Source organism: Methylothermaceae bacteria B42 (genome assembly GCA_001566965.1).
Lineage (GTDB): Bacteria > Pseudomonadota > Gammaproteobacteria > Methylococcales > Methylothermaceae > Methylohalobius.
Genome location: LSNW01000030.1, coordinates 57,290 through 259,244 on the forward strand (window position 1 = coordinate 57,290; position 201,955 = coordinate 259,244).

General features: G+C 51.0%; 193 protein-coding genes, 1 tRNA gene and 2 pseudogenes. 76 read left to right on the forward strand and 120 right to left on the reverse strand.

What is annotated here, in order from left to right; all coding sequences use genetic code 11:
* Positions 1-161 precede the first annotated feature (161 nt).
* The 3 genes from AXA67_09115 to AXA67_09125 are packed head-to-tail and all read left to right on the forward strand — an operon-like array spanning position 162 to position 2,732.
* Positions 162-488, forward strand: coding sequence for a hypothetical protein (locus AXA67_09115; GenBank protein ID KXJ40459.1), 327 nt, complete (start codon positions 162-164; stop codon positions 486-488).
* Between the two features lie 25 nt (positions 489-513).
* A complete protein-coding gene (locus AXA67_09120) occupies positions 514-996 on the forward strand; it encodes a YajQ family cyclic di-GMP-binding protein (protein KXJ40460.1) in 483 nt (160 codons plus the stop codon).
* The gene (locus AXA67_09125; GenBank protein KXJ40461.1) at positions 996-2,732 is read left to right on the forward strand and encodes an alpha-amylase; all 1,737 of its coding nucleotides are present in this window, start codon (positions 996-998) and stop codon (positions 2,730-2,732) included. Before AXA67_09120 ends, AXA67_09125 begins: the two co-directional genes overlap by 1 nt.
* A gap of 58 nt (positions 2,733-2,790) precedes the next feature.
* Here AXA67_09125 and AXA67_09130 read toward each other — a convergent pair whose 3' ends face one another.
* On the reverse strand, positions 2,791-3,141 hold the full coding sequence (locus tag AXA67_09130; GenBank protein KXJ40462.1) for a hypothetical protein: 351 nt from the start codon (positions 3,139-3,141) through the stop codon (positions 2,791-2,793).
* Between the two features lie 201 nt (positions 3,142-3,342).
* The gene (locus AXA67_09135) at positions 3,343-3,678 is read right to left on the reverse strand and encodes a hypothetical protein (GenBank protein ID KXJ40463.1); all 336 of its coding nucleotides are present in this window, start codon (positions 3,676-3,678) and stop codon (positions 3,343-3,345) included.
* Between the two features lie 9 nt (positions 3,679-3,687).
* Between AXA67_09135 and AXA67_09140 the strand changes: the two genes are divergently transcribed.
* On the forward strand, positions 3,688-4,839 hold the full coding sequence (locus AXA67_09140; GenBank protein ID KXJ40464.1) for a hypothetical protein: 1,152 nt from the start codon (positions 3,688-3,690) through the stop codon (positions 4,837-4,839).
* 10 nt (positions 4,840-4,849) lie between these two features.
* Here AXA67_09140 and AXA67_09145 read toward each other — a convergent pair whose 3' ends face one another.
* Positions 4,850-6,040, reverse strand: coding sequence for a succinyldiaminopimelate transaminase (locus tag AXA67_09145; GenBank protein ID KXJ40465.1), 1,191 nt, complete (start codon positions 6,038-6,040; stop codon positions 4,850-4,852).
* A gap of 273 nt (positions 6,041-6,313) precedes the next feature.
* Positions 6,314-6,991 carry a hypothetical protein gene (locus tag AXA67_09150; GenBank protein ID KXJ40466.1) on the reverse strand — a complete coding sequence of 226 codons (678 nt, stop codon included), beginning with the start codon at positions 6,989-6,991 and terminating at the stop codon, positions 6,314-6,316.
* An 887-nt stretch (positions 6,992-7,878) separates the two neighbouring features.
* Here AXA67_09150 and AXA67_09155 point away from each other — a divergent pair.
* Positions 7,879-8,994: a methyltransferase gene (locus AXA67_09155; protein ID KXJ40467.1), complete on the forward strand. Its 1,116-nt coding sequence runs from the start codon at positions 7,879-7,881 to the stop codon at positions 8,992-8,994.
* A 6-nt stretch (positions 8,995-9,000) separates the two neighbouring features.
* Here the strand turns inward: AXA67_09155 and AXA67_09160 are convergent, their stop codons facing one another.
* On the reverse strand, positions 9,001-9,579 hold the full coding sequence (locus AXA67_09160; protein ID KXJ40468.1) for a hypothetical protein: 579 nt from the start codon (positions 9,577-9,579) through the stop codon (positions 9,001-9,003).
* 48 nt (positions 9,580-9,627) lie between these two features.
* Between AXA67_09160 and AXA67_09165 the strand changes: the two genes are divergently transcribed.
* Entirely contained in the window at positions 9,628-10,365 is a 738-nt protein-coding gene (locus AXA67_09165) for a glycosyl transferase (protein ID KXJ40469.1), read from the forward strand.
* The gene (locus AXA67_09170; protein ID KXJ40470.1) at positions 10,337-10,942 is read left to right on the forward strand and encodes a hypothetical protein; all 606 of its coding nucleotides are present in this window, start codon (positions 10,337-10,339) and stop codon (positions 10,940-10,942) included. The genes AXA67_09165 and AXA67_09170 overlap by 29 nt, the downstream gene beginning before the upstream one ends.
* A 61-nt stretch (positions 10,943-11,003) precedes the next feature.
* Here AXA67_09170 and AXA67_09175 read toward each other — a convergent pair whose 3' ends face one another.
* The 11 genes from AXA67_09175 to AXA67_09225 all read right to left on the reverse strand — a co-directional run bounded on the left by AXA67_09175 (position 11,004) and on the right by AXA67_09225 (position 23,852).
* Positions 11,004-11,426 carry a hypothetical protein gene (locus tag AXA67_09175; GenBank protein ID KXJ40471.1) on the reverse strand — a complete coding sequence of 141 codons (423 nt, stop codon included), beginning with the start codon at positions 11,424-11,426 and terminating at the stop codon, positions 11,004-11,006.
* Positions 11,419-11,658 (reverse strand): hypothetical protein, encoded by a 240-nt coding sequence (locus AXA67_09180; GenBank protein ID KXJ40472.1) that lies wholly within the window; start codon positions 11,656-11,658, stop codon positions 11,419-11,421. Before AXA67_09180 ends, AXA67_09175 begins: the two co-directional genes overlap by 8 nt.
* Positions 11,648-11,893 carry a hypothetical protein gene (locus tag AXA67_09185; protein ID KXJ40473.1) on the reverse strand — a complete coding sequence of 82 codons (246 nt, stop codon included), beginning with the start codon at positions 11,891-11,893 and terminating at the stop codon, positions 11,648-11,650. The genes AXA67_09180 and AXA67_09185 overlap by 11 nt, the downstream gene beginning before the upstream one ends.
* 2 nt (positions 11,894-11,895) lie before the next feature.
* Positions 11,896-12,459, reverse strand: coding sequence for a hypothetical protein (locus AXA67_09190; protein KXJ40474.1), 564 nt, complete (start codon positions 12,457-12,459; stop codon positions 11,896-11,898).
* Positions 12,456-13,238 (reverse strand): succinate dehydrogenase iron-sulfur subunit, encoded by a 783-nt coding sequence (locus AXA67_09195; protein KXJ40475.1) that lies wholly within the window; start codon positions 13,236-13,238, stop codon positions 12,456-12,458. Before AXA67_09195 ends, AXA67_09190 begins: the two co-directional genes overlap by 4 nt.
* 2 nt (positions 13,239-13,240) lie before the next feature.
* The gene (locus tag AXA67_09200) at positions 13,241-15,025 is read right to left on the reverse strand and encodes a fumarate reductase (GenBank protein ID KXJ40476.1); all 1,785 of its coding nucleotides are present in this window, start codon (positions 15,023-15,025) and stop codon (positions 13,241-13,243) included.
* A 22-nt stretch (positions 15,026-15,047) separates the two neighbouring features.
* Positions 15,048-15,413 carry a succinate dehydrogenase gene (locus AXA67_09205; protein ID KXJ40649.1) on the reverse strand — a complete coding sequence of 122 codons (366 nt, stop codon included), beginning with the start codon at positions 15,411-15,413 and terminating at the stop codon, positions 15,048-15,050.
* A gap of 8 nt (positions 15,414-15,421) precedes the next feature.
* The gene (locus AXA67_09210) at positions 15,422-15,817 is read right to left on the reverse strand and encodes a hypothetical protein (protein ID KXJ40650.1); all 396 of its coding nucleotides are present in this window, start codon (positions 15,815-15,817) and stop codon (positions 15,422-15,424) included.
* A 251-nt stretch (positions 15,818-16,068) separates the two neighbouring features.
* Positions 16,069-17,841 (reverse strand): diguanylate cyclase, encoded by a 1,773-nt coding sequence (locus tag AXA67_09215; GenBank protein ID KXJ40651.1) that lies wholly within the window; start codon positions 17,839-17,841, stop codon positions 16,069-16,071.
* 678 nt (positions 17,842-18,519) lie between these two features.
* Complete coding sequence (locus AXA67_09220) at positions 18,520-19,356, reverse strand: phosphonate ABC transporter substrate-binding protein (GenBank protein KXJ40477.1); 837 nt, start codon at positions 19,354-19,356, stop codon at positions 18,520-18,522.
* Positions 19,357-19,580: 224 nt separating this feature from the next.
* Positions 19,581-23,852, reverse strand: coding sequence for a hypothetical protein (locus AXA67_09225; protein KXJ40478.1), 4,272 nt, complete (start codon positions 23,850-23,852; stop codon positions 19,581-19,583).
* A gap of 189 nt (positions 23,853-24,041) precedes the next feature.
* Here AXA67_09225 and AXA67_09230 point away from each other — a divergent pair, with 189 nt between their 5' ends.
* From AXA67_09230 to AXA67_09240, 3 genes are all read left to right on the forward strand, one after another.
* Positions 24,042-25,016 (forward strand): hypothetical protein, encoded by a 975-nt coding sequence (locus AXA67_09230; protein ID KXJ40479.1) that lies wholly within the window; start codon positions 24,042-24,044, stop codon positions 25,014-25,016.
* Positions 25,017-25,045: 29 nt separating this feature from the next.
* On the forward strand, positions 25,046-25,876 hold the full coding sequence (locus AXA67_09235; protein KXJ40480.1) for a histidine kinase: 831 nt from the start codon (positions 25,046-25,048) through the stop codon (positions 25,874-25,876).
* A gap of 261 nt (positions 25,877-26,137) precedes the next feature.
* On the forward strand, positions 26,138-27,148 hold the full coding sequence (locus AXA67_09240) for a cytochrome oxidase assembly protein (protein KXJ40481.1): 1,011 nt from the start codon (positions 26,138-26,140) through the stop codon (positions 27,146-27,148).
* On the opposite strand, the gene AXA67_09245 is transcribed toward AXA67_09240, so the two are convergent.
* The 7 genes from AXA67_09245 to AXA67_09275 form a co-directional block, all read right to left on the reverse strand.
* Positions 27,139-27,906: a hypothetical protein gene (locus AXA67_09245; protein ID KXJ40482.1), complete on the reverse strand. Its 768-nt coding sequence runs from the start codon at positions 27,904-27,906 to the stop codon at positions 27,139-27,141. The two genes, AXA67_09240 and AXA67_09245, sit on opposite strands and share 10 nt — an antisense overlap.
* Positions 27,903-28,634, reverse strand: a complete 732-nt coding sequence (locus AXA67_09250) for a hypothetical protein (GenBank protein ID KXJ40483.1) — start codon at positions 28,632-28,634, stop codon at positions 27,903-27,905. The genes AXA67_09245 and AXA67_09250 overlap by 4 nt, the downstream gene beginning before the upstream one ends.
* Entirely contained in the window at positions 28,634-29,584 is a 951-nt protein-coding gene (locus tag AXA67_09255; protein KXJ40484.1) for a hypothetical protein, read from the reverse strand. Before AXA67_09255 ends, AXA67_09250 begins: the two co-directional genes overlap by 1 nt.
* A gap of 91 nt (positions 29,585-29,675) precedes the next feature.
* Positions 29,676-30,266 (reverse strand): hypothetical protein, encoded by a 591-nt coding sequence (locus AXA67_09260; GenBank protein KXJ40485.1) that lies wholly within the window; start codon positions 30,264-30,266, stop codon positions 29,676-29,678.
* 6 nt (positions 30,267-30,272) lie between these two features.
* Positions 30,273-31,142 (reverse strand): flagellar motor protein MotB, encoded by an 870-nt coding sequence (locus AXA67_09265; GenBank protein ID KXJ40486.1) that lies wholly within the window; start codon positions 31,140-31,142, stop codon positions 30,273-30,275.
* Positions 31,143-31,190: 48 nt separating this feature from the next.
* Positions 31,191-31,952, reverse strand: coding sequence for a flagellar motor protein PomA (locus AXA67_09270; protein ID KXJ40487.1), 762 nt, complete (start codon positions 31,950-31,952; stop codon positions 31,191-31,193).
* A 73-nt stretch (positions 31,953-32,025) separates the two neighbouring features.
* Complete coding sequence (locus AXA67_09275) at positions 32,026-32,751, reverse strand: metallophosphoesterase (GenBank protein ID KXJ40488.1); 726 nt, start codon at positions 32,749-32,751, stop codon at positions 32,026-32,028.
* Positions 32,752-32,849: 98 nt separating this feature from the next.
* On the opposite strand from AXA67_09275, the gene ispG reads away from it, so the two are divergent.
* On the forward strand, positions 32,850-34,085 hold the full coding sequence (ispG, locus tag AXA67_09280) for a 4-hydroxy-3-methylbut-2-en-1-yl diphosphate synthase (GenBank protein KXJ40489.1): 1,236 nt from the start codon (positions 32,850-32,852) through the stop codon (positions 34,083-34,085).
* Between the two features lie 113 nt (positions 34,086-34,198).
* Here ispG and AXA67_09285 read toward each other — a convergent pair whose 3' ends face one another.
* The 8 genes and pseudogenes from AXA67_09285 to AXA67_09320 all read right to left on the reverse strand — a co-directional run bounded on the left by AXA67_09285 (position 34,199) and on the right by AXA67_09320 (position 41,031).
* Positions 34,199-34,633, reverse strand: coding sequence for a hypothetical protein (locus tag AXA67_09285; protein KXJ40490.1), 435 nt, complete (start codon positions 34,631-34,633; stop codon positions 34,199-34,201).
* A gap of 207 nt (positions 34,634-34,840) precedes the next feature.
* A complete protein-coding gene (locus tag AXA67_09290; protein ID KXJ40491.1) occupies positions 34,841-35,326 on the reverse strand; it encodes a hypothetical protein in 486 nt (161 codons plus the stop codon).
* On the reverse strand, positions 35,311-36,621 hold the full coding sequence (locus AXA67_09295; GenBank protein ID KXJ40492.1) for a bifunctional folylpolyglutamate synthase/dihydrofolate synthase: 1,311 nt from the start codon (positions 36,619-36,621) through the stop codon (positions 35,311-35,313). Before AXA67_09295 ends, AXA67_09290 begins: the two co-directional genes overlap by 16 nt.
* A 100-nt stretch (positions 36,622-36,721) precedes the next feature.
* A pseudogene (locus AXA67_09300) lies at positions 36,722-37,564 on the reverse strand (acetyl-CoA carboxylase subunit beta).
* Between the two features lie 16 nt (positions 37,565-37,580).
* Complete coding sequence (locus AXA67_09305; GenBank protein ID KXJ40493.1) at positions 37,581-38,390, reverse strand: tryptophan synthase subunit alpha; 810 nt, start codon at positions 38,388-38,390, stop codon at positions 37,581-37,583.
* Complete coding sequence (locus AXA67_09310; protein KXJ40494.1) at positions 38,387-39,607, reverse strand: tryptophan synthase subunit beta; 1,221 nt, start codon at positions 39,605-39,607, stop codon at positions 38,387-38,389. The genes AXA67_09305 and AXA67_09310 overlap by 4 nt, the downstream gene beginning before the upstream one ends.
* The gene (locus AXA67_09315) at positions 39,582-40,220 is read right to left on the reverse strand and encodes an N-(5'-phosphoribosyl)anthranilate isomerase (protein KXJ40495.1); all 639 of its coding nucleotides are present in this window, start codon (positions 40,218-40,220) and stop codon (positions 39,582-39,584) included. The genes AXA67_09310 and AXA67_09315 overlap by 26 nt, the downstream gene beginning before the upstream one ends.
* The gene (locus tag AXA67_09320) at positions 40,213-41,031 is read right to left on the reverse strand and encodes a pseudouridine synthase (GenBank protein ID KXJ40496.1); all 819 of its coding nucleotides are present in this window, start codon (positions 41,029-41,031) and stop codon (positions 40,213-40,215) included. The genes AXA67_09315 and AXA67_09320 overlap by 8 nt, the downstream gene beginning before the upstream one ends.
* Before the next feature lie 287 nt (positions 41,032-41,318).
* Here AXA67_09320 and AXA67_09325 point away from each other — a divergent pair, with 287 nt between their 5' ends.
* Positions 41,319-42,635, forward strand: a complete 1,317-nt coding sequence (locus AXA67_09325) for a hypothetical protein (GenBank protein ID KXJ40497.1) — start codon at positions 41,319-41,321, stop codon at positions 42,633-42,635.
* Between the two features lie 35 nt (positions 42,636-42,670).
* Here the strand turns inward: AXA67_09325 and AXA67_09330 are convergent, their stop codons facing one another.
* From AXA67_09330 to AXA67_09340, 3 genes are all read right to left on the reverse strand, one after another.
* Positions 42,671-43,489, reverse strand: a complete 819-nt coding sequence (locus AXA67_09330) for a hypothetical protein (GenBank protein KXJ40498.1) — start codon at positions 43,487-43,489, stop codon at positions 42,671-42,673.
* 215 nt (positions 43,490-43,704) lie between these two features.
* The gene (locus AXA67_09335; protein ID KXJ40499.1) at positions 43,705-44,319 is read right to left on the reverse strand and encodes a guanylate kinase; all 615 of its coding nucleotides are present in this window, start codon (positions 44,317-44,319) and stop codon (positions 43,705-43,707) included.
* 3 nt (positions 44,320-44,322) lie between these two features.
* A complete protein-coding gene (locus AXA67_09340; protein ID KXJ40500.1) occupies positions 44,323-45,189 on the reverse strand; it encodes a hypothetical protein in 867 nt (288 codons plus the stop codon).
* Between the two features lie 71 nt (positions 45,190-45,260).
* On the opposite strand from AXA67_09340, the gene AXA67_09345 reads away from it, so the two are divergent.
* A complete protein-coding gene (locus AXA67_09345) occupies positions 45,261-46,166 on the forward strand; it encodes a serine/threonine protein kinase (protein KXJ40501.1) in 906 nt (301 codons plus the stop codon).
* Here AXA67_09345 and AXA67_09350 read toward each other — a convergent pair.
* Together AXA67_09350 and AXA67_09355 are read right to left on the reverse strand one after the other, a co-directional pair.
* The gene (locus AXA67_09350) at positions 46,141-46,578 is read right to left on the reverse strand and encodes a hypothetical protein (GenBank protein ID KXJ40502.1); all 438 of its coding nucleotides are present in this window, start codon (positions 46,576-46,578) and stop codon (positions 46,141-46,143) included. The two genes, AXA67_09345 and AXA67_09350, sit on opposite strands and share 26 nt — an antisense overlap.
* Positions 46,575-47,252, reverse strand: coding sequence for a hypothetical protein (locus AXA67_09355; protein KXJ40503.1), 678 nt, complete (start codon positions 47,250-47,252; stop codon positions 46,575-46,577). The genes AXA67_09350 and AXA67_09355 overlap by 4 nt, the downstream gene beginning before the upstream one ends.
* A 385-nt stretch (positions 47,253-47,637) precedes the next feature.
* Between AXA67_09355 and AXA67_09360 the strand changes: the two genes are divergently transcribed.
* Positions 47,638-48,177, forward strand: coding sequence for a phosphohydrolase (locus AXA67_09360; GenBank protein ID KXJ40504.1), 540 nt, complete (start codon positions 47,638-47,640; stop codon positions 48,175-48,177).
* A gap of 72 nt (positions 48,178-48,249) precedes the next feature.
* Here the strand turns inward: AXA67_09360 and AXA67_09365 are convergent, their stop codons facing one another.
* Together AXA67_09365 and AXA67_09370 are read right to left on the reverse strand one after the other, a co-directional pair.
* Positions 48,250-48,948 carry a hypothetical protein gene (locus AXA67_09365; protein ID KXJ40505.1) on the reverse strand — a complete coding sequence of 233 codons (699 nt, stop codon included), beginning with the start codon at positions 48,946-48,948 and terminating at the stop codon, positions 48,250-48,252.
* 168 nt (positions 48,949-49,116) lie between these two features.
* Positions 49,117-49,575 (reverse strand): hypothetical protein, encoded by a 459-nt coding sequence (locus tag AXA67_09370; protein ID KXJ40506.1) that lies wholly within the window; start codon positions 49,573-49,575, stop codon positions 49,117-49,119.
* Positions 49,576-49,821: 246 nt separating this feature from the next.
* Between AXA67_09370 and AXA67_09375 the strand changes: the two genes are divergently transcribed.
* From AXA67_09375 to AXA67_09385, 3 genes are read left to right on the forward strand one after another with little or no spacing between them, the layout of a single operon-like run.
* On the forward strand, positions 49,822-50,280 hold the full coding sequence (locus AXA67_09375) for a bacterioferritin (GenBank protein KXJ40507.1): 459 nt from the start codon (positions 49,822-49,824) through the stop codon (positions 50,278-50,280).
* Positions 50,281-50,307: 27 nt separating this feature from the next.
* Positions 50,308-50,787, forward strand: coding sequence for a hypothetical protein (locus AXA67_09380; GenBank protein ID KXJ40508.1), 480 nt, complete (start codon positions 50,308-50,310; stop codon positions 50,785-50,787).
* Positions 50,788-50,827: 40 nt separating this feature from the next.
* Positions 50,828-51,034: a hypothetical protein gene (locus tag AXA67_09385; GenBank protein ID KXJ40509.1), complete on the forward strand. Its 207-nt coding sequence runs from the start codon at positions 50,828-50,830 to the stop codon at positions 51,032-51,034.
* A 41-nt stretch (positions 51,035-51,075) separates the two neighbouring features.
* Here the strand turns inward: AXA67_09385 and AXA67_09390 are convergent, their stop codons facing one another.
* Together AXA67_09390 and AXA67_09395 are read right to left on the reverse strand one after the other, a co-directional pair.
* Positions 51,076-52,032 (reverse strand): hypothetical protein, encoded by a 957-nt coding sequence (locus tag AXA67_09390; protein ID KXJ40510.1) that lies wholly within the window; start codon positions 52,030-52,032, stop codon positions 51,076-51,078.
* 1 nt (position 52,033) lies between these two features.
* Entirely contained in the window at positions 52,034-52,402 is a 369-nt protein-coding gene (locus AXA67_09395) for a globin (GenBank protein KXJ40511.1), read from the reverse strand.
* Between the two features lie 136 nt (positions 52,403-52,538).
* Between AXA67_09395 and AXA67_09400 the strand changes: the two genes are divergently transcribed.
* Positions 52,539-52,985, forward strand: coding sequence for a hypothetical protein (locus AXA67_09400; GenBank protein ID KXJ40512.1), 447 nt, complete (start codon positions 52,539-52,541; stop codon positions 52,983-52,985).
* Here AXA67_09400 and AXA67_09405 read toward each other — a convergent pair.
* The 6 genes from AXA67_09405 to AXA67_09430 form a co-directional block, all read right to left on the reverse strand.
* Complete coding sequence (locus tag AXA67_09405; GenBank protein KXJ40513.1) at positions 52,982-53,245, reverse strand: hypothetical protein; 264 nt, start codon at positions 53,243-53,245, stop codon at positions 52,982-52,984. The genes AXA67_09400 and AXA67_09405 overlap by 4 nt on opposite strands.
* A gap of 299 nt (positions 53,246-53,544) precedes the next feature.
* A complete protein-coding gene (locus AXA67_09410; protein KXJ40514.1) occupies positions 53,545-54,807 on the reverse strand; it encodes a hypothetical protein in 1,263 nt (420 codons plus the stop codon).
* 77 nt (positions 54,808-54,884) lie between these two features.
* Entirely contained in the window at positions 54,885-55,073 is a 189-nt protein-coding gene (locus AXA67_09415) for a hypothetical protein (GenBank protein ID KXJ40515.1), read from the reverse strand.
* A gap of 46 nt (positions 55,074-55,119) precedes the next feature.
* Positions 55,120-56,370, reverse strand: coding sequence for an ammonium transporter (locus tag AXA67_09420; protein KXJ40516.1), 1,251 nt, complete (start codon positions 56,368-56,370; stop codon positions 55,120-55,122).
* Positions 56,371-56,415: 45 nt separating this feature from the next.
* On the reverse strand, positions 56,416-56,754 hold the full coding sequence (locus AXA67_09425; GenBank protein ID KXJ40517.1) for a transcriptional regulator: 339 nt from the start codon (positions 56,752-56,754) through the stop codon (positions 56,416-56,418).
* Positions 56,755-57,067: 313 nt separating this feature from the next.
* The gene (locus AXA67_09430) at positions 57,068-57,355 is read right to left on the reverse strand and encodes a hypothetical protein (protein ID KXJ40518.1); all 288 of its coding nucleotides are present in this window, start codon (positions 57,353-57,355) and stop codon (positions 57,068-57,070) included.
* A gap of 20 nt (positions 57,356-57,375) precedes the next feature.
* On the opposite strand from AXA67_09430, the gene AXA67_09435 reads away from it, so the two are divergent.
* Together AXA67_09435 and glnG are read left to right on the forward strand one after the other, a co-directional pair.
* A complete protein-coding gene (locus tag AXA67_09435; GenBank protein KXJ40519.1) occupies positions 57,376-58,446 on the forward strand; it encodes a PAS domain-containing sensor histidine kinase in 1,071 nt (356 codons plus the stop codon).
* On the forward strand, positions 58,433-59,866 hold the full coding sequence (glnG, locus tag AXA67_09440) for a nitrogen regulation protein NR(I) (GenBank protein ID KXJ40520.1): 1,434 nt from the start codon (positions 58,433-58,435) through the stop codon (positions 59,864-59,866). The genes AXA67_09435 and glnG overlap by 14 nt, the downstream gene beginning before the upstream one ends.
* A 198-nt stretch (positions 59,867-60,064) precedes the next feature.
* On the opposite strand, the gene AXA67_09445 is transcribed toward glnG, so the two are convergent.
* From AXA67_09445 to AXA67_09465, 5 genes are all read right to left on the reverse strand, one after another.
* Positions 60,065-61,120, reverse strand: coding sequence for a hypothetical protein (locus AXA67_09445; GenBank protein ID KXJ40521.1), 1,056 nt, complete (start codon positions 61,118-61,120; stop codon positions 60,065-60,067).
* 3 nt (positions 61,121-61,123) lie between these two features.
* Positions 61,124-62,254 carry a hypothetical protein gene (locus AXA67_09450; protein ID KXJ40522.1) on the reverse strand — a complete coding sequence of 377 codons (1,131 nt, stop codon included), beginning with the start codon at positions 62,252-62,254 and terminating at the stop codon, positions 61,124-61,126.
* A gap of 64 nt (positions 62,255-62,318) precedes the next feature.
* Positions 62,319-63,461 carry a hypothetical protein gene (locus tag AXA67_09455; GenBank protein KXJ40523.1) on the reverse strand — a complete coding sequence of 381 codons (1,143 nt, stop codon included), beginning with the start codon at positions 63,459-63,461 and terminating at the stop codon, positions 62,319-62,321.
* Complete coding sequence (locus tag AXA67_09460) at positions 63,458-64,111, reverse strand: molybdenum ABC transporter permease (protein ID KXJ40524.1); 654 nt, start codon at positions 64,109-64,111, stop codon at positions 63,458-63,460. Before AXA67_09460 ends, AXA67_09455 begins: the two co-directional genes overlap by 4 nt.
* On the reverse strand, positions 64,112-64,849 hold the full coding sequence (locus AXA67_09465; GenBank protein ID KXJ40525.1) for a hypothetical protein: 738 nt from the start codon (positions 64,847-64,849) through the stop codon (positions 64,112-64,114).
* Between the two features lie 2 nt (positions 64,850-64,851).
* Between AXA67_09465 and AXA67_09470 the strand changes: the two genes are divergently transcribed.
* On the forward strand, positions 64,852-65,493 hold the full coding sequence (locus tag AXA67_09470; GenBank protein ID KXJ40526.1) for a hypothetical protein: 642 nt from the start codon (positions 64,852-64,854) through the stop codon (positions 65,491-65,493).
* Here the strand turns inward: AXA67_09470 and AXA67_09475 are convergent.
* The 5 genes from AXA67_09475 to AXA67_09495 all read right to left on the reverse strand — a co-directional run bounded on the left by AXA67_09475 (position 65,468) and on the right by AXA67_09495 (position 72,687).
* Positions 65,468-66,115, reverse strand: a complete 648-nt coding sequence (locus AXA67_09475) for a hypothetical protein (protein KXJ40527.1) — start codon at positions 66,113-66,115, stop codon at positions 65,468-65,470. The two genes, AXA67_09470 and AXA67_09475, sit on opposite strands and share 26 nt — an antisense overlap.
* The gene (locus tag AXA67_09480; GenBank protein KXJ40528.1) at positions 66,090-66,614 is read right to left on the reverse strand and encodes an exosortase H; all 525 of its coding nucleotides are present in this window, start codon (positions 66,612-66,614) and stop codon (positions 66,090-66,092) included. The genes AXA67_09475 and AXA67_09480 overlap by 26 nt, the downstream gene beginning before the upstream one ends.
* Positions 66,611-70,690 (reverse strand): hypothetical protein, encoded by a 4,080-nt coding sequence (locus tag AXA67_09485; protein KXJ40529.1) that lies wholly within the window; start codon positions 70,688-70,690, stop codon positions 66,611-66,613. The genes AXA67_09480 and AXA67_09485 overlap by 4 nt, the downstream gene beginning before the upstream one ends.
* Positions 70,691-70,847: 157 nt before the next feature.
* Complete coding sequence (locus AXA67_09490; GenBank protein KXJ40530.1) at positions 70,848-71,753, reverse strand: methylenetetrahydromethanopterin dehydrogenase; 906 nt, start codon at positions 71,751-71,753, stop codon at positions 70,848-70,850.
* Positions 71,754-71,778: 25 nt separating this feature from the next.
* The gene (locus tag AXA67_09495) at positions 71,779-72,687 is read right to left on the reverse strand and encodes a methylenetetrahydromethanopterin dehydrogenase (protein ID KXJ40531.1); all 909 of its coding nucleotides are present in this window, start codon (positions 72,685-72,687) and stop codon (positions 71,779-71,781) included.
* A gap of 85 nt (positions 72,688-72,772) precedes the next feature.
* Between AXA67_09495 and AXA67_09500 the strand changes: the two genes are divergently transcribed.
* A complete protein-coding gene (locus tag AXA67_09500) occupies positions 72,773-73,603 on the forward strand; it encodes a riboflavin biosynthesis protein RibD (GenBank protein KXJ40652.1) in 831 nt (276 codons plus the stop codon).
* A gap of 6 nt (positions 73,604-73,609) precedes the next feature.
* Here the strand turns inward: AXA67_09500 and AXA67_09505 are convergent, their stop codons facing one another.
* The 3 genes from AXA67_09505 to AXA67_09515 form a co-directional block, all read right to left on the reverse strand.
* On the reverse strand, positions 73,610-73,906 hold the full coding sequence (locus tag AXA67_09505) for a hypothetical protein (GenBank protein KXJ40532.1): 297 nt from the start codon (positions 73,904-73,906) through the stop codon (positions 73,610-73,612).
* 229 nt (positions 73,907-74,135) lie between these two features.
* A complete protein-coding gene (locus AXA67_09510; GenBank protein KXJ40533.1) occupies positions 74,136-74,636 on the reverse strand; it encodes a hypothetical protein in 501 nt (166 codons plus the stop codon).
* 261 nt (positions 74,637-74,897) lie between these two features.
* Positions 74,898-75,674: a nucleotidyltransferase gene (locus tag AXA67_09515; protein ID KXJ40534.1), complete on the reverse strand. Its 777-nt coding sequence runs from the start codon at positions 75,672-75,674 to the stop codon at positions 74,898-74,900.
* Between the two features lie 212 nt (positions 75,675-75,886).
* On the opposite strand from AXA67_09515, the gene AXA67_09520 reads away from it, so the two are divergent.
* On the forward strand, positions 75,887-77,083 hold the full coding sequence (locus AXA67_09520) for a hypothetical protein (protein ID KXJ40535.1): 1,197 nt from the start codon (positions 75,887-75,889) through the stop codon (positions 77,081-77,083).
* Between the two features lie 11 nt (positions 77,084-77,094).
* On the opposite strand, the gene AXA67_09525 is transcribed toward AXA67_09520, so the two are convergent.
* Positions 77,095-79,953 (reverse strand): ABC-ATPase UvrA, encoded by a 2,859-nt coding sequence (locus AXA67_09525; GenBank protein ID KXJ40536.1) that lies wholly within the window; start codon positions 79,951-79,953, stop codon positions 77,095-77,097.
* 173 nt (positions 79,954-80,126) lie between these two features.
* Between AXA67_09525 and AXA67_09530 the strand changes: the two genes are divergently transcribed.
* The 5 genes from AXA67_09530 to AXA67_09550 all read left to right on the forward strand — a co-directional run bounded on the left by AXA67_09530 (position 80,127) and on the right by AXA67_09550 (position 85,752).
* Positions 80,127-82,892 carry a hypothetical protein gene (locus AXA67_09530; protein ID KXJ40537.1) on the forward strand — a complete coding sequence of 922 codons (2,766 nt, stop codon included), beginning with the start codon at positions 80,127-80,129 and terminating at the stop codon, positions 82,890-82,892.
* A gap of 54 nt (positions 82,893-82,946) precedes the next feature.
* Complete coding sequence (locus AXA67_09535; GenBank protein KXJ40538.1) at positions 82,947-84,332, forward strand: MFS transporter; 1,386 nt, start codon at positions 82,947-82,949, stop codon at positions 84,330-84,332.
* Position 84,333: 1 nt separating this feature from the next.
* Positions 84,334-84,804 (forward strand): single-stranded DNA-binding protein, encoded by a 471-nt coding sequence (locus tag AXA67_09540; GenBank protein ID KXJ40539.1) that lies wholly within the window; start codon positions 84,334-84,336, stop codon positions 84,802-84,804.
* A gap of 12 nt (positions 84,805-84,816) precedes the next feature.
* Positions 84,817-85,443, forward strand: coding sequence for a hypothetical protein (locus tag AXA67_09545; protein ID KXJ40540.1), 627 nt, complete (start codon positions 84,817-84,819; stop codon positions 85,441-85,443).
* Positions 85,444-85,512: 69 nt separating this feature from the next.
* Positions 85,513-85,752, forward strand: coding sequence for an acetyltransferase (locus AXA67_09550; protein KXJ40541.1), 240 nt, complete (start codon positions 85,513-85,515; stop codon positions 85,750-85,752).
* Between the two features lie 92 nt (positions 85,753-85,844).
* Here the strand turns inward: AXA67_09550 and AXA67_09555 are convergent, their stop codons facing one another.
* From AXA67_09555 to AXA67_09600, 10 genes are all read right to left on the reverse strand, one after another.
* Positions 85,845-87,035 carry a hypothetical protein gene (locus AXA67_09555; GenBank protein ID KXJ40542.1) on the reverse strand — a complete coding sequence of 397 codons (1,191 nt, stop codon included), beginning with the start codon at positions 87,033-87,035 and terminating at the stop codon, positions 85,845-85,847.
* 360 nt (positions 87,036-87,395) lie between these two features.
* Positions 87,396-87,755 carry a sulfur reduction protein DsrE gene (locus AXA67_09560; GenBank protein ID KXJ40653.1) on the reverse strand — a complete coding sequence of 120 codons (360 nt, stop codon included), beginning with the start codon at positions 87,753-87,755 and terminating at the stop codon, positions 87,396-87,398.
* Positions 87,756-87,997: 242 nt separating this feature from the next.
* The gene (locus tag AXA67_09565; GenBank protein KXJ40543.1) at positions 87,998-88,891 is read right to left on the reverse strand and encodes an MBL fold metallo-hydrolase; all 894 of its coding nucleotides are present in this window, start codon (positions 88,889-88,891) and stop codon (positions 87,998-88,000) included.
* Positions 88,892-88,962: 71 nt separating this feature from the next.
* A complete protein-coding gene (locus tag AXA67_09570; GenBank protein KXJ40544.1) occupies positions 88,963-89,763 on the reverse strand; it encodes a hypothetical protein in 801 nt (266 codons plus the stop codon).
* A 371-nt stretch (positions 89,764-90,134) separates the two neighbouring features.
* A complete protein-coding gene (locus tag AXA67_09575) occupies positions 90,135-91,532 on the reverse strand; it encodes a hypothetical protein (protein KXJ40545.1) in 1,398 nt (465 codons plus the stop codon).
* 68 nt (positions 91,533-91,600) lie between these two features.
* On the reverse strand, positions 91,601-92,314 hold the full coding sequence (locus AXA67_09580) for an endonuclease V (protein ID KXJ40546.1): 714 nt from the start codon (positions 92,312-92,314) through the stop codon (positions 91,601-91,603).
* Positions 92,274-93,068 carry a nucleoside triphosphate hydrolase gene (mazG, locus tag AXA67_09585; protein ID KXJ40547.1) on the reverse strand — a complete coding sequence of 265 codons (795 nt, stop codon included), beginning with the start codon at positions 93,066-93,068 and terminating at the stop codon, positions 92,274-92,276. Before mazG ends, AXA67_09580 begins: the two co-directional genes overlap by 41 nt.
* On the reverse strand, positions 93,068-94,000 hold the full coding sequence (locus AXA67_09590) for a sugar kinase (GenBank protein KXJ40548.1): 933 nt from the start codon (positions 93,998-94,000) through the stop codon (positions 93,068-93,070). Before AXA67_09590 ends, mazG begins: the two co-directional genes overlap by 1 nt.
* 3 nt (positions 94,001-94,003) lie before the next feature.
* Positions 94,004-94,378, reverse strand: a complete 375-nt coding sequence (locus AXA67_09595; GenBank protein KXJ40549.1) for a diacylglycerol kinase — start codon at positions 94,376-94,378, stop codon at positions 94,004-94,006.
* A gap of 118 nt (positions 94,379-94,496) precedes the next feature.
* A complete protein-coding gene (locus tag AXA67_09600) occupies positions 94,497-95,708 on the reverse strand; it encodes a glycosyl transferase (protein ID KXJ40550.1) in 1,212 nt (403 codons plus the stop codon).
* A 367-nt stretch (positions 95,709-96,075) separates the two neighbouring features.
* On the opposite strand from AXA67_09600, the gene AXA67_09605 reads away from it, so the two are divergent.
* Positions 96,076-96,471 carry a hypothetical protein gene (locus AXA67_09605; GenBank protein ID KXJ40551.1) on the forward strand — a complete coding sequence of 132 codons (396 nt, stop codon included), beginning with the start codon at positions 96,076-96,078 and terminating at the stop codon, positions 96,469-96,471.
* Between the two features lie 176 nt (positions 96,472-96,647).
* On the opposite strand, the gene AXA67_09610 is transcribed toward AXA67_09605, so the two are convergent.
* The 3 genes from AXA67_09610 to AXA67_09620 form a co-directional block, all read right to left on the reverse strand.
* Positions 96,648-97,307 carry a hypothetical protein gene (locus AXA67_09610; protein KXJ40552.1) on the reverse strand — a complete coding sequence of 220 codons (660 nt, stop codon included), beginning with the start codon at positions 97,305-97,307 and terminating at the stop codon, positions 96,648-96,650.
* Positions 97,308-97,652: 345 nt separating this feature from the next.
* Positions 97,653-98,258 carry a cytochrome c family protein gene (locus tag AXA67_09615; GenBank protein KXJ40553.1) on the reverse strand — a complete coding sequence of 202 codons (606 nt, stop codon included), beginning with the start codon at positions 98,256-98,258 and terminating at the stop codon, positions 97,653-97,655.
* A gap of 78 nt (positions 98,259-98,336) precedes the next feature.
* Positions 98,337-99,311, reverse strand: coding sequence for a malate dehydrogenase (locus AXA67_09620; GenBank protein ID KXJ40554.1), 975 nt, complete (start codon positions 99,309-99,311; stop codon positions 98,337-98,339).
* A 329-nt stretch (positions 99,312-99,640) separates the two neighbouring features.
* On the opposite strand from AXA67_09620, the gene AXA67_09625 reads away from it, so the two are divergent.
* The 5 genes from AXA67_09625 to AXA67_09645 all read left to right on the forward strand — a co-directional run bounded on the left by AXA67_09625 (position 99,641) and on the right by AXA67_09645 (position 107,676).
* Entirely contained in the window at positions 99,641-101,893 is a 2,253-nt protein-coding gene (locus AXA67_09625; protein ID KXJ40555.1) for a hypothetical protein, read from the forward strand.
* 159 nt (positions 101,894-102,052) lie between these two features.
* Positions 102,053-105,385, forward strand: a complete 3,333-nt coding sequence (locus AXA67_09630; protein ID KXJ40556.1) for a hypothetical protein — start codon at positions 102,053-102,055, stop codon at positions 105,383-105,385.
* 22 nt (positions 105,386-105,407) lie between these two features.
* Positions 105,408-105,836 carry a hypothetical protein gene (locus tag AXA67_09635; protein KXJ40557.1) on the forward strand — a complete coding sequence of 143 codons (429 nt, stop codon included), beginning with the start codon at positions 105,408-105,410 and terminating at the stop codon, positions 105,834-105,836.
* 28 nt (positions 105,837-105,864) lie between these two features.
* Entirely contained in the window at positions 105,865-106,530 is a 666-nt protein-coding gene (locus AXA67_09640; protein ID KXJ40558.1) for a hypothetical protein, read from the forward strand.
* Between the two features lie 381 nt (positions 106,531-106,911).
* A complete protein-coding gene (locus AXA67_09645) occupies positions 106,912-107,676 on the forward strand; it encodes a hypothetical protein (GenBank protein ID KXJ40654.1) in 765 nt (254 codons plus the stop codon).
* A 215-nt stretch (positions 107,677-107,891) separates the two neighbouring features.
* Here AXA67_09645 and AXA67_09650 read toward each other — a convergent pair whose 3' ends face one another.
* The 7 genes from AXA67_09650 to AXA67_09680 form a co-directional block, all read right to left on the reverse strand.
* On the reverse strand, positions 107,892-108,182 hold the full coding sequence (locus AXA67_09650; protein ID KXJ40559.1) for a hypothetical protein: 291 nt from the start codon (positions 108,180-108,182) through the stop codon (positions 107,892-107,894).
* A 21-nt stretch (positions 108,183-108,203) separates the two neighbouring features.
* A complete protein-coding gene (locus tag AXA67_09655; GenBank protein KXJ40560.1) occupies positions 108,204-108,521 on the reverse strand; it encodes a hypothetical protein in 318 nt (105 codons plus the stop codon).
* A complete protein-coding gene (locus AXA67_09660) occupies positions 108,518-108,937 on the reverse strand; it encodes a flagellar protein FliS (GenBank protein KXJ40655.1) in 420 nt (139 codons plus the stop codon). Before AXA67_09660 ends, AXA67_09655 begins: the two co-directional genes overlap by 4 nt.
* A 24-nt stretch (positions 108,938-108,961) precedes the next feature.
* Positions 108,962-111,007: a hypothetical protein gene (locus AXA67_09665; GenBank protein ID KXJ40561.1), complete on the reverse strand. Its 2,046-nt coding sequence runs from the start codon at positions 111,005-111,007 to the stop codon at positions 108,962-108,964.
* Between the two features lie 22 nt (positions 111,008-111,029).
* Positions 111,030-111,410, reverse strand: coding sequence for a hypothetical protein (locus AXA67_09670; protein ID KXJ40562.1), 381 nt, complete (start codon positions 111,408-111,410; stop codon positions 111,030-111,032).
* 74 nt (positions 111,411-111,484) lie between these two features.
* The gene (locus AXA67_09675) at positions 111,485-112,972 is read right to left on the reverse strand and encodes a flagellin (protein KXJ40563.1); all 1,488 of its coding nucleotides are present in this window, start codon (positions 112,970-112,972) and stop codon (positions 111,485-111,487) included.
* Between the two features lie 162 nt (positions 112,973-113,134).
* The gene (locus tag AXA67_09680) at positions 113,135-114,622 is read right to left on the reverse strand and encodes a flagellin (protein KXJ40564.1); all 1,488 of its coding nucleotides are present in this window, start codon (positions 114,620-114,622) and stop codon (positions 113,135-113,137) included.
* 211 nt (positions 114,623-114,833) lie between these two features.
* Between AXA67_09680 and AXA67_09685 the strand changes: the two genes are divergently transcribed.
* Both AXA67_09685 and AXA67_09690 read left to right on the forward strand, forming a co-directional pair.
* On the forward strand, positions 114,834-116,357 hold the full coding sequence (locus AXA67_09685) for a hypothetical protein (GenBank protein ID KXJ40565.1): 1,524 nt from the start codon (positions 114,834-114,836) through the stop codon (positions 116,355-116,357).
* The gene (locus AXA67_09690) at positions 116,354-117,637 is read left to right on the forward strand and encodes an adenosylmethionine-8-amino-7-oxononanoate aminotransferase (protein ID KXJ40566.1); all 1,284 of its coding nucleotides are present in this window, start codon (positions 116,354-116,356) and stop codon (positions 117,635-117,637) included. Before AXA67_09685 ends, AXA67_09690 begins: the two co-directional genes overlap by 4 nt.
* A gap of 399 nt (positions 117,638-118,036) precedes the next feature.
* Here AXA67_09690 and AXA67_09695 read toward each other — a convergent pair whose 3' ends face one another.
* From AXA67_09695 to AXA67_09705, 3 genes are all read right to left on the reverse strand, one after another.
* On the reverse strand, positions 118,037-118,615 hold the full coding sequence (locus AXA67_09695; GenBank protein KXJ40567.1) for a 3-octaprenyl-4-hydroxybenzoate carboxy-lyase: 579 nt from the start codon (positions 118,613-118,615) through the stop codon (positions 118,037-118,039).
* Entirely contained in the window at positions 118,612-119,553 is a 942-nt protein-coding gene (locus AXA67_09700) for a proline iminopeptidase (protein KXJ40568.1), read from the reverse strand. The genes AXA67_09695 and AXA67_09700 overlap by 4 nt, the downstream gene beginning before the upstream one ends.
* 92 nt (positions 119,554-119,645) lie before the next feature.
* Positions 119,646-120,608: a hypothetical protein gene (locus AXA67_09705; protein ID KXJ40569.1), complete on the reverse strand. Its 963-nt coding sequence runs from the start codon at positions 120,606-120,608 to the stop codon at positions 119,646-119,648.
* 268 nt (positions 120,609-120,876) lie between these two features.
* Here AXA67_09705 and AXA67_09710 point away from each other — a divergent pair, with 268 nt between their 5' ends.
* Both AXA67_09710 and AXA67_09715 read left to right on the forward strand, forming a co-directional pair.
* Entirely contained in the window at positions 120,877-121,923 is a 1,047-nt protein-coding gene (locus AXA67_09710) for a hypothetical protein (GenBank protein KXJ40570.1), read from the forward strand.
* Complete coding sequence (locus AXA67_09715; protein ID KXJ40571.1) at positions 121,920-123,833, forward strand: multidrug MFS transporter; 1,914 nt, start codon at positions 121,920-121,922, stop codon at positions 123,831-123,833. The genes AXA67_09710 and AXA67_09715 overlap by 4 nt, the downstream gene beginning before the upstream one ends.
* A gap of 28 nt (positions 123,834-123,861) precedes the next feature.
* On the opposite strand, the gene AXA67_09720 is transcribed toward AXA67_09715, so the two are convergent.
* On the reverse strand, positions 123,862-124,533 hold the full coding sequence (locus AXA67_09720) for a YggS family pyridoxal phosphate enzyme (GenBank protein ID KXJ40572.1): 672 nt from the start codon (positions 124,531-124,533) through the stop codon (positions 123,862-123,864).
* Positions 124,534-124,595: 62 nt separating this feature from the next.
* Between AXA67_09720 and AXA67_09725 the strand changes: the two genes are divergently transcribed.
* Together AXA67_09725 and AXA67_09730 are read left to right on the forward strand one after the other, a co-directional pair.
* On the forward strand, positions 124,596-125,630 hold the full coding sequence (locus tag AXA67_09725) for a type IV pili twitching motility protein PilT (protein KXJ40573.1): 1,035 nt from the start codon (positions 124,596-124,598) through the stop codon (positions 125,628-125,630).
* Positions 125,631-125,645: 15 nt separating this feature from the next.
* The gene (locus AXA67_09730) at positions 125,646-126,767 is read left to right on the forward strand and encodes a type IV pili twitching motility protein PilT (GenBank protein KXJ40574.1); all 1,122 of its coding nucleotides are present in this window, start codon (positions 125,646-125,648) and stop codon (positions 126,765-126,767) included.
* Here AXA67_09730 and AXA67_09735 read toward each other — a convergent pair.
* Genes AXA67_09735 through AXA67_09765 form a run of 7 tightly spaced genes read right to left on the reverse strand, consistent with a single transcriptional unit; the run spans position 126,764 to position 132,338 of the window.
* Positions 126,764-128,047: a dihydroorotase gene (locus tag AXA67_09735; GenBank protein KXJ40575.1), complete on the reverse strand. Its 1,284-nt coding sequence runs from the start codon at positions 128,045-128,047 to the stop codon at positions 126,764-126,766. The genes AXA67_09730 and AXA67_09735 overlap by 4 nt on opposite strands.
* Positions 128,044-129,012, reverse strand: a complete 969-nt coding sequence (gene pyrB, locus AXA67_09740; protein ID KXJ40576.1) for an aspartate carbamoyltransferase catalytic subunit — start codon at positions 129,010-129,012, stop codon at positions 128,044-128,046. Before pyrB ends, AXA67_09735 begins: the two co-directional genes overlap by 4 nt.
* Positions 129,009-129,527: a bifunctional pyr operon transcriptional regulator/uracil phosphoribosyltransferase gene (locus AXA67_09745; protein KXJ40577.1), complete on the reverse strand. Its 519-nt coding sequence runs from the start codon at positions 129,525-129,527 to the stop codon at positions 129,009-129,011. The genes pyrB and AXA67_09745 overlap by 4 nt, the downstream gene beginning before the upstream one ends.
* Entirely contained in the window at positions 129,524-129,955 is a 432-nt protein-coding gene (locus tag AXA67_09750; protein KXJ40578.1) for a Holliday junction resolvase, read from the reverse strand. Before AXA67_09750 ends, AXA67_09745 begins: the two co-directional genes overlap by 4 nt.
* Positions 129,948-130,514, reverse strand: a complete 567-nt coding sequence (locus AXA67_09755) for a hypothetical protein (protein ID KXJ40579.1) — start codon at positions 130,512-130,514, stop codon at positions 129,948-129,950. Before AXA67_09755 ends, AXA67_09750 begins: the two co-directional genes overlap by 8 nt.
* 28 nt (positions 130,515-130,542) lie before the next feature.
* The gene (locus AXA67_09760; GenBank protein ID KXJ40580.1) at positions 130,543-131,391 is read right to left on the reverse strand and encodes a hypothetical protein; all 849 of its coding nucleotides are present in this window, start codon (positions 131,389-131,391) and stop codon (positions 130,543-130,545) included.
* The gene (locus AXA67_09765) at positions 131,388-132,338 is read right to left on the reverse strand and encodes a glutathione synthetase (protein ID KXJ40581.1); all 951 of its coding nucleotides are present in this window, start codon (positions 132,336-132,338) and stop codon (positions 131,388-131,390) included. Before AXA67_09765 ends, AXA67_09760 begins: the two co-directional genes overlap by 4 nt.
* A gap of 337 nt (positions 132,339-132,675) precedes the next feature.
* Between AXA67_09765 and rpmB the strand changes: the two genes are divergently transcribed.
* Together rpmB and rpmG are read left to right on the forward strand one after the other, a co-directional pair.
* Positions 132,676-132,912 (forward strand): 50S ribosomal protein L28, encoded by a 237-nt coding sequence (gene rpmB / locus AXA67_09770; GenBank protein KXJ40582.1) that lies wholly within the window; start codon positions 132,676-132,678, stop codon positions 132,910-132,912.
* 27 nt (positions 132,913-132,939) lie between these two features.
* Positions 132,940-133,095: a 50S ribosomal protein L33 gene (rpmG, locus tag AXA67_09775; protein ID KXJ40583.1), complete on the forward strand. Its 156-nt coding sequence runs from the start codon at positions 132,940-132,942 to the stop codon at positions 133,093-133,095.
* Between the two features lie 55 nt (positions 133,096-133,150).
* On the opposite strand, the gene AXA67_09780 is transcribed toward rpmG, so the two are convergent.
* The 10 genes from AXA67_09780 to AXA67_09825 form a co-directional block, all read right to left on the reverse strand.
* A complete protein-coding gene (locus tag AXA67_09780; protein ID KXJ40584.1) occupies positions 133,151-135,211 on the reverse strand; it encodes a hypothetical protein in 2,061 nt (686 codons plus the stop codon).
* A 591-nt stretch (positions 135,212-135,802) separates the two neighbouring features.
* Complete coding sequence (locus AXA67_09785; GenBank protein KXJ40585.1) at positions 135,803-136,867, reverse strand: fructose-1,6-bisphosphate aldolase; 1,065 nt, start codon at positions 136,865-136,867, stop codon at positions 135,803-135,805.
* Between the two features lie 159 nt (positions 136,868-137,026).
* The gene (locus AXA67_09790; protein ID KXJ40586.1) at positions 137,027-138,073 is read right to left on the reverse strand and encodes a fructose-1,6-bisphosphate aldolase; all 1,047 of its coding nucleotides are present in this window, start codon (positions 138,071-138,073) and stop codon (positions 137,027-137,029) included.
* Positions 138,074-138,101: 28 nt separating this feature from the next.
* Positions 138,102-140,114, reverse strand: coding sequence for a transketolase (locus tag AXA67_09795; GenBank protein KXJ40587.1), 2,013 nt, complete (start codon positions 140,112-140,114; stop codon positions 138,102-138,104).
* Positions 140,115-140,264: 150 nt separating this feature from the next.
* Positions 140,265-141,293, reverse strand: a complete 1,029-nt coding sequence (locus tag AXA67_09800; GenBank protein KXJ40588.1) for a fructose-bisphosphatase — start codon at positions 141,291-141,293, stop codon at positions 140,265-140,267.
* A gap of 38 nt (positions 141,294-141,331) precedes the next feature.
* Entirely contained in the window at positions 141,332-142,804 is a 1,473-nt protein-coding gene (locus AXA67_09805) for a pyruvate kinase (protein KXJ40589.1), read from the reverse strand.
* Positions 142,805-142,810: 6 nt separating this feature from the next.
* Complete coding sequence (gene gapA, locus AXA67_09810; GenBank protein ID KXJ40590.1) at positions 142,811-143,824, reverse strand: glyceraldehyde-3-phosphate dehydrogenase; 1,014 nt, start codon at positions 143,822-143,824, stop codon at positions 142,811-142,813.
* A gap of 169 nt (positions 143,825-143,993) precedes the next feature.
* Positions 143,994-144,944, reverse strand: coding sequence for a tRNA dimethylallyltransferase (locus AXA67_09815; GenBank protein KXJ40591.1), 951 nt, complete (start codon positions 144,942-144,944; stop codon positions 143,994-143,996).
* Complete coding sequence (gene mutL / locus AXA67_09820; GenBank protein ID KXJ40592.1) at positions 144,944-146,743, reverse strand: DNA mismatch repair protein MutL; 1,800 nt, start codon at positions 146,741-146,743, stop codon at positions 144,944-144,946. Before mutL ends, AXA67_09815 begins: the two co-directional genes overlap by 1 nt.
* Entirely contained in the window at positions 146,740-148,047 is a 1,308-nt protein-coding gene (locus AXA67_09825) for an N-acetylmuramoyl-L-alanine amidase (protein ID KXJ40656.1), read from the reverse strand. The genes mutL and AXA67_09825 overlap by 4 nt, the downstream gene beginning before the upstream one ends.
* A 334-nt stretch (positions 148,048-148,381) precedes the next feature.
* Here AXA67_09825 and AXA67_09830 point away from each other — a divergent pair, with 334 nt between their 5' ends.
* Genes AXA67_09830 through AXA67_09860 form a run of 7 tightly spaced genes read left to right on the forward strand, consistent with a single transcriptional unit; the run spans position 148,382 to position 156,139 of the window.
* The gene (locus tag AXA67_09830; GenBank protein KXJ40593.1) at positions 148,382-149,551 is read left to right on the forward strand and encodes an acetylornithine aminotransferase; all 1,170 of its coding nucleotides are present in this window, start codon (positions 148,382-148,384) and stop codon (positions 149,549-149,551) included.
* The gene (locus AXA67_09835; GenBank protein KXJ40594.1) at positions 149,548-150,456 is read left to right on the forward strand and encodes an ornithine carbamoyltransferase; all 909 of its coding nucleotides are present in this window, start codon (positions 149,548-149,550) and stop codon (positions 150,454-150,456) included. Before AXA67_09830 ends, AXA67_09835 begins: the two co-directional genes overlap by 4 nt.
* Positions 150,449-151,129 (forward strand): hypothetical protein, encoded by a 681-nt coding sequence (locus AXA67_09840; GenBank protein KXJ40595.1) that lies wholly within the window; start codon positions 150,449-150,451, stop codon positions 151,127-151,129. Before AXA67_09835 ends, AXA67_09840 begins: the two co-directional genes overlap by 8 nt.
* Before the next feature lie 30 nt (positions 151,130-151,159).
* A complete protein-coding gene (locus AXA67_09845) occupies positions 151,160-152,854 on the forward strand; it encodes a dihydroxy-acid dehydratase (protein KXJ40596.1) in 1,695 nt (564 codons plus the stop codon).
* A 23-nt stretch (positions 152,855-152,877) separates the two neighbouring features.
* On the forward strand, positions 152,878-154,002 hold the full coding sequence (locus tag AXA67_09850; protein KXJ40657.1) for an acetylornithine deacetylase: 1,125 nt from the start codon (positions 152,878-152,880) through the stop codon (positions 154,000-154,002).
* Complete coding sequence (locus AXA67_09855; protein ID KXJ40597.1) at positions 153,990-155,315, forward strand: N-acetylglutamate synthase; 1,326 nt, start codon at positions 153,990-153,992, stop codon at positions 155,313-155,315. Before AXA67_09850 ends, AXA67_09855 begins: the two co-directional genes overlap by 13 nt.
* On the forward strand, positions 155,303-156,139 hold the full coding sequence (locus AXA67_09860; protein ID KXJ40598.1) for a hypothetical protein: 837 nt from the start codon (positions 155,303-155,305) through the stop codon (positions 156,137-156,139). Before AXA67_09855 ends, AXA67_09860 begins: the two co-directional genes overlap by 13 nt.
* 9 nt (positions 156,140-156,148) lie before the next feature.
* Here AXA67_09860 and AXA67_09865 read toward each other — a convergent pair whose 3' ends face one another.
* Entirely contained in the window at positions 156,149-156,664 is a 516-nt protein-coding gene (locus tag AXA67_09865) for an RNA pyrophosphohydrolase (GenBank protein KXJ40599.1), read from the reverse strand.
* A 115-nt stretch (positions 156,665-156,779) separates the two neighbouring features.
* Here AXA67_09865 and AXA67_09870 point away from each other — a divergent pair, with 115 nt between their 5' ends.
* Complete coding sequence (locus tag AXA67_09870; GenBank protein ID KXJ40600.1) at positions 156,780-157,529, forward strand: phosphoserine phosphatase; 750 nt, start codon at positions 156,780-156,782, stop codon at positions 157,527-157,529.
* Between the two features lie 15 nt (positions 157,530-157,544).
* On the opposite strand, the gene AXA67_09875 is transcribed toward AXA67_09870, so the two are convergent.
* The gene (locus tag AXA67_09875; protein KXJ40601.1) at positions 157,545-157,772 is read right to left on the reverse strand and encodes a hypothetical protein; all 228 of its coding nucleotides are present in this window, start codon (positions 157,770-157,772) and stop codon (positions 157,545-157,547) included.
* Between the two features lie 57 nt (positions 157,773-157,829).
* Here AXA67_09875 and AXA67_09880 point away from each other — a divergent pair, with 57 nt between their 5' ends.
* Together AXA67_09880 and AXA67_09885 are read left to right on the forward strand one after the other, a co-directional pair.
* Positions 157,830-159,215, forward strand: coding sequence for a sirohydrochlorin ferrochelatase (locus AXA67_09880; protein ID KXJ40602.1), 1,386 nt, complete (start codon positions 157,830-157,832; stop codon positions 159,213-159,215).
* Positions 159,212-160,168 (forward strand): hypothetical protein, encoded by a 957-nt coding sequence (locus AXA67_09885; protein KXJ40603.1) that lies wholly within the window; start codon positions 159,212-159,214, stop codon positions 160,166-160,168. Before AXA67_09880 ends, AXA67_09885 begins: the two co-directional genes overlap by 4 nt.
* On the opposite strand, the gene AXA67_09890 is transcribed toward AXA67_09885, so the two are convergent.
* From AXA67_09890 to prfC, 3 genes are all read right to left on the reverse strand, one after another.
* Entirely contained in the window at positions 160,169-161,062 is an 894-nt protein-coding gene (locus AXA67_09890) for a hypothetical protein (GenBank protein KXJ40658.1), read from the reverse strand.
* Between the two features lie 87 nt (positions 161,063-161,149).
* A complete protein-coding gene (locus AXA67_09895; GenBank protein ID KXJ40604.1) occupies positions 161,150-161,587 on the reverse strand; it encodes a hypothetical protein in 438 nt (145 codons plus the stop codon).
* Between the two features lie 172 nt (positions 161,588-161,759).
* Positions 161,760-163,340 (reverse strand): peptide chain release factor 3, encoded by a 1,581-nt coding sequence (gene prfC, locus AXA67_09900; protein KXJ40605.1) that lies wholly within the window; start codon positions 163,338-163,340, stop codon positions 161,760-161,762.
* 493 nt (positions 163,341-163,833) lie between these two features.
* Here prfC and gltA point away from each other — a divergent pair, with 493 nt between their 5' ends.
* From gltA to AXA67_09920, 4 genes are all read left to right on the forward strand, one after another.
* The gene (gene gltA / locus AXA67_09905; GenBank protein ID KXJ40606.1) at positions 163,834-165,216 is read left to right on the forward strand and encodes a type II citrate synthase; all 1,383 of its coding nucleotides are present in this window, start codon (positions 163,834-163,836) and stop codon (positions 165,214-165,216) included.
* A 99-nt stretch (positions 165,217-165,315) separates the two neighbouring features.
* Positions 165,316-167,217 (forward strand): hypothetical protein, encoded by a 1,902-nt coding sequence (locus tag AXA67_09910; GenBank protein KXJ40607.1) that lies wholly within the window; start codon positions 165,316-165,318, stop codon positions 167,215-167,217.
* Positions 167,198-167,560: a hypothetical protein gene (locus tag AXA67_09915; GenBank protein ID KXJ40608.1), complete on the forward strand. Its 363-nt coding sequence runs from the start codon at positions 167,198-167,200 to the stop codon at positions 167,558-167,560. Before AXA67_09910 ends, AXA67_09915 begins: the two co-directional genes overlap by 20 nt.
* Positions 167,557-168,144, forward strand: coding sequence for a phosphoheptose isomerase (locus tag AXA67_09920; GenBank protein ID KXJ40609.1), 588 nt, complete (start codon positions 167,557-167,559; stop codon positions 168,142-168,144). The genes AXA67_09915 and AXA67_09920 overlap by 4 nt, the downstream gene beginning before the upstream one ends.
* A 48-nt stretch (positions 168,145-168,192) precedes the next feature.
* On the opposite strand, the gene AXA67_09925 is transcribed toward AXA67_09920, so the two are convergent.
* The 6 genes from AXA67_09925 to AXA67_09950 all read right to left on the reverse strand — a co-directional run bounded on the left by AXA67_09925 (position 168,193) and on the right by AXA67_09950 (position 174,647).
* Positions 168,193-168,771, reverse strand: a complete 579-nt coding sequence (locus AXA67_09925; protein ID KXJ40610.1) for a hypothetical protein — start codon at positions 168,769-168,771, stop codon at positions 168,193-168,195.
* A gap of 121 nt (positions 168,772-168,892) precedes the next feature.
* Positions 168,893-169,429 carry a hypothetical protein gene (locus AXA67_09930; GenBank protein ID KXJ40611.1) on the reverse strand — a complete coding sequence of 179 codons (537 nt, stop codon included), beginning with the start codon at positions 169,427-169,429 and terminating at the stop codon, positions 168,893-168,895.
* A gap of 134 nt (positions 169,430-169,563) precedes the next feature.
* Positions 169,564-170,391: a nicotinate-nucleotide pyrophosphorylase gene (locus AXA67_09935; protein KXJ40612.1), complete on the reverse strand. Its 828-nt coding sequence runs from the start codon at positions 170,389-170,391 to the stop codon at positions 169,564-169,566.
* Positions 170,388-172,103 carry a single-stranded-DNA-specific exonuclease RecJ gene (locus AXA67_09940; protein KXJ40659.1) on the reverse strand — a complete coding sequence of 572 codons (1,716 nt, stop codon included), beginning with the start codon at positions 172,101-172,103 and terminating at the stop codon, positions 170,388-170,390. Before AXA67_09940 ends, AXA67_09935 begins: the two co-directional genes overlap by 4 nt.
* A 17-nt stretch (positions 172,104-172,120) precedes the next feature.
* Positions 172,121-173,431, reverse strand: coding sequence for a homoserine dehydrogenase (locus tag AXA67_09945; protein KXJ40613.1), 1,311 nt, complete (start codon positions 173,429-173,431; stop codon positions 172,121-172,123).
* A 31-nt stretch (positions 173,432-173,462) separates the two neighbouring features.
* A complete protein-coding gene (locus AXA67_09950; protein KXJ40614.1) occupies positions 173,463-174,647 on the reverse strand; it encodes an alanine transaminase in 1,185 nt (394 codons plus the stop codon).
* 84 nt (positions 174,648-174,731) lie between these two features.
* Between AXA67_09950 and AXA67_09955 the strand changes: the two genes are divergently transcribed.
* The 6 genes from AXA67_09955 (at position 174,732) to AXA67_09980 (ending at position 182,213) form a co-directional block, all read left to right on the forward strand.
* A complete protein-coding gene (locus AXA67_09955; GenBank protein KXJ40615.1) occupies positions 174,732-176,048 on the forward strand; it encodes a hypothetical protein in 1,317 nt (438 codons plus the stop codon).
* A gap of 67 nt (positions 176,049-176,115) precedes the next feature.
* Positions 176,116-177,993, forward strand: coding sequence for a peptidase M41 (locus tag AXA67_09960; protein KXJ40616.1), 1,878 nt, complete (start codon positions 176,116-176,118; stop codon positions 177,991-177,993).
* Entirely contained in the window at positions 177,990-179,246 is a 1,257-nt protein-coding gene (locus AXA67_09965) for a hypothetical protein (protein ID KXJ40617.1), read from the forward strand. Before AXA67_09960 ends, AXA67_09965 begins: the two co-directional genes overlap by 4 nt.
* Before the next feature lie 9 nt (positions 179,247-179,255).
* A complete protein-coding gene (locus AXA67_09970; GenBank protein KXJ40618.1) occupies positions 179,256-180,002 on the forward strand; it encodes a hypothetical protein in 747 nt (248 codons plus the stop codon).
* Positions 179,999-181,156 carry a hypothetical protein gene (locus AXA67_09975; GenBank protein ID KXJ40619.1) on the forward strand — a complete coding sequence of 386 codons (1,158 nt, stop codon included), beginning with the start codon at positions 179,999-180,001 and terminating at the stop codon, positions 181,154-181,156. The genes AXA67_09970 and AXA67_09975 overlap by 4 nt, the downstream gene beginning before the upstream one ends.
* A gap of 16 nt (positions 181,157-181,172) precedes the next feature.
* Complete coding sequence (locus tag AXA67_09980) at positions 181,173-182,213, forward strand: aldo/keto reductase (GenBank protein ID KXJ40620.1); 1,041 nt, start codon at positions 181,173-181,175, stop codon at positions 182,211-182,213.
* A 64-nt stretch (positions 182,214-182,277) separates the two neighbouring features.
* Here AXA67_09980 and AXA67_09985 read toward each other — a convergent pair.
* Both AXA67_09985 and AXA67_09990 read right to left on the reverse strand, forming a co-directional pair.
* Positions 182,278-182,354, reverse strand: a tRNA-Pro gene (locus AXA67_09985).
* A gap of 3 nt (positions 182,355-182,357) precedes the next feature.
* Positions 182,358-183,368: an octaprenyl diphosphate synthase gene (locus AXA67_09990; protein ID KXJ40621.1), complete on the reverse strand. Its 1,011-nt coding sequence runs from the start codon at positions 183,366-183,368 to the stop codon at positions 182,358-182,360.
* 286 nt (positions 183,369-183,654) lie between these two features.
* Here AXA67_09990 and rplU point away from each other — a divergent pair, with 286 nt between their 5' ends.
* From rplU to AXA67_10010, 4 genes are all read left to right on the forward strand, one after another.
* Complete coding sequence (rplU, locus tag AXA67_09995) at positions 183,655-183,966, forward strand: 50S ribosomal protein L21 (GenBank protein ID KXJ40622.1); 312 nt, start codon at positions 183,655-183,657, stop codon at positions 183,964-183,966.
* 24 nt (positions 183,967-183,990) lie between these two features.
* Positions 183,991-184,248, forward strand: a complete 258-nt coding sequence (gene rpmA / locus AXA67_10000) for a 50S ribosomal protein L27 (protein ID KXJ40623.1) — start codon at positions 183,991-183,993, stop codon at positions 184,246-184,248.
* 70 nt (positions 184,249-184,318) lie between these two features.
* Entirely contained in the window at positions 184,319-185,359 is a 1,041-nt protein-coding gene (gene obgE / locus AXA67_10005; protein KXJ40624.1) for a GTPase ObgE, read from the forward strand.
* Positions 185,325-186,449, forward strand: a complete 1,125-nt coding sequence (locus AXA67_10010) for a glutamate 5-kinase (protein ID KXJ40625.1) — start codon at positions 185,325-185,327, stop codon at positions 186,447-186,449. The genes obgE and AXA67_10010 overlap by 35 nt, the downstream gene beginning before the upstream one ends.
* Positions 186,450-186,553: 104 nt before the next feature.
* Here the strand turns inward: AXA67_10010 and AXA67_10015 are convergent, their stop codons facing one another.
* The 3 genes from AXA67_10015 to AXA67_10025 form a co-directional block, all read right to left on the reverse strand.
* A complete protein-coding gene (locus AXA67_10015) occupies positions 186,554-186,817 on the reverse strand; it encodes a 30S ribosomal protein S20 (protein ID KXJ40626.1) in 264 nt (87 codons plus the stop codon).
* 131 nt (positions 186,818-186,948) lie between these two features.
* Positions 186,949-188,451: a hypothetical protein gene (locus tag AXA67_10020; protein KXJ40627.1), complete on the reverse strand. Its 1,503-nt coding sequence runs from the start codon at positions 188,449-188,451 to the stop codon at positions 186,949-186,951.
* Between the two features lie 1,393 nt (positions 188,452-189,844).
* The gene (locus AXA67_10025) at positions 189,845-190,120 is read right to left on the reverse strand and encodes a hypothetical protein (protein ID KXJ40628.1); all 276 of its coding nucleotides are present in this window, start codon (positions 190,118-190,120) and stop codon (positions 189,845-189,847) included.
* A 1-nt stretch (position 190,121) separates the two neighbouring features.
* On the opposite strand from AXA67_10025, the gene AXA67_10030 reads away from it, so the two are divergent.
* On the forward strand, positions 190,122-190,802 hold the full coding sequence (locus tag AXA67_10030; protein KXJ40629.1) for a hypothetical protein: 681 nt from the start codon (positions 190,122-190,124) through the stop codon (positions 190,800-190,802).
* A 1-nt stretch (position 190,803) separates the two neighbouring features.
* On the opposite strand, the gene AXA67_10035 is transcribed toward AXA67_10030, so the two are convergent.
* From AXA67_10035 to AXA67_10045, 3 genes are all read right to left on the reverse strand, one after another.
* Positions 190,804-193,209: a hypothetical protein gene (locus tag AXA67_10035; GenBank protein KXJ40660.1), complete on the reverse strand. Its 2,406-nt coding sequence runs from the start codon at positions 193,207-193,209 to the stop codon at positions 190,804-190,806.
* Positions 193,210-193,237: 28 nt separating this feature from the next.
* Positions 193,238-193,972 carry a protein-L-isoaspartate O-methyltransferase gene (locus AXA67_10040; GenBank protein KXJ40630.1) on the reverse strand — a complete coding sequence of 245 codons (735 nt, stop codon included), beginning with the start codon at positions 193,970-193,972 and terminating at the stop codon, positions 193,238-193,240.
* Between the two features lie 148 nt (positions 193,973-194,120).
* A complete protein-coding gene (locus AXA67_10045; protein ID KXJ40631.1) occupies positions 194,121-196,166 on the reverse strand; it encodes an oligopeptidase A in 2,046 nt (681 codons plus the stop codon).
* Between the two features lie 215 nt (positions 196,167-196,381).
* On the opposite strand from AXA67_10045, the gene AXA67_10050 reads away from it, so the two are divergent.
* From AXA67_10050 to AXA67_10090, 9 genes and pseudogenes are all read left to right on the forward strand, one after another.
* Positions 196,382-196,714, forward strand: a complete 333-nt coding sequence (locus AXA67_10050) for a hypothetical protein (GenBank protein ID KXJ40632.1) — start codon at positions 196,382-196,384, stop codon at positions 196,712-196,714.
* A 25-nt stretch (positions 196,715-196,739) separates the two neighbouring features.
* Entirely contained in the window at positions 196,740-197,720 is a 981-nt protein-coding gene (locus AXA67_10055; protein ID KXJ40633.1) for a calcium:proton antiporter, read from the forward strand.
* Positions 197,717-198,700: a D-arabinose 5-phosphate isomerase gene (locus AXA67_10060; protein ID KXJ40634.1), complete on the forward strand. Its 984-nt coding sequence runs from the start codon at positions 197,717-197,719 to the stop codon at positions 198,698-198,700. The genes AXA67_10055 and AXA67_10060 overlap by 4 nt, the downstream gene beginning before the upstream one ends.
* 13 nt (positions 198,701-198,713) lie before the next feature.
* Entirely contained in the window at positions 198,714-199,238 is a 525-nt protein-coding gene (locus AXA67_10065) for a 3-deoxy-D-manno-octulosonate 8-phosphate phosphatase (GenBank protein ID KXJ40661.1), read from the forward strand.
* Positions 199,235-199,750: a hypothetical protein gene (locus tag AXA67_10070; protein ID KXJ40635.1), complete on the forward strand. Its 516-nt coding sequence runs from the start codon at positions 199,235-199,237 to the stop codon at positions 199,748-199,750. Before AXA67_10065 ends, AXA67_10070 begins: the two co-directional genes overlap by 4 nt.
* Positions 199,731-200,477: an LPS export ABC transporter ATP-binding protein gene (locus AXA67_10075; GenBank protein KXJ40636.1), complete on the forward strand. Its 747-nt coding sequence runs from the start codon at positions 199,731-199,733 to the stop codon at positions 200,475-200,477. Before AXA67_10070 ends, AXA67_10075 begins: the two co-directional genes overlap by 20 nt.
* Before the next feature lie 230 nt (positions 200,478-200,707).
* The gene (locus AXA67_10080) at positions 200,708-201,475 is read left to right on the forward strand and encodes a cell division protein ZapD (protein KXJ40637.1); all 768 of its coding nucleotides are present in this window, start codon (positions 200,708-200,710) and stop codon (positions 201,473-201,475) included.
* Positions 201,475-201,681 (forward strand): hypothetical protein, encoded by a 207-nt coding sequence (locus AXA67_10085; GenBank protein KXJ40638.1) that lies wholly within the window; start codon positions 201,475-201,477, stop codon positions 201,679-201,681. The genes AXA67_10080 and AXA67_10085 overlap by 1 nt, the downstream gene beginning before the upstream one ends.
* Before the next feature lie 93 nt (positions 201,682-201,774).
* A pseudogene (locus tag AXA67_10090) lies at positions 201,775-201,955 on the forward strand (methane monooxygenase/ammonia monooxygenase subunit C).

A 201,955-nucleotide genomic window follows, 5' to 3' on the forward strand; every position in this document is an offset into this window, starting at 1 on the left:
CCAATTATGGCACTTGATGCCAGTGGAGAGAAAAGACCACCTCATCAGTTTGTTAGGGTTTTCTCCTTTTTTGGTTATGGTACGATTCTGCTAGAAACCATCCCTGAACTTTAAGGTCCCACAAGGACATTTTATCTTGACCATATCATGTGGAGGGCGCCATGACTGAAGCCGATCCCATTGTAGGTAATTGGTATCTGGATCGTGATACCAACCAAAAGTTTGAAGTCGTCGTCATTGATGAAGATGCGGGTACCATCGAAATTCAATATTTCGACGGCAACGTGGATGAAATTGACGCAGACGTATGGCCAGAAATGAATCTCGAACCCATTGAAGAACCCGAAGACTGGACCGGTCCTATCGATGATATGGAAGCCGACGACATCCAATTTTCCGAGATGGGTCTGGAAGAGGGCGAAGAGGAATGGAGTGACGATAGTTTCCCGACCGAGGGGGATGAAGACGCCTTTCACGAAGAAAGATAAGTAAAACAACCTTATAGAGAGTCCTATGCCTTCATTTGACATCGTTTCCGAAGTAGATTTGCACGAAGCCGCCAACGCGGTGGATCAAGCCAACCGCGAGGTGAGCACCCGCTTTGATTTCAAGGGTTCAGGCGCGCGCTTCGAGCTGGAAGGAGAGCAAATCACCCTGCATGCTCAAAATGACTTTCAGCTCAAACAAATGCTCGACATTCTGCAAATGAAACTGAGCAAACGGGGCGTCGATATCGCCTGCCTGGATATCGGCGAACCTCAAATCAGCGGTCAAGCCGCCCACCAAACGGTGATTTTACGCCAGGGCATCGACAAGGAACTGGCAAAAAAAATCACCAAACGAATCAAGGATACCAAGTTGAAAGTGCAAGCCAGCATCCAGGGAGAAAAAGTGCGGGTGACGGGCAAAAAGCGCGATGATCTTCAGAAGGTGATTCAAACCCTGCGCGAAGCGAAACTGGATTTGCCCCTCCAGTTCATCAATTTTCGTGATTGATGGTCTCCTCCACGCGCTTTTCAGCCGTCATCAAAGACCGTATCGAAGCCAGGCTAAGGTTTCTCTACGGCGCCCAACAAGCACCTCGGCTGACCCTGCAACTATTGGAGAAGCTGCAAGACTTCCGCCCCCAAACACCCCGCTCAAATGATAAACGCTGGAACCAACAGGACAATGTTCTCATCACTTATGGCGATAGCCTGCGTCAATCAGGTGAAAAACCTCTGCAAACCCTGCACCGCTTTTTGAAGGAATATTTGAGCGGCGTCATCGATAGCGTTCACATTCTTCCCTATTTTCCCTATAGCTCTGATGACGGCTTCGCTGTGATTGACTACACCCGGGTCAACCCGCGGTTGGGCACATGGGAAGATATCGAGACCATTGCCCGGGATTTTAAACTGATGACCGATCTGGTCATCAATCACGTCTCCAGCCAACACCGATGGTTCCAAAACTTTCTAAAAAACCGGGACCCTGGCCGGGATTATTTTATTGAAGTGGATCCGGACACCGATTTATCCATGGTGGTGCGTCCCCGCACGCATCCCCTGTTGACCCGCTTTGAAACAATAAGGGGCCCCAAATGGGTGTGGACGACTTTCAGCGCCGATCAAATCGATGTCAACTTTCAAAACCCGAAAGTTTTATTTGAGTTTCTGGATATATTGCTACTGTATCTAAACAAGGGATCGCAGAAGATCCGCTTGGACGCCATTGCCTATCTTTGGAAAAAAATCGGCACTCCTTGTATCCACTTGCCGGAAACCCACGAAGTGGTCAAGCTTCTGCACGATGTCGTGGATCAAGTCGCCCCCGCCACGGTGCTTATTACTGAAACCAACGTCCCCCACCAGGAAAACATCAGTTATTTCGGCAACGGGGACGAGGCCCATGTGGTCTATCAATTCCCCCTGCCGCCGTTGGTGCTCCACGCCTTTTACCATGCCGACGCCCGCCGATTGACCGATTGGGCGAAACAATTGGAACCACCCCCGGCAGGCTGCACCTTTTTGAATTTCCTCGCCTGTCACGACGGCATCGGTCTCAGGCCCCTGGAAGGACTGGTTCCCCAAGCGGAAATCAACGCTTTGGCGGAAGCCATGAAAAGTTATGGCGGACTGGTTTCCATGCGCACCAACCCGGATGGCAGCCAGTCGCCCTACGAACTCAACATCACCTGGTTCAGCGCCATGCAAGGCACCTGCCACGGACCCGACGAATTCGCCGTGCAGCGATTCTTGTGCAGCCACGCCATTATGCTGGCGCTGCAAGGCATTCCCGCCGTGTATATTCTTAGCTTGTTCGCCACCCCCAACGACACTGAAGGCGTCGAGAAAACCGGCGCGCCCCGGGCCATTAACCGGCACAAATGGTCCTGCGAAGAACTGCTGCCACTGTTAAAAAACCCCAAAACGCCCCAAGCCCAAGCTCTCAAAGAGTTGACCCGGTTGCTTTCCTTGCGCCGGAGGCAACCGGCCTTTCATCCAGACAGTCCACAAACCATTCTGGATTTGGGGGCGGGAATAGTTGCGGTAAAACGGCAAAGTCAAAAAGCTTCCCAAACCATTTTGGCTTTGCATAATGTTACACCCAATCGCATAAAGCTCAGATTACCCGATGGTATCTGGTACAACCTTTTAAATAATCACCGTGCAAGCCTTACACTCACTCTTCATTCTTATCAAGTTTTTTGGCTATTGGAGCAATCGAATGGTAAGCCCTTCCCAACCTAGGAACTCCTCTAGACCTAGACGATACAAACCGATAGAAAAACAGTACAATGACTGATGACTATTGATCTCTAAGTTTATTAAGCCGAGAAGTCAAGAGATTAATAAAATACGTGATAAATCTAATTAAAAATAGAACAAAGAAATATACAATAAAAATATTCGCAAAAAAAACAGTAAATGAGAAACTTTTAATCCTATTCTCCCATATACTCATAATAGGGTACTTCCTAGGAAATGAGGGAGGATCATAATGCAATTCCTGAATTAAAAAAGGAAAAGGGCGCCCTAGCTCAACATTTTTCATTTGCTGTTGACTTTCAACAGAAACCGGTATAGCGAGACTTAACACAACCAACAATATGCTTATAAAAAAAATGACACGATAAGTATTTTTTTTCATAAGCTTCAATAAACAGGTCCCCAGGCATATTTCCCTGGGACACTGCTATTCCAGGCAGGAACCAATATTTTATTCTCCGTACCAAAACTACACCATGTAGAAGTGCAACCGCTAGGGACTCTGACGCCCAACTGCGCGTTTAACTTGAATTTATCAGAATCCACGGTTCCAAACGAGGTAGCAATAAAGGTAGAATGCCATTTACCTGCTTCAATTCGATAGGCAACCGCCGCACCTATTGTAAAAGCAATTTCTTTTTCCTCGCATTTTGTCAAACTTGCGTCGAGCCACGTATCTAAATAGCTTCTGAAGATCATCACGATTTTTGCCAGTCACCCGCACTTTTTCCACCTGGATACTGGCTTGCACCTTCAACTTGCTATTCTTGATCCGTTTGGTGATTTTTTTGGCCAGTTCCTTGTCGATGCCTTGGTGTAAGGTGACAGTCTGGCGGGCAGCTTGACCAGTGATTTGGGGTTCTCCGGTATCCACGCAGACAATATCAATGCCCCGTTTACTCAGCTTCATTGGTAAAATATCGAGCATTTGTTGGAGATGAATTCACGTTTATTAATTTTCTTTAGCGCTGTCTTTTTTGCAAGCATAATCCTTATTCTCTTGGTTAAGCAAAAAAACATCCTCCCCCCCAGAACCAACAATAATGCAATCATCAACACCCTTGCTGACGATGATATCGAAGGCTATGCCAAAGTGCTCTCCCCCAGGGCCTTTGCTTTTCCCGCCGATCACGGCCCGCACGACAATTACAAAAACGAGTGGTGGTATTTCACCGGAAATCTGAAAAACGCCAGCGGGCGCCGGTTTGGTTACGAGTTGACCTTTTTCCGCATCGCCTTGTCTCCCGACAAGCCCCAATCCCGGTCGGCATGGCGCACCAATCAAATCTACATGGCCCATTTCGCCCTAACCGACGCTGGTAGGGGCCGTTTTCATGCCTTTGAGCTTTTCAGCCGGGATGCTGTGGGTTTGGCAGGGGCGGGCAAGGAAAAACTGCATATCTGGTTGGATGATTGGTCAATTACGCCAATCGAGGGCACGGATTTTCCCTTGAGGCTCCAGGCCCAAGAAAAGCAAATCCGCCTAGATTTAAAACTATCCTCCGCTAAACCCATCGTCCTGCAAGGCAATCGTGGGTTTAGCAAAAAAAGCGACGGCCCGGGCCAAGCCTCCTATTATTATTCCTTCACCCGTCTGCCCACCACAGGCATCATCCAAATCGGCAAGCACCTCTATTCTGTGACGGGCAATAGCTGGATGGACCGGGAATGGAGCACCAGTTCCCTCTCAAAACGGCAAGCGGGATGGGACTGGTTGGCGCTGCAACTTTCCGATGGTTATGACCTGATGTATTACCGCCTGCGTCTTAAAAATGGGCAAACTGATCCCCACAGTGCCGGCACCTTGGTGGACCCCAAGGGCATTCCTGTGCGGCTCGGTCACCAGGATGTGGTAATTCAGCCCCTGGCCACTTGGAAATCCCCCAAAACGGGCATTGAATATCCTATCCAATGGCGTCTGCAAATACCCAAACGAGCATTGGACGTTTTAATCGAAGCCATTATTCCCAATCAGGAGCTGAATTTGGCCTTTAAATATTGGGAAGGTGCCGTCAATATCCATGGCAGACATCGAGGCAAACCCATCGGCGGCCAAGGATATGTGGAACTAGCTGGTTATCGTCAATGAAACCGCTTCATCACAGATTTTCGATAAACGCCCGGATTCTACCAGCCGCTTCCCGGCAGATTTCCAAGGGATGCACCCAGGCGATACGTACATAATTCCGGCCGGGATTGATACCTTCCGCCTCCCGGGATAAAAAGCTTCCCGGCAACACCGTCACATTCTGCTGCCGAAACAAACCCCGGGCAAATTCGGCATCATCCATGGGGGTGCGCAGCCAGAAATAAAATCCTGCCGGCGGCACCGTCACAGGCAACACCTCTGACAAAATTAATTTGGCGGCTTCAAACCGGGCCCGGTACTGCTGCCGGTTTTTCTCCACATGACCCTCATCCCGCCACGCCGCGATACTGGCATGCTGTGAGGGCAGCGGCATGGCGCAGCCATGATAGGTGCGGTATTTGAAATAGCGGGCCAGAATTTTACTATCGCCCGCAACAAATCCGGACCGCAACCCCGGCGCGCTGGACCGCTTGGACAAGCTATGGAATGCAACACAGCGGGAATAAGCGTCATTGCCCATGGCTTTGGCGGCTTGCAGCAACCCTGTGGGGGCTTCATCGCCGTACAGTTCGCTGTAACATTCATCGGAGGCAATCACAAAATCAAAACGATGGGCCTTTTCTATCAGAGATTGAAGTATTTTCAGGCCGATAACCTGACCGGTGGGATTGGAAGGCGTGCAAAGATACAGCAATTGACAGCGGCGCCAGACCGAATCGGGCACCGTTTCGAAATCCGGCAACCATCCGGTCTCTTCCGTGGCGTTAAGATAAAAGGGTTTGGCGCCGGCCAGCAACGCCGCTCCCTCATAAATCTGATAAAACGGATTAGGCATCAACACCAGGGGTTGATCCGCCGGGTCAATTATCGCCTGGGCAAAGGAAAACAACGCCTCACGGGTCCCATTGACCGGCAATACTGCGGTGTCGGGGTCAATCCCCCCCTCCCCTAACTGGAATCGGCGAATCAACCAATTGGCAATTGCTTCACGCAATTCCGGCAACCCCCGGGTCAAGGGGTATTTGGCCAAGCCGTGCAGATGACTGATAATAGCTTCGGCAACGAAATGGGGCGGCGGGTCTTGGGGCTCGCCGATGGACAAAGCGATATGGGGCTTGTCCACCGGCGGCTCTATCCCTTCTTTGAGCCGGGCCAGTTTTTCAAAAGGATAGGGTTGCAAACAATCAAAGCGTGGATTCATAAGATGGTGTAATTTTATAAATGAGCAAGGTACTACCGATATAAGTCTGCTTCTACAAGAAAGATGACTTGTAACTTATTGAATGTACGAAGCATAAATTTCTACTGCTACCCTTGATCGTTGTTTTCGTAATATTATAGGTGATTCAGACTAAGTGATTCCACCTTCCATAACTCTCATAGTTTACCCGTATATTCATTCCCACCAAACAGCAAATAAATAAAATTATCAATAAAACAAAGATTGAAAGCTGAAGCAATGTTTGCGCAAAGCTTAGAAGCCAGGCAAGTTATATCCGTCCCTAGAAATATAAATAGTAGATATATTACTTCCATTATCTTTTTCTGAAGCATGTACAGAAATATCAGATTTCCATCCTAATTGGAGAGAAAACCGATCAATAATTGCATCTAAAGCTATATTTGATGAGCTCTCTAGTACAATCTTGCAAAAAGAAAACTGGCAATAAATATCAGAAACATCGACACCTTCAGGAAGTATTTTATCAAAGGTTTCTATAATTGTACCAGCAGCATTCTTGCTCCATTGAGTATCTACCGGTTCATTAGTTAAGGCGGACTCCAGTGTGGCAAGATCAGTTGTACCGTCATCTTCTTCTACATCATCAATTCCTTCATCAGTATCCTGAGCAACATGAGCCATTGTTCCAGTACCATTTACCAAATTAGATAAGACTTTAATATTATTTGAATTAGCATTTACCAGCCTACGCAATTGCTTTTGCTCTTTTATAATAGCATCTAATTCTTTTATAATATAATCTAATTTTGAATCCTCACTTAACTTTAAATCATTGGCACGGGACGAGTGACCGCCCACATCAGCCCCTTTATTGGAAAATAAATTTACAATTTCAACGTCTTTATAATACAAAGTATATGCAACTATAAACACAAACCCAAGCGCTATGTATAAAAACCTAATTGCCATTATACCATATCCTTATAAACTAATAGTTACTAATCCAAAGGTTACCCTTAAAAATATTTCAAGGGTAACCTCAATTAAAATAATTAACTGTATAAAATATTACAGTTTTTCATTGATTCTGTATACACGGATGCCTGATCTACGATTGCGAAATTTACCAGGCACTTTACAACGCAAAACATAATATCCATTGGGAAATGATTTCAAACCCTGAAAGGCTATATTACCATCTGCAGAATTATCAGTTTTCTGAATTACCCGTCCACCATGGAATTTCATGGATTTTAATGTACAAGTAATATTTTGAAAGGGATGTCTATCAATCCCCTTAACTACTGCTGTAGTTATTCCATTCCTTTGACCTTTCATGACATCTCTTACTATTGGGCACGTCCATATTTGAGGGGAATTGCTATTGTTGTATAAAACACCTGTAGTATTATTAACAACCTTAGCACCTTGTGCAGGTAAACACATAGTACCGGGATAAGTTTTACCATCTTGATTCAAATTAGCAACTATACCCCCTACTGTAGGGACAGCAGCCACAGCTACAGAAGACGTTAAAACAAAAGAAAATGCCCCACTTATAATGCAAAGAATTGAATATTTCATAATAATACACCATTAGAGTTAATGTGATATACGCACGCGATTTTAAAAAAATCGCGCACAAATTTTAATTTAAATAAAAAAATAATTCTGTTAAAAATTACCAAAAGAATATAATTAATTTATTATTTATTAATTTCAAGTTTTTTGAATTTTCTAGCAAATAATTTGGCGTAACACCTTTGTGCACGTAGCGAAAATCTCATCGTCATATTCCTTTCCTCCCTTCTAAAATGTACACTGAATACCTACAGCAATAATAATGAGGTGTTCCCATGTCAGTAGAAACCCATGTCCTTGACCGCTATGCCGAAGGCGCCAAAGAACGCCAAGATGCTTTGTGTTGCCCAGTGGACTATGACCGGGATTTGTTGAAACTGTTGCCCCAGGAAATCATCGAAAAAGACTATGGCTGCGGCGACCCTTCCCGCTATGTTCGTGAAGGTGACGTCGTATTGGACCTGGGATCCGGTTCCGGCAAAATTTGCTATATGGCCGCCCAGTTGACGGGACCCACGGGATACGTGATTGGCTTGGATATGAACGATGCCATGTTGGATCTTGCCCGCAAATATCAACCAGAGATGGCGGAAAAACTGGGGGGCGACCGGGTACGCTTTGTGAAAGGGCTAATTCAGGATCTGGCGCTGGATGTGGCGGCGCTTGACCGATATCTGGCGGAACACCCGATCCGCGCTCACGAGGATCTATTGGCTCTGAAAGCCTGGCAAGCCAAGCAAAAAAAGGAACGCCCCCTGATTGCCAATAATTCCGTGGACTTGGTGATTTCCAATTGTGTTTTGAATCTGGTGGACGATGCTGACAAAAGACAATTGTTCCAGGAAATTTTTCGGGTCGTCAAACCCGGTGGCCGGATAGCGATTTCAGATATTGTCAGTGACGAGCCGGTGCCGGAATCATTGAAGCAAGATCCGAAGCTTTGGAGCGGCTGCATATCCGGTGCTTTGCAGGAACATGACTTTCTACAGGGATTTGCAGACGCGGGGTTTGTGACAGTCACCCTCGACAAATGGGGAGATACGCCTTGGCAAGTGGTGGAAGGCATTGAATTCCGCGCGGTGACGGTCACCGCCGTCAAGCCGACAGGATCTGACTGTATCGATTATGGCCACGCAGTCATCTATAAAGGCCCTTTCGCAAAAGTCCATGACGATGAAGGTCACGTTTTTTACCGCGGACAAAGGATGGCGGTATGCGAGCGCACCTTCCGCTTTCTTACCGAAGGACCGCTCAAGCAGGATTTCGTTGGTATCGCGCCAGCCCAACCAGGCAAAGGAAAAGCATGGTGCGCGCCGCCGGGCACGCTGCGGGCGCCGGAAGAAACAAAAGGCGGTACAAGCCGGGGCGGAAACGGGGGCGGTTGCTGTTAAGCGCCGTCAGTGTAACGGTTCATGGCCCCTGGAATCCATAAATTTCAGGGCGCCGAGCCAAAAATCCCGAAAACGCTCAAATGGAATAAAATAATCCTTGTCTTGTTTACGGCGGCGATAGCTCAAATTTACCCGCAGGCCAAACCCAAAAGCCTCTTCGTTAGTTTCCGGGAGACGGCCGATATCGCGCGCCATCCAATCCAACTCCCTGGCAACATCGTTGATGTGGGCCTGAACGCTGCGGTCGCTGCCAGGATGAATCTGGATTTGTTCGCTAATCAACAGGGCCAAGGCGGCTATTTTTTCAGTGGCAGGTTCCGCCTTGGCGCAAACAGAAACCGCTTCATTCACCAAACGCATCCGGAAAATCTCGGAAAATTCCTTAAAATCCTTTTTTACCAGGGCGGGAAACAATATGGCATAGCGGCTGTTAAGCTCCATAGCAATCACACACTTGCGCCGCAAGATAAGCACCCGGTGCGCATACCATTGCATAGCCTGGGGGTCAACCGAAGCCTCTATCAAAAAAGGCTTAAGATCAGACGCCAGGGTTTTGGAAACATGAAGTTGAATCATAGAATGCATTGTCCATGAAGAAAGCTCGACAGACAACCTCAAAAAAGACTAAGTCAGATGACAGACTTCTCCATTATCATTCCCGCTTATCAAGAAGCGGAAACCATAGAAACCTGCCTGAAATCCCTGCAACTGTTGCGCGATAGGGCGGAAATCATTGTGGTGGATGGCGGCAGCCATGACAATACCGTTGAATTGAGCAAGCCTTGGGCAGACCGGGTCATACTAGCGTCCAGGGGCCGGGCCCGGCAAATGAATGCGGGAGTGGCACTAACCCAAGGTGAAATATTGATCTTTTTACATGCCGACACCCGTTTGCCCCCCGGCGCCTTGGAGGCCATTCATCAAGGCCTTCAGGGTCACCGCCAGTGGGGAAGATTTGACATCGAGTTGGAGGGAAAGCCGCCTTTTTTAAAGGTCATCGCCAGCATGATGAATCTCCGCTCCCGCCTCTCCGGGATTGCCACCGGGGATCAAGTGATTTTCGTAAAAAAAGAGGCTTTCGAGAAAGCCGGCGGCTATCCTGACATTCCCTTGATGGAAGACATAGCGCTCAGCAAGCGCCTTAAGCAACTGTCCAACCCCTTATGCCTCCGACACAAGGTAACCAGCTCGGGCAGACGATGGGAAGCTTTCGGTGTCGGCAGAACCATTTTGCTTATGTGGTGGTTGAGGTTGCTGTATTTTATCGGTATTTCTCCCGCCAATTTGGCGGCCCTTTACCAATCCGGCAGATTTCTCATGCCCCACTCAAAAACCGGCTGCCATGAAAAGCGCCCTGATACTTTTCACTAAAGCACCGGTTCCAGGCGAGGTAAAAACCCGTTTAACGCCGGTTTTGAGCCCGCAACAAGCCGCCGCCCTGCAAGCCCGCCTCACCTTTAACCTGATTGAATTACTAGCAGGCAGCGCTATCGCGCCTATCCACTTATATTGCCACCCAACGATTCATCACCCCTTTTTTCAGGCCTTGGCAAAACGCTTTGCCCTGTTCCTGCACCCGCAACAAGGAGCGGATTTGGGGGAGAAAATGCATCATGCATTCGAAGAAATGTTGGGACTGGGATACCGACAAGCGCTGTTGGCCGGTTGTGACAGTCCTTCCCTGACGGTGGCCGACTTTCGCCAGGGTATCCAGGCTTTAAACCAAGGCAAGGATATTGTATTGGCGCCCGCGGAAGACGGTGGCTACGTCATGATCGGCCTCAGGCGCCCCTGCCGGGATTTATTCACCGCCATGCCTTGGGGGACTGAGGCGGTCCTTTCCGAAACCCGGCGCCGGATACGTCAATTCAATCTCGATTGTTTCGAACTGCCCCTCCAATGGGATCTGGACCGGCCGGAAGATTGGCGCCGGTGGCGCACAACCTAATCATTCACAAAAAGTTCTTCGTATAATTCAAAAATATCTCGCTTGATATGACAAAGAGTTCCTAAAACTTTATCTGCCAACGCAAGATTACCCTTAACTGCCGGTATTCCTCATCGCTGACACTATCGCGCCATACGGGCACCGCCAAAAAACGACCATTTTGCAAGCGGAAGTGGAGCAGGGTTAACCAGCGGCTGGTCCAGGTGGAAGGTAATAATTTGCCTGTTTTGGTTTGCTGATAGCGGGTCACTAGCGTCCAGGTTTCACCGTCAGAATGAATCTGGTTTATTTTCGGGTATCGGGATTGCCGCCAGGCAAGCATGGCGCTGACAATCAAAATCATGCTCATGATTGAAACAATCCCAATTGACCAAGGCGAAAGCCAAACGGATGCTATCGCCAAGGCATGGGCTAATGTCAGAAAATAACGCTGCCAGTGGGATCCTTGCAGATTAAGCTGAAAGTTGATGGAGGAATCAGTCAAGCGCCCTAATTTTTTGGATCAATGATGCCAATGGCTGCTCGGGACAAGGTTGGCCGTAAATCAACCACGCTGCTAATTGGGGATCTGGCTGGTCTAATAACTTTTTGAAAGCCCGCTTTTCTTCCGCACCAGCGGCAGGGAAGCTAGTTTTGAAATACCTTTGCAGCAGGACATCCAATTCTTGCATTCCCCGGCGGCACCGCCAATAGAGTTTGCGGTCTTCAGCGTTCACTTTTAAAGTGATTCAAGATCCTTTGTTTAGCCTCTTCGGACAGGTGCACAGGAGGGAGCCAGTCTTCTGCGGAGGATTTTTGAATGACCTTTTGCATCATGCGCAACTGCATCCGGTATTTCCTGCACATGCCACATAAAGCAAGATGCAGACGCAAAGCCAGACGTTCCCGCCACGGCAACTGGGTATCCATGGATTTGGAGACGAGCTCTGTGGCCTCTTTACAGGAAAGCATGACTATTCATCCTTCCCGGAATGACCGAAGCCAGCCTGTTCGAGACATTGACGCAGTCGAAAACGCATTCTTGATAACATAACCCATACATTGTTGGTCGAGGACACGGGCATTTGTTTACATATTTCTTCGCCGCTCAAACCCTCGACTTCGCGGAGAAAAAACAGATTCCGAAGGCGGGTCGGTAAATGATCGACGCAACGCTGCAGGGCTGCTTGCAATTGTTCCTGATAAAGATCTAGCTCCGGGTTTCCCCACGCTTGCGGGGCTTGGCGCCAATGCCCCCTTTCATCAAAATAGCGGTCCAGATCCAATCCCAATTCCTCTATCGATAATGGCGATTGTTTACGGAAATGGTCGGCGATTTTGTGCTTGAGAATGCCTACCAGCCAAGTGCTCTCCGCCGATTGCCCGGTATAACGGTCCCGGCCGCGCCAAGCCGCCAGCAGCGTGTCCTGAACCAAGTCTTCCGCTACTGATGTATCCCCAACCCGGCCAACCGCATATCGAAACAGCAAATCACCGTATTCATTGAGCCAGCGCTCTGGATCGGTTGCCTGGGTCATCCCTTGCGTTCAAGCAGCAACTTTTTGATTTCGGCAATGGATTTGGCTGGATTGAGCCCTTTGGGGCAGGTATCGGTGCAGTTCATGATGGTGTGGCAACGATAGAGTTTGAATGGATCTTCCAGAGCATCCAGGCGCTCGCCGGTCATTTCGTCGCGGCTGTCGGCAATCCAGCGGTGCGCTTGGAGCAAGGTCGCAGGGCCCAGATACTTATCGCTGTTCCACCAATAGCTGGGACAGGCAGTGGAGCAACAAGCACAGAGAATGCAATCGTAAAGTCCATCCAGACGGCTGCGTTCTTCCTCGCTTTGCAAGCGCTCGCGGTCTGCCGGAGCGGGAGTGACCGTTTGCAACCACGGCTCTATGGAAGCGTATTGAGCGTAAAAATGGGTCATGTCCGTGACCAGATCCTTGATCACCTGCTGGTGAGGCAGCGGATAAATAGTCAGCGTATCGCCATAATCGTCAATCGCTTTAGTGCAGGCCAAGGTGTTGCGGCCATTGATATTCATGGCGCAAGAACCGCACACCCCTTCCCGGCAGGAACGGCGGAAAGCCAAACCGGTATCCAGCGTGTTTTTGATCTGGATCAAAGCATCCAGCACCATGGCGCCGCATTGTTTACGGTCTAGCTGGAAGGTATCCAGGCGGGGATTTTCGCCAGAATCCGGATTCCAGCGGTAAACCTTCACCGTGAGAATTTTTTCCGCTTCGGAAATGGAAGAAACTTCTTTACCGGGCTCAACCCGTGAATTGGGCGGCAGACGCAATTGCACCATAGTTAATAAACCCTCGGCTTGGGTGGAATCGGTTCGACGGTCAAAGGTTGCACGTGTACCGGCCGGTAGGCGATGCGCAGCTTCTGGTCTTCACTCAACCAAATCATGGTATGTTTGAGCCAGTTTTCATCGTCACGGTCAGGATAATCCTCCCGGGCATGGGCACCGCGGCTTTCGGTACGATTTAGCGCGGCAGCTACCGTCACCTGGGCTTGTTCCAGAAGATTTTTCAATTCCAGCGCCTCGAGCAGATCGGTATTCCAGATTAAAGAGCGGTCGGCAATGCCGATGTCGTTATAACTGGCGTGGATTTCAGCAATTTGATTCAAACCTTCCGCCAACACTTCCCCCGTTCTGAAAACCGAGGCATGGCTTTGCATGCAGCGCTGCATGTTTTCCCGCACCTGGGCGACTTTCAAGGGACCGCTGGCGTGGCGTAACCGGTCAAAACGGTCAAGCAAAGGATAGAGAATATCTTCGGGCAACGGACGGTGAGGACGGCGGGGTTTGACCAATTCCGCGCAGCGGATGGCGGCGGCGCGGCCAAACACCACGATATCCAATAAGGAATTGGAACCCAGGCGGTTAGCGCCGTGAACGGAAACGCATGCCCCCTCGCCAATGGCCATCAAACCGGGAACCGCCACCTCGGGATCATCCCCTTGGAAGGTGACCACTTCGCCATCGAGGTTGGTGGGGACGCCGCCCATGTTGTAATGGGCGGTGGGTATCACCGGAATAGGTTCCTTGGTAACATCCACCCCGGCAAAAATCTTGGCGGTTTCAGCAATGCCAGGCAGGCGGCTGTGAATAATCTCGGGATCCAAATGTTCCAGGTGTAACAACAAGTGATCTTTGTGGAGGCCAACGCCCCTGCCCTCGCGGATTTCAATGGTCATGGCCCGGCTCACTACATCCCGGGAAGCCAAATCCTTGGCGTGAGGCGCATATTTTTCCATGAACCTTTCACCCTCGGAATTGGTAAGGAATCCCCCTTCCCCGCGGACGCCTTCGGTAATAAGACAGCCCACGCCATAAATGCCGGTGGGATGAAACTGGACAAACTCCATATCCTGAAGCGGCAATCCAGCCCGGAGCACCATCGCATTACCATCCCCGGTGCAAGTGTGGGCCGAGGTGCACGACAAATAGGTCCGGCCATAACCGCCGGTGGCCAATACGGTCATGTGGGCACGGAACAAATGCAGGCTGCCATCTTCCAGGCACCAGGCCAAGACCCCGCGGCATACCCCCTTTTCATCCATTACCAGATCCAGAGCGAAATATTCAATAAAAAATTCCGCCTGGTGCTTGAGGGACTGCTGATAAAGGGTGTGGAGAATGGCGTGACCAGTTTTGTCCGCAGCGGCACAGGTACGTTGGGCTGTGCCCTCGCCAAAATGGGTAGTCATCCCGCCGAAGGCGCGCTGATAGATTTTCCCTTCCGGGGTACGGGAAAATGGGACACCATAGTGTTCCAGCTCGATGACGGCGGGAATGGCTTCCCGGCACATATATTCGATGGCATCCTGATCCCCCAACCAATCCGAACCCTTGATGGTATCGTACATATGCCAGCGCCAATCATCTTCTCCCATATTGCCGAGCGCCGCGCTGATCCCGCCCTGGGCGGCGACCGTATGGCTGCGGGTGGGGAAAACCTTGGTGATGCAAGCGGTTTTCAGACCCCGAGCGGCAATCCCCAGAGTCGCGCGCAATCCGGCGCCACCCGCACCGACGACGACTGTGTCGTAGGTGTGGGTAATGATTTCATAACTTTTTTTCATGGGTGTTTCAGGTATTCGCGACTTAACGTAATATTGCCCACAAGGCTGTTACCGCCAGCAAGGCCCATAAAAAACGGAGCGTGATAAGACTGGCGAGCTTGACGCCACTATGATGCACATAATCTTCAATGACCACTTGAAACCCCAGTAAACCATGATACAAGGCCGCCCAAAGATAGGCGATGAGTAATATGGAATTCCAGGGGCGGGAAAGCCACATCACCATTTCTGAATAATTCAACTCAGGAAGCTTGACCAAAAACACGACAAACCACAGTGATAATGGAATCAACGCCACTGCCGTCAACCGCTGTAGCCACCAATGACCTGTGCCGCTTTTGGCTGACCCCAGTCCCCGAGCTTTTCCCAGGGGTGTTCTATATTCCATTTTTTCCTTCAAAACAGCCATACCACAATGGATAAAATTAACGCCACAGCTAATTCTACAATGCTGTGTTTGTTCAACGCTTCCCTTTCAAATCCCCATCCGATATCCCACAACAGATGGCGAATGCCGTGATTAAAGTGTACAAACAAGGCCAAGGTCCAGAGCCAAAGGCAAACCCGGCCAAGCCAGGTTTGCAGAAAACCCCGTATGGCCTCATAGCCCACAGGATCGGTCACGATTTGAAATAGTACCCATACGACAAAGATCAACCCCAAACTTAAAATCACTCCGGTGATACGGTGGGTGATGGATAGCATCGCCGTCAAGGGCAGCCGATAGACTTGCAGATGGGGAGAAAGCGGACGGGCGGAAGGGTTGGATTGGAGTTTTGACATTTTAGAAATCGATGCAACGGCCATTCTTTTCCCAATCGCCATAGCGGGTAGGGTCTAATGGCTGAAGCGGTAGTTGTTCTTGGTTCTCATGGGAACAAGGTGATTCTTCAACACCTTCGGGCTTCGGCTGCTTGGCTTCTTCTGGGTTTTGAGTACGCATCTGCCTTGTTGTCATTGTCGCGGACGTCAGTAGCATCGTCCTTAATAAATACCGGCCTTGGCCTAAGTGAGCTAAACGGAAAGAAAAATCCGCTACTGAATCAAAGGGAATTGTATGCGGTATCGAGGTGATTCTCAACCAGATTTGAAATCGGCTTAGGCTTACTGATGCCATACCCTTGCGCCAAATCCACCCCAATCTCCCGCAAGTTGGCCAAAATCTCCCCGTTTTCCACAAATTCTGCAATGGTGAGTTTCCCCATGATATGGCCAATTTCATTGATGGATTTCACCAAGGCGTAATCTATGGGGTCATTGGCGATATCTCTAACGAATCCGCCATCGATTTTCAAATAATCCACAGGCATATGTTTGAGATAACCAAAAGAAGACATGCCGCTGCCGAAGTCATCCAAAGCAAAACAACAACCTAATTCTTTCAATGCTTGAATCATTTCCTTGGCTTGAGAGAGGTTGGCAATGGCCACGGTTTCTGTGATTTCGAAACAAATTTTGACAGCGGGAATGCCGGTGACTTTAAACTGGTTAGTCAAAAACGCCAAAAAGTGCGGGTCCGAAACCGAAATACCGGAGATATTTATTCCCGCCAAATGCAACTCCCGCAAATGCGCGGGATGCGCGGCAAGCCATTGGAAAAAATGCTGGATTACCCAGCGGTCGATCAGGCCCATCAAATCGTAACGTTCGGCAGCCGGCAAAAACGCGCCTGGCGGCACCAGATCGCCTGCTTCATCCCGCATGCGGAGCAGGATTTCGTAATGGGTAAGAGTTTTGCTACCTTCTCGAACAAGCTCAATGGTCTGATAAAACAGCTCAAAAGCATTGCGTTCCAAGGCCCGGTGAATCTTGGCTACCCAATTCATTTCCTGGCGTCGCCGGGCCAGCTCTTTGTCGTCAGGTTGATAGACATGGACCCGGTCACGCCCCCTGTCTTTGGCCGCGAAACAGGCCTGATCTGCAGCCGCCATGATATCTTGGTGGTTTTGCTGTCCGCCGCGGAATGGAACTAGGCCGATACTGACCCCAACAGAAAAAGTATTACCATGCCAAAGAAAACGGTATTCCTGCACCGCCTGACGGATTTTTTCCGCACAATGCAATGCCCTGTCAAGAGGACAATGGGGCAGGATAATGGCGAATTCATCCCCTCCCAATCGAGCAATGGTATCCCCGGCGCGCAACCTCGATTGCATCAAGGAGCTGAGCTGACATAACAACGCATCTCCGGCGGCATGGCCGCAAGTATCATTCACCACCTTGAATTGATCCAGATCCAAGTAAAGCAAAGCGTGTTCAGACCCATCTCGATCGTTAAAAGGATCTTCCAACAGATGCTGTATCTTGAGTTCAAAGGCATTGCGGTTCATCAGACCGGTCAGGGGATCATGGGTTGCTTGATAATTGATTTTTTCCGCCATTTGCCGCTGTTCTGTTACGTCATGAAAGACCAAGACAGCCCCTAGGATTTGTCCATCTTTTGATCTAATTGGCGCGGCAGAATCCTCGATGGCGAATTGTTCGCCCTCCCGGGTAATAAGCTTGGTGTGGCCTTCCAACAAAACCACCTTGCCCGTAGACAACGCGCGGCTAACGGGATCATTGACTATTTTGTCGCCACTTTCTCCATCGACAATAAAAAAAACTTCGCTGATTTTTTTTCCCTCGGCTTCATGCTGCGGCCATCCAGTCAGCTGTTCAGCGATTGGGTTGATGGTCTTAACGATTCCATTATGGTCGGTCGTAATGACGCCATCCCCAATGGAGTGCAAGGTCACCTCGGCCAGCTCCTTGGATTCAAATAACGCCTCGTTTGCTTGCCTCAACTTCTCTTTTTGTGACTTCAGTTCCCGCATTGTTTGGGTAGTACGGTTAACAGTTTCCGCCAGCAAACGAATTTCACGGCTGCCCGATGGCTTAATCGAACTCTCCAAATCTCCGGACGATAAAGACAGCACACGTCGATAAATTTTTTTCAAGGGTCTGACAGCCAACCAATGGACAATGAGAAGAATCAGTATCGTCAACCCCCCAAGCGGGAGTAGCGTAGCAAACCAAACCCGCTCCATCCGCTTTTCCACCACTTGAGAGATTGCTCGATCCATCCAGGCAATTTCAATACTGCCAAAATGTTCTCCTTCAAAAATCACATCCCGGCGAAAACGAATCAACCCACTGTCTTCGGGCTGCTGGCGCTGCCACCGCAATAAGACGACATTATCTTCATTCCGTATCACCACAGAGTACAGGTCAGATTCTGAATTAGCGATTTGTTGCACCACCGTACGCATCACCGCCACATCCTCAGTTAACAGCGGCTCTAACAGCGAGGCGGAAAGCACGGCAAAGGCCTTTTCGCTGCGGTTTTCAAGCGCCCTGTATAATTCCCTGCGCTCCATCTCTCCGGTCAACTCACCCGTGATATAACCCACCACAGACACAGCCAAAACCAAGGGAATGAAGAGCGAAAAGGCCAATGACAGACCCTTGTTTCTTTTGGATTGATGAACTGCGAAACCCATGACCATGAAATACTATGGCGATAAAGCCGGAGAAAAAAATTGATGATTGCTGTCCATTGCCTGGGAAATAAATGCAAAATCCCCTTCCTCAGGAGGTAAAAAGCGCTCTTTGCCTAAGCTCAATAGACTTTTTTGAAGTGCTGTAAATAGCTGTTGCGATAATCCGAATCTTGCTACCCACGGTTTGGTGACATTTTCGAATGCCGCCAATACTCTAAGCGGCGCACCTTGCTGAACCAATTTCTTGAAAGTGCCTTCCTTTAATGCCCCTGCATCAAAGGTTCCATCGGCAACCGCCCATCCTACCCGGTCATGACGCCCCAAATATTCATACTTTTTAAGATCCGAGGCGCGCAATCCCGCTTGGTATAAATACTGTTGGGATAAGTAACGGCCAATGGTGGATCTCGAATCACCAAAGGCAAACGTTTTGCCTTTGAGTTCCTTCACTGAATTGATAGTTGAGTTGCGATGAACCACAATTACTCCGCTAAAGCGTTTTCTGCCATTGTTACTTTCCAAGGCAAGCAACCGAATGTCAGGATACCGTCTTTTCACACCTACATAGGAAGCGGGCCCCAAACGGGCAAAATCCACCTTCCCTGCTATTAAGTCCTCAATACCTTTGGCATAACTTCTGGCAATCTGCATGCGGATTCGTACCGGCTCTCCCAACATTGATTGCAAGCGACTTTGAATTTGATTGAGTACGGGTCTTAATTTTTTGACTACCGCGGTAGGTTTGTCGGTGGTATATACCCCAAACTTCAAATCCATTTGCGCGCAGACCGGCCCCAGCCAGGCCAAGCCAAATAATACCGCCAAAATTTTTTTGCAAAACCTTCCCATCGTTTTCCTCTCGCTCGATCTGTTTGATTATTGGCAAGACCCTTAGCCATAAAATTTAGACTAAATTGCGGCAAGTGACAGCATGTTGGGTGGGAAATTTTGCAAAGATTCCTCCCGGGCGGAGCATAGCGCAGCCAAAACCATGGCACCCCTGTCTCCTGACCGGGAGAATAGAAAAACGCCGGCAGACATACCCCGGCGGGGTGACCGCCATCAAACCTGGGCTAGGCCGCCTGCCGTGACAATGCTTCCAAGGGCAATTCCGGCAGCGGCTGAAGAAAACGCAGTCCCAGCTCTCCTTGATCGGTTTTCCTCACGACCTCGGCCGAAACGGTTTTACCGAGAATATCCAATCCCATGTCCAGGGTTTCACCCGGATGGAGACCGGCAACCCCTTGAATCCGCGCGCCGCTGCGGCTTAAATCGCTCAATTTGGCTTGCAGCACCTTCCCGCCTTGAATCACCCGCAAGGGAAGCCCAGTGGGTACCCGCCTCTCCCGGCGCCGGTCGGAAATTTTTTTGATCCTGCCATCGCCAGAAAGATGCACTACCTCCCCGTCATTCAAGAGCCGGGTGGAACCCTCCGCTCCGACAATCGCCGTCAGATTGTATTCACGGGCGACGATTGCCGCATGGCTAAGCCATCCACCGACCTCGGTAATCAGGCCCTTGGCGCGTGCGAACAAGGGCGTCCAGGTGGGATCAGTAAACCGCGCGACCAGAATATGACCCTCGCGGAAGGTATCAATATCTCCGGGATTACGGATCACCTGGACCGGACCGACAATGTCGCCTTCGCCGGCCACGCGGATACCGCTCAGTTCACTGGTACTCTCTTTGGTTAATTGAATATCCAATCCCAGCGTCTCTATCTTTCTAACCGATAGCTTTGCCGGCAACGACATGGAATGCCATTGCTGGGCCTGAATGATTCGTTCCGCAGCCAGGCCCAAGGCATTTTCTGCGATTTGCCGGTGCTTGAGTTTCAACACCTCGGACAGGGATAGATAAAATATTTCATCCCCAAGGCCAAAACGCTGGCCGATCTCCACCAGCAGTAGGCGCAAATTGGCCAATTGACGCAAGCAATCGTGCTTGGCCTCTTCCTTGAGCACCTGGAATCGCCGCGCCCTGTCCACGGTCATTCGCAACACCTTGCCCGCTGGCAAGGGGGGCGAGGACGCCGATGAGTGTCGACCGGCCCGTCCAAGAAGCGCCTCCACCATGCTGGCATCTTCCCGGTAACGGGGCTGGGATAACTCATAGTCATTGGGCGCGCGGTGGCCGAACAACCCGAGAAAATCCTCCAGGTTCCGTTTTCCCTCCCGGATTTCCGGCAACATTTCCATCGCCTGTTGGACGACCGTGGTGGCATCCGCCACCAAATAACAGGCCGGCGCCAGACCTTCCCTGGTTAATTGCCGGCTGGCGGTTTTCCAGTAGAAATCCGCGGCCACATTAATCACTTCAGCCTGGACATAGGTTTCCGTGACAAATGCCTCGGTCCATTCCCGCAGCAAGGTCAAAAGCTCATCGCGGCTGAAAACGCCAAGATCCAAGGCTTCGTGCAGACGCATTTGGTGACGGAAACGAGGCAGAAAATGTTCACGGAAATCCCGCTCAATCCACTGCGCGCCCCGGCTCAGACGAAACGCGGTTGCCGCCCCCGGGCCTTTTCCCGAGCGCCGCCGGCTTTCCTCCTGATTGATGTACAAGGCACCGAAACAAGTGACGAGCATCGGCGGCGAGTCTTCATCCACGTCATAGGGAATGCCGAGAATCCGGCACGCCATATCCGTGCTGCCACCCGGCGCCCACAAGCGTTCCATCAAGGACAAGCTCAATGGCGTGGGCCGGGGCAGCAATTCGGACAATTCGTTCTGAATCAATACCGGATCCCCGCCCCCGGCAACGGAAATCATGTCCAGAATCCGGCGGCGCTCGGCTTCCACGGAATCACGGTCAGCTATCGAAACGGTAATATCCCGAGCCTGCAGCAGATAAAATTTCCCTTGCGCGTACGCCCATTCAATATCTTGGGGGCGGCCATAAAGCGCTTCCACCCGTCGTCCCAACGCCAATAACGGTTTCAGATCTATCGGGGGCGATTGATCTTCCCACAGTTGTCCGCTCAGCCGTCCAAACCGAAAACCCTTGGGGGTGGCGGCACCGCTGACCAAAGCCTCTCCCACCCCGGTAATCATTTCCACCAACATACAGCCTGTGGTGGTGGGATGCTCGGTAAACAATACCCCGGCATATTCGGCGGGCACCATTTTTTGCACGACAATTCCCCCCGGTTCTTCCTGATTGCCGGCATAAGCTCCCGCCCGCCCGGAAGTAAAAGAACCACGGATTTCCCCGATGGCTGATTGCAAATCATCCCATTTCACGCCCAACTTGGATTCGAAAACCCCGGCGTAACTTTGCTGGGCGCCGTCTTCATTCACGCCGGAACTGCGCACAGCGACCTGCTCACACCACAGGCGCCGGTACAAATGGCGCATCTTGGATAACATTGTTTGCGGCCAGGGCTTGCCTTTCTCCAAAGTTCCTAACAACGTATCAGTCAAGACGAACCCATCAGGAACCGGAAGTCCCGCCGACATCATCTGCCCCAGCCGGATCGCCTTGTTGCCGCTTCCCCTATAGAAATGCGCCTTGGATAAAGGCACAATACCTGGATCCTGGCCAGCGGGCTCGGGAAAAGCACTCGGAGGGGTCTTTTCCGGTTCGCGTTCGCGCCGGAAGCGCCAGCGCGCCATGAAACCATGAAGAGAAATCAGAACAATGGTGAAAAGCAAATACCCATTGACGGCCGCATTTAAATGCCAGGCCAATGCTCCGATGGCGGCGGCAAATACCCCGTATAAAATTGTCCAGCGTCCGTTGCGCTTGGACGCCGTCGCCATTAAATAACCAAATAATGCCACACCCACTGCCGCCGGCAAAATCCGGGTAGGATCAGGCTGTCCAAGATCCTGTATCCAAAGGAAAGCCTCCGGGCGCTGTTCGGCCACCCGCTGGACTACCTGAAACAACACCAGAAATATAATAATCTGGGCCAAGGAAACCGCCATATTGCGCCCGGGTGTCAAACCATGGCGGCGGTAGAGCTTGAGGATGGAGCGATTGGCTTGGGGCTCGTCATCCTTAAACCGCTGCTTGATGGCGCTAACATCTTCCTTCAAACGGCGCTGCATCAACTGGTCCCGCTCGGCTTTCAAGGTCCAGGGCATAAACGCCAGCCGAAGAATCAAGACCACCACAGCAATGCCGGCCACAAGACTGCCCAGGGATGCCCGCAGCTTTAACAGTCCCGCCTCCAATGGCCCGGCGACCCAATCCAGCAAGGACCGGCCTTGCCTGGCCTTTATCCATTGAGCCACATGAGCCTTGGCGGCCTTGGGAAGAAAAAATTCGTGGGGCAAGCTGTAGCGCCCGAGAAATTCATAACCCAGGCGGCTAAGCCGTATCCCAAGTATCTGGGCATAGAAACAACTACGTTTATCGTAGCAAGGAGCGATAATGGGGCGGTTTTTGGGCAATGCCTTGAGCTTGGCTTCCAATTCCCCGGACGGCAACATGCGGATAGGTAAATTTACCGCGCCAGGCAGATGCCCCCGCTCAAAATCCCCCGGATAGCGGACATCCACAAACAAGGCATTATTGTCAGTAATCTGGTGGATAACTTCATCGGTCTTTAATAAAACCGTTTTGTTTGGGAAATCAGGCAAGTCCCTCAACTCCTTGGGAGAACGGCCATTGGCCATTGCTAGGGGACGGTTTTCGGCAATCCATTTTTCATAACCGCCCACCACGAAATTGCATGCATAACCCTGCCGGTTGAATTCCTCGCATAACTCGGAACTGCGGTTGCCGGAAAAACACATCAGGACGGTTCGGGCGCCGGGCTTGAGAAGCTTCTCGGGATGCCGGCGCAAGTCGGGATATCGGATATGCCAGCTCCCAGCGATACGGCCCTTCTCCACTTCCTCCGGCTCACGGATGTCGATTAAATTCAGGGGCCGGCCAGTATTGAGCCAGCGGGCCAACTGCTGGGTGGAAACACCCAGGGGATGCTGTAATTGTTGACTGAACGACAATGTCTTGAGAGAGACATCACCCACCTGCTTGCCTTCTTCCACCGAACCGCGGATCAAATTAAGCCGCAGCCTTCGGTTTTCCTCATCCACTTGGCGAGTGTACTGGAAAATATTCAAGCTTACCGATACCAGTAATCCTATCCATGCGCCCCTGAATACCCATCGCCAAGATTGGCGCCGCTCGGTGCGGTAACCTGGTTTATTGCCGGCTGAATAGGCAACCCCTCCCACCATCACCGACAGCACCCCCAGCAATTGCGCGGCGCTGGCGGAAAAATTGATGAGTAAATCCGGCGATGGGATTGCCCACGCCGGAACAGAAAGCAATCCTAAAAATAAAACCGTGGCACAACGATGCCCTACCCAAAAGGCACGTGGAAATAATGGCATTCTCCCCCCTTCTGCAAACAGCAAGCACACAACCCACGACGTCTCCGCGCCATGCGTCCTGCTTGTTCTGAATATTGTTACAATTGAATGACAACCCTCAAGAAAACAAGCGTAGACCAAACCGGGCAACATTCAAGGAAAGAATTATTTGTTTTCAGGTAGGACATAACAGACAGCAGGTTAATTGGCATGAATGTTAAGTGGCATGATTTTCTTGAACAGCGTATTACAGTCGCTACCCTGGATTTGGACGAGCCTTTAAGCGTTCTATCCCCTCTACCCACTTCGGGCATCATTGAAGTGCAAGGTAAAGATGCGGCAACCTTTTTGCAGGGGCAGGCGACCTGCGATGTACAGGGCTTGGGAGTCGAGGATAGCTGCCTGGGTGCTTTTTGTAATGTGCAGGGCAGGGTTATCAGTACCTTCAGGATATGGCACTGGGAGGAAGGATTCCGGCTTCTCCTGCCACAAGATTTGTTGCCAGTCATTTTAAAAAGACTGCAAATGTATGTGCTGCGGGCGGAGGTTCGATTACAAGCCAATCCTGACTTATGTTTGTTTGGCTTTTTAACTACCGCCCTGCCGTCCTTTCTGAATTTGCCTGCTCGCGCCAACCAAATTTGTCATAGCGATGAATTGTCATTCATACAATTGCCTTTTTCCGAATACCGTTTTCTGGCAATAGGCTCTTATGAGGCCGCTAAAGCTTGTTGGTCGAATTTAGTGGATCAGGGCCAGTTTAGTCAGCAGCCGAGCAGCTTCTGGCAATTGCAGGATATTCGCTGCGGCCTGCCGACCATCACGGCTGAAACCTCGGAAGCATTTCTCCCGCAAATGTTGAATCTGGATCTGCTTGGCGGGATCAGTTTTGAAAAGGGGTGTTATACCGGCCAGGAAGTGATTGCGCGGACGCACTATCGAGGCACAGTCAAACGCAGGCTTTACCGGGCCCAAATAGACACCACGGAGACAGTCAACCCTGGAGAGATTTTGGCACAGGGGGAAGACACGGTTGGTCATATAGTGAATGCTGCGCCGGTGACGAAAAATATATGGGAATGCTTGGCTGTCGTGTTGTGTGACCGGGTTCAAAAAATTCCCACCTTCTTACACAAACCTGAAGGCCCACCTTTGCAGTGGCTGGAACTAGCCTATACTTCCTAAATGTAATGTCACAGCCAGGAAAGTTCACCATGCAATTCAACAGCGATCAGGAATTTCTTGCCTTTCTTCTTGATGAAATTGAAAACGACCGCATCACCCTGCCCTCCCTGCCCGAAGTGGCGCTTGAAGTCAAAGAAGCCCTAGATAAAGGAAATGTCACCGCCTCCAAACTGGCCGATATCATTGCCAAGGATACCGCTTTGTCGGCAAAGCTTTTACAAGTCGCGAACAGTCCCATGTACCGGGCCAGGGCGGAAATCACCAATATCCAAATGGCCGTCATGCGCATGGGCTATGACACCGTTCGCACTTTGATGTTGAGCCTGGCGATGAAACAGGTTTTCCAACCCACTTCACCTTTGTTGAGCCAATATCTTCAGGAAATCTGGCAAACGAGTGTCAATGTGTCCGCCATCAGCCGGGCTCTGTCGGCCCTGGCACCAAATCTGGATTCCGAACAAGCCATGCTGGCGGGGCTGATCCACCAGATCGGCAAGCTGCCCATCTTGACACTGGCGGAGCAAATGCCGGAACTGGCGAACGATAAAGCTACGTTAGGGCCCCTGCTAGAGTCGCTGCACCCGCAAATCGGCGGCGTTATCATGAAACACTGGCGCTTCCCAGAAGCCCTGTATAAAGTGGCTACCGAATATTGCCAGTGGCAACGTCAAACGGACAACAGCGAAGCCGATTACGTCGATTTGGTCCAAGTCGCCTATTTTGAAAATCTCACCAGCAATGGACAAGAACCGCCCGTGGATCCCGCTCAGGTAACGGCTTTTGGACGACTGGGGCTGGAACCTGAAATTGAATCCATTGAAATGGAAGGTATCGAGGAAACCAAAGCCCTGTTTAATTAACCACTCAGCATTCCCCCTCGTAGAGGGTGCCGTAAAAGCCCATCCATAGGCTTTTCCGACTCCTCCATTTTCAATGGCTTTTGTCCATCGAAAATGGCGATGCGTCCCTGCATCACAGAGGCTGTCGCCTTGTGAGACACCCTCTCGTAGCAAAGAGCAAGGCCGGCTTCACCGGTCTTGCTCTTTTATTGGAACAGGAGTTGTTCCTACGGAAGTCAGCCGGTATAGTTAAGCAACTACTGACTTTACTTACTTAAAGACATGAACCAAAAGGCGCTCAGACGCTTCCGTATCATTGGCATCAGCACCATTACCGCCGTTTATTTGCTGATTTTAATCGGCGCTATTGTGCGGGCTTCCGGGGCAGGCATGGGATGCCCTGACTGGCCCACTTGCTTCGGCCACTGGATACCCCCTACCCAAGAATCTCAACTTCCCCCCAATTATCATGAAATCTACGCCGATCTTGGTTACGCCAACACCAACTTTAACCCTGTCAAAACCTGGACGGAATATTTCAACCGTTTGGCAGGCGTAACCATTGGCATTTTGATGATTCTTACCACCGTTTTCGCTTTTCCATTTTTAAAAGGGGGGGATAAAGGAATATTTTATTTGAGTTTGACTGCGCTGTTACTGGTGATTTTTCAGGGATGGCTAGGCGCGGTAGTTGTCAGCACCAACTTGCACCCATTGATGATCACTGCCCATATGTTACTGGCCTTAACCATTGTCGCCCTGTTAATTTATGCCGTGGCCAGGTCACAACGGGATTACTTCGTCAAACTTAATTCCCATGCGCTGAATCGAACTGTCTATGTGGGATTATGGCTAATATTGGGCATGACATTAATACAAATCATCCTAGGCGCCCAGGTAAGGGAAGCCGTGGACATGATTGCTAAGGCCCACGAATATCAGAACCGTTATCTGTGGCGGCAAGAGTTGCCCTGGGTATTTTATGTCCACAGGGCCTTTGCTTTTATTGTATTAACCGCTAACTTCTGGCTGATTTGGCAGTTTCTTAGGACGCTGCCGGAAAATCACCTATTATTCCGCTTAAGTATCGTTTTAGGGATACTGGTTGTATTAGCTGTGGGAGCAGGGATCAGTTTAGAACGCCTGGGGATCCCCCCTTTTATTCAGCCAATTCATTTACTGTTGGCGAATTTGATTTTTGGTGCTCAATTTTTCCTGCTAGTTGCCTTTCGCTATTGCCGCATCACAGAACCGGAAACATCCTCAAGCGAAGAAATCTCTGCTCATTTATAAGAGCAACTTTCTGAAATTATCTTGAGTCCTGGGAACTTCTGTTTCAGCTCCTTTTCAAGGCGCATGGGAATGCTGCGGTCCACATGAATCCAATGTAATATCCGGTAGCGCTTCATTGGCATCACTTTCACTTCAATCCCTTTTTTCCGCAACCGCCTGGCAGCAATTTCCGCCCTTTTTCTTGTATCGAAAACGCCCAACGAAATAGCGCCCTTCCAGGGACCTGTTTCAAACAACCATAAATCCCGTAAACCTTTGTCCTGCAGTTCTGCCAAAGCAAGCCGGGACGATTCGATAGAATCTTTGGGGGGATACATTAGCCAATAACCTCTGGTCTCAATCACGCTCTTGGTTTTAACTTTGGCGTTGAGACCAGCACTTTTTAGTTGCTCCCCCACCCGATGCGCGGTAACCAAACCCTGGAAAGGACCAATACGATAGCAACCACCCAAAATCACTTTGGGTTTCTTTTGAGGAGACTGCTTGTTCTTGAGTTGCTTTTGAGCTTCTTTGCGAGGTTTGGTTACGGTTTTCGGGCTAGCGGAAGCTTTTTTTTTTGTTGGTTTCTTTTTTTCTTCCCTAGCCGTTGCCGGCGCCGGCGCTTCAGAAAGCTCCTCTATCAATACCAGACGTTCAACTGGCCTACCCGCATCCCCCACCACGCGGACCGATTCAGGCGAGCTAACAAAAAGCTCACGCAAAAAAACGACGCTATTAAGTATTAAAAGCACTAAAAAAACTTTATTGGTTAAATTCATTGTTCTCGACCGACTATAACCATTCCTTTCCAAACGAGATCCGGTACCCATTGGCAAGGAAAGCTCAGCTCTTGATTTATTTTGGCCGCATCGCCCCCCGTGATGATCCAATGCAGCTTGGGTAATTGTCTGTGCATTCTTTCCAAGAATCCAACAAGCGCATGAAAAGCACCGGCTTGTACAGCCGCTCCGGTATTATCCGCCAGTATTTCACCGGATTTGTATTCTTTCATTATAGTTTGAATACCGGGGGCTCGCTCCAATAATGCCTGCCCCATCAGGCTTAACCCGGGACAAATCACCCCCCCACGATGCTGGCCGTTGGATTCTAGCACGTCCAAAGTCAAGGCTGTACCACAATCCACAATACACGCCGGCAAGGCGCAGTGATGCCGAGCAGCGATCAAGGCGAGCCATCGATCCACGCCCAGGGTTTCCGGTTGCCGGTAGCCGTTCATTACACCGTAACCTTGCGCTTGGGTTTGAATGATTTCTGGTGAAATATGCCAGGTTCGCTCAGCCCACGCACATATTTGGCGGGTGACTGATTCATTGGCAACACTGGCTATCAAGATCCGGCTGGGTCTAGAAATGTTGACCCAGCATTGCGCCAATTCAGCCTGTGATAAGCCTTCCGAGACTCGTAATGCGGATTCCTCTCTAAGACGTCCATCCTGCCATTGCACCCATTTAAACCGGGTGTTACCACAGTCCACCAGCAAATCCATCACGAACCCTTTAGGCGCAGCTTAATATCCCCAGCTGCGAGTAAGCACCGCCTGCCGTCAGGCAATTTCAGCTTTAATTGACCATTGTCGGCGATATCTTCGGCAATGGCATCAAACTGATAACCGCCTTGCTGAACAATGACTTCCTTTCCAAGAACGCAGTTCCACCGCCGCCAGTCTTCCAGCCAAAACCTAAGCCCTTTCGATTCGTATTCCCCGAAAAGCCGCATCAACTGGCAAATCAATGCTGCAATAATTTGGTTTCTGGAAGGCTTTGCGTCAGGAAGAAGCGCTTTCGCGTCAATCCAGGGCTGATCAATTTTAGAAGATGCCCCGCTGGGCATGTCCAGATTCAATCCTATTCCCGCCACCACCATGCATTGGCCTTGACTCTCCACTCTCGCTTCCACAAGGATGCCGCCCAGTTTCCTGGCCTGGTATAAAATATCATTGGGCCACTTTAGATTGAGCTGGGGAAAACCCTGCTGCAGTAAAGCGCGAACAACGGCCACCCCAACTGCCAAACTAAGTCCGCCGACGCGTTCCGCGCTGGTAAATCGCCATAACATGGAAAGATAGACATTGACCCCATAGGGAGAGATCCAACGGCGCCCCAGCCGCCCCTTTCCAGCTGTTTGCATTTCCGCCAAACAAACGCAACCTGTGGGTTTGTCTTGAGCGGTTTCCATCAGATAAGCATTGGTGGAAGGCAGGCTGGAAAATATTTCAAGGGGAATTTGGGCTTGGGGACAGGCTGCCTGAAGGTGGGATTCTATCAGCGATTTATCCAGTAATTCGAGCGGCTTTACCATGCGATAGCCTCTGCCGCTCACCGCCGCCACCTCCAATCCCGAAGATTTAAGTTTTTGAATCCGCTTCCAGACAGCGGTTCGGCTGATACCTAGATTTTCTGCTAATTGCTGTCCCGAATGGAATTTGCCATCGGACAACTGCCTGATTAACTGGATTGTCGTCTCGGAAATGGTAGGCAAAATGTGTCAATCTTTTCATCTAAAGAGGAAGCATTATAGCAATTTGACCTTACTTGGTATTTTGCTTCTGCTCTCTCAAGTCAGCCATTTGCCGCTGAACCACATGCCGAATCAAAAACTCCTGGTCACTTTCTTGAATCTCGGTAAAATCCACCCCGACCCGGTAATCACCGCCTTCCTTTTGCTGGCAATATACCACCCTGCCATAAACAACAATACCCGCCAGGGCAGGCGGGACGACCAGTTTCAATTCAAGGCTGTCGCCTTCCTGCAAAAGTTCTTGAGTATCAAAAGCAATCCCCGTGGCGCTCAAATTGACATGGCAGGTCGGTTGATCCACAAATTCCGATTGGCTCATCACCAAGGCACGGGCGATAAGATCCAGCTTCTTCTCCAGGGTTTCAAGATAATCCGCCACATCCGGGCTGCTCCGTTGAATCCGGTGTAGCTGGGATTTGGATTGCTGGGCCAGATAATCCAAATTTGCCGTCAAGGAAAATGTATCGGCAAGCCGTTTCCTGGCTTCGTCCGATTCCATGGCTTCACCGCTAGCCATTGGACGGTAGGCTAACACGATTTCATCCTCGACTCTAAAATAACGGCGACGCTCATTCACGGGATTGGAAGAACTTTCAGTCATTCAATATTACTCCATAAGTAAATCAGGCTGGGTTGGTTCAAATGATTCTTGCACTAGAATAATTTCCACCCGGCGATTCCGGGCCCGGTTCTTGGCATTCACATTTGGCACCAAAGGACGGGTATCGGCGTAACCCACCACCATCATTCGTTTTGGATCCACACCGCCCCGCAATAGCTCATGGGCGACAGTCACCGCACGCGCGGAGGATAACTCCCAGTTGGACCGATACCATTCGGTAGCAATGGGAACATTATCGGTATGGCCGGCGACCAGCACTTTTCCTTGGCTGTTTTTTACCGCTTGGATGATTTTTTTCATGGCAGAACTAAAACCAGCATTGAGTACGGCGCTTCCGGAAGGGAACGAACCTTTTTCATGAATCCGGATAATAATCTTGCCCTGTTCGGTTTCAATACTGATCTTGCCGGCACGAATTTCCTCGGTTAGCGATTCGCGTATTTTCCTGGCTTCTGCCTCTAGTTTCTTTTGCTGCTCTTGGGCCAGCCGGGCCGCCATTTCCTCCCGGCTCATTTTGCCATTGCCCTTGGTGGCCTCTGGAATCTCTAGATTCGGTAACTCTTCGGTAGTGGTCTGGCGGATTTCCTCCAATGGCGTGGGCTGCGTGGTAGCGGGACTGAAGTGCTGGGCAATGACGCTGGTCCCTTTGACCACTTCGTAAGCCACAACCTCTTTTTGCACGCCAAAAGCATTTTTCAAGGAAGCCGCCATCTGCCGAAAACGCACCACATCCATGGTGGCAAACGATAACAACAATACGAAAAAGCACATCAACAGCGACATTAGATCCGCAAAGGTCATCACCCAAGCGGGGGCGCCGGCCTTGCATTTCGGGCAATCGGCTTCATCTGACATTAGCTGCCCTCGTTACTTTCGGTTTTTGGACTCCAAAATCGTGTTGCACTAATCTCCCTCACCATTGGTTCGCTTCTTCTCTGGCAGATAGGTATTGAGCAATGCTTCTAATACTTTGGGATTCATCCCTTCCTGAATGCCATTGATGGTTTCGATAATCAGCGATTTGGTGTCCCTTTCATATTCGCTAATCAACGCCAGTTTATCCGCCAAAGGTATCGCAAAGGCATTGGCAATGACCGCTCCGTATAGCGTGGTAAGCAGCGCCACTGCCATGGCGGGGCCGATACTGGCAGGATCGGACATATTGGCAAGCATTTGCACCAGACCCACCAAGGTGCCAATCATGCCCATGGCCGGTGCCATGTCACCCACGGAACTCCACATGGTTTGGCCCACTTCATGACGCTTGATGGCCATATTGATGTCCTGGCTGAGCATTTTCCGAATCAAAGCAGGGTCGTGTCCGTCCACGCACAGGCTGACCCCTTTTTGCAGGAATTCGTTTTCCACGGTTTCATTTTCCAACGCCAATAGGCCGTTTTTGCGGGCAACATCGGCCAAACGCACAGATTCTTCAATCAATTTGGCAGGATCTTCCAGCTTGTTGAAAAACGCTTTCAGGGCAACGCCAAAGGAACGAAAAAAATCAGACAACGGGATTTTCATTAAGGTCACCATGAATGTTCCCCCGAACACAATCAGAATCGAGGGAACATTGACGAACAAGCCAAAATCGCCACCCATCATAATGGCGGCAATGATAATCCCCATACCGCCCAAAAATCCGACTAAGGTTGCGATATCCAAGGTTGATCCTCCTAAATTGCGTTTCTCTAATTAAAAAGTAGCACGCGCAGGGAAAACGGAAAGGAACGGGGAGCTAAAGCTCAAAAATTTTATCGGCCTTGAAATCCTTGACCAATTTTTTACCGTGATAGCCACGCGGATTACATAACACAAGCGTATCGGCACAACGATATTCCCAGACAGAATGGGTATGGCCATGAAACCAGGCGGAAATATCATACTGATACATGAGTTCGCGCAAATCATTACAATAGGCATAACGATTAGGCGCGGAAGGAGAGCGCCCCCAACTCCAGAAAGTCGGCGCGTGGTGAGTGACCACCACCGTTTTTCCCGAAAAAGGCTTGGCGAGCATCTGCTCCAACCACTGACGCGACTGCCAATTTAGCCACCGGTATTGATCTATCCGGTATATGCCGCCTTGGTAGCGAATCTTGTGAAAATCATTCACGCAGTCCAGCAATTCTTCCGCGTCTGTCTCGCCATCCCCCAAATTGGTCCATAAAGTACACCCCAGAAACCGAATGTCTCCGAGAATAACGCTTTGATTTTCCAGGAAATGAACATGACCGCCTTCCGAAGCCATCTCAAGCTCAAGCAACACGCGGCTATGATCGTGGCCGTAAAATTCATGATTGCCTGCCACATAGATCACCGGCAAGGGCTGTTGTTGCAGCCACTTGAGTCCCTGCAAGCCAACACCAATATCGCCGGCAGCCACAATCACATCCGCTTCGGCCGGTGGCAGTTTTAGTTCGCCAAATTCCAGATGAATGTCAGAAAAGTAATGAATCCGCACAACGAAGAGATTTCAATTTATAATTGGGAAACTTTGAAACAGGTCCAAATATCCATGACATTAATACTAGCAGCTAACCAAAAATCAGCATTTTCATCATGAGCACACCTCCCATCCCCAGAAAGTCCACCCTAGGCGTTAACGTCGGCCATGTACAAATTGGCGGCGGCGCGCCGATTGTCGTGCAATCGATGACCAATACCGCCACTGAGGATATCCAAGGGTCCGTGGAACAAGTCCTGTCATTGGCCCGCGCCGGATCGGAACTCGTGCGTCTGACGGTCAACACCGAAGAAGCCGCAAAGGCCATTCCCAAAATCCACGAGAAACTGCAGCAACAAGGATGTGAGGTGCCATTGGTAGGGGATTTCCATTTCAATGGCCACAAATTGCTGGCTAAATATCCCGCTTGCGCCGAGGCGCTGGCAAAATACCGGATCAACCCAGGCAATGTCGGGCGGGGTTCCAAGCGCGATCCCCAATTTGCGCAAATGATTGAGATGGCTTGCCGCTATGACAAACCCGTGCGCATCGGCGTTAATTGGGGCAGTCTCGATCAAGCGGTATTGGCAAGACTGCTCGATGAAAATGCCCGGCTTCCCAATCCCAAGGACCTCGATGAAGTCATGCGGGAGGCAGTGATTACATCGGCCCTGGAAAGTGCCGCCAAAGCGCAAGAACTGGGATTGGCCGCCGACAGGATCATCATTTCTTGCAAGATGAGCGGGGTTCAGGAACTGATTGCGGTTTACCAAGAGCTAGCCAAGCGCTGTAACTATGCCTTGCATCTTGGGCTCACCGAAGCCGGCATTGGCACCAAAGGCATTGTTGCTTCAACGGCGGCACTCTCGGTACTGTTGCAACAAGGCATTGGCGACACTATTCGCATTTCCCTGACCCCGGAACCTGGCGCCTCCAGAACCAAAGAGGTCGTTGTCGCGCAGGAGATCCTCCAAACTATGGGTATCCGTTCTTTTACTCCAATGGTTATTTCCTGTCCAGGATGCGGCCGCACCACCAGTGATTATTTCCAGCGCCTGGCCCAGCAAATCCAGGATTTTTTACGAGAGAAAATGCCGCAGTGGCGCGAAGTTTATCCCGGCGTCGAAGAGATGCACGTGGCGGTTATGGGTTGTGTGGTCAACGGCCCCGGGGAAAGCAAAAACGCCAATATCGGCATCAGCTTGCCGGGTACGGGAGAAAGGCCCGTGGCTCCTGTTTATGAGGATGGTCAAAAAACGGTCACTCTGAAGGGCGATCGCATTGCGGAAGAATTCCAAGCGATCGTTGAAGATTACGTTGCCAGCCACTATGGACAGGCCAAATCCGCTTGAATCTTTTTCTATCAGACATAAAAATAAAAAACCGCCAGGAAAGGATTCCCGGCTTACCGCCGGGGCCTTTCTGAACGGTTGACTTGATTGCGCTAAAGTTTAGCTTTAGTCAATTAATTCCAGCGTTGCGCCTGGGCTTTCCAACTGCCATCCGCCTGACGCTTGAAGACGTTATAAATCACGCCATCATAGGAATACTCCAGGCCGTCTTCCTTATTCACCCAACGCACCGATGAAACCACGGTGTCATCCTTGGCATAAATCACATCTGTCAAATCAAGTTTGAAGTGATTCGGGTTGGAATCAAGCAGTTGCTTCCAAAAACGGCGGATTGCCTGCTTGTCCTTGGCAGTTTTTCCATTTGGCAACAACACCACGGCATTGTTGGCATACAACCGCATCAATGCATCAATGTTGCCCGAATGCAGTACAGCATTCCATTGAGCAACGGCATCTCTGGCCATTTTTTCCGAAACTTGCTTGGAATCATCAGCAAACCCATTCGCCATGCCTAACGCCAATGCAAGGAATAGTACGATTTTTTTCATCAAGTCACCTCATTTAAGTTTATAGATAGAACTGTCGATTATTATAGATTAAAAAATTCATAATAGTTCTATTACAGTTTGATTCTTTAAACGAAACAATATGCGTCCATCCTGGGTGGACTCATCCTTTTAACTAATCATAGTTAACTTAAATGAAGAAAATGTGACTCAACGCTAAAAAGACAAAGAGACTGGGTGGAAATTAAATCAGTTGCCCAACGAATGGGAAACAACAAAACTGCTCAGTCCCAGTGTTTTTTGTAATTCCGCCTGCCATTGCAAAGCTTTGTCTTTTTCTAGGGCAGGACCGACTAAAACCCGGTAAAGGCTCTTTTTCGACGATCCACTGGCTTCTTCGACAAAAGCGGGAAAACCCGCCTGACGTAACTGATCCCGCATGAGTGTCGCGTTCTCAGCCTGGGCGAAACTACCAGCCTGCACCGCCCATGCAGATGGAACAGGAACATTAGGCAATGACTTGGACCGAGCCAAAGCCTGATTGCCCGCTTCAGCCGTGGTTTCTTGCATTTGCCGGAGCCGGGCTTCAAATTCTTGCTTGGGAAAAGTTGGCGGCTGCGCATCAAAAATACGATCCTGCTCCAGGGCATCTTCAAACAACATGGGCAAAAAGATTATCGCCAACAGCACCAATACCGCCGCGCCAACCAAGCGTTGTTTCAGTCGTTGTTCCACGCTTTTCCAGGACCCGATAAAAAAGCTGAAATCAAAAAAAAGGAACCGAAAACCACCAGCAAATCATCAGGCCCCGCTTGCTTTTGAAGCTTTTCCCAAGCCTCCTCGATATTGCTACATCCAGCAACAGGCAAAGGCATGTCCAATTTGGAAAAGGCTTCGAGCAAACGGGTTTCCGGCATGGTTCTGGTATTTTCCAACGGCGCCAGCACCCAGCCATCGATAATATTTCGCATGCTGGAAACAACGCCTTCGATATCTTTATCAATCATGACTGTAAATAAAGCGAAAATCTTCCTCCCGGGAAAATTTTGCAGTAAATACTCCGCCAGCAAACCCGCTGCTTGAGGATTATGGGCGACATCCAGCAGTATTTGCGGTCGCCCGGGTAAAAGTTGATATCTTCCCTGCAAGCGCGCTTTTTGAAGCCCTTCTTCAATGGCGGACCTGTCCACTGGAAGCGCTTGAGCAAGGTGCATCAATGCCTCCAGGACAGAACTGGCATTAGCAAGTTGCTGTTTTCCTGGCAGGCCCGGCAGGGGCAAATTCTTTAGCGCCAAACGGGAGCCCTGCCAAGTCCATCTTTCGTTCCCCGAATATTCGTAGCTAAAATCCTGGCCCAATCGGTACAGGTGGGTACCTATTTCCCGGCCATAATCCAGCAAAGATTGCGGCGGCTTGGTATCCCCGATCACTGCGGGACGGCCCCGCCGAAAAATGCCGGCCTTTTCAAAACCAATGGCGTCCCTGGTCTCTCCCAGCCAACCCTTGTGATCGATGTCAATACTGGTAATCAAGGCCACATCGCCGTCAATAATATTCACGGCATCCAAGCGGCCGCCGAGCCCTACTTCGAGCAATTGCACATCCACCGCAGCTTCGGCAAATAAGTCTAAAGCGGTCAACGTGCCAAACTCAAAAAAACTCAAGGTGGTCCCTAAACGGCACTGATCTATACGCGAGAATGTATTACAAATCGCTTCATCGGCAGCGGGCTTGCCATTGATGCGAATACGCTCGTTATAGTGAAGTATATGGGGGGAGGTATAGGCGCCCACCCGATAACCCTGGGCGCGTAAAATGGATTCCAATAACGCGACACAGGAACCTTTGCCATTGGTTCCCCCTACCGTGATGGTCAGGGGTTGTTGATAATCGGGCCGCAAGGACTCGAAAACCCGTTTAACCCGGGCCAACCCTAAATCGATCTTCCGGGGGTGAAGGGATTCTTGCCAGGCAAGCCAATCGGCAAGCCTGCTAAAACGGGACGGTTTAGATTTCGCCGTCGCCCTCATGCCCTATCTCGGAAGGTTCCGGAATCACACCTGGTGTTGTTTCTAGGCCTACCTCCTCAGGCTCTGAAGGTCTCTCAGATTTTTCAGGCATCCGCCGATGGGTGAGCATGGCTAACAGGCTCGCCAAGGTATCGCGCATATCACGGCGATCCACAATCATGTCCAGCGCGCCGTGTTCAAGCAGGAATTCGCTGCGTTGAAACCCATCTGGCAGGGTTTCACGGACAGTTTGTTCTATCACCCTGGGGCCTGCAAAGCCAATCAAGGCATTGGGTTCAGCAATATTCAAATCCCCCAGCATGGCCAAGCTTGCCGATACGCCGCCCATGGTGGGATCGGTCATCACCGAAACAAAAGGCAAACCCGCGCCCGACAAGCGGGCCAAAGCCGCCGAAGTTTTGGCCATTTGGAACAATGATAATAGCGATTCCTGCATTCTCGCGCCGCCGCTGGCGGAAAACACGACAAAGGGGATTTGCTGCTCCAGCGCCCGATTAACGCCGCGGACAAAACGTTCGCCCACCACCGATCCCATAGACCCTCCCATGAACTGGAAATTAAACGCCGCCGCCACTAAGGGCTCACCTTTCAAGCGACCGTGGACGACAATCAGCGCTTCAGTCTCCTCGGTGGTTTTTTGCGCTTGGGACAAGCGGTCTTTGTATTTTTTGGTATCTTTGAATTTGAGTGGATCGGTGGAACGCAAATTTTCACCGATTTCCTCCCGATGTTCCGGGTCCAGAAAAAAATGCAGACGCCTGCGACCGCTGATGCGCAGGTGGTGGTTGCACTTGGGGCAAACTTCCAGGTTGCGTTCCAACTCGGCCTTGTAGAGAATTGCACTACAAGCGGGACATTTACTCCACAACCCTTCCGGCACGGTGCTTTTGCGATTACCTTCGGTACGGATTTTCGAAGGAACTAATTTTTGAAACCAACTCATTAATCTTCAACCTTAATTAGCCGACCTTGTCCATTGCCGCCCGCATTTCAGCCAACAATGTGGTGATAGCAGCGGCAATTTGTTCCGGCTGTTCATTATTTTTTTCTACTTGACTCACCAACACGCTACCCACGACGACAGCATCGGCAATACTGGCCATTTTCGCCGCGGTTTCAGCATTTTTGACACCAAAGCCAACGCCCACAGGCAACGTTGACAAAGCCCGAATCTCATCAACTTTCCGTTTTACGTCATCCAAGTCCAAATGAGCCGCACCAGTCACACCCTTTAAAGAGACATAATAGAGATAACCCTGCCCTACTCCGTCCACTTTTTTAATTCGCTCGGGAGTACTCGTTGGCGCCAGCAGAAAAATCGGATCGATATCGGCTTCAGCCAATAAAGGCAATAGCTCCCCTGCTTCTTCAGGGGGCATATCCACGGTGAGCACCCCATCAACGCCGGATTCGCCTGCCGCGGAAGCGAATTGGGCATATCCCATCCTTTCAATCGGGTTCAAATACCCCATCAAAACCACCGGAGTATCTCCATCCTGCTCGCGGAATTGCCTTACCATCGACAGCACATCCCGCAAACTGATGTGGTGCCGGAGCGCGCGTTCGCTGGCCCGCTGAATCACTGGCCCATCGGCCATAGGATCGGAAAACGGCACGCCCAGTTCGATAATATCCGCACCAGCTTCCACCATTTGGTGCATCATCGGTACCGTGAATCCGCGCTGCGGATCTCCTGCAGTCAAAAAAGGAATCAAAGCCTTGCGTCCCTGACTGGCCAGACGCTCGAAAGTTTGGGCAATCCTGCTCACAGATTCAGCCCCTCCCACTTGGCAACGGTATGAATATCTTTATCACCTCGTCCAGATACATTGACGATCATAATTTCATCCTTTTCCATTTGTGGCGCCAGTTTCATGGCGTATGCCAACGCGTGACTGGATTCCAAGGCGGGCATGATGCCTTCAATTCGGGTCAGGCTATGAAAAGCCTCCAGGGCCTCGGTGTCGGTGATGCTCACATAGTTGGCCCGGCCCGTATCTTTCAGCCAGGCATGTTCAGGACCCACGCCGGGATAATCCAGGCCAGCGGAAATGGAGTGGGTTTCAATGATTTGGCCATCTTCGTCTTCCATCAAATAGGTCCGGTTGCCATGCAATACTCCTGGTTGTCCCGCGCATAAGGGAGCCGAGTGCCTGCCGGTTTCGATACCTTCCCCCGCCGCTTCCACGCCGTACAATGCAACGTCTTCGTGTTCCAAAAAAGGATAAAACAAACCGATGGCATTGGAACCACCGCCAACGCAAGCCACCAGGGCGTCCGGCATGCGCCCGGCTTGCTTGAGAATCTGCTGCTTGGCCTCGCGTCCAATCACCGATTGAAAATCACGTACCATTGCCGGATAGGGATGGGGACCGGCGACGGTGCCAATGATATAAAAGGTGTCATCCACATTGGTTACCCAGTCCCGAAGCGCCTCATTCAAGGCATCCTTGAGGGTTTTAGAGCCGGAAGAGACGGGACGTACCTCCGCACCCAATAAGGACATCCGATAAACATTGAGCTTTTGCCGCTCGACATCCACTTCCCCCATGTACACCACGCATTCCAATCCCAAGCGCGCCGCCACGGTAGCTGTCGCCACCCCGTGCTGACCGGCGCCGGTCTCGGCAATTACCCGCTTTTTACCCATGCGTTTTGCCAGCAGCGCTTGCCCCACGGTGTTATTTACCTTGTGAGCCCCCGTGTGATTGAGGTCTTCACGCTTGAGATAGATTTTTGCGCCTCCCAATTCCCGGGTCCATCGCTCGGCGAAATATAAAGGAGAAGGACGGCCCACATAATCCCGAAGATCTTGATCCAATTCAGCCAAAAACTGTGGATCCCTCAAATATTTTTCGTAGGCTTCGTTTAACCCTTCCAAGGGATACATCAACGTCTCGGGGACGAAGATCCCGCCATAGCGGCCGAAATGTCCATTGACATCGGGCCACTGATAATTTTTAAGCTGCTCTGGTGCAGTCGCCATAGGTTACCTCTTGAATAAAAGCCGCCATTTTTTCGCTATCTTTAATGCCGGGCCTGGACTCCACCCCGGAACTGACATCCACAGCGAAAGGACGAACCCGTTCAATGGCGGTTCGAACATTGCTGGGGGACAACCCACCCGCCAAGATTACGGGTAGCGGCAAGTTGGGGGGAATATAGGCCCAGTCAAAAGACTGCCCCGTACCGCCTCTCGCTTTTGGATGCCAGGCATCTAAAAGCAAACTCTGCGCCGAATTAAAACGCCGGGCCTCTAAATTCAAATCCACGCCTGGCTTCACCCGAATCGCTTTGATGTACGGCCGGGAAAAATGGCTGCAAAAGGACGGCTGTTCATCGCCATGAAATTGCAGGACGTCCAATGGCACTTCGGCGAGAACCGCTTCCACTTCTTGGACAGTTGGATTGACGAACAAACCCACCGTACTCACGAAAGCCGGCAAACTGCCTACAATTTCCGCTGCCTTTTCAACCGTAATATGCCGGGGGCTAGGGGGATAAAATACCATGCCCAATGCGTCAGCGCCCAAATTGGCCGCAATTTCCGCGTCCTTAACGCGGGTCAAACCACAAATTTTAACCCGGATTCTATGCAAAATCTTCCTCTATCTCTATTCGCTTCAAATCTTGGGGGAGACGATCAAAAACCTGATGCCGCGGGATACCAAAATAATCTGGATACCACACCCCGGCCAAATACAAACCATGAGGCGGCGCGGTGACCCCGCCCGCCGTTCTGTCGCGGGCCTGCAAAACCTCTCTGGCCCAGTCAGGATCGCGCTTGCCACTGCCGATGGCCATTAGTACACCCACAATATTCCTTACCATATTGTGGAGAAAAGCATTGGCAATCAGATCCACCACGATTTCCTCCCCTTCCCGGCTTACTTCCAATAAGTACACTCGTCGGTAGGGGCTCTTGGACTGACAATAAGGGCCGCGGAACGAACTAAAATCATGCTCCCCAAGGAGGTGATTTGCCGCCACCTGCATTGCCGTCACGTCCAAAGGATAATAACACCAAGTCACTTGTTCCCGCAGCAACGCTGAGGCTGTCTTCCGGGTAAAAATCCGGTAGCGGTAATAACGGGCAATCGCTTGATAACGGGCATGGAACTCATCTTCTACACCGCGAGACCAAAGGATACGTATATCATCGGGCAGATATGTATTTGCCCCCATGGACCAGGCTTTAAGGGGGCGCTGGACAGAGACATCAAAATGGACAATTTGCTCCCAGGCATGGACGCCGGCATCGGTACGGCCCGATGCAATCACCCGAATAGGGGCGGCGGCAATTTTGCTCAAGGCAATTTCCACCCGTTCCTGAATGGAATCACTATGCTTTTGAAATTGCCAACCTGCATAGCGGCTGCCATCATATTCTAATTTAAGAGCGATGCGCATGGTGTAAAAAATTTTTTGTCTAAAGATTGGTCAAATATTGAATACAAATAGATTCTATATGACAGACAAAGGGCGGTAAAATTAGCTTTTCTGTCTCGTTTTGATGTAAATTCATCTATGCTTATGGTTTAGAGTGGGGCGAAAACGACTCTTCCAGCTGTGGAAATATATGCCCCCAAATTTAAGGTTTCTTTACCTCGAATAAGCCGCTTTATTTTACTGCTTCAAGTGAACAGATAGGCAATAGGCAGAATTTTAAGCTCCTGCTTCATATATTTTCTAAGGTCATGCTGAAACGTTTTTTAAACAAGGATAAGAGCCGCTCTGATCAACAGCGCTTGGTTCCTTCGTTGCAATTAACGCCACGTCCCCTCACCGTGGCCGAATTAAAGCAGCTAATTCCTTTGCGTAACTTCAGCAACGAGGAGCTTGAGGCTTTCGCCTTATCCCAAACAACGGAAACCTATGGGCCGGGCTCCATCCTGTTTGAACGTGGTGAAAGCGAAGATCATGTTTTCTATCTTCTTTCAGGCACCGTCATCATTAAATCAGAGGAAGGACAAGAATACGAAATTACCGCAGGAAGCGCCAAATCCAGATTCCCGCTCTCTTCCGGAAAAACTCACAATGTGACTGCGATTTCCAAAACCGATATCGAGGTCATCAGAACCTCATCTCGGGTGATGCATAGGAATGTTCAGGATATCCATTCTGGAGACGACCTAATTTTGAATCCAGAAAACTGGAATATTCCGGAGACTTTGGCCAATAGCCAGCTTTTTCAAGCGTTTAGCCAACATTTCAGCAATGAGGAATTGAAGTTGCCTACCCTGCCTGATGTAGCAGTGAGGCTCCGCAAAGCAGTACAAAAAGAGGATATTGGCGTGGCGGAAGCCGCCAAAATCGTTCAGCTTGACGCCACTATCGCTACTAAATTGCTTCATATAGCCAATAGTCCGCTGTATATGGCCGTCAACCCCGCTAAAAACTGCCTGGAAGCTGTTAGCCGGCTTGGTTTGAAGGCCACATGTAGTTTGGTTCTCACCTTGTGTATGAAGGATTTGTTTAAATCCGAACAACAACAATTAAGAGAAAAATTTAAAAACGTTTGGAAAGAAAGTCTTCACATAGCCGCGCTTTCCTATGTACTGGCGAAAGACAATCAGTGGCGTGACCCGGAAGAAGCGCTCCTGGCGGGATTAATCAATGACATTGGAAAAACCGCTTTTCTCGCCTTTGTCGATAACTTCCCGCAAAGCCATTATGAAATGGGGGAAGTGGATGCCGCCTTGCCGGTAATAAGAGGGCCTGTAGGCTATTACATTTTGAAAAAATGGGACTTTGCAGAAGAACTGGCAAAAATCCCGCTCTTCGCGGAATCATGGCTTCACGATAGCGGAGATGATCTATCCTTAAGCGACATCATCATGCTTTCCAAACTACACCGGGCAATTGAGCTAAAACAAATCTCGGAACTGCCGCCCATCAACACCATCCCTGCCTGCAGAAAACTACGCGATGGTGAATTATCCCCCGAATATTCACTGAAAGTACTGCACCAAGCGAAAGCCCAAATTAACGAAGCGTTATCGTTTCTCCGTTAGAGAAACGTTGAATAATCCAGCGATTCCTTAACCACCTACACTTCTAGGTACCATAGCTTAATAGGTGCTGATCTTGGAATGGGATGTTTTATTCTTTGATAATCGGCAAGAATCTTCGTTACGTAGAGGCGTGTTTCCTTAAAGGGTGGAACGCCGCGATAACGATGCACTGCATTTTCTCCGGCATTGTAGGCCGCCAGAGCAAGTTTTACGTTGCCCCGAAAGTGCTGTAAAAGCCAACGCAAATACAAAACCCCACCAATCATATTTTCCACTGGATTCATGCGGTTCACAGAAAACCTTTTAGCGGTATTTGGCATCAACTGCATAAGACCATAGGCAGCTTTAGGCGATAACGCTGAAGCATTGAATGCTGATTCCGTTTTGATGACCGCCAAGACCAATTTCGGGTCTACCTCTAATTCCTGGCCCAGGATTTTTGCCCAAGCGATAACCGCTTTTTTATCCATTTTTTTGGGGTCGGCTGTCACTGGGCAATCAAGATCTTTAACAGGTCGGATGTCCTTAAATTGCCTAACCATCCTCAATGCATATCGGTCTCCACGGCGCGCCGCGCGCCGGAACCAACCCATCGCAACGGGCTTGTTGCGTTTCAAGCCCCGGCCGTTAAAATACATCCAGCCCAAATGATATTGGGATGGCCGATCTCCCAGAGCAGAGGCCAGACAGTATAGACGAAAGGCCTTGGCATAATCCTGCTTACCCCCCTGGCCCCGCTCGTACTGGAGCGCACTGTTTCGCAACTGACGCCCTGAAAGCTTCCATTCTTTGGCCATCAATCCATTGGATTGAAGGAAAACCAAGATTAACAGCAGCAGTTTTAAACGAATCATTGGGCCAATCCAGTTATTCTTATCCAATATCTATATGAAGCAAAATTCAAGCCATGCGTTAGGAATCAAAGCATTATGGAACGACCAGAGCATTCTTGTAAAATTTACTGACACTTTTGGCAGCCACCCAGACCGCCAGCAGGCACGAAAGAAATACCCCAGCCCCTAAATAAATCCTAAAGCCGCCAAATCCTTATGGGCATGTTCTGTATAAATTATTCGAGTAAACTTCTTAACAGCCCTGCAAGCTTTTCTTGCTGCCTTTCCAAGCGCAATCGATAACAAATAATAACGCTTTTCAGTTCTCTGAGCGCCTGTTCAAATTTATCATTAACCACCAGATAATCATATTCCTTGTAATGGGAGATTTCATCCCTTGCATCACGCATTCTACGGGCAATGGTTTCCAGGCTATCCTGGCCTCGCGACCTTAACCGCTCTTCCAAAACTTGTCGCGACGGCGGCAAAATAAAAATAGAGCGGCTCTGCGGCATTTTCTCCTTGACTTGCCTGGCCCCCTGCCAGTCAATCTCCAAAATCACATCCAACCCCTGATTCAAACTTTCTATCACCACCTTTTGGGAAGTGCCGTAATAATGATCAAAAACCTTGGCATACTCCAAAAAAGCATCCTGGGCTAACATTTGCTCAAATTCTTCCACGGTGACGAAATAATAATCCTTTCCATGAACTTCCCCCGGACGTTGAGGACGGGTCGTGTGGGAAGTGGAAATCACGATGTCTTCCAGTTCGTTCTGAAGCCGTTTCACCAAACTGGTCTTTCCCGCGCCCGAAGGGGCTGAAACGATAAACAAATTCCCTGTTGCCATAATTTACTCGATATTTTGAGCTTGTTCGCGCATCTGCTCAATGAGAACCTTCATTTCAATCGCGCATTGGGTAAGTGCCGTGGATGCTGATTTCGAAGCCAGGGTATTCGCCTCCCGATTCATCTCCTGAAACAAAAAATCCAGCCGGCGACCAATGGCTTGATCCTGTTCCAGTAAGCGCCTAGTTTCTTTAACATGGGTTTCCAGCCGGTCTAATTCTTCCGCCACGTCAAGCTTTTGCGCCAGGTAAACCAATTCTTGCTCTAGTCGATCCCGATCCGGCTCGATACTGACTTCCTCGATTCTTGCTATCAGCTTCTCCCGGAGCGCTGCAAGCGCCTCAGGTGCGGCTTGACGCGCCAATTTAACTTGGTCACCCAGTTGCTGGCAACGTTGCAGAAGAAAATTTTTAAGCTGACTCCCTTCCTGTCTGCGAGCCGCAATAAGTTTATCTAAAGCCTCCTGCAGGCCTTCCAATGCCGCTTTTTGCAACGCCTCTTGGGCCGGCTCCGGCTCCGACAACACTCCCGGCCAGCTGATAATCTCTAAGGGAGAGACGGGTGCCGGATCGGAAAGCAAAGGCCGCACTTGCTCCAAAACCTGAATTACCGCCTGTATGATCCCTGCATTAATGGTAAAACTTAACTTGGCATCGGGCACAGGATCCAGCCTGGCGCTACATTCTATTTTCCCCCGCTGTATGGACTGGCCTATCATTTTCCGGATCTGTGGTTCCAAAAACCGCAATTTGTCCGGCAAACGCAAAACCAGATCCAAATAACGGGAATTGACCGACCGGATTTCCCAGCTAATCAAAAATTGATCCGCTTGCACCTGATGACTGGCAAACGCCGTCATGCTATAAACCATAGGCAACACCCATAAACGTGTGAACTCGACTAAGCTTAAGTATTAGCCCCATTGCCTTTCAATGAAACCCTATGTTTAAGGAATATTTAGAACCGGAAGCGCATCACGAAGCTTTTGCCTATCTGCAACCGGGCACGGTCATCGACAATTATGTGATCGAGCGCCCCCTTGCCAATGGCGGATTTAGCTCGGTTTACCTGGCACGGCAACTGCACGACCAAACCCAAGTGGTTATCAAAGAATATTTGCCCCGAAAATTGGCTTACCGCTCCTGGGACAATCAGATTACACCGCATAGCGAGGAAACCAAAAAAAAATTCTCCCAAGGCAGACGCTTGTTTATTGAAGAAGCCAAAATGCTCGCCACCCTGAAACACCCCAATATCGTCGAAGTCGTCAATTTCTTCCGCGCCAATACCACAGTTTACATGGTAATGACTTACGACTACGGCAAAAACCTGAATTGGTTTATGAAAAACAAGCCTGACAAGCTTACAGCGGAGTTTCTTTACTTTCTTTGCCATAAATTGCTAGACGCCCTGGAAGCCATCCATAATCACGGCTTTCTACATTTGGATATCAAACCGGAAAACATTTTAATCCGCCCTGGCGGCAATCCACTGGTACTGGATTTTGGCGCTGCCCGCCCTTATCCCATGCCGCCCAACTGGAAAAAACCCGGCAAAGTCAGGACGCCAGGCTATTCGCCTCTGGAACAATTTCAAGCCCATGGCTCGATTGGCCCATGGAGTGACCTGTATGCATTGGGCGCCACCTTGAGGGCCTGTATCGACCGGAAGACGCCGCCTTCAGTCACTGATCGAGTCAACAAGGATCTTCTCAAACCCGCGCTCAATCGCTTTCAAACCAATTATCCCAAAGGCTTTCTGAAAGCCGTCGACCAAGCCATGAAGCTGGCCCCGGAAGAAAGACCGCAAACCGTTGCGGATTTCAGAAAACTCCTGGAATCCGGGTAGCATCATCAGGCTGGTTTAGTAGCCTGGCCAACCAGTGTGCAACCACCGCACACTCCAACCCAAAGGGCAAATAGCCGGAATAGCCCAAAAGAGGCATTTCAAAAATTTTAAAGCGGGAGACAAAGGGTACGGTGTATACCCATTTAGGGTCACTCCAATAATTCCACATTTCCCAAAAAAAACCGCAAATTAATGCCGACAATGCAGGCAGTGCCACGATTTCCCAGCGCCCATGCGCCAAGGGCGCAAAATAGGTCTTATCCCCCAGTAATACCTGCAGCGCGACGAATAACAACAAAGGCGCGCCCCACAACAACGGAAAAAACCATTGGGGCCAACTCCCGACGCCCACCAACCCCAGACCGCCAAAACCCAAAGACAGCCAAGCCCATAAACGCGGGCGGCGAATCACAAGGGTGGAAAGCTCTTTTGCCTTCCCAAAGGGAACATCGCCAACAAGACTAAAGTACTGATTACCGCGGGTAACACCGTCGAAAAAGGCAGTGTGGCCTGAATGAAATACTGCCAAGGCGAAAGCGATTCCACCCCCAGGTAATGCCAGTTGCCAACAAAACGGTTAAGGTATTCAAAATACCACCAAAACAAAGCGCTCAAAGGAAACAAACCCAGCAAAAACCCAAGGCGATGGGTTAAAAGGCTCCAACCACCACGCCAAACACAAAAGGCATTTACCACTCCGATATACCCCAACCACAATAAAGTAAAAGTGTGATTCAACCATCCGCCAGCCCATTCTGGACGCTGCCACGCCAAAAACCAAGCAAACCCCAAATAAACCAACATTCCCCAACCCCAAAAAGGCAAACGCCGAGGGTGCTGGATATATTCCCGCCTTTCTGGCCACAAAAGATAAATCAAGGCACCGTACAACAGCACTTCAAAAACGCCGTAGGCGATAAATATTGGCCAAGAAAAAGCCAAAGGTTCGACTTTGGGTGCCAGCGGCGGAAATGCCAGGAATGCGCTTAGCGGTTTGCCCGCCAGCCACACACCCACCAATGGCAACGCCACGAGCATCAGGGTTAATAATCCAAGATGAAATAGTGCTTTGAAATAACGGTTCATCCAATCGACCTAATTAATTACAGCCGTAAATACTTGTCCATATTGTTTAAAAGCTTAAATGTATTCACGGCATCTTACGGAACGGGCCACCCACGAAAGCCTGAGCAGTAACTTACAACCAATGATTGCGACAGGTTAAAACACCACCAGGATCAGGTCATCTAAAAACGTAAAGGATTGATTGAAGGGGCGGGTGGTCTGCTTCGAAAGCCTCGCCGGCAAGGAGGCCGGCGTGGAGCCTACAGGGAAGTATTCACGGCGTTTTTCGAAGCAGACCACCCGCCCCGGTATGAATAGATGACGGAGTCCTGAAACACCCCCACCTACATTGGCTTATAATACCCTCAACTAACATAATTCCCGGTTTCTTTAGCCTTATCACTAGATGAGCCAATCTAATTCAGCACTTGCAAAAGTAGCAGCGGCACTTGCCTTTGCCGCCAACAAACACCGGGGGCAGCACCGGATCGATGCCGAATGCTCTCCCTATATTAATCATCCCATTGATCTATTAAACGTGCTCTGCTGTGAAGCAGGCATAGAAGATCCGGATATTCTTTGCGCGGCCATCTTGCACGATACCTTGGAGGATACCAATACCAGTAAGGAAGAAATTGCCCGTCACTTCGGGCCCAAAGTGGCCGCAATAGTGCATGAAGTCAGCGATGACATGCGCCTCCCTAAACGCGAACGCTGGCGGCTGCAAATTGAAAAAGCGCCTCATTTGAGCCAGGAAGCCAAAATCGTAAAACTGGCCGATAAGATTTGCAACCTGCGCGATCTTGCTAGCTCGCCTCCTCCCCATTGGAGCCGGGAAAGAACCCAGACATATTTTGATTGGGCAAAATCGGTAATCGATCAACTGCGAGGCACTCACCCCAAGCTTGAAGCCTTATTTGACCAAGCTTACTCTAAACGGCCATAAAACAAAAAACCGGGCGGACAGCACATTGTCCATAGCCCGGTTTATGCTGGAATGCTTGTCTATTTGAGAAAATCAGCTTTCTTCGGCTTGGGTTGCGCGCCGTTCCAGTTGCGCCACAAAATCTGGCGCCAGGCCCAGCGCACTAGAAAGTTCTTGTAAATAAACTCGCTCTTGATCGTTTGCTACATCAATTACCATGCGGGAAACTAAGTAAATCTCCGCCGCGGTTTCCTGGGAATCGGCTTCTGCGGCTATGGCCCTGGCATCCACAGGCGCTTTCAATTGTTCTTCAAAAAACTTTAAGGTCTCTTCATCCACGCCGCTCGTTTTTGCTTGCTCAATAATTTTTGAGCGCTCCTTATCATCGATGTGACCGTCCGCCTTGGCAGCGGCAATCATTGCTCTTAATAGCACCTGACTGCGTTGTTCCGCCTCTTCACCCTGCAAATTCCCCACGGGCACACCGGGTTCTACGGGCTTCGTGGATTTAACCCCGTGCCAACCTTGATAGGTCTGATAGGCCAACCCACCCAAAGCCGCCAATCCGCCCAATTTCGCTGCCAATCCAGCCACTTTCCGCCCACCTTTGGTGCCAAGCAACAATGCCAAAACACCGGCGGCGGCAGCGCCTTTTGCAGCGCCTTTCAAAGCCGCTTCCCGCTCAGGCCCTTCAGCAGGAATTTCGGCTTTTTCTTCCACCCACTTTTGCCCTTTTTCTACCAACTCCCGGCCCGACTGTAACAACTGATCCAATAATTTACTCGCTTCCATTTTTTCTCCTCACTCTGCTTTTATTGCTTTGACAAGAATTTCTCTACTTGGCTTATGCTTGCCAATGAAGGCTCAAGCGTAGCTATAAAGTCGTTATCTTGTCAAACTTATACTGCAGTCAAAAACTAAAACGATGCGGGAGTCGTATTAACAAAGACTCAAATCCAATCAAGAAGCGGATTTTACATAGTTCATGCATCTGGGCCATACAATTTGCTTTACCGCATCCAAAGACGCCTGCCCATCGCGTAAAATATAGGCTTCCGATGCGGCCAGAATAATCAAATTGCGAAATTCACCTGGTTCCAGATTTTCCAACGCCCAGCGTATTTCATCTTCCAAGGTCCAGCCTTTATCTTGATAAACGATCGCAAGCCAAGCATATCGAGATACTTCCCCGCATAACTGGGCGTCGCGCTCTTCTAATCCCGGTGTCGTCCAAGAGTCTTTACTTTTATCATAGACCGTGCCGTTTTCATTACACCCATCAATAATGAATCCATCGGAAACCTCATTCTGGCAATCCGGTGAGTTCGCCAAGGGATCTACTCCTTGATTTAGCCCATCATCTGCGTGGACGCCAGTCGCAAGCAGCAAAAGGAAAAAAGCAATAAGAATCTTGTTCATTATAAGTTCACCCACAAATTTCTGGTTTCTGCTTTTTTTGAAAGAACCTATTGTAATATTTAGCTTGACTATTGTATGAATTTATTTATCAAACACCTATCTTCATTACCCTGCTACCCTCACTCTGAACTCGTATTGAAAAAGTTCAGTCATTGAGAACCTTCAGCCCCAATCTCCAGTTGGGATAGGTTGAATCTAGCGTTATGATAGAAACTCCCTCCCCAACTATTCTTAAGGAGGTTGCCCATGAGCAGTCTTGACACAACGAAAGCCATTGAACTACTCAATAAAATTCTTGAGTTGGAACTGGCTGGTGTAGTGCGCTATACCCATTACTCCTTTATGGTCTTCGGTTACAGCCGGATTCCTATCGTCTCCTGGATGAAAGATCAGGCAACGGAATCGCTACAGCATGCCCAGGAAGCCGGGGAGTTAATCACCCATTTTGGAGGCCACCCGTCCCTTGGGATTGGACCCTTGTTGGAAACCCACAAACATGACATTGGGGACATTTTACGCGAGTCGCTGGAACACGAGCAGGCAAGCCTACAGGTCTATAAGGAACTTCTATCCGTGGTGGAAGGCAAATCCATCTTATTGGAAGAATATGCCCGGCGCATGATTGCTGCTGAAGAATTACATCAAGGTGAAGTCGATAAAATGCTGCGCAAACCCGGGGATATTCAAACGTTTTCGGGTACATGACCGAAACTTCAGAAAAACCCGGCGGCAATGACCGATCCAAACCAACTTTGTAAAAGCTGCGCTGATTTTCTTGCTCAACGGCACTCAGCTATACTGGCTACAACCAATACCGCAGGAATACCTTACGCCAGCTATGCACCGTCAGTTTGCTTTGACGGAGATATTTATATTTTTGTGAGTGAACTGGCTACCCACACCCGCAATTTGATGGAAACAGGTCAAGCCAGCCTGTTATTTATTGAAGATGAAGCTCAAGCCCCTCAACCCTTCGCCCGCCGGCGCTTGAACCTACAATGTAAGGCAGAAGAAGTAACGCGAAAAGACACACAGTTCAGCCAAGTCATGCCCCGTTTTCGTGAAACATTTGGCCCTGTCATTGATGTGCTTTTAAACTTGAATGATTTTCACTTGTTTTGCCTGCATCCATACCAAGGGTGTTATATCGAAGGGTTTGGACGTGCTTTTGAACTAGAACAAGAGACCCTGCGGCAAATTTGTCTCAATTGACTTTATTAGTCCATGTCAGAAACCCCAGAGGAGATCAGCCATGAATGAAGAAAAAATGAATATGGATATCCGTAAATTACTGAAACAATTTGGCGTCACCGCCCAACAGAAAATTGATCACGCCATTTTCAAAGCCATTGAGGATGGCAAATTACAAGGCAACGAAACCTTTGACGTTAAAATCCGGCTGGAAATACCCGCGCTGGAATTTTCCCACGAAGTGGCAGGGAAAATTTCCTTAGAATAACGGTTAAAAGCGGGCGAATCGCACAACACGCCCGCTTTTCATTAGGGTTGCGCCGGCAGAAAGGGGTCCGAAAAGATTTCCTGTAATCGGGCACCCGCCAGATAACACTTTTTCTGCGCGGATTTCACCATTTCGGGATTACCGCACAAATACACCCGCCAACTTTTAAGATCGGGATGCTCCGACAAAGCGATTTCATCCGCCCGGCCCGACTTTATGCCTTCCATGGCAGGCCCTCGCGATAAACAAGGAACATAATGAAAGTGAGGATGTTTACCTTGCAGCTTACTCAAGATTTCCTGCAAATAGAGTCCTTCCGGCGTTGAGCTGCCGTGATATAAATAGATTGGCCCTAAATGTCCCTGACTCAAGGCATCCCTCAAAACTCCATACAGTGGTGCCAATCCCGTGCCCGTTCCAATCAAAAGCAAAGGCTGATTAAATTGACCGGGGGTGTAAAAACAATTGCCATTGGCAGGACCGATTTCAATTCTGCTGCCTAAAGCCAAGCGTTCAAAAATCCAATGACTAAAAAGACCTTTTGGCACTCGACGGATATGAAGCTCCAAAAAAGGATCACTGGAAAGACTCGCCAAAGAGTAGCTGCGGCTTTTGCCCTCATGAAAAAGGTTCAAAAACTGGCCAGCCCGGTATTCATAATCTTGCGGTTTGGATAAGCGCAGCCGCATCACTTCCGGGGTTAAATGTTCGAGAGATTCCACCTCAACTTCAAAATTACCGGTATCAGGTAATTGAATCCAGACATCGTTCTGAGGTTGGTATTGACAGGCCAGAAAATAATTCTGAACCCGCAAAGGGTCATTGAGACCCTTTTGGGCTTCTTCCGGCACTTCTTCAACGCTTCGCAGCAAACAACTCTGACATATCCCTGCTTGACAACCGAAAGATACTTCAATGTCATGACGCAGCAGGCAATCGAGAACAGACTCGCCTTCCTCCAGCGTCAACACCAAATTGTCAACAATCAAACGAGGCATATCAACGGTTCAAAACATCATTTCGGGCGCCCTCGGCAATGGCGATTACTTCGTCTATCAAGGCCTGGTCTACATTCAATTCCTTCAGGGTATCGGCCAAATTTTCTAACACGGCATCCACGTGGGAATCATTCAATCCCTGTTCGACCAAATGGGCATGACCTTCGCGCAGATCCTTGCCAGTGTAGTTATTGGGACCCCCAAAGGCCATGGTCAAAAAGGCCTTCTGTTTAGCCGCTTGCTTTTCCATATCAACACCATCAAAAAACCGGTTGATGCGATCATCCGCCAAGACTTTACGGTAAAAAATGTCCACAGCGGCGTCGACGGCAGCTTCTCCACCTAGCTTTTCGAATAATGTTTGCGCCATATCGCTCTCTCCTTTGGTATAGTCAAAAATTGGTTGCATTTTCAGCCTTGCCCTTGAATGAAGGATATGCAAGACTTGGAATATAGTATTATATATGCACATTATAGAAATGTAATATAAAAATTAGAGAGTCATTGTGCAGTTAACCCGCTTTACCGATTATGCATTCCGGTTGTTGATGTATCTCGCCCAACAACCCGAGCGCGACGCGACTATTTCCGAAGTCGCGGGCTATTTCGGCATCTCGCGCCACCATTTGGTTAAGGTAGTCAATCACCTAGGACGCTGCGGTTTTATTGAAACCAGCCGCGGAAAAGGCGGCGGTTTGAAACTCAGTCAAAATCCTGCCGCTATCAGCTTGGGAGACGTCATCCGCAAGATGGAACCCAACCTGGCCCTGGTGGAATGCCGGCAAGCCGACTACAAAAATGGTGATTGCAGGCTGCAGTCGGCATGTGTACTGAACTCTATTTTGGATGAGGCATTGGAAGCTTTTCTCAACACTTTGGATCGATATAGCTTAGCCGACGCGGTTCGCCAAGGAGGCGAGGAAAAACTAATCCGGTTCCCCAAAAAGGGCTAATCTGCTTTCCTTTCATTCAACAATGCTCCACACTTCTTGCAGCGATCCAAGCCAAAGAAAAAAAAGCGCCCTTCCCTAAGCGGTGTCCGGCATTCAGGACAACATACCTTTGCCAACTTGCGGGACGACCAGAGCAAAGCCAACAGGGTGGTGCCAATGGTGATGATGGGTTTATGGAAGTAAAGATTCACCGGTAAAGTCAGCACAAGTACAAAAGCCGGGAACAGGACATATAAACGATAATGGTTGGTTAGAGTCATTTTTTTTCATCATAAAAAAAGCGGGATGATAACATCCCGCTTTTTGCAATGGGCAAAATCATTCATTCCGAGTAACTGCTCGTGGCCCTATGGGTGGCCTGTGGAGAAAGTGTCTTTGGCAGGGATGCCAAAGCCAAGCCTACAGGGACGTATTCACGGCGTCTTTCGGAACAGGCCACCCATAGGGCCTTCTTGCGGTATGGCTGAGCAGTTACCATTCCAAAATTCTCAGCACATCCTTGTCTCTGCAGCCATCTCAAATAAAGCAGAAATTCCTCGGAACACAGAGAGGACCGGAATTAAAACAAGTTAACCACCGCATCCACAGCAAAGATAAATTGATCATCTTGCGTGCCGTCGTCAAATGGTTTACTGCTACCTTCGTTCCAGTCATAGCGGATTTCAGGGCGCAGCTTGAACCACTGGGTCGGCTTGAAATTCACGCCTGCGGTAATTTCATAAAAGTTCGTGCTTTTGCCATTACCCAACACGCGGGTACCACCTTCATCCCGGAACCACTCAGCGCGGGTACCGATGGCAAACATATCATTAATGTCATAGGACAGATAACTGTTGATACCATACCAATGGGCATCGTCGTCGGTTCCCAATTGCTCTTCCCAACCGTGGTCATGCTGTAAGGTAAAATGCAACTGGTCGGTGATGTCATACCACAGCACGATGCTATACAAGGACCGATCCAAGTCATCTGCAGCCCCATGGTTACCGACAATGGAACCATGAGTAGCCGTTAGTGCAACCGACAATGCACCGCCGCCTTCCACGCCGTTATCCCAATTCAAGCCGCCGATGAAATTCCAGGCATCATCAATATCAGCGGTAAAACTGTCCCAGCCATTCACCGCGCCCACGGTGATGCTCAGGTTATCAATCAGGGGCATGGAAAACAAAGCACCCGTATGGGTGAAGGGTTCGCCATATTGCATGGTATAAGCATGAGAATAAAAGAAATTATCCGGCGCGGTGACCACTTCGTTTCCGATGATCGTGTAGAAGTGACCGAATTTGGCAGTGATGCCATTCAATACTGGTGCGAATACTTCAATATAGGCTTGAGGCAACGCCAACTTATTGATGTTATTACCAGAATCAGTATTGCCAATCCATTTCTGCTTGCCGGCATCGCTGATTTCTAAACCAACCGCCTGGGTAAAGGGCGTATCACTGCCATACATAAAATCCACCCGGCCACCGATGTCCCAACCGTCGCCTTCGGTATTAACAGCGCGTTCGATGAAAAAGTTGATTTGGTTAATCAGCACCCGGTCATCCCGAAAGTTGAAAGTGACAGGACCGTTGATATCATTGTGAGGACGTTCAAAGTTATAGGTATAACCAAAAGCGGCCCAAGTCCCAACCTTAAGTCCCAGCGATTTCATAAAATCGGCTTCGTTGGGATCTAAACCAGTGAATGCTTCCAGTGCACTGTCCGCATGGCTGATATTCTCAGGCAGCAGGCCATTGTCATGGGCCACGGAAACGCCAGAGATTGCTCCCATGGCAACTGTTATTAATGTTAATTTGAATGGGTTTGATTTCATGACATATCCTCTTTTCTGGTTTAACTTGTCAAATCTAAACAACACTGTGTTGTAATATAGCAAAGAATTTTATTGTTTCAAGTCTTAATTATTTCAATCATAAAAAAACCGGCTGAGCCGAGGATCATCAATCCGTTACCCTTGCTCAACCGGCATTTTTTCATTGCAGTTCTTACCCCCTGATTGGCCCTGATATCACCTAAATCCGCGTCCCTCAGAACCCAGTCATGGAAGGATTGAAGCGCGGGGGGGAGAAACCTGGTCATCCGAGACTCGCCCTCCCCAATGATTCAATGGATCATTCCCGGCTTATCAGCGCGCGCTCCCCGTAAATTCGGGATAAGCCTCCATACCGCATTCGGAGAAGTCGGCGCCATTGTATTCATCTTCCTGGCTGAGGCGAATGCCGATCAACAGCTTGATAATGAACCAAGTCACAAAACTGGCCACGAATACGAAGCCAAATATGGTTACGATACCAATCAATTGCGCGGTCAATTTGGCATCCGGATTGGACAGGCAGACTGCCAACAGCCCCCAAATTCCCACAACACCGTGCACCGACAGCGCACCCACAGGATCATCCACCCGCATTTTGTCAAACAGCACAATGGAAAACACCACGATAACACCTCCGACGGCCCCGATAATCGTGGCCAGCAGCGGCGCCGGCGTCAAAGGTTCCGCCGTGATTGCTACCAGGCCAGCCAAGGCACCGTTGAGCATCATGGTCAAATCCGCCTTGCCGAACAATGCACGGGCGGTCAACAATGCCGCAATCGCACCGCCCGAGGCGGCCATATTGGTATTGACGAACACTTTGGCCACCGCATTGGCTTCTCCCACATCGGAGACTTTCAGCTCCGAACCACCGTTAAAACCAAACCAGCCCAACCACAAAATAAAGGTGCCCAATGTTGCAAGCGGCAGGTTACAACCTGGGATGGGGTGAATCTCGCCATCCGGGCCGTATTTGCCGGCTCGAGGGCCGAGTAACAACACCCCAGCCAACGCCGCGGTAGCGCCACACAAATGGACTACTCCGGAACCTGCGAAATCCAGGAATCCTAACTGATCCAGGAAACCCCCACCCCACTTCCAATAGCCTTGCATGGGATAGATAAAGCCGGTCATGACTGCTGCAAATAGCAGAAACGACCACAACTTCATCCGCTCAGCTACAGCGCCCGAGACGATAGACATGGCCGTAGCCACGAAAACCACCTGGAAGAAGAAATCGGCCATCACCGAGTAATACACTTCGCCGTTGCTTTTCAACACTTCTTCCAAGGTATGATCTTCTCCAATCAAAAAACCAATTCCAGGCCAAACGGCATTGACTGCCGAGCCTGGATACATAATCTGATAGCCCACCAACATATACATAAGACAGGCAACTGCAAACAAGGCCACGTTCTTGGTGAGAATTTCCACAGTATTTTTGGAACGCACCACCCCCGCCTCGAGCATGGCGAACCCTGCCGCCATCCACATGACCAAGGCTCCTGTCATCAAGAAATAAAATGTATCCAGCGCATAGCTGACTTCAATAATCTTTTCCATTTTTTATTACCTCTAAATCTTTATTCTTCGATTCTTTTAGTAACCTTATAGCGCCTCGGCGCCAGATTCTCCGGTTCGGATCCGAATGACTTGCTCCAAGGAACTGACAAAGATCTTTCCATCCCCAATTTTACCGGTCCTGGCAGAGTTAAGAACCGCTTCCACCACTTGGTCTAGCTGCTCATCGGAGACAGCCACTTCTATCTTAACTTTGGGCAGAAAATCGACCACATATTCCGCGCCCCGGTAAAGTTCGGTATGACCTTTCTGGCGCCCAAAGCCCTTGACTTCGGTAACGGTAATCCCGGCAACTCCCACGTCGGACAAAGCCTCCCGGACATCGTCCAATTTAAACGGCTTGATAACTGCGGTTACAAGTTTCATGACAATTCTCCCAATATGATTTATGTGCAACCCTAGGCAAGCTCTGATTTATTTAGAGCTTGCTGCGGCATAAGGATGTGCCGCCAATATCAATTGCGACAGGCGATTGATATTGTAAGAAAAACAAAAATCGCGCTTTTTGTTTTTCGACCTCTGTCAATTCATGGACGAATTAATCAGAAGTTCCCCAGAGCTTAACTGCATATTCTGTGCCATCCCGCCCCCGCAAGTTTCCATACCTAACCAAACCATATATGCACCATTATTTAACATAAATGCACTATAATAGGGCATTTAAAAATGTTTTTCTTCTTTAACCCGGATATTTCACCAGCATCCCGGATGATGGCGCAGGACAGGTGCGTCTGGGCGCCGGGCTGGACTGAAAGGCATAGCCGTAGCTATGGCTTGAAGGAAGCCCAAGCCCAGGCGTGCCTGGACAAGCCAGGGCCGGGATAGGATTCGGGCTGAATCCCAATTGGATTTCTTGGAAATCATGAAACTTAAGCATTTTATATATAAAAATCAGTTGATTACAGGAAGGCCCGAATCCGGCTGGTGAAATATCCGGGTTAACCCTTTCTATCTTTAGTTGGCGCAAAATATGCTTGTCATCTTGTAATGAGTGAAGAAACTTTCCACCAGCGAATTCTGGATCATCTTGGCAGTGCTGTTCTGGTGTTTGACCTAGAGAAGCAACTGATTTTCATTAACCCCGCCGGGGAAATGTTATTTGAAATCAGCGCCCGCCAAGCGCACAAAATCCGTGCCCAACATCTTTTTGGCCAGCAAGGGGAAAAGATTTGTCAGGATCTGGAAAGGACGATCAAAAGCGGTGTCACCTTGGTTGAACGTTATCTGCCGCTGAATTTCACTGACCGTGAACGAATAGTTCACTGCACCATGACCCCGCTTTTCAAGGACGAACAGGTCAATTCAGTCGTGATGGAAGTTGAAGATAATCCCCACTATCAACAACTCTCCCGCGATGAACATTGGCTCACCCAACAAAATGCCGTGCAGCAACTTCTTCGGGGGCTGGCCCATGAAATCAAAAATCCATTAGGCGGCCTGCGCGGTGCCGCGCAACTGCTACGTGCTGAACTGGGCAGCAGAGAACTGAAGGAATATACGGATATCATTATTTCCGAGGCTGACCGCTTGCAAACACTGATCGACCGGCTGCTCGTTCCCCATCAAGCACCTCAAAAAGTCAAACTCAACATTCATCAAATATTGGAAAGGGTAAGGCAATTGCTTGAGGCAGAGTTCCCCAAACTCACTTTCTGCTGCGATTACGACCCCAGTCTCCCCCCCGTATTGGGCGACCGGGATCAACTTATCCAGGCTACTCTCAATATCGTCCGCAATGCCGCGCAAGCCCTCAAAGGTAAAGGGGAAATCACTCTAAGAACCCGAATCCACCGCCAGCTTACCATCCGCCAAACCTTTCACCGGCTGGCACTGCGCATCGATGTCATTGATCAAGGCCCTGGCATCGATGCGGAGTTGAAAGAGCAAATTTTCTATCCTCTGGTGACAGGACGCGCTGAAGGCACTGGCTTGGGATTATCCATTGCCCAATCATTAATTTCTCGCCACGATGGCCTAATCGAATGCCAGTGCGAGTCCGGACAAACCGTTTTTTCCATTTATTTACCCGTGGAGAGTGCTGATCATGACACAAGCTGAGGTTTGGGTAATCGACGATGATAAATCTATCCGCTGGGTGCTTGACAAAGCCCTCAAGAAAGCCGGGTTCAAAGTCCGCTGTTTCCCGGAGGCCAGCGAATTGGATACCTATTTGAAACACGACCGTCCCGATTCCATTCTGACCGATATCCGGATGCCCGGTATCGACGGCCTGGAATTGCTGCGCAGATTACAAATTGCCTATCCACAACTCCCGGTGGTGGTAATGACTGCCCATTCGGATTTGGACAGCGCGGTCGCCGCTTTTCAGGACGGCGCTTTTGAATACTTGCCCAAACCTTTCGATTTGGATGAAGCCGTGCAAGTCATGCAAAGGGCTTGTCAGCAGAAGATTTCTGAAGCTCCAAACGCTCCCAATGGCACCGAGCCGAGTCCCCAAATTATCGGGGAAGCGCCCGCCATGCAGGAAGTCTTCCGCGCTATCGGACGCTTGTCCCGTTCTCATATGACCGTACTGATAAATGGTGAGTCGGGCACCGGCAAAGAATTGGTTGCCCGGGCTCTGCATCAACATAGTCCCCGTGCGGACAAGCCTTTCATAGCCCTCAATATGGCGGCAATCCCAAGGGATTTAATGGAGTCGGAATTGTTCGGTCACGAGAAAGGCGCTTTCACCGGCGCCCAATCACGCCGCAGCGGCCGTTTCGAACAAGCCGATGGCGGCACCTTATTCCTGGATGAAATCGGCGATATGCCACCGGAAATGCAAACCCGCCTACTGCGGGTGCTGGCAGAGGGAGAGTTTTATCCCGTGGGCAGTCATACGGCCTGCACCGTGGATGTCCGAATCATCGCAGCCACCCATCAAAACCTGGAACTACTGGTCAACCAAGGATTATTTCGGGAGGATCTGTTTCATCGCCTCAATGTGATTCGTATCCATATTCCCGCATTACGGGAAAGACGCCAGGATATCCCTCTTCTACTCCAACATTTTCTCAAACAGGCAGCTCAAGAAATGGGTGAGGAGACTAAAATCCTGCGGCCTGAAGTAGAAACCTTTTTATCTCAATACCCATGGCCGGGTAATGTGCGTCAATTGGAAAATACTTGTCGCTGGCTAACGGTCATGGCCCCGGGGCAAACCATTCACATGGAAGACTTGCCGCCGGAATTGCTGAATCCTCCTCATAAATTTGCCTCTTCCACAAAAAATGGCGACAGCGATTGGCGAAAAAATCTTGGCCTATGGACTCAGCAACAACTGTCTGAAGGCAAGCGCGATATCGCCAAAATTGCCATTGCCGAAGCCGAAAAAGTCTTGATTCAAACCGCTTTGAAGCATACCCGCGGACGACGTCAGGAAGCCGCCCGGTTATTGGGTTATGGCCGCAATACACTTACCCGCAAGATCAATGAGCTAGAGTTGGATACTTACGAAAACTCCGTGGAAATTTGACTCTCTCAAAAAAGAGGAGGTTTTGCCAGGGCTCCGTCATCTATTCAAACCGGGGCGGGTGGCCTGCTTCGAAAGCCTCGCCGGTATGGAGCTTACAGGGAAGTATTCACGGTGTTTTTCGAAGCAGACCACCCGCCAATCAATCCTTTACGTGTTTAGATGAAGTGGCCCTGAAGTTTTGCTCCCGCTTTTTTTGAATCACATCTTCAATTTTTTCTCTAAGTCCTTGACTTTCCCCCAAGCCTTTTTAAACCAGCCGCCTTCCGGTTCCTCTTCTTCGCCTACTTCTCGTTCTTCAGGCTCAGCTTGTTGAGAAGTCGTTACCGAAGGCGCCGGTTCTTTTGCTTGATAAGAAACTTGTGCTTGCTCCTCTTCTTTTTCTGGAACAGTGGCGCCGAGTCCGGACCCGGCGCGAATTTGGCCTGCCAAAGCCAATGCAACCAAGCGTTCTTCTTGCTCCTGATTTTGCCGGGCAATGATTTCCAGGCACGCTTGCTTTTGTTGCTCCAAACGGATTTGAAATGCCTCACCCAACTCTTCGATTCGTTGTTGTAACTCTTTTTCTTCTGCGCCAATCAAAGCCAGCGCTGCTTTTTCCCGGGCAGAAACCGTTTTCTGGAACGCCAATTCTTTTTCTTCCTGGGCCTTGTCCTTCCAAAAGTCACCTGCGCCCTTGGCTTCAAACAAGTGCGCTTGTTCCTGCTGGATGAGGCGAGTCTGGCAGGCATTTCCCAGGGCCGCTATCCGTTGTTGGAGTAACTGGTCTTGTTCTTCTATCACAGCGGTGTAACGTTCGCTGATTTCCCGGGTTTTTTGTTCGACTTGCAGCTGACATGCTTCGCCCATGGCCGCCAAGCGCTGTTCATATTCATTCACCAAAGCAGCAACCGCATCGGCATCGGCGGCCTTTTGTTGACTCATGCGAACCCCCCAGGCGCCTCCCACTGCCTGGACTTTCTGCTCTGAATCCCGTTCCAGATCGGCCACCATCGAAGCGCCAGCGCTCGCTTGTTGCCCCAAACGCATAAGCCATACTTCAGCCAGTTCATCCATTTTTTGCTGAAAATCACTTTGCTGCTGTGACACCAAAGCGACCGCGGAACGATTTCTTTCCAGCAGCGCGCTTTGATAATGGGCCTCCAGTTCTGCTATTCGGCGCTTGCAGCCGACGCCTTTGAGCCACCAGCCAATCAAGAGTCCAAGTAAAAACGCCAGTAACAGACAAATTATTATTTGTGCTATGAGATAAGTCATGGATTACTCCTCCCCTATAATTATTATTTCCACACGGCGATTCGTCGCCCGTCCCGCAGCCGTTGCATTATCCGCCACCGGACGCTCGGAACCGTAACCCTTGGCAACCAACCTGCCAGAATCAACCCCCTGTTGGATTAAATACTGCCTGACAGCCTCCGCCCGGGATTGACTCAAGTACCTATTAAAGGCCGGATGACCACTGGCATCAGTGTGTCCGGCAATTTCCAAACGGGTATTGGGACATTGATTGGCCACTTCCGCCAGGCGGTTGAGCAAATCGTAGCTTTCCTGCTTGATGGTCGCCTTGCCGGTATCAAATTTGATTTTTGCTTCCGCCAACAACTGGCTGAACTGCTGCTGACAATTGATGGCCGCTTGGGAAAGTTCGGGTTTGACATCGAGCTGCACTTGATAAGTAAATCCAGGGGCATTACTGGCAAGCAATCGCTCAATCTGTTCTTTGGCAGTGGGATCCGAGGTTTCCCCGGTGATGGTGATTTCCTGATTGACTATTTTGGCGTCCCCTTGGTCCAGCATGCCCAAACCTTCGATTACCGCCACCACCGCCGCGTCCCATCCCTCCGGAGCGCCTTCTATCCAGGTTAATTGATCGGTTACCCGGCCGGTTCCCACTAATGATTCTGCTTGGCCCAATAAGGAGTCCTGTAATGCCTGATCCGCATGGCCTTTTAATAAAAGCTGCCCTGAAGACAACTCAAACTCTGTGATATAAGGGTCGGGCAAAGGTGGTTTGGGTTTGGGTTGAGGTGGCGGTACCACGGTTTCTTGGACTTCTGGTGGGGATTGCGTTACTTGTGGGTGCAGAAGCTGCCCAACTTCAGGCTGGGGCTTGGCAACCACCAGTTCATTATGAACCACACGCACCCCTTCCACGCCGGCAATCGCCGATTCCAGATTTTGACGGATGGATTTGTCGGGGACCGATCCCGACAAGGTAACATCCCGGCCATCCACTCCGATCTGAACCTCACCCACGCTTTGGGCGCGCAGTACCTGACCGGTGCGTTTGGCTATATCTTGCTCAATTCTCGGTCCATGAAATTGAATGCAGGCAAAAGCCAACATGCCTAGCAATATCAAACCGGTGATAAAAATCAACAAACTTTTCATGGTTTCTCCCCCCTCGAATTTTTTGTTATTTCCCTTTTATTTCTTACATATTATCAGTTTGTTTCTACTTTCTGCCATAGATAAGTTGTGATTCTCTTGGAACTACCTCAGCAATCGGGGACAATAAGTGAATGGCCTTTTTTAATAATGAAACGGAAATCGCTTCCCCCACTTGCAACTGATTGCGTTCTGCCACATGCAGGGGGAGCTCCAAGTGTAGACGCAGATCCGAAGCATGGGAAGGAGACAGAATCAGGTTGGCCCTGCCCGCATAATTCACCCTTTCAACAATGATTCCATGGACAGGATTTTCCTTGATCCCGCGGGAAGGACGAAGCCGGCTATGGAGAACAATGCCAGCCGGGGGAATACACCACTCAATGTCACCGGCGGTAAAAGCCAGCTCCTTGGGCCAACGAACCTCCAGATGTTGGCCATGCCACAACATTCCTGCCACCATAGCATCCGCATCCAACCCCACCAATCTGCCCGAAAACACATTGCGAATATCCACCAAGCGGGCGACTTCCGCACTGGCCGGCCGATGCATCACTGTATGGGGCGAGCCCTGTTGTAATATGCTGCCATGATGGATGACCGCCATTTGATCGGCCAACATTTCCGCTTCCTCCAGATCGTGGGTGACCAAAAGGATCGGTAGCTTCAAAGTCCGTTTCAATTTGGCCATTTCCAACCGCAGTCGCCTGCGGGTCACTTGATCCACGGCGGAAAAAGGCTCGTCCAGCAATAACACTTCAGGATCGCGGGCCAAAGCCCGGGCCAGCGCCACGCGCTGCTTTTGCCCGCCCGACAAGGCGCCTGGCAGTCGTTGCTCCAAACCGGTCAGATGAACCCGTTGCAGCCACTGTTGGGCAATGGCTCTGGCTTCTTGGGGAGGCCTTTTGACAGCCAGCCTCACATTGTCCAACACGGTCAAATGGGGAAAAAGCGCATAATCCTGAAAAACCAGACCGACCCGGCGTTGTTGCGGTGACACGTGGATGCTGCGGCTGCTATCGAGCCAATCTTGATCCCCACAGTGGATCCTTCCCTCAGGTGCGTGCAAACCGGCGATGCAACGCAACACCGTGGTCTTGCCGCTGCCAGAAGGCCCGACTAGCGCGGTCAGTCTGCCCGCGGGACAAACCATGTCGATATCCAAGGGTATCGGGCACTCTTGCCGGATAGTGACGATTAAATCATTCACTGGCGGCGTTCCAGGCCATAGACCAAGGTCACGACTACAAACGAAAATGCTAGCAGCATGGCTGACATAACTGCAGCTCCCGGCTCATCGAAAGCTTGAACCCGGTCATAAATGGCCACGGATATTGTCCTGGTCTGCCCGGGAATATTCCCCCCCACCATCAATACCACCCCGAATTCGCCCAGGGTGTGGGCAAAACTTAACGCCAAGGCCGAAATGACACCCGCTCTAGCCAAGGGCAACTCAATTTTCCAAAACGTCTGCCAGCGGCTCAACCCGCTGCACCAGGCCGCTTCCCGTAGCTGCATGGGGATGGATTCCAGCGCCCGCAGTACCGGCTGCACCGCAAAAGGCAAGCTATAGATCAACGAGGCCAACACCAGCCCCTGGAAGGAGAACACCAGGGATTTCCCCGTTACCTGCATTATCCAACTGCCCAATGGTGCTTGAGGATTGAAGAAAACAAGAAAATAAAACCCCAAGACACTGGGCGGCAGCACCAAGGGAAGGGCGATGGCCGCTTCCAGGAGAAAGCGCCCTTTGAAGCGCTTCCACGCCAGCCACCGGGCTATCCCGATAGCCAATGGCAACAAGATCAAAACGGTCGCGAAAGCTAATTTTATGGAAACGTAGAAGGCACACCAATCCATTTACTTGGCTTGCAACCGCTGGGCAATGGCAGGTTGATTCAGGTATTGAAAAAAATCCGTTGCTGCCGGGGTGTGTGGACACAACAAGGCGACCGCTTGCCGTTGCGGTTGATATAACTTTGCCGGCACCTGTAAAACGTCACCCTGGCTTGCCAACGGCAGGCCCCTTACCAGCAGCGCGGGCAGCAATGCCGCCTGCACGGCGCCCGTGAGGGCAAATTGGGCGGCCTGGGCCGCGCTTTCTCCAAAGACCATGCGAGATTGCGCTGACGTCCACACCCCCAGGTTTTCCAGAACCTGACGCGCCATGGCCCCATAGGGCGCGGTTTCCGGATTGGCCAGCGCCAACCGTTTTAATGTGCCGTTTTTCAAAACCTTGGCCAAGTCTTCGAGACTTGTCAACGAGAGCCTGGAGGACTTGGGAAGATACAATACCAAGCGCCCGGCACCCAAGGAGAATGGATCACCGCAAATCTTGTTCGCCTTATTAAGCGGCTCAAGAAATCGGTCCGAGGCGGTCAGAAAAATTTGATAGGGCGCGCCCCGGAGAATTTGCTGCACTAGCACGCCGGAGGCGCCGTAACTTATCTGAATAGTCTGAGGATGCTGCTTTTCATAAGTCCTGACCACGTCCTCCAACAGAGGCCGCAAGCTGGAGGCCGCCGCCACCGCCACCGCCGACAGGCCCGGCAGCGGCAGAGACAGGCCAATGACTATCAGGAATACATGCATTCTCATTGATGTTTCGCCCAATCCCAAGCCATCATTTTGCTTTCTGCAATCCAGTCATTAGAATAAATTTAAAAATTATTGTAACGAATACCCGCAACGCCATTCCTAACCCATCTCTCTCCATGCTGCTTTATTTTGCCTATGGCTCCAATCTTCACCCCTATCGATTAAAGGCAAGGGTTCCGTCTGCGGAATTGCTGGGCATGGCGACGCTTGCAGGTTACCGGTTGAACTTTCACAAACAAGGTGCTGATGGCTCGGGAAAATGCAATCTTCAATATACCGGGCAGGGACAAGTCATTGGCGCGCTATACCGTTTCCCCAAGCACCACAAAAGGATTTTGGATAATTACGAATCAGGCTATCAAACCCACCCGGTAACGGTCACTTGGGAAGGAAATACACTGACAAGTTTCACGTATATAGCCCATCCCGGCAAGATCAATGATAATCTTAAGCCTTATGAGTGGTACCGGCAAATGTTGATTTTAGGCGGATATTACCTGGAGATGCCACGGCACTATTTACATGCCGTCACTGCTGTACAAAGCCTGGATGATCCTGATAAAAAACGCCGTTTGGAAAACGAAGCGCTGCTGGCAAAAATGGACAGGATGAACAAGGTTAAGGCCGGACTGAAAGGCTGGTAGTATTGGCCGATTCCCCGTTCGAGGATAATCGAAGCAAACTAGCGGGAAAGTTTGGATAGAACATAAACCACAAAACAACCGGCACCACCCCCGGTAAAATCAAACTACCCATCTGATAGCCCAAGACAAGCAAATCCCGTTGCCAGGGCAAAAGTACAAGCTGGCCGCTGAACTCTGGGGGTAATTTAAATTGCAAGCTCAGTAAGCTCTCAAAATAACAACCAAACACTTGCACTAGCACAATCACGCCATAACCGATAATCCCCTTGAGCCACTGCATTGCTTCTTTGCCCGGAGAGGCGATAATCAAGGCAATCAACAGGGGTAATCCATAACCGTAGGCAAGAGGATTGATGTCAACCACCAATTCCGCTCTTTTGCCGGCGGCCAAAATTCCCGGTGTGTCATAGGGAATAATTAGCCGAATCACCTCCCCCAAATATTCCACGCCTTTGATGATCCCTGGAAATTGAGAAGGCAAAATCCCTTCCAGAATCCAGGCAACCGGCCAGTTCAATATCGCCCCGTAGCGGTACCAAATAAAAAAAGTAAAGGGCAACCATAAAAGCGTCAAAGTAACAAAACGCAGAATGGGTTTATGGGGCAGCCAGTGAATCTTCACTTTTATCTCCAGTCACGAAATGGAGCCACAACAAGTATGCCAGCAGCACATCCAGCATAATCAGCGCTTGCCAGCCATAGAGATGAAACCATTCAAACGCCTTCAGGTTCCATTGCCCCAAATAAAACAGAGAAATGATCCGCAACAGGTTAAGCCCTTGAATTGTAACCGCGCCAAAGCCGATCCCCAGCAGTTTCTCTTTCCATCCACTGGGAAAGGCCAACACCGCCGCCACAAATACAATGAGTGCTTCCACGCCGTTGCAACCTGCCTGAATAGCCACCGCAAAACCAGTTTCAGGATCGCTTAAAACAATGCCATGGGCACTGACGGCAGGGTCAAACCCTTTTACCAGCGCCGCGCTCAAGCTGGCGATAGCGCTGGTAAAAGGGATGATCACTTGCTGTTGCACCGGACGCAGCATTTCCACGGTAAACAATGCGAGCAGCAAGGCCAAAAACCACAGAAAAAACCAGGTTGGTTTAAATGGCCTTGTCATCCTCTCCAGCCTTTTTTAATCCTCGCATTTTGCCTGAAAGCGAGCATCACCATCATCAAAGTCAACAGCCATAATCCCCATTGATTCAATGTGGGGATAGGCGTGGCCACGGGGGCTTTCCGATATCCGGTGTCGTCCCTGGCGCTACCGCCTGCCGGCACGGTAACGGTGGTCGGGTCGCTGCCTTGACCATGGTTGTTTGAAGTCAAGACATAACCGGCAGGCAGGTCGCCTTCCACCACATCTACCGTGGTAGCCCCCGCCGGCACGGTCCGGGAAAATTCACCGCTAGCGCTGGTAGTAAGCTCGTACACAGCGCCATTGGCGGCGGTAATCTTGACCCGCACCCCGGAAAAGACGGGTTCACCACTGTCAAACAGCCCGTTCAAATTTTGATCCTCATACACCCGCCCCTCAACCAAGGCAGGATTATTGAGTAATTGATAACCCGTCTCATCTCTCGCGACACCATTAATCGGCACCGTGACCGTAGTGGGGTCTTCCCCGTTGCCTTGGCTGTTATCGGTCAAAATCACGCCATTTGGCAAGTCCGGATCACTATCATCCACATCCACCTTAGTTTCACCAGGCGGAACATCCCGGCCGAATTCACCGTTACTATCGGTTGTCACAGTGTAAACCGTTCCGTTACTGGCCGTGATAATGACATCGACATTGGGATAGGGAACATCACCCGCGTCAAAAATACCATTGCCGTTTTGATCCAAATAGACCCGCCCCTCGACTCTAGAGGGCAATACCTGCACGGAACCGCAAACAGTCAAGTTATTACTACTATTGGGGTCCACCTGATCGGTGGTGGCGGTTGCGCAATTTTGGATGTTTCCACCACTGGGAAAGGCTGTCATCCGCACTGGAATCGTAACCACCGCCTGTTTACCAACTTCCAGCGAGCCAATATCACAGGCGATTGCGCTGCCAGTGACCGTGCAATTCCCTTGGGTGGGGGTGCCATTATTGGTGCTCCAGGAAGGCGTTCCCGTGGCCTCCATGCCGGCTGGCAGCGTATCAGTAATAGTGGTGGTGTCACTGATGCCAGGGCCTTGATTCGTTACCGTCACTGTCCAATGAAAATCCTCACCGATGGAAACGGTACTTGCCGAAGCGGTCTTGGTGATTCCCAGATCCACCCGCTTGAACACGGAAGTGGGTTCCGGCTCGGTATTGTTGTTTGGAATGCTCTCATTTTCGTTGGCGCTCACCTGGGCAACATTGTTATGGGTATCGCCACCGCTGTCTGGCGCGGTAATCACCTCAAACTCAAGAAAATGATGCAAATCGCTCCCTGCCGCCAATGTAATGCCCGCCGGGAATGTACAAGTAATCGTTAAACTATTGGGCCCTGTCACCGCTGTTCCTTGGCTGTCACAGTAGCCGGCATTATTCCCAGCGCCAGAAGCATCTCCGTCGCAGGAAACCGAACCACTAGTCTTGTCGCACAGAAATTTGACGGTCTTGCCATCCTTGGGGGTGAAAGTATCCGTTACCACCAAACCGGTAGCCAGCGAAGGGCCTTGATTAGTCACCCTGATATCGTAGGTCCAGATGTTATTGGTTCTATCAGTGGGATCAAAGCCCAAAGGATCGGTCAAATCCACCTTGTTGATGAGCAGATCCAACTCAGAAGCGCTGACGCTCAAATTAGTATTTGCCTGATCATTGGTGGTATCGCTTTGTACCGTTGTGGTGGTAATGGTGGCGGTGCTGGTAATCGTCCGGGTTGGGTTGGCGGTGGTGTAATTGGGCCGGATTTTCACCGTCACCGACCGGGATTCGTTGTTGTTCAGGGTAATCCCGTTACAGGTCAAAGTGTGACTGTTGCCATCATAACTGCAACTACCTTCGGTGGGATTGGCGGAAATGAAAGTGAAATCCGTATCACCACTGAAAACGTTGGTTACCACCACACCCTGTGCCTGGGAAGGCCCTTTATTCCGGAAGCTGAGCACAAAGGTCGCTTCCACGCCTTCGGGCACCGGGTCAGGATTCACCGTAACCGATTGCATCTCAACATCGGCAATCGGTTGCACGTTAAGGCCGACCGAGCCGGTATTATTGCTCCGGTCAGGATCGCCCACATCACTGGAGAAGGCGCTGACGGAATTGGTGAGCGCACCATCCTTAATGGGCCGGGTCACCTGTATCACAAAGGTGGCAGTATTGCTGGACGCCAAACTGCCGGTCTGGGAACAACTGACATTTGCCCCACTGACCGAGCAGGAAAACCCGGTAGGTACACTGGTGACGGTCAAGCCTGTGGTTCCCGCGGGCCCTGAATAATAGCCAGGAATCGTATCAGTAAAGCTGATCCCTGTCGCTGCATCAGGACCGTTATTGGTAATATCAATCGTATAGGTAAAACTGTTTTCCGGCGTTGTGTTATCCAGATCAGTATCGCTGACTGACTTGATCACGACCAGGTCGGCTTTATTGCTCGTGGCGGTAACCAATGCTGTATCGGTTTCATTGCCTGTCACGTTATCACTTTCACCATTGACATCATCCACACTCGCGCTGTTTTCCAATGAACCCGCCGCTTGTGCCTGGGTGACAATAGTCAGATCGGTTGCGTCAGCGCCAGAATTTAGCGTTCCTGCATAAGTACAAGTCACCGTGCCGCTATTGCCAACCCCCGGATCCGTGCATGTCCAGTTGGCGCCGCTGGCGGATACGAAGGTTTCATCCACATGCAAAACATCGGTTACCGTCAGCGTGCCGGAAGTCGCTCTTGGACCATTATTGTGAACTTTAATGGTACTGGTCATGTTTGAGCCCACTGCCACGGGTTGGGGCGTTTTGGTTTTGGTCAGGGATAAATCGGCTCCATCGGGAACGATAGAGTAATTGATCGTCGCACTATCGTTGGTGGTGATGGGATCGGCTGTATCACTGGTGATTGATGCGGTATTGCTCGTGCCGCCTCCGGTAGCCGGCGCCGTGGCAATCAAGGTAATATCGTCGGCCGCGCCGATGGGCAAGGAAGCGCGGGTACATGTGACGGTGCCGCCTGCCTCGCTACATGTCCAATTAGAGCCGGTGGCGCTGACAAACGTGAATCCTGACGGCAAGGTATCACTCACCACGACATTTACCGCAGGGTTGGGCCCCAAATTCCTGGGTTTGAGGGTGAAAGTGGTATCGGTGGCGCCGATCACCGGCGTACTGACACTTTTGGTGATTTCCAGGTCCGTCCCCTCCTTGACCACCGTATCTTCAGTGACCGTATTATTATTCAAATCCGGATCCATATTGGCATTGCCGGCATCGGTGGCACTGACGGTAGCACTATTGGTTATGCTGCCGCTGGCCACGCCGGTCACCTTGCCCATAATCTGAATATCAGGCGCCGCGGCCCCATTGGCCAAATTAGTACGGGTACATGTAACGGTCTGTCCAGCGGCACTACAGCTCCAGCCACTGCCACTGGCCGATTGAAAGGTGACTCCCGGAGGCAGGGCATTACTCACGGAAACGTTTACCGCATCATTCGGCCCTTGGTTCGAGACAGCCAAGGTCCAGGTCACATTCCCGCCAGCCGTTACCGGGTCTGGATTGTCCGTCATGGTGATAACCAAATCCGCACCGTTGTTGATGGTAGTCTGTTGCGTACCCTCGTTATTGGCAGGATTGGAGTCGGTTGCCGAGGTTGCCAGCGTGGCTGCCACATTAACGGTATTGCCGGTCGCAGCCGTGGTTAGTATCACGATTTCCACATTGCGAATATCCGTGGAATTCCCCCCGATATCACCGAAGTCACAGCTAACTGTGCCAGGCGTGCCGCCATCATGGCTGCATCCGGTCCCCGGACCGTTGTAGGTCACTGACTCGAACGTGGTTGTTGCTGGCAGCGGAAAAGTGAGGGAAGCGCTGGTTGCCACATCAACGTTATTATTCTCTATACTAACGGCGTAGGTAATTCTACCGCCCCGTAACGCTGGATCCGGCGTATCGGTTAATGCTTTTACCTGAAGATCCGCATCCGCCAGTACCCCAGCGGATACCAAAATCAAGATTAGCCCTAAAACATAGCGGGAAATTCCCTCACGCAAACACATGCCAACTCCTTTACAGTCAATTGTTTGTGTAATAAAGGGGGAAACAGCCCAAGGCGCAATGCGCTCATGATCCTCATGAGCGCATGAATGACAGGTGGAAACTTTCTACTGCCTCCCTCTAGAAAACAAGATAGACAAGAAGATTATTTTTTCAACCTCAAACCAGATTCCGCGCCCGGCGGAAGGCTTCGTGGAAGTCAAAATAAACCGGTTCGCTTTCTTCCAGCAAGGCGCGAAGCATGGCGTTTTGCAGTTTGTATTTGATATCGCCCACCGCCAGAGGCCCGACGCCCACCGCGCCAGGGCTGTTGACCGCGTGCACCAAAGGCGCGCCCAAGTCCTTGAATTTGATACCGGCGATGCCCGGTGGCGGCACCGCGTTGACATCGCCGACGACCTTGAGTTTTTTTGCCTCTTCAAGGATTTCTTCATCCAATACTTGAATCCCGGCCTTGGTGCAATTGAAGATTACATCGACCTTCTTGATCAACCACGCCTTGCTGGCGCCGGAACTGGCGAAAGTGCCCTTGAGGTTGCAACCTACCCGTCGATTGTATTCACTGGCAATCTGCATGGCAGTATCCAGACTGAGATGATCAACGATCGTAGTATCCGCACCCGCCAAAGAAGCAATGACACCCGTGGAAATCCCCACCGGACCAGTGCCGCCGAAAACCACCGCACGGCAGTCTTTAAGTTCCAGATTGTGCTTTTCCTTAAGCTGTTTTTCCACCAGGGCAACCAATGCGGTGGCGGTGGTAAACGCGCCGCTGGGGTCAGCCAAAACCGAAACTTCAAAGGGCGGCTGCATGGCCTTGCGGGCGGTATCCAGCATATCCAAAGCCAGGCCGATATCCCGCCCCCCCATGAAAATGGCGGTTTGTTTCACGCCTTTGGGGCCACGGGAAAAAATCACGTCCTGGGTAAGCCCATGGACCCGGTCTAAAGTCACGTTACTATGAGGAAAGATATGCTCAAAACCGGCATCGACGGCCATGTTGATGTCAAACGGGCTGACCTGGGGCAAGGGGCCAAACATGTGAAGTACACTAGGTATGCTCATGATGTGGATATCCTGTTCTTCTTGATTACGATTTTGATTTGACAAATTCACGAGCCATCTCGAAGGCCTGATCGAAATGCAGATAGACTGGTTTTTCCGTCTCGCGCATGAGCTTCAACAACCGGTGATGGGCTTGATATTTGATATTACCGATGGCAAGTGCGCCAATGCCGACTGCGCCGGCAGGTGAACCAGCGATCAGCGCGCCGTCGGCCATGGCGTCAATGCCGGCAATGCCTTCCGGGGGCACAGCATTAACATCGGCAGCCACTTTCAATTTGGGTGCTGCGGCCACCTGGTCGGCAGTCAATAATTGAATACCCGCAGCGCCCGTGGCGAAAATAACATCGGTTTCTGGCAGAAGCTCAGGTAATATATCGTTGCCCTCACCGGTGATTTGCGTCTGCCCCTCGCCAAAAAACTCATTGACCATTTTGGCGATACGTTCGGACTTTTCTTTCTGCCGCCCCAGGATGGTTACCTTGGCCCCTGCTTTGGCGCACAAAACCGCGGCAATTTGCCCGACAGGACCAGTACCGGCCAGGATCAAAACCACTTTACCGGATAAATCGGTGTTGAATTTCCTTCCCAATTCTCTTTCGGCGGCTGCCACCATTGCCGCCGCTGTGGTGAATGCCCCGCTGGGATCGGCCAGGACTGAAATCTCAAACGGCGGCACCATGGATTCTTGGGCGATTTTCAGCATTTTGACGGCACATTCCGCATCCCGTCCGCCAATAAAAGCAGCTTCCCGCTTGACGCCGGCAGGGCCACGGGAAAAAATGGCGTCCTGGATCAGCCCGCGGACTTCATCTTCCTTGACATGCAAATAAGGCATGGTCACCTGCCAACCGGCATCTTGGGCCATATTGACATCGAAGGGGCTTAAATTCTTTTCGGTGCTGAGCATGTGGAGAATGTAGGGTTTTTCCATTGAGCGCTTCCCTTTTTTTGTTAGGCTAATCGAAACGAAGGCAACATCTTATGTCAGCCTCTATGTAAATTATCACTTGGCCGGTATGCAAAAACAAATTTTTCGACTCTACCCTCCCCCTTATGCACAAGCTTCCCTTCGTGGACTTTATTTGCACGAAGGGTTACACCGGCTAGGATCAGAAGGCAGGCCGTTCGTTTATGCTAATTTTCTTGCCAGCCTGGACGGCAGAATCGCCCTGGAGGATCTTCAAACCGGCCAGACTTATCTGCCCAAAAGCTTGACCACCCCCGCTGATTTCCGCCTGTTTCTGGAATTGGAAGCCCAGGCCGATTGCTTGATTACCCACGGCGGGTATCTGCGCGCACTCAACCGCGGGCTGCTGGGAAATATTTTGCAAATTGGCGCCCATGAACAAGGCAGTGATCTGGTAGCATGGCGGCGCAGTCAAGGCCTGCCCGCGCAACCGGCAATTGTCATTGCCAGCGCCAGCCTGGATTTTGTCATCCCCGAATCGGTTCGCCAGCACCAGCAGAAAGTCTTTATCTTTACCGGTGAAGACGCGGATCCTTGGAAAGTCGATGCCTGGCGCAAGGAAGGCTATCCAGTCCTATTTGCTGGTTCCGGCAACATGGTGGAAGGAGGTAAGCTGATCCCCATGCTGGGACAGCTCGGATACCGCAGCATTTATCTGATTGCCGGACCCACCATGCTCGATACCGTGGTCCGCAGCGGGAAATTGAACCGTCTCTATCAAACCATCACCCATCAATTGATGGGCGGCGAGGCCTTTCGCACCATGGTGCCTGGGCCGGAACTCGGCCCCACCGGGCACCTTCAGCTCAGGACTTTATATTATGATCCGTCAGGACCCGGCGGTGCTGGGCAATGGTTTGCCCAATTCGACAATGACTGACTTAAACTAATAGCTGCTGGCTTTGGCCGCTGCGCGGCGGGCACCGCTGATATCACCGTTTATTTTTCTGGCTTGAGCAATCAACCGCCAGTTTTTTTGAATCAACTGCGTATCACTCTGGGCAAGGGCAATGGATTTTTTGGCCAGTTCTTCGGCCAACCGGGGTTGCTGTTGCTGTAGACGGATCCGGGCCAGTTCATGCCATAGCATCGGATTTTGCGGTTGAATCCGCACCGCCCTTTCCAACCGGGACACTGCCAGATCCAAATTTCCCGCTTGGCGATCACTACTCGCCTGTTGCATGAGAGCAATCACTGCAGGTGATGATGGCTGAGGCCTGGCAACCACATCGGAAGGGGCATCGGTGCGGGGAGATGCCACAGGTTGAGAAACGCGAGGCTGCGCTGGATAAGTTTTCCTTGAGGAAATTGAAGGGGATGGCGCAAACACGGGATCCAGTGAGCACGCAGTAAGTAGCCCCACCCCCCAAATCACAATCAATAATCGAATCAATATAGGGTTTTGCAAAGCTTTATTCCGTGGCAGATGTTGGTTTTTCAGCGCCAGCTTGTTGAGAAGCTGGCAGAGAAGGTTGGCTGGATTCAAGCGACGAAGGTTCTGCCTGCTGCTGTTGCAATTGCCTTTCCTCCCTGCTGGCTTTTAAATAAGGGCCTAATAATGTCATAAATCCCATGAAAAGAATGGCGAATGCCGATATTACCCAAAAACGATCAGCCTTCTCACTACCAAATACCCAGGCCGGATTAATCAGCCCCACAATCAAGAAAAGTACCGAAAACAACACCAATGCCTTAATCACGGCTTCCGGTAGTTCATCCCCGACTTTGAGCCCTAATCCCGTAAAAGAAATCAAAAAAAGCAGCACTCCCACATAAAAAATGTATACTGGCCTTGGGCGTCTCATCCAACCGATAAACCAGTTGGGTTTCGCCAAACCTACCGCCAGAAACAACAAACTCACAATCACCGCAGATTGAAAGACTACCAAACTGATATCCTGCATTTCTTGCATCGCACACTCCTCCGGAATGATGTTTCGGCTTTTTTATTCTACTTTTCAGATTCATTGTGGTGTAAAAAAACAAGCCACCTGTGAGCATATTATGTCACTCACGGAGGAAGTCACCAATTAAGATGGCCGCGGATATCCGAGCTAGCCAACTCAATCCCAAAGAAGAGGAACTTTGAAGGGAAAATACTTGCGCGGGTACTTTACCATTCCTCAAGCAACCCAAATCCATGACTGATTTTCACAAAGATACGGGATTCATGCTCAAGGCCTTGCCAGACTTTGAGCTTGCTCCCAGGTGGCTTCTTCTGGCCAACACCATTTGCTAACCATGGCCTGTGCGTGTTTAAAATCCAAGGGATAGTCAATTTCAGCCCACTCCAACCCTTGAATGGAACAAGTCCAAACAGCGCCGGTATTTGCGGCAATCTCATCGATAACCGATAAATACCATCTTTTCAGGGAAGCCGGGTCATGCATCAAACATTCAATGGTTTGCCGGAATAATTGGGCGCCTTCGGCAAGAAAACGAATCATGCCAATGGATTCGCCATTGACCTTTTCCAGGGGCAGTTTTTTTCCGATGGAAAGCAGCTTATCGCCTTCAAGGATCAGCTTCATATCGTCATCATCATAATGGGGTTTTTCGTCGCGCGCCAAAGTGACAGGTTGCGCAGGCGCCTGGAGTAATTTTTCCGCCAAGGCGGGTTCGAATAAAGTGTCCCCGTTAAGCAAAAGAAAATCCCCTGCCATTTTTTCGCGCACCATCCAGCAGCTGACAAGATTGTCGGCCACTTCGAAAAAGGGATTAAAAACGACTTGGATTGTCTTTTTACCGTAACGGCTGTCAAGCATTTTTTTTACTTTTTCCGCTTTGTATCCGGCCACAACCACGATATCATTCACGCCATTCTCTCGAAGCGCGTCGATCTGCCATTCGATCACTGCGCGATCCCCGAGGCGCAATGCACACTTGGGGATATCGGCAGTTAATGGTGACAAACGGGTTCCTTGACCTGCACTAAGAATAATAGCTTGCATGAAGCGCGCTCCTTATATTTATATCTTTAATCTTGGGGAATATTTTTGTTGCCAGAAGACAACGGCCACTCATTATTAATAAGCAGTGTAATTTACTGAATCCAATCAGAGTATCTAAAACTCGCAATGAACACAAGGTGAATATATTGCGCCAGCTGTGGCGATTTGCCAACTCCATACAACAAGATTCGGCCCGATCCTGGAGAATAGAAATGGCTTTGTATTACCAAGTTATAGGAAGTGACACAACGCAAATTTGGGGATTAAGTCCCAAACGCAGAATTGCCCGGGTACTTTCCCGTCTTTGCGGCGCCCGGGAAACCATTCGCCCGCTCATAGATGCGCCAAAACCCTTGCCAGAAAATGCCAGGTTGCTTTTAATCCGGGCGGACTACCTATTGGATGAACGCGTTATTGACGGTCTTATCAAATCAACGGAAGATCTGGTTTTGGAAGTTGATGGCATTCCTGTGGCTGCCTGGGTCGATGCGAACCTTGGCGCAAGCGCCAAAGCGCTACTGGAGAATCAGATAGCAGAACCACTGATAATCCGCAGGGTAACGCCGGAAGACGTATCCAGGGCGATTTCCAGGAAATTGCGCAAGGTCTCTCCACCCTATGTAATACAAATCAGGCCGGAAAAAGTTCGTGAAATTGAACATCACTTATTCATTGAATCCTATAAAGGGGTCACAGACCTGGTTACTAAATGGCTATGGCCAAAGCCCGCCGAACAAGTGGTGCGATTCTGCGCCAATCATGGTATCCGCCCCAATCACGTGACGACTTTAAGCTGGGTGCTGGCGATTGCGGTTGGTTTTTTGTTCTATTACGGCCATTTTGCCTTAGGCTTGGTTTTGGGCTGGACCATGACATTCCTCGATACCGTCGATGGCAAGCTGGCCCGGGTGACTGTGGACTCCAGCCGTTTCGGCCATTTCTTCGATCATATTCTGGATCTTTTTCATCCCCCCTTTTGGTATTTGGCTTGGGGGCTTGGCCTTGCCAGCTATCAACCTTTATTGTTAAAGCTATCCGTCATGGGAACTTTTTGGCTATTACTGGCAGGCTATATAGGAGGAAGAGTTGCGGAAGGGGTTTTCAAAGAGCTTGTGGCGGGTTTCAGCATTTTCACCTGGGAAGTAATGGACTCAATAAACCGGCTGATTACCGCCCGTCGAAACCCCTGCTTGATTCTTCTTACCCTCAGCCTGGTCATTAGCCGCCCCGACCTGGGCTATGAGGCCGTAACTCTATGGACCCTCGTTTCTACCGCTTTTCTTTGGTGGCGGCTGCTTTTGGCTGTTTATCGAAAATTCAAGGGAGAGTCGCTGACATCGTGGCTGGATAACGTGGATCCAAAATCGGCGCAAGGCAGTCAACGTTGGTTTGTCAGTACGTCTGATTAAAGTAAGCCTTGTTATCCGTGCGCCACGTCCGGCGAATTGGATGACCGCCATTCTTGCAACTTCGGCCGTAAAAAACGGCCAGTATGGGAAGCCGGATTTTCCGCCACCTGCCATGGCGTTCCCTGGGCAACCACTTGACCACCGCCCGCCCCCCCTTCGGGACCCAAATCAATAATCCAGTCCGCGGTCTTGATGACATCCAGGTTGTGCTCAATCACAATCACAGTATTGCCGTGATCGCGCAAACGGTGGAGCACTTCGAGCAGTTGCTTGATGTCATGAAAATGCAGACCCGTGGTGGGTTCATCCAAAATGTATAGGGTTCGGCCGGTATCGCGCTTGGACAACTCCTTGGCCAATTTGACCCGCTGGGCTTCCCCACCGGACAAAGTGACTGCGTTCTGACCCAGGGTAATATAGCCCAAACCCACATCCATCAAGGTTTGAAGCTTGCGGGCGATCACCGGAATGGCGTTGAAAAATGCCAGCGCTTCTTCCACGGTCATGGCCAACACTTCGTGAATCGTCTTGCCTTTGTAGCGGATCTCCAGGGTTTCCCGGTTATATCGCTTACCCTTGCAAACATCACAATGCACATAGACATCGGGCAGAAAGTGCATTTCCACCTTGATGACACCGTCGCCTTTGCACGCCTCGCAGCGCCCACCCTTGACGTTGAAACTAAACCGCCCGGGACTGTATCCCCGGGCGCGGGCCTCGGGGGTTGCGGAAAACAATTCCCGAATGGGGGTAAAAAGCCCGGTATAGGTTGCCGGATTGGAACGGGGAGTACGGCCAATGGGGCTTTGATCGATATCGACCACCTTGTCCAAGTGTTCCAGTCCTTCGATGCCGTCACACGGCGCGGCTTGGGTGGAAGCGCCATTGAGCTCCATGGCCACCAATCGATATAGGGTATCGTTCACCAACGTGGATTTGCCTGAACCGGAAACCCCGGTAACGCACGTCAACAATCCCAAGGGGAAGGCCACATCGATAGCCTTGAGATTATTCCCCGACGCGCCATGGACAACCAGTTGCCGATCAGGGTTGGGCGGGGTTAGCATTGCTGGCACTTCAATCCGCTGGCGGCCCGACAAGTATTGTCCAGTTAAAGAGGCGGGAGCCTCCATCAACACCGAAGGCGGGCCTTCCGCGACGATTTTGCCGCCGTGAACTCCCGCGCCCGGCCCGATATCCACCACATGATCCGCCGCCAGAATAGCATCTTCATCGTGCTCCACCACAATCACGGTATTTCCCAGATCCCGCAAATGAATCAAGGTATCGAGCAAGCGTTGATTATCGCGCTGATGAAGGCCGATGGAGGGTTCGTCAAGCACATACATCACTCCCACCAAACCGGCACCGATCTGACTCGCCAAGCGAATCCTTTGGGCCTCGCCGCCCGAGAGGGTATCGGCACTGCGGTCGAGGCTAAGATAGTCCAGCCCCACATTTACCAAAAATTGCAGGCGGGCACGGATTTCCTTGACGATTTTATCCGCTACCGCGCCGCGCCGGCCTTCCAGGTGAAGGTTGTGGAAAAAATCCAGGCATTCGCTGATGGATAGAGCCGTCACTTGAGGCAGATTGCGCCCCGCGACAAAGACATGACGCGCCGCCTGGTTCAGTCGGGTTCCCTGGCACTCGGGGCAGGGTTTGGACGACAAATATTTCGCCAATTCTTCCCGCACCACGTTGGAATCGGTTTCCCGGTAGCGGCGCTCCATGATTGGCAAGACCCCTTCAAAAGTATGGCGCTTGACCACGCCCCTGCCCCGGCCGCCGAAATAACGGAAAGCGATGACTTCTTTGCCGCTGCCGTAGAGAATCACATGGCGGATGTCTTCCGGCAGCGATTCGAAAGGCGTTTCCGGATCAAAGCCGTAATGATCCGCGAGCGAACGAATCAAGGCGAAGTAATAGGCGTTACGCCGGTCCCAGCCCCGCACCGCGCCTCCCGCCAGGCTCAGCTTGGGATTTTGGACCACACGGGCGGGATCAAAAAATTGCTGGATTCCCAATCCATCACAGACGGGACATGCGCCTTTGGGATTGTTAAAGGAAAAAATCCGAGGTTCCAGCTCTTCCAGGGCGTAACCGCACTCGGGACAGGCGTACTGATCTGAAAACACTAAGGTCTCGGCAGGATCGTCCATATTGACCGCCAGCACCAGGCCGCCGCTCAATTTCAGCGCGGTTTCTATGGATTCCGCCAGCCGACCGGCGACGTCCTTGCGGATGCGGAAGCGGTCCACCACTACTTCAATAGTATGCTTGCGGCGCAAATCCAGGGCCGGGGGTTCATCCAGTTCATATACTTCCCCATCTATGCGGGCACGGATAAATCCCTGGCCGCGAAGTTCATTCAATAATTGCGCGTGTTCCCCCTTGCGTTCCCGCACCACCGGCGCCAGCAACATCCAGCGTCCGCCAAGCTCCCGGTTGAGGATGGTGTCTACCATCTGGCTGACCGTTTGCGCTTCCAGTGGTATCGCGTGTTGCGGGCATTGGGGCAGGCCCGCCCGGGCAAACAAGAGCCGCAGGTAATCATAAATTTCAGTGATGGTTCCCACAGTCGAACGGGGGTTATGGGAGGTGGATTTTTGTTCGATGGAAATCGCCGGTGACAACCCTTCGATGTGGTCAACATCGGGCTTTTCCATCATCGACAAAAATTGGCGGGCATAGGCTGACAATGATTCAACATAGCGGCGCTGGCCTTCCGCGTACAATGTATCGAATGCCAGTGAAGACTTGCCGGAACCGGAAAGGCCGGTAATGACAATCAACTTGTCCCTCGGCAGATCCAAATCGATATTCTGCAGATTGTGCGTCCGCGCGCCTCGAATACGGATACTCTCCATAACCCTCTCGAAATTCCGAAAACAAATCAATATATAATGGCAGATAGGACTCAGGCAAAAAAATTAGGTTTCCTCAGCGCATATTAATGAAAGTTGGCTATCATGGGGTGGGCTCGAGACCCTACAGTCTTTAATTTTTCTCCATAGTTCTTACTTGAATCAGGATTAGTTTCATGTTCCAACAAGTACTCCGGTATCTTTGTTTTGCACTAATTGTGTCTTTGGGATTGACCGCCTGTTCCGGCAACTTGACCGACACAGAGCACGTGGCCAAAGCGGAAGCCTATTTCAAGAAAGGCGACATCAAATCCGCCACTATCGAAGCAAAAAATGCCATTGCCAAAAATCAAAAAAATGCCCAGGCCCACCGGATACTAGGCATTCTCTATCTCGTCCAAGGAGATTTCCTTGCCGCGGAAAAGGAACTTCGCCGGGCCGTCAACCTGGGGATGGAAAAAAATGACGTCCTGGTTCCATTGGCACAATCGCTACTGGCACAAAAGAAATATCCCGAGGTGTTGATTGAAATTGGTCTGCCAGAAGAATTACCGCCGCAACACCGGGCGGAATTAACCGCTTACCGGGGAGACGCTTGGCTAGCTCAAGGTGAAACCGAAAAAGCCGAAAAAGAATACAAACTCGCCTTGTCCTTGGACCCCAAAGCGCCCGCGGCAATACTTGGGCTGGCTAAATTGGCCGTCACGCAAAAAGATTTGCCCCGCGCCCGGCAATTGATAGAAGAGGCACTCCAAATCGCGCCTAAAGATCGCCGGCTCTGGCGACTGAAGGGGCAAATCGCTCAATCCCAAAAGCGCCTTGAAGACGCCGAAAAAGCGTTCACCAAGGCCATCGAGCTCAGCCCCGCTCCTCGATTACTGGACGTCGCTAGCCGCGCTATTATCCGTCTGGACCTTAAAAAGCTTGATGCCGCTGAACAAGATATTCAACTATTAAAAAAAATCGCCCCGAAACACCCTTTTACCCATTATGCAGCAGGACGTTTGGCATTAGAGCATCAACAACATGCCCAAGCGCAAACTGAACTAGAACAAGCAATCAAATACAATACAGACTTTCATCCCGCCTATTTGCCGCTGGGAATTGCCCATTTGGCCCAGGGCCATCTAACCCAAGCCGAAAAAGCATTGCAGCACTATGTTTCTCATTATCCTGACAATCTTGCCGCCAAACGCGCCTTGGCCTTAGCCCGTTACCGTTTGCAGGACTATACCGCCGCGAAGGAAACCCTGCTATCCATTCTCGCCAATTTTCCGGCAGATGCTTACGCCCTTACCCTCCTTAGTCAAATTGAGTCTCAGCAGGGCAATATCAAACAAGCCAAGGCCTATTTAAAAAAATTGATGGAAGTCAATCCCGAGGCGGTTCGGATTGCGCTACCGGAAGGAAGCAACCTCCCTGCTGGCAATAAAGAACAATTGCTCGAAGCGGCACTGCGCCTCAATCCCGATTTTTTTCCCGCCCAAGTGCAGCTAGCCATGCTCTATTTACGAAATAATCAATTGGACAAAGCGGAAAAAATCGTCCAACAACTCAGTCAAAAAGCCCCGGATTCCGCCGCGACCCTGAGTGTGAAAGGTATCTTGCTCGCCAAGCGGGGGAAAACAAAAGAGGCAGAAAAAATATTAGAAACAGCTTTAGCTAAGGCACCAGATAATCCGAACGCTGCTTTTGCCTTGGCCGATCTGTATTTACGGCAACATAACTATAACCGTGCCAGGGAGCTGTATAACCATGTTGCAAAGTTATATCCCAGAAACCCAGAAATTCCATTCCGATTGGCGCTAGTCGATGTTAAAGAAGGCAAACAACAGGAAGCCATTAAACGTTTGGAAATTCTTCGGCAAGATCATCCCACTGCGGAAAAACCAGGGCTTTTGCTTGCTCGTTTATATCAGCACACGGGGCAACTGGAAAAAGCCCGCAGCTTGCTGGAACAACTCACCAATGCCAACTCTAAAGCAACCTCGGTACTGGCTGAATTAGTCAACATCTATCTTTCCACCAAACAACCTGAAAAAGCCTTAGACACAGCCAATCAAGTAGCAACTCTGGCGCCTAATTCGCCCGATAGCCATTATCTATTGGCGCACGTCTACGCATCCCTGAACGATCCCGCCAAAACCGAACAAGCCCTAAAAAAGGCCTTATCCCTGAACGCTAAACACTTGCCGGCACTGATTGCCCTGGCCCGGTTCTACGTAGTGAACAAACAGCCGCAACAGGCAAAGCAGATTTTCGATACCCTGCAGCAATATTATCCTGACAGCCCTGACCTTTTGGCAGAAATCAGCCAGCTCTCCATACGATTAAATGATACTCAACGCGCGATTGATGCCTATGTAAAAGCCATTGAGCTAAGCCCCCGCCCAGAATGGATTGTCGATCTGGCGAAGCTTTATTGGCGCAGCGGCAATCAAAAACAAGCTTTGGATTTGATTACAAAATGGCAATTAAAACTGCCAAATGATCCACTTCTGAGCTATTCCCTCGCCTTACTCCAACAAAAAGCAGGACAGCAAGGCCAGGCAATCGCTTTGCTGGAACATACTCTCAAACTTAAACCGGACCACACCGAGGCATTAAACAACCTGGCTTGGCTTTTGAAGGACAAAGCACCTGAGCGGGCGCTTGAATATGCCCGACAAGCCGCGGAACTGGCACCCCATTCACCTGCCGTTTTGGATACTTTGGCCATGATCTTGCTACAACAAGGAAAGGATGCAGAGGCCCTTAGAGTCATGGAACCGGTTTCGCAGCAGCTTTCTCATCCGCAAATCCAACTCCATTGGGCTAAAATATTGGCCGCCAACAACCAAAAACAGAAAGCGGCAGCGGTTTTATCCAAAATTCTTGAGAATCCTAAGGCTTCTTCAGTACACGAAGATGCAAAAGCCTTGTTACAACAATTACAGAGCTGACAGCCTGGCTAGTGAACTAATAACAAAGTGTCTGATTCATCTTTTTCCACCCCCATGACTTCTACGGAAAAGCGGGCCAGCATCGGTTTGGCAATGATTTTCGCCTGCCGGATGCTGGGGCTGTTTATGATCTTGCCGGTACTTTCTTTGTTTGCCGGCGAATTGAGGGACGCCACTCCCCAACTGGTTGGGCTTGCCATTGGCGGCTACGGCTTTACCCAGGCATTATTGCAAATCCCTTTCGGCTTGCTGTCCGACAAAATTGGGCGCAAAACCGTCATCACCTTCGGCTTATTATTGTTTGCCGCCGGCAGTGTCGTTGCGGCTCAAGCTGATACCATTTATGTAGTGATCGCAGGACGCGTTCTCCAGGGCAGTGGCGCCATTGCCGCCGCCATCATGGCCTTGGCGGCCGATCTCACTCGCGAGGAACACCGCACCAAGGCCATGGCAATGATTGGCATGAGCATCGGGATGGCCTTCGCCATTTCCATGATTGCAGGGCCTGCCATAGGCGCCCAGTTTGGTTTAAAAGGATTATTCTGGATTACCACCGCCCTGGCCTTGCTTGCGATTGTTATATTATTCGTTATCGTCCCAACGCCTGCCGTCGTTCGTTTTCACCGGGACGCGGAAGTCCAGCCAGCGCGTTTTGGCAGCGTACTTACCCACCCGGAACTGTTGCGGCTTGATTTCGGCATCCTGACCCTCCATCTGATCTTGACCGCCAGTTTCGTGGTGTTACCTGTGATTTTGCGCGATACTTTGGGAATCCCTACCCTCAAACACAGCACCATTTATTTGCCGGTGATGATCGCATCGGTGATAGCCATGGTCCCGCTAATTATCCTCGCGGAAAAAAAACGGCGAATGAAACCTGTTTTTCTCGGCGCGATTTTCCTGATCGCCCTGGCTCAAGGTGGATTAGCGTATTTTCACTCCCAATTGATAACCGTAGTGGCCTGTTTATGGGTATTTTTCACCGGGTTTAATCTGTTGGAAGCAACCTTGCCTTCCCTTATTTCGAAAATCGCCCCTGCCGATCTCAAGGGGACAGCCATGGGTGTATACTCCAGCAGCCAATTTTTTGGCGCCTTTCTGGGGGGATCTGTGGGGGGGTGGTTAACAGGTAAATACGGCCCCCAAGCGGTTTTTCTTTTTTGCGCCGGTCTCGCTGTCTTTTGGTGGCTTATTGCTGTCTGGATGAAACCACCCAAGCCAGTCAGCAGTCTATTGATTCACATAGGAGATATCGACTCCAAGCAGGCTATGTTCCTGGCCGGCAAATTAAGAAAAGCACCTGGCGTCCTGGAAGCGGTTGTCGTCGCCGACGAAGGCGTTGCCTATCTAAAAATCGATCGCCAACGGTTGGATCGAAACCGTATCCAAGCGATAATCGAATCTGTCACTCAACCTGAACCTCAACTTGCGGAGACCTAACATGGCATCAAGAGGCGTCAACAAAGTTATTCTCATTGGCAACTTGGGAGCGGACCCGGAAATCCGCTATATGCCCAGCGGCAGCGCCGTCGCAAACCTTAGGATTGCCACCAGCGAGAGCTGGAAAGACCAACAAACCGGCCAAATGCAGGAACGTACCGAATGGCACCGGGTGGCTCTATTCGGCAAACTGGCGGAAATTGCCGGCGAATATCTGCGCAAAGGTAGCCAGGTCTATATCGAAGGCTCTTTGCGTACCCGCAAATGGCAAGGCCAAGACGGACAAGACCGCTACACCACGGAAATCGTTGGCCGGGAAATGCGGATGCTGGGTGGCCGTTCCGAAGGCAGCGCGTCATTTTCCTCACCCAGCTCGCCCCAACAAAACGCGCCAGCACCACAACCATCCTCTTCAAATCAATCTTCTCCCCCAGAAACACTGGATGATTTTGATGATGATATTCCTTTTTAGGTAGGAAACATCGTGTTGTCCCAATGGCAAAGACCCTTGCAATGCTTCATTGCAATCTTGTCCACCCTGTTGGTGGGGACCTTGATCGCCAATATTTCGAATTTCTCACATACCCAGGTGACCAAGCATCTCAGCCTGTCTGAATTAATCATCTTTCTCACCCAGATTGCAGCCCTTGTTCTTTTGTACTTGCTGGCACGCGAGATTAAAGAAGCGTTGCCGAATAATGGCAAAACCAGCTCGTTCATCCGGGGTATTTTGCCCGCTACGGCAGCATTGCTGATTTTAATCCTGGGTCAGGATGTGATTATGGATATTCTGGCGCCCTATTTAAGTTCCAAGGGCGAACGTATTGTCATCTTTTTGTTTTGGCTGGCGATACTCGTTTCAGGCGTGTGGTTCATTTGGTCAAGCTATATTCATGGTCCTCAATTGGTAGCTGGTATCCTTGCCCTGGCGCATCACTTTGAGCAGTGGGGCAAACAAGTCACTCTGTGCCCTGCCTGCGGCGCCCATGTAAAAGATGACATGACATTTTGCGGTTACTGTGGCGCCCAGCTCCCAAAAGGCTCTATTTCCAATTCGACTAAGAGCTCCGGACAACCCGCAATAGAAAGGCGCTTCGACAACCCGGAATGACCCCGGTAAAATGAAAGTGTCACATGAAACAAGCATGCCCTTGAATATAACAAAATTAGGAGAAGCACCATGTTCTTAAAAAGAAAACAAGATGGTCACTTGGTAGAAGTCCTCAGCATTGCCGACCTCATCAATCCGCTGCATCAGGAAGTCGTTGGCCGCCTGCATTATGGCGAAGAACCCGGCGACCCGGAAAAATTCTCCAAAAGCGACCTGATTTTTCCATCAGACGAATCCTTGCCAAGATGCTGGACCGACATTCACTATCGGGATGAAGAATTGTTCAAACGGTTGAAAATCAACCCTTAAATAATAAAGAAACGCGCGGAGCTATTACTCCGCGCGTTAACTTTTAGCTATTGTAAAGCTACTGTTAATATACCTTCTTGCCTGATACACACTTATCTTTTCTGTCTCCGAATCCAAAGTCCTGAAAAACCCAGGCCTGACAATATTAATATGCTGGCAGCAGGCAAAGGAATTGGCGCCAGATAAGCCATCCAGGCTTCCGTATTCCCGTCGGGATTTTTACCCACACCCACAATCGTTCTACCATCAGCGGAAACCGCGTTGGCGGATCTGAGATCCCAACCGGCCAACGCCTCTTCCAGGCCAAAATCCTTCAAAACATCCTCTATATTGCGCATGCCGTCCTCTGGCGTCCATATAAAAGCTTCATCGCCAGTGCGGGAATCGCTTTCTCCCACCACCACATTGCCGTCAGCGGAAACAGCCTTGGCGGTACTGAGAAAACCACCGCCAGGCAGGAAACCAAGCCCTTCCATGCCTTTGCCCAAAGTCCAACGAAACGCTTGATTACCCTTACCGGCATAACCGCTGCTTCCCACTACCACAGAGCCATCGGCGGAAACGCCAATGGCAATACTGTAGGCACTACCACCCGGCAAGTAACCAAGACCGCGCATGCCACCGCCGCTGGTCCAACGAAAAGCTTCGAAAGCTTCCGACCCTGAATCTGAGTCACTAATCCCCACCACGACATTGCCATCCGCGGAAACCGCATACGCATCACTTATTTCACCATTTCGAGATAAATGGCCAAGGCCTTGCATGCCATTCTCATGGGTCCACCGAAAAGCTTCGGACCCTGCTCCAGCGAGGATATCACTTTCTCCCACCACGACACTACCGTCAGCGGAAACATCTTTGGCATCGCTTCCGAACTCACCACCCGGCAAGTGGCCTAGCCCTTGCATTTTATCTTGGGCGGTCCAGCGGAAAGCTTCCAAACCCAAGTCGAACTCGCCTATTCCCACGATGACCTTGCCTTTGGCGGAAACGCCTTTGGCAATACTATGAAATCCCCCGCCAGGCAGATCGCCCAAGCCTTGCATCCCATTTTCCATGGTCCAGCGGAATGCTTCCGCGCCAGAGGCAGACCGACTTGTCCCGACAACCACTTTGCCATCTGCGGACACATCCCACGCCACGCTGTGAAATTCTCCTCCCGGCAAATCGCCGAGCCCTTTAAAGATGGGGCCGGCCGCGGCAACATTGGCCGCGCCCATGGCTACCAGTAACAAACAAACCACGCGCCTGTGGTTCGCGGATAAAACTTTCCTCCTACGCATTGCAACCCCTCCTTTACTTTTTGTAGGAGGTTTAAGTATAGCACTATAAGATATTTCCTAAGACCCCAGAAAAATCCTCGAATCATGGCAATGTCATTCAAACACGTAAAGGATTGATTGAAGGGGTAGGAGGTCTGATTCGAAAGCCTCACCGGCACGAAAGCCGGCGTGGAGCTTACAGGGGCGAGCCGGACCGAAAGTCCAGTGGGCTTTCGCAGCCAGGGGAGCGCCCGAACTGGGAGGTTTGGGCAGGACTTTCTTGGCGTAGCAGGATTGCGCGGCAAGAAAGTATTCACGGCGCTTTTCTAAGCAGACCACCTACCCCAGCTCGAATAGATGACGGAGCCCTGATACTCGAATTTAGTATTCAACATTTTTATCACACGCTGCCAAAGCCTGAATAAAATCCGGCATTTCTTTTATCTCGGCATTGGCAATCATTTTTCCTTCTTCCACCCCTCGCGCCAAGGCGCAACCCTTACAGACCCAGATAGGAATGCCCATTTCCATGACTTCTGAAAGCACTTCTTTCAGAGGTTTGACATTGACGCCAACAATGTGGTCCGCCGCACCCGGCCTTGCCAAAGCGGTAGCCTCATCCCAAAGCCAGATAACCGGATCGTGCCCCTGAGCTTTAGCCGTTTTGGCGGCAATATAAGGCAGTGTTGCCAGGGTGGGATTATCGCTGCCGTGTTTTCCTGAAATTAATATCTTTGCCATCGGATTCTCTCCCTTTGTTGTGAAATTAAAATCTTGCTCTTTCCAATTTAATATGGTGACCAATATAGAAAAAAACAAGCCGGACATTGCGTCCGGCCAAAGGAGGGTGTCACAAAAAGCGACAGTCTCTACGATGCTGGGATGCATCGCCATTTTCAATGGCTTTTGGCCATCGAAAATGGAGTAATCGCAAAAGTCCAAGGATGGACTTTTATGACACCCTCAAGTGGGGGAGAAATCTTTTAGAAATCCAAATCCAGATTACCGCTGCCCAACACATTCAGCGGCATCTTTAAATAACGTTTGCCGTTTGGCTCAGGCGGCGGCATATGGCCTGCCCGGATATTAACTTGGATTGAAGGCAGAATGTATTGGGGCGCGGGAAGCACCCGGTCAATCCCGTCGCGGATACGGACAAACATTTCCTCGGAAGTTCCATCGTGAACTAACGGATTACGTTCTTTTTCTTCTTTCACGGTTGTCATATAACGAGGTCCTGGCGCATTGGGACGGTAATCGTGACACATGTAGAGCTTGGTATCTTCCGGCAGTGCGAAAATTTTCTCCCGGATAGAGCAATATAACGCGCTGGAACTACCGTTGGGAAAATCACAGCGAGCGGTGCCATAATCAGGCATAAATACAGTATCTCCCACAAAGGCGGCTTCTTCATTCACCACATAAGTCACGCACGCCGGGGTATGACCCGGGGTGTGCATAACCCGTACCGAAAGATTGCCAATGCTGAAGGTTTCACCGTCCTTGAACAAATGATCGAATTCTTCTCCTCTTCCTGAAACATCATCAATGTTGTACAGACCCTTAAAAAATTGCTGAACTTCTTGAATATGCTCGCCAATACCGATTTTCCCACCTAGCTTGGACTTGATGTAGGCGGCCGCGCTCAAATGATCTGCGTGAGCATGGGTTTCCAGCAACCATTCCACCTCAAAGCCTTGTTCTTGAACGTATTCGATAATTTGATCGGCATATTCGGTACTGACCCTGCCGGCGTTATAGGCATAATCCAAAGCAGAGTCGATAATGGCGCAGCGCTTGGTTTCCGGGCACGCCACGATATAACTAAAGGTATCGGACTGGGTATGAAAAAAATGATGAATATGGGGTGAGGTCATAACCTATCTCCTATATTAGAAAATCATAAATTTAATGCGGCTAAAAATTCTGATTTCAACCTATTAGGCAATCAAGCTTTCATATGGCTCAAAAAATCCATGAAGGCCGGTACAATATCGCTTCTTTGGCGAAACAAAATATAAAAAGCCATGGCAATCACGAACCAGGCGAAGCCTTTGCGCAGGTGGCGGGGATGCAGCCTGTGAGCAAGCCAGCTACCCAGGAATGATCCTGCCACCGCCGATCCGGTCACCACGCCCGCAAGGGTGTAATCAACGGAAACATGGCTGAGATAACCGACAAAACCCGCCGCGGATTTCAAGGCGATTACCAGTAATGAGGTTCCAATGGCCAGGTGCATGGGCAAGCCTCCCAGCAAAGTCAACGCCGGCACCACCAAAAAGCCGCCGCCAGCGCCCACTAAACCTGTCACCGCGCCAACGACCAGGCCATGAAGGATTACCTCTCCCAATGGAATACAATCGAGGCAATCCCCCGGATTTCTAGGCTTCTCAACTTTTTGTCCATTACGCAACATGGCCCAGGCAGTGGCAAACATAATTAGGGCGAAGGCCACCAACAACAAAGGCGAAGGGATAAATCGGGCGACCCAGCCGCCAATGAAAGCGCCTACCATCCCGGCGCCTCCAAACAGAAATCCAACCCGCCAACTCACCGAACCCCGGCGGGCATGCTGAATCATGGCGACCGCGCTGGTAACCCCAACCACTAACAAAGAAGTAGCAATGGCTTCTTTAGCGGGAACATCCAAGGCATAAACAAGAATCGGCACCGTCAAAATAGAACCGCCGCCGCCGAGCAACCCCAATGTCAACCCGATAAGCAAGGATAATAATATCGCCAAAATCATGCTTTAAGTCCCAAACCTGAAGTATTTTCGTCTGCTTTGTAGTAAAGACATTGTAGGCAAAGCAATAGAATATTACAAAAACATATATTCATATAATTTAATATATTTATAGCATAATAGAATATAGAGCCATGAAATCTCAATGGCTATGGGCCAACCCAGAGGATCCCCTTCAAACAAGAAGTCCAAGAAATAAATACCTGCTAAGACCCTACAGGGCTATAACCCTGGCAAGCATACAAAAAGGTGGAGGAAAAGACAGGCCAGGGCCACGTCATTTAAACACGTATAGTATTGATTGCCGAAGCAGACCACCTGCCCCGGCTTTAAATAGATGACGGAACCCCGAAAGACAGACTAAGAGAAAAAAATTATTTCGGTGGCGGCGCTAGAATCACTCGGTTACGTCCTTCAAGCTTGGCTTGGTACAAAGCCTCATCAGCCCGTTTGATGGTGCGTTCGTAATTCAGCTCCCCACCACTCAGTGCGACACCGCAGCTCACGGTTAACTGGATAACATCGTTATTGGCTACAGGAAATGGAGTTGCTTCAACTATTTTGCGGATTTTTTCAGCCACTAGCATCGCAGTAGATTCTTGCACTGCCGGTAGCAATACTAGAAATTCTTCACCGCCATAACGGAAAACAAAATCACTGGTACGAACCTTTTCTGACAACAATTCGGCGAATCGCTTCAATACTTGGTCTCCAATATCATGACCAAAACGGTCGTTGACCGTTTTGAAATGATCAAGATCTATCATCAATATGGCGTATTGCTTTTGACTGTAACGAGATTTACGGCTCTCAAAATTCAACACCGTGCTCAAGTGGCGCCGGTTGAATAGATGGGTTAAAGGATCCTTCCGCCCCTCCATCTCAGAAACTTCCCGCCCCAATTCACTGAGCAGCCAATCGGCTTTTTTCACCAACTCCTCTAACAGCTCAATGGCTTCAGTGTATTCTTCTTCATTTTGTTGCTGGTTTAACTGTCGAGTTTGCTCCAATAGAGCATCTATTTCCTCGCAAGCCTGGGCAAGTTTATCTAGGGTGTGATTTTCTGGAAACAATAAAGGTGCTTTATGTTCCAGCCACAGACCTATCTCTGATTCGCGCAGCGGCACAATGGCGTTGCCTTTCGTGCGCTTGGCGTTCCTTTGATGCATGGCGCTCAATTGATGGGTAAACCACATAAGCAGCTTGTTGCGCATTTGCTCGCAGACCAATTGGAGATTTTCCGGAGGAATACTCATCCGCATCCGTTGCAACTCGGAAATCATATCCCCGTGTTCTTCGTTGTAGCTTTCGGCGATGATTGCCACAATCAGATCAATTAACGAATCGACATAAATGATTGCCGGTAAACGCTTCGATTGTTCTAAAGATATCAATGTCTGGTTGATCTCTTGTTTGAGCATCCGCATGCCCAAAAGAAAAAGCGTCAAAGGGATGTCCATATCCGCATGTATCCTCCCCAGGCGTTCTTGGAATTGTAGAAACTCTTGACTAGTTTGGGTGTGGGGCCCATAAAAAGTGAAGGAAAGCCAAGCATTTACCCCTTTTCGCAGGCGCTGATTAATTACTTCCGTGGTCAAAAATTCCGCAGCCTGGGGATGTTTGAGTAGGCGCTGGTAGAATCTAGTAACGATGTCATCGCTGTGCTGTTTCAAGAGGGGTTGCAGCACGGAAAAGACTTCCTCACTGTTTTCCCACAGGTTGAGTAACTCTTTATGATGAATCTCAACCAAGGATTGGAAAGGCGGTTTCATCCGGTTCCTTGACGAAAAATAGAGAAGATATTAACCGCAAGAATAGCACAGCTGAATTTTTTGTCTTGTCAAATATTACCTGGTTTTTTTGATGCCAAATGATCCGCCCAGCGGGTCGTTTCAGGCAGTTTGTAACGGGTGACACAAGCCAGAACCCATGTCACGGCACTTTCCACACATAGGCGATGGCCGGGAGATACATAAATCGGCTTGACGCCCGCACGGGTCCGCACTACCGCGCCAATCATTTCTTGTTGATCCCAAAGTGGCACCCAAGCGCCTTTCTCCTCCGGAACCGGGTCATGGGTTCCAATCAAGCGGGTTTTGCCCACGCCAATGGTGGGATGATCCAACAATACACCCAAATGACTGGCAATCCCGAAACGGCGCGGATGGGCAATGCCTTGACCGTCGCATAAAATGATATCGGGCAACTGCGGCAATTTCTCCAGGGCCGCTAAAACCGCCGGGATTTCCCGAAATGACAAGAGCCCTGGAATATAGGGAAAGGTGGTTGGCACTTCTGCCAAGGACTGGCATTGGAGGTGGAGAGCTGGGAAACTAAGGATCGCTACCGCTGCCCGGGTAATTGCGCCTTTTTCCTTGAACCCGACATCAACACCAGCGACGGTGCGGATTATCTCGGGCAAATCATCTTCCTGCTTGACAAACTGCCGTAATCGCTTTTGGATTGCAATGGCTTCTGAAGGGGAAACATTCCAGGGATGGATGTGGTGGAGTCTAAGTTTGGCCACTTTGCTTGGCCTCGTCCCAAAGCGCATCTAAATCCGCCAATGGGGTTTCGGCCATGGTTTGCCCGGATTTTGCCAATCGTTGTTCCATAAAACGGAAACGGCGGCCAAATTTACGATTGCTTTCGCGCAAGGCAGTTTCAGGATGAACGCCCAGATGGCGAGCCAGGTTGACCACAACGAACAACAAGTCCCCAACTTCCTCTTGGATATGCTGGTCATCGCCTTCAGTGACCGCCTCGCGCAACTCCGCCAACTCCTCTTCAACCTTGGAAAAGACGGGGTTCACTTCAGGCCAGTCGAAACCATGGCGGGCCGCGCGGTTTTGAATTTTTTCCGCTTGCAGCAAGGCGGGCAAGGTTGCTGGAATATCCGCCAACAAGCTGGGATCTTCTTCTGTCTTGCCTTTGGCCTCGCGTTCAGCCCGTTTGCTCGCTTCCCAGGCTTGTCTGCGTTCTTTTTCCGAGGCGAATTGGACCCCTGAAAAGACATGGGGATGGCGGCGAACCAGTTTGTCGCAGAGACGATTGACGATTTGAGCAAAATCAAATAATCCTTGCTCCTGGGCGATGCGGGCGTAAAAAACCACTTGCAGCAACAGATCCCCTAACTCGTCACACAAGTCATCATAGTCACCACGCTCAATGGCATCGGCGACTTCGTAGGCTTCTTCCAGGGTATGGGGGATCAGGGACTGGAAAGTCTGCTTGCGGTCCCAGGGGCAACCAGTCTCGGGATCCCGCAACCGAGCCATAATTTCCAGCAAGTGTTCAATGGCAGACATCAAAAATGATAGCCGTAGTTATCCCAAAACCGCTGGCGGAACTGTGCCATGGAAAAATGGTGGTTTTGCGTGCCAGCATGCTCTACTTTGATCGCCCCCATCAGGGAGGCAATGGCGCCAATGGTTTCCCAATCATAATTTTCCAACAGGCCGAAAATCACCCCAGCCCGATAAGCATCGCCACAACCGGTAGGATCCAAAACCTTTTCCACCTTGACCGGGGGGATGCGAATCGGTTTGCGGTCGATGTAAACGATGGACCCCTCTGCCCCCTTGGTGACCACTACCGCGTCCACATCGTCGGAAATTAATTCCGGGGTCAAGTGGGTTTTTTCCTGCACCAACTTGGCTTCATAGTCGTTGAAGATGGCCCAATTGGCCAGTTCGATAAAACGGATTAGTTCGTCTCCTTCAAACATGGGCGTGCCCTGGCCGGGATCGAAAATGAAAGGAATCCCAGCCTCGTGGAATTGCTCGGCGTGCTGGATCATGCCGTCCCGGCCATCCGGGGCCACAATGCCTATCTCAATCCCGGCATTATTCGGAATCTGGTTTTCATGGGCAAAAGACATGGCGCCCGGGTGAAAGGCGGTAATCTGATTGTCGGCTAAATCGGTGGTGATGTAGGCCTGCGCCGTGTAGGTGTCTTCTATGACTTTAAGATATTGTTGATTGATTTTGCAGGTTTCCAGCCATTCCTGGTAAGGGGCGAAATCTTTTCCTACCGTCGCCATGGGCAGCGGCTCTTTACCCAGCAGCTTGAGGTTATAGGCAATATTGCCGGCACAACCACCGAACTCCCGGCGCAATTCCGGTACCAAAAAAGCCACATTTAGAATATGAACCTGGTCGGGGAGAATGTGATTCTTGAAATAATCGGGAAACACCATGATGGTGTCAAAGGCCATGGAGCCTGTAATCAACGCGGTCATTATTTATCCTTGGAATTTGTCGAACAAAATCAGCCCCCATACAATCAGGGCCAAAAAAATGGCCAACAATACGCTGGCGGAAGCGATATCCTTGGCGTAACCGGAAAGCTCATGACGCTCTGGACCAATCCGGTCCACCACCGCCTCCACGGCGGAATTGAGGGTTTCAAAAATAGGGATAATTCCTACGCTCCCTATCAGCAGCGCCCGTTCCACGCCGTTGTCCCCGAGCCACAATGCGACCGGAACGGCGAGCATAAAAACCCACGTCTCCTGCCGGAAGGCCTCTTCGTTGCGCCAGCATACTTTCATGCCAGCCATGGAATTTTGAAAAGCGGCTATTAGCCGAGGCAGCCCTTTAAGCCCTGGTTCCCCCATGCCTTACGTCCTTTCTGTTTTTATCGGTAAAATTCAAAGCGGTCATTGTAACGGAAACTTTGAGAATCCGTCATATTGGCAAGCGTAGATTCAAGTGAAATTAATGCAGAAGAGGGTTTTACCGATTATCTTCTTCCACCGCGCCATAGAGCTGTTCCAGAAAGTCCGGAATGGCGCTTACTACCCGATTCCAGCTGGGAATAAAGGGGGTTTCCATGGGGTTCTCCAGAAATTGCTCGCCCGCCAGCCAAACATTTTGGGCAAACAACTCCACCATTCTTTCCTCACTGTGACGGTCAAAGGCAAGACCATTGATCCTGGCCTCGCTGTAATAACGATCCACAAAATCCAGCCCCACCCGGTAATAAGTCGCCTTGAGGGTACGGAAGGTTTCCTGGTGGAACACACAACCCATGGTGGCCAATTTACGGTACAGGGATTTGGCGATATCCATGCTCATCTTGGCCAAGCCCGCTTCGGGGTTATCTTCCGAAACTGGTTGGTGCTTATGATCATAACTATCTGCGATTTCCACCTGGCAAAAGTGGCTATGGGCCTGATTTCTATGCACCTCGGACAATACACCGATTTCCAGGCCCCAATCGCTGGGAATCCGGATTTCCCGCACCACATCCACCCGCATGGAAAACTCCCCCGCCAATGGATAGCGGAAACTGTCGAGGAATTCCAGGTAATCCAAGGGACCAATCAGCGTTTTCAGCGCCCGCACCAATGGCGTAAGTAGCAAACGGGTAACCCGGCCGTGAATCTGATTATTGGCTACCCGGTAATAGTATCCTTTACAAAAACGGTAGTTGAGCGCAGGGTTGGCGACGGGATAAAACAGGCGCGCCGGCATTTCCCGGTTGTAGGTCAATATATCGCAGTCGTGCAGGGCAATTACGTCCGCCTTTCCCGAGGCGATTACATAGCCGTAACAATACCAAACATTTCGGCCCTTGCCCGGCTCCTGCGGTGCCAGTCCCAGCAGCGACAATTGATTGTCCAGTTCGCGCAGGCGTGGGCCATCGTGCCATAAAATGCGATGAGGCTGAGGCAATTTGTCAAAGAAACGGCGGGCATATTCAAACTGAGAGGCATCGGCGCGATCAAGGCCAATAATGATTTCACTCAAATAAGGGACTTTTGCCAGCTCTTCCAAAATTGCCGGCAACGCCTCACCCTCAAGTTCGGAAAACAAAGAAGGCAACACCAATGACATAGGACGCTGACGGGAAAACTCCGTTAATTCTGCTTCCAGCGCTTCTATGGGCCGGCTGGATAGACGATGCAGGCTCGTCACTACGCCGTTTTGAAAGAAATCCCCCATACAGTCCTCCCGTTATCCTGTCTCTTAGGAAACGCTGAATAATTCAGCGTTTCCCTTATCGCTATTTTTGTCCTTCACCATACGCTTCTAAAACTAATGTCTCAAGCTCCTGAAAAGCATCAATATTAGAAACACTTGGAAATGTGGCCCTTCACTCGCAAGCAACCCTGATTATCAGATATTTCTCAACCACAAACCCTTGAACATGTCCATCAAAAAATGTCAAGAAGAAAATCAAATATGAACTATATTTTTGATTAATTAGTAGCGATATTGTGCCCTTTGATGAAAATCCCCGCTACTAATGGGTCACCTCTTGACTGCCGCCTTAAGGCTTTAAGATTACATAACTTTCAGGACTGAACACATGTTTGATGCCAACTTCCCTAAATCAGGCCCTATCGCGCCTCATCTACTAAAGCAACATTTTGTTGCCATTTTCCTGCTACACAATGCTTTTTTGTTCCTTGCCTTCTTCGCTCCCCAGTTACCAACCCTGCTTTTTTGGATGTGGCTGCGAATTTTTTTGCTCCAGCCCGTTAATCACAGCCTGGCTTGGTATCCAAACGGGCAAATCTCTTCCATGTGTTTAGAGATTCAGCGGCTTTTTTCCAATTGCTGTGAAAACAGGATCATCGGAGAATTCGCTATTACCATAGTCTATCTATTGGGATATTCTCACCCTGCTTTGTACATGTTGGTATTACTCAATTTTTGGGGCCTAGTTACCACCTACCGGGTGTTAAGAAAGTACACGGTCTAAAAATTCTGCAAGTGTTTCGGCATTCGGCTGCCAAATCAAGCCTTTATGCTGCGTTGGCCGCACCCATTTTATGCTCGAAGTAGCGCTGCCACGCCTGCGCGAAAATTGGCTTGCCGCCTTGCTTGACACCCTCGGTGCTCGAATCACTGGCACAATTTAGTAAAAAAACATTTTTTCTAAGCCATCTCATCGGTGGCTATGTGGTAGTGAGGATCTTCCATAACATTGACTTCCACCAAATCACCCGCTTTTTTAAGCAATTTCCGGCATTCCGGGCTCAAATGGCGCAAATGCAAGGTTTTACCGGCTTTGATATATCTTTCCGCCAGAGTATCGATCGCTTCAATGGCGGAATGATCGGCTACCCGGGAATGCTGAAATTCGATCACCACATCGTCTGGGTCATTTTCAGGATGGAATAAATCCAGGAAGTTTTGCACCGACCCAAAAAACAACGGCCCATGTAGCTCGTAGACTCTTGAACCCTCCCTGTCATACTTTTCCACCCGGATATGCTTTGCGTGCTCCCATGCAAAAACCAGGGCGGAAACAATCACGCCTACCACCACGGCCATCGCGCCAGTGGCCCCGGAGATCATCCCAGGCCGGCCGCCAAAAATGGCCGCCAGAAGACCCACCATAAAAGCGGCATATAAACCTACCAAAGGCTCAACCCCAGCCACAAAAGCAAAGGCCACCGCTTCCGGCACCAAGGCCAAAGCGACAGTAAGACCAGATAAAACTTCGGTACGTAAAGATTTAGGAGAATGGGAACCCAATGTAAACATAGAAAAAAGAAGACCTAAATTTTGGACAAGAAAAAAGCCTTGGTTCATTTAAGAACAAAGGCTCTACATGACTGAGAATTATAGCATGAATTGCGTCAATTAATTGACGGGCCAATAATCACTGTATTATCAAAACCAAATGCTGTGAAACTTAGTCCTCCTTTGAGAACGGCTGGTCACCCTGCTTAACCAGGGCTTGTCGGACAGATTAACAAGCGTTAGGCTTCCCGCAATTAGATTCAGAGTTAAATGCAATATTAATCTTTAACTAAAAAAATGAAGCAACGCTTTAGATTTACAATGCTTTTTATAATCTGCACTTATTGCAAATTACTCAATCGATTTCATAAATATCAAAAAAGGCGCTCTATGAAGAGCGCCCTGTATCAGGAATTAGTCCTGCCCAACTACCGCCAAGCCTTTTTGGCTGGCATAAAACGCAGCGATATTCTTGACTTGCTCCTCCGTCAGGTCTTTAACCATAGACTGCATGATGGCGTTATTTCGCACGCCGGTTTGGTAGTCCTGGATTGCTTTGATTAGATAACTTTCATACTGTCCCGCCAAACGGGGAAAGTTAGGAGAAGGCGCGTTACCGTCTTCGCCATGGCAACTGGCGCATTTTTCTGTCAGAGGCTTGCCTGCCTTGGGATCCCCAGTGATTGGCCCTTCCTGGCGCTTACCCTCAAATTTAGCTACGTAGGCTGCGATATCGGCCATATCTTGCTCGGTAAGCGCTCCTGCATTGCCTTCCATGCTGCCGTGCTTTCTCTGCCCTTCTTTATATAACTTGAGGGAAGAAATAACGTAGGGTTCATACTGGCCGCCAATCTTGGGCACGTGATAATTAGGATAGGCATTGGCATAGCCAGGCATGCTGTGACATCCCTTGCAAGTGTAAAATTTGACTTTACCCGCCTCAGGATCGCCACCAGCCTGAGTAATAGGACTTCCTAAAAGCAAACCGGCCCCGATCAGAATTCCCCCAAACAATTTCATTGTCATTCTGTGTATCCCCTTCAACTTTGAAATTAACGCTACAAATAAAAGATGGATTATAAAACAACCTTATCGCCGTTACAGCAAATCCTTGATTGCATCTCTCTCTTCGATCAACTCCTGCTCGGTCAGCTTCATTCGGGCACGGCTGAAATCATTGATGTCCAGGCCTTGAACAATTTGCAGTGATTCATTTTCTGCTACCACGGGAAATGAATAAACAATATCACTGGCAATGGCGTAGCTGCCATCGCTTAGCACGGCCGCACTGATCCAGTCCTCTTCCGGCGTGCCGAATACCCAATCGCGCATGTGATCCAAAGCGGCATTGGCAGCCGATGCCGCGCTTGATTTTCCACGCAGACGAATCACCTCTGCGCCACGGTTCTGCACCGTAGGGATAAATTCATTTTCGTACCAATCCATGTCAACCCACTCCAGGGCGGGTTTACCTTTTACTTGGGCGTGAAAAAGATCAGGGAATTGGGTCAACGAATGATTTCCCCAAATACTGATTCGCCGCACATCTGTGACCGGTGTATGGCATTTTTCTGCTAACAGGCTTTTAGCCCTGTTGTGATCAAGGCGAGTCATAGCAGCAAAGTTCTGGGGATTCATGTCCGGAGCATTATGGATAGCTATCAGGGCATTGGTATTGGCAGGGTTACCTACAATCAATACCTTGGCATCCTTCTGGGCAACTTCATTTAGCGCCTTGCCTTGTGCAGAAAAAATCCCGGCGTTGGCCGACAAAAGATCTTTTCTTTTCATGCCTGGACCTCTTGGCTTGGCGCCGATGAGAAAGATCAGCTCCGCATCTGCAAAAGCCAGATAGGGATCTGCCGTGACCAGTACGTCTTGCAAAAGGGGAAAAGCACAATCCTTCAGTTCCATCACTACCCCGGCCATGGCGTCGGCCATGGCTTCTATTTCCAAAAGTTGCAAGATCACAGGTTGATCTGGCCCCAATAGTTCTCCAGAGGCCAATCGAAACAGCAATGAATAACTGATCTGACCTGCCGCTCCAGTCACAGCGATACGTGTTGCTTTCATAAAAACCCTCTTAAATTGTGCTTAAAAAGCCAAATTGCCCTGAATTTGAGAGCGTTATTAGGCTGGATCCTGATTTATCCCAAGCTAGCCTATCCAAATTTGAAGGAATCTCAGCTACTGAGGCGTTAATTGCTATTTTTCATGGTCAAAAAATAAAGGCAATGTTTTAACCAGGCATGCAAACGCCAAAAATTTAAAACCTTATCCCGTAAATAATAGGTTAACCCGCTCCGGGACCTTTTGGTACTATGAATACAAGATTAATTGACTAAGGTGGACCGCAGCCGGAAAGAAAGGATTATCCGTCGCACTCAACCCATGATAAGAACATGAACTTCTGTAGATTGGCTCTGTGTTTATTGGTAGGCCTGATCGCCGCAAGTTCCAGTTCGGGACTGACAGAATGGGGAAGCCATTTAGAAGAATCATTGGGCCTAAAAACCTTGTTTACCCTAAGGGGGCCAGCCACCCCACCGCCAGAAGTTGTCATTCTTAGCCTCGACAAAACCTCCGCTCAAGCCCTCGGGCTACCGGACAAACCTGAAAAATGGTCTCGTTCCTTATATGCCCGTTTGATTCAAAAATTGACTGAATCCGGCGCCCGGCTCATCGCTTTCAATATCGTCTTTGATGAAGGCCGCAATTTTCAGGATGATCAGCAAATGGCAAAGGTCATGCGCCAAAGTAACAATGTCATTTTGAGTGATTATCTTAAAAGAGGCATGATTTCCTTGTCTCAAGGCAACCCCGATGATACCAACCAATTTTTTTATGATCTGGTCATCCGGCCGATTCCTTTATTCTCCCAGGCCGCCCTATTTTCAACTCCGTTTACCTTGCCTAAAACCTGGAAGGAAGTGAAACAATTTTGGGTCCACCAGGATAATGGCTCTTGTGGATTCCCCGCAGCGGTATTCCAAGCTTATGTATTTTCATATCTTTATCCTGAAATCCTGGCGATAACCCATCAAATCAGTCCTGGATTTGCCAGCCACCTGCCGCCCAGCTATGAAGCCGCGGTTCGAAAACGCTCTGTAGATAACCTGATGTTGGCATTTAAAACCTTTTTCGACCAACATCCCCAGCGACTTAACAAGTTTACTCAGCTGGCCAAAATGCAAATTCCGCCAGCGAAACAACCTTTATTGATGAATTGGCTGTCGCTCTATAGTAATCCTCAGATCCGTTACTTGAATCATTACGGTCCCGCAGGCAGTATCACCACCATTCCCTTAAGGGATGTCTTATCTGGGAATGCGCATTTATTCAGGGACAAAGTTGTATTTGTCGGATATTCGGAAGACCTCCACCCTGAAAAAAACCAAGGATTTTATACTGTTTTTTCACATTCTGCGGCCGATACCCTAAGCGCCACCGAAATTGCCGCCACCGCGTTTGCCAATCTCCTGGAAGATTCCTGGCTCAGAAGCCAAGATCCGACGGTGCAGTTTCTATTTCTACTCGGCTGGGGGACTGGACTGGCTTTGCTATGCTGGCGGTTGCCTTTATTGAGGGCTTTCATGGCGGCGAGCATGGTGGGGAGTATCTATTTGGCGATTGTCTTCTATCAGTTTGTTCAGAACCACCATTGGTATCCAATAATCATCCCGCTTGCCATTCAAATCCCTGCCGTCTTGCTAGTCACGCTATGTTGTCACTATATTTCTACCCGCCAAGAAAAAGATAGCATTCATCAAGCTTTCCGCCTGTTTGTTCCCGAAGATATCACCAAGCATATTACCAGCACCAAAACCGTTGACGCCCTTTCCACTCACGGGGAACTGAAATTTGGTGTTTGCCTGGCGACTGATGCGGGCCGCTATACGACCTTGTCGGAATCCCTAGACCCGATGACATTGGGTCAATTGATGAATGAATATTACAGCACCCTGTTTTTGCCTGTGAAGGCCCATGGGGGCCAAATTTCCGATGTGGTTGGCGATGCCATGATGGCATTATGGACTGCCAGTGAAAACTCTCCTTTCCTGAGGCGGCAAGCCTGCCGTGCAGCGCTCCAAATCAAACAAGCCGTCACCCTTTTTAACGAGACCCATCGTTACCAGCTCCCCACCCGCATTGGCCTCCATGCGGGAATGATCCGCTTGGGCACCGTGGGCTCCCCCGATCACTATGAATATCGTGCCGTGGGGGATGCCATCAATACGGCCACCAGAATTGAAGCGCTTAATAAAGTGTTGGGGACAAGAATTCTAGTGTCAGGCGATGTTGCCTGCGACCTTGAAGAGTTCTACTTTAGGGACCTGGGCACCTTTTTATTGGAAGGCAAACAACAAGCGATAGATATTTTTGAAATCATCGGCCTGACAGAAGATATTTCACCGGCCCAAAAAGCCTTTTTCAGTGCTTTTGCCAATGCTTTGAAGCTATTCAAACGACATGATTGGCCCCAGGCTCATCAGGCATTCGCTACCCTGGCCAATCAATTCCCGGAAGACAACCCCACGTTGTTTTATTTATTCCAATGTCAAACCTACTTGCAAGAACCACCCATAATGAAACAACCACATATTATTACCGTCAGCAAAAACAGCAGCTATTCAAATATGAGACTTATTCAATAATATTATAAAATTCTTTACAAATATTAAGAAAGTGTTGCCAAATTCAAATTTATAAGACATTTCTAATGGTAATCTTACCCTTTTCTCGTCATACCGGCCATGTTAAGGTGAAATTCAGCAGTTTATTTAGGTCACCTGATTCCATAACCAATAAAAACCATGATCAAAATTTGTTGCTTACTCTTCATGGCGATTTTCTTGCTGTCTCCAGCATCATGGGCCCAAAGTGCCTGTTCCGACTGGATTGCCAAAATCATTTCAGCGCAAGGCCAGGTCGTAGTTCAGCGGAAAAACAAAAATATTGAAGAAGCCTACCCAACGCTGGCTATTTGCCCCGGCGACAGCGTACAAACCGGGAAATACGCCCGGGCCACTTTACAGTTACGCAACGATTCATTATTAAATCTTGACCAAAATACCTCCTTGGTCTTCTCCGAGGCTCAACCAGCCAATCAACAAGAAACCTCTTGGTGGATCAACCTCTTCACTGGCAACACCTTTTTCCGTAGCCGAAGACCACAACGGCTTCGTGTCAGGACGCCATTTGTCAATGCGGTTCACGAAGGCACGGAATTTTTGGTGGACGTCACCCAAGACCGCGCCAGGATCTTGGTTTTCGATGGCACAGTCAAAGCCGCCAATGTCCAAGGCCAACTCAAGATAGCCGCTGGACAAGCAGCGGAAGCCAGAAAAAACCAGGCCCCCAAACCAGTGAAACTAATCATCAAACCCGAAGACGCGGTGCAGTGGGCGCTGTATTATCCTCCGCTTGTCGATATTACCTATTTCCAAAACACTGTCTCTAATCCTTTATTAAGAAACGCCGCGCAAGCTTATCAGAAAGGGCGTATTGACGAGGCGTTATCGCTCCTAGATAAGCTTCCCGCCGAACAACAAAATAGCAACTACTATCTGCTACGCGCGGCATTACTACTGAGTGTCGGCCAGGTAGATGAGGCGCGACAGGCCATTGAAACGCTCCTTGGCCAAAAACCCGGCAGCAGTGCCGGTCTTGCATTACAAGCCGTCATCGCGGTCGCCAAAAATCACAAACAGAAAGCCCTGGAACTCGCTCGCCGGGCAGTAACACAACAACCAGATTCGTCGCTCCCGCACATTGCCCTGGCCTATGCCTACCAGGCGGCTTTTCAAATAGAAAAAGCTTATCAAAGCGTGCAAACCGCCGTTGATTTGGCCCCACAAAATGCCCTGGCCCACGCCTTATTGGCCGAGCTGTCACTGGCTACAGGCGATACCAATACAGCCATGAAGGCGGCGCAACGGGCAGTGCAACTCAATCCCAATCTAGCGCGCAGCCAAAATGTGCTGGGGTTCGCCCATTTGGCGCGTTTCGAGATTTCAGAAGCGGCAGAGCATTTTACAACCGCCATAACGCTGGAACCCGCCAACCCGCTGGCCCATCTCGGACTGGGCCTGACCAAAATCAGGCGGGGACACCTCAAAGACGGTACCCGGCTGATGGAAACCGCGGTTTCCCTGGACCCTAACAACGCCCTGATGCGCAGTTATTTGGGTAAAGCCTACTACGAATTGAAGCAAGGCAACTTCGCCAGCACTGAATTCAGGCTCGCCAAGCAAATGGACCCCAACGACCCCACCCCCTGGTTCTATGACGCCATCTACAAACAAACCGTCAACCGCCCGGTGGAAGCCTTGCATGATATGCAAAAAGCAATTGAACTCAATAATAACCGGGGGGTGTATCGATCAAAACTGCTATTGGATAGTGACTTGGCGGCAAGAAGTGCTAGTTTAGGGCGGATTTACAATGATTTAGGTTTTCAAAAACTCGGCCTACTTGAGGGGTGGAAATCGGTTAATACTGATCCCGGTAATTATTCTGCCCACAGATTGCTGGCAGATAATTATGCCACGCTGCCTAGACACAACATTGCCCGTGTCAGCGAATTGCTTCAATCCCAGCTACTACAGCCACTCAACCTAACCCCTATACAACCACAGCTTGGGCAAGCCAATCTCCTGCTTTTGGACGGCCTTGGACCGACAGACTTATCGTTTACCGAGTTCAACCCTTTGTTCATGCGTAACCGGGCTGCCATCCAGGCCGCAGGCATAGTTGCCGGCAACGATACCCTAGGCGATGAGATCGTCGTTTCAGGGTTGTGGAACAACTATTCATTTAGTCTAGGCCAATTCCATTACGAAACCGAAGGATACCGGCCTAATAATGATGCCAACCAAAATATTTATACCGGGTTTATCCAGACTCAACTCACCCCCCAACTCAGCGTTCAAACAGAAATCCGTTACGATGAAATAACCAGCGGCGATATCAGCCAGAATTTCAGTAAAAAGCGTTTTATCAGGGACCAAAGAAAAAGATTCAGCAGCTTTTCACCAAGAATTGGAGTCCACTATACTATTAATCCAAATCACAATATTATTTTATCGTTTATATATAAGGATTCTAATTTTAATAGAAGAAATAGAAATCCACTTTTTAGCTTTAGGAACTTCAATATAGATAAAACCACCTATCAAGCCGAAGCTGAATATTTACTTGACTACAAGTTTGCACACTTGGTCATTGGCGGTGGCTATGTCAATGAACAAGAAACCAATAAAAAATCAAATAAAAAAACCCATTCCGATACCCAACACGTCAATGGCTTTATTTACTCGCATCTCAATTTGGGATATCACTTGACCACCACATTAGGCATCAGCGTTGACTCATTTGACGATAATAATCTGGATAAAACACTTCGCGTGAACCCAAAAATCGGCCTATTATGGAAACCTACCCCCTCAACCACATTTCGGGCTGCCTGGTTCAAAACCTTAAAGAGGCCACTCACTTCGAATCAAACCATTGAGCCTACCCAAGTCGCTGGATTTAATCAGTTCTTCGATGATACTAATGGGACAAAAACCACCCGCTATGGGGTAGCAGTCGATCAAACCCTATCCGACAACCTTTTTGGGGGACTATCCATGTCTTGGCGAGATCTGGGAATACCTGTTGAAAATAAAAAATTCCAATTCGATCAGGAAGAACGTTTCCACCGAGCCTATTTATACTGGACGCCAACAACAAACCTATCAATCAGGACTGAATACAGTTTTGAACAAATCAGGCTTGACCTCAGCGAGGCGCCAACCTCACCATTGCCATCAAAGATTACCACTCACAAAGTTCCGCTGGGTATCCGCTATTTTCATCCCAGTGGTATTTTTGCTCAACTCAAAACCACTTATATCAACCAAAGAACAGTTTTTGATTTTTTTAAAACTGATTCAGGTCACGACCAATTTTGGCTTGTAGATACTGCAGTAGGTTACCGATTTCCGAAAAGATTGGGCATCCTTACAATCGGTGTTAAAAATTTATTTGACAAACAATTCAGCTTTGAAGGATATAATTTTTCCACCGCATCCGCTATAGGATTCAAAAACGCAACCCAACCAGAAAGGATAGTATTCGCAAGGTTATTATTATCGTTCAATTAAAACCAAACAAAAAGGTAGCGCTATGTCAACTTATGAACAAATAAAAAACATTTGGGAAAACCAAAATGAATGGGTAAAAATACTAATTGCATTAGCTCTTGGTTTTATACTAGCCTGGATTCTCACCGGCCGAGACAAGTCCAGATTGACACCCTTAGCCAGTCTTGGGAAAAACGGGGAAGTGATTTTGGTTAATAACAAGGGAAAACCAATTCCATTAAAAAATTGTACGGTAGAGCCGGGAGAGAACCAGTGTTCCATTTTTAACGATACCAAACACAAGCTACTGCAGATCAGACGGCCCACAATCATATTATCGGAAAGCAAAGGCAGTACTATTTGCTGTTTGATAGATTTTGAACCGGATGCCCCCAGGGAATTATGTGGCCAACTCCCTTCAAGATATCCTACCTGTTACGCATGGTATTATGCCCTTTTCCATGGCGGTTAATTTTTAGTAAAAACCTAAAGGTTTTCTTATGATCACCGACACCCTAGCCATCCTAAAACAAGTCTCCTTCCTCTCGGAAGTAGATGATGAGGCGCTCCTGGCCCTGGCCGAGAGAGCCACCATCAAATCCTTCGCCAATAATACGATTATATTGTACGAAGGGGATGAAACCGGTCCCTTGTATGTCGTCCTGTCGGGGAAGGTTAGGGTGTTTCTTTGCGATGACGAAGGGAAAGAAATCACCCTGACCCATTTGGGCCCTGGCACTTATTTTGGCGAACTGGCGCTGCTGGATGACGAACCCCGTTCTGCCTCGGTGATGACGCTGGATAAAACCACCTGCGGCATCATTTCCAAAAACACCTTCAAGGAGTGGCTGCATGCTCATCCGGAAGCGGCATTTCGCCTGATTCAGTCGCTGATCCAAAAGATTCGCCAACTCACCGACAATGTCCGCAGCCTGGCGCTTTCCAATGTCTATGAAAGAATTGTCAAGGTATTGAACGAGCTTGCTGTTGAACGCGACGGCGTGCGAATCATCCCGGAGAAACTGACCCAGCAGGAACTGGCCAACCGGGTCGGCGCCTCCAGGGAGATGGTCAGCAAAATCATGAAGGAGTTGAAAAAGGGCGACTATATCAAGACCGAGGATCACCAATGGGTGATTTTGAAAAAACTTCCCGCCTCTTGGTAGTGTGAATTCAAGGCTAAAGCGCTTATCATCCTCCCAGAGATAGTTCCACCGATTCTTGCATTTTGCTTCTGCTAACCTATCCACTTCAACCTAAATTCTGCAAGTGATTCGAGCACCGAGGGTGTCAAGCAAGGCTTTAGGCAAGGCGGTAAGCCAATTTTCGCGCAGGAGTAGCAGCGCTACTTCGAGCATAAAATTGGTGCAGCCAACGCAGCATAAAGACTTGATTTGGCAGCCGAATGCCGAAACATTTGCAGAATTTAGGTTCAATAATAAATCACAATGTGACAGACTTATCCCGATTAGGGGAGGAGAGCCTTGTCGATAATAATTGTTTTAGCCATTTTGTTTGCTGTCATCTGTTACCTCGCCGCCAGTGGAATGATACTGCTACGGCGCACCCAGAATGATGCCCCCGCCTTGATCAGTCCCAATTACCGCCCTTTTTACCTGGGGTTGGCCTGGCTCGCAGCGGGGCTGCACAGTATTGTTCTGGCTCAAATCATCCCCGCCTCTGATGGGATCGATCTCAGCATCTTCAGTACCGCCGCTTTGGTAAGTTTGATGATTGTATTGTTGTTCTTGTTGGCGGCGGTCAACAAGCCAGTGGATAAACTGGGGATTGCGGTATTGCCCCTGGCTGCCATGACGTTACTGCTGCGGCTTGCTTACTCCGACCAAGTCCATATTTTGACCCATCTTTCCTGGCCCATGGAAATGCATATCCTGGTTTCCATTTTGGCTTTTAGCCTGCTCAATATCGCCGCGCTGCAGGCGTTGTTGCTGGCGCTGCAAGACTGGCAACTGCGCCGCAAGCACACCAATTGGTTTGTACGCTCCCTGCCGCCACTACAAACCATGGAATCGTTGTTGTTTCAAATGATTGGCGTGGGATTCATTCTTCTGAGCCTGTCGCTGGCAACCGGCTTTGTCTTTCTTGAAGATTTATTCGCCCAGCATCTGGTCCACAAGACCGTCCTCTCCATTCTCTCGTGGCTGTTGTTTGCGGTGCTGTTGTGGGGCCGTTGGCGTTACGGGTGGCGGGGACGGACGGCGATCCGCTGGACACTGGGCGGATTCGCCGCCTTGGTGCTTGCTTATTTTGGCAGCAAGTTGGTGCTGGAAATTATTTTGCATCGAGTGTAAGTGAAAATCCCCCCCTGTCATTTGCATTTTGCTTTCAGGGCGCTGCTCTGGATTCCGGGTCTTCCTCCCGCTTCGCGGGAGTTCGCCCGGAATGACGCAAGCTGAAGTTCACGGGAACCGAAGCGTCATTCCCGCGAAAGCGGGAATCCACACGCAGCCATAGCCAAATGTACTGGGATTCGATTATGTTGCTCCCCCAAAGCAACCTGTTGGATTCAGGCTGTAAGCGGCTGGGCGTTGGCCGTGTTCATTGCCCCGGGATGGTAACCCCCCTCCCGTGCTTTGAGATAATGGACAATTTGCCGGTCGGTCTTTACCACAAAGCGTACCGCCTGGGAAAGTTCTTCAAACTGGTTTTGGCCAATCTTTTCCCGCACGTTTTTCAGCACAAAAAACCGCTCCCGCCCGATCCGGTCCACTTTGTCCCAGTGTTCGGCCTGGGCGGATGCCAGCATTTCACGGCTCAAGGTCATCACTTGTTGGATATCGTGGGTTACAGGGTTCATACAAACTCCAAGGTTGAAAGGTTAACCATCCACCGTCTGGTAGGCCCGGCTGGCTCGATTTTGTTTTTTCAGCTGTTGCAGCTGATGGGCAGCCTGGTCCCGTTCCTGACGAATCAGTTGCATCAAAGCGCTGTCCAGGGTCTGGATTTGTTCAACGACTTGGCGCAATGACTGTACCCCCTCTTCTCCCTCTGGAATCTTGAGAAATAATTGCTCCACTAGTTGCCGGCGTTTGATATCCATACCCCTTACCGTTTCAAAATCACCCTCACGAGCCGCAGCCAACATGGCCGAGCTCAATTCCAAAACGGTTTGGGAAATGTCGGAAAAAGAATTCATTGGGCGATTGCCATCTCAGGCACCCGCTTGCGCACTTCTGCCGGAATCGCCACCCAGGCGGTTTTGATCTCCCGGATCAGACTGCTGACTTCATCCAGGATTTTGCCATCGCTATGTAGATTGGCTTCCAGCAGACGCTGCTGCATGTAGGCATACAGATTATCCAGATTCTCCGCCAATTCCCCTCCGGCTTCCTTGTTCAAGCTGGCGCGCAAGCCATCGATAATGGCAATGGTCTGGCCGATGCGCTGGCCCTTTTGGGGAATGTCCCCCCTTTCAATCGCCCCCTTGGCGATGGCAATCCGCTCCAAGGCGCCATCAAAAAGCATGGTAATCAGTTGATGGGGATCAGCGGTATCGGCACCCACGTGAGTACCGACCTTTTTGTATGCATTCATTGCGTGATTCGCTGCCATATTCATCGATGTTATCGCTCCTGTTTACTTTTTACTTACATTGTTGAAGGGCAGGGTCGCCAGTTGCTGGCCCAAAAATGTTCCCATCCCCTGCAATTGCCCCAGCAGGCTGTCCATAGCGTTGAATTTATCCAGAAACCGTTTTTCCAGTTCGGCCATCCGGTCATTCAATTTAAAACGCTCATCATTGATATCATTCAGGCTTTTTTGAAGGCCCTCGGTACGCGCCGTCACTGAGCCATCGCTATCGAGCAATCCCCCAAGAACATTGTCAAGGCGGTTCATCAAGCCCCGGGAAAAAGTCACCGACCCCAGGAAACCGCTGGCGCCATCTTCTATAAACAATTTCATGCCGATGGCATCGCCCTGGGTTCCTTTCAAATATTGCCCGTCCGCCTCGGCGGCGAATCCGCCGATGGAACCTGCCATGTTTTGTCCGGCGGTGCCGGCCGCCACGTTCAAGCCAATGGCGGAAGAATTGCTGTCCACTTCGGTGATTTCCACCTGGGAGTCTTCCCCGTACTTTTGCGACTGGATGACAAATCGGTTATTGTCCGAATCGTAACTAACCGAAACTTTTGCTCCGGCGGAACTCAAGGTGCTGTCGCCATTGATCCGCGCCTGTATCTCGGCCGCCAGCGCTTCCTTGCTGGCATAGGTCTTTTGTGTGAGCTGAATCTGGCCGGAAGAGGTGCCATCCACCTTGATGCGGAAAGTGTCGTTACTGTCGTCCACGGTCAGGGAACTCACCGCGCCACCATTGAGAACGCCTCGGGTGGCTTCTTGGGTAATGGACACCGAATAGCTGCCGGTTTTCGTCGCTGAACTGTTCTCAATGAATTTGACCCGCGGATCGGAGGTGATCCCGGTCTCGGAAAAGACCGCCGCCACCCCTTCCGGATCTTTTTTCAAAGCCGATTCCAGTTTGGACGAGTCAAACTCCAAAGTACCGTCCGCCTGGGTCTTGATGCCCAAATCCACCAGGGTGCGCACCGCGGCGGACTCCAACCCACTCACCACATCCCCCATTACCCGCCGGATTTGGGACATGGCATTGCGGATGGTGCCGTCCCCCAGCAAAATGCTGCCCTGCTGGGTTTCCGGATTATAGGAAGTCAAATCCTTGACCACGCCAACCAGGGCGTTGTAGCCCTCGACGAATTTGGTCACCGACTCCACAATATTGCCCGTATTGGGGGCAACTTTGACATTCACCGTCTCCCCCGGCTTGGCCTGATTCAGGTTGATGGTCACCCCTTTCAGGGTCTTGTCCAGGGTATTGGACGCGCTGGTGATATCCAGGCCGTTGAAGCTGACCACCGCATCCTTGGCTTCCATGGTCTGGGTCATATTCATGGCGCTATCGTTGAAGGCGAGGCGGGACAAACCGCTGGCATCGGCATTATCACCATCGCTATCGCTCACCTCAATCTGCATGCTGTTGGCCTTGCCGGTATCTTCCGAGGACAGCACCAACCGGTAACCGCCGCCATCGTAAACAATATTGGCGCTGACACCCCCACCGGCCTTATTGATGGCATCGCGAAGGCCCGTCAAGGTGTTGTTGGTATCATCCAGATCAATGGTCAAGGTCCCTTTGGCCGGGTTTTGGGTGAAGCTATAGGTAGTGGTTTCCTCTCCCGTATCTGGGTCTGTGATAGTCCCCAGCTCTGTAGTGCCAAAACGAATCGTCAAGGTGCCGCTGCCGACAATGTCATCGGGGTCGGCAAAGGAACCACTGGCCAAACCGTGGGATTGGGCCAGTTGCTTGACTTCCAGGTTGAAACTGCCGACCTCGGCATTGGAGGAAGCAGAAGCGGTCAAAACATCCTCGTTACTGGACGTGGCAGACAACGCCTCGAAGTTCGAACTATTGCGCAGCCCCGCCAGGCTGGACCGAAACTCCGATAACGCGCTTTTGAACGTTCCGTAGGAGGAAATCTTGGCCTGCAGGTCAGCTTCCTTACGGTCGAGTTGGGTGGAGACCGGCACTCTTTCTGCCTCAACAAGCTTTTGCACGATACCGGCAATGTCCAGCCCGGAACCTAACCCTGTGGAAGTAATCGCCACGATATTACCCTCTTTTTTTATCTCAAGCCTGTTCTTTCACCAACAGCCCGCCGGATTCCTGCAGGCGCTCGGCGAATTCGATGATTTCCTTGGGCGGAATCGAGCGAATCACCTCATCGGTTTCCGCATCCTTGACCTCAATCACTATCTTGCCCAAGGCGTCATTCATGCTGAAACTCAACTTGCGGTCGACCTTTTGCATGTAATCGTTGAGATGGGCCACCGCATTACTAATGCTTTCTTTGTCAAGCGCTGCCTGCTCTTGATCACCAGCGTTCTCCCCCCCCGCCGAAACCTGCCGAGAACCACCGAAAACCTGAGCCTTGTCTAATTTCATCGGCTCTTTCAAGGCGCTGATGCGGGAAAAATCCGCCACTGCGCCCGCTAGTCTGTTTGTTTCCATGGTTCTACCTCTCTACTTTGTCACTGCCGGAGGCGGCGGAGGATCCCGCCGCCCGTTGCGCTTTACCCTCAAGGTTAGCCGATCAGTGACAACACGCTTTGTGATGACGCATTGGCCTGGGCCAACATGGAGATGCCTGCCTGTTGCAGAATCTGAGTCCGCGCCAGCTCTGCCGATTCCTTGGCGAAATCCGCATCCTGAATCCGCGAGCGGGAAGCGGATACGTTTTGAGAGACGTTTTCCAAGTTTGAAATGGTGGAAGACAGGCGGTTTTGCACCGCGCCCAGGTCACCGCGGGTATCGGCAATGAAGGCAAGCGCCCCATCAATGACCGAGATAGCGTCATTGGCGCCGGATTGGGTGCCGATGTCAATGGCGCTAACTTTTTCCAATCCGGAGCTAACGGGATTGGTGCCGTTAATTAACGTACTATTAGTATCATCTGAGGTTACAGTAAAAGACTTATGAGATTCGAAAATAACGTTACCGCCAACCGTTGCCTCTGTATCAGTCGCCACATCCAAAGTAACAGCGCTACCTACTTCTGTACTACCGTCTTCCTCCAAACCAGTGACATCCAAATCAACATTGGCAGAAGAATAACTATCAATAGTGATGTCATATCCCTCATCATTTTTTAAAATGATGCCTTTCTTATCATCTGTCAGAACAGCGCTAATACCAGTATCTCCTGCTTGATCATTGATAGCTTTAGCTAACTCTGTTAAGTCATTCAAATCACTTATCTGGGCAGAAACGGTCACCTTGTCGGTTTCATTTTTACCATACAAATCAAAGGAAAGTGATCCTGCGCTTCCGGTAACGTTATCAATCTTTGCATAGGTCACCGCCCTTGCAGTTACTCCGGTTTTTTCTGATTTAGCGTTTATACCATCAACAATAGTTTTGGCACTACTAGCTGCTCCAACCGATATAGTATCAGAGCCCAGTGAACCTGCTACTGTTAAGGTTTGGCTACCTACGTTGTTCGATGTAGCATTATTTGCTTCGGTTATTACCCCAGCAGCATCGTAATTTGATTGTTTATGAACACCCATCGCCTCAGTCCGGGCATCACCCACAGTAATGCTTATACTTTGGTTGGCGAAAGCACCCACTTGAATCTGCTGGCCACTAAAGCTTCCATCTAATAGTTTCTTGCCATTAAAAGTGGTTTGATTGGCAATTCGATCCAGCTCCTGGGTTAGCTGGTTTACTTCCTTTTGCAGGTTAGCCCGGTCTGCGGCGGTGTTGGTGTCGTTGGCAGACTGAATGGACAACTCACGAATCCGCTGCAAGATATTGGTGGATTCCTGTAGAGCACCTTCAGCGGTCTGGGCCATGGATATACCATCATTGGCATTTCTCGTGGCCTGATTCAAACCCCGGATCTGTGACGTCATCCGGTCGGAAATGGCAAGACCTGCGGCATCGTCCTTGGCGCTGTTGATGCGCAAGCCTGAGGATAATCTTTCCATAGCCGTTTGCATGGAATTTTGACTTCTGCTCAACTGACGCTGGGCATTGATGGAAGACACATTGGTATTGATGATTTGAGCCATTAGAAATTACCTCCTGGTAATGGTCGGGTTGAAATCTATTTGCATATTGCATTCAACCCCTGTATCGACCGGGCAGGCGAAAGCTTTAACCCGAAGGTTAAAATTTGGCACAAATCTTCAAAAAAGCGGGAGCGGCAGACCCGCTCCCTACCCCCCTACACGCTAACCTTGCAACAGCGAGAGTACATTTTGGTTCGACGCATTGGCCTGGGCCAGCATGGCGGTTCCAGCCTGTTGCAATATCTGGGTCCGGGCCAGTTCCGCCGATTCCTTGGCGAAATCGGCATCCTGAATCCGGGAGCGGGAAGCCGCCACGTTTTGGGAAACGTTCTCCAGATTGGCAATGGTTGAGGAAAAGCGGTTCTGGATCGCCCCCAAGTCTCCCCGAGCATCGGCGATGAAGGCCAAAGCGCCATCAATCACGGAAATGGCATCGGTCGCCCCCCGTTGGGTGCCGATGTTTATATTGCTAACGTTCTCCAGGCTAGAACCCAATGGCGTCGTTGCCGCGCTCAAAAAGGTGGTTCCTGCGGAAGACTCCAAGGTAAAGGCCTTGTGGGATTCGACGATGACATTGCCACCCACGGTTGCCGATCCGCCGGCGCTCAAGGTGACCGCATTGGGGACCGGATTTTTGGCATCGCCGTCTTCCTTCAGACCTTCCATATCCAGGGTGGTGGTACTGGAAGCATAGACATCGATGGTAATGTCAAACCCCTCCTCATTTTTGAGAACGAGACTGCTTTTGTCCTCGGCCAACACCGCGCTAACCCCGGTTTCGCCGGTATGGTCGTTGATGGCCTTGGCCAGTTCGGTCAAATCTGTGGTACTGCTGATCTGGGCCGAAACCTTGACCGGCGTGGTTTCGTTCTTACCATAAAGATCGAAAGACAACTGACCCGGCGCGCTGGCGCCACTGAGTTTGGCATAAGTGACCGCCCGGGCGGTCACTCCGGTGGACTCGGAAACGCCGTTGATGCCGTCGGCGATGCTCTTGGCGGTCTCACCGGCGACCACGGAGACTACTTCGTTGCCCAAAAAACCGTCCACGGTAATGTCCTGGGCACCGACATTATTGGTGGTGGCCCCGACCGCGCTGTTGATCGTGCCAGCGGCATCGTCATTGGTCATCTTGTTGACCCCCATGGTCTGGGTCCGGGCGTTGCCGACAGTAACGCTGATGCTTTGGTCAGCAAAGGCGCCGATCTGGAATTCCTGGCCGTTGAAGGTACCATCCAGCAGCTTTTTGCCATTGAAGGTAGTGTGAGTAGCTATGCGGTCCAATTCCTGAACCAACTGGTTGATTTCCTTTTGCAAGTTGGCGCGGTCGGCGGCAGTGTTGGTGTCGTTGGCCGACTGGATTGATAGTTCCCGCATCCGTTGCAAAATGTTGGTGGATTCCTGTAATGCGCCTTCCGCAGTTTGCGCCAGTGAGATACCATCGTTGGCGTTACGCACTGCTTGATTCAAGCCACGAATCTGGGCAGTCATACGGTCGGAGATGGCTAAACCTGCGGCATCGTCCTTGGCGCTGTTAATACGCAGTCCTGAAGACAACCGCTCCATGGCCGTTTGCATAGCATCCTGACTACGGTTCAATTGCCGCTGGGTATTAATGGAGGCAATATTCGTATTGATTACTTGTGGCATGGTTAAACTCCCTGATGGCTCAAATTTTTCATCACCGGATACCTAGCAACATCGGGGCCAACTTTTATAACCATTAAATATCAATCGCTTATAAAAACACAATTGCCTTTTCGGCAAAGTTTTGCCGGCAATTTGTCACTGCGGCGGCAATGTTTTGTTTCACTGTCTATGCTGGTGAGCATTCCAAGCGCTAAAGCATTAAAATAACCCCATGAACGATACAATCTCATCCCCTCTCGGCGCCGTGATCGACATCGGTTCCAACGCCATCCGCTTGCGCATCGGTGGCCTGAGTCATGACGGTAAACTCGATATTATTGAAGCCATTCGCGCGCCGGTACGGCTTGGCCAGGATGCTTTCAAGCAAAAGCACCTGGGCAGTGAAATTATCGAGCGCGCGGTGAAAGCTTTTACAGATTTCCGCCAGTTAATCGACCGCAAAGGCATTCCCGTCAAGCAGGTGCGGGCGGTGGCCACCAGCGCGGTACGCTCGGTGGATAACCGGCAGGAACTGATTGATCGGGTACACGAGGCCACCGAGATTGAAATTGACGTGATTTCCGGGGCGGAAGAGGCAAGGCTGGTTTATCTGGCCATCCGCCACGCATTGCCCGAGCTGTCGGAAAAAAATGCCCTGCTCATCGATATTGGCGGCGGCAGCGTGGAAATCATCGTCTCCCAGCAGGGCCAAATCACGGCGCTGGAAAGTTTTAAAATGGGCACGGTTCGCTTGCTGACGCGCTTTGGCGAACAGAAAAACAGCCGTAAATTCCTCCGTTTTCTGGATGAATTCTTCAGCGCCAACGCGGGCAAAATCCAGGAGCTGATTGACGGGGTCAAGATCGAGATCTGTGTCGGCACCGGCGGCAATATCGAGACTTTGGGAGAGTTGGGGCAGCGGCTTTTAGGCAATAATTCGGCCCGCTGCTTGAGTTTTGGGGATTTGAAACAAATCTGCCAGCAACTGGATGATTTGGATTACCAGCAGCGTGTGGAAAAATTAAAACTACGCCCGGACCGGGCTGATGTCATCATCCCCGCCAGCCATACCCTGAGGGAAATTATGAAGCTGGTGGGTAAGCCTGACCTTCTCATCCCCGGCGTGGGCCTGGCGGAAGGGGTATTGCTGGATCTGCTGCAACAACGGCGCAGTAGCGCCACCCAAGACGCCCTGGATTGGGCCAGGGCCATCGCGCGCAAGTTCCACACCGACATGCGCTATGCCGAGCACGTTCGCCAGCTGGCCTTGCAGCTCTTCGATCAATTGGCGGCGATTCACGAATTGCCCGCCCGGGACCGGTTGTTGCTGGAAATGGCGGCGCTGGTACACGAAATCGGCGTTTTCATCCGTCCCGACGGCCATCATCGTCACGCCTACTATTTACTCAACGCCATGCCCATGATTGGCATTTCCGAACAGGAGCAAAAACTGCTGGCAACCATTGTCCGCTGCCAACGCAAACGGCTGCCGGACGGTGAGCATGAATTACTCAAACCTTTCAACAAAAGCGAACAGCAACGCTGGCTCAAATTGACAGCCTTGTTAAGGCTCGCCATCGCCCTCAACAAGGAAAGGCAAAACGTGATTGAGCACATTCATTGCCGCGCCGATAAGAACACCATCGAAATCCTTTGTACCGGCAAGGGGGATATGCTTCTGGAACAGTGGGCAGTATTGCGCCAGCAACCGGTGGTCAAACAGGCATTCGACAGGCAGGTCAGGGTGGTTCATTGACGGATTGGCGTGAAGCCCTCATCTTTGATTGTCTTCACATCTGGCATCCCTATACGGCCATACCACCCCACCACCCGGTCTATCCCATCACTTCCGCCTCTGGGGTTCGCCTGAAATTGGCCGATGGCGGGGAATTGATCGACGGCATGGCCTCCTGGTGGTGCGCCATTCACGGCTATAATCATCCCCGATTAAATGCCGCCATCGAAAATCAGCTTGGCAAAATGGCACACGTCATGTTCGGCGGACTGACCCACGAGCCAGCCATTGAACTGTGCCGGCGCTTGGTGGCGCTGACCCCGGGGCCATTGACCAAAGTGTTTTTGAGCGATTCCGGCTCGGTGGCGGTGGAAGTGGCCATCAAAATGGCAATGCAATACTGGCAGGCCCGTGGCCATCCTCAAAAAAACAGGCTGTTGGCCCTGTGCCACAGCTATCATGGCGACACCCTGGGCGCCATGTCGGTTTGCGACCCGGAAACCGGCATGCACCATTTGTTTTCCGGCCTGCTGCCCCGGCAACTTTTTGCCCCCGCCCCCGATTGCCGCTTTGGGGATGAATGGAACCCGGAGGAGATTGTCCCGTTGGCGGAATTGATTGCGCGCCATCACCAGGAATTGGCCGCCTTGATTCTGGAACCCATTGTCCAGGGCGCGGGCGGCATGCGTTTTTATCACCCGGATTATTTGCGCGCTGCGCGGCAGTTGTGTGATGAATATCATATCCTGCTGATTGCTGATGAAATCGCTACCGGTTTCGGCCGCACTGGCAAGCTTTTCGCCTGCGAACACGCTGGCATCAGCCCCGATATTTTATGCGCCGGCAAAGCTTTGACTGGCGGTTATTTGACCCTTGCCGCCACTTTGACCACCGAGGAAATTGCAGGCACCATTAGCCATACGGAACCTGGGTGTTTCATGCACGGCCCGACTTTCATGGCCAATCCACTGGCCTGCTCAGTGGCCGTGGCCAGTATTGATCTATTGTTGGAATCGGACTGGCAAAATCAGATAAGGCGCATCGAGGCAGGATTAAAAGAAGGACTGGCGCCTTGCAAGCAACTGGGTTCGGTAGCGGAGGTTCGGGTTCTTGGCGCAATAGGCGTCTTGGAAATGAAACAGCCCGTGGAATTGGCCACCCTCACTCCCAAATTTGTAGAAGCGGGAATCTGGCTGCGGCCCTTTGGCAAACTGGTTTACACCATGCCAGCCTATGTGATGGAAAACGATGATTTAGACCAGCTGACTTCGGCGATTTATCCTGTGCTGGCCGATGTATAACTTAACGTCTATGATGTCTGTCAGGGTAGACACATTAATTACTAATGTTACGCACTTGCCCGGAATGCCCTCTCCCCCGGCCCCTCTCCCTGTGGGAGAGGGGAGTCAACGCTTGGTTTTCCGCCGCTCCCATCGTTATAAATGGAGGCTAGAAAACAGTCCATATTCCCTTCCTCGCCGGCACGGCAGGGTCAGGGAATCCACCCTTGACCCCTCCCCCGCTTGCGGGGTCAGGGAGGGGGAGGATAATACGGAATGAACGTGCGTAACATCAGTTAATTACATACACCATAGACCACGAAAACACATCAATTGGACGGTCACACTACACAGAAGTATGCACTGTGCCCCGAGAGCCATCCCCTTTTTGCTCTCGCCCGGATATTTCACCGTAAGGCTTTAAAGCCCGTCCCAGCTCTCCACTAAACCTTCAATCTCTATCCCGAAAAACCCCAAAATCCTGCCGACGCTTTCATCAATCATTTCCGCCAGGGTTTTCTCACGTCCGTAAAACGCCGGCAACGGCGGAAAAATAATGCCGCCCATCTCGGTCACGCTCACCATATTGCGCAAATGGGCCAAATTGAGGGGGGTTTCCCTGGGTACTAACAGCAAGGGCCGGCGTTCTTTCAATGTCACATCGGCGGCGCGGGTGATGAGGTTGTCACCAAACCCCATAGCCACCGCGGCCAACGTCTTCATGGAACAAGGGGCAATCACCATGCCATCGATTTTGTAGGCGCCACTGGCAATGGAGGCGGCGATATCGTTGACATCGTGGTACACATCGGCCAGTGCCTGAAGTTGACGGCGTTTCATCTTCATTTCATGTTGAAGATTGACTACCCCGGCGGTGGAGATAATCAAATGGGTCTCCCAGGATTCAACAGGCTTTAACAGCTCTAGAATTCTTACGCCATAGACCGCGCCAGTCGCGCCAGTGAGGGCGACAATCAGGCGTTTTTTAGAACCTGTCATGCCAATCTTTCCGCCATTCGCTCGGTAGCGTCAACCAAAGCGTTGATCATTTCTACGCCGGCGGCAACATGGCCGGAATGCTCCAGAATTTTAAGCTCCGCGCCCGGCAACCGGCGCTTCAGATTGTAGGCTGACTCCAACGGGCACACCAGATCCTGGCGGCCATGAATGATAATACACGGCAGCGTCCGTATCCGGTCACAATGACGCAATAGCTGATCTTCTTCCAGAAAATAACGGTTCGCAGCATAATATAGTTCAATTCTGGTTTTTGGCAGCAAAGTGACAGGGTCAAGCTGAACTTCAGCCGCGGCCTGCGCACCCAAGGTCACTACCGTGCTCCATTCATTCCAGGCCGAAGCAACCCGCATTTGCAGGGCTTCATTGTGGCCGGTCAAGATTTTGTACATGCTTTGAATCAAGTCATTCCATCCAGTCACTGGCAAACTGTGGATCAAATCGTGCCAGTAATCGGGATAAATGCGCTTGACGCCGTCGTTCACAAACCAGTCCAAATCCCGCTGCCGTGCCAGAAAAGTTCCCCGCAAAATCATACCCATGACCCGGATGGGATAGGTTTGGGCATAGGCCAACGCCAACGCCGCCCCCCAAGACCCTCCAAGGATTATCCAGCGGGGAATACTCAAACGCTGGCGGATAACCTCCAGATCATCCACCAGTTTCCAGGTGTTATTCTCCTTGAGTTCCCCTGCCGGCTGCGAGCGCCCGGCGCCGCGTTGATCCACCAGGATGATCCGGTACATTTCCGGATCAAACAGACGCCGGTGATCCGGCTGGCATCCCGATCCGGGCCCCCCATGAAGATAGACCACTGGTAATCCTTCAGGATTACCGCACTCCTCGAAATAAATCCGATGACCGTCGGCCTCCAGCCAATGGGTGGCATAAGGTTCGATGGCGGGATATAAGGTCTTCATTGCATAAACCTATCACGGCCAAGAAAATTATCAGGATAAAAAAGAGGGGCCCTGGGGCCCCTCTCACGCATTCAGCACATCATCCGGTTTGCTTAGAAGCCAAAACCGATATAACCACCAGCGGTCAGACCATCGGTATCAGTACCGTCAATACCACCGAGATCGTCTTCGTCAGCTGTCAAGTGATAACGGGCATCGACGCCGACAAATAGGTTCTTCCAAACGTTATAATCGGCACCGGCGCCAAACACCAAGCCGGGATTCAAAACGGTCACGCCGTCAGATGGCGGGCTGATGACGTGAATCCCTAAGCCCACAGGGATAATCCAAGGCCGAAAAGCATGGCCGCGCAGGAATTTGATTTTGGGTGAAGCAGAAATAGTAAGATGAGTGATTGAAACGGTAGAATTGCCACTTAGGTTTTGAACTGTTCCAGTTAAAGCCGCAGACTCAACAGCTTCCAGTGGCGTGATACCACCATTTTTCTTAAGATTACTGTACTTGCGGTATTCGAACAGAACTTCGCCAAGTAAATCCGTACCTTCTAGAATTGTACCTTCGGTCAGGCCAAACAAATCTTTGCTGAGACCGAAATCAAAACCGGCACCGACATACCATCCATCTTGGTCATTGTTTTGTCCCAACCCAGTTGGCAAAACTGCATTTCGTCCACCGGTGGGAAGAATTTCACTATTGCGATCATGATCGTATCGGGTATAGCCGCCGCGGAAGAACACCATATTGTTGCCCATAGCGCCGCCAAAAGCGCCGGTACCTGCTTGTTCCTTCCATTCTTCCAGTTCCATCATTTGCTGATGATGGGCTTCGCTGTGCGCCTTCAGTTCTTGTAATTCCTGACGCAGCATCTGCAGTTCGCGTTCTAATTGTTCAATTCTGGAACCGCCTGCCGATGCTCCGCCTGCACCCACTTCATGCGCAACCGCTTGAGATGCCATCGTAGCGGACAGGACCAAAGAACTACCAGCCAAAGCCACTAAAGTCTTTTTGAGTGTTTTCATAGTCACCTTCCCCCCCTGTATGGAGTTGTTAATCATAATTTCCCTCCTTTCCTTAGAATTCCTCTTCAACGAATCCCTCCGTCGAATGTTGCTTTTACGCCAATTTTGCAAAAAAACAACAGAAAGACAGCATTAATGCTAGCAAACAACTTTCCTTGCGACAAATATTTTGCAATAATCTTCTTAAAAAGCGAGTAAGTTACACTAGTCTTAAGGATGGATTCTGAATATCAGGCTAGGGGTATCAGGCTGTCGCTAGCAAACAACGAAAGTCAAAAAAAAGGAAGTGCAACCGGTTTCAACTATGACTTATTTAGCAACAATTTTTCTGCTGTTGATAGGCAGTTGCACCTATTATCTGACTTATACTCTATATCGTTACGCACTCACTTCCCGCAAACTCTTAGATATTCCGAACCATCGCAGCTCTCACGCCCACCCCACTCCCAGCGGCGGTGGCTTGACCATTGTAACCGCCTTTTTTGTCACAACAATCATTCTTTATGCCAGCGGCCAGATCCCTTTTAATCTTTGGATGGCAGTGGGCGGTGGCATCTTGGTTGCCTTCATTAGCGGTTGGGACGATATCAAACCACTTCCCATTCGCCTGCGATTGTCCATTCATTTCCTGGCCGCCATTTGGTCGTTAATTTGGATAAACACATCGCCTGAAACCCTGCCTTTTGTTCATCCATCGGAAATACCCGACAGAATCGGGATTTTTCTCCTCTCGGTTCTCTGGATAACATGGATGACCAATCTTTATAATTTCATGGACGGCATCGACGGGCTGGCTGCAAGTCAAGCCGTAACAACCGCTTTGAGCGCTGGTTTTTTTATCTGGTTAGGTGTAGGGCAGCCGGGAACTGCCTTGCTAATGTTTACTCTGGCAGCGGCTTGCCTGGGTTTTCTTCCTTGGAACTGGCCGCCAGCAAGGATTTTTATGGGGGATATTGGCAGCTGTTTCCTGGGATTTGGCTTTGGTTTATTTTCTCTCATTCCCGTAGATCAAGGGGGACTTCCATTTTGGTGCTGGCCCATTCTTTTAGCGGTATTTATCTGTGACGCCTCTATGACCTTATTTCAACGCTACTTCAGCGGCCAGGATTGGCATCTCCCCCATCGCAGTCACGCTTATCAACACGCGGCGCAAATTATAGGCCACCGAACAACAACGCTTGCAATCATCGCTGTTAACGTTTTTTGGTTATGGCCGTGGGCGGCATATGTCTTACGCCATCCTGAATACGGCATGATCATTGCTGCCATTGTGTATTTGCCACTTATATTGCTTGCCCGCTTTTTCGGCGCGGGCCAAGTCAACGGAATCAGAACAATAAACCCAACATGAAAATCCTGAATATACTTCGTTCGCCTGCCTTTATTTTCTTGCACGACCTTGCCATGATCCCAACCGCGTGGCTGGGCGCCTATTGGATACACGCAAATCTGGATCGTATCCCCATCGATCAATTGTCAACCGCGTTATTGACGCTACCTTGGGTTATTGCGGCGCAAGGCTTGGCCTTTAGGTATTTTCGGTTGTATCTGAGCGTGTGGCGTTTTGTCTCGCTTCCGGATTTGATTCAGATAGGCAAAGCTATCCTGACTGGCACACTGGCAATTTCTCTGGGTTTGTATTTTTACGATCACTACACCCAGATTCCAAAATCAATACCACTGACATACAGTATGTTACTTTTGATCTTGATTGGCGGCCCAAGGTTCTTTTTCCGCGCTTGGAAAGACAGAACGCCAACCTCCCAAGGACAAAGAGCATTGGTAGTGGGCGCCGGCAAAGCCGCGGAAATGCTGATTCGCGATTTGCTTCAGGAAAAGCACCCTGAATATCGCCCTGTGGTATTGGTAGATGACGATAGACGGAAGAAAGGGCGTGAAATCCACGGTATTCGCATCGCCGGGAATTGCGGAAAAATTCCCCATCTAGTAAAAAAACATCATATTGACTCAGTCTTGATCGCCATTCCCTCAGCGGATGAGAAACAAATGCGCCGGATTGTTGAATTATGCGAACAAAGCAACGTCCCCTTTTTAACATTGCCCTCCCTCAAAGAACTGCTCCACGACCGGGTTTCTACCCACGAGCTGCGGGATGTGTATATTGAAGATCTTCTAGAGAGGGAAGCTGCCTCACTGGATTGGGGATCGATTCGCAAACGCCTGCAAAATAAAGTTGTCATGGTAACCGGCGGCGGCGGCTCCATTGGCTCTGAATTGTGTCAACAGTTGGCCCGACTTCCCATTAAAAAATTAGTGGTCTTTGAATGCTGTGAATACAATCTTTACAAGATCGACCGGGTACTCAAACAGAAATTTCCCGATCTTGAGCTCGTTCCATTTTTGGGCAATACGACAGATTCGGCGGCCGTGCAACACGCTGTCAATCTGGCCAAGCCCCAGATCATTTTCCACGCGGCGGCATACAAACATGTTCCCATGCTGGAAAGACAGTCCCGGGAAGCCATTCACAACAATATTATCGGCACCCATACCGTTGCCAAGGCGGCGCTGGCATTTCAGGTGGAAGAATTTGTTCTGATTTCCACTGATAAAGCGGTCAATCCCTGCAATGTCATGGGCGCCAGCAAGCGGGCGGCGGAAATGATCTGCCAAAGCCTGAATGGCGTGGGAAGAACCCGCTTCATTACTGTCCGTTTTGGTAATGTACTGGATTCAGCGGGCAGCGTCGTTCCCTTGTTCAGAGAACAAATCCAGGCGGGGGGGCCAGTGACCGTCACTGACCCTGAAGTCAGCCGTTACTTCATGACCATTCCTGAAGCTTGCCTGTTGATTCTCCAGGCAGCCGCCGTGGGACGGGGGGGCGAGATTTTCATGCTGGATATGGGAGAGCCGGTCAAAATCCGTTATCTTGCTGAACAGATGATTCGTTTGAGCGGCAAACGCCCCAATGTTGACATTAAGATTGACTATATCGGCCTACGCCCGGGCGAAAAGATTACCGAAGAGCTTTTCCACGAGCAAGAAAACCTGACATCAACGCCCCACAATAAACTATTGCTGGCCCATTCTCGGACTTGCGACCGCAAGATCATCGAAAAATTGGTGCAGAAAATTCAAGAGGCCTGCCAGCAATATAATGAAACTCAGGCGCTTTCCTTACTGCAAACCTTGGTCCCCGAGTATCACCAAGACACCGATGCTGTTGCCAGACAGCGACAATCGTCCATCAACCCTCAGTCCGATTCCAAAGTGCATCAACTCCACCTTGGCCTGAAATAAATTTCTGGGTCGTTGCAGAAGGAATGACTTAAGTTTTACGCGGACCAAACAAGGCAGTGCCGACTCTGACCATGGTCGCACCTTCCAAGATTGCCGCTTCCAGGTCGGCGGACATTCCCATGGACAGCATATCCCAGTTAAAGTCCAAGGAGGCTTTCAGTTCTCGCAGCTGGGAAAAATATTTTCTTTGACTTTCCAGATCAGACGCCGGTGGTGGAATCGTCATCAACCCCCGCAGCCGCAATTTTGGAAAACTCTGAATCGCCTCCGCCAATGCCGCCACTTGATTCATGGCAACCCCTGATTTACTCGCCTCACCACCCACATTCACCTGAATACACACATTCAAAGTAGGCAGACAGTCGGGCCGGTGTTGATTGAGCCGCTCTGCGATTTTGAGCCTGTCCACGCTATGCACCCAATCAAAATGGCTGGCGATGGCGCGAGTTTTGTTGGATTGAATCGGACCGATGAAATGCCAGATAATCTCACAATGACCTAGAGCGGCTTGTTTGGCCAATGCCTCCTGAAGATAGTTTTCCCCAAAATGGCGTAGCCCTGATTGATAGGCCTTCAGCAAAGCTTGAGGGGGATGGGATTTCCCAACCGCCAAAAGCCGCGCTCCATCCTTCCTATTGGCTTGTTCCAACGCGGAATTGATACGCTGGTGCAGACTTTGTAACCGGGTTTGAATATTCATTGAATCGCTTGAACTATACTTTATTAAATCTATCCTTTACGTGACAACGCTAGGAGCTTTCCATGGACATTGCAGAATTACTAGCCTTCTCGGTCAAAAACAATGCCTCGGACTTACACCTGTCCGCCGGCCTTCCTCCCATGATCCGCGTCGATGGCGACATCCGCCGGATCAACGTTCCAGAATTGGAGCATAAGGAAGTCCACGCGCTGGTGTACGATATTATGAACGACAAGCAACGGCGCGACTACGAAGAATTCCTGGAGACCGATTTCTCCTTTGAACTTCCAGGCATCGCCCGCTTTCGTGTCAATGCCTTCAACCAGGACCGTGGCGCCGCCGCCGTCTTCCGGACCATTCCTTCCAAAGTACTCACCCTGGAAGATTTGGGTTGCCCGCAGTTTTTCCGAGATATCACCCAGAAACCCAGGGGCATCATCTTGGTGACCGGCCCCACCGGCTCGGGGAAATCGACCACCCTGGCGGCGATGATAGATCACATCAACTCCAACGATTATGCCCACATTTTAACCGTTGAAGACCCCATCGAATTCGTTCACCAAAGTAAAAAATCCTTGATTAACCAAAGGGAAGTCCACCGCGACACCCTGGGATTCAACGAAGCGCTCAGATCGGCATTGCGCGAAGACCCGGACGTGATTCTGGTGGGGGAAATGCGGGATTTGGAAACCATCCGCCTTGCCCTGACCGCCGCTGAAACCGGTCACTTGGTTTTCGGTACCCTGCATACCAGTTCCGCCGCCAAAACCATTGACCGTATCATCGATGTCTTCCCGGCGGCGGAAAAAGCCATGATCCGCTCCATGCTGTCGGAATCGCTGCAGGCGGTCATCGCCCAAACCCTGTTGAAGAAAATCGGCGGGGGACGTACCGCGGCCTGGGAAATCATGGTGGGAACCCCAGCCATCCGCAATCTGATCCGGGAAGACAAAGTCGCGCAAATGTATTCCGCCATCCAAACCGGGCGCAAGGACGGCATGCAAACCCTTGACCAGCATTTGCAGGAATTGGTGGAAAAAGGCGTTGTTTCCCGGCAAACCGCCCGCGTCAAAGCCGTCAACAAGGAAGCATTTTAATTCTGGAGTTGCAACATGAATTTTGATTCCTTACTGACCTTAATGGTCCATAAGAAAGCGTCGGATATGTTCATTACGGCAGGGAGGCCCCCCTGCATCAAGGTCAACGGTAAGCTTGAACCGCTTAGCCAGAAAAATCTGTCGGATGAACAAGTCCGGGAGTTGGTCTGGGGCATCATGGATTCCCGTCAGCGGGATGATTTTGAAAACGCCCGGGAGTGTAATTTCGCCATCAGCGTGAAGGATCTGGCGCGCTTTCGGGTCAGCGCTTATTACCAGCGCAACAATCCCGCCATGGTAATACGCCGGATTCAGGACTATATCCCCGATGTGGACGAACTCAATCTGCCCCCTGTCCTCAAAGAACTGTCCATGACCAAGCGGGGACTGATTATTTTCGTGGGCGCCACCGGTACCGGTAAATCCACGTCCCTGGCGGCGATGCTCAAATACCGTAATCAAAACAGCTCCGGACATATCATCACCATTGAAGACCCCATTGAATACACCCACAAACACGAAGGCTGTATCGTCACCCAACGGGAAGTGGGCACGGATACCGAATCCTACGAAGTCGCCTTGAAGAACACCCTGCGGCAAGCGCCAGATGTGATTCTGATTGGCGAGGTAAGGACCCGGGAAACCATGCAACACGCTATCACCTTTGCCGAAACCGGCCATTTATGCCTCACCACCCTCCACGCCAACAATGCCAACCAGGCGCTGGACCGGATTTTGCATTTCTTTCCGGAAGACATGCACAGTCAATTGTTTATGGACTTGTCACTGAATCTGCGCGCCATTGTCGCCCAGCAATTGATCCGCCGGTCCGATGGCGAAGGCCGCTATCCCGCCATTGAAATTTTGATTAATACACCGCTGGCCTCGGATCTGATCCGTAAAGGGGAAATCCCCAAGCTCAAGGAATTGATGAAACGCTCGCGGGAACAAGGCATGCTGACCTTCGATCAATGCCTGTATGATCTGTACCGGGCGGGTAAAATCAGCTACGAAGATGCCTTGAATGCCGCCGATTCACGCAACGAAGTCCGGCTCATGATCAAACTTGGGGCTGAAGGCGGCGCCGAAAAATTTTCCACCATGCATAATAAAATGCACTTGGTGGAAGATGATTAATCCCAGCGATAAACTATCCGGCCTTTGACAATCGTCCATCGCACACGCCCTTTCAGGGATTGCCCCCAGAAGGGCGTGTTCCGGCCTTGACTCCACCAGGATTGCTCCTCCACTGTCCAAATTGCATGGGGGTCAAAAACACACAAATCCGCGCTTTTACCCGGCGCCAGTTTGCCCACCTCCAGACCCAAAATACCGGCAGGCCCCTGCGTGAGCCTGGCAAGCGCCTCCGGCAAACCAAGCACCCCTTGCTCAACCAGTTCCAGCATCAGCGACAGCAATGTTTCCAGAGAGGCTATCCCTGGTTCCGTGGCGGGAAAAACATTGAGCTTGGCATCGTCTTCATGGGGTTGATGGTCAGAGCAAACGGCGGACACAATTCCTTTCGCCACAGCCTCCCTTAATCCCTGCCTATCTTCGCGGCTTCTCAATGGCGGGATGACATGGACCATGGGGTCAAAACTTTCCACCTGGGTATCCACCAGGTGGAGCTGATGCGCGGCGACATCCGCTGTCACTTGTAAGCCGCTTTCCTGGGCAACGCGGAGCAACTCAGTGGCCTGCCTAGTGCTCAAGCAAGAAAAGTGAACCCTTGCGCCGGTCTCCTCTACCAACGCTAATATTTGCGCAACCGCCACGGTTTCAGCACACGCAGGAATGGCAGGCAAGCCCAGCCGGCTGGCGACGGGGCCCTCGTGTACGCACCCGCCTGCGGTGAGCCAAGGATCTTGCGGACGCACGATGACCAGCAAATCGAAGGTAGCGGCATATTCCAAAGCCCGGCGCCAGATCAAAGTATCCCGGACCGGTTTTGCCCCGTTGCTGACAGCCTTGCACCCTGCTTGTTTCAGGGAATACATCTCGGACAGGGCATCCCCTTCCAATCCTAAGGTCAACGCCCCGATAGGAAGCACCTGCCCAAACCCGGCCAAAGCGGATTGTTCCTTGATCAATTCCACCACCGCAGGCGTATCTATTACGGGCACCGTTTCCGGACAGCAGCACAGCATCGTCACCCCTGATTTCGCCGCGGCTTTAGTTTCACTGGCGATGGTGGCTTTGTGCTCTTGCCCTGGCTCGCGCAAATAAACGCTCAAGTCGATAAAACCCGGGCTGACAATACAACCTTGGGCATTAATGGTTTCATCCGCGACAAAGTTTTCCGGGGCAGGCCCAATGGAAACAATCTCGCCGTTGTCAATATAGATATCCCCTGAATAAAGGGATGACCTTTGGCCATCAAAAATTTCCCCATTCATGATGGCCAAGCGGCGACTCATGGCGTCTCTCCCTGTTGTACCGCCCCCATTGTCAGAGCCATTACCGCCATCCGAATGGCAATGCCGTGACTAACCTGTTCTAGAATCACGGAACGGGCGCCATCGGCCACGTGAGAATCCATTTCCACGCCGCGGTTGATAGGGCCTGGATGCATGACAATGGCATCAGGCCTGGCGTGGGCCAAACGGGCCTCGGTCAATCCAAAACACTGAAAATATTCGTGCTCACTGGGCAGCAAGGCGCCTTGCATGCGTTCTTTTTGCAGCCGCAACATAATAATCACATCGGTGTCTTCAAGCCCCTCTTCCAGCTTGTGGAAAGCTGTCACGCCCCATTGGGAAATGGATGCTGGCAATAGTGTTTTAGGGGCAATGACCCGTATTTCAGGCACACCTAATATTTTAAGTGCTTGAATTTGAGAGCGGGCTACCCGGGAGTGAAGGATATCACCGACAATCGCCACCCTTAGCCGCTCAAAATCGGGCTTGTGGCGGCGAATGGTATACATATCCAGCATGGCCTGGGTGGGATGGGCGTGGCGCCCGTCTCCCGCATTGATTACGCTGATATGGGGGGCCACATGCCGGGCAATAAAATGGGCCGCGCCACTGTCCGCATGTCGGACCACAAACATATCCACAAACATGGCTTCCAGATTGCGGATGGTATCCAGCAGGGTTTCCCCTTTGGCAGTCGCCGACACCGATAAATTGATGTTGAGGACATCAGCGGATAAGCGCTTAGCCGCCAACTCGAAGGTCGTTCTGGTGCGAGTGCTGGTTTCGAAGAATAGATTGACAACTGTTTTCCCCCGCAGCAGGGGAACTTTCTTGACGCTTTGCGCGGTGACACTGCTGAAGGAATCTGCCGTCTTCATAATGCGCACCAGCCAATGCCGGCTTAATCCTTCTATGGAAAGAAAGTGGCGCAGCCGGCTTTGTTGATCCACCTGCAAAGCCGTCATGAGGGAAGGGTATGCAGTTCCAATCTTAAAGGATCGGGACCAGTGAGCTTGATGCTCTGATTGGCGGCAAGCTCGATATGGGCGCCAACACAATCGGCCTGAATGGGAAGTTCCCGGCCATTGCGGTCAATCAAAACACCCAAAATCACTTGCCGGGGGCGTCCATAATCGAACAATTCGTTGAGAGCGGCGCGAATCGTACGGCCGGTGTAGAGGACGTCATCAATGAGGATAATATCTCTGTCTTCGGTACTGGGCAATTCACTCGGCCGAACTTCAGGATGCACGCCGATCCTGGAAAAATCATCCCGGTAAAAAGCAATATTCAGCCGCCCCAATGGCTCTTTAATCTTCAATTTCTTATGCAGGTTTTCAGCTAGCCACACACCACCTGTATGAATACCGATCATTAAGGGATTGTCAAGGCGACGGGAATGGATCTGTTGCTTCAGGCATGCTTCCAGCGCAGCCAGAAGGCTTTTTACATCCAGCTCGGCGACCAGCGATGGCTTCATGCCGCGTTCTCGTGATAATTCAACCAGGTCTGCAAAATCAATTTGGCTGCCACCTGATCATTATACTGTTGTACTTTGTTGGCGCGCAGATTAGCCTCATCAAATAACCAGCGCTTGGATTCAATAGTCGTGAGATGTTCGTCCACGGCATAAACCGGCAGATGATACCGGCCTTCCAACTGCCGGCAAAACTTGCGCATCAAAGGGGTGACGGGATTATCTTCGCCATCCGGTTGACAGGCAATGCCTACGATTAAAGCATTAGGACGCCAAGTCTCTATCAACCGGTCAATGGCTTCCCAGCGCACTTGTTTTTTTTCAGAACGGATGGTCTCAAGAGGAGAAGCAGTCCGGGTGATGCGTTGGCCAACCGCGACTCCGATTTTATGGGTGCCGTAATCAAACCCCAAATAAGTTCCATTATCCATGGCCAGCCTGTGTAGAAAGCAAGTCTAAATCAATACCAATCCGAGCCGCCGCGGCTTTCCAGCGTTCCACGGGAGGCAAGTCAAAAAGTATTTCCGAATCCGCGGGTACGGTGAGCCAAGCGTTATCCATCATCTCCTGTTCCAGTTGCCCGGCGCCCCAGCCCGCATAACCCAAGGCCACCAGGATTTTTTCTGGCCCTCTACCACAAGCTATGGCCATCAGAATATCCCGAGAAGCCGTCAAACCGATATCTTTGCCAACGGTTAAGGTACCTTCCCACGCCCCAATGGGTGAATGGAGAATGAAGCCTCTTTCTGGTTGCACCGGCCCCCCAAAGAAAACCGGGATTTGTGCCGCCGACTCCTCTTCCAAAGTAATTTCCATGGAATCAAAAATTTCCTTAAGCTGCATATTCAAGGGGCGGTTGATTACAATTCCCAATGCGCCTTCTGCAGAATGCTGGCAAAGATAGGTCACGGTATGGGAAAAATTTGGGTCTTCGAGGGCAGGCATGGCAATCAGGCACTGTTCTGTCAAATAATTACTATTTTCCTGCATTTTTTTCCTTTCAGTGATTTTTTACTGCTCATCGTCCCATCGCCAAACCAGCCTCGAATTTCCATGTTCTGGTAATCACAATAATGTCCGCTTGGGAAGCCAGTTCCTTGGGTAAAGGGGCGAACGGAGCCGCCAAACGTACAATTCTAACCGCCGCATCATCAAGAATTTTATGGCCAGAGGATTTGTGAACCTTTATTTTTTTTACAGAACCGTCTTTCGCCACCCAAACACTGATGAGCAATCTACCAGAGAGATTTTGGCGGCGGGCTTGGTCGGGGTAGTTTAAATTGCCAATCCTTTCCACTTTTTTCTGCCATGCCCTCTCATATGCCGCCGCAACATATTTTTTGGACGTAATGGCGTTAAGGGGCAACACCTTTTGTTTGGTGGCTAAGTCAGTTTCCTTTGTAGAAGCAATGCCCAATTCCGCAATTTGATGGGCTAATTGCCGGGTGTCCAAGCGCGGCTGAGCGGGGATTTCTTCCAATGGTTCTTGGGTTTGTACTTTATGGTTGGCATGATCACGTGTCAAAATCGCTTTCTTTGTGTGTTTCCTCTGCCACTGCTGGGTGGATTGCAAAGGTTTTTTCTCTTGAGGCGGCGCAGATGCAGCCTGTGGCGGCAACTTGGGTTTGTTAATTTTTTGGCTGTCACCCCCCCCTTGATTATTTGCCTGAGCAAGATAATCCGCATCTTTTACTGGTTCTTCCGAGCTTTGATCCACCAATTCAATCTCAAGATTTCGCACAGGCGGCTTGGCTTTTGGCACTTCAAAATGCAGGCCAAATAAAATAATAAAATGTAGAATCACGGCGCCACCTACCGCCACCAACAACCGATCGGAAGAACTGGTATCCCAAAAATCAAACGTCATTGTTGTATCCGCGCTTCTATTTCGTTCATCAACTGACCGCTAATATTTAAATTAAATAGCTTATCTAACTCCTGAATACAAGTAGGACTAGTCACATTGATCTCTGTCAGATAATCGCCTATCACATCAATTCCGGCAAAAATTAATCCGCGTTTTCTCAATTCTGGCCCCACTTGCTCACAGATCCATCGATCCCTGGCAGTCAATTCGCGGCCTTCAGCACGCCCGCCTGCAGCCAAATTCCCCCGCAATTCTCCCGGCGCTGGGATACGGGCCAATGCATAGGGAATAGGCTCGCCATTGATCAGCAATATGCGCTTATCGCCTTCCTTAATTTCGGGCAAATATTTTTGCGCCATCACAAATCGACTGTCATGAGCCGTCATGGTTTCAAGAATAACGCTAATATTTGGATCTTTTGGTTGCAGATAAAAAATTGAAGCCCCCCCCATGCCGTCAAGGGGTTTAATGATGATCTCCCCTTGCTCTAAGAGAAACTCTCGCAATTTGCCGCTATCCCGGGCAACCAAGGTAGGCGCACAGCATTGGGGAAACCAGGCAGTGAATAATTTCTCATTCGCATCTCTTAAGGAGCGCGGTTTGTTCACCACCAATGCTCCCAGCTCCTCGGCACATTCCAACAAATAGGTGGCATAAATATATTCTTGATCGAAAGGCGGGTCTTTCCTCATTAAAATGACGTCCAATTCATCCAATGGACGCAAAACCTTCTGGCCAAATTGATACCAATCCGCCGGATCACGCTTAACCTGTAATGGGCGCATGGTGGCGAACGTCCGCCCGTCGCGCAAATATAAGTCACCTAACTCCATGTAGAACAATTTCCAGCCCCGCTGCTGAGCTTCCAGCAACATGGCAAAACTACTGTCCTTTTGTATATTTATGGCCCCAATGGGATCCATGACGATGCCAACTTCTACGGTCATTTTATTATTACTTTCCTTTTTCAAAATGTCTTGAAAACAATCGCAACTGCTCGCCCATACCAGAGGAAGGCCTTATGGGTTGTCTGTGAAGTAAGTGTCTTTGGCAAAAGATGCCAAAGCCAAGCCTACAGGACATATTCACGGCGTCTTCCAAAACAGCCCACCCATGGGGCCCGAGTAGTCACTTTGGCGTTAGCTTCATTTGTAACAGCCAACAAGGCTTGTGCGCCAAAGTGAAAAACTCCCTGCGTAATGTTACACAATTTTTGCTTTGGTCTTTGTAATGTGCTATAAATATTAGGCTAAAATTTCTTATAATTCAGTAGGGTCAACAGCTATGTCAAGAGTCTGCCAAGTCACAGGAAAGCGACCTCTTTCTGGCAATAATGTATCTCACGCCAACAACAAAACCAAACGCCGTTTTTTGCCTAATCTCCATTATCACCGTTTTTGGGTAGAAAGCGAAAACAGGTGGGTGAAGCTCCGGGTTTCCAATCATGGAATGCGCATCATCGACAAAAAGGGGATCGACACCGTATTGGCGGAAATTCGCCAGCGCGGGATCAAAATTTAACTCATTCCATTCACGGAGATACTAGCTATGCGAGAGAAAATCAAACTAGTTTCATCTGCAGGCACTGGTTACTATTACACCACCACTAAAAACAAGCGCAACACGCCGGATAAGTTGGAATTCAAAAAATATGACCCGGTGGTAAGGAAACACGTTATCTTTAAGGAAGCGAAGATAAAATAGTCCTAACCCGCAAAGGAACATTTGCTTTCTTTGCGGTTTTTACCTGCAATTTTTTCTACTCAGAATCAAATAAATCGCCCTCCCCGCCTGTTTCATCGGTTCCAGCCCCTTCACTTTCAAACAGCGCGGAACCTGATTCCGCTTCCTCGAATACATTAGCTTCGGATCCTAATTTCTCGCGCTTGTTTTGAGTAGGAACAGAAGACTTTTGATACATAGTTGCTTGTGAATCAGCCATGATGAATTTGGCCAACAAACGGCGTCCAGACTCCATCTGAAAAACGATCCCAACAATACTCAAACTTAACAGAATGCCAACCAGCATCCACAGTATGGATGCACCGACTTTTGAAGTATGGTTAGTGGAAGCGGCTGCATTTTGAGTCACCACGGTGTTTAACGGCAATTGTTCAGGCTCGACCGCCGTCAGTTCCGAAAGGAATTTCGGCTCCTCTTTGTCGACAGCTTGTAGAGGGGCATCAGAAGTGCTTTTAACGCTTTCTAGCTCTGCCTTTAAGCGCTCTACCTCGCTTCGCATTGCCTCAACTTCCTCCTGCATGGCTTCCACATCCTTGTCCGCTTGATCTCGAACTTCGTGCAGCTCAGCAATTAAAGATTGAACCCTTACCTCAACATTTTGCACATCGGTTGTGCCAAAATATTGTTGGATAACACCTTCCAGCTCATCTATTTGCTGTTGAAGAGATTGAATCTTCTCTTGGTCTTTTTCTCTTTCCGCACGAACCCATTCCAATTCCTGGCGCAATTTATCGGATTCATTCTGTGCCTTTAGTTTTTGCAGCAGCTCTGCTTGTTCTTTGAGTTTATCTTGAAGTTGTTGCTTTTCAGCTGCCAAGGCATTTCTTTCAAATTGTAATTTTTTAATTTCTTGTTGTTGCTTTTCAAGAGTTTGCTCGGTAATTAGCTGAGTACTGGGTGGTGGGGTTGGGGATTGAATCTCTTCCTCGATGTCACTTTTTTCTTCTACCCTTGCAGTAATCTCCTCCTGATTGTGACTCACCAATTCTCTCTGGCGTTCTTTTGCTTCATCTTTGGGTTGAGGTATTTCTGTAATTACGTCATCGTTATCTTTTTCTTCCCCAATATCCTCTTCCAGAGGGACTCCTTCACCAACAAGGCTTTTTACTGGGACAGAAGCCATTCCCCCATCAAGAAAAGTGGCTTCAAAACCGTAACGTAACAGCAAAAATGCAGCAGCGGCACTGGTAACGCCATCTTCACAGACAACAATATATCTTCTGTTGCGTTGCAACATACCTAGCTGCATCCTCAAAGAGAAAAAAGGAACATTGATGCTCTCTTTGATATGGGCTCTTTTATATTCATCAGGATCGCGCACATCCAGCCAGAGTGCCTCCTGACTCGCCTCCCGATAAGCCGTCTCAAAACTGACCTTAGTTAATACGGGTTTAGCAATAAGCTCTAAAAAATCCTCCTTTCCCAGCTTCAACACCACGCCATCCGTCAGCATGGTGACATTTACGGACCGAGGAGAGCCTGTGATCAGCGCATCTTCCCCAACCATATCACCTGGCCTGAGTTCACCTAGCTTGATTTCCTTGGCATTGGGCCGGGGTTTTCTGCTAATGACACATTGACCTGATTTAATAATATATAAGCAGTCCCCGTCTTCTCCCTGCGTGATAATAGGCTGCCCTGATTCGGTTTCTATTTCTTCAAATTGATTGACAATTTTTTGCAGATTGCTGGCAGGCAGTCGTTGAAATACAGGAGATTTCAGCAGCTTGGTTACCCAGTCTCCTTTAGATCGGCTTTGTCCTGAAGCTTTTGGTCTATAGTTTTCCATGAGATTCAACTGTTGATAGTCTAATTGAATGTAGCGCAACTGGGTTAATGCTCTTGCGGTGACTTTCCGAGGAATATGCTGGGCTACAGGAAAGCGCGCCGCGTCGGTACCGCCCTTGATGGTATCCATAACGATACCATCGGCTTCCAGAACCACATCTCCTTGCAATATATAAATCCATTCATTACATTCCGCACCGCGTTCAAATAAGGATTCGCCTTCTTGAATTTCGCAAGCAGTCAGGCCGTTACATAGTTGTTTGAATTGATCCTGAGGAAGAAGGTTCAATGGAATTAGGTGCCTTAATGACTCCTGGTGGAGCTGATTTGCTGCTACAGACATCTAAACCACTCCATTCTTCCTGATTTGCAAAAGAAATAGGGAGAATCCCGGCATAACTAGTGAAACTTGTGAAGTGAAAGGACCACATTTAATTCTAGTCCATAGAGCCGAACCTATTTCCAGGCACCTAATCAGAATGTTGAAAAATGAGTACTAGTGACATTCTATTCCTCCTGAAAATTATCATTGTGTGATTGATTTCTACAACAAGGAGCCTCTATTCCCTTACTTCTCTAACAACCCGCCCGCCATCTTTGTAAAGCTGCTTTTCCTATTTTGTAACTACTCGCCCATACCGGAAAAAGACCTTATGGGTAGTCTGTGAAGTAAGTGTCTTTGGCAGGGATGCCAAAGCCAAGCCTACAGGGACGTATTCACGCTGTCTTCCTAAAGCAGACCATCCATAGGGGCCCGAGCAGTTACCCTATTTTAAAGGAAACAAGCTTATCGGTTATCCAGGATTGTTTTTATTTTGCAAATGCAAAGGGCACCTTTCGGTGCCCTTTGCCAATCCTAAACGCAGAAAAGATAAGGATATCAATTTACTTTAGGATTAAGCTCTCCGGCAGCATATTTTTGATACATAACTTCCAGAGAAATAGGCTTAATTTTGGAAGCATTACCAGCACAACCAAATGCTTCATAACGGGCCTTACAGATATCCTTCATTGCCGCAGTGGCAACTTTAAAGATTTTCCGGGGATCAAATTCTTTTGGATTTTCCGCCAAGAATTTACGCATCGCGCCTGTTGACGCCATTCTCAGGTCCGTATCGATGTTGACCTTGCGGACGCCGTGCTTGATACCCTCGACAATTTCCTCCACCGGCACGCCATAGGTTTGCCCCATGTCCCCGCCATAGCTGTTGATGATTTCCAGCCAATCCTGTGGCACTGAAGAAGACCCATGCATCACCAGGTGGGTATCTGGAATACGAGCGTGAATTTCCTTGATTCGCTCAATCGCCAAAATATCACCCGTCGGCGGGCGGGTAAATTTATAAGCGCCATGACTGGTGCCAATGGCGATGGCCAAAGCATCAATTTTTGTTTTCTTGACAAAATCAGCCGCCTCATCAGGATCGGTCAATAACATTTCCTTGGTGAGCTTTCCTTCAGCGCCCACACCATCTTCTTTCCCTGCTTCCATGGTTTCCAACGAACCCAGGCAACCTAATTCACCTTCCACGGAAACACCGCAAGCATGGGCCATTTCAGAAACTTTCGCGGTCACTTCCACATTGTAATCATAAGTAGCTGGGGTCTTGGCATCCGGCATTAAAGACCCGTCCATCATCACGGAAGTAAAACCTGACTGGATAGAACGAGCACAAACCCCTGGATCTGCGCCATGATCTTGATGCAAAACGATGGGAATATCAGGCCATTGCTCTACCGCTGCCAAAATCAAATGGCGAAGAAAAGGTTCTCCTGCATATTTTCTTGCGCCTGCGGAAGCCTGCATGATGACAGGACTGTTAGTTTCCGATGCTGCTTCCATGATGGCGTGGACTTGTTCCATGTTATTAACGTTATACGCGGGAACACCGTAACCATGCTCGGCAGCATGGTCCAATAATTGCCTTAGGGTAATAAGTGCCATATATAATTCCTCAAATGAATAAATTCTTACCAGGGTAAGAGGTTAAAAATGGGCATCTTGCAAGATGCCCATTGATGCAAAAAGTTACTACTAACTTATTATTATTTCACTTCAGTAAAGCAGTCCAAATCCATACAAAATGATTTTTCTTCCATGAAATTAATTAATCTTTGGATCCAGCTCTCCTGAAGCATATTTTTGAACCATATCATCAATGGAGATAGGTTTGATTTTGGAAGCGTTTCCAGCAGTTCCAAAAGCTTCGTATCGGGCCTTGCAAATATCTTTCATAGCCTGGGTGGCTACTTTAAAGATTTTCCGGGGATCAAATTCCTTTTTGTTTTCCGCCAGGAATTTCCTCATCGCCCCGGTCGAAGCCAATCGTAAATCCGTATCGATATTGACCTTACGAACCCCATGCTTGATGCCTTCCACGATTTCCTCTACAGGCACCCCATAGGCTTCGCCAATATCCCCACCATATTCATTGATGATTTTGACCCACTCTTGTGGTACCGACGAGGATCCATGCATCACCAAGTGAGTATTGGGAATGCGCGCATGAATTTCTTTAATCCTGTCAATGGCAAGGACTTCGCCTGTAGGCGGTTTGGTAAACTTATAAGCACCGTGGCTTGTACCAATCGCTACCGCCAAGGCATCCACATGGGTTTTCTTGACAAAGTCAGCCGCCTGGTCAGGATCGGTCAATAGCATGTCCCTGGTAAGTGTATCGCCTTTATCTGAAGTCATTGTTTCCAGTGACCCCAAACATCCAAGCTCGCCTTCCACCGACACACCACAAGCGTGCGCCATTTCTGTTACTTTCGTCGTTACTTCCACATTATATTCATAAGTGGAAGGGGTTTTCATATCCGGCATCAAAGAACCATCCATCATGACCGAAGTAAACCCTGACTGGATAGACCTGGCGCACACCCCAGGATCAGCGCCATGATCCTGGTGCAAGACAATCGGAATATCCGGCCATTGCTCCAGGGCTGCCTGAACCAAGTGCCGGATGAAGTAGGCACCTGCATATTTCCTCGCGCCCGCACTAACCTGCATCAGTACAGGACTATCAGTTTCTGCCGCAGCCTCCATAATCGCATGCACCTGCTCCATATTATTAATATTGAACGAGGGCACACCATAGCCATGCTCAGCGGCATGGTCCAATAATTGTCTTAACGTAATGAGCGCCATTTCAGCCTCCTCTTTGATTTAAAGCGTATTAACTTGCCAAAACATCCTGGACTGCTTTAACGACATTATCGACGGTAAATCCAAATTCTTCCATGAGTGACCCGCCTGGTGCAGATTCGCCAAATCGATCCAAACCGATAATTTTACTTTTGGCGATACCAACATATTTATACCAGCCCCGGGTGGCTCCAGCCTCAACCGCAACTCTAGCAGTGACATCTGAAGGCAATACCGATTCTTTATAATCATCGCTTTGCACATCAAAAATGTCGGCACAAGGCATGGAAACTACGCGGATTTTCTTTCCTTCCGCATTCAGCCGCTTGGCTGCTTCGTCAGCCAGGCTGACTTCAGAACCGGTCGCAATAATGATTGCATCGGGCTTGCCATCGCAATCGCGCAAAATATAACCACCTTTGCTAATAGCTTCTATTTGATCAGAAGTACGATCCAAATGCGGAACCCCCTGCCGGGTCAAGGCCAGCGCGGAAGGACCGTCCATACGATTCACAGAGTCACGCCAAGCAACGGCGGTTTCCACTGCGTCCGCTGGGCGCCACAAATGGACATTTGGGATCAGACGCAAAGACTCATGGTGTTCTACGGGTTGATGGGTCGGCCCGTCTTCCCCTAAACCTATCGAATCATGAGTTAACACGTAAATCACCGGCAATTTCATCAACGCCGACATGCGGATGCCATTACGGGCGTAGTCGGAAAATACGTGGAATGTACCCCCAAACGGTCTGAATCCTCCATGGAGATACATGCCATTCATCAGGGCTGCCATGCCAAATTCCCGCACACCATAATGGATGTAATTCCCATCCTCATGGCTGTTGCCAGGATAATTCAAATCCTTGCAGCCTTTCCAGTTGGTTAAATTAGAGCCGGTCAAATCGGCAGAACCGCCAAAGAACTCGGGCAAATGAGGAGCGTAGGCATCCAGGGTATTTTGTGATGCCTTACGGGTTGCTACTTTTTCAGCTTTTGCGTCGGTTTCACGTATGTACTCGTTAGCCTTGGCGTTCCAATCGCTGGGAAGCTCCCCTTTCATTCTGCGCTCGAATTCTGCTGCCAACTCGGGATATTCGGATTTATATGCGTTGAATTTTTCGTTCCACTCGTTTTCCAATGCCGAACCCTTCTCACGGGCATCCCAAGCGGCATAGATTTCATCTGGAATCTCAAAGGGAGGATAAGGCCAGCCCAAGACTTCCCGGGCCAAGGCGATTTCATCATCTCCCAAAGGCGCGCCGTGGCATTCCTCCTTGCCTTGTTTATTAGGCGAACCAAACCCGATAATGGTTTTACAGCATATCAAGGTGGGTTTATCTGTCTGCCCTTTCGCTTGCTCAATCGCTGCTTTAATTGCCTCGGCATCGTGTCCGTCAACACCTTTAATGACATGCCAACCGTAGGACTCAAAACGCATTGGGATATCGTCAGTGAACCACCCTTCTACTTCACCATCGATGGAAATACCATTGTCATCCCAAAACGCAATCAATTTGCCCAGTTTCAAAGTTCCCGCCAGAGCACATGCCTCATGGGAAACCCCTTCCATCATGCAACCATCACCTAAAAACACGTAGGTATTATGGTCCACAATATTATGATTACCCCGGTTAAACTGGGCTCCTAGAACCTTCTCCGCCATCGCCATGCCTACGGCATTGGCGATACCTTGACCCAAAGGACCGGTGGTTGTTTCAACACCTGGCGTATAACCATACTCAGGGTGGCCAGGGGTCTTGGAGTGCAGCTGACGAAAATTCTTTAGTTCCTCAATGGGCAAATTATAGCCGGTCAGATGAAGCAGCGAGTAAATCAGCATTGATCCGTGACCGTTGGACAGTACGAAACGATCCCGATTTGCCCACTGGGGATTGGTTGGATTGTGGCGCATGTAATCGTTCCACAATACTTCGGCAATGTCCGCCATCCCCATGGGCGCTCCGGGATGACCGGATTTGGCTTTTTGAACAGCGTCCATTGAAAGGGCGCGAATAGCGTTTGCTAGATCTCGGCGCGAAGGCATAATCTTCCTCCCTATAAATTCAAGAATGTCATTTTAAAAATTATTGAAAAATCCAAGCTCTGTATCGACGTCTTTAAAATTTTCAGCGCTTGTTTCTACTTTGCCACGTAAGGAAAAATTTATCACTAAATGCAACTGGCTCCAAAATCATTATTGTTGATGCGCATCCCATTCTTTGTGGTATTGGACAAAGCGCTCAACTTCATTTTTAGAACCCAGCACCAAAGGAACCCGTTGGTGAATACTTTCAGGTTGAATTTCCAATACCGGTTCCCTGCCAGTGGAAATCAAGCCTCCCGCTTGTTCCACAATAAATCCCATGGGATTGGCTTCATACATGAGACGCAGCCTGCCGGCTAAATTCTTGGCCTTGAGCTTATCGTCTATGGGATACGACCAAATGCCACCCCGGGTCAAAATCCGGTACACTTCCGCCACAAACGAGGCAATCCAGCGCATATTGAAATCCTTTCCCCGCGGACCTTCCTTCCCTTGCAAGCATTCCTCGATATAGCGTCTCACCGGAGGCTCCCAAAAGCGCATATTCGACATATTGATAGCGAATTCCTGGCAGTCCTCTGGGATACGAATGTTGGGATGGCTTAACAGAAATTCGCCCACGCCGGGGTCCAGGGTAAAACCATTAACACCATTACCCGTAGTCAGGACCATGGTGGTAGAAGGGCCGTAAACACAAAACCCAGCACAGACTTGCTCGGTGCCCGGTTGCAAAAAATCCTTGGCAGTTGGGTTTTCCACCCCTTCAGGACAACGAAGGATGGAAAAAATGGTTCCCACGCACATATTGATATTGATATTGGAAGAACCATCTAGTGGGTCAAAACATATCAAATACTTGCCTTTCGGATATTGTGAGGCGATAGGAATAATATCTTCGTTTTCTTCTGATGCCATCGCCGCCAAATGCCCCGTCTTTCCTAAGGCGTCAATCATGATTTCATTCGAGAGGACGTCTAGTTTTTGCTGTACCTCGCCTTGAACGTTCTCGTCTCCTACCGAACCCAACAATCCCGCCAAAGCGCCTTGTTTCACCGACTGGGAAATCGCTTTACAAGCACGGGCAATGTCGCTGAGAAGCAGGGTAAGTTCTCCAGTGGCATGGGGCAGCTTGCGCTGCTCTTCTATAATAAACTGGGTTAATGAATCGCCTTGTTGCATAAATACCTCCTCAAAAATTCACTGGTTCTTCCAGTGACTTAACTCCCTACTCCGAGCGTCAAAGCATCCTTGACTTTCACGATTTTAAGCGCATTGGTACCCCCGGACACGCCGGTGAGATCACCCTTAGTAATAATGACACGATCTTCCTCACAAACTGCTTTGCACTTTAACAGCTCCTTGATCGTGCCTTTATTTAATACCACATGATCTGTAGTATCGCATTTGAAGTACAGAGGGTAAACGCCGCGATACAGCGTTACCTTCCGACACGTTTTCAGGTGACGGGTCATTGCATAAATTGGGATACCAGAACTGATGCGTGACATCCATAATGGTGTCGCCCCGCTTTCGGTCAATGCCGCAATCGCACGCACCGTAAAGTGATTGGCGACATACATGGCCGCCATGGCGATGGCTTCGTCCACCCTTTCAAATTGTTGATTAAGACGGTGAGTGGAACGCCTTACCCGCGGGTGCTTTTCCGCTTGTTTACAGACCCTGTCCATGGCTTTGACAGCCGCCACCGGATATTTACCGGAAGCGGTTTCCGCGGAAAGCATCACCGCGTCGGTACCGTCAAAAACCGCATTCGCCACGTCCAGCACTTCCGCGCGGGTCGGCAATGGGCTTTCGATCATGGATTCCATCATTTGCGTGGCGGTAATCACCACCCGATCCAAATCCCGGGCTTTCTGAATAAGTTCCTTCTGAACCTGTGGCAACAAAGCATCGCCAATTTCCACGCCCAAATCCCCGCGGGCCACCATGATGACATCAGAGGCTTTGATGATTTCCTCCATAACATCGGGTACGACAGCTTCCGCACGCTCGATTTTGGCGACAATCCCGGCCTCGCCACCGGCTTCCTGTAACAATCGGCGGGCCAGATGAATATCCTCGGCACAGCGGGGAAAGGAAACCGCCAAATAATCGGCATCGATCTCTACCGCGGTTTTGATATCCTCACGATCCTTCTCCGTCAAGGCCGTGGCAGACAACCCCCCACCTTGTTTATTGATCCCCTTGTTATCGGAGAGCGCCCCGCCCACAACCACGGTGCATTCCACCCGGTCGCCAAGAATCTTCTCCACTTCCAGCACAACACGGCCATCGTCCAGCAGCAATACGCTGCCCGGCTCGACATCTTTGGGAAGATCGGGATAGACAATGCCAACCTGGGTTTCATCTCCCTGATCCAGCGCCAGACTGGCATCCAGAGCAAACTTATCGCCAGGCTTAAGTTCAACTTTTCCTTCTTTGAAGCGGGCAATGCGGATTTTCGGACCTTGTAAATCCGCCAAAATACCGACATGACGGTTGAGTTTTTTCGAAATCTCCCGCACTAAATGGGCACGGCGGCGATGGTCATCCGCGCTGCCATGGGAAAAATTCAGGCGCACCACATCGGCGCCGGCTTTCAGCAACTCTTCCAATACGGAAGCTTCGTCGGTTGCAGGACCGATGGTGGCTACGATTTTGGTTCGTCTGGGAATAAAAAGCTCAGCCATAATTATTTATTTTGCCTGCATCATGGCGTGGGTAGTATCCAACATACGGTTGGAAAAACCCCATTCATTATCGTACCAGGCCAAGACCTTGACCTGCGTGCCTTCAATCACCTTGGTCAAAGACGCTTCGTAAATGGAAGAATGGGGGTTATGGTTGAAATCCATGGACACCAGCGGCTCATGGTTGACCGTTAAAATCCCTTTCAGCTCGCCTTGCGAAGCTTCTGTCAAAATCGCATCAATCTCATCCTTACTGGTTTCGCGCGCTGCCTCGAAAGTCAAATCCACCAAAGAGACATTAATGGTGGGAACGCGAACGGCAAAACCGTCAAATTTACCGACCAGTTCCGGTAAAACCAAGCCCACCGCCGCGGCTGCGCCAGTTTTGGTAGGAATCATGGATTGGGTCGCGGAACGGGCGCGGCGCAAATCGCTGTGATATACGTCAATTAATACTTGATCGTTGGTATAAGAGTGAATCGTCGTCATCAAACCACGCTTGACGCCAATCTTTTCACTAAGCGGCTTGACCAGCGGTGCGAGACAGTTAGTCGTGCACGAAGCATTGGATACCACCGTATCATTTGACTTGAGAACGTGGTGATTGACACCATAGACGATAGTAGCATCCACATCCTTGCCGCCCGGCGCGGAAATCAATACTTTTTTCGCGCCGCCTTGCAAGTGGGCGGAAGCTTTTTCTTTGGAAGTAAAAAGACCAGTACATTCGAGCACCACATCCACGCCCATTTCGCCCCAAGGCAATTTTGAGGGATCACGCTCGGATAAAACGCGGATTCGGTCCCCATTGACAACCATTGAATCTCCATCCACAACCACTTCCCCTGGGAAGCGGCCGTGAACCGTATCGTAACGGGTCAAATGGGCATTGGTTTCCGCATTCCCCAAATCGTTGATGGCGACGATATCAAATTCACTTGACCGGCCCGACTCAAACAATGCACGTAAAACATTCCGCCCGATCCGGCCATACCCATTGATAGCTATTTTAATTGCCATAGATTTGTTTCTCCCAAAGTTGCCTGAAAAGCCCCGTTCCCCTCTCCATCCTTATGTTGTTTTACCGATGGAAAGTGGAAAATTTATTTTCTTGAATTGAGGAACTATACCAAAGAGCCGGGAGATCAGTCCAGTACGGAACGGCTGGACAAAGTGAAATGCCGCGCTTTTATAGATCTAATAAACCATTGATATTACAGGTTATCTTATCAATCGCAGCCTGGGTGAGTTGGCTATCTTCAGCATCAAGCCAAACCGCATCTTGGTACTTTCGCAGCCAAGTGAATTGACGCTTTGCCAACTGCCGGGTGGCAACAATGGCTCTGCTAATCATGGTATTACGATCGATTTCGCCCGCCAAATATGACCATATTTGCCGGTACCCCACGCTCCGCATGGACGGGAGGTCGGGTTGCATATCTTCTCTCTGATAAAGCGCCCGCACCTCTTCAATAAAGCCTTGCTCCAGCATCTGATAAAAACGGCGCTCGATTCTCCGGTGCAGAATAGCCCGATCTTTCGGAGCAACTATCAATGACACCTTGGCAAATGGAAATGGAGATTGACGGTTTTCTCCTATCCAATCGGACAAGGACTTACCCGAAACGGCATACACTTCCAATGCCCTTTGGATCCGTTGAACATCATTGGGGTGAATCCGGACGGCGGACCAGGGATCGATTTTGGCCAATTTCCGGTGCATGGCGTGCCAGCCAACTTGCCGAGCTTCCTGATCGATTTCAGCCCTGACCATAGAGTCTGCAACGGGCAATTCCGCCAATCCGTTTAATAAGGCATGAAAATACAACATGGTGCCGCCCGTCAAAATAGGCAATCTGCCACGCTGGATGACCGCTTCAATCAGTTTCAAGGCTTGATTGCGAAATTCCCCGGCGGAAAAACTTTGGGCTGGATCGAGTATGTCAATCAAATGATGGGGAATTTCGGCGCGCAGCTCCAACGGCGGCTTGGCGGTGCCGATATCCATGCCCCGGTACACCAGGCTGGAATCGACGCTAATGATTTCCCCGTTGATGCGGCGCGCCAGGGAAACAGCCAATTCGGATTTGCCCGAAGCCGTCGGCCCCATCAACAAAACGACAGGCAGCGGATCAAACATCAACGGCCGCGATTGAAGAAACCATCGAGGGTCTTGAAATCCAGCTCTACCCAGGTGGGACGGCCGTGGTTACAACGTCCGCTGCGTTCGGTCTGCTCAATCTCCCGCAGCAGTGCATTCATTTCTTCAATCGTCAGCCGACGTCCCGCCCGGACAGAAAAATGGCAGGCGCGGGTCGCCAGGCGCTCCAATAGCGCTGTGTTAATCTGATCAGACACCTCCATTTGCTCAAGCTCCGACAACACATCCTTGACCAATGCCGCCACGTCAGCCTTGGCCAACAGAGCGGGCACTTCCCGGACTACCAAACGCTCAGGACCCATCACATCAATGACAAGCCCCATTTCCCGCAGCAGATCCGAATTTTCATCCGCCAGTGCCGATTCCCGTCTAGAGACGGATATCGTCAAGGGCAATAACAGCGGTTGCCGTATGACTTTACCTTCAGCCATTTGCCGTTTGAGTTTTTCATAAACAATACGCTCATGGGCGGCATGGGTATCCACCAAAATCAACCCGTTTTCCGATTGCGCCAAAATATAAACATCGTGCAGGTGGGCGATGGCATAGCCCAAGGGGTGGGAATGTGCTATTGATGGTTGCGCTTCGCTTGCAGGTTCAGTGGCTGCCGGCACTTTCGCCCCATGCAATTCCTGGTAAAAAGCGAGGCTTTCATTCACTTGGGCAGGCGGTTTAGACGATGACCGTTCATATCCCCGGTTGGAATAACCACTTCCTTGAATCTTGTGTTGTTGTTCCTCCTGGGTTGGAATATGCAAAGATGAAGGGCCGGCCGTTGGAAAATGGGTTTCCGCCAACGCCCGCTGGAGAGAGCGGGCGATAAAGTCATGGACACTCCGGCTGTCGCGAAACCGCACTTCCAGCTTGGCGGGATGGGCATTGACATCCACTAGCCTCGGGTCCATCTCCAGATACAATACCGCCGCCGGCTGTCGGTTGTGGGGCAGTATGTCCCGATAGGCATGACGCAGCGCGTGATTCAATAACTTATCCCGCACCAAGCGGCCATTGATATACCAAAACTGCATGTCCGCCTGGCTGCGGGTAAAGCCTGGTTGGGCAATCCAGCCTTTGAGCATCAAATCTCCAGCGGCAAATTCCACCGCCAGTGCATGCTTCATAAATTCCCGGCCCAATATGGAAGCCACCCGGGCTTCCCTGCCGGCATCATCTTTTGCCGGCTGGAATTGCCGAATTGGACGCTGATTATGGTGCAGGCTGAAACCCACTTCAAAGCGATTGAGCGCCATCCGCTCCACAAAGGTTTGGATATGGCCAAATTCGGTTTTTTCCGTGCGAAGAAATTTGCGCCTGGCAGGAATGTTGTAAAACAAATCCGTCACTTCCACCGTGGTTCCCACAGAATGGGCGGCGGGTGTCAATTCAGGCTGATCGGCGCTGACCTGCAAACGCCAGCCGGTGGCGCTTTCCTCGGTATGGGAAGTGATCACAAGACGGGCCACGGAAGCAATACTCGGCAACGCCTCCCCCCGGAAGCCCAGGCTGCGGACAGCGAGCAAATCCCCTTGGGTCGAAATTTTACTGGTGGCGTGGCGGGCCACTGCGAGCGGCAAATCTTCTCTGGGAATTCCCTTGCCGTTATCGCGCACCTTGATGGCGCTGATTCCGCCCCCTTCAATGGCAATGTCGATCCGGCCGGCGCCAGCATCGAGACTGTTTTCCACCAATTCCTTGACCACCGAAGCCGGGCGCTCGACAACTTCGCCCGCAGCGATTTGATTAATCAACTGCGGCGGCAATTGGCGTATGCGGCTCATCCCTCCAAGGGAATCCGCAAGACTTGTCCTGGCCGGATCCGGGTATGGGGCAGAGCGTTATAGGACATTAAGCGTTTCATGCTGACACCATAGCGATGGGCAATTCCAGAAAGGGTTTCTCCGCGGGCTATCACGTGCCGGCGCTCCTCCGCCAAAATAGTTCCAGTCGGCGCTTCCTGGGCAAAATAATCGAGGATTCCGTGAAATATCGCCTTGGCCAGGAACCATTGGTGCTTGGAACTACGCAGGTTTCTCTCCTCTTGAGGATTAGTAATAAAGGCGGTTTCTACGAGTACCGAGGGAATATCGGGAGACTTCAGCACCATAAACCCCGCTTGCTGCACTTTTCTTGAATGGACCTTGCCCACCTTTTTCAGTTCCTCCAAAATTTCCCTGGCGATCTGCTGGCTGGCCTCCCGGGTCGCCGTTTGGGAAAGATCCAACAGCACCCGGGCGAGGGTCTCGTCCTTTTTTTGCAGTTTGATTCCGCCGACCAAATCCGACTGGTTTTCACGCCGGGCCACCCATCGGGCAAATTCACTTGACGCACCCCGTTCGGACAGAGTAAACACCGAAGCCCCTCTTGCGCGCGCATGCCTGAATGCATCCGCATGAATGGAAACGAACAAATCCGCCTTGGCTTTGCGGGCCAGTTCCATCCTTTTCCGCAAACCAATGTAATAATCGCCATCGCGTATCAAAACCGCCTTCATGCCTTTCTTTTCATTGATTAGCTTGGCCAGCTTGCGGGCCACCGCCAACACCACGTCTTTTTCCCGGGTTCCCCTTCGCCCAATGGCGCCGGCGTCTTCGCCCCCGTGGCCGGCATCAATCGCCACCACCACCTCCCGAAACCGGGCCTTCTCAATTGGATTTTTTTTGACAACCTTAGCCTTGGCTTTTGGCTGGCTGCCCGCAGTTGTTTTAGCAAACAAATCCACCACCAAACGATGGCCATAATGGGCATTGGGGGCAAGGGGAAAAACTTTTGGCTTAACCTCGGTCTTCAGATCCAAAACCAAACGCAAAACGCCTGACCTGGGTTTTCCGGCACGAACTCTACGCAAAAATCGAAGCTTTTTTTTCGGCTGAGGGATGGCGGATTTCAAGCGGACCTGCGGTAAATCAATCACCAAACGCCGGGGATTATCCAATGTAAATACCTTAGGTTTAACAGGCCCGGAACTGTCAAAGACCAGACGGGTTTTATCAGGCGCCTGCCAATACCGCACACCCAATACTTCCGTGGCCCATGCAATCGACGAAAAAATCAGCAGCAGAAATACGGCAATGGCCCTGCACATCATGGCGGGACTCCCAGGAAATCAAGGAACGATAGTTGGATTATAGTTCAATTTTTATGCTTTTTGCGAATAAACAAAAAATTGTAGTATAAACCTAACAATCAAGCACTTGTTCATTCGTATAGATTCAAATAAAATACTGATTTCAAGGGGTTTCTATACTTGGTTCCAAGGGAAATAGTCAAAGGGTAGAATTTTACGGAGGGATAAATTCTACTAACTCTTCTCAAAGCACTAAAGTAATAATGGGACAATCCTTGGAACTATCAGGCAGTCATGGGGCTGCCTTTTTTGTTTTTAACTGTTTGACTACCACTGTTAGAGAAGAAAAACCATGGCTAGCGCAATAATGCCAACCTATGCCCGATTGCCGGTCACCTTCACCCGCGGCGAAGGCGCCTGGCTATGGGATACGCAAAACAACCGCTATCTGGACGCCATTTCCGGCATTGCTGTTTGCGGGCTGGGCCATGCGCATCCCGCCCTGACCGAAGCCTTATGCCAACAAGCACGGCGTTTATGGCATACCTCCAACCTTTTTCAAATCGAGCGTCAGGAAGCATTGGCCAGCGAACTGGTTCGGCTAAGCGGCATGGCGCAAGCCTTTTTCTGCAATTCCGGCGCCGAGGCCAACGAGGCGGCTATTAAAATCGCCCGCGCTTACGGCCATCAAAAAGGCATCGAAAAACCGCTGATTGTGGTGATGGATAACAGTTTCCACGGACGCACCCTGGCAACCTTGAGCGCCACCGGCAATCCCAAGGTACATCAAGGATTCGAACCGCTGGTGGCAGGCTTTGTGCGGGTTCCATTTAATGATATCCCGGCCATTGAGTCACTGGCTGACAAAGACCAAATCGCGGCTGTTTTGGTTGAGCCCATACAGGGGGAAGGCGGGATCAAAATACCTGCTTCCGATTACCTCACGCAACTGCGCGCCTTGTGCAACCGTCACCAATGGCTGCTGATACTGGACGAGGTGCAAACCGGCATGGGACGCACGGGTCAATGGTTTGCCTTCCAACATGAAAATATCACCCCCGATGTCCTGACCCTCGCCAAAGCCTTGGGTAACGGCTTCCCCATTGGCGCTTGCCTGGTCCGGGGTAAAGCGGTGGATATACTCAAACCCGGCATGCACGGCTCCACCTTTGGGGGAAACCCTCTGGCTTGCAGTGCGGCTTTGGCCGTCATCAAAACCCTGGAACAAGAAAACCTGATTTCCCGGGCCCAACAGTTGGGAGAACAACTCATGGAGGGATTCAGTCAATCCCTGAGTGGTCTGTCTCACCTCCAAGAGATTCGGGGACGGGGGTTGATGCTGGGCATTGAATTAAAGATACCTTGTGGCTCCCTGGTCAACGATGCCTTGAAAAAAGGCATTCTGATTAACGTCACCGCCGAACAAGTCGTCCGCTTACTGCCGCCGCTTATTCTTACTGACCAACAAGCAAAAGAACTCATAGAAACACTATCAAGTTTAATCACAGGATTGCCTTCATGAATGTGCGCCACTTTCTCACTCTCCAAGATATTACCGCTCAAGAATTCCGTAACCTGATCCACCGGGCGATGGAACTTAAAAAAATAAAGGCCCCCTATGAACCTTTGAAAAACAAAATCCTGGGCATGATCTTCGAGAAGTCCTCCACCCGTACCCGGGTCTCTTTTGAAGCCGGAATTGTCCAGTTAGGGGGCGCTGCCATCTTTCTATCCCCCCGGGACTCCCAATTGGGACGGGGCGAACCCCTGGAAGATACCGCACGGGTACTGTCACGGATGGTGGACAGCGTTGTGCTTCGCACCCACAAACACGAAACTGTCACCCGGTTTGCCGAATACTCCAGCGTTCCGGTGATAAATGGCCTCACCGACCGCTATCATCCCTGCCAATTACTGGCGGACATGCAGACCTATTTCGAACACCGTGGCGACATCGCCGGCAAGACTGTGACGTGGATTGGGGACGGTAATAATATGTGTTATTCCTATATGAACGCCGCCCAACTTTTGGATTTCCATTTAAATATCGCCGCGCCAGCAGGGTATGAACCAGAAGCCGAAGCCCTGGTCCAAGCCCGCGACCACGTCACCCTTTTTCACGAACCAGAGACCGCGGCCAGGAATGCCGATTTGATTGTCACCGATGTTTGGGCCAGCATGGGCCAGGAAGACGAGCAACGGCAACGCATGGAAGCCTTTCGCGGTTTTCAGGTCAACCCCCTGCTGATGGCGCTGACCGCCCCCAATGCCCTTTTCATGCACTGCCTGCCCGCTCACCGGGGGGAAGAAGTCAGTGCCGAAGTGCTGGAAGGCCCCCAAAGCGTGGTTTGGGACGAGGCGGAAAACCGCCTTCACGCGCAAAAAGCGCTGCTTGAATTCTTGCTTTCGCCTTATCACAATGACTGAAAATGCCGTAAAGTTATTAGCATTGCTCACCTTTCTGGCCTGGCAACCCTTGATCTGGGCGGGGGAAGCAGCTTATATCAACGATCAACTGGTAGTGCAACTGCGCGCCGGCAAGGGACTAGACTATAAAATCCTCAAGCAGCTGGAAAGCGGTACGCCTGTAACCGTCTTGCAGCGAGACAGCAAAAGTGGCTACAGCAAAGTGCAATTGGAAGATGGCCAGCGGGGGTGGGTACTGGATCGGTTTTTGACCGAAGAACTCCCAGCTCGGGTCAAGCTGCCGGAATTAGAACGGAAGCTGCAACAACTTTCAGAAGAAAACAAGCAGTTAAAGGATGCCTTGACTTCCCTGACAGCCCGGCAAGCACAAGCTGCTTCAGACAAGGGCAAACTCAGCGAACTTTCCGCCCGCCTCCAGTCCGAGCTAAAACGGATTCGCAAAACCGCCGCCCATGCCTTGGAAATAGAAGCCGAGCGCAATCAACTGCGGGAGCGGGTCGTGCTATTGGAGCGGGAACTGCAAAAAGTTAAACTGGAAAAACAAGCCCTGGAAAGCGAAAGCGGCCAAAGCTGGTTCACCATCGGCGCGGGCGTGCTTTTCGCCGGCATTGTCCTGGGCCTGATCTTGCCGCGCCTGGGCTGGCGCCGGAAACCGGGCTGGGACAGCTTATAATTTTTTGACATCGCAAGCGGAGATATTCTTATGCCTTCCGATAAAAAACGCTCCTTTTCTTCTCAAGTCGTCAACGGCATGGAACGCGCGCCCAGCCGGGCCATGTTGCGGGCCGTCGGCTTTGAAGACAAGGATTTTCAAAAACCTCAAATTGGCATCGCCTCCACCTGGAGCATGGTCACCCCCTGCAATATGCACATTAATCACCTAGCGGACAATGCCGCCCAGGGAGTCGATCAAAATGGCGGGAAAGCGGTGATTTTCAATACCATCACCATCTCCGACGGGATTTCCATGGGCACCGAGGGCATGAAGTATTCCTTGGTTTCCCGGGAAGTCATTGCCGATTCCATTGAAACTGTCATCGGTTGCCAAGGCTATGACGGTCTGGTGGCCATCGGTGGCTGCGATAAAAACATGCCCGGCTGCATGATTGCCATCGCCCGCCTCAACCGGCCAGCGGTATTTGTCTATGGCGGTACGATTCTGCCCGGCTGCCACCAAAACCAAAATCTCGACATCGTTTCCGTATTTGAAGCGGTCGGCGCCCGGGCCAACGACAAAATCGACGACGATACCCTCCATGCCATTGAGGAAAAAGCCATCCCTGGCCCTGGTTCCTGTGGCGGCATGTATACCGCCAATACCATGGCCTCGGCCATCGAAGCCTTGGGAATGAGCCTGCCCGGCAGTTCCGCCCAGGCGGCCGTCTCCCCGGACAAACAAAAAGATTGCGAGCGGGCTGGCCAAGCAGTGCTGGCACTATTGGAAAAGGACATCAAACCCCGCGATATCATGACCCGGCAAGCCTTCGAAAATGCCATCACCATGGTCATCGCCCTGGGCGGTTCCACCAACTCCGTACTGCACTTGCTGGCCATGGCCGATGCCAGCGGCGTGAAGCTCACCCTGGACGATTTTACCCGCATCGGGCAGAAAACGCCGGTACTGGCTGATCTGAAGCCCAGCGGCCGTTATCATATGGCCGCCCTGATTGAAATTGGCGGAATTTTGCCTCTCATGAAAATGCTGCTGGAAGCAGGCTTGCTTCACGGCGATTGCCTCACCGTCACCGGCAAAACCCTGGCGGAAAATCTGGTGGACGTACCTCCCTATCCCACGAATCAAGATATCATCCAGCCTCTGGAGAATCCGCTCAAAAAAGACAGCCACTTGGTTGTTCTCAAAGGCAATCTGGCGCCGGAAGGCGCGGTGGCCAAAATCAGCGGCAAGGAGGGCTTAAGTTTTACCGGCACAGCCCGGGTTTTTGAGTGCGAAGAGGAAGCGCTACAACGCATTCTCGATGGCACGGTACAAAAAGGCGATGTCATTGTCATCCGCTACGAAGGCCCCAAAGGTGGCCCAGGGATGCGGGAAATGCTGTCACCCACCTCCGCCGTGATGGGCAAGGGCCTTGGCAAAGACGTGGCGCTGATTACCGACGGGCGATTCTCCGGCGGCACCCACGGCCTGGTGGTGGGCCATATCACTCCGGAAGCCTATGTGGGCGGACCGCTGGCGATTGTCAAAGACGGCGACACCCTGACCATCGACGCGGAAAAGCGGGAACTGCATTTGCATTTAAGCGACGAGGAGATCCAATCCCGTCTGTCCCAGTGGCAAAAACCCGCGCCCCGTTACACCCGCGGGGTGCTGGCCAAATACGCGGCGCTGGTCAATTCCGCTTCTGAAGGCGCAGTCACCGACCGGGATCTGGAGTTGTAGTGACTCTCCCCGGCATCCGGGAAATGATCCGGGCGCTGGTGGCCGAACCTTCGGTCAGCAGCCCCGATTCCCAGTTGGATCAATCCAATCTGGGCGTCATTCACCTGCTGGCGCAGTGGCTGGAAAGCCTGGGTTTCCGAATTCACCTACAACCGGTTACCCCCAACAAATCCAATCTCATTGCCACCCTTGGCCCCGAAGGGGAAACAAAAGGATTGGTTTTGAGCGGGCATACCGACACTGTCCCCTTTGATGAAGGGCTTTGGTCCCACGACCCCTTTAGCCTGACCGAAAAGGATGGTCGTCTCTACGGGCTGGGCAGCGCGGATATGAAATCCTTCTTCGCCCTGGCGCTGGAAGCGATTCGCACCATCGACAGCCAACGCCTGCGTCAACCCATCATCATTGTCGCCACTTGCGACGAGGAAAGCACCATGTCCGGCGCGCGGAGTCTTGAAACGCTGGGCCTCCCAGCGGGACGCTATGCGGTCATCGGCGAACCAACATTGCTCCAGCCTGTTCGCATGCACAAAGGGGTGATGATGGAAACCATCCACGTACATGGCCATAGCGGCCACGCCAGCAATCCGGAACTGGGCGCCAATGCCCTGGAAGGCATGGTCTCGGTATTACAAAACCTGCTCCTCTGGCGTGACCAACTGGCGCAAATGCATCATCCAGAGTTTCAGGTTCCCTACCCTACCTTAAACCTTGGAGCGATTCACGGCGGCGACAGTCCCAACCGGATCTGCGGACACTGCCGGACTCATCTGGACTTTCGTCTGCTACCGGGAATGTCCGTGGATCAATTACGGGAAACGCTGCAACATAAAGTAAAAGACGCCCTGCGCGTCCACCCAAAACTCAAGGCCCGGCTTGAGCCTTTATTCGACGGCGTGCCACCCTTCGAAACCCCAGCCGGCGCCGAGATTGTCCAGCTTTGCGAATCTCTCTCGGGTGAAACGGCCAAAGCGGTTTCCTTCGCCACGGAAGCGCCTTTTTTAACCCGCCTTGGCTTGGAAACCATTGTCATGGGACCAGGGTCCATCGACCAGGCCCACCAACCCGACGAATATTTGCCCGTCAGTCATATTGAACCTGCGGTACATTTAATCCGGCAACTTATCGAGAAGCTATGCCTGCCATGACTGACATCAATCATTACGTTCGCTGGTTCAGAAGCTCTTCCCCCTATATCCACGCCCACCGGGGTAAAACCTTTGTGGTCATGTTTGGGGGCGAGGCGCTGCTCGATGATAATTTTTCCCACCTGATCCACGATCTTGCCTTGTTGCACGGTTTGGGCATTCGTTTGGTCCTGGTCCACGGACTTCGTCCCCAAATTGAAGCGCGGTTAAAGCACAAGGGAATTGCGTGTCACTATCACCCCAGCGGCCTGCGCATTACTGACGCGCCAGCTTTAGAGTGCGTCAAAGAAGCCGCTGGCGTGGCCCGGGTGGAAATCGAAGCCTTATTCTCCCTTGGGATTGCGGAATCACCGATGGCTGGCCTGCGCCTGCTGACCACTTCCGGCAATTTCGTTCTCGCCAAACCACTTGGCGTGCTGGAAGGGATTGATTTACAACATACCGGGGAAGTGCGGGGAGTGAAAAACGAAGCGCTCCAAAACCAACTCAACGACGGAAATATCGTCGTGTTATCCCCTTTAGGTTATTCCCCAACCGGGGAAGTATTCAACTTGCGGGCCGAAGAAGTTGCTACCGCTGTCGCTGGCGCTTTAAAAGCCGATAAACTGTTGATACTTACCGAAGGGCCTTGTCAAGTGCAAAGTACCTCCCAAATGCCCTCCCACTTGACGGACAATGAAGCCGAAGCCCTACTGGAGCAAGACGCTTTTACGCCAGACATCGCTGATCATGTGCGAGCCGCAGTCTCCGCCATCCGCCGAAGTGTCGGCAGGGTTCATCTGATAGACAGGCATATGGATGGCGCCCTGCTTTTGGAGCTTTTTACCCGGGAAGGGCAAGGCACATTAATTTCAGCCGAACCCTTTGAACAATTGCGACCCGCCCACCTAGAAGACATCGGCGGCATTCTGGAATTAATCGAGCCTTTAGAGCAGGAAGGCATCTTAGTGAAACGGCCGAGGGAAAAACTGGAAATGGAAATTGACGATTTCATCGTCATCGAACGGGACGGTTTGATTATTGGCTGCGCGGCTCTGCACACTTTTCCACAACAACATGCCGGCGAACTCGCCTGTTTAGCGCTACACTCAGAATATCGTGGCCAACAACGGGGATTAAGGTTGCTCAACCATATTGAAAACCTGGCCCGGGAAAAAGGACTGAAACAACTGTTCCTTCTCACCACCCGGACTACCCACTGGTTTATTGAAAAGGGTTTCCAATTGGCGGATTTTGATCAGCTTCCCCTGCAACGCAGGCAATGTCTCAATTACAAGCGCAATTCAAAGGTATTGATCAAATGGCTGACTTAACTTCCGTCGATACGCTTGCCATTACCCCGAGCACCAATACTTTTAAAATTCTGCAACTGACTGATTGCCATCTTTTGGAACAACCAGAAGATACGTTAATGGGCGTCAATACGGAAAAAAGCCTGTTAGACGTGCTCGACCACATTCAACGATCGCCCCAGTGGCCACCAGATCTTATCCTGCTCACCGGGGACTTGGCGCAAACGCCTACGCCCACTGTCTATCAACGGCTGCATAAGCTGTTCCAACCTTTCACAGTGCCTTGTGCCTGTCTTCCGGGGAATCATGACGAACCGGGGCACATGCTAGCCTATCTCTGTCAAAAACCCATAGCCTGCCCCCGACGTATCCTTACCCGACATTGGCAAATCCTGCTGTTGAACAGCAAAAAAAATGATTCCCCCCAGGGCTTGCTTTCCGAGAATGAACTTAAGTTTTTGCGCGCTCATTTGGCAACCACGTCCATGCCAACCCTCATCGCACTCCACCACCCGCCGGTACCAGTTGGCAGCGCCTGGATGGATACCATGCAACTGGAAAACGGCGAGGCATTCCTGAAACTGGCGTCCAGTTTTCCGCAAGTAAAATGCATTATTTTTGGGCATGTCCATCAGGACTTTGTCAGCCAGTATCATTCGCTGACACTCATGAGTTCACCGTCTACCTGTTTCCAGTTCAAACCCCACGCGTCGGATTTTGCTCTCGACACCAAGCCTGCGGGCTGGCGATGGCTGCATCTACACTGCGATGGCGCAATAGATACTCAGATTGAACGTTTGGATCACCTTCCGCCTGGCCTGGATTTTTTTCAAGCGGGTTATTAACCCGTAGCGCTATTTCGCTGACAGAAATCCACCTGCATCAATAGGCACCGACTCGGAAATCAAATACGCCCCCAACTCCGTCAATGCCTTTCGATAGACTTCCCGCTTGAAATAAACCACTTCTTGCAGCGGATACCAATAATCCACCCAGCGCCAGGCATCGAACTCCGGCTTTCCAGTACGCTCTAAGTGGATGTTGCTTTCTTCCGACTGCAGCCTAAGCAGATACCAAATTTGCTTTTGGCCGATACATAATGGGCGGGAATTGCGACGGATATAGCGGGAAGGCAATCGATAGTGCAACCAATCCTGGGTACGGCCGATAATTTCCACATCGTTGGTGGACAAGCCGGTTTCTTCATACAACTCCCGGTATAAAGCCTCTTCCGGGGCTTCATTTTGTTTAATTCCCCCCTGGGGAAATTGCCATGATTGCATACCTGCCCGTCTGGCCCAAAATACATGGCCAGCATCGTTACAAAGGACAATACCTACATTGAGACGATAGCCTTTGGCATCAATCATCGCGAAACAGAAAACCCATCAATGATAAAATTTGCTTTTTGCTTAAATAAAAATAGCATTTTTAAGACTTTAAATCTTTTCATAACCTACACAAGCTCATTGGTTTGCGCAAGTGATGCCCAATAACTTCATTTCACCCTCTTCGAATCAAATCGCCCTTTTTGATCTGGACAACACCCTGCTCGGAGGAGATAGCGATTATCTCTGGGGGCAGTTCTTGGTGGAAAAAGGCATTGTCGAACGTCAATGGTACGAATCGGAAAACAGTCGTTTTTACGAGGACTACCGCAGCGGCACGCTCGATATTGCCGAATTTCTCGAATTTGTCTTAAAACCTTTGAGTCAGCACCCGGTTTCCCAGCTTCATCTTTGGCGGGAACAATTTATTGTGGAAAAAATTCAACCCATCTTATTACCCGCCGCAAAAAAGCTGGTGGATTCGCACCGCCGGCAAAGGCATGTGCTGGTGATTATCACCGCCACCAATGCCTTTGTCACAGAGCCCATTGCCAAGTTGTTTGGCATCCCGCATCTCATTGCCACCCAGCCTGAATTCAAGCAAGGGCGCTATACCGGCCGTTTTTCCGGCATCCCCTGTTTTCAGGAAGGAAAAATCCAGCGCTTTCAAGCATGGCTGCAAAATTTAGATAATCCTATCGACACAAGTTGCTTCTACAGTGATTCCCACAATGATTTACCGCTTTTACAGCAAGTCAGCCAACCGGTGGCGGTTGATCCTGACCCTCAATTGGAGAAGGCGGCGAAAGAAAAGGACTGGCCCATACTGTCCTTACGTTCAGGAAAAGACCCGGTGATGTTATCTCCTGTTAAGGCTGATCTTCCCATGGAAACAAAAAATGCCTAACGGCGACTGCGATGATCATTTTTTTCTGATCCAGTAGTAAAACACCCCTTCATGTTCTCTTTGTTCTAAAATTTGATTACCTGTTTGGTCGCTAAAAACGCCAAAATCTAGGACGGAAGCGGGATCCGTGGCAATGACCCGCACTACTTGCCCGCTTTCCATCTCATTGAGGATTTTTTTCAGGCGCAATAACGGCAGGGGGCAATTTAGGCCGGAAGTATCCAATTCAAAATCGCTATGCATGTTAATCAGGTAATAATTTCCTACAAAACAATATGATAACAAACCAGTTGTAAACCAATGGACTTCCTGCCCATTTACCTCAATGTTCGCCAAAAACCGTGCCTGGTGGTTGGGGGCGGGCCGGTCGCCCTGCGTAAAATCGAGCTTTTGCTTAGGGCAAATGCGGATGTGACCGCCGTTGCCCCGCACTTTATCCCGGCCATTAAAAACTTACTCCCCCCCCATAAACTTATTGCAAAACCTTTCTCCGCAAAATCGCTGGAAGGTTTTTTTCTCGTAATCGCCGCCACGGATAATCGGGAAACCAACAAAATAATTTCAGAAGCCGCCCAATCTCATGGCATATTGGTCAATACGGTAGATCAGCCCGAGACTTGCGATTTTATTATGCCAGCCATCGTGGACCGTTCCCCCGTCCTGGTGGCTATCTCCAGCGGCGGTAAAGCACCGGTGCTGGCGAGATTGCTCAGGACCCGGCTGGAAAGTCTGATTCCCGCTAATTTCGGCCGCCTGGCCGAACTGGCGGGTCAATTCAGGGATCAAGTCAAACAAGCCATTGCCAGTCCCGAGCGGCGCCGTCGTTTCTGGGAACGCACGCTACAAGGCGCGGCAGGAGAATTGATGCTTTCCGGCCAAGCACAAGCGGCCAAGGCAAACATGGCCCAAGCATTGCAGCATGAATTGGAGGATAAAACCCCAATGGGCCATGTTGCACTGGTAGGCGCGGGACCGGGTGATCCTGATTTGTTGACATTCCGGGCCTTGCGTTTGCTCCAGGAAGCCGATGTGGTAGTGTACGACCGGCTGGTCACGCCAGAGATTTTGAACCTGATCCGCCGGGACGCGGAAAAAATTTATGCTGGCAAGGCGCGCTCCCAACATGCCCTTCCCCAAGAGCAAATCAATCACTTGCTCGCGCGTCTGGCCGAAGAGGGCAAACGAGTCGTCCGGCTCAAAGGCGGTGATCCTTTCATCTTCGGCCGCGGCGGGGAAGAAATCGAAACCCTGGCGGAACAAGGCATTCCATTCCTGGTGGTTCCCGGCATTACCGCGGCTTCCGGCTGCGCCGCCTATGCCGGCATTCCCTTGACCCACCGCGATTATGCTCAATCGTGCCTGTTTGTCACCGGCCACCGCAAGAACGACAGGCCCAATCTGGACTGGGAGAAATTAATCGTTCCACGCCAGACATTGGTCATTTACATGGGGATGTTGGGCTTAGAAGAAATTTGCCGGTCCCTGATCACCCATGGCATGTCGCCGGCCATGCCTGCCGCTCTGGTCCAGCAAGGCACCACTCCCCAGCAAAAGGTAATCACCGCCACGGTGGCAACCTTGCCCGAACAAGCCAAAAACGCTCAGCCACCTACACTTATTATTATTGGGGAGGTTGTCTCCCTGCATACCCAGTTGAAATGGTTTCAAGGAAAAACGAGAGAATGAAAAAACTTGCCACGCTTCTCTTGCTATTGCTATTGAGCGCCTGTTCGCAATCTCCGAAACCGGTGAAAACCTGGCAATTGTCCTCGCAAGGCCTTACCGCCGCGGCAGTCAATGACAACTTTGCTTTGCTTGCCACCATTGAACAAGGCGGGCTGTTGTGGCAACTGAAACCGAAAAAATTGCGTCACCAGTTCCGCCATGGGAATAGCAAAGTACAAGCCATCATTGCCGTAACCTTAACCGATGATGGCCAATATGCCATCACCGCTGATCGGGAAGGGTTGGCCTGGTGGTCAGCCAAGACCGGCAAACCCCTGGCCACCTGGATACTGGAAGGCATTCAAGCGGTTGCACTTTCTAAAGATGGGCGCTGGGCCTTGATCGGGCTCACCGATAAAGCCGTCTATTTATCGCTATCCACAGGAAAAACCCGCTTTGCTTTTCCCCACGATCATAAAGTCACCACCGTCTCTTTGGACAAAAAAGGACGCTTTGCCTTGACCGGCGGCAATGACGGCCAGGCCAAACTATGGGATTTACGCAACGGCAAACTGATTCATAGCTGGGAACATGCCACCAAACTGGCAACGGTCACCCTCTCTCCCCGAGGCACCTACGCCATGACCAATGCCAATCTGGGACCCATCCGGATCTGGAAAACCCGTACCGGTAAACGCGTGTGGCAGCTGGGCCCGAAATTCACTACCGCCACCAGCGCCGTTTTTTCTCCCAAGGAAGGTTTATTGGCTATCGGCCACCCATCTCAGGGAATAGACTTGTGGCACCTGAAAAGCGGCAAACGTCTACGTCATTTTGATCCATTACGACCAGATAGCTGGCGCCCCTCCGCCAGTCCTGTTCTTGCCTTGGCCTTTGCCCACGGAAGCAAATATTTGCTCAGTGCAACCTCAGACGGCACCGTTCAAAAATGGCGAATCAAGAAAAAGAAATAATTATCCCCACAACCAGGCCGCCCCTCTCACGCCGCTGGAATCGCCGAATTTGGGGGCCAGTAATTGCGTATCCACCCGGTCGGAAAAAACATAGCGCTGCCAAAGCCTGGGCACTGTTTGATACCAGCGTTGGCATTGTGACAACCCGCCGCCCAGCACAATAGCATCTGGATCCAAAATGTTGATGACATGCGCTAGTGCCCGGGCCAGACGGTGTTCATAGCGTTGCAAGGCTTTTTCACACTTTAAATCGCCAGAAGCTGCTTGAGTCACAATGGCTTCACTCGATAATTGTTTGCCGGTAGCCTTCAAAAAATCATTGCTCAATCCCGATCCGGAAAGAAAAGTCTCGATACAGCCGTGTAGGCCGCAATAACACGGTGGACCCGGGATTTCACCGTTATCGGGCCAGGGCAGTGGATTATGCCCCCATTCGCCACAAATGCCATTGGGCCCTTGCAGCAGTTTATCCTGAACGACAATCCCGCCTCCCACACCGGTCCCCAAAATTACCCCAAAAACCACCGGCAATCCGGCCGCAGCGCCGTCGCTGGCTTCCGATAAGGCAAAACAGTCGGCATCGTTGGCAATTCGCAACGGCCGTTGCAATAAATTTTCCAGATCTTCCTTGAGAGCCCGATCATTGAGCCAGACAGAATTACAATTTTTCATCCGGCCTGTCTTTCGAGATACCGTTCCCGGGGTTCCGACACCCACCTGGCCTTTTCTTCCCATTTCAGTCTCAGCTTGTTCAACCAAGCCCGCAATCGCCCTTAAGGTCGCTTGATAATCATGTTTTGGCGTCGCAATACGGCGGCGGTAAACCGCTTGATTTTCCTCGTCCAAGGCGATGATCTCGATCTTGGTGCCACCCAAGTCAACACCAAAACGCAGATGAGACCGAGGCATTTTAATTGTCCATACAACGACAACGGCCCGGAAAAACCGGGCCGTTATAGGATCTACTCGAAAAGGAAATGATCAGCTGGCTGCTTTGCATTCCTTCATTTTGTCCTTCAAGGACGCGGGCTTTTTCACCTTGCCTTTGATTTTGCCATCAGACAAAGCTTTCAGATAGGAGTAGAGCGCATCCAATGCCTGCTCTTCAGACATGCAGGTTTTTTCCACCAAGCCGATTTCCATGATCTTGGGCGCCATCGGAGTCATGATAGTACCAGCACGACCTTCCTTGACCACTTTAATGAAATCTTCCTTGCTCAGCTTCTTGATGCTTTCAGTCAAATCGGGGAAAGGACGAACATCATGGCAAGTCCCACAACCCCGGCCTGCGGCGCGCTCGTAAATTTTCATCCCCAGCCAAAGCATCTCATCTTCGGTAAAATCGACGGCAAAAGCCATGGATGACATGCCCATGCTCACAATCATGGCAGCGCCTAAGATAACTTTATGAAATTTCATTCATTTCCTCCTTAGATTCAAATTTAAGGTGTATCCACGATAACGGCTATTTCATGAATTAACCCTGAACTTTTCTTGACCTTTCAAACCATTACCGAACTCCCTTGCAAGAGATTGAAATTATATCAAATTCACCGCCTTGAAATGCCGGGATTATTTCCCGAGAGTATCTTCATAATTCCCTGGTCGCTTTAAATTGCACCAGTGGCCAGCGTTCTTCGGCTAATTGCAGATTGACCCGGCTGGGAGCCAAATAGACCAGAAAATCTCCGCCATCTAGCGCCAGATACTCGAAGTTCTTGCGTTTGAAGTCTTCCAGCATTTTGGGGTCTTCACACTCGATCCAGCGGGCGGTGGCCACACTCACATTTTCGTAACTACACTCAACGTTGTACTCGCTTTTCAAGCGGAAAGCCGTAACGTCGAACTGCAAAACCCCGACCGCGCCCAAAATCAAATCGTTGTTTTTCAGGGGGCGGAATACCTGGGTCGCGCCTTCCTCGCTCAACTGAATCAAACCCTTGTGCAGCGCCTTGGCACGCAGGGGGTCCTTGAGCGCTACCCGGCGGAAAAGTTCCGGGGCGAAATAGGGAATGCCGCCGAACTTGAGCTTTTCCCCCTGGGTGAAGGTATCGGCCACCTGGATGGTGCCGTGATTGTAAAGCCCGATGATATCGCCTGGCCACGCTTCTTCCACGTTTTTGCGGCTGGCAGCCTGGAAAGTGATGGCATTGGCGACATTGATGGATTTCCCCAAACGGACGTGCTGCAGTTTCATGCCTTTTTGGTATTTCCCGGAGCAGATCCGCAGAAAGGCAATCCGGTCCCGGTGCTGGGGATCCATGTTGGCCTGGATCTTGAAAACGAAGCCGGTGAATTTACGTTCATCGGGAGAAACCACCCGCTCCAGAGCCTGACGTGGCTGTGGCAGTGGGGCGTATTGGGCAAAGGCGTCGAGCAGTTCCAGCACGCCAAAGTTATTGATGGCGGAACCGAAGAAAACCGGGGTTTGCTTGCCTTCACGGTATTTCTCCGTGACGAATTCGTGACTGGCGCCGCGCACCAGTTCTATCTCTTCCCGTAGCTCCTCCGCCTGATCGCCTATTTTTTCTTCCAGCAAAGGGTTATCCAAGCCTTGGATAATTTCCCCCTTGACGACCCGGTCTCGGTGGCGGGCGTCAAACAAATGCACGGCATCTTCATAGAGGTGATAGACCCCCTGGAAGCGCTTGCCCATGCCGATGGGCCAGGTGACCGGTGCGCATTCAATCCCCAGCACAGATTCGATTTCATCCAAAAGCTCGATGGGATCACGCCCTTCCCGGTCCAGCTTGTTGATGAATGTGATAATTGGAGTGTCACGCAGACGGCAAACCTCCATTAATTTGATGGTCCGCTCCTCCACCCCCTTGGCGCTGTCGATGACCATCAAGGCAGAGTCTACGGCGGTCAAGGTCCGGTATGTGTCCTCGGAAAAGTCGGCGTGTCCCGGGGTATCAAGCAAATTCATTAAACAACCTGCATGCTCGAACTGCATCACCGAGGTGGTCACCGAAATCCCCCGTTGCTTCTCCATTTCCATCCAGTCGGAAGTCGCATGACGCGAGGCTTTGCGCCCCTTGACCGCGCCCGCCAACTGAATGGCGCCGCCGAATAATAAGAGCTTTTCCGTCAACGTGGTCTTCCCGGCATCAGGGTGGGAAATGATGGCAAAGGTGCGGCGTTTTTGAATTTCTTGTAAACGTTCTGTCATGATTAAATTTATGGAAAATCAACAATTATAGCGTGGTTAAGCCTTTCTCTGACTTGTAGGTTTCATCTCAGTTCAGCGCTTTTCATGTCACCTCGAGATGGAAGGGACTTTTCCCGAACCATTACGATGAATCAAGCTCCGTATTAACCCGAATATTTCACCAGCCGACTTCGGGCTCTCATATAATTTATTGATTCGGGAAAAGAAGATGCTTCAATTTAACAGTGTTCACGAAGTACAATTTGTCCCCGGCCCGAATCCTATCCCGGCCCTGGCTGGTCCAGGCACGCCTGGACTTGGGCTTCCTTCAAGCCATAGCTATGGCTATGCCTTTCAGTCCAGCCCGGCGTCCAGTCGCACCTGTCCTGCGCCATCATCCAGGATGCTGGTGAAATATTCAGGTTAATGTCATCAATCAATTATTTGCTCCATGGTTTTTTTTTGATTCGGGGTCTATGGTAATCTTAATGAATTTTCAAACAGGAGCACTCCCATGTCTGCCACAGACAAAAGCACACAAAACGACGGGGTTTTTTTCACCCTGACGGATGAGCGCGACGGCCAACAGTACCGTTTGCCCCTGCTTTTCGGAACGTTGGGCGCCCCGGCCATTGATATCCGCAATTTTTACAACACCTCCGGCGTTCTTACCTACGATCCGGGATTTACCTCCACCGCGGCATGCAGCTCCGCCATCACCTACATTGATGGCGATGAAGGCATCCTGCTTTACCGGGGCTATCCCATCCAGGAACTGGCCGTTCAAAGCGATTACATGGAAGTCTGCTATTTGCTCCTTTATGGAGAGCTGCCTTCTGCTGAAGCAAAGGCGGAATTCGAGCGGGACATCAAGCTCCACACCATGCTCCACGATCAGCTGATGCTGTTCTTCCGGGGATTCACCCGCAACGCTCACCCCATGGCCATCATGGTGGGCGTGGTCGGCGCGCTATCGGCTTTTTACCACGACAGCACCGATATCAGAGACCCGCAGCAACGGATGCTGGCGGCCTATCGCATAATTGCCAAGATGCCCACCATCGGCGCCTATGCCTATCGTTACTCTCTCGGCCGCCCGTTTGTCTATCCCAAAAATGATTTCAGCTACGCGGAAAACCTGCTGTACATGACCTTTTCCGTCCCCACCGAGGAGTACATACCCAACCCGGTACTGGTGAAAGCGCTGGACCGGATTTTGATTCTTCACGCCGATCACGAGCAAAATGCCTCCACTTCCACGGTTCGCCTGGCGGGTTCTTCAGGAGCCAATCCATTTGCCTGTATCGCCGCAGGCATCGCTTCCCTGTGGGGTCCTGCCCATGGGGGCGCCAATGAAGCGGTGCTTAAAATGCTCACGGAAATCGGAGATAAGAGCCGGATTCCGGAATACATTAAGCGCGCCAAGGATAAAAACGATCCTTTCCGCTTGATGGGTTTTGGCCACAGGGTTTATAAAAATTACGACCCGCGCGCCCAAATCATGCGCGAGACCTGCCACGAAGTGTTGACAGAGCTGGGCATTAAAGACGACCCCCTGCTCGATCTGGCCATGGAATTGGAGCGGATCGCCCTTCAAGACGACTATTTTATCGAGCGAAAACTTTATCCCAACGTGGATTTTTATACCGGCATCATTATGCGGGCCATGGGTTTTCCCACCAACATGTTCACGGTATTGTTCGCCATTGGCCGCACTGTTGGCTGGGTCGCCCATTGGAAAGAGATGATTGCCGATCCCAAAATCAAAATCGGTCGCCCTCGTCAGCTCTATGTTGGTCATCCCAAGCGTGAATATATCCCGCTGGAAAAACGCAAACAGACCGAAACCCGTGGTTGGAGCCGGTTATGGGGCGGAGGCAATAAAAACGGTAAATAATCTGTCACCGGCTCCGGATCAAGGTTTACTTGCATGGTTCGCAGGCAACCGAGGAAGAACAGCTAGTAATAGCTCATTCATTAGGAAAATAAAAAACTTATGGAAATTCCGGAGTCTCCCCGCCTGATGATTAATATGCTTACACGCGGCTGTTTTTTATTTTTTCTGGTGTTTATGGCAAGCTGTGCGCCGCTGCAACCACAGCCAAGTCCGCTCCCATCCCCGACCATAGATTGGGAACGGCATGCCCGGGCGCTATCCCGGGCAGGGAAACATACCCAAGCCGCCATGAAATATCAGCAGGGTGCTGAAACCATCACCGGCGCCCAGCGGCAGCGTTATCTGCTTTATGCCGCCCAGGAATTACTCAAAGCAGGCGATACCCAAGCGGCCACCAGGCTGCTGGCAAAAATTCGCCCGGATCAACTGCCACCACAGGACCAAATTCCCCATGCTCTGCTGGCTGCACAATTGGCTTTGGATTCTGGGGAGCCGGGAGAAGCCTTGTCCATTCTGGAAAGGATTCATCCCAACCAATTACCAAAACCCCAGCGGATTCATTATCACAAAATCCGGGCCGCTTCATTTGCGATATTGGGTAACTTAAAAAACAGCCTTCAGGAGCGGTTGACCCTCTCCCAATTGCTGAGAACAGCCCAGGAAATCGAGGAGAATAATCAGGCGATTTTGGAAGCTTTGTTATTGCTTTCCCCCGATGAGCTCGAACAAATACAGACCATTCCCCATCGCGACATGCCAGGGTGGGTAGCACTGGCCCGGATAATAAGCCGATATTCGTCCCTGTCCCCGGAACTGGAGCGGGCCTTATACCGATGGCGGCTGGCTTACCCTGATCACCCGGCCAAATATCGGCGTTTTTTGGAACATTTTTTAGCGCAGCGCCAACGTTCTTTTCAACCACCCCAACAAATCGCGGTTTTGTTACCGCAGTCCGGCCCCTTTCAAAATGCCGCCGAAGCCATCAAAACCGGGATTGCCACGGCACAAAACCTGCCCAGTAATTCCTATTTCCCGGCTTTGAGTTACTACGATAGTGAATCTGCCGATCCCGTTTCTCTCTACCAACAGGCATCCCAGGAAGGTGCTGAATTGATCCTAGGCCCTTTGCAAAAAAGCAACGTCGAACAGCTGGGACAAATCACAAAACTCAATCCGCCGGTTCTCTCCCTCAACCGGATCGAAAATTTATACCGCAGCGGCCTCTATCAATTTTCTTTAAGCCCGGAAGAGGAAGCCCGCCAAGTCGCCAACAGTGCCTGGCTACACAATCATCAGCGGGCATTGATTTTGGTGCCTGATACCGCCTTTGGCCAAAGAATTGGCGAATATTTCGCCAGTTATTGGCAGACCCTGGGCGGCACTGTCCTGGAAATCCAATACTTCGATAATACGGTTTCCGATTTTTCCAAGCCCATTGAGCGCTTGCTCAATATTGATGAAAGCCGCCAGCGCTTTCGCAGCTTAAAAAGGGTGATTGGGAACGCTGTGATGGAAACCCGGATCCGGCGGGATGCGGACTTTCTCTTTCTTGTCGCCAACCCCAAACAAGGGCGGCTGATCCGGCCCCAACTGTTGTTCTACCGTGCCGAATACCTGCCTGTGTACGCTACCTCGTCAATCTACGGCGGTCACCGCAACCCACGCTGGGATAAGGATCTGGAGGGGGTACGTTTTTGTGACATTCCCTGGCTGCTCGGTGGCGAATATCAAAATGCTCCCTCACTGCAAGCCTTTGAGGCCGAGCAGGGAAGGTTTCCCGGGCCCTATCTACGGTTGGTTGCCCTGGGCATTGATGCCTATCACCTGCCCTTCACCCTGCTGGTCAACGGACAACGCTATCCAGGCACTACCGGTGCCTTGACCCTCCGGGACGATGGGCATATCGCCCGCCAGTTGACCTGCGCCGAATTCAAAAATGGGGTACCCGTGATCTATGGCATGGCACCCGATATTGTGATTGATGTGCCCGAAGAAGAATAACGCCGTAACAGGCAAAACTGCCGAGGAAGAAGCGCTCGCCTTTCTTCAGCAGCAGGGATTGGTATTGCTGACCAAAAATTTCCGCTGCAAACATGGGGAAATCGATCTGATATTCAACGACGGTCCCACGCTCGTCTTTGTGGAAGTGCGTTACCGTAAAAACCCCCGGTTTGGTGGCGCCCTGGCCAGCGTGGATTACCGTAAACAACAACGTTTGATCCGTTGCGCGGAATATTACCTGATGCAATCTCATTCCAACCAACCGGCCCGGTTCGATGTCGTCGCCATCGATGCCAATTCCGGCATTCAATGGATCAAAGACGCTTTTCAGGTCACTCTATGAACAACACCGACCGCATCCAACAATGCTTCCAGGAAAATATCGCCCTGCAACAAAAGACCCTGGATTTGCTGGCGCCAGCCATCGATTCCGCCGCCCAAATGCTGACCCAGGCTTTATGTCGCGGCGCCAAAATCCTCTGCTGCGGCAATGGTGGCTCCGCCTCCCAGGCCCAACACTTTACTTCCGAATTATTAAATCGCTTTGAACGGGAACGGCCCGGACTACCCGCCATCCCCCTCACCTGCGATAGCGCCACCCTGACCTCCATTGCCAACGACACTCACTTTCAAGAAGTTTTCGCCCGCCAAATTCAGGCTTTGGGAAATCAGGGGGATATATTAGTTTTATTCACCACCAGCGGCATTTCTCCCAACATTCTGCAGGCAGCAAGGATTGCCCAAGAGCGGGGACTGGCTGTAATTGCTGTCTCCGGAAAAGACGGCGGCGAACTAACACAAATCCTGGGCGAAAAGGACCTGGAACTGCGGGTGCCCTCCCAAGAAACCCCAAGAATTCAGGAAATCCATCTCCTCATTGCCCACTGCTTGTGTGATTTGGTGGACAGGAATTTATTTGGGAACTAAAGCTTTGTCTTCTTAGGTGAGACTATTGATTAACCCGCATCACCATGACTAACGCCACAAATCACCCAATGGCAGAGGAACGACGTCAAACGGCTCAACAACCACTTCAGTATCGCCCTCAAACTGCCCCAGTGATTGCCACGCCTGTTGCTCCAGCACGTAGGCTTCCAGGCTCCGGGCTTCGGGATCAATCAGCCAGAGAAAAGGAACCCCAAAGCGGGCATAGCAAGGCATCTTGATTTCCCGGTCAATACTGCGGGTTGCAGGTGACAGAATCTCGCACATCCAGTCCGGTACAACTTCGAAACGGTGATCTTCAGGCAACTCCGGCATCCTTTGCCGTCTCCAGCCAGCCAGATCGGGCACTACTACCTCGGTATCCCGGACGAAGTGCACCTCCGGCTCCACCAAAATCCACCAACCTCCAGGGCCGCCGTCCCCGTCGTCATAATGCCGCCCAAGCCGGCGATCGAGGATGGACTCCGCCCGGATATGCGCTCCCTTGGGACGCGGCTGGGTGTGAAGGGTGCCGTTGATAATCTCCCCGGTCAGCCCGGGCGGCAATTCACACAACCGCTGGTATAAGGATTTGTGAATTGAAAGAACTTCGGCAGTGTTACTGGACATAGCGGCAAGGTTGATTTGGGTGACATTTTCAGTTTAACAAAATTGTAGCCCCTCGGCAGGCGTAATGAGCTACCTTGATAAGACGACGAATTAAGCTTTCAAAGGATCAAAAGGCAACAACTCAACCGTGCGATCTCACCGTCCACAATAAAGCACAGCGGACGATTAGCAGCCCAACGCTAATGGGGTAAATCAGATAATGGCGGGTCATGGCCAGGCTGAGGAGCACCAAGCCACCCAAAAGCCAGCCCCGGCACCACCACCCTTCCACGAACCATTCCAGAAACCGCAGCTCTTCCAGGCTCCAGCGCTCGCTGTGGTGGATGACAAAATAGCGGGTCAATGCTTCCAGAATGACGAAATACACAGGATAGGCTTTAAAAAGCGGGGCCTCGGAGCCGAAAACGTATTGCCAGTACATGGCCCAAACCAGTAATGTCCCCCATAAAAAGATATCGTAGGCAACCGGGGGACGAACGACCTTTTTCCAGCCTAGAACCACAGCCACCAGGATGGCTGCCGCACCCATACCGCCGACCCAGGGAGAAGCTAGCCAAGGCACCACTTGTGGCAGCCACCAAAACACCGCCACCAATAAAGCCGAGGTGAGGGTGAAGAGGGGAAAGATAAAAAAATTGCCTACCGCATTTTCTTTCATTGAGACATTTTAACCTGAATAAGGTGCCAGCATCACGGAGGATGGCACCTTATTCAGGACTGCGTCATTAAAACACGTAAAGGATTGATTGCCGGGGCTTGAATAGATGACGTAGCTCTGGCTCCGTACTCAGGTTATCCCATGAGTTCAATGCGCATGGATAAATCCACTGCTCTCAGATGCTTGGTCATGGCGCCGACTGAAATCCTGTCAACCCCGGTTTCGGCCACCTCGCGGATATTCTCCAAGCCGATATCGCCCGAAGCCTCCAATAAGGCTCTGCCCGCATTTCTTCGCACTGCCTGAACCAGTTCAGGCAGGGAAAAGTTATCCAGCAGAATAATATCCGCGCCCGCGGCCAACGCCTGGTCCATTTCTTCCAGGTTCTCCACTTCCACTTCAATGGGCAACCCCGTGTTCAACGCCCGCGCCCGGGCAATCGCCTCATCAATGGAGCCGGCGGCGAGGATATGGTTTTCCTTGATCAAAATGCCGTCGTACAACCCGAAACGATGGTTTTGGCATCCTCCCACTCTGACCGCATATTTCTGTAACTGCCGCAGTCCCGGAATGGTTTTGCGGGTATCGAGCACCACTGCCTGGGTTCCCGCCACTTCGTCGGCAAACAGCCTTGCCAGGGTGGCCGTACCCGACAAGGTTTGGAGCAAATTCAGGGCGGTGCGTTCGCCGCTGAGCAGCGCCCGGGCCGGGCCCGTCACCCGGCACAAGAGCGCACCTTCCGGCACTTTTTGCCCTTCATCCGCTTCCCATGCCACCTGACACCTGGAATCCAGCAGTTGAAATATGGCGGCAAACCAGTCCTGGCCACATACCACCATTGTTTCCCGGGTAATCACCATGGCGGTGGCGGAATACGTGGCAGGGATAATTTGGGCGGTGACATCGCCCTCCCCCAGATCTTCTTCCAGGAAACGGCGGACTTGAAAAGGATCAACTTTCATGACAGCGGCTCCATGTAATCCACATTGAGTTGTAATTGGCGCAGGCCCCGGAATTCATTGATTTCCAACTGATAAGCCAGGCGGATTTGGGAACAGGACAGCCATTCGGCCGGGTTGTCCGGGAAAAAGGCAATGGCATCGAGAGGCTTGTCGATACCAGCGCCTTTCACTTGCAGTTTCAAATGCTTTTCTCCGACAATGCGCGCCGAAGCCACCTGGAAGTCACCGTGGAACAATGGTTCAGGAAAGCCTTGCCCCCAGGGCCCACCCAAACGCAGCGACCGGGCAAGTTCGAGGGAAAAGTCCCCCGCCTCAAGCGCGCCATCGGTATGAATTTGATCCTCCATTACCAATTGGGCCAAATGCCGGGATGCATGTTCATCAAATGCCTGAACAAAACGGTCGAAATGGGTTCGCTCCAGGGTAAGGCCCGCAGCCATGGCGTGTCCGCCGTAACGGAGAATCAGTCCGGGAAAATAGGCATCCACTTCGCTGAGTAGATCCCGGATATGCAGCCCCGGAATGGACCGGGCCGAACCCTTGAGCAAGCCATCTTCCCCCGGTGCAAAAGCAATCACCGGACGGGACAATCGCTCACGTATCCTGGAAGCCAGGATGCCGATGACACCTTCGTGCCAGCTCTCATCGAAAAGGCAGACGCCATTGGATTGATCAGTCCGCCAATCTTCCGCCGCCAGCAGCAATAAAGCATCGTCTTTCATTCGCGCCTCAATTTCCCGCCGCTCCCGGTTAAGGGTATCCAGCCGGACAGCCAATTGCATGGCCTGGGCACTATCATCCGCCAACAAACAGCGGATACCCAAGGACATATCTTCAAGACGCCCGGCGGCATTGAGGCGGGGACCAACGGCGAATCCCAGGTCGGCGGCGGACAAATGCCCGCTCTGGCGCCCGGCAACCTCGATCAATGCCCGGATTCCGGGCCGCGCCCTGCCCGCCCGCATCCGCTGCAATCCCTGATGCACCAAAATCCGGTTGACGCTATCCAGGGGCACAACATCGGCCACCGTGCCCAACGCCACCAGATCCAGTAATTCCGCCAGGTTAGGCTCGGGGAGTCCCAAACGCTCAAACTCGCCCTGCTCGCGCATTTTTGACCGCAGCGCGGTCAACACATAAAACATCACCCCCACGCCAGACAAGGCTTTTCCCGGAAACCCGTCGCCCGAAACATTGGGATTGACAATGGCATCAGCGCCAGGCAATTGTTCCCCCGGCAAGTGATGGTCCGTAATCAGGACTTCCAGCCCCTCTGCCTTGGCTTCGACCACACCGGCAATGCTGGCAATGCCGTTGTCCACCGTAAGTAATAGTTGGGGGTTTTTTGCCATGGCCGCCCGCACCAGCGAGGGTGTCAGTCCGTAACCGTCCCGGAAACGGTCGGGAACAATGAAATCCACCCTGCGCGCGCCCAGGGCCCGCAAGCCAAGCATCGCCACTGCGCAGGCCGTCGCCCCGTCGGCATCGTAATCTGCTACCACCAGAATCGATTTTTGTTGGCGAATGGCAGCCAGCAAACGGTCCACCATCACTTCCATGCCTTGTAGCAACCAGGGCGAAGGAAGGCGCTTGAGGGAAAGATCCAGATCTTCATGGCCGCGAATACCCCGGGCGAGATACACCCGTTTCAAAACCGGATGTAGCTCCGAAGGCAATTGATGATCCCCGTCTGGCACGGGGCGGGGCACGATTTTGCGGGAACCGTTTTTCAATCCAGGGTTTCCAGCCGGATCCGGTGCATGGGCGCCTTGACCGCGGGATGCGCCTCGATTTGCGTGGCCGCGGCATCCAGGGATTTTTCCTTGACTTTGTGGGTCAGGAAAATCAACGGCACTTCCGCTTGTCCCGGTTGGGGTTCCTTTTGGATCACCGCTTCAATACTGATGCCCTGATCGGCCAGAAAACGGGCGATATCCGCCAACACCCCAGGCCGGTCGGCCACGCTCAGGCGCAGATAATAAGCGGCTTCGATTTCCGCCATGGGCAGCACCGCCATATCCGACAAGGCGTCGGGCTGAAATGCCAGATGGGGCACCCGGTGTTCGGGATCGGCGGTCATTACCCGCACCACATCGACCAAATCAGCCACCACCGCCGAGGCGGTGGGCTCGGCCCCGGCGCCGGGACCGTAATAAAGCGTTGGCCCCACGGCATCGCCTTTGACCACCACCGCGTTCATCACCCCATCCACATTGGCCAATAAGCGGCGCTGAGGAATCAAACAGGGATGCACCCGCAATTCCACGCCGTTGTCGCTACGGCGAGCTATGCCTAGATGTTTGATCCGGTAACCCAATTCCTCGGCATAACGGACATCCTCGCCGGTCACTTGGCTGATGCCTTCGGTGTAAACCTTGTCGAATTGCAGCGGAATACCGAAAGCGATGGCGGCGAGAATGGTCAATTTATGGGCGGCGTCGATCCCTTCGATGTCAAAGGTGGGATCGGCCTCGGCATAGCCCAGTGCCTGGGCTTCCTTGAGCACGTCGGCGAAATCCCGCCCCTTGTCGCGCATTTCGGTGAGAATGAAATTGCCGGTGCCGTTGATGATGCCGGCAATCCATTCGATACGGTTGCCCGCCAGTCCTTCCCGGAGTACCTTGATGATGGGAATGCCTCCGGCCACCGCTGCCTCGAAATTGACCATCACCCCTTTTTCCGACGCCTTGGCGAAAATTTCGTTACCGTGCAAGGCAATCAGGGCCTTGTTGGCGGTAACCACGTGCTTGCCCAACTCAATAGCGCGCAGCACCAGTTCCTTGGCGGGAGATTCGCCGCCAATCAGTTCCACCACGATGTCAATCTGCGGGTCTTCCACCAATTGAAACGGATCGCTGACCAAATCAATATTGTCGGTGGGGCACAAACGGGGCTTGTCAGGACTGCGAGTAAACGCCTTGGCAATGACAATCTCGCGCCCGGCCCGGCGGCTGATCTCCCGGCCATTGCGATTCAACACATTGACCGTCCCGCCACCGACGGTCCCCAACCCCAATAAACCTATTTTTACCGGCTGCAATTTGAATCCCCTTACGTATATGTTTTCACCGCTACAGCACCCCATCCCGCCGCATCATCATCCGGATACCCCGAATGGCCTGGCGGGTGCGGTGCTCGTTTTCAATCAGTCCGAAGCGGACAAACCCTTCCCCATACTGCCCGAATCCCACCCCAGGGGAAACCGCCACCTTGGCTTCCAGCAACATCTTCTTGGAAAACTCCAGAGAACCCATGGCCCGGTAGGCTTCCGGAATCGGTGCCCAAACGAACATGGTCGCCTTGGGTTTTTCCACGTTCCAGCCCAGTTGATTCAAGCCTTCGCACACAACATCCCGGCGGCTGCGGTACAGCTCCCGGATTTGCGCCACGCAATCCTGCGGCCCTTCCAGGGCGGTAATGGCGGCAATCTGAATCGGCGTGAACATACCGTAATCCAAATAAGATTTGAGCCTGCCCAGCGCATCCACCAGTTCCCGGTTGCCGCACATGAATCCCACCCGCCAGCCGGGCATGTTGTAGCTCTTGGACAACGAGAAAAATTCCACCGCCACATCCATCGCCCCCGGCACTTCCAGAATGGAAGGCGCGCGGTAGCCGTCGAACACAATATCGGCATAGGCCAGATCGTGCACCAGCCAGATTTTGTGCTCCCGGGCAATGGCCACCACCCGCTCGAAAAAGTCAAGATCGACGCATTGGGTCGTGGGGTTGGCGGGAAAATTGAGAATCAACATTTTCGGCCGCGGCCATAAATCCTGAATGGCCTGCTCCATTTCTTCAAAAAAATCCCGCTCCGTGGTCAAGGGCACGTGCCGGATATCGGCGCCGGCAATCACGCAACCGTAAGGATGGATGGGGTAGGCCGGATTGGGCACCAACACCACATCGCCTGGGCCCAGTGTCGCCAGGGCCAAATGAGCCAAGCCCTCCTTGGAACCGATGGTGACAATGGCCTGGGATTCAGGATCGAGTTGAACGTTATAACGCTTGGCATACCAGTCGCAAATCGCCTTGCGCAGGCGCGGGATGCCCTTGGACATTGAATAACGGTGGGTATTGTCCCGCTGCGCCGCTTCCACCAATTTGTCGATAATATGGCGTGGGGGCGGCTGGTCGGGATTGCCCATCCCAAAGTCGATGATGTCCTCTCCCGCCGCCCGCTGCTTGGCCTTGAGCTGGTTGACGATGCTAAATACATAGGGGGGGAGACGCTTGATGCGCTGAAATTCTTCCATGCCTTGTTTCCGAAACGGATAAAATCAGTGTAAGTTACTTGTCCTGTTTCACCCTGTCAAACCCAAAAACAGAAGAAAAACACCATGAAACCAGTAACCAAAATCTTTGTTTGGCAATGCTTATACCTAGTATTATTGCTGACAGGTTCCAGCCACCCAATTCATGCGGAAACCTCTACGCAACCGCCTTTTTTATCTTCCGATACGGTTTTACATCATCCACCCGCGGCAGGCATGGGCTTCCGCACCCGTTTTCTGAACCACGATATCACCATTCCTGCGATGGACCGCCGCGCCATCAACGCTTGGGTAGCCGGCTCCACCATCAATTTCCCCAAACCGTCCGGGCGGCGGCTTGAACCTTTGGCCGCCCTTTATTTCTGGCGCCGGCCCAATCAAGATCGACTTTTTTATGCCGATATCGCTGGTCTGTACAACCACCTGTTTTTCGCCCAGGCTTTTGAAAAGGGCAAGCCTTTGGAATGGGTCACGACATTTGAAAATTATACAATTCCCTTCCTCAAACAAACCGAATTGATTGAAGGAAAGCAAGACAAAGCATCGGAAGTCGAATGGGGCTATGTGCGCCCCGGCTTCGGACTTGGTTTCCGCCAACCTGTCCCACCTTTCCGGGAAGACAACATGGCGGCGGTGGATTTTATCGTCGAACCGGGATTTCTCTATTTCGGCCGTCACAATCACCGGAAGGGCTTTGTCAAGCCCCGGGATACTTTCGAGCTACGCACCCGGCTGCAAGTGAAATGGGATGCCTTGACCCGCAATTTCATGAATTTAGTCGATACCGGTTTTGCCTTTGGCGCCGACGGCATCTGGGGACATCGCGCCCGTTGGCGGGACTGGGGGATCAACCGCCAGGAACGCGGCCACAACAGCTATGCTTTGGTCACCGCCTATGGGGTTGGTTCCATGCGCTTGCCCTTTGCCGACAGCGGCCGGCACCGTTTGATTGGATCGGTATTTGGCGGAATCGGCCATCACCTGGACCGCTTTAACCGTAATGTCACCCAGCGGCTGGGGGGCGGCGTCAACCCGGTTGGAGAAGAATTCCATACGTTGGGCAATCCAGTGCTTCCCGGCGCCGCCTATCTGGAGTTCTTTCCCCGCCATTACCTGATTGCTTACGGGGAATACCGGTTTGCCGCCACATTTTTCTCCTTTCTCCATTTTTATGGTGGCGGCGCTTACCTGGATCCCAGGAAAATAAATAATGGCAAAATCTTGCGCGAGGATACCATTATGCCCTTCGCTGGCGCCCGCATCACTACCGGCTTGCCAGGCAAATTGCGGCTGGTGATTGACTATGCCCATAACTTTGGCCTTAAACGACGAGGGAAAGGTTACGGCAATCAAGTCACCATTTGGGTTTCACGATTATTTTAAGGCTGGAAATTGCCCGATAAGCGGTAGAATTCAAGTTATACAAAGTTCATGGGCGGGAGAGCGGTTAATGTCTGTTAAACCAGAATTTGTTGATCTCGACGCCATGGAAGCGCGCAACCGGCGCCTGCATTTACTGGGAAATACGCTGAAATCCCATTTTGTAGGCATCGATAGCGTCATCGACGAGTTGCTTGAAGCTATTCGAATCTGGTACTTGATGCCCCAAGTATTGACCCGTCCCCTGATTATCAATCTTTGGGGAATGACGGGCGTGGGCAAAACCGATTTGATCCGCCAATTGGCGTCGGGGCTGGATTTCCAGGAACGTTTTGTCGAAGTGGAATTAACCAATGCCGACCGCACTTCCTGGATAACCTCCGTCAGGGCAGTCCTGAACGAGAACAATCTGAACGACAGCGAGCCCAAAATCATCCTGTTTGATGAAATCCAGCGCTTCAATACCATCGACGAAGAAGGCAAACCGCTCACTAATACCAAATTTTCCGACTTCTGGGAACTGCTGTCCGATGGTCGCCTGTCCCGCCGCGACAGGGCGGAGATTGATTATCTTCTGGCTGAAATCATCCACAATGAACGCAGGCAACGCCGGCAAAAAGATGAAGACCCGGAGGAAGACGATGATGAATTCGGCCTCTGGAATGCGCAAAAAATCAAACAGGCACTGGGGCTGGAGATACCCCTTCAAGACGTGGCGGACCTGTCCCGCCCGCAGTTGATTACTTTGCTCCAACAGGCACGGACTTCAAAACAACTCTACGAACCCATCAATCACGCCAAAACCCTGATTTTCATCTGCGGCAACCTGGACGATGTGTTTTCCATGGCCAACATGACTGCCGAGGCAGACATAGACGCTGATATTTACCACGCCTTTACCAAAAAAATCACCTTGGTGGATATCAAGCGTTCGCTATCCAGGCGCTTCAAGCCGGAACAAGTGGCCCGCTTTGGTAACATCCACATTATTTACCGAAGCCTGCGGCGTGCTGATTTTGAAGCATTGATCCAGCAGGAAATTCACCGTATTCGGAAACGCACGGGAGACTTATTCGGCATCGATTTACGGATAGACTCAACCGTCGCCGATCTAATCTATCGAAATGGCGTGTTTCCGGTCCAGGGAGTAAGGCCGGTGTTTTCCACGGTTGCCGATGTCCTGGAAACCCATCTTGCCCAATTACTCTTTCACGCCCTTACCCATGACAGCACCCAGCTTGATCTGGAATACAACCAGGAAAAACAATGCTTGCGCGCCATTTTTGACGGCAAGAACACGACTGAAATCCCCTATACGGGCCGGCTAGACCATATCCGTCAAAGCACCAGCCCGGATTTGCTGGCCAACACCAGCGTTCACGAAGCAGGCCACGCAGTGGCTTATGGCGTGCTTTTCAAAATGGCGCCACTGCAATTGACCGCCCGGGTCGCTTCCAGCGAAACAGCTGGTTTTACTTTTCCCCATCAAATTTACGACACCGCCAATCATCTGCTGTACCGCATTCAAGTCCTGCTGGCCGGGGGGGCGGCAGAGGAATTGATTTTCGGCCACGGCAACGCCAGCGGAGGCCGGCTCAGCGATCATGAACAGGCTACCAAGCTAGCCATGGATTATGTGCGCCGGTACGGCTTTGACGAAGAGTTTCATGCCAATTACGCGCTAACCCACGAATATGCCATGGATATGACAGTCACCGATACCGATATCGAAAAAATGCTCACCCGACTGAAAAGCGAAGCACAAAAAATCCTCTCGGAAAATGAAGACTTGCTCTTGGATCTTTCCCGGACTTTGGTCACAAAAGGAGTGCTGCATGCCGAAGAGGTTGCCGCCATTGCCGCCGAGCATGGTTTGAAACTGGAAGTAAAGCCAGAGGGCTATATCTATACCCCCGGCTATGCCTCCCGACTGCAAGAAAAAAAATGAACATCGGCTTCGTTTCCACCCGGCTGGCGGGCACTGACGGCGTTTCTCTGGAGTCGGCCAAATGGGCCCAGGTGCTCCACGAAAACGGCCACCAATGTTTTTATTTCGCCGGCGAATTGGATCGCCCATCGGAATACAGCCATTTGGTGCCAGAAGCCCACTTCAAACATCCACTGATTCAGCAAATCAACGCGGATCTATTCGACGACATCTACCGCAGCCCCAGCACTTCCGAGACTGTCAGCGCCCTCCGCCGCCGTCTAAAACAACGTCTCAGATATTTCATCGAGCAATTTCAACTGGACCTGCTCATCATTGAAAATGCCCTGTCAATCCCTATGAACGTGCCCCTGGGCCTGGCATTGACTGAATTCATCACGGAAACCCGGATTCCCGCCATCGCCCACCACCACGATTTTGCCTGGGAACGCCCACGGTTCGCTCTCCACGCCGCCGAGGATTATCTGAAAGCCGCTTTCCCGCCAGCCATGTCCTTTATCCATCATGTAGTCATCAATTCCTATGCGGCGGAACAAGTAGCGCTGCGTACAGGCATGCGTTCGACGTTGATTCCTAACGTCATGCCTTTCGAGAATCCCCCGCCGCCACCGGATGAGATCACCCATTTTTTAAGGGCCGAACTGGGCATCGATGAAAATGAAGTCTTGCTTTTACAGCCTACCCGGATTGTTCCCCGCAAGCGAATCGAACGCGCCATCGAACTGGCCCGTAAACTGGATCAACCCTGTTGTTTGCTCATTACCCACTCCAGCGGCGACGAAGGGGACGCTTATTTTCACTACCTGATGGAATATGCCGAGTTGCTCAAAGTCAGAGTGTTGTTTGCATCGGACCGGTTCAATCACCAGCGCCGGGTCACGGCCGACGGCAAGCAGATTTTTTCCTTGGCCGACGCCTATTTCCAAGCGGACTTAGTGACCTATCCCTCGACCTTGGAAGGCTTCGGTAACGCTTTTCTGGAGGCAATCTATTACCGGCGGCCCTTGCTCATGAGCCGTTATGAAATCTTCAAAACCGATATTCAACCGAAAGGGTTTAAAGTCATCGCTTTTGATGATTTCATCGCCGACGATACTGTCCGGGCTGTTAAAAATTTACTGGCCCATCCCGAGCAAAGCCGAAAAATGGCGGACCATAATTATCAACTGGGTCTGAAGTATTATTCCTATTCGGTCTTGTGTAAGCGGCTTTGCGCCCTCATAGAACAAAGTTGTGAACATTTATCAAGATGAGGAATGGTCATGACTTTGATCTATGATTGGCTGGCCAAAATCAACTATACCCACCCACTTCACCCGGTGTTTGTCCACTTTCCCATCGGGTTGACGGCAGGCGCTTTTTTTCTGTTGCTGGGATTCTATCTGCTCAAACGATCGTCACTACCATTATCCGCTCGCCATGTTGCCGTTCTTGCCATGCTATTTCTTCCCTTTGCCGTTATCACTGGCATTGCGGATTGGCAAAGGTTTTACGCAGGCGTTTGGCTGCCGGAAATCAAGATTAAAGTCATTCTCGCTGCCACCCTTTTTATTCTTCTCACCCTGGTTATCTGGTTGGGGCTGCGGAAACGCAGTGCTAACGGACTCCTCACCGGCCTGTTGGCCCTGGCTGTCGCTAATATCGGGGCATTGGGCTATTTCGGCGGGGAATTGGTGTATGGCAGCCGGGTACCCAAGGCACCCGTCGCCTTGCAGGCAGGGCAAAGAACCTTTGAGAGCAATTGCGCTGGCTGCCACCCACGGGGCGGTAATATCATCGTGCCGCAGTTACCTCTGCGCAGCGCGCCTCAACTGAAAGAATTTGGCACCTTTTTGGCCTTTTTGCGCAACCCAAAAATGCCAGACCGAACTACCGGCATGATGCCGGTGTTTCCCGCTTCAAAACTCTCGGATCAGGAAGTCAGGCAGCTTTATCTATATTTGCGTTTTGCCTTTGTGGAATCGCGTCGCGGGGAGATGATGCCGCAACCGGAAATGCCTCCGCAATGATCTTGCAGTTGCCCAAAGCGGTTATTGTTCTCAGCCTGGTATCGTTTCTCAACGATGCCGCCAGTGAAATGATTACGCCCCTGTTGCCGTTGTTTCTCACGGTCGTGCTCGGCGCGGGAACCACGGTTGTCGGTTTGGTGGAAGGCGTCGCCGAAGCCACCGCCAGTCTGTTGAAACTGGTCTCCGGGCGTCTGGCGGACCGGGGATGGCGGTATAAACCATTGGTTTTGGGAGGCTATTCCCTGTCTAACATCGCCCGTCCCCTGATTGGTCTTGCCACCAGTTGGCCTTGGGTGTTAGGCCTTAGGTTTGCCGACCGTATTGGCAAAGGCATCCGCACCGCCCCCCGGGACGCCATCATTGCTCACGCCACCCCGCCCCATTTATTGGGACGAGCCTTTGGCTTGCACCGGGCTCTGGATAACGCCGGGGCAATTATCGGCCCGCTCCTAGCATTTTGGCTGTTGCAACAAAATGTTCCAATGCAGCATATCTTTCTCTGGTCAATTCTGCCGGGACTGGGGGTGCTGCTTTTATTGGCGCTGGGACTGGAGCAAACACCGCCTGTCCCCGCCCAGCCTCTTCCGCCACTGCGCTGGCGTGGGCTGTCACCCTCTTTGCAAGGATTAATTCTAGCCAGCGGGGGGCTTGCCCTGGCTTCGGCCCCGGAAGTATTTCTGATTTTATGGGCCACGGAGAGAGGCATGGCAATCGCCTGGGCGCCACTCCTGTGGGCTGCAGCCAGCGCCGTAAAAACCTTAATTGCGCTCATGGGGGGCGAGCTGTCTGACAAACTGGGACGGCTCCCGGTTTTGCTGATTGGCTGGGGAGGACGTATTGCAGTATTGATTGCCCTGGCGCTGGCGGAAGACGGTTTACTGCTGACCTGGGGATTATTTTTGGGCTATTCCGCCGCCCTTGCGTTTACCGAAGGACCAGAGCGGGCATTGGTGGGCGACACGGCCGATAAGCGACTGAAAGCCACCGTCTTTGGCCTGTATCACATGATTGTGGGACTGGCGGCATTGCCAGGAGCGGTATTATTTGGCTTCCTCTGGGAAACCTGGAGTTCAACCACGGCATTTTTGACCGCGGCGGTCATTACCACCCTTTCCGCGCTGACCTTGATTATCATGGTTTCACGTAACCGATAAAGAGGAGGATTGTTCAATGCAATATTCAACCCTGGGGCCCGGTGGTCCAAAAGTCAGCCGAATTTGCCTGGGCACCATGACCTTCGGCGAACAAAACAGTGAAGCCGAAGCCCATGCGCAAATGGATCTGGCCTTCGAACGCGGGGTCAATTTCTTCGATACCGCCGAGATGTATCCGATTCCGCCCCGGGCGGAAACCCAAGGCCGCACTGAAGTCTATATCGGTAACTGGCTCGCCAAAACCGGCCGCCGTGACCAAATCATCCTCGCCACCAAAGTTTCCGGACCTGGCGCCGATTGGCTGCCCTGGATCCGCGGTGGCCCGCGTCTTGACGGTAAGCATATCCGCCAGGCGCTCCACGACAGCCTGAAACGATTACAAACCGATTATGTGGATTTGTACCAAATTCATTGGCCGGAGCGGCAAACCAACTTTTTCGGCAAACTGGGCTATGAACATCACCCAGAAGCCGACGGCATCCCCATTGAGGTCACCCTGGAAGCGCTGGTTAAACTCATGGAAGCAGGGAAAATCCGCGCTATCGGCGTATCCAACGAAACGCCTTGGGGCGTCATGCAATATCTCCATCTGGCCGAAAAGCACGGCTGGCCGCGCATTGTCAGCATCCAAAATCCCTACAATTTGCTCAATCGCAGTTTCGAAATCGGCCTGGCGGAAATCGCCCACCGGGAAAGTGTCGGCCTTCTGGCCTACTCGCCCTTGGCATTCGGTGTTTTGAGCGGAAAGTATCTAAACGGCGCCAGGCCAACGGGAGCCCGCTTAACCCTTTTTCCCGGTTACGGCAGATACAGCAAGCCCCAGGTGGAAACCCAGGTAAAACAGTATGTGGCTTTGGCCCGCCAACATGGATTGAGCCCGGCCCAAATGGCTTTGGCCTATGTCAATAGCCGCCTATTTCTGACTGCTAACATTATCGGCGCGACAACCCTGGAACAATTGGAAGAAGATATCGACAGCATCCATCTGGGACTGTCGGCGGATGTCATGGCGGAAATTGAAAGGATTCACGAGCAATGCCCGAATGTGGCGCCATGAAAAGTCGGGTAAGAATCCGCCTCTTAATATTACCCACTGGAGGGATGCTAATCAGCTAAGAAATTGGTCGGGGTGACTGGATTTGAACCAGCGACTTCCGCCTCCCGAAGACGGCGCTCTACCAAGCTGAGCTACACCCCGAAATCAATAAGAACGTTGTACCGAAAATTCCGCCATGGCCACTAATGCTTCCTTGAAAGCGGAAGGCATCAAGGGCGAAATGGAGTGAATGGCCTTGTCGGCCTCTTCCTTGGCGCGGGCTTCAGTGTACGCGATCGCATCGGTGGATTCAACGATTTCATAAACCTTGGCGAAGGCCTCGCGGTCACCTTGTTCGATGCTTTGGCGGATCACTTCTGCCTGCTTGTCTGTCCCTTTTTCCATTGCCCGGATTAAAGGCAATGTCGGTTTACCTTCCGCCAAATCATCCCCAAGATTTTTTCCCAGGGCTTCGGGATCGGCCTTATAGTCCAAAGCATCGTCAATCAGCTGAAACGCCGTGCCCAAGTGCAGCCCGTAATCCGCCAAGCCTTTTTCAACTTTCGGCGGCGCCTTGGCAACTACCGCCGCCAGTTGCGCCGCAGCGCTGAACAAGATGGCGGTCTTGCGCCAAATCACTTCCAGGTACCTGGCTTCCGAAGTGGCGGCATTATTAACGTTAAGCAGTTGCAATACCTCTCCCTCGGCAATCGCGGTGGTAGTCTTGGACATGATTTCCATGATCCGCATGCTTTGCAGCCGCACCATCATCTCGAAGGATGTGGAATAAAGATAATCCCCCACCAACACGCTGGCCGCATTCCCCCACACCGCGTTGGCGGTATCTTTGCCCCGGCGAAGATCGGATTCATCCACCACATCATCATGCAGCAGTGTGGCGGTATGAATGAATTCTATGACAGCCGCCAAGGTAATGTGATGATCCCCCTGATATTCTAGGGCATTGGCCGCCAGCAGCAAAATCAATGGCCGAAACCGTTTGCCGCCACTGTTGATAATGTAATTGCCAATTTGATTAATCAGCACCACATCAGAGCTCAATTCGTCAATAATCAAGCGGTCCACAGCTTTGACTTGATCCGCTACCAAAGCGCGAATTTGCTCAAACCCCTGAAAAGGATCCAGTGCGGTATTAGTGAGTGAAGTGGCTGTCATACAGTGTTATATTAATTCTTTTAGAGAAAAGTAATGTCCGCTATTTTAATGGCAAATGGCGGCGGTAATGTGACTTTTTCAAGGTTGTTTGGTCAATCGATAAAAAGCCCCCGCCACCAAAATTTCCGATTCGATATTACATCATATTTTCGCGCCTGATCGGAGAGCGCAAAGCATCAGCGTAGTAGCCAATACAATATACAATACTCCATAAAGTTGACCAAACCCTATCTGCAATGTATTATTAATTGTTTATGCTAAACGGTATTGAACGGAGCACACAGCGATGTACGCGGTGATTCAAACAGGCGGAAAACAGTATCGCGTCAAAGAAGGCGATAAAATCAAAGTAGAAAAACTCAATGCTGGCGAAGGCGAGCCCATTGAATTCGACCAGGTTTTAATGGTCAGTTCCGATAATGGGGTCAAGGCAGGCAACCCTTTGGTGGAAGGCGGTAAAGTCGCTGCCCGGGTCATTGCCCACGGGCGGCACAAAAAAATTAATATTCTCAAGTTTAAGCGCCGTAAACAATATTTGAAACGGCAGGGCCATCGCCAATATTATACGGAAGTCCAAATCACGGACATCTCGGCTTAAATCTAATGCGAAGAGGACTCAACCATGGCACATAAGAAAGCAGGCGGTAGCACCCGCAACGGCCGCGACTCCCAGTCCAAACGCCTGGGGGTGAAACGTTTTGGCGGCCAGACGGTCAAAGCAGGGAATATCATTGTTCGCCAGCGGGGAACTCATTTTCATCCTGGTGAAAACGTAGGCTGCGGCAAGGATTATACCTTGTATGCGCTGCAAGACGGACAGGTGCAGTTTCAAGTGAAGGGCCCCAAAAAGCGCAAGTTTGTCAGCATCGTGCCCAGTTAGATCAACCTTGATCCTTTGCTAATTTTACGAAGATGGGCCCTGTCAATGACGGGGCCTTTTCATTTGGCTTATGAAATTTGTTGACGAAGCAGAAATCCAGGTAGAAGCAGGCGACGGCGGCAACGGCTGCGTCAGCTTCCGCCGCGAAAAGTACATCCCCAAGGGCGGCCCTGATGGTGGCGACGGCGGGGATGGCGGCGATGTGTACCTTCAGACCAACGCCAACCTCAATACCCTGGCGGATTTCCGCCACCAGCGCCACTTCCGCGCGGGACGCGGTGAAAATGGCATGGGCCGCCAATGCACAGGCAAACGGGGCGCCGATTGCATTATCCAGGTTCCGGTTGGCACGTTGGTCTACGACGCTGACACCGGCGAACTAATTGCAGACTTAACGGAAGCCGACCAAAAACTCCTGGTGGCCAAAGGGGGCCACCATGGCCTGGGTAATATTCACTTCAAAAGCAGCACCAATCGCACGCCCCGCAAAGCCACGCCCGGCACCCCGGGCGAACACCGGCGCTTGCACCTGGAGCTGAAGCTTTTGGCCGACGTAGGATTGCTAGGACTACCCAATGCTGGCAAATCCAGCTTGATCCGGCGAATCTCTTCCGCCCGCCCCAAGGTAGCCGACTACCCTTTTACTACGCTACACCCCAATTTAGGCGTGGTACGGGTGGATGCCCTTAGAGGTTTTGTCGTGGCCGATATTCCCGGGATTATAGAAGGCGCTGCCGAAGGCGCGGGATTGGGCATTCAATTTTTGAAGCATTTGAGCCGCACCAAATTGTTACTTCATCTCGTGGATATTGCCCCCTTCGACAATCATTCCCTGGTGGAAGCCTCTCGCCAAGTGATTTCCGAGGTGGAGCGCTGGAGTGATTCTCTCGCGGAACGGCCCCGCTGGCTTGTCTTAAACAAGATTGACCTGCTTTCCTCCGAGGAAGTAGAACATCGCACCCTGGAACTCGTGACCGCGCTCGACTGGAAGCACCCTGTCTTTACAATTTCGACCGTCACCGGCCAAGGTCTGCAAGCGCTCACGTACGCCGTAATGGAACACCTGGAAACCGAGAATGAAAAACAGGGAAGCCTTTCCGCAGGCGCGTAGAATCATTGTCAAAATCGGCAGTTCACTGCTGACCCGGGGCGGCCAAGGATTGGACACTACCGCCCTCGAACAGTGGACCGATCAAATCGCCGCCCTCTGGAAACAAGGCCGTGAAGTACTGCTGGTCTCATCCGGCGCCGTGGCCGAGGGCATGGCACGGCTCAATTGGCGCGCCCGACCACAACATTTGAATGAACTCCAAGCCGCCGCCGCCGTGGGGCAAAGCGGACTGATTCAAGCCTATGAATCCAATTTCCAGCATCACGGCAGACGAACCGCGCAAATACTTCTGACCCATGAAGACCTGACCCATAGGCAGCGCTACCTCAACGCCCGCAGCACTCTCTCAACCTTATTACGCTATGGCGTCATCCCTATTGTCAACGAAAACGACACCGTGGTGATTGACGAAATCCGTTTTGGCGACAACGACACCCTGGGGGCTTTGGTCGCCAACTTAATTGAGGCGGATTTACTCATTATTCTGACGGATCAACCCGGTCTGTTTGACCGTGACCCCAGTCTGGATAGCAGCGCCAAGCTAATTTCCGAGGCCAGCATCAGCGACCCGCGCCTGGAGAATATGGCCAGCGGCAGCCGCAGCGGCCTGGGACGCGGTGGAATGACCACAAAAGTCCGCGCGGCCCAATTGGCTGCTCGCTCGGGCACGGCAACCGTGATTGCCGGAGGTTCTCAACCCGATGTACTGCTCAGGATTGCGGCCGGAGAAGTTGTGGGGACCTTTCTCATTCCCGATGCGGAACAGCTAGACGCCCGAAAACGGTGGCTGGTTGGGCAATTTCAAGTCAAGGGAAAATTGATTCTGGATAACGGCGCCGTCCACGCCTTGAAACAACAAGGTAAAAGCTTGCTTCCCATTGGCGTCAAAAAAGTCCACGGGCTTTTTCAACGGGGAGATGTGGTTTCCTGTCTCGATGAACACAGCAACGAAATCGCCCGGGGGCTGGCGAATTACAGCGCCGAGGAAGCCCGTAAAATCAAGGGGCAACCTAGCAGTAAGATTCCGGAAATTCTAGGTTACGTGGATGAACCAGAACTGATTCACCGTGACAATCTAGTTTTACTATAAAAAAATGCGGGGAGAAAAATAATTTCCCCACCCCGCATCTTTCTGAAATTTATTGGAAACAAAAAGCGAAAAGATCTAAAAAATATCCTGTTTGGGTACTATCGTTATCCCAGCGCTTTGACACGGGCATTCAACCGGCTCTTTTTCCGTGCGGCATTATTTTTATGAATAATGCCCTTGTTGACCATGGAATCAATCACGGGTACCGCTTGTTGATAGGCCTGACGAGCCTCGTCCGCATTCCCGTCATCCACCGCTTTTAACACCTTTTTGATAAAAGTGCGCATGCGGCTGCGAAGGGCCTTGTTGTGTAAATAACGTTTTTGCGCCTGACGCGCGCGCTTTTTAGCAGATGCTATATTAGCCAAATTCTTCCCCTTATGACTACCGGTTAGTAAATTTTTTAATTATCCTAGCTAATCATACAAAAGTCAATTTCCAGCCTCTTCCAATGACATATCAGCGGAAATGGCCTTTAGTCAAAGATATTGCAGGAAAATTAATTCAACGAATAGCTGAAATAGCCGCTGCCGTTATCTGGGTAATTGTCGATAACGTTACCGCCAAAGGCTTCATTGTTGCCAACAAATTTTACTCGAAGTCCCGTTGGATTGCCGAGTTGTTGCAACGGCAGGCGGACTTCCAGCTGATTGTTACTGGCGGCCATGACCATGTCGCCCACATATTGCCAGCTCCAGCTATTTCCATCGCCAGTATATCGCCACAAGTTGTTGCCCTCTAGCAGATATTCCACGCCCAAGGCGCCCATGCTATAGCCACTGGCTTCATTTTCATCGGTATCGAGGAAAATCTGGTAACCCCAGAACGCGTCTCCCGTGATAATCGGGTCTTGGGTACGATAGGCGATAAACAGATTGGTACTATTATGGGACATCCAACCTTCCAGCCAGTCCAGCTGATTATTGGTGCCCGCCACATCGTCAGGATCAAGGCCAAAAGATTGGGTCCCATTCCAGTCCGACAGGTTTCCATCAATGGCGATCGAGGCAACAGGGTTGGAAACATCGCCATTACCGACTCCCGGTGGTGGCGTACTTCCGTCTCCAATGCTGTAGCTAAAGGCGACGACATCACCACCGCTGTCCGGGTATCTATCGGTAATATCGCCTCCAAAAGCCGCATTCCTCCCGATAAACCTTAAGCGCAACTGGGTGGGAGAGCCTAATTGCTGGAGTGGCACGCGCATTTCTAGCTGGTTGTTATTGACCGCTTTGGCCATAGCACCCAGGTATTGCCAACGCCAGCTACCGCCATCGCCGGTATAGCGCCACAAACTGTTGCCTTCTACCAGATATTCCGCCCCCAGGGAACCATAGCCCGTTGCTTCATCGGCATCGGTGTCCAGATAAATCTGGTACGCCCAAAAACCGCCGTTGGTAACAATCGGCCCTTGAGTGCGGTAGGCGATAAATAAATCGTTGCCATTATGAGCCATCCAACCTTCCAACCAATCCAATTTGTTGCTGGCCCCTGTAACATCATCAGGATCAGGGCCGAATGATTGCAGCCCTGACCAATCTGAAAAGTTGCCATCAATTGTGATAGAAGCGCCTGGGTTAGAAATACCGTCACTCGTAACTGCCTGAACGGTAATTTTTATAACTGCGACTTCGCTATCCAAGCTCCCATCGTTGGCTTTAAAGGTAAAACTGTCCATCCCTGAAAAACCAGAACTTGGTGTATAGGTGAGATTAGGCGGAACACCGGATAATAACCCATTGATAGGACTGCTAACCACTGCAAAAGTTAAGGGATTATCATCAGGATCTGTCGCCTCCAAAAGAATATCAAGCGGGGTGTTTTCATTGGTTTGGTAATTGGCACTTTTAGCAACGGGAGGACGATTGGAAGGCACCACCACGGAACCATACTCAAAGATCTCGGCTTCATTGATAGTCTGTTCTCCTCCCTCCGGAAGATAGGTTTCCCCCCCGGCCACCAAAACCCTGCCGTCTTTCAACAGGATAGCCGCATGCCCCATACGTGCGAAATTCATATCGCCGGAGTTTGTCCATTGCTGCGTATCCGGGTCGTAAATCTCAGTACTGGAGATATAGTTAGGAGAAGAAAGACAGCAACTGTAACCGCCTGCTGCTAGAACCTTTCCATCGGCAAGCCGGGTGGTGGTAAATATCTTTCTCCTGTTTGCAAGAGATCCTACACTGCTCCATGCTCGGTTTGCAGGATTGAACACTTCGGCCTCTCTTGTTCCTGCACAGCAACCGCTTGGACTACCACCAACTACTAAAACTGATCCATCCAACAAGGTAACCGTCCCATGATCTGCATGGACAAAAGCCATGGCGCTGATTGTTTGCCATGTATCTGTGATGGGATAGTAAATTTCCGCTGACTTAGTTCCACCTTTAAAGGTATGACCAGACCCACCTGCAATCAACACAGAACCATCAGCAAGTATATGTGCTGTATGTGATCTTCTTCGCTCTGACATGCTTGATACTAGCACCCATGTTTCCGTAGAGGGATCATAAATTTCCGCAGAATTCAGTGCCCGCTTGCGACCATATACTCGTTCACAGCAACCTCCTACCACTAATACCCTGCCATCTCTGAGGAGGGTTGCGGTATGTCTGTATCGGGGCACATTCATCGCTCCCGTTGTCCGCCAAGTTCCAGTCGATGGATTATAAATTTCAGCAGTTGCGGTAGTTGAGGTAACACCGGCTTCATTCACGGTTCTCCCGCCTACCACTAGCACCAAACCATTGGGAAGTAGGGTAGCGGTATGCCCACTGCGTGGCATCACCATGTCCCCGGTTGCCGCCCATGTTTCATTCTCTGGATCAAATAATTCCGTTGCTTTTTGCTCGTTGCCCCCGGCTACCAAGATTTTTCCATCTGGCAATTGTGTCATTGTATGACTAGACCTAGCGTGGCTCATGGGCTGAATGACACGCCATTGCGTTGCATGAGCCCCCAAAGACACTACGGCAAATACCATTAATAGAAAAAAACGAGAGGCTATGTATTTCCCCCTGTTTAAAATCAAGAATCTATCGACTCTTAGCTGGGATTCTAAGAAAAATAACGGCTTTAAATTGTTCATGTTGTCTGCCCCCTAATTCTCGAACGAGCAATAATGCTTAGAATGCTAACTCAGGCACCCCCAAAAAACTTTCACAGCATCTCTATCTATAACGTGAAAGTTTGGAGGACCGCTGGAATGAAAAAACTAATGAACCTGAAATGTTTTCTTGATCTTTTGTAGGTAGAAACTTACGTTAGAAGATAAACCTTGTCAATATACCACCTCAATTGATGGGTACTGATTTCTAGCTACAAAACGGCCACACACTTAATCATTCGAATATCGCTGTTTTCTAAAAGCACCGCGGACTGCGTCTGATACTTTTCTACATCACCAAGTAGGGCCAAAAAAACCATGCCACTAATCCGATCATCAAAGTGAACAGCCAAATCAGCCATTGCCCGCGCACTTCGTTCAGAATCAAGAAAAAGAACAGGCCGAAAGCGGTGGCCATCATGCCGCGAAGCAATGCCCCCTGCCAATCATCCAGCCCCAAACTGCGGGCAAAAACCAAAAGTCCGTAACCCATGGCAAACCGGTAAGGATAGGGATAACGCAGGCTTAAACAAGCCAGTAGCAATAAAGTGATAACACCTGACACGTTGGTATTCCAAACAGCCTATGGCAAAATGCGCATCCTTTTAAAGGGTGAAATTGAAGACATGATCAAAGCCATTTTGTTCGATTTCGGCGGTGTCATTGCCGAAGAAGGTTTTAGGGAAGGTCTCAAGGCCCTGGCCCGTCAACAAGGACTGGACGAAAGCCAGATCTTTCAAGCCGGGATGGACGCTGTTTATGAATCCGGTTGGGTGAAAGGCCGTGGCAGCGAACATAACTTCTGGCAAATCATGGCCCAGAAAACCGGGCTGCGGGGAGACCCTGAAGTCATGCGAGAGGCGATTCTCGAACGCTTTAGAATCCGTCCAGCCATGCTTGCGCTTGTGGATAATTTGCGGCGCCGGGGATATCTGGTTGGCCTGCTTAGCGACCAAACCGAATGGCTGGATGAATTAGATCGCCGCCACGGTATTTACTCGCATTTCGACAAGCTTTACATCAGTTACCGTCTCGGCAAAGGCAAACGCAGCTCTAGCCTGTTTCAGGAACTTACCCATGACCTGGATCTTTTGCCAGAACAAATACTGTTCATTGACGATAGCCCGGATAATATTCAACGGGCCCGTGAATTTGGCTGGCAAGGCATTGTCTTTACCGATGAGGACACCCTTAGTGACCAACTTCGCAAACTTGGCGTAGAAGTGGACACCTCCATGGCCCCATAAATCAACGGCGGAATAAAACCCAACCCGCCAATCCATAGGCAACCAGGGCAATTATTATCACCGTCATTAATCCCCAATGAATCGCCAACAGGCTGGCCAACACCGCGCCGGTGACTGAAGCGCAACCATTCACCGCCCAGGCCCAGGGCATCAGATCCGGAGCGGTGCGATTCAGGTGTGTCAACGCCAAGGGGAAAGGCATTCCCATGCAAATAGCCAAGGGGGCAATCAAAAGCAACGCTATGCCAATCCGCAGCCATTCCGGCGCGCTGATGGAAAACGTTGTCAGCCAAGGAATGAAACCCAAATCCAGCAAAGCAACCGCTAAAATTCCTACCACTGGAACCGCAGGAGACAATTGCGGGTAGCGGCTTTGGAAGCGCTTTATAGCCATACTACCCATGGCGGCAAAAATAAGAAAACCGGTCAATACCACCGCCACAGCGTATAGGGGATGAGAGAGGTAAAGAATGAGCTTTTGGATAAACACAATCTCGACAAACATAAAGCCAATGCCCACGGCGAAGAAGTAGCCCAGCACCCTTCCCCGGCTGCCCGCGCCGATTCCCCTGGGTAACAGCGGTACAATAATCAGCACCCCGCTCAACACAGCCAGTTGCAGCACCGTCCCCACCAGCAACAAATACCCCAGATCAATCAACGCCACGCCGCCCCGCCCCCGCAGTTTCATCAATTCAGAGAAAGAAGACCATTTAAAGGCGTGAAAGAAATAAGGCTGGGTGTCGGTGGCAGGTTCGATATGGAATTTGTAATCTCTAATAAAATCTTGCCGCTGAGGACCAAGCAGGGCCGTCGCGGCTTGATGAAAATAAGGTTGCGCCAGACGGTGGAAACGGTTGGCCTCGTCTTGCGGCATGCCAGGATAGTAGGCCACATCAAAGCCCCAACGCTGGCAAAAATCCCTCACCCTTGCAATATCTGCCGCTGAAAAAGGAGACTGCTTGACCAGTAGCGTTGCCGTATTCCAGCTCCGGATCCACACCAATTGCTGCCCGGGATTGGAATACCCCGCGTTTTCCAGCGCCTCGACAGCGGTGGCGAACAATTTTAAATTCTCCCGAGGAGGCACCCGCACCCAGCGGGTAATGGAGAGAATGCCATCGGCATTCAGATGATCCAAAAACAGTTCAAAGGCTTCTACGGTGTATAGATATGTCTCGTTGAGGGCGTGTAATCCAGCAGCAGCGGTATTAAAGGCATCCAGCAACCCCACTTGAATCAAGTCGTATTTGTGCTTCGAAGCGGCCATGAAGCCTCGCGCTTCGTGAATAGCCACCTTTACCTGGGGCTGCTGATAAAGATGACCGGAAAAATCGGCATAGATATCTCCCACCAGATCCACCAAGTTGTCATCCAATTCCACCACATCCACTTTTGCAGCCTTGTGGTAAAGCGCCTGCAACACATCCATACCCCCACCTGCTCCCAGCACCACTACCCGGGGATTTTTGAGCAGCCGATAAGCCAAGGCGGAAGGCATCTGTCCCAAATAGGCGTGCTTGGACCAATCCCCATTAAAATGGGTGATAGGGGTCATCGAATCGCCGTCAACAAACACCCCGAGTTGAGAAGGGGGTTCCACAGTGGCATTGAGACTCAATCCCGGCGCATAACGGAAAGGAATTTCATCGTTGGCCACCATCGCCAGCCATCCCAAGGGGCCGGAGCGCTGGTCAATCAAACGCGCACCCTTCACCTCCAGCGTCTGACTCAAAGCCTTGTACGGAGACAGTTTCAGCTCGGAACGGGCAATCAAACCCGGCAATGCTATTGCTGTTAAAAGACAAATGGCGGCGCCAATGCGTGGACGGGCATTTAAACTCACCCAGGCAAAGGCGGCGCTGAGCAGCGCCAATCCTCCCAGAATCGCCAGCACCGTCAGTGGAAAAAACCATTGCAGCAAGCCAATCACCCCCACCGCCCCCAACCCTGCCCCCAACAAATCCAGCCCATAGATCCAGCCAACATGGTTCTTGAATTTGAGCAGCGCCAGGCAAGTGCAATTGGAAGCCAACAGAAAAGGGAGCAACATCAAGCTATATACACCAATCAAACGGAGCCATTGCTGCGGATCCCACAATAACTCCAACGGATTGAAAGCCATCTGCTGAACTGCGGGAAATAAAGTCAAGGCGGTAATGCCAAACAAAGCCGCACTGAAGACAAAAAGCAGCGGAAAATAGCGCCGGGCCAATCCAGCCAACAAAGAAATCAATGTGCCGCTGGCACCGTAGCCCAGCAGTGCCAGGCTGATAATCATGTAGGCAAAATGATACCACTGGACAATGGAGAACAGCCGCATCAAGATGACTTCCAGTCCCAACGCCGCTGCGGAGATCAAAGCCACCGCCAGCAAGAAAAGCAGCGGCGGGGACAGGTCAGGCAAGTCTGGTTCGAGAAGGTGGGGACGTTCTTTATCTCCCACGAGTTCCGCCGGTCAACGGCACAAAACTGACGGGCAACAGTTGGCGGGTATGGACTTTACCGTTGGCATCTTTTTCCACCAACATCAAATATTGGGTGAGGAAACGTCCACCGACGGGAATCACCATTCTCCCGCCTGGCTTGAGTTGTTTGACCAGAGGCGGCGGAATATGGCTGGCGGCGGCGGTGACGATGATGCCGTCAAAAGGCGCATGCGCTTTCCAACCGTAATAACCATCCCCCACTTTGGCGGTGACATTATCGTACCCGAGGCGCTTTAACCTCTCCTTGGCTTGTTTCGCCAGGGGTTCGATGATTTCAATCGTATAGACGTGCTTGACCAGCCTGGCCAATACCGCGGCTTGATACCCCGATCCGGTACCCACCTCCAACACAATGTGGTCTGGTTTCGGTTCCAGCAGTTCCGTCATCAAGGCAACAATATAGGGCTGGGAGATGGTCTGACCATAACCGATGGGGAGGGGACGATTTTCATAGGCGCTGGCACGGTATTCCTTGGGAACGAATTCGTGCCGGGGCACTGCCGCAATCACCTTCAATACCTGAGGACTCAATTCGGATTTACCTGTAAACCCGCCGGTTTCCTTAAAATCCTGTCGAATGGTTTCCAGCAACTGCCGGCGGGCCTCGGCATAAGGATCCACCGCCCCCTGGACCCAGCTTCCCCACAACAACAAAACTATCCAAAATAGTTTGATAAACATTGTTACCCTTCCCTTAAGCTTTCGCGGCTTTGGACTTGGAGGGGTGGCGCTGATTTGCGGGGTGTACGCGGCCTGGACGGCCGCGTCCAAGCCTTCATGGACGAATTTACGGCGTCCCCGCAAATCAGCGCCACCCCTCCAATACAGCCTACATTTTCTCTGTCATCCCACTATGCCGCAACAGCGCCTCAATCTCCGGTTCCCGCCCCCGGAAGGCGACAAAAGACTCCAACGCCGGACGGCTGCCACCTTTTTCCAGGATATGTTCGAGAAAAGCCTTACCTGTGGCGGGGTCGAAAATACCTTCCTCTTCAAACCGGGAAAAAGCGTCGGCGGACAAAACCTCTGCCCATTTGTAGCTGTAATAACCCGCCGCATAACCGCCCCCGAAAATATGGGCAAAGCCATGGGCAAAACGGTTCCACGGCGGCGGTGTGAACACTGCGACTTTGTCCCGCACTTCATTCAAAATATCGTAAATGCGCCCACCTTTGGCCGGGTCGTATTCCAAATGAATGCGAAAATCGAACAAGGCAAATTCCAATTGCCGCACCATTTGCATGCCGGATTGAAAATTCTTCGCCGCCAGCATTTTTTCAAACAAATCCTCCGGCAACGGTTCCCCCGTCCGATAATGGCCGGAAATCAAATCCAGAGCCTCTTTCTGCCAACAGAAGTTTTCCATAAACTGACTGGGGAGTTCGACCGCATCCCACTCCACCCCGCGGATACCGGCGGCGCTGAGATAATCCACCTGGGTTAGCATGTGATGCAGGCCGTGACCGAACTCGTGAAACAACGTCACTACTTCGTCATGGGTCAACAAGGCGGGATCGCTTCCCGCCGGCGGGGTGAAATTACAGGTAAGAAAAGCCACCGGCACTTGAATTTGTCCCTGCAAGCGGCGGCGGGAGATGCACTCATCCATCCACGCCCCGCCCCGCTTTTTGGGCCGGGCATACAAATCGAGATAGAAACGCCCGCGGACTTCTCCTTCACTCCCCTGGATTTCATAGCATTGCACTTCGGGATGCCAGACATCCACGCCCTCCAGGGGTTGGATTTGAAAGCCGTACAACCGCTCCACCACGGCAAACAAACCGGGCACAACCTTGGTGGCGGGAAAGTATTGTTTGACTTCCTCCTGGGAAAGTTGGAATTTGTGCTGACGGAGCTTTTCCGAGTAGTACATCAAATCCCAGGCTTGCAGTTCCTCAATCTGATGTTGCTGTAAGGCGAATTCTCTCAGTTCCGCCAAATCAAATTCCGCCACCGGTTTGGAACGCGCCGCCAATTCTTCCAGAAATTTCAAGACTTGTTCCGGCGACCGCGCCATTTTCGTCGCCAGCGACAGCTCGGCGAAATTGCGATAACCCAAAAGCTGAGCCTTTTCGTGGCGGAGTTTGAGAATTTCCTCCATGATCTCGCTGTTATCCCATTTACCTCCATGAGGGCCTTGATCGGAGGCCCGGGTAACGTAAGCCTCATACATTTCCCGCCGCAGAACCCTGTCATCGGCGAAGGTCATAACCGCCGCATAACAAGGAAATTCCAGGGTTAACAGCCAGCCTTCCAGGCTCTTTGCCTGGGCTGCCTGGCGGGCGACTGCCTTGGCGGTTTCCGGCACCCCCGCCAGTTGCGACTCGTCCTCAATCAACTTGGTCCAGGCATTGGTGGCGTCAAGCAAGTTCTCCTCAAAGCGGCTGGAAAGCTTGGATAATGCCTGCTCGATTGCTTTGAAGCGGGCTTTTTTGTCTTCCTCCAAGGCCACACCCGCCAGCTTGAAATCCCGCAACGCATCACGAATAATCTTTTTTTGCGCTGGATCCAATTGCTGAAATTCATTCCCGTCGTGAATCGCCTTGTGCGCTTCGTACAATGCCCGGTTTTGCCCCAGATCGGTGGCATATTCACTGAGCTTGGGCAAACAAGCATTGTAGGCTTGGCGCAGGGCCTCGGTATTGACCACCGAATTGAGATGACGCACCGGCGACCAGGCCTTGTCGAGCCTGTCATCGATATCTTCCAGGGGACGGATCAAGTTGTCCCAATGGTAGTCTTTATTTTGCTCGAGTAGATGTTCTACGGCCCGGCGATTTTCAGAAAGAATCTTGTCAATGGCAGGTTCCACATGGTCAGGTTGAATTTTAGAAAAGGGAGGAAATTCGTAATTCTCAAGTAACGGATTGGTCATGGTTGGGTCTCTCGTTGGGGAAATCGTTGATCTTGCTTATAAACTTTCATTGGCATGGACAATGGATCCCATCTTAAACAGCATCAGTAAAAACGCAATATCCACAGGGCCTATACACCAGGCTCCGCCATCTATTCAAGCTGGGGTAGGTGGTCCCAGGCATGTATAATGTGACGTTCTCATATAGGGAGACTGGTTTTTACTTCAAAGTTCCCATGGCAAACCTACAAATACAACCCGGCTCACAGGAAGACTTGCGGCGTTGGTTTCAGCAACAATTGGAAGCCAGCCCGGTCCAATATGAGGAAACGCCCCTCAATTATGAAGGCAACACGCCCTACGATATCTTGTACTACCGGTTGCAAGAAAAGGCCGCGCGTTATTGGCAGGAAACCTACGGCTTTGTTCCAACCCCGGGGCAATTATACAAAGCCTTTTTCGGCGCCCAATTTGACCGCTTTCACACCAATCAAAAAAGCTACCGCCACTGGCGAAGGAAAATACAGTGTTGGTTTGCCTTTTTAACCATTAGCCTGTGGGGAAGTTGAACCTGCAGCTTGCTTGTTTCAAAACATGACGAACGAACTTTGGATTGATTGCGCCGCTCAGGTAACCGGCTTTATTTTGCTGATTTATTTCGCCGACCGTTTTGTGGTGGGCGCAGCCAGTATCGCCAGAAATCTGGGCGTATCTTCACTGGTGATCGGCTTGACTATTGTAGGCTTTGGCACCTCGGCGCCGGAAATTCTGGTCTCCTCTTTTGCCGCCTGGCAAGGCAATACCGGCCTGGCGGTAGGCAATGCCCTGGGTTCCAATATCGCCAATATCGGTTTGATCCTTGGATGCACCGCACTGATTGCGCCGGTGGCCGTCCATTCCGGGACTCTGCGGCGGGAAATTCCCTTGTTGATGCTGGCCTGTTTGGTCGCCTTCGCCCTCAGCTACAACCTGCAACTCGAACTTTTGGAAGGCGGCGTTCTGCTGGCGGGACTGGTATCTTTTCTGATCTGGCTAGTATGGCAAGCCCGCCGCGCATCAGGATCCGACCCGCTGGCACAGGAAGTGGAAAGCGAACTTCCCCCTGCTCTCGGCTTGGGTAAGGCTTGGTTTTGGTTTCTACTGGGTTTGATGGGACTGGTGGGCAGTTCACGGTTGCTGGTCTGGTCTTCGGTCGGGATTGCCCATCATTTCGGCATCAGTGATCTGATTATCGGCCTCACTATTGTCGCTTTGGGCACCAGCCTGCCGGAATTGGCCGCTTCCATCGCCAGCGTCTTGAAAAAGGAAGACGATCTGGCCATCGGCAATATCATTGGCTCTAACATGTTCAACATGCTGGCGGTGTATGCCATGCCCGCCCTGATCCATCCCGGCAAGTTGCAACCCCAGGTGATTTTCCGCGATTTTCCCTGGATGTTGGGATTCACTCTAGCCCTGTTCATTCTCGGGCTAGGCAGAAGCAATCCTAGCAAAATCGGCCGCTTCGGCGGTTTTCTGTTATTGCTGGGATTCGCCGCCTACCAGTTCAACCTTTATTTGGATATCCATTCATGAGAGATATCGATACAGAAAAACTCCGGCAATTGGGCCTGGAAGTCATCCGCCTGGAAGCCAAGGCTGTCACCCGCCTGGCGGACCGTATAGATAGCAATTTCGTCCATGCCTGCCAATTGATGCTGGCTTGCAAGGGACGGGTGATAGTGACCGGCATGGGCAAATCCGGCCATATTGCCGGAAAAATCGCCGCCACCTTGGCCAGTACCGGCACGCCGGCATTTTATGTTCACCCAGGAGAAGCCAGCCACGGCGATTTGGGGATGATTACCCCCCAGGATGTGGTGCTGGCCCTTTCCAATTCCGGCCAAACACGGGAGCTGATCACCATTATTCCCCTTATCAAACGCCTGGGGGTGCCTCTGATTTCCATGACCGGACGCCCCAATTCCGTGCTGGCCCGGCAAGCCACGGTGCACATCGACGTCAGCGTCAAACAGGAAGCCTGTCCCTTGGGACTGGCGCCCACGGCCAGCACCACTGCCGCCCTGGCCATGGGCGATGCCTTGGCGGTAGCGCTATTGGAAGCGCGGGGATTTACCCGCGATGATTTTGCCCGCTCTCACCCGGCAGGCAGTCTTGGCCGCCGCTTGCTCCTGAAAATAGAGGATATCATGCATACCGGTGCGGATATTCCGGCGGTAAATGCTTCCGCCACCTTGAGCGAAGCGCTGCTGGAAATGACCAGTAAAAAACTGGGCATGACTGCGGTGGTGGACAACCAGAAAAGGGTGCTTGGAATTTTCACCGATGGTGACCTGAGGCGTTTGTTCGAACACGGCGATTACGATATTCACCAAACCCCTATTGGCGAGGTGATGACCCGGAGATGCGCGACTGCTTCTTCCGATCTTTTGGCCGCCGAAGCAGTGAAAATGATGGAAGAAAAGAAGATCAACGCCCTGTTAGTGGTGGATAATGACAATCTTCTGATCGGCGCTTTGAATATGCATGACCTGTTACGGGCGGGAGTATTTTAAGATGGCATCCGAAATGGAAAGGGTCCTAACCCGGGCCAGGCAAATTAAGCTGGTCATCTTTGACGTGGATGGCGTTCTCACCGACGGCCGCCTGTATTTCGACCCGCAGGGCCGCGAGTTCAAAGGCTTTCACGCCCGGGACGGTCACGGCCTGAAACTGTTGCAACGCACCGGAGTGGAAACCGCTGTTATTTCTGGCAGAAAATCCCCATCTGTGGCCCTGCGCATGGAGAGTTTGGGCATCCGCCATGTATATCAAGGCTATGAAAACAAGCTGGAAGCATTGAAAAAACTACAACAAGTCACAAATGTTCCACTGGATCATACCGCCTGCGTCGGCGATGATATTTTGGATCTACCCATTCTGTGCCGAGTTCATTTAGCCATTGCCGTCCAGGACGCTCATTTCGCCGTCAAAGAGCGGGTCCACTGGGTCACCCGCACCCCCGGCGGGTTTGGCGCCGCCCGGGAAGTATGCGATTTGATCATGCAGGCACAACAAACCTTCGACGTCTTATTAAAACAATATTTACCATGAATTTTTTTCGCCTGATTTTATTGTTATTTCTTTTTGCGAGCTCTCCCGCGAAAGCCCTGGAAAGCGACGCCGATCAGCCCATCTACATCGAATCCAACAGCGCTTTTTATGACGAAAAAACCGGCAAAAGCATCTATACCGGCGATGTCATCTTCAAACAGGGAACCTTGCATATCAAAGCGGATAAAATCGAAGCCTTCACCGTCAAGGGCGAGCTGGAAAAAGCCATCGCCTACGGCAATCCCGTCCAATTCCGGCAAATCCCCAAGCCTGGCAAGGAAGAAATCCGCGGCACTTCCAAGCGCGCCGAATATTACGTGGATCGCGATACCATCGTCTTGATCGGCGATGCCGTGGTCCATCAGGGGGATAATACCTACGCCAGTGACTGGATCGAATATGATCAAATCAAGGGTACTATCAAGGCAGGTGAGAAAACCTCCGACACCAAGCGGGTCAAAATTATTCTGCACCCCAAAAACGGCGATAAGAATGACAAATCCAAGCCCTGACAGCGCCCGGCTGGAAGCCAGAGGGCTAGTCAAGAAGTACCGCAAGCGAACTGTGGTCCAGGGCGTTAGTCTGTTTGTGAACAGCGGAGAAATTGTCGGGCTGCTGGGGCCAAACGGCGCCGGCAAGACCACCTGCTTTTATATGATTGTCGGTCTGATTCAGCCCGATGAGGGAGAAATTACCCTGGATGGCAACAATGTCACCTTCCTTCCCATCCACGCACGGGCACACCGGGGGTTGGGCTATTTACCTCAGGAAGCCTCCATCTTCCGCAAACTGACTGTGGTGGAGAATCTTCAAGCAGTGTTGGAATTGCGCCCGGAACTGACCGCGGGGCAACGGGAAATCATCGCCGCCGAGTTACTGCAGGAATTTGGCCTGACCTCCCTAAGCCAGCAACCCTCCGTCAGCCTGTCCGGCGGCGAACGCCGGCGATTGGAGATTGCCCGGGCCCTGGCGCTGGAACCCCGGTTTATTTTGCTGGACGAACCGTTTGCTGGGGTCGATCCCATCTCCATCATTGAAATCCAGAAGATTATTCATCATCTGAAGGACCGGGGCATTGGCGTTTTGATTACCGATCATAACGTCCGCGAAACCCTGGGAATTTGTCAGCGAGCCTGTATTATCAGCCAAGGCAAAATCATTGCCGAAGGGAGCCCCGAGGAAGTGCTGGATCATCCGGAAGTCCGGCAAGTTTATCTGGGCGAACACTTTTATTTATAGGACTTTGAGCATATTCCATAGATAATGGCAAGAAGGGAGCTGGACCGGCTTGTGGGAATGTTGGCGGCCTGGATGGCCGTCATCAAGCCCTCAGGGAGGAGTTTACGGCGTTTCCCAAAGCCGGTCCAGGTCCCTATTGAGATGGGCTCTTACCGATGGCAGGTGCGCCGAATCACAAAACTTACTAGAATATCCCTATCGTTACAACACATTCATCGCCGGCATCACCCTTGACTGACTTGATTATCTACGAATTCCCCCTGAACGAAAGAATCCGCACTTTCATTCGCCTGGAGCAATTATTCCTGCAAATTGAACACTTCCTCCAAGGGGATTCGATTTGGGAAAGCCGAGCGGCGGTGGAAAGCTTGCTGGATGTCATTACCATCTTTGGCCGCAATGACATCCGTTCGGAATTGCTCAAGGAACTGGAACGTCATCAAAAGGCCTTGACCCGTCTCGCCCGCAGCCAAGGTATCGACACCAATAAAGTCCACGGCATGATGGATGAAATTGAGAATCTTTCCCATCAACTCAGGGAAACCAATGGCAAATTCGCCAGTCATTTGGCGGGCCATGGCCTGTTCAAAAGTATCGCCCAGCGCAGCGCCATCCCCGGCGGGACTTGCAGCTTCGACTTGCCCGGCTATCATCACTGGCTGCAACAGCCGGAGCATCACCGTAAACAAGATTTCAAAATGTGGCTGGCGCCATTTTCCGTCATTCGCTCCACCATAGGCTTTGCTCTCAATACGCTTCGCCAAAGCGCCTTGCCCGTTGAAGAAATTGCCATGGCCGGTTTTTATCAACAAAATCTAGATCAATCCTTGCCTTTCCAGCTGATTCGTGTAGGTCTGGACCGGCATTCTCCTTTTTATGCGGAAATCAGCGGCGGTAAACATCGTTTTACTATCCGTTTCATGGAACCCAGCATGATCGACAAGGCCCAACAAACCTCTGAAGACATACCTTTTCAACTGACCCGCTGTATATTCTGATGAAAAAGCAAGTAAAATGCCCCCAATGCGGCAAGCCCGTCATTTGGAGTCCAGATAACCCCTTCCGCCCCTTTTGCAGCGAGCGGTGCAAAATGTTGGACCTAGGTGCCTGGGCGATGGAAAAACGTTATATTCCGGGGGAACCGGCGTCATCGGAAGGATCCAACGAGGCCTCTTCTAACGACACTGATTCCTCTGAAATCTAGCCTATTTGCCTCCCAAATTTCAGGGAACTTTTCTCCCGTTTTAATGTCTTAGAGTCGTGTTTCAAACACATCTTCCCAAGAAGGAGGTAATCAATGGCTGCAACAACTCAAACTGTAACTGCAGCAGCGCAAGAAGAACCCCTTTTGAACAAAAAGTGGTTAGTTTTTGCGATTCTGCTCTATACGGTATTTTATGCGTGGGTCCGGTGGTATGAAGGGGTTTATGGCTGGAGTGCCGGCCTGGATTCCTTTGCACCGGAATTTGAAACTTACT

What these genes read in the sequence shown, in the direction of transcription:
- AXA67_09115 (KXJ40459.1), top strand. Translation starts at nt 162, where the DNA reads ATGACTGAAGCCGATCCCATTGTAGGTAATTGGTATCTGGATCGTGAT.
- AXA67_09120 (KXJ40460.1), top strand. Translation starts at nt 514, where the DNA reads ATGCCTTCATTTGACATCGTTTCCGAAGTAGATTTGCACGAAGCCGCC.
- AXA67_09125 (KXJ40461.1), top strand. Translation starts at nt 996, where the DNA reads ATGGTCTCCTCCACGCGCTTTTCAGCCGTCATCAAAGACCGTATCGAA.
- AXA67_09135 (KXJ40463.1), bottom strand. Translation starts at nt 3,678, where the DNA reads ATGCTCGATATTTTACCAATGAAGCTGAGTAAACGGGGCATTGATATT.
- AXA67_09140 (KXJ40464.1), top strand. Translation starts at nt 3,688, where the DNA reads ATGAATTCACGTTTATTAATTTTCTTTAGCGCTGTCTTTTTTGCAAGC.
- AXA67_09145 (KXJ40465.1), bottom strand. Translation starts at nt 6,040, where the DNA reads ATGAATCCACGCTTTGATTGTTTGCAACCCTATCCTTTTGAAAAACTG.
- AXA67_09150 (KXJ40466.1), bottom strand. Translation starts at nt 6,991, where the DNA reads ATGGCAATTAGGTTTTTATACATAGCGCTTGGGTTTGTGTTTATAGTT.
- AXA67_09155 (KXJ40467.1), top strand. Translation starts at nt 7,879, where the DNA reads ATGTCAGTAGAAACCCATGTCCTTGACCGCTATGCCGAAGGCGCCAAA.
- AXA67_09160 (KXJ40468.1), bottom strand. Translation starts at nt 9,579, where the DNA reads ATGCATTCTATGATTCAACTTCATGTTTCCAAAACCCTGGCGTCTGAT.
- AXA67_09165 (KXJ40469.1), top strand. Translation starts at nt 9,628, where the DNA reads ATGACAGACTTCTCCATTATCATTCCCGCTTATCAAGAAGCGGAAACC.
- AXA67_09170 (KXJ40470.1), top strand. Translation starts at nt 10,337, where the DNA reads ATGAAAAGCGCCCTGATACTTTTCACTAAAGCACCGGTTCCAGGCGAG.
- AXA67_09185 (KXJ40473.1), bottom strand. Translation starts at nt 11,893, where the DNA reads ATGCTTTCCTGTAAAGAGGCCACAGAGCTCGTCTCCAAATCCATGGAT.
- AXA67_09190 (KXJ40474.1), bottom strand. Translation starts at nt 12,459, where the DNA reads ATGACCCAGGCAACCGATCCAGAGCGCTGGCTCAATGAATACGGTGAT.
- AXA67_09195 (KXJ40475.1), bottom strand. Translation starts at nt 13,238, where the DNA reads ATGGTGCAATTGCGTCTGCCGCCCAATTCACGGGTTGAGCCCGGTAAA.
- AXA67_09200 (KXJ40476.1), bottom strand. Translation starts at nt 15,025, where the DNA reads ATGAAAAAAAGTTATGAAATCATTACCCACACCTACGACACAGTCGTC.
- AXA67_09205 (KXJ40649.1), bottom strand. Translation starts at nt 15,413, where the DNA reads ATGGAATATAGAACACCCCTGGGAAAAGCTCGGGGACTGGGGTCAGCC.
- AXA67_09215 (KXJ40651.1), bottom strand. Translation starts at nt 17,841, where the DNA reads ATGCGGGAACTGAAGTCACAAAAAGAGAAGTTGAGGCAAGCAAACGAG.
- AXA67_09220 (KXJ40477.1), bottom strand. Translation starts at nt 19,356, where the DNA reads ATGGGAAGGTTTTGCAAAAAAATTTTGGCGGTATTATTTGGCTTGGCC.
- AXA67_09225 (KXJ40478.1), bottom strand. Translation starts at nt 23,852, where the DNA reads ATGCCATTATTTCCACGTGCCTTTTGGGTAGGGCATCGTTGTGCCACG.
- AXA67_09230 (KXJ40479.1), top strand. Translation starts at nt 24,042, where the DNA reads ATGAATGTTAAGTGGCATGATTTTCTTGAACAGCGTATTACAGTCGCT.
- AXA67_09235 (KXJ40480.1), top strand. Translation starts at nt 25,046, where the DNA reads ATGCAATTCAACAGCGATCAGGAATTTCTTGCCTTTCTTCTTGATGAA.
- AXA67_09240 (KXJ40481.1), top strand. Translation starts at nt 26,138, where the DNA reads ATGAACCAAAAGGCGCTCAGACGCTTCCGTATCATTGGCATCAGCACC.
- AXA67_09245 (KXJ40482.1), bottom strand. Translation starts at nt 27,906, where the DNA reads ATGAATTTAACCAATAAAGTTTTTTTAGTGCTTTTAATACTTAATAGC.
- AXA67_09250 (KXJ40483.1), bottom strand. Translation starts at nt 28,634, where the DNA reads ATGGATTTGCTGGTGGACTGTGGTAACACCCGGTTTAAATGGGTGCAA.
- AXA67_09260 (KXJ40485.1), bottom strand. Translation starts at nt 30,266, where the DNA reads ATGACTGAAAGTTCTTCCAATCCCGTGAATGAGCGTCGCCGTTATTTT.
- AXA67_09265 (KXJ40486.1), bottom strand. Translation starts at nt 31,142, where the DNA reads ATGTCAGATGAAGCCGATTGCCCGAAATGCAAGGCCGGCGCCCCCGCT.
- ispG (KXJ40489.1), top strand. Translation starts at nt 32,850, where the DNA reads ATGAGCACACCTCCCATCCCCAGAAAGTCCACCCTAGGCGTTAACGTC.
- AXA67_09285 (KXJ40490.1), bottom strand. Translation starts at nt 34,633, where the DNA reads ATGAAAAAAATCGTACTATTCCTTGCATTGGCGTTAGGCATGGCGAAT.
- AXA67_09295 (KXJ40492.1), bottom strand. Translation starts at nt 36,621, where the DNA reads ATGAGGGCGACGGCGAAATCTAAACCGTCCCGTTTTAGCAGGCTTGCC.
- AXA67_09310 (KXJ40494.1), bottom strand. Translation starts at nt 39,607, where the DNA reads ATGGCGACTGCACCAGAGCAGCTTAAAAATTATCAGTGGCCCGATGTC.
- AXA67_09320 (KXJ40496.1), bottom strand. Translation starts at nt 41,031, where the DNA reads ATGCGCATCGCTCTTAAATTAGAATATGATGGCAGCCGCTATGCAGGT.
- AXA67_09325 (KXJ40497.1), top strand. Translation starts at nt 41,319, where the DNA reads ATGCTGAAACGTTTTTTAAACAAGGATAAGAGCCGCTCTGATCAACAG.
- AXA67_09330 (KXJ40498.1), bottom strand. Translation starts at nt 43,489, where the DNA reads ATGATTCGTTTAAAACTGCTGCTGTTAATCTTGGTTTTCCTTCAATCC.
- AXA67_09335 (KXJ40499.1), bottom strand. Translation starts at nt 44,319, where the DNA reads ATGGCAACAGGGAATTTGTTTATCGTTTCAGCCCCTTCGGGCGCGGGA.
- AXA67_09340 (KXJ40500.1), bottom strand. Translation starts at nt 45,189, where the DNA reads ATGGTTTATAGCATGACGGCGTTTGCCAGTCATCAGGTGCAAGCGGAT.
- AXA67_09345 (KXJ40501.1), top strand. Translation starts at nt 45,261, where the DNA reads ATGTTTAAGGAATATTTAGAACCGGAAGCGCATCACGAAGCTTTTGCC.
- AXA67_09355 (KXJ40503.1), bottom strand. Translation starts at nt 47,252, where the DNA reads ATGAACCGTTATTTCAAAGCACTATTTCATCTTGGATTATTAACCCTG.
- AXA67_09360 (KXJ40504.1), top strand. Translation starts at nt 47,638, where the DNA reads ATGAGCCAATCTAATTCAGCACTTGCAAAAGTAGCAGCGGCACTTGCC.
- AXA67_09365 (KXJ40505.1), bottom strand. Translation starts at nt 48,948, where the DNA reads ATGGAAGCGAGTAAATTATTGGATCAGTTGTTACAGTCGGGCCGGGAG.
- AXA67_09370 (KXJ40506.1), bottom strand. Translation starts at nt 49,575, where the DNA reads ATGAACAAGATTCTTATTGCTTTTTTCCTTTTGCTGCTTGCGACTGGC.
- AXA67_09375 (KXJ40507.1), top strand. Translation starts at nt 49,822, where the DNA reads ATGAGCAGTCTTGACACAACGAAAGCCATTGAACTACTCAATAAAATT.
- AXA67_09380 (KXJ40508.1), top strand. Translation starts at nt 50,308, where the DNA reads ATGACCGATCCAAACCAACTTTGTAAAAGCTGCGCTGATTTTCTTGCT.
- AXA67_09385 (KXJ40509.1), top strand. Translation starts at nt 50,828, where the DNA reads ATGAATGAAGAAAAAATGAATATGGATATCCGTAAATTACTGAAACAA.
- AXA67_09390 (KXJ40510.1), bottom strand. Translation starts at nt 52,032, where the DNA reads ATGCCTCGTTTGATTGTTGACAATTTGGTGTTGACGCTGGAGGAAGGC.
- AXA67_09395 (KXJ40511.1), bottom strand. Translation starts at nt 52,402, where the DNA reads ATGGCGCAAACATTATTCGAAAAGCTAGGTGGAGAAGCTGCCGTCGAC.
- AXA67_09405 (KXJ40513.1), bottom strand. Translation starts at nt 53,245, where the DNA reads ATGACTCTAACCAACCATTATCGTTTATATGTCCTGTTCCCGGCTTTT.
- AXA67_09410 (KXJ40514.1), bottom strand. Translation starts at nt 54,807, where the DNA reads ATGAAATCAAACCCATTCAAATTAACATTAATAACAGTTGCCATGGGA.
- AXA67_09415 (KXJ40515.1), bottom strand. Translation starts at nt 55,073, where the DNA reads ATGACCAGGTTTCTCCCCCCCGCGCTTCAATCCTTCCATGACTGGGTT.
- AXA67_09420 (KXJ40516.1), bottom strand. Translation starts at nt 56,370, where the DNA reads ATGGAAAAGATTATTGAAGTCAGCTATGCGCTGGATACATTTTATTTC.
- AXA67_09425 (KXJ40517.1), bottom strand. Translation starts at nt 56,754, where the DNA reads ATGAAACTTGTAACCGCAGTTATCAAGCCGTTTAAATTGGACGATGTC.
- AXA67_09435 (KXJ40519.1), top strand. Translation starts at nt 57,376, where the DNA reads ATGAGTGAAGAAACTTTCCACCAGCGAATTCTGGATCATCTTGGCAGT.
- glnG (KXJ40520.1), top strand. Translation starts at nt 58,433, where the DNA reads ATGACACAAGCTGAGGTTTGGGTAATCGACGATGATAAATCTATCCGC.
- AXA67_09445 (KXJ40521.1), bottom strand. Translation starts at nt 61,120, where the DNA reads ATGACTTATCTCATAGCACAAATAATAATTTGTCTGTTACTGGCGTTT.
- AXA67_09450 (KXJ40522.1), bottom strand. Translation starts at nt 62,254, where the DNA reads ATGAAAAGTTTGTTGATTTTTATCACCGGTTTGATATTGCTAGGCATG.
- AXA67_09460 (KXJ40524.1), bottom strand. Translation starts at nt 64,111, where the DNA reads ATGGATTGGTGTGCCTTCTACGTTTCCATAAAATTAGCTTTCGCGACC.
- AXA67_09465 (KXJ40525.1), bottom strand. Translation starts at nt 64,849, where the DNA reads ATGAGAATGCATGTATTCCTGATAGTCATTGGCCTGTCTCTGCCGCTG.
- AXA67_09470 (KXJ40526.1), top strand. Translation starts at nt 64,852, where the DNA reads ATGTTTCGCCCAATCCCAAGCCATCATTTTGCTTTCTGCAATCCAGTC.
- AXA67_09480 (KXJ40528.1), bottom strand. Translation starts at nt 66,614, where the DNA reads ATGACAAGGCCATTTAAACCAACCTGGTTTTTTCTGTGGTTTTTGGCC.
- AXA67_09485 (KXJ40529.1), bottom strand. Translation starts at nt 70,690, where the DNA reads ATGTGTTTGCGTGAGGGAATTTCCCGCTATGTTTTAGGGCTAATCTTG.
- AXA67_09490 (KXJ40530.1), bottom strand. Translation starts at nt 71,753, where the DNA reads ATGAGCATACCTAGTGTACTTCACATGTTTGGCCCCTTGCCCCAGGTC.
- AXA67_09495 (KXJ40531.1), bottom strand. Translation starts at nt 72,687, where the DNA reads ATGGAAAAACCCTACATTCTCCACATGCTCAGCACCGAAAAGAATTTA.
- AXA67_09500 (KXJ40652.1), top strand. Translation starts at nt 72,773, where the DNA reads ATGCAAAAACAAATTTTTCGACTCTACCCTCCCCCTTATGCACAAGCT.
- AXA67_09505 (KXJ40532.1), bottom strand. Translation starts at nt 73,906, where the DNA reads ATGCAACAGGCGAGTAGTGATCGCCAAGCGGGAAATTTGGATCTGGCA.
- AXA67_09510 (KXJ40533.1), bottom strand. Translation starts at nt 74,636, where the DNA reads ATGCAAGAAATGCAGGATATCAGTTTGGTAGTCTTTCAATCTGCGGTG.
- AXA67_09515 (KXJ40534.1), bottom strand. Translation starts at nt 75,674, where the DNA reads ATGCAAGCTATTATTCTTAGTGCAGGTCAAGGAACCCGTTTGTCACCA.
- AXA67_09520 (KXJ40535.1), top strand. Translation starts at nt 75,887, where the DNA reads ATGGCTTTGTATTACCAAGTTATAGGAAGTGACACAACGCAAATTTGG.
- AXA67_09525 (KXJ40536.1), bottom strand. Translation starts at nt 79,953, where the DNA reads ATGGAGAGTATCCGTATTCGAGGCGCGCGGACGCACAATCTGCAGAAT.
- AXA67_09530 (KXJ40537.1), top strand. Translation starts at nt 80,127, where the DNA reads ATGTTCCAACAAGTACTCCGGTATCTTTGTTTTGCACTAATTGTGTCT.
- AXA67_09535 (KXJ40538.1), top strand. Translation starts at nt 82,947, where the DNA reads ATGACTTCTACGGAAAAGCGGGCCAGCATCGGTTTGGCAATGATTTTC.
- AXA67_09540 (KXJ40539.1), top strand. Translation starts at nt 84,334, where the DNA reads ATGGCATCAAGAGGCGTCAACAAAGTTATTCTCATTGGCAACTTGGGA.
- AXA67_09550 (KXJ40541.1), top strand. Translation starts at nt 85,513, where the DNA reads ATGTTCTTAAAAAGAAAACAAGATGGTCACTTGGTAGAAGTCCTCAGC.
- AXA67_09555 (KXJ40542.1), bottom strand. Translation starts at nt 87,035, where the DNA reads ATGCGTAGGAGGAAAGTTTTATCCGCGAACCACAGGCGCGTGGTTTGT.
- AXA67_09560 (KXJ40653.1), bottom strand. Translation starts at nt 87,755, where the DNA reads ATGGCAAAGATATTAATTTCAGGAAAACACGGCAGCGATAATCCCACC.
- AXA67_09565 (KXJ40543.1), bottom strand. Translation starts at nt 88,891, where the DNA reads ATGACCTCACCCCATATTCATCATTTTTTTCATACCCAGTCCGATACC.
- AXA67_09570 (KXJ40544.1), bottom strand. Translation starts at nt 89,763, where the DNA reads ATGATTTTGGCGATATTATTATCCTTGCTTATCGGGTTGACATTGGGG.
- AXA67_09575 (KXJ40545.1), bottom strand. Translation starts at nt 91,532, where the DNA reads ATGAAACCGCCTTTCCAATCCTTGGTTGAGATTCATCATAAAGAGTTA.
- AXA67_09580 (KXJ40546.1), bottom strand. Translation starts at nt 92,314, where the DNA reads ATGCGCTTTGGGACGAGGCCAAGCAAAGTGGCCAAACTTAGACTCCAC.
- mazG (KXJ40547.1), bottom strand. Translation starts at nt 93,068, where the DNA reads ATGTCTGCCATTGAACACTTGCTGGAAATTATGGCTCGGTTGCGGGAT.
- AXA67_09590 (KXJ40548.1), bottom strand. Translation starts at nt 94,000, where the DNA reads ATGACCGCGTTGATTACAGGCTCCATGGCCTTTGACACCATCATGGTG.
- AXA67_09595 (KXJ40549.1), bottom strand. Translation starts at nt 94,378, where the DNA reads ATGGGGGAACCAGGGCTTAAAGGGCTGCCTCGGCTAATAGCCGCTTTT.
- AXA67_09600 (KXJ40550.1), bottom strand. Translation starts at nt 95,708, where the DNA reads ATGGGGGATTTCTTTCAAAACGGCGTAGTGACGAGCCTGCATCGTCTA.
- AXA67_09605 (KXJ40551.1), top strand. Translation starts at nt 96,076, where the DNA reads ATGTTTGATGCCAACTTCCCTAAATCAGGCCCTATCGCGCCTCATCTA.
- AXA67_09610 (KXJ40552.1), bottom strand. Translation starts at nt 97,307, where the DNA reads ATGAACCAAGGCTTTTTTCTTGTCCAAAATTTAGGTCTTCTTTTTTCT.
- AXA67_09615 (KXJ40553.1), bottom strand. Translation starts at nt 98,258, where the DNA reads ATGAAATTGTTTGGGGGAATTCTGATCGGGGCCGGTTTGCTTTTAGGA.
- AXA67_09620 (KXJ40554.1), bottom strand. Translation starts at nt 99,311, where the DNA reads ATGAAAGCAACACGTATCGCTGTGACTGGAGCGGCAGGTCAGATCAGT.
- AXA67_09625 (KXJ40555.1), top strand. Translation starts at nt 99,641, where the DNA reads ATGAACTTCTGTAGATTGGCTCTGTGTTTATTGGTAGGCCTGATCGCC.
- AXA67_09630 (KXJ40556.1), top strand. Translation starts at nt 102,053, where the DNA reads ATGATCAAAATTTGTTGCTTACTCTTCATGGCGATTTTCTTGCTGTCT.
- AXA67_09635 (KXJ40557.1), top strand. Translation starts at nt 105,408, where the DNA reads ATGTCAACTTATGAACAAATAAAAAACATTTGGGAAAACCAAAATGAA.
- AXA67_09640 (KXJ40558.1), top strand. Translation starts at nt 105,865, where the DNA reads ATGATCACCGACACCCTAGCCATCCTAAAACAAGTCTCCTTCCTCTCG.
- AXA67_09645 (KXJ40654.1), top strand. Translation starts at nt 106,912, where the DNA reads ATGATACTGCTACGGCGCACCCAGAATGATGCCCCCGCCTTGATCAGT.
- AXA67_09650 (KXJ40559.1), bottom strand. Translation starts at nt 108,182, where the DNA reads ATGAACCCTGTAACCCACGATATCCAACAAGTGATGACCTTGAGCCGT.
- AXA67_09655 (KXJ40560.1), bottom strand. Translation starts at nt 108,521, where the DNA reads ATGAATTCTTTTTCCGACATTTCCCAAACCGTTTTGGAATTGAGCTCG.
- AXA67_09660 (KXJ40655.1), bottom strand. Translation starts at nt 108,937, where the DNA reads ATGGCAGCGAATCACGCAATGAATGCATACAAAAAGGTCGGTACTCAC.
- AXA67_09670 (KXJ40562.1), bottom strand. Translation starts at nt 111,410, where the DNA reads ATGGAAACAAACAGACTAGCGGGCGCAGTGGCGGATTTTTCCCGCATC.
- AXA67_09675 (KXJ40563.1), bottom strand. Translation starts at nt 112,972, where the DNA reads ATGGCTCAAATCATCAATACCAATGTGTCTTCCATCAATGCCCAGCGT.
- AXA67_09680 (KXJ40564.1), bottom strand. Translation starts at nt 114,622, where the DNA reads ATGCCACAAGTAATCAATACGAATATTGCCTCCATTAATACCCAGCGG.
- AXA67_09685 (KXJ40565.1), top strand. Translation starts at nt 114,834, where the DNA reads ATGAACGATACAATCTCATCCCCTCTCGGCGCCGTGATCGACATCGGT.
- AXA67_09695 (KXJ40567.1), bottom strand. Translation starts at nt 118,615, where the DNA reads ATGACAGGTTCTAAAAAACGCCTGATTGTCGCCCTCACTGGCGCGACT.
- AXA67_09700 (KXJ40568.1), bottom strand. Translation starts at nt 119,553, where the DNA reads ATGAAGACCTTATATCCCGCCATCGAACCTTATGCCACCCATTGGCTG.
- AXA67_09705 (KXJ40569.1), bottom strand. Translation starts at nt 120,608, where the DNA reads ATGATTAACAACTCCATACAGGGGGGGAAGGTGACTATGAAAACACTC.
- AXA67_09710 (KXJ40570.1), top strand. Translation starts at nt 120,877, where the DNA reads ATGACTTATTTAGCAACAATTTTTCTGCTGTTGATAGGCAGTTGCACC.
- AXA67_09715 (KXJ40571.1), top strand. Translation starts at nt 121,920, where the DNA reads ATGAAAATCCTGAATATACTTCGTTCGCCTGCCTTTATTTTCTTGCAC.
- AXA67_09720 (KXJ40572.1), bottom strand. Translation starts at nt 124,533, where the DNA reads ATGAATATTCAAACCCGGTTACAAAGTCTGCACCAGCGTATCAATTCC.
- AXA67_09725 (KXJ40573.1), top strand. Translation starts at nt 124,596, where the DNA reads ATGGACATTGCAGAATTACTAGCCTTCTCGGTCAAAAACAATGCCTCG.
- AXA67_09730 (KXJ40574.1), top strand. Translation starts at nt 125,646, where the DNA reads ATGAATTTTGATTCCTTACTGACCTTAATGGTCCATAAGAAAGCGTCG.
- AXA67_09735 (KXJ40575.1), bottom strand. Translation starts at nt 128,047, where the DNA reads ATGAGTCGCCGCTTGGCCATCATGAATGGGGAAATTTTTGATGGCCAA.
- pyrB (KXJ40576.1), bottom strand. Translation starts at nt 129,012, where the DNA reads ATGACGGCTTTGCAGGTGGATCAACAAAGCCGGCTGCGCCACTTTCTT.
- AXA67_09745 (KXJ40577.1), bottom strand. Translation starts at nt 129,527, where the DNA reads ATGAAGCCATCGCTGGTCGCCGAGCTGGATGTAAAAAGCCTTCTGGCT.
- AXA67_09750 (KXJ40578.1), bottom strand. Translation starts at nt 129,955, where the DNA reads ATGGATAATGGAACTTATTTGGGGTTTGATTACGGCACCCATAAAATC.
- AXA67_09755 (KXJ40579.1), bottom strand. Translation starts at nt 130,514, where the DNA reads ATGCAGGAAAATAGTAATTATTTGACAGAACAGTGCCTGATTGCCATG.
- AXA67_09760 (KXJ40580.1), bottom strand. Translation starts at nt 131,391, where the DNA reads ATGACGTTTGATTTTTGGGATACCAGTTCTTCCGATCGGTTGTTGGTG.
- AXA67_09765 (KXJ40581.1), bottom strand. Translation starts at nt 132,338, where the DNA reads ATGACCGTAGAAGTTGGCATCGTCATGGATCCCATTGGGGCCATAAAT.
- rpmB (KXJ40582.1), top strand. Translation starts at nt 132,676, where the DNA reads ATGTCAAGAGTCTGCCAAGTCACAGGAAAGCGACCTCTTTCTGGCAAT.
- rpmG (KXJ40583.1), top strand. Translation starts at nt 132,940, where the DNA reads ATGCGAGAGAAAATCAAACTAGTTTCATCTGCAGGCACTGGTTACTAT.
- AXA67_09785 (KXJ40585.1), bottom strand. Translation starts at nt 136,867, where the DNA reads ATGGCACTTATTACCCTAAGGCAATTATTGGACCATGCTGCCGAGCAT.
- AXA67_09790 (KXJ40586.1), bottom strand. Translation starts at nt 138,073, where the DNA reads ATGGCGCTCATTACGTTAAGACAATTATTGGACCATGCCGCTGAGCAT.
- AXA67_09795 (KXJ40587.1), bottom strand. Translation starts at nt 140,114, where the DNA reads ATGCCTTCGCGCCGAGATCTAGCAAACGCTATTCGCGCCCTTTCAATG.
- AXA67_09800 (KXJ40588.1), bottom strand. Translation starts at nt 141,293, where the DNA reads ATGCAACAAGGCGATTCATTAACCCAGTTTATTATAGAAGAGCAGCGC.
- AXA67_09805 (KXJ40589.1), bottom strand. Translation starts at nt 142,804, where the DNA reads ATGGCTGAGCTTTTTATTCCCAGACGAACCAAAATCGTAGCCACCATC.
- gapA (KXJ40590.1), bottom strand. Translation starts at nt 143,824, where the DNA reads ATGGCAATTAAAATAGCTATCAATGGGTATGGCCGGATCGGGCGGAAT.
- AXA67_09815 (KXJ40591.1), bottom strand. Translation starts at nt 144,944, where the DNA reads ATGTTTGATCCGCTGCCTGTCGTTTTGTTGATGGGGCCGACGGCTTCG.
- mutL (KXJ40592.1), bottom strand. Translation starts at nt 146,743, where the DNA reads ATGAGCCGCATACGCCAATTGCCGCCGCAGTTGATTAATCAAATCGCT.
- AXA67_09825 (KXJ40656.1), bottom strand. Translation starts at nt 148,047, where the DNA reads ATGTGCAGGGCCATTGCCGTATTTCTGCTGCTGATTTTTTCGTCGATT.
- AXA67_09830 (KXJ40593.1), top strand. Translation starts at nt 148,382, where the DNA reads ATGGCTAGCGCAATAATGCCAACCTATGCCCGATTGCCGGTCACCTTC.
- AXA67_09835 (KXJ40594.1), top strand. Translation starts at nt 149,548, where the DNA reads ATGAATGTGCGCCACTTTCTCACTCTCCAAGATATTACCGCTCAAGAA.
- AXA67_09840 (KXJ40595.1), top strand. Translation starts at nt 150,449, where the DNA reads ATGACTGAAAATGCCGTAAAGTTATTAGCATTGCTCACCTTTCTGGCC.
- AXA67_09845 (KXJ40596.1), top strand. Translation starts at nt 151,160, where the DNA reads ATGCCTTCCGATAAAAAACGCTCCTTTTCTTCTCAAGTCGTCAACGGC.
- AXA67_09850 (KXJ40657.1), top strand. Translation starts at nt 152,878, where the DNA reads ATGATCCGGGCGCTGGTGGCCGAACCTTCGGTCAGCAGCCCCGATTCC.
- AXA67_09855 (KXJ40597.1), top strand. Translation starts at nt 153,990, where the DNA reads ATGCCTGCCATGACTGACATCAATCATTACGTTCGCTGGTTCAGAAGC.
- AXA67_09860 (KXJ40598.1), top strand. Translation starts at nt 155,303, where the DNA reads ATGGCTGACTTAACTTCCGTCGATACGCTTGCCATTACCCCGAGCACC.
- AXA67_09865 (KXJ40599.1), bottom strand. Translation starts at nt 156,664, where the DNA reads ATGATTGATGCCAAAGGCTATCGTCTCAATGTAGGTATTGTCCTTTGT.
- AXA67_09870 (KXJ40600.1), top strand. Translation starts at nt 156,780, where the DNA reads ATGCCCAATAACTTCATTTCACCCTCTTCGAATCAAATCGCCCTTTTT.
- AXA67_09875 (KXJ40601.1), bottom strand. Translation starts at nt 157,772, where the DNA reads ATGCATAGCGATTTTGAATTGGATACTTCCGGCCTAAATTGCCCCCTG.
- AXA67_09880 (KXJ40602.1), top strand. Translation starts at nt 157,830, where the DNA reads ATGGACTTCCTGCCCATTTACCTCAATGTTCGCCAAAAACCGTGCCTG.
- AXA67_09885 (KXJ40603.1), top strand. Translation starts at nt 159,212, where the DNA reads ATGAAAAAACTTGCCACGCTTCTCTTGCTATTGCTATTGAGCGCCTGT.
- AXA67_09895 (KXJ40604.1), bottom strand. Translation starts at nt 161,587, where the DNA reads ATGAAATTTCATAAAGTTATCTTAGGCGCTGCCATGATTGTGAGCATG.
- prfC (KXJ40605.1), bottom strand. Translation starts at nt 163,340, where the DNA reads ATGACAGAACGTTTACAAGAAATTCAAAAACGCCGCACCTTTGCCATC.
- gltA (KXJ40606.1), top strand. Translation starts at nt 163,834, where the DNA reads ATGTCTGCCACAGACAAAAGCACACAAAACGACGGGGTTTTTTTCACC.
- AXA67_09910 (KXJ40607.1), top strand. Translation starts at nt 165,316, where the DNA reads ATGGAAATTCCGGAGTCTCCCCGCCTGATGATTAATATGCTTACACGC.
- AXA67_09915 (KXJ40608.1), top strand. Translation starts at nt 167,198, where the DNA reads ATGTGCCCGAAGAAGAATAACGCCGTAACAGGCAAAACTGCCGAGGAA.
- AXA67_09920 (KXJ40609.1), top strand. Translation starts at nt 167,557, where the DNA reads ATGAACAACACCGACCGCATCCAACAATGCTTCCAGGAAAATATCGCC.
- AXA67_09925 (KXJ40610.1), bottom strand. Translation starts at nt 168,771, where the DNA reads ATGTCCAGTAACACTGCCGAAGTTCTTTCAATTCACAAATCCTTATAC.
- AXA67_09930 (KXJ40611.1), bottom strand. Translation starts at nt 169,429, where the DNA reads ATGAAAGAAAATGCGGTAGGCAATTTTTTTATCTTTCCCCTCTTCACC.
- AXA67_09935 (KXJ40612.1), bottom strand. Translation starts at nt 170,391, where the DNA reads ATGAAAGTTGATCCTTTTCAAGTCCGCCGTTTCCTGGAAGAAGATCTG.
- AXA67_09950 (KXJ40614.1), bottom strand. Translation starts at nt 174,647, where the DNA reads ATGGAAGAATTTCAGCGCATCAAGCGTCTCCCCCCCTATGTATTTAGC.
- AXA67_09955 (KXJ40615.1), top strand. Translation starts at nt 174,732, where the DNA reads ATGAAACCAGTAACCAAAATCTTTGTTTGGCAATGCTTATACCTAGTA.
- AXA67_09960 (KXJ40616.1), top strand. Translation starts at nt 176,116, where the DNA reads ATGTCTGTTAAACCAGAATTTGTTGATCTCGACGCCATGGAAGCGCGC.
- AXA67_09965 (KXJ40617.1), top strand. Translation starts at nt 177,990, where the DNA reads ATGAACATCGGCTTCGTTTCCACCCGGCTGGCGGGCACTGACGGCGTT.
- AXA67_09970 (KXJ40618.1), top strand. Translation starts at nt 179,256, where the DNA reads ATGACTTTGATCTATGATTGGCTGGCCAAAATCAACTATACCCACCCA.
- AXA67_09975 (KXJ40619.1), top strand. Translation starts at nt 179,999, where the DNA reads ATGATCTTGCAGTTGCCCAAAGCGGTTATTGTTCTCAGCCTGGTATCG.
- AXA67_09980 (KXJ40620.1), top strand. Translation starts at nt 181,173, where the DNA reads ATGCAATATTCAACCCTGGGGCCCGGTGGTCCAAAAGTCAGCCGAATT.
- AXA67_09990 (KXJ40621.1), bottom strand. Translation starts at nt 183,368, where the DNA reads ATGACAGCCACTTCACTCACTAATACCGCACTGGATCCTTTTCAGGGG.
- rplU (KXJ40622.1), top strand. Translation starts at nt 183,655, where the DNA reads ATGTACGCGGTGATTCAAACAGGCGGAAAACAGTATCGCGTCAAAGAA.
- rpmA (KXJ40623.1), top strand. Translation starts at nt 183,991, where the DNA reads ATGGCACATAAGAAAGCAGGCGGTAGCACCCGCAACGGCCGCGACTCC.
- obgE (KXJ40624.1), top strand. Translation starts at nt 184,319, where the DNA reads ATGAAATTTGTTGACGAAGCAGAAATCCAGGTAGAAGCAGGCGACGGC.
- AXA67_10010 (KXJ40625.1), top strand. Translation starts at nt 185,325, where the DNA reads ATGAAAAACAGGGAAGCCTTTCCGCAGGCGCGTAGAATCATTGTCAAA.
- AXA67_10020 (KXJ40627.1), bottom strand. Translation starts at nt 188,451, where the DNA reads ATGGGGCATGCGGCTATCCTGTTGAAAGACGGCAGGGTTTTGGTGGCC.
- AXA67_10040 (KXJ40630.1), bottom strand. Translation starts at nt 193,972, where the DNA reads ATGTTTATCAAACTATTTTGGATAGTTTTGTTGTTGTGGGGAAGCTGG.
- AXA67_10045 (KXJ40631.1), bottom strand. Translation starts at nt 196,166, where the DNA reads ATGACCAATCCGTTACTTGAGAATTACGAATTTCCTCCCTTTTCTAAA.
- AXA67_10050 (KXJ40632.1), top strand. Translation starts at nt 196,382, where the DNA reads ATGGCAAACCTACAAATACAACCCGGCTCACAGGAAGACTTGCGGCGT.
- AXA67_10055 (KXJ40633.1), top strand. Translation starts at nt 196,740, where the DNA reads ATGACGAACGAACTTTGGATTGATTGCGCCGCTCAGGTAACCGGCTTT.
- AXA67_10060 (KXJ40634.1), top strand. Translation starts at nt 197,717, where the DNA reads ATGAGAGATATCGATACAGAAAAACTCCGGCAATTGGGCCTGGAAGTC.
- AXA67_10065 (KXJ40661.1), top strand. Translation starts at nt 198,714, where the DNA reads ATGGAAAGGGTCCTAACCCGGGCCAGGCAAATTAAGCTGGTCATCTTT.
- AXA67_10070 (KXJ40635.1), top strand. Translation starts at nt 199,235, where the DNA reads ATGAATTTTTTTCGCCTGATTTTATTGTTATTTCTTTTTGCGAGCTCT.
- AXA67_10075 (KXJ40636.1), top strand. Translation starts at nt 199,731, where the DNA reads ATGACAAATCCAAGCCCTGACAGCGCCCGGCTGGAAGCCAGAGGGCTA.
- AXA67_10085 (KXJ40638.1), top strand. Translation starts at nt 201,475, where the DNA reads ATGAAAAAGCAAGTAAAATGCCCCCAATGCGGCAAGCCCGTCATTTGG.